General features: G+C 34.9%; 209 protein-coding genes, 8 tRNA genes and 1 other RNA gene (1 of these 218 cut by a window edge). 110 read left to right on the forward strand and 108 right to left on the reverse strand.

What is annotated here, in order from left to right:
- Nucleotides 1-367: 367 nt before the first annotated feature.
- The 5 genes from thrS to IEW94_RS09085 all read left to right on the forward strand — a co-directional run bounded on the left by thrS (nucleotide 368) and on the right by IEW94_RS09085 (nucleotide 4,543).
- Nucleotides 368-2,302 (forward strand): threonine--tRNA ligase, encoded by a 1,935-nt coding sequence (gene thrS / locus IEW94_RS09065; protein WP_188652227.1) that lies wholly within the window; start codon nucleotides 368-370, stop codon nucleotides 2,300-2,302.
- A 29-nt stretch (nucleotides 2,303-2,331) separates the two neighbouring features.
- Nucleotides 2,332-2,880, forward strand: coding sequence for a translation initiation factor IF-3 (gene infC, locus IEW94_RS09070; RefSeq protein WP_262890541.1), 549 nt, complete (start codon nucleotides 2,332-2,334; stop codon nucleotides 2,878-2,880).
- A 66-nt stretch (nucleotides 2,881-2,946) separates the two neighbouring features.
- A complete protein-coding gene (gene rpmI, locus IEW94_RS09075) occupies nucleotides 2,947-3,144 on the forward strand; it encodes a 50S ribosomal protein L35 (RefSeq protein ID WP_188652229.1) in 198 nt (65 codons plus the stop codon).
- Between the two features lie 93 nt (nucleotides 3,145-3,237).
- Nucleotides 3,238-3,582, forward strand: a complete 345-nt coding sequence (rplT, locus tag IEW94_RS09080; protein ID WP_188652231.1) for a 50S ribosomal protein L20 — start codon at nucleotides 3,238-3,240, stop codon at nucleotides 3,580-3,582.
- 145 nt (nucleotides 3,583-3,727) lie between these two features.
- A complete protein-coding gene (locus tag IEW94_RS09085) occupies nucleotides 3,728-4,543 on the forward strand; it encodes an HAD family hydrolase (protein WP_188652233.1) in 816 nt (271 codons plus the stop codon).
- A gap of 23 nt (nucleotides 4,544-4,566) precedes the next feature.
- On the opposite strand, the gene IEW94_RS09090 is transcribed toward IEW94_RS09085, so the two are convergent.
- Nucleotides 4,567-4,989 carry a secondary thiamine-phosphate synthase enzyme YjbQ gene (locus IEW94_RS09090; RefSeq protein ID WP_188653058.1) on the reverse strand — a complete coding sequence of 141 codons (423 nt, stop codon included), beginning with the start codon at nucleotides 4,987-4,989 and terminating at the stop codon, nucleotides 4,567-4,569.
- 103 nt (nucleotides 4,990-5,092) lie between these two features.
- Between IEW94_RS09090 and IEW94_RS09095 the strand changes: the two genes are divergently transcribed.
- Together IEW94_RS09095 and IEW94_RS09100 are read left to right on the forward strand one after the other, a co-directional pair.
- Nucleotides 5,093-5,524: a hypothetical protein gene (locus IEW94_RS09095; protein ID WP_188652235.1), complete on the forward strand. Its 432-nt coding sequence runs from the start codon at nucleotides 5,093-5,095 to the stop codon at nucleotides 5,522-5,524.
- A 47-nt stretch (nucleotides 5,525-5,571) separates the two neighbouring features.
- Nucleotides 5,572-6,042, forward strand: coding sequence for a hypothetical protein (locus IEW94_RS09100; protein WP_188652237.1), 471 nt, complete (start codon nucleotides 5,572-5,574; stop codon nucleotides 6,040-6,042).
- A gap of 5 nt (nucleotides 6,043-6,047) precedes the next feature.
- Here IEW94_RS09100 and IEW94_RS09105 read toward each other — a convergent pair whose 3' ends face one another.
- From IEW94_RS09105 to tgt, 6 genes are all read right to left on the reverse strand, one after another.
- Nucleotides 6,048-7,232: an asparagine synthetase B gene (locus IEW94_RS09105; protein ID WP_188653060.1), complete on the reverse strand. Its 1,185-nt coding sequence runs from the start codon at nucleotides 7,230-7,232 to the stop codon at nucleotides 6,048-6,050.
- A 153-nt stretch (nucleotides 7,233-7,385) separates the two neighbouring features.
- Nucleotides 7,386-8,930 carry a replicative DNA helicase gene (dnaB, locus tag IEW94_RS09110; RefSeq protein ID WP_188652239.1) on the reverse strand — a complete coding sequence of 515 codons (1,545 nt, stop codon included), beginning with the start codon at nucleotides 8,928-8,930 and terminating at the stop codon, nucleotides 7,386-7,388.
- A 169-nt stretch (nucleotides 8,931-9,099) separates the two neighbouring features.
- A complete protein-coding gene (locus tag IEW94_RS09115; protein WP_188652241.1) occupies nucleotides 9,100-10,053 on the reverse strand; it encodes an acetyl-CoA carboxylase carboxyltransferase subunit alpha in 954 nt (317 codons plus the stop codon).
- A 76-nt stretch (nucleotides 10,054-10,129) separates the two neighbouring features.
- The gene (locus tag IEW94_RS09120; RefSeq protein WP_188652242.1) at nucleotides 10,130-11,026 is read right to left on the reverse strand and encodes a DMT family transporter; all 897 of its coding nucleotides are present in this window, start codon (nucleotides 11,024-11,026) and stop codon (nucleotides 10,130-10,132) included.
- Entirely contained in the window at nucleotides 11,013-12,089 is a 1,077-nt protein-coding gene (locus IEW94_RS09125; protein WP_188652244.1) for an LptF/LptG family permease, read from the reverse strand. The genes IEW94_RS09120 and IEW94_RS09125 overlap by 14 nt, the downstream gene beginning before the upstream one ends.
- 2 nt (nucleotides 12,090-12,091) lie before the next feature.
- Complete coding sequence (tgt, locus tag IEW94_RS09130; RefSeq protein WP_188653062.1) at nucleotides 12,092-13,222, reverse strand: tRNA guanosine(34) transglycosylase Tgt; 1,131 nt, start codon at nucleotides 13,220-13,222, stop codon at nucleotides 12,092-12,094.
- A gap of 175 nt (nucleotides 13,223-13,397) precedes the next feature.
- Between tgt and IEW94_RS09135 the strand changes: the two genes are divergently transcribed.
- The 3 genes from IEW94_RS09135 to IEW94_RS09145 are packed head-to-tail and all read left to right on the forward strand — an operon-like array spanning nucleotide 13,398 to nucleotide 15,863.
- Nucleotides 13,398-14,243: a transketolase gene (locus tag IEW94_RS09135; protein WP_188652246.1), complete on the forward strand. Its 846-nt coding sequence runs from the start codon at nucleotides 13,398-13,400 to the stop codon at nucleotides 14,241-14,243.
- A gap of 20 nt (nucleotides 14,244-14,263) precedes the next feature.
- A complete protein-coding gene (locus IEW94_RS09140; protein ID WP_188652248.1) occupies nucleotides 14,264-15,217 on the forward strand; it encodes a transketolase family protein in 954 nt (317 codons plus the stop codon).
- A 58-nt stretch (nucleotides 15,218-15,275) separates the two neighbouring features.
- Nucleotides 15,276-15,863: an outer membrane beta-barrel protein gene (locus IEW94_RS09145; protein WP_188652250.1), complete on the forward strand. Its 588-nt coding sequence runs from the start codon at nucleotides 15,276-15,278 to the stop codon at nucleotides 15,861-15,863.
- A 68-nt stretch (nucleotides 15,864-15,931) separates the two neighbouring features.
- On the opposite strand, the gene IEW94_RS09150 is transcribed toward IEW94_RS09145, so the two are convergent.
- Nucleotides 15,932-16,933, reverse strand: coding sequence for an FKBP-type peptidyl-prolyl cis-trans isomerase (locus tag IEW94_RS09150; RefSeq protein WP_188652252.1), 1,002 nt, complete (start codon nucleotides 16,931-16,933; stop codon nucleotides 15,932-15,934).
- A gap of 81 nt (nucleotides 16,934-17,014) precedes the next feature.
- Here IEW94_RS09150 and IEW94_RS09155 point away from each other — a divergent pair, with 81 nt between their 5' ends.
- Together IEW94_RS09155 and IEW94_RS09160 are read left to right on the forward strand one after the other, a co-directional pair.
- Nucleotides 17,015-17,386, forward strand: coding sequence for an RNA-binding S4 domain-containing protein (locus IEW94_RS09155; RefSeq protein ID WP_188652254.1), 372 nt, complete (start codon nucleotides 17,015-17,017; stop codon nucleotides 17,384-17,386).
- Nucleotides 17,387-17,505: 119 nt separating this feature from the next.
- The gene (locus IEW94_RS09160; protein WP_188652256.1) at nucleotides 17,506-18,009 is read left to right on the forward strand and encodes a phosphoribosyltransferase family protein; all 504 of its coding nucleotides are present in this window, start codon (nucleotides 17,506-17,508) and stop codon (nucleotides 18,007-18,009) included.
- On the opposite strand, the gene IEW94_RS09165 is transcribed toward IEW94_RS09160, so the two are convergent.
- The gene (locus tag IEW94_RS09165) at nucleotides 18,001-18,522 is read right to left on the reverse strand and encodes a shikimate kinase (RefSeq protein ID WP_188652258.1); all 522 of its coding nucleotides are present in this window, start codon (nucleotides 18,520-18,522) and stop codon (nucleotides 18,001-18,003) included. The genes IEW94_RS09160 and IEW94_RS09165 overlap by 9 nt on opposite strands.
- A 126-nt stretch (nucleotides 18,523-18,648) precedes the next feature.
- Between IEW94_RS09165 and IEW94_RS09170 the strand changes: the two genes are divergently transcribed.
- The 7 genes from IEW94_RS09170 to IEW94_RS09200 all read left to right on the forward strand — a co-directional run bounded on the left by IEW94_RS09170 (nucleotide 18,649) and on the right by IEW94_RS09200 (nucleotide 23,914).
- Nucleotides 18,649-18,721: transfer RNA gene (locus IEW94_RS09170), tRNA-Lys, on the forward strand.
- A 54-nt stretch (nucleotides 18,722-18,775) separates the two neighbouring features.
- A tRNA-Leu gene (locus tag IEW94_RS09175) sits at nucleotides 18,776-18,860 on the forward strand.
- A gap of 78 nt (nucleotides 18,861-18,938) precedes the next feature.
- Nucleotides 18,939-19,853, forward strand: a complete 915-nt coding sequence (locus IEW94_RS09180; RefSeq protein WP_188652260.1) for a MerR family transcriptional regulator — start codon at nucleotides 18,939-18,941, stop codon at nucleotides 19,851-19,853.
- Between the two features lie 42 nt (nucleotides 19,854-19,895).
- Nucleotides 19,896-21,356 carry a bifunctional phytoene desaturase/3,4-desaturase gene (gene crtID / locus IEW94_RS09185; RefSeq protein WP_188652262.1) on the forward strand — a complete coding sequence of 487 codons (1,461 nt, stop codon included), beginning with the start codon at nucleotides 19,896-19,898 and terminating at the stop codon, nucleotides 21,354-21,356.
- A gap of 92 nt (nucleotides 21,357-21,448) precedes the next feature.
- Nucleotides 21,449-22,288 (forward strand): phytoene/squalene synthase family protein, encoded by an 840-nt coding sequence (locus tag IEW94_RS09190; protein ID WP_188652264.1) that lies wholly within the window; start codon nucleotides 21,449-21,451, stop codon nucleotides 22,286-22,288.
- A gap of 9 nt (nucleotides 22,289-22,297) precedes the next feature.
- On the forward strand, nucleotides 22,298-22,753 hold the full coding sequence (locus tag IEW94_RS09195; protein WP_188652266.1) for a sterol desaturase family protein: 456 nt from the start codon (nucleotides 22,298-22,300) through the stop codon (nucleotides 22,751-22,753).
- Nucleotides 22,754-22,762: 9 nt separating this feature from the next.
- Nucleotides 22,763-23,914 (forward strand): lycopene cyclase family protein, encoded by a 1,152-nt coding sequence (locus tag IEW94_RS09200; protein ID WP_188652268.1) that lies wholly within the window; start codon nucleotides 22,763-22,765, stop codon nucleotides 23,912-23,914.
- Here the strand turns inward: IEW94_RS09200 and IEW94_RS09205 are convergent.
- The 5 genes from IEW94_RS09205 to IEW94_RS09225 form a co-directional block, all read right to left on the reverse strand.
- Nucleotides 23,903-24,466, reverse strand: a complete 564-nt coding sequence (locus IEW94_RS09205) for a TlpA family protein disulfide reductase (RefSeq protein WP_188652270.1) — start codon at nucleotides 24,464-24,466, stop codon at nucleotides 23,903-23,905. The two genes, IEW94_RS09200 and IEW94_RS09205, sit on opposite strands and share 12 nt — an antisense overlap.
- A 108-nt stretch (nucleotides 24,467-24,574) precedes the next feature.
- Entirely contained in the window at nucleotides 24,575-25,003 is a 429-nt protein-coding gene (locus IEW94_RS09210) for a DUF5606 family protein (RefSeq protein WP_188652272.1), read from the reverse strand.
- 54 nt (nucleotides 25,004-25,057) lie between these two features.
- Entirely contained in the window at nucleotides 25,058-25,648 is a 591-nt protein-coding gene (def, locus tag IEW94_RS09215; protein WP_188652274.1) for a peptide deformylase, read from the reverse strand.
- A gap of 69 nt (nucleotides 25,649-25,717) precedes the next feature.
- A complete protein-coding gene (gene ruvX, locus IEW94_RS09220; protein WP_188652276.1) occupies nucleotides 25,718-26,128 on the reverse strand; it encodes a Holliday junction resolvase RuvX in 411 nt (136 codons plus the stop codon).
- Between the two features lie 92 nt (nucleotides 26,129-26,220).
- Nucleotides 26,221-26,514, reverse strand: a complete 294-nt coding sequence (locus IEW94_RS09225) for a hypothetical protein (protein WP_188652278.1) — start codon at nucleotides 26,512-26,514, stop codon at nucleotides 26,221-26,223.
- A gap of 328 nt (nucleotides 26,515-26,842) precedes the next feature.
- Between IEW94_RS09225 and IEW94_RS09230 the strand changes: the two genes are divergently transcribed.
- Together IEW94_RS09230 and IEW94_RS09235 are read left to right on the forward strand one after the other, a co-directional pair.
- Entirely contained in the window at nucleotides 26,843-27,658 is an 816-nt protein-coding gene (locus IEW94_RS09230) for a 2,3,4,5-tetrahydropyridine-2,6-dicarboxylate N-succinyltransferase (protein ID WP_188652280.1), read from the forward strand.
- 42 nt (nucleotides 27,659-27,700) lie between these two features.
- Complete coding sequence (locus IEW94_RS09235; protein WP_188652282.1) at nucleotides 27,701-28,822, forward strand: glycosyltransferase family 4 protein; 1,122 nt, start codon at nucleotides 27,701-27,703, stop codon at nucleotides 28,820-28,822.
- On the opposite strand, the gene IEW94_RS09240 is transcribed toward IEW94_RS09235, so the two are convergent.
- Nucleotides 28,823-29,638 (reverse strand): glycosyltransferase family 2 protein, encoded by an 816-nt coding sequence (locus IEW94_RS09240; RefSeq protein ID WP_188652284.1) that lies wholly within the window; start codon nucleotides 29,636-29,638, stop codon nucleotides 28,823-28,825.
- A gap of 137 nt (nucleotides 29,639-29,775) precedes the next feature.
- Between IEW94_RS09240 and IEW94_RS09245 the strand changes: the two genes are divergently transcribed.
- The gene (locus tag IEW94_RS09245) at nucleotides 29,776-30,534 is read left to right on the forward strand and encodes a glycosyltransferase family 2 protein (RefSeq protein WP_188652286.1); all 759 of its coding nucleotides are present in this window, start codon (nucleotides 29,776-29,778) and stop codon (nucleotides 30,532-30,534) included.
- Nucleotide 30,535: 1 nt separating this feature from the next.
- Here IEW94_RS09245 and IEW94_RS09250 read toward each other — a convergent pair whose 3' ends face one another.
- Nucleotides 30,536-31,294 (reverse strand): lipopolysaccharide kinase InaA family protein, encoded by a 759-nt coding sequence (locus tag IEW94_RS09250; protein WP_188652288.1) that lies wholly within the window; start codon nucleotides 31,292-31,294, stop codon nucleotides 30,536-30,538.
- Between the two features lie 108 nt (nucleotides 31,295-31,402).
- On the opposite strand from IEW94_RS09250, the gene IEW94_RS09255 reads away from it, so the two are divergent.
- From IEW94_RS09255 to IEW94_RS09275, 5 genes are all read left to right on the forward strand, one after another.
- On the forward strand, nucleotides 31,403-31,963 hold the full coding sequence (locus tag IEW94_RS09255; RefSeq protein WP_188652290.1) for an L-threonylcarbamoyladenylate synthase: 561 nt from the start codon (nucleotides 31,403-31,405) through the stop codon (nucleotides 31,961-31,963).
- A 75-nt stretch (nucleotides 31,964-32,038) separates the two neighbouring features.
- Entirely contained in the window at nucleotides 32,039-33,463 is a 1,425-nt protein-coding gene (locus tag IEW94_RS09260; protein WP_188652291.1) for a CCA tRNA nucleotidyltransferase, read from the forward strand.
- The gene (locus IEW94_RS09265; RefSeq protein WP_188652293.1) at nucleotides 33,463-33,909 is read left to right on the forward strand and encodes a GNAT family N-acetyltransferase; all 447 of its coding nucleotides are present in this window, start codon (nucleotides 33,463-33,465) and stop codon (nucleotides 33,907-33,909) included. The genes IEW94_RS09260 and IEW94_RS09265 overlap by 1 nt, the downstream gene beginning before the upstream one ends.
- Before the next feature lie 4 nt (nucleotides 33,910-33,913).
- Nucleotides 33,914-34,930, forward strand: a complete 1,017-nt coding sequence (locus tag IEW94_RS09270) for a COX15/CtaA family protein (protein WP_188652294.1) — start codon at nucleotides 33,914-33,916, stop codon at nucleotides 34,928-34,930.
- Between the two features lie 37 nt (nucleotides 34,931-34,967).
- Complete coding sequence (locus IEW94_RS09275; RefSeq protein ID WP_188652296.1) at nucleotides 34,968-35,480, forward strand: IS1096 element passenger TnpR family protein; 513 nt, start codon at nucleotides 34,968-34,970, stop codon at nucleotides 35,478-35,480.
- A gap of 3 nt (nucleotides 35,481-35,483) precedes the next feature.
- On the opposite strand, the gene IEW94_RS09280 is transcribed toward IEW94_RS09275, so the two are convergent.
- A complete protein-coding gene (locus tag IEW94_RS09280) occupies nucleotides 35,484-36,545 on the reverse strand; it encodes a hypothetical protein (protein WP_188652298.1) in 1,062 nt (353 codons plus the stop codon).
- A 122-nt stretch (nucleotides 36,546-36,667) separates the two neighbouring features.
- On the opposite strand from IEW94_RS09280, the gene IEW94_RS09285 reads away from it, so the two are divergent.
- From IEW94_RS09285 to uvrB, 7 genes are all read left to right on the forward strand, one after another.
- On the forward strand, nucleotides 36,668-37,564 hold the full coding sequence (locus IEW94_RS09285; protein ID WP_188652300.1) for an ABC transporter ATP-binding protein: 897 nt from the start codon (nucleotides 36,668-36,670) through the stop codon (nucleotides 37,562-37,564).
- A gap of 1 nt (nucleotide 37,565) precedes the next feature.
- Nucleotides 37,566-38,396 (forward strand): ABC transporter permease, encoded by an 831-nt coding sequence (locus IEW94_RS09290; RefSeq protein ID WP_188652301.1) that lies wholly within the window; start codon nucleotides 37,566-37,568, stop codon nucleotides 38,394-38,396.
- A 27-nt stretch (nucleotides 38,397-38,423) separates the two neighbouring features.
- Nucleotides 38,424-41,135, forward strand: a complete 2,712-nt coding sequence (locus IEW94_RS09295) for a T9SS type B sorting domain-containing protein (RefSeq protein WP_188652303.1) — start codon at nucleotides 38,424-38,426, stop codon at nucleotides 41,133-41,135.
- Nucleotides 41,136-41,264: 129 nt separating this feature from the next.
- The gene (locus IEW94_RS09300) at nucleotides 41,265-46,124 is read left to right on the forward strand and encodes a T9SS type B sorting domain-containing protein (RefSeq protein WP_229669497.1); all 4,860 of its coding nucleotides are present in this window, start codon (nucleotides 41,265-41,267) and stop codon (nucleotides 46,122-46,124) included.
- A 55-nt stretch (nucleotides 46,125-46,179) separates the two neighbouring features.
- On the forward strand, nucleotides 46,180-48,501 hold the full coding sequence (locus IEW94_RS09305) for a T9SS type B sorting domain-containing protein (protein WP_188652305.1): 2,322 nt from the start codon (nucleotides 46,180-46,182) through the stop codon (nucleotides 48,499-48,501).
- A 151-nt stretch (nucleotides 48,502-48,652) separates the two neighbouring features.
- On the forward strand, nucleotides 48,653-53,788 hold the full coding sequence (locus IEW94_RS09310; RefSeq protein WP_188652306.1) for an FIDD domain-containing protein: 5,136 nt from the start codon (nucleotides 48,653-48,655) through the stop codon (nucleotides 53,786-53,788).
- A 27-nt stretch (nucleotides 53,789-53,815) separates the two neighbouring features.
- Nucleotides 53,816-55,819 carry an excinuclease ABC subunit UvrB gene (uvrB, locus tag IEW94_RS09315; RefSeq protein WP_188652308.1) on the forward strand — a complete coding sequence of 668 codons (2,004 nt, stop codon included), beginning with the start codon at nucleotides 53,816-53,818 and terminating at the stop codon, nucleotides 55,817-55,819.
- A 57-nt stretch (nucleotides 55,820-55,876) separates the two neighbouring features.
- Here uvrB and IEW94_RS09320 read toward each other — a convergent pair whose 3' ends face one another.
- Nucleotides 55,877-56,287, reverse strand: a complete 411-nt coding sequence (locus IEW94_RS09320; protein ID WP_188652310.1) for a TerB family tellurite resistance protein — start codon at nucleotides 56,285-56,287, stop codon at nucleotides 55,877-55,879.
- Between the two features lie 360 nt (nucleotides 56,288-56,647).
- On the opposite strand from IEW94_RS09320, the gene IEW94_RS09325 reads away from it, so the two are divergent.
- Entirely contained in the window at nucleotides 56,648-57,487 is an 840-nt protein-coding gene (locus tag IEW94_RS09325) for an alpha/beta hydrolase (RefSeq protein WP_188652312.1), read from the forward strand.
- A 3-nt stretch (nucleotides 57,488-57,490) separates the two neighbouring features.
- Nucleotides 57,491-57,826, forward strand: a complete 336-nt coding sequence (locus IEW94_RS16920; RefSeq protein ID WP_229669498.1) for a DUF1456 family protein — start codon at nucleotides 57,491-57,493, stop codon at nucleotides 57,824-57,826.
- 52 nt (nucleotides 57,827-57,878) lie between these two features.
- Here the strand turns inward: IEW94_RS16920 and sucC are convergent, their stop codons facing one another.
- Entirely contained in the window at nucleotides 57,879-59,069 is a 1,191-nt protein-coding gene (sucC, locus tag IEW94_RS09335; RefSeq protein WP_188652314.1) for an ADP-forming succinate--CoA ligase subunit beta, read from the reverse strand.
- Nucleotides 59,070-59,274: 205 nt separating this feature from the next.
- Between sucC and lysA the strand changes: the two genes are divergently transcribed.
- The 22 genes from lysA (at nucleotide 59,275) to IEW94_RS09445 (ending at nucleotide 82,123) form a co-directional block, all read left to right on the forward strand.
- Nucleotides 59,275-60,510 (forward strand): diaminopimelate decarboxylase, encoded by a 1,236-nt coding sequence (gene lysA, locus IEW94_RS09340; RefSeq protein WP_188652316.1) that lies wholly within the window; start codon nucleotides 59,275-59,277, stop codon nucleotides 60,508-60,510.
- Between the two features lie 300 nt (nucleotides 60,511-60,810).
- The gene (locus IEW94_RS09345) at nucleotides 60,811-61,542 is read left to right on the forward strand and encodes a hypothetical protein (RefSeq protein ID WP_188652318.1); all 732 of its coding nucleotides are present in this window, start codon (nucleotides 60,811-60,813) and stop codon (nucleotides 61,540-61,542) included.
- Between the two features lie 188 nt (nucleotides 61,543-61,730).
- Nucleotides 61,731-63,650 carry a tetratricopeptide repeat-containing sensor histidine kinase gene (locus tag IEW94_RS09350; protein ID WP_188652319.1) on the forward strand — a complete coding sequence of 640 codons (1,920 nt, stop codon included), beginning with the start codon at nucleotides 61,731-61,733 and terminating at the stop codon, nucleotides 63,648-63,650.
- A complete protein-coding gene (locus IEW94_RS09355) occupies nucleotides 63,651-64,391 on the forward strand; it encodes a LytR/AlgR family response regulator transcription factor (protein WP_188652321.1) in 741 nt (246 codons plus the stop codon).
- 182 nt (nucleotides 64,392-64,573) lie between these two features.
- The gene (locus tag IEW94_RS09360; protein ID WP_188652323.1) at nucleotides 64,574-65,074 is read left to right on the forward strand and encodes a nuclear transport factor 2 family protein; all 501 of its coding nucleotides are present in this window, start codon (nucleotides 64,574-64,576) and stop codon (nucleotides 65,072-65,074) included.
- Between the two features lie 22 nt (nucleotides 65,075-65,096).
- Entirely contained in the window at nucleotides 65,097-66,035 is a 939-nt protein-coding gene (locus tag IEW94_RS09365; RefSeq protein ID WP_188652325.1) for an NAD-dependent epimerase/dehydratase family protein, read from the forward strand.
- Between the two features lie 31 nt (nucleotides 66,036-66,066).
- On the forward strand, nucleotides 66,067-67,392 hold the full coding sequence (locus tag IEW94_RS09370; protein WP_188652327.1) for an MFS transporter: 1,326 nt from the start codon (nucleotides 66,067-66,069) through the stop codon (nucleotides 67,390-67,392).
- Nucleotides 67,393-67,432: 40 nt separating this feature from the next.
- Nucleotides 67,433-68,248, forward strand: coding sequence for an ester cyclase (locus IEW94_RS09375; RefSeq protein WP_188652329.1), 816 nt, complete (start codon nucleotides 67,433-67,435; stop codon nucleotides 68,246-68,248).
- Nucleotides 68,249-68,285: 37 nt separating this feature from the next.
- Entirely contained in the window at nucleotides 68,286-69,146 is an 861-nt protein-coding gene (locus IEW94_RS09380) for an SDR family oxidoreductase (protein WP_188652330.1), read from the forward strand.
- Nucleotides 69,147-69,197: 51 nt separating this feature from the next.
- Entirely contained in the window at nucleotides 69,198-69,665 is a 468-nt protein-coding gene (locus IEW94_RS09385) for a YybH family protein (RefSeq protein WP_188652332.1), read from the forward strand.
- A 31-nt stretch (nucleotides 69,666-69,696) separates the two neighbouring features.
- Entirely contained in the window at nucleotides 69,697-70,575 is an 879-nt protein-coding gene (locus IEW94_RS16925; RefSeq protein WP_229669499.1) for an ester cyclase, read from the forward strand.
- Nucleotides 70,576-70,581: 6 nt separating this feature from the next.
- Nucleotides 70,582-71,388, forward strand: coding sequence for a sterol desaturase family protein (locus IEW94_RS09395; RefSeq protein WP_188652334.1), 807 nt, complete (start codon nucleotides 70,582-70,584; stop codon nucleotides 71,386-71,388).
- A 36-nt stretch (nucleotides 71,389-71,424) separates the two neighbouring features.
- On the forward strand, nucleotides 71,425-72,594 hold the full coding sequence (locus IEW94_RS09400; RefSeq protein WP_188652336.1) for a dipeptidase: 1,170 nt from the start codon (nucleotides 71,425-71,427) through the stop codon (nucleotides 72,592-72,594).
- 16 nt (nucleotides 72,595-72,610) lie between these two features.
- On the forward strand, nucleotides 72,611-73,657 hold the full coding sequence (locus tag IEW94_RS09405; protein ID WP_188652338.1) for a proline iminopeptidase-family hydrolase: 1,047 nt from the start codon (nucleotides 72,611-72,613) through the stop codon (nucleotides 73,655-73,657).
- A gap of 38 nt (nucleotides 73,658-73,695) precedes the next feature.
- Nucleotides 73,696-74,739, forward strand: a complete 1,044-nt coding sequence (locus IEW94_RS09410) for a hypothetical protein (protein WP_188652340.1) — start codon at nucleotides 73,696-73,698, stop codon at nucleotides 74,737-74,739.
- Between the two features lie 22 nt (nucleotides 74,740-74,761).
- Nucleotides 74,762-75,799, forward strand: a complete 1,038-nt coding sequence (locus IEW94_RS09415; protein WP_188652342.1) for a hypothetical protein — start codon at nucleotides 74,762-74,764, stop codon at nucleotides 75,797-75,799.
- Between the two features lie 2 nt (nucleotides 75,800-75,801).
- Complete coding sequence (locus IEW94_RS09420) at nucleotides 75,802-77,217, forward strand: MBOAT family O-acyltransferase (RefSeq protein ID WP_188652344.1); 1,416 nt, start codon at nucleotides 75,802-75,804, stop codon at nucleotides 77,215-77,217.
- A gap of 15 nt (nucleotides 77,218-77,232) precedes the next feature.
- Complete coding sequence (locus IEW94_RS09425) at nucleotides 77,233-78,678, forward strand: amidohydrolase family protein (RefSeq protein ID WP_188652346.1); 1,446 nt, start codon at nucleotides 77,233-77,235, stop codon at nucleotides 78,676-78,678.
- An 8-nt stretch (nucleotides 78,679-78,686) separates the two neighbouring features.
- Nucleotides 78,687-79,868: an acetyltransferase domain-containing protein gene (locus IEW94_RS09430; protein WP_188652348.1), complete on the forward strand. Its 1,182-nt coding sequence runs from the start codon at nucleotides 78,687-78,689 to the stop codon at nucleotides 79,866-79,868.
- Nucleotides 79,869-79,883: 15 nt separating this feature from the next.
- Nucleotides 79,884-80,633 carry a DUF6090 family protein gene (locus IEW94_RS09435; protein ID WP_188652350.1) on the forward strand — a complete coding sequence of 250 codons (750 nt, stop codon included), beginning with the start codon at nucleotides 79,884-79,886 and terminating at the stop codon, nucleotides 80,631-80,633.
- Complete coding sequence (locus IEW94_RS09440) at nucleotides 80,626-81,354, forward strand: DUF6090 family protein (RefSeq protein WP_188652352.1); 729 nt, start codon at nucleotides 80,626-80,628, stop codon at nucleotides 81,352-81,354. The genes IEW94_RS09435 and IEW94_RS09440 overlap by 8 nt, the downstream gene beginning before the upstream one ends.
- Nucleotides 81,355-81,358: 4 nt before the next feature.
- Nucleotides 81,359-82,123 carry a DUF6090 family protein gene (locus IEW94_RS09445; protein WP_188652354.1) on the forward strand — a complete coding sequence of 255 codons (765 nt, stop codon included), beginning with the start codon at nucleotides 81,359-81,361 and terminating at the stop codon, nucleotides 82,121-82,123.
- Nucleotides 82,124-82,142: 19 nt separating this feature from the next.
- On the opposite strand, the gene IEW94_RS09450 is transcribed toward IEW94_RS09445, so the two are convergent.
- The 4 genes from IEW94_RS09450 to IEW94_RS09465 form a co-directional block, all read right to left on the reverse strand.
- Complete coding sequence (locus IEW94_RS09450; protein WP_188652356.1) at nucleotides 82,143-82,889, reverse strand: slipin family protein; 747 nt, start codon at nucleotides 82,887-82,889, stop codon at nucleotides 82,143-82,145.
- 116 nt (nucleotides 82,890-83,005) lie between these two features.
- The gene (locus tag IEW94_RS09455) at nucleotides 83,006-83,581 is read right to left on the reverse strand and encodes a hypothetical protein (RefSeq protein ID WP_188652358.1); all 576 of its coding nucleotides are present in this window, start codon (nucleotides 83,579-83,581) and stop codon (nucleotides 83,006-83,008) included.
- An 11-nt stretch (nucleotides 83,582-83,592) separates the two neighbouring features.
- The gene (locus IEW94_RS09460; protein ID WP_188652360.1) at nucleotides 83,593-84,975 is read right to left on the reverse strand and encodes a M20/M25/M40 family metallo-hydrolase; all 1,383 of its coding nucleotides are present in this window, start codon (nucleotides 84,973-84,975) and stop codon (nucleotides 83,593-83,595) included.
- Nucleotides 84,976-85,041: 66 nt separating this feature from the next.
- A complete protein-coding gene (locus IEW94_RS09465) occupies nucleotides 85,042-85,920 on the reverse strand; it encodes a PPK2 family polyphosphate kinase (RefSeq protein ID WP_188652362.1) in 879 nt (292 codons plus the stop codon).
- Between the two features lie 121 nt (nucleotides 85,921-86,041).
- Here IEW94_RS09465 and IEW94_RS09470 point away from each other — a divergent pair, with 121 nt between their 5' ends.
- Nucleotides 86,042-86,800, forward strand: a complete 759-nt coding sequence (locus IEW94_RS09470) for a hypothetical protein (RefSeq protein WP_188652364.1) — start codon at nucleotides 86,042-86,044, stop codon at nucleotides 86,798-86,800.
- Here the strand turns inward: IEW94_RS09470 and IEW94_RS09475 are convergent, their stop codons facing one another.
- The 9 genes from IEW94_RS09475 to IEW94_RS09515 all read right to left on the reverse strand — a co-directional run bounded on the left by IEW94_RS09475 (nucleotide 86,801) and on the right by IEW94_RS09515 (nucleotide 95,978).
- Complete coding sequence (locus IEW94_RS09475) at nucleotides 86,801-87,964, reverse strand: sigma-54-dependent transcriptional regulator (protein WP_188652366.1); 1,164 nt, start codon at nucleotides 87,962-87,964, stop codon at nucleotides 86,801-86,803. It abuts the gene before it with no gap.
- Nucleotides 87,965-87,969: 5 nt separating this feature from the next.
- A complete protein-coding gene (locus tag IEW94_RS09480; protein WP_188653068.1) occupies nucleotides 87,970-88,857 on the reverse strand; it encodes a mechanosensitive ion channel family protein in 888 nt (295 codons plus the stop codon).
- A gap of 7 nt (nucleotides 88,858-88,864) precedes the next feature.
- Nucleotides 88,865-90,178 (reverse strand): ABC transporter permease, encoded by a 1,314-nt coding sequence (locus IEW94_RS09485; protein WP_188652368.1) that lies wholly within the window; start codon nucleotides 90,176-90,178, stop codon nucleotides 88,865-88,867.
- A 2-nt stretch (nucleotides 90,179-90,180) separates the two neighbouring features.
- Entirely contained in the window at nucleotides 90,181-91,107 is a 927-nt protein-coding gene (locus IEW94_RS09490) for an ABC transporter ATP-binding protein (protein ID WP_188652369.1), read from the reverse strand.
- A 316-nt stretch (nucleotides 91,108-91,423) separates the two neighbouring features.
- Nucleotides 91,424-92,542, reverse strand: a complete 1,119-nt coding sequence (dnaJ, locus tag IEW94_RS09495) for a molecular chaperone DnaJ (protein WP_188652371.1) — start codon at nucleotides 92,540-92,542, stop codon at nucleotides 91,424-91,426.
- Nucleotides 92,543-92,551: 9 nt separating this feature from the next.
- A complete protein-coding gene (locus IEW94_RS09500; RefSeq protein ID WP_188652373.1) occupies nucleotides 92,552-93,106 on the reverse strand; it encodes a nucleotide exchange factor GrpE in 555 nt (184 codons plus the stop codon).
- 235 nt (nucleotides 93,107-93,341) lie between these two features.
- Nucleotides 93,342-94,847 (reverse strand): hypothetical protein, encoded by a 1,506-nt coding sequence (locus IEW94_RS09505; RefSeq protein ID WP_188653090.1) that lies wholly within the window; start codon nucleotides 94,845-94,847, stop codon nucleotides 93,342-93,344.
- Between the two features lie 11 nt (nucleotides 94,848-94,858).
- Nucleotides 94,859-95,443 (reverse strand): hypothetical protein, encoded by a 585-nt coding sequence (locus IEW94_RS09510; RefSeq protein WP_188652375.1) that lies wholly within the window; start codon nucleotides 95,441-95,443, stop codon nucleotides 94,859-94,861.
- A complete protein-coding gene (locus IEW94_RS09515; protein WP_188652377.1) occupies nucleotides 95,427-95,978 on the reverse strand; it encodes an RNA polymerase sigma factor in 552 nt (183 codons plus the stop codon). Before IEW94_RS09515 ends, IEW94_RS09510 begins: the two co-directional genes overlap by 17 nt.
- Before the next feature lie 181 nt (nucleotides 95,979-96,159).
- Here IEW94_RS09515 and IEW94_RS09520 point away from each other — a divergent pair, with 181 nt between their 5' ends.
- The 12 genes from IEW94_RS09520 to IEW94_RS09575 all read left to right on the forward strand — a co-directional run bounded on the left by IEW94_RS09520 (nucleotide 96,160) and on the right by IEW94_RS09575 (nucleotide 110,949).
- Nucleotides 96,160-96,729, forward strand: coding sequence for a DUF2911 domain-containing protein (locus IEW94_RS09520; RefSeq protein WP_188652379.1), 570 nt, complete (start codon nucleotides 96,160-96,162; stop codon nucleotides 96,727-96,729).
- A gap of 21 nt (nucleotides 96,730-96,750) precedes the next feature.
- Nucleotides 96,751-97,833, forward strand: a complete 1,083-nt coding sequence (gene meaB, locus IEW94_RS09525; protein ID WP_188652381.1) for a methylmalonyl Co-A mutase-associated GTPase MeaB — start codon at nucleotides 96,751-96,753, stop codon at nucleotides 97,831-97,833.
- 39 nt (nucleotides 97,834-97,872) lie between these two features.
- Nucleotides 97,873-98,613 (forward strand): glycosyltransferase, encoded by a 741-nt coding sequence (locus IEW94_RS09530; protein WP_188652382.1) that lies wholly within the window; start codon nucleotides 97,873-97,875, stop codon nucleotides 98,611-98,613.
- Between the two features lie 36 nt (nucleotides 98,614-98,649).
- Nucleotides 98,650-100,077, forward strand: coding sequence for an ArnT family glycosyltransferase (locus tag IEW94_RS09535; protein WP_188652384.1), 1,428 nt, complete (start codon nucleotides 98,650-98,652; stop codon nucleotides 100,075-100,077).
- 86 nt (nucleotides 100,078-100,163) lie between these two features.
- Nucleotides 100,164-100,838, forward strand: coding sequence for a response regulator transcription factor (locus tag IEW94_RS09540; RefSeq protein ID WP_188652386.1), 675 nt, complete (start codon nucleotides 100,164-100,166; stop codon nucleotides 100,836-100,838).
- 8 nt (nucleotides 100,839-100,846) lie between these two features.
- Entirely contained in the window at nucleotides 100,847-102,151 is a 1,305-nt protein-coding gene (locus IEW94_RS09545; protein WP_188652388.1) for a TolC family protein, read from the forward strand.
- 4 nt (nucleotides 102,152-102,155) lie between these two features.
- Complete coding sequence (locus IEW94_RS09550; protein WP_188652390.1) at nucleotides 102,156-103,067, forward strand: efflux RND transporter periplasmic adaptor subunit; 912 nt, start codon at nucleotides 102,156-102,158, stop codon at nucleotides 103,065-103,067.
- Nucleotides 103,067-106,075, forward strand: a complete 3,009-nt coding sequence (locus tag IEW94_RS09555) for an efflux RND transporter permease subunit (RefSeq protein ID WP_188652392.1) — start codon at nucleotides 103,067-103,069, stop codon at nucleotides 106,073-106,075. The genes IEW94_RS09550 and IEW94_RS09555 overlap by 1 nt, the downstream gene beginning before the upstream one ends.
- A 2-nt stretch (nucleotides 106,076-106,077) precedes the next feature.
- Nucleotides 106,078-107,331: a sensor histidine kinase gene (locus IEW94_RS09560; protein ID WP_188652394.1), complete on the forward strand. Its 1,254-nt coding sequence runs from the start codon at nucleotides 106,078-106,080 to the stop codon at nucleotides 107,329-107,331.
- 80 nt (nucleotides 107,332-107,411) lie between these two features.
- Nucleotides 107,412-107,870, forward strand: a complete 459-nt coding sequence (locus IEW94_RS09565) for a PepSY-like domain-containing protein (RefSeq protein WP_188652396.1) — start codon at nucleotides 107,412-107,414, stop codon at nucleotides 107,868-107,870.
- 218 nt (nucleotides 107,871-108,088) lie between these two features.
- Nucleotides 108,089-110,065: an LTA synthase family protein gene (locus IEW94_RS09570; protein ID WP_188652398.1), complete on the forward strand. Its 1,977-nt coding sequence runs from the start codon at nucleotides 108,089-108,091 to the stop codon at nucleotides 110,063-110,065.
- A gap of 2 nt (nucleotides 110,066-110,067) precedes the next feature.
- Nucleotides 110,068-110,949: a diacylglycerol/lipid kinase family protein gene (locus IEW94_RS09575; RefSeq protein WP_188652400.1), complete on the forward strand. Its 882-nt coding sequence runs from the start codon at nucleotides 110,068-110,070 to the stop codon at nucleotides 110,947-110,949.
- Here IEW94_RS09575 and IEW94_RS09580 read toward each other — a convergent pair.
- Genes IEW94_RS09580 through IEW94_RS09590 form a run of 3 tightly spaced genes read right to left on the reverse strand, consistent with a single transcriptional unit; the run spans nucleotide 110,946 to nucleotide 113,127 of the window.
- Nucleotides 110,946-111,509 carry a phosphatase PAP2 family protein gene (locus tag IEW94_RS09580; RefSeq protein ID WP_188652402.1) on the reverse strand — a complete coding sequence of 188 codons (564 nt, stop codon included), beginning with the start codon at nucleotides 111,507-111,509 and terminating at the stop codon, nucleotides 110,946-110,948. The two genes, IEW94_RS09575 and IEW94_RS09580, sit on opposite strands and share 4 nt — an antisense overlap.
- Complete coding sequence (locus IEW94_RS09585) at nucleotides 111,506-111,736, reverse strand: DUF8828 family protein (protein WP_188652404.1); 231 nt, start codon at nucleotides 111,734-111,736, stop codon at nucleotides 111,506-111,508. Before IEW94_RS09585 ends, IEW94_RS09580 begins: the two co-directional genes overlap by 4 nt.
- 14 nt (nucleotides 111,737-111,750) lie before the next feature.
- Nucleotides 111,751-113,127: an MATE family efflux transporter gene (locus IEW94_RS09590; RefSeq protein ID WP_188652406.1), complete on the reverse strand. Its 1,377-nt coding sequence runs from the start codon at nucleotides 113,125-113,127 to the stop codon at nucleotides 111,751-111,753.
- 346 nt (nucleotides 113,128-113,473) lie between these two features.
- On the opposite strand from IEW94_RS09590, the gene IEW94_RS09595 reads away from it, so the two are divergent.
- Nucleotides 113,474-114,406 carry a TolB-like translocation protein gene (locus tag IEW94_RS09595; protein ID WP_188652408.1) on the forward strand — a complete coding sequence of 311 codons (933 nt, stop codon included), beginning with the start codon at nucleotides 113,474-113,476 and terminating at the stop codon, nucleotides 114,404-114,406.
- Nucleotides 114,407-114,414: 8 nt separating this feature from the next.
- Here the strand turns inward: IEW94_RS09595 and IEW94_RS09600 are convergent, their stop codons facing one another.
- The 3 genes from IEW94_RS09600 to mnmA are packed head-to-tail and all read right to left on the reverse strand — an operon-like array spanning nucleotide 114,415 to nucleotide 118,198.
- On the reverse strand, nucleotides 114,415-115,356 hold the full coding sequence (locus IEW94_RS09600) for an NAD(P)H-dependent flavin oxidoreductase (RefSeq protein WP_188652410.1): 942 nt from the start codon (nucleotides 115,354-115,356) through the stop codon (nucleotides 114,415-114,417).
- Nucleotides 115,357-116,985 carry a S8 family serine peptidase gene (locus IEW94_RS09605; RefSeq protein WP_188652412.1) on the reverse strand — a complete coding sequence of 543 codons (1,629 nt, stop codon included), beginning with the start codon at nucleotides 116,983-116,985 and terminating at the stop codon, nucleotides 115,357-115,359. It lies immediately after the preceding gene.
- A gap of 25 nt (nucleotides 116,986-117,010) precedes the next feature.
- Nucleotides 117,011-118,198, reverse strand: a complete 1,188-nt coding sequence (gene mnmA, locus IEW94_RS09610) for a tRNA 2-thiouridine(34) synthase MnmA (RefSeq protein WP_188652414.1) — start codon at nucleotides 118,196-118,198, stop codon at nucleotides 117,011-117,013.
- A gap of 198 nt (nucleotides 118,199-118,396) precedes the next feature.
- On the opposite strand from mnmA, the gene IEW94_RS09615 reads away from it, so the two are divergent.
- Complete coding sequence (locus tag IEW94_RS09615; protein ID WP_229669500.1) at nucleotides 118,397-119,788, forward strand: fasciclin domain-containing protein; 1,392 nt, start codon at nucleotides 118,397-118,399, stop codon at nucleotides 119,786-119,788.
- Between the two features lie 123 nt (nucleotides 119,789-119,911).
- Here the strand turns inward: IEW94_RS09615 and IEW94_RS09620 are convergent, their stop codons facing one another.
- From IEW94_RS09620 to pyrG, 3 genes are all read right to left on the reverse strand, one after another.
- A complete protein-coding gene (locus IEW94_RS09620; RefSeq protein WP_188652418.1) occupies nucleotides 119,912-120,610 on the reverse strand; it encodes a toxin-antitoxin system YwqK family antitoxin in 699 nt (232 codons plus the stop codon).
- A 65-nt stretch (nucleotides 120,611-120,675) separates the two neighbouring features.
- On the reverse strand, nucleotides 120,676-122,574 hold the full coding sequence (gene yidC / locus IEW94_RS09625; RefSeq protein ID WP_188652419.1) for a membrane protein insertase YidC: 1,899 nt from the start codon (nucleotides 122,572-122,574) through the stop codon (nucleotides 120,676-120,678).
- 127 nt (nucleotides 122,575-122,701) lie between these two features.
- Nucleotides 122,702-124,342 carry a CTP synthase gene (gene pyrG / locus IEW94_RS09630; protein WP_188652422.1) on the reverse strand — a complete coding sequence of 547 codons (1,641 nt, stop codon included), beginning with the start codon at nucleotides 124,340-124,342 and terminating at the stop codon, nucleotides 122,702-122,704.
- 205 nt (nucleotides 124,343-124,547) lie between these two features.
- Here pyrG and IEW94_RS09635 point away from each other — a divergent pair, with 205 nt between their 5' ends.
- Nucleotides 124,548-124,907, forward strand: a complete 360-nt coding sequence (locus IEW94_RS09635) for a hypothetical protein (RefSeq protein WP_188652424.1) — start codon at nucleotides 124,548-124,550, stop codon at nucleotides 124,905-124,907.
- 60 nt (nucleotides 124,908-124,967) lie between these two features.
- Here the strand turns inward: IEW94_RS09635 and IEW94_RS09640 are convergent, their stop codons facing one another.
- From IEW94_RS09640 to IEW94_RS09655, 4 genes are all read right to left on the reverse strand, one after another.
- Nucleotides 124,968-125,201, reverse strand: a complete 234-nt coding sequence (locus IEW94_RS09640; RefSeq protein ID WP_188652426.1) for a DUF3820 family protein — start codon at nucleotides 125,199-125,201, stop codon at nucleotides 124,968-124,970.
- 5 nt (nucleotides 125,202-125,206) lie between these two features.
- Nucleotides 125,207-127,162: a LysM peptidoglycan-binding domain-containing protein gene (locus tag IEW94_RS09645; RefSeq protein WP_188652428.1), complete on the reverse strand. Its 1,956-nt coding sequence runs from the start codon at nucleotides 127,160-127,162 to the stop codon at nucleotides 125,207-125,209.
- Nucleotides 127,163-127,368: 206 nt separating this feature from the next.
- A complete protein-coding gene (gene guaA / locus IEW94_RS09650) occupies nucleotides 127,369-128,904 on the reverse strand; it encodes a glutamine-hydrolyzing GMP synthase (protein WP_188652430.1) in 1,536 nt (511 codons plus the stop codon).
- A 60-nt stretch (nucleotides 128,905-128,964) separates the two neighbouring features.
- Nucleotides 128,965-130,338 (reverse strand): pyridoxal phosphate-dependent decarboxylase family protein, encoded by a 1,374-nt coding sequence (locus tag IEW94_RS09655; protein ID WP_188653070.1) that lies wholly within the window; start codon nucleotides 130,336-130,338, stop codon nucleotides 128,965-128,967.
- A gap of 169 nt (nucleotides 130,339-130,507) precedes the next feature.
- On the opposite strand from IEW94_RS09655, the gene IEW94_RS09660 reads away from it, so the two are divergent.
- Nucleotides 130,508-132,361, forward strand: coding sequence for a tetratricopeptide repeat protein (locus tag IEW94_RS09660; protein WP_188652432.1), 1,854 nt, complete (start codon nucleotides 130,508-130,510; stop codon nucleotides 132,359-132,361).
- A 224-nt stretch (nucleotides 132,362-132,585) separates the two neighbouring features.
- Complete coding sequence (locus tag IEW94_RS09665; RefSeq protein ID WP_188652434.1) at nucleotides 132,586-134,826, forward strand: hypothetical protein; 2,241 nt, start codon at nucleotides 132,586-132,588, stop codon at nucleotides 134,824-134,826.
- 57 nt (nucleotides 134,827-134,883) lie between these two features.
- Here IEW94_RS09665 and bshC read toward each other — a convergent pair whose 3' ends face one another.
- On the reverse strand, nucleotides 134,884-136,482 hold the full coding sequence (bshC, locus tag IEW94_RS09670; protein ID WP_188652436.1) for a bacillithiol biosynthesis cysteine-adding enzyme BshC: 1,599 nt from the start codon (nucleotides 136,480-136,482) through the stop codon (nucleotides 134,884-134,886).
- 287 nt (nucleotides 136,483-136,769) lie between these two features.
- On the opposite strand from bshC, the gene IEW94_RS09675 reads away from it, so the two are divergent.
- From IEW94_RS09675 to IEW94_RS09690, 4 genes are all read left to right on the forward strand, one after another.
- Complete coding sequence (locus IEW94_RS09675) at nucleotides 136,770-138,059, forward strand: carboxypeptidase-like regulatory domain-containing protein (RefSeq protein ID WP_188652437.1); 1,290 nt, start codon at nucleotides 136,770-136,772, stop codon at nucleotides 138,057-138,059.
- 219 nt (nucleotides 138,060-138,278) lie between these two features.
- The gene (locus tag IEW94_RS09680; RefSeq protein WP_188652439.1) at nucleotides 138,279-138,644 is read left to right on the forward strand and encodes a DUF2200 domain-containing protein; all 366 of its coding nucleotides are present in this window, start codon (nucleotides 138,279-138,281) and stop codon (nucleotides 138,642-138,644) included.
- Between the two features lie 113 nt (nucleotides 138,645-138,757).
- Nucleotides 138,758-139,945 (forward strand): TlpA family protein disulfide reductase, encoded by a 1,188-nt coding sequence (locus IEW94_RS09685; protein WP_188652441.1) that lies wholly within the window; start codon nucleotides 138,758-138,760, stop codon nucleotides 139,943-139,945.
- A gap of 28 nt (nucleotides 139,946-139,973) precedes the next feature.
- Complete coding sequence (locus IEW94_RS09690; protein ID WP_188652443.1) at nucleotides 139,974-140,513, forward strand: SseB family protein; 540 nt, start codon at nucleotides 139,974-139,976, stop codon at nucleotides 140,511-140,513.
- Between the two features lie 91 nt (nucleotides 140,514-140,604).
- On the opposite strand, the gene rimO is transcribed toward IEW94_RS09690, so the two are convergent.
- The gene (gene rimO / locus IEW94_RS09695; RefSeq protein ID WP_188652445.1) at nucleotides 140,605-141,909 is read right to left on the reverse strand and encodes a 30S ribosomal protein S12 methylthiotransferase RimO; all 1,305 of its coding nucleotides are present in this window, start codon (nucleotides 141,907-141,909) and stop codon (nucleotides 140,605-140,607) included.
- Between the two features lie 82 nt (nucleotides 141,910-141,991).
- On the opposite strand from rimO, the gene IEW94_RS09700 reads away from it, so the two are divergent.
- Entirely contained in the window at nucleotides 141,992-143,071 is a 1,080-nt protein-coding gene (locus IEW94_RS09700; RefSeq protein ID WP_188652448.1) for a serine hydrolase domain-containing protein, read from the forward strand.
- A 39-nt stretch (nucleotides 143,072-143,110) separates the two neighbouring features.
- On the opposite strand, the gene ftsY is transcribed toward IEW94_RS09700, so the two are convergent.
- The 12 genes from ftsY to IEW94_RS09760 all read right to left on the reverse strand — a co-directional run bounded on the left by ftsY (nucleotide 143,111) and on the right by IEW94_RS09760 (nucleotide 151,650).
- Nucleotides 143,111-144,064, reverse strand: coding sequence for a signal recognition particle-docking protein FtsY (gene ftsY, locus IEW94_RS09705; protein WP_188652450.1), 954 nt, complete (start codon nucleotides 144,062-144,064; stop codon nucleotides 143,111-143,113).
- Between the two features lie 244 nt (nucleotides 144,065-144,308).
- Nucleotides 144,309-144,461, reverse strand: coding sequence for a DUF4295 domain-containing protein (locus IEW94_RS09710; RefSeq protein ID WP_166965661.1), 153 nt, complete (start codon nucleotides 144,459-144,461; stop codon nucleotides 144,309-144,311).
- 37 nt (nucleotides 144,462-144,498) lie between these two features.
- Entirely contained in the window at nucleotides 144,499-144,681 is a 183-nt protein-coding gene (rpmG, locus tag IEW94_RS09715) for a 50S ribosomal protein L33 (protein WP_099574372.1), read from the reverse strand.
- A gap of 25 nt (nucleotides 144,682-144,706) precedes the next feature.
- Nucleotides 144,707-144,943 carry a 50S ribosomal protein L28 gene (gene rpmB, locus IEW94_RS09720; RefSeq protein ID WP_188652451.1) on the reverse strand — a complete coding sequence of 79 codons (237 nt, stop codon included), beginning with the start codon at nucleotides 144,941-144,943 and terminating at the stop codon, nucleotides 144,707-144,709.
- Between the two features lie 82 nt (nucleotides 144,944-145,025).
- Entirely contained in the window at nucleotides 145,026-146,276 is a 1,251-nt protein-coding gene (locus IEW94_RS09725; RefSeq protein WP_188652453.1) for a competence/damage-inducible protein A, read from the reverse strand.
- Nucleotides 146,276-146,617 (reverse strand): Hpt domain-containing protein, encoded by a 342-nt coding sequence (locus IEW94_RS09730; RefSeq protein ID WP_188652455.1) that lies wholly within the window; start codon nucleotides 146,615-146,617, stop codon nucleotides 146,276-146,278. Before IEW94_RS09730 ends, IEW94_RS09725 begins: the two co-directional genes overlap by 1 nt.
- Nucleotides 146,618-147,229, reverse strand: a complete 612-nt coding sequence (locus IEW94_RS09735) for a fumarylacetoacetate hydrolase family protein (RefSeq protein ID WP_188652457.1) — start codon at nucleotides 147,227-147,229, stop codon at nucleotides 146,618-146,620.
- Between the two features lie 2 nt (nucleotides 147,230-147,231).
- Entirely contained in the window at nucleotides 147,232-148,008 is a 777-nt protein-coding gene (locus tag IEW94_RS09740) for a 3'-5' exonuclease (protein WP_188652459.1), read from the reverse strand.
- A gap of 33 nt (nucleotides 148,009-148,041) precedes the next feature.
- The gene (locus IEW94_RS09745) at nucleotides 148,042-149,370 is read right to left on the reverse strand and encodes a dihydrolipoamide acetyltransferase family protein (protein WP_188652461.1); all 1,329 of its coding nucleotides are present in this window, start codon (nucleotides 149,368-149,370) and stop codon (nucleotides 148,042-148,044) included.
- A gap of 86 nt (nucleotides 149,371-149,456) precedes the next feature.
- Nucleotides 149,457-150,563 carry a glycosyltransferase family 2 protein gene (locus IEW94_RS09750; RefSeq protein WP_188652462.1) on the reverse strand — a complete coding sequence of 369 codons (1,107 nt, stop codon included), beginning with the start codon at nucleotides 150,561-150,563 and terminating at the stop codon, nucleotides 149,457-149,459.
- A 13-nt stretch (nucleotides 150,564-150,576) separates the two neighbouring features.
- Entirely contained in the window at nucleotides 150,577-151,194 is a 618-nt protein-coding gene (gene recR, locus IEW94_RS09755) for a recombination mediator RecR (protein WP_188652465.1), read from the reverse strand.
- Nucleotides 151,195-151,287: 93 nt separating this feature from the next.
- Nucleotides 151,288-151,650, reverse strand: coding sequence for a CoA-binding protein (locus IEW94_RS09760; protein ID WP_188652467.1), 363 nt, complete (start codon nucleotides 151,648-151,650; stop codon nucleotides 151,288-151,290).
- 119 nt (nucleotides 151,651-151,769) lie between these two features.
- Between IEW94_RS09760 and IEW94_RS09765 the strand changes: the two genes are divergently transcribed.
- Nucleotides 151,770-154,253 carry a TonB-dependent receptor gene (locus IEW94_RS09765; protein ID WP_188652469.1) on the forward strand — a complete coding sequence of 828 codons (2,484 nt, stop codon included), beginning with the start codon at nucleotides 151,770-151,772 and terminating at the stop codon, nucleotides 154,251-154,253.
- Nucleotides 154,254-154,752: 499 nt separating this feature from the next.
- Here the strand turns inward: IEW94_RS09765 and IEW94_RS09770 are convergent, their stop codons facing one another.
- Nucleotides 154,753-155,757: a 3-oxoacyl-ACP synthase III family protein gene (locus tag IEW94_RS09770; RefSeq protein ID WP_188652472.1), complete on the reverse strand. Its 1,005-nt coding sequence runs from the start codon at nucleotides 155,755-155,757 to the stop codon at nucleotides 154,753-154,755.
- 181 nt (nucleotides 155,758-155,938) lie between these two features.
- Here IEW94_RS09770 and htpG point away from each other — a divergent pair, with 181 nt between their 5' ends.
- From htpG to IEW94_RS09790, 4 genes are all read left to right on the forward strand, one after another.
- The gene (gene htpG / locus IEW94_RS09775; protein ID WP_188652474.1) at nucleotides 155,939-157,849 is read left to right on the forward strand and encodes a molecular chaperone HtpG; all 1,911 of its coding nucleotides are present in this window, start codon (nucleotides 155,939-155,941) and stop codon (nucleotides 157,847-157,849) included.
- Between the two features lie 248 nt (nucleotides 157,850-158,097).
- Nucleotides 158,098-160,248 (forward strand): LamG-like jellyroll fold domain-containing protein, encoded by a 2,151-nt coding sequence (locus IEW94_RS09780; protein ID WP_188652476.1) that lies wholly within the window; start codon nucleotides 158,098-158,100, stop codon nucleotides 160,246-160,248.
- A gap of 116 nt (nucleotides 160,249-160,364) precedes the next feature.
- On the forward strand, nucleotides 160,365-161,279 hold the full coding sequence (locus tag IEW94_RS09785; protein ID WP_188652478.1) for a carbon-nitrogen hydrolase family protein: 915 nt from the start codon (nucleotides 160,365-160,367) through the stop codon (nucleotides 161,277-161,279).
- Between the two features lie 111 nt (nucleotides 161,280-161,390).
- Nucleotides 161,391-162,629: a DEAD/DEAH box helicase gene (locus tag IEW94_RS09790; RefSeq protein ID WP_188652480.1), complete on the forward strand. Its 1,239-nt coding sequence runs from the start codon at nucleotides 161,391-161,393 to the stop codon at nucleotides 162,627-162,629.
- Nucleotides 162,630-162,659: 30 nt separating this feature from the next.
- Here the strand turns inward: IEW94_RS09790 and IEW94_RS09795 are convergent, their stop codons facing one another.
- Nucleotides 162,660-163,088 (reverse strand): hypothetical protein, encoded by a 429-nt coding sequence (locus IEW94_RS09795; protein WP_188652482.1) that lies wholly within the window; start codon nucleotides 163,086-163,088, stop codon nucleotides 162,660-162,662.
- On the reverse strand, nucleotides 163,078-163,659 hold the full coding sequence (locus IEW94_RS09800; protein WP_188652484.1) for an RNA polymerase sigma factor: 582 nt from the start codon (nucleotides 163,657-163,659) through the stop codon (nucleotides 163,078-163,080). The genes IEW94_RS09795 and IEW94_RS09800 overlap by 11 nt, the downstream gene beginning before the upstream one ends.
- Nucleotides 163,660-163,799: 140 nt before the next feature.
- Here IEW94_RS09800 and IEW94_RS09805 point away from each other — a divergent pair, with 140 nt between their 5' ends.
- Entirely contained in the window at nucleotides 163,800-164,147 is a 348-nt protein-coding gene (locus IEW94_RS09805) for a DUF6249 domain-containing protein (RefSeq protein ID WP_188652486.1), read from the forward strand.
- Nucleotides 164,148-164,198: 51 nt separating this feature from the next.
- On the opposite strand, the gene IEW94_RS09810 is transcribed toward IEW94_RS09805, so the two are convergent.
- Nucleotides 164,199-164,864, reverse strand: a complete 666-nt coding sequence (locus tag IEW94_RS09810; protein WP_188652488.1) for a M15 family metallopeptidase — start codon at nucleotides 164,862-164,864, stop codon at nucleotides 164,199-164,201.
- Nucleotides 164,865-164,944: 80 nt separating this feature from the next.
- Here IEW94_RS09810 and IEW94_RS09815 point away from each other — a divergent pair, with 80 nt between their 5' ends.
- The 4 genes from IEW94_RS09815 to IEW94_RS09830 all read left to right on the forward strand — a co-directional run bounded on the left by IEW94_RS09815 (nucleotide 164,945) and on the right by IEW94_RS09830 (nucleotide 170,207).
- Entirely contained in the window at nucleotides 164,945-165,535 is a 591-nt protein-coding gene (locus IEW94_RS09815) for an alpha-ketoglutarate-dependent dioxygenase AlkB family protein (protein WP_188652490.1), read from the forward strand.
- Nucleotides 165,536-165,921: 386 nt separating this feature from the next.
- The gene (locus IEW94_RS09820) at nucleotides 165,922-166,851 is read left to right on the forward strand and encodes an alpha/beta hydrolase family protein (protein ID WP_188652492.1); all 930 of its coding nucleotides are present in this window, start codon (nucleotides 165,922-165,924) and stop codon (nucleotides 166,849-166,851) included.
- A gap of 247 nt (nucleotides 166,852-167,098) precedes the next feature.
- Complete coding sequence (locus IEW94_RS09825; RefSeq protein WP_188652494.1) at nucleotides 167,099-167,794, forward strand: DUF4369 domain-containing protein; 696 nt, start codon at nucleotides 167,099-167,101, stop codon at nucleotides 167,792-167,794.
- A 109-nt stretch (nucleotides 167,795-167,903) separates the two neighbouring features.
- On the forward strand, nucleotides 167,904-170,207 hold the full coding sequence (locus IEW94_RS09830; protein ID WP_188652496.1) for a transglycosylase domain-containing protein: 2,304 nt from the start codon (nucleotides 167,904-167,906) through the stop codon (nucleotides 170,205-170,207).
- Between the two features lie 68 nt (nucleotides 170,208-170,275).
- On the opposite strand, the gene IEW94_RS09835 is transcribed toward IEW94_RS09830, so the two are convergent.
- From IEW94_RS09835 to idi, 4 genes are all read right to left on the reverse strand, one after another.
- A tRNA-Thr gene (locus tag IEW94_RS09835) sits at nucleotides 170,276-170,349 on the reverse strand.
- 61 nt (nucleotides 170,350-170,410) lie between these two features.
- Nucleotides 170,411-170,680 carry a hypothetical protein gene (locus IEW94_RS09840; RefSeq protein ID WP_188652497.1) on the reverse strand — a complete coding sequence of 90 codons (270 nt, stop codon included), beginning with the start codon at nucleotides 170,678-170,680 and terminating at the stop codon, nucleotides 170,411-170,413.
- Between the two features lie 118 nt (nucleotides 170,681-170,798).
- Nucleotides 170,799-171,209 carry a 6-pyruvoyl trahydropterin synthase family protein gene (locus tag IEW94_RS09845; RefSeq protein WP_188652498.1) on the reverse strand — a complete coding sequence of 137 codons (411 nt, stop codon included), beginning with the start codon at nucleotides 171,207-171,209 and terminating at the stop codon, nucleotides 170,799-170,801.
- On the reverse strand, nucleotides 171,193-171,732 hold the full coding sequence (gene idi / locus IEW94_RS09850) for an isopentenyl-diphosphate Delta-isomerase (protein WP_188652499.1): 540 nt from the start codon (nucleotides 171,730-171,732) through the stop codon (nucleotides 171,193-171,195). Before idi ends, IEW94_RS09845 begins: the two co-directional genes overlap by 17 nt.
- 125 nt (nucleotides 171,733-171,857) lie before the next feature.
- Here idi and IEW94_RS09855 point away from each other — a divergent pair, with 125 nt between their 5' ends.
- Together IEW94_RS09855 and IEW94_RS09860 are read left to right on the forward strand one after the other, a co-directional pair.
- A complete protein-coding gene (locus tag IEW94_RS09855) occupies nucleotides 171,858-173,444 on the forward strand; it encodes a peptide chain release factor 3 (RefSeq protein ID WP_188652500.1) in 1,587 nt (528 codons plus the stop codon).
- A gap of 128 nt (nucleotides 173,445-173,572) precedes the next feature.
- Nucleotides 173,573-173,806, forward strand: coding sequence for a (4Fe-4S)-binding protein (locus IEW94_RS09860; protein WP_188652501.1), 234 nt, complete (start codon nucleotides 173,573-173,575; stop codon nucleotides 173,804-173,806).
- 141 nt (nucleotides 173,807-173,947) lie between these two features.
- Here the strand turns inward: IEW94_RS09860 and IEW94_RS09865 are convergent, their stop codons facing one another.
- The 25 genes from IEW94_RS09865 to IEW94_RS09985 all read right to left on the reverse strand — a co-directional run bounded on the left by IEW94_RS09865 (nucleotide 173,948) and on the right by IEW94_RS09985 (nucleotide 197,661).
- Nucleotides 173,948-174,265 carry a DUF3467 domain-containing protein gene (locus IEW94_RS09865; RefSeq protein ID WP_188652502.1) on the reverse strand — a complete coding sequence of 106 codons (318 nt, stop codon included), beginning with the start codon at nucleotides 174,263-174,265 and terminating at the stop codon, nucleotides 173,948-173,950.
- A gap of 50 nt (nucleotides 174,266-174,315) precedes the next feature.
- On the reverse strand, nucleotides 174,316-178,617 hold the full coding sequence (rpoC, locus tag IEW94_RS09870; protein WP_188652503.1) for a DNA-directed RNA polymerase subunit beta': 4,302 nt from the start codon (nucleotides 178,615-178,617) through the stop codon (nucleotides 174,316-174,318).
- Nucleotides 178,618-178,682: 65 nt separating this feature from the next.
- Nucleotides 178,683-182,495: a DNA-directed RNA polymerase subunit beta gene (gene rpoB, locus IEW94_RS09875; RefSeq protein WP_188652504.1), complete on the reverse strand. Its 3,813-nt coding sequence runs from the start codon at nucleotides 182,493-182,495 to the stop codon at nucleotides 178,683-178,685.
- A 122-nt stretch (nucleotides 182,496-182,617) separates the two neighbouring features.
- The gene (gene rplL, locus IEW94_RS09880; RefSeq protein ID WP_188652506.1) at nucleotides 182,618-182,995 is read right to left on the reverse strand and encodes a 50S ribosomal protein L7/L12; all 378 of its coding nucleotides are present in this window, start codon (nucleotides 182,993-182,995) and stop codon (nucleotides 182,618-182,620) included.
- Nucleotides 182,996-183,062: 67 nt separating this feature from the next.
- On the reverse strand, nucleotides 183,063-183,584 hold the full coding sequence (rplJ, locus tag IEW94_RS09885; protein WP_188652508.1) for a 50S ribosomal protein L10: 522 nt from the start codon (nucleotides 183,582-183,584) through the stop codon (nucleotides 183,063-183,065).
- Between the two features lie 19 nt (nucleotides 183,585-183,603).
- Nucleotides 183,604-184,293 carry a 50S ribosomal protein L1 gene (gene rplA, locus IEW94_RS09890; RefSeq protein WP_188652510.1) on the reverse strand — a complete coding sequence of 230 codons (690 nt, stop codon included), beginning with the start codon at nucleotides 184,291-184,293 and terminating at the stop codon, nucleotides 183,604-183,606.
- 20 nt (nucleotides 184,294-184,313) lie between these two features.
- The gene (gene rplK, locus IEW94_RS09895; RefSeq protein ID WP_166965739.1) at nucleotides 184,314-184,751 is read right to left on the reverse strand and encodes a 50S ribosomal protein L11; all 438 of its coding nucleotides are present in this window, start codon (nucleotides 184,749-184,751) and stop codon (nucleotides 184,314-184,316) included.
- A gap of 76 nt (nucleotides 184,752-184,827) precedes the next feature.
- Entirely contained in the window at nucleotides 184,828-185,382 is a 555-nt protein-coding gene (gene nusG, locus IEW94_RS09900; protein WP_188652512.1) for a transcription termination/antitermination protein NusG, read from the reverse strand.
- A gap of 18 nt (nucleotides 185,383-185,400) precedes the next feature.
- Nucleotides 185,401-185,595 carry a preprotein translocase subunit SecE gene (secE, locus tag IEW94_RS09905; protein WP_188652514.1) on the reverse strand — a complete coding sequence of 65 codons (195 nt, stop codon included), beginning with the start codon at nucleotides 185,593-185,595 and terminating at the stop codon, nucleotides 185,401-185,403.
- A gap of 114 nt (nucleotides 185,596-185,709) precedes the next feature.
- Nucleotides 185,710-185,782 (reverse strand) — tRNA-Trp (locus IEW94_RS09910).
- Between the two features lie 62 nt (nucleotides 185,783-185,844).
- Nucleotides 185,845-187,032 carry an elongation factor Tu gene (gene tuf, locus IEW94_RS09915; RefSeq protein ID WP_188652516.1) on the reverse strand — a complete coding sequence of 396 codons (1,188 nt, stop codon included), beginning with the start codon at nucleotides 187,030-187,032 and terminating at the stop codon, nucleotides 185,845-185,847.
- A 61-nt stretch (nucleotides 187,033-187,093) separates the two neighbouring features.
- Nucleotides 187,094-187,165, reverse strand: a tRNA-Thr gene (locus IEW94_RS09920).
- Nucleotides 187,166-187,283: 118 nt separating this feature from the next.
- A tRNA-Gly gene (locus IEW94_RS09925) sits at nucleotides 187,284-187,356 on the reverse strand.
- A 31-nt stretch (nucleotides 187,357-187,387) separates the two neighbouring features.
- A tRNA-Tyr gene (locus IEW94_RS09930) sits at nucleotides 187,388-187,469 on the reverse strand.
- 34 nt (nucleotides 187,470-187,503) lie between these two features.
- Nucleotides 187,504-187,577: transfer RNA gene (locus IEW94_RS09935), tRNA-Thr, on the reverse strand.
- A 112-nt stretch (nucleotides 187,578-187,689) separates the two neighbouring features.
- On the reverse strand, nucleotides 187,690-187,992 hold the full coding sequence (hpf, locus tag IEW94_RS09940; RefSeq protein ID WP_188652518.1) for a ribosome hibernation-promoting factor, HPF/YfiA family: 303 nt from the start codon (nucleotides 187,990-187,992) through the stop codon (nucleotides 187,690-187,692).
- 36 nt (nucleotides 187,993-188,028) lie between these two features.
- Nucleotides 188,029-188,919, reverse strand: a complete 891-nt coding sequence (locus IEW94_RS09945) for a tyrosine-type recombinase/integrase (RefSeq protein WP_188652520.1) — start codon at nucleotides 188,917-188,919, stop codon at nucleotides 188,029-188,031.
- 112 nt (nucleotides 188,920-189,031) lie between these two features.
- On the reverse strand, nucleotides 189,032-189,226 hold the full coding sequence (gene rpsU, locus IEW94_RS09950; protein WP_188652522.1) for a 30S ribosomal protein S21: 195 nt from the start codon (nucleotides 189,224-189,226) through the stop codon (nucleotides 189,032-189,034).
- Between the two features lie 95 nt (nucleotides 189,227-189,321).
- Nucleotides 189,322-190,488, reverse strand: a complete 1,167-nt coding sequence (locus IEW94_RS09955; protein ID WP_188652524.1) for an acyl-CoA dehydrogenase family protein — start codon at nucleotides 190,486-190,488, stop codon at nucleotides 189,322-189,324.
- Nucleotides 190,489-190,501: 13 nt separating this feature from the next.
- The gene (locus IEW94_RS09960) at nucleotides 190,502-191,374 is read right to left on the reverse strand and encodes a ComEA family DNA-binding protein (protein WP_229669501.1); all 873 of its coding nucleotides are present in this window, start codon (nucleotides 191,372-191,374) and stop codon (nucleotides 190,502-190,504) included.
- Nucleotides 191,375-191,518: 144 nt separating this feature from the next.
- Entirely contained in the window at nucleotides 191,519-193,189 is a 1,671-nt protein-coding gene (locus tag IEW94_RS09965; RefSeq protein WP_188652526.1) for a sodium-dependent transporter, read from the reverse strand.
- A gap of 150 nt (nucleotides 193,190-193,339) precedes the next feature.
- Nucleotides 193,340-195,001: an alanine/glycine:cation symporter family protein gene (locus tag IEW94_RS09970; protein WP_188653074.1), complete on the reverse strand. Its 1,662-nt coding sequence runs from the start codon at nucleotides 194,999-195,001 to the stop codon at nucleotides 193,340-193,342.
- A gap of 130 nt (nucleotides 195,002-195,131) precedes the next feature.
- Nucleotides 195,132-196,151, reverse strand: a complete 1,020-nt coding sequence (locus tag IEW94_RS09975; protein ID WP_188652528.1) for a potassium channel family protein — start codon at nucleotides 196,149-196,151, stop codon at nucleotides 195,132-195,134.
- Nucleotides 196,148-196,375: a PspC domain-containing protein gene (locus IEW94_RS09980; RefSeq protein ID WP_188652530.1), complete on the reverse strand. Its 228-nt coding sequence runs from the start codon at nucleotides 196,373-196,375 to the stop codon at nucleotides 196,148-196,150. Before IEW94_RS09980 ends, IEW94_RS09975 begins: the two co-directional genes overlap by 4 nt.
- 8 nt (nucleotides 196,376-196,383) lie before the next feature.
- A complete protein-coding gene (locus IEW94_RS09985) occupies nucleotides 196,384-197,661 on the reverse strand; it encodes a DUF2851 family protein (RefSeq protein ID WP_188652532.1) in 1,278 nt (425 codons plus the stop codon).
- Between the two features lie 92 nt (nucleotides 197,662-197,753).
- On the opposite strand from IEW94_RS09985, the gene hemG reads away from it, so the two are divergent.
- From hemG to IEW94_RS10005, 4 genes are all read left to right on the forward strand, one after another.
- Nucleotides 197,754-198,281, forward strand: a complete 528-nt coding sequence (gene hemG / locus IEW94_RS09990; RefSeq protein WP_188652534.1) for a menaquinone-dependent protoporphyrinogen IX dehydrogenase — start codon at nucleotides 197,754-197,756, stop codon at nucleotides 198,279-198,281.
- Between the two features lie 5 nt (nucleotides 198,282-198,286).
- Entirely contained in the window at nucleotides 198,287-198,682 is a 396-nt protein-coding gene (locus IEW94_RS09995; protein ID WP_188652536.1) for a DUF2721 domain-containing protein, read from the forward strand.
- Between the two features lie 166 nt (nucleotides 198,683-198,848).
- Nucleotides 198,849-199,742, forward strand: coding sequence for a hypothetical protein (locus IEW94_RS10000; RefSeq protein WP_188652538.1), 894 nt, complete (start codon nucleotides 198,849-198,851; stop codon nucleotides 199,740-199,742).
- Nucleotides 199,743-199,785: 43 nt separating this feature from the next.
- Nucleotides 199,786-200,268 (forward strand): CIA30 family protein, encoded by a 483-nt coding sequence (locus IEW94_RS10005; RefSeq protein WP_188652541.1) that lies wholly within the window; start codon nucleotides 199,786-199,788, stop codon nucleotides 200,266-200,268.
- A gap of 38 nt (nucleotides 200,269-200,306) precedes the next feature.
- Here IEW94_RS10005 and IEW94_RS10010 read toward each other — a convergent pair whose 3' ends face one another.
- Nucleotides 200,307-201,542, reverse strand: coding sequence for an ABC transporter permease (locus IEW94_RS10010; protein WP_188652543.1), 1,236 nt, complete (start codon nucleotides 201,540-201,542; stop codon nucleotides 200,307-200,309).
- A 6-nt stretch (nucleotides 201,543-201,548) separates the two neighbouring features.
- Here IEW94_RS10010 and IEW94_RS10015 point away from each other — a divergent pair, with 6 nt between their 5' ends.
- Entirely contained in the window at nucleotides 201,549-202,760 is a 1,212-nt protein-coding gene (locus tag IEW94_RS10015; RefSeq protein WP_308423693.1) for an exo-beta-N-acetylmuramidase NamZ family protein, read from the forward strand.
- A gap of 1 nt (nucleotide 202,761) precedes the next feature.
- On the opposite strand, the gene IEW94_RS10020 is transcribed toward IEW94_RS10015, so the two are convergent.
- Nucleotides 202,762-203,610, reverse strand: coding sequence for a sterol desaturase family protein (locus tag IEW94_RS10020; protein WP_188652544.1), 849 nt, complete (start codon nucleotides 203,608-203,610; stop codon nucleotides 202,762-202,764).
- Nucleotides 203,611-203,654: 44 nt separating this feature from the next.
- A complete protein-coding gene (locus IEW94_RS10025; RefSeq protein WP_188652546.1) occupies nucleotides 203,655-204,146 on the reverse strand; it encodes a YkgJ family cysteine cluster protein in 492 nt (163 codons plus the stop codon).
- A gap of 70 nt (nucleotides 204,147-204,216) precedes the next feature.
- Between IEW94_RS10025 and IEW94_RS10030 the strand changes: the two genes are divergently transcribed.
- Nucleotides 204,217-204,912: a class I SAM-dependent methyltransferase gene (locus IEW94_RS10030; RefSeq protein ID WP_188652548.1), complete on the forward strand. Its 696-nt coding sequence runs from the start codon at nucleotides 204,217-204,219 to the stop codon at nucleotides 204,910-204,912.
- A gap of 80 nt (nucleotides 204,913-204,992) precedes the next feature.
- Here the strand turns inward: IEW94_RS10030 and IEW94_RS10035 are convergent, their stop codons facing one another.
- Nucleotides 204,993-206,714, reverse strand: coding sequence for a porin family protein (locus IEW94_RS10035; RefSeq protein WP_188652550.1), 1,722 nt, complete (start codon nucleotides 206,712-206,714; stop codon nucleotides 204,993-204,995).
- Between the two features lie 43 nt (nucleotides 206,715-206,757).
- A complete protein-coding gene (locus tag IEW94_RS10040; RefSeq protein WP_188652552.1) occupies nucleotides 206,758-209,778 on the reverse strand; it encodes a tetratricopeptide repeat protein in 3,021 nt (1,006 codons plus the stop codon).
- 317 nt (nucleotides 209,779-210,095) lie between these two features.
- Between IEW94_RS10040 and IEW94_RS10045 the strand changes: the two genes are divergently transcribed.
- The 5 genes from IEW94_RS10045 to IEW94_RS10065 are packed head-to-tail and all read left to right on the forward strand — an operon-like array spanning nucleotide 210,096 to nucleotide 215,035.
- Nucleotides 210,096-211,421, forward strand: coding sequence for a glycosyltransferase family protein (locus IEW94_RS10045; protein ID WP_188652554.1), 1,326 nt, complete (start codon nucleotides 210,096-210,098; stop codon nucleotides 211,419-211,421).
- A 14-nt stretch (nucleotides 211,422-211,435) separates the two neighbouring features.
- On the forward strand, nucleotides 211,436-212,119 hold the full coding sequence (locus IEW94_RS10050; RefSeq protein WP_188652556.1) for a cell division ATP-binding protein FtsE: 684 nt from the start codon (nucleotides 211,436-211,438) through the stop codon (nucleotides 212,117-212,119).
- Nucleotides 212,120-212,121: 2 nt separating this feature from the next.
- A complete protein-coding gene (locus IEW94_RS10055) occupies nucleotides 212,122-213,273 on the forward strand; it encodes a hypothetical protein (protein WP_188652558.1) in 1,152 nt (383 codons plus the stop codon).
- Nucleotides 213,245-214,096 (forward strand): glycosyltransferase family 2 protein, encoded by an 852-nt coding sequence (locus tag IEW94_RS10060; RefSeq protein ID WP_188652560.1) that lies wholly within the window; start codon nucleotides 213,245-213,247, stop codon nucleotides 214,094-214,096. The genes IEW94_RS10055 and IEW94_RS10060 overlap by 29 nt, the downstream gene beginning before the upstream one ends.
- On the forward strand, nucleotides 214,097-215,035 hold the full coding sequence (locus IEW94_RS10065) for a glycosyltransferase family 2 protein (RefSeq protein WP_188652562.1): 939 nt from the start codon (nucleotides 214,097-214,099) through the stop codon (nucleotides 215,033-215,035).
- Here the strand turns inward: IEW94_RS10065 and IEW94_RS10070 are convergent.
- Complete coding sequence (locus tag IEW94_RS10070; protein WP_188652564.1) at nucleotides 215,018-215,434, reverse strand: sugar 3,4-ketoisomerase; 417 nt, start codon at nucleotides 215,432-215,434, stop codon at nucleotides 215,018-215,020. The genes IEW94_RS10065 and IEW94_RS10070 overlap by 18 nt on opposite strands.
- 2 nt (nucleotides 215,435-215,436) lie before the next feature.
- A complete protein-coding gene (locus tag IEW94_RS10075; RefSeq protein ID WP_188652566.1) occupies nucleotides 215,437-216,282 on the reverse strand; it encodes a glycosyltransferase family 2 protein in 846 nt (281 codons plus the stop codon).
- A 113-nt stretch (nucleotides 216,283-216,395) separates the two neighbouring features.
- Between IEW94_RS10075 and IEW94_RS10080 the strand changes: the two genes are divergently transcribed.
- Both IEW94_RS10080 and IEW94_RS10085 read left to right on the forward strand, forming a co-directional pair.
- Nucleotides 216,396-217,535 carry a glycosyltransferase gene (locus IEW94_RS10080; protein WP_188652568.1) on the forward strand — a complete coding sequence of 380 codons (1,140 nt, stop codon included), beginning with the start codon at nucleotides 216,396-216,398 and terminating at the stop codon, nucleotides 217,533-217,535.
- A 12-nt stretch (nucleotides 217,536-217,547) separates the two neighbouring features.
- Nucleotides 217,548-218,033 carry an acyltransferase gene (locus IEW94_RS10085; RefSeq protein WP_188652570.1) on the forward strand — a complete coding sequence of 162 codons (486 nt, stop codon included), beginning with the start codon at nucleotides 217,548-217,550 and terminating at the stop codon, nucleotides 218,031-218,033.
- A gap of 20 nt (nucleotides 218,034-218,053) precedes the next feature.
- On the opposite strand, the gene IEW94_RS10090 is transcribed toward IEW94_RS10085, so the two are convergent.
- The 7 genes from IEW94_RS10090 to typA all read right to left on the reverse strand — a co-directional run bounded on the left by IEW94_RS10090 (nucleotide 218,054) and on the right by typA (nucleotide 225,879).
- On the reverse strand, nucleotides 218,054-218,710 hold the full coding sequence (locus tag IEW94_RS10090; RefSeq protein WP_229669502.1) for an acyltransferase: 657 nt from the start codon (nucleotides 218,708-218,710) through the stop codon (nucleotides 218,054-218,056).
- A gap of 88 nt (nucleotides 218,711-218,798) precedes the next feature.
- Nucleotides 218,799-220,247 carry an oligosaccharide flippase family protein gene (locus IEW94_RS10095; protein WP_188652575.1) on the reverse strand — a complete coding sequence of 483 codons (1,449 nt, stop codon included), beginning with the start codon at nucleotides 220,245-220,247 and terminating at the stop codon, nucleotides 218,799-218,801.
- Nucleotides 220,248-220,285: 38 nt separating this feature from the next.
- On the reverse strand, nucleotides 220,286-221,389 hold the full coding sequence (locus tag IEW94_RS10100; RefSeq protein WP_188652576.1) for a DegT/DnrJ/EryC1/StrS family aminotransferase: 1,104 nt from the start codon (nucleotides 221,387-221,389) through the stop codon (nucleotides 220,286-220,288).
- Complete coding sequence (locus IEW94_RS10105; protein ID WP_188652578.1) at nucleotides 221,386-222,366, reverse strand: GNAT family N-acetyltransferase; 981 nt, start codon at nucleotides 222,364-222,366, stop codon at nucleotides 221,386-221,388. The genes IEW94_RS10100 and IEW94_RS10105 overlap by 4 nt, the downstream gene beginning before the upstream one ends.
- A 15-nt stretch (nucleotides 222,367-222,381) precedes the next feature.
- Nucleotides 222,382-223,686 (reverse strand): O-antigen translocase, encoded by a 1,305-nt coding sequence (locus IEW94_RS10110; RefSeq protein WP_188652580.1) that lies wholly within the window; start codon nucleotides 223,684-223,686, stop codon nucleotides 222,382-222,384.
- A gap of 157 nt (nucleotides 223,687-223,843) precedes the next feature.
- Complete coding sequence (locus IEW94_RS10115; RefSeq protein ID WP_188652582.1) at nucleotides 223,844-224,077, reverse strand: uroporphyrinogen decarboxylase; 234 nt, start codon at nucleotides 224,075-224,077, stop codon at nucleotides 223,844-223,846.
- Between the two features lie 2 nt (nucleotides 224,078-224,079).
- A complete protein-coding gene (typA, locus tag IEW94_RS10120) occupies nucleotides 224,080-225,879 on the reverse strand; it encodes a translational GTPase TypA (RefSeq protein WP_188652584.1) in 1,800 nt (599 codons plus the stop codon).
- Between the two features lie 126 nt (nucleotides 225,880-226,005).
- Between typA and IEW94_RS10125 the strand changes: the two genes are divergently transcribed.
- Genes IEW94_RS10125 through IEW94_RS10135 form a run of 3 tightly spaced genes read left to right on the forward strand, consistent with a single transcriptional unit; the run spans nucleotide 226,006 to nucleotide 228,087 of the window.
- Entirely contained in the window at nucleotides 226,006-226,365 is a 360-nt protein-coding gene (locus IEW94_RS10125; protein ID WP_188652586.1) for a hypothetical protein, read from the forward strand.
- Nucleotides 226,366-226,397: 32 nt separating this feature from the next.
- Nucleotides 226,398-227,216, forward strand: coding sequence for a 3-deoxy-8-phosphooctulonate synthase (kdsA, locus tag IEW94_RS10130; protein ID WP_188652588.1), 819 nt, complete (start codon nucleotides 226,398-226,400; stop codon nucleotides 227,214-227,216).
- A 10-nt stretch (nucleotides 227,217-227,226) separates the two neighbouring features.
- Entirely contained in the window at nucleotides 227,227-228,087 is an 861-nt protein-coding gene (locus IEW94_RS10135; RefSeq protein WP_188652590.1) for a hypothetical protein, read from the forward strand.
- Here IEW94_RS10135 and IEW94_RS10140 read toward each other — a convergent pair whose 3' ends face one another.
- Entirely contained in the window at nucleotides 228,088-228,867 is a 780-nt protein-coding gene (locus IEW94_RS10140) for an SDR family NAD(P)-dependent oxidoreductase (protein ID WP_188652592.1), read from the reverse strand.
- 41 nt (nucleotides 228,868-228,908) lie between these two features.
- The gene (locus IEW94_RS10145) at nucleotides 228,909-230,114 is read right to left on the reverse strand and encodes an NAD(P)-dependent oxidoreductase (protein ID WP_188652594.1); all 1,206 of its coding nucleotides are present in this window, start codon (nucleotides 230,112-230,114) and stop codon (nucleotides 228,909-228,911) included.
- Between the two features lie 205 nt (nucleotides 230,115-230,319).
- On the opposite strand from IEW94_RS10145, the gene ssrA reads away from it, so the two are divergent.
- Nucleotides 230,320-230,686, forward strand: a transfer-messenger RNA (tmRNA) gene (gene ssrA, locus IEW94_RS10150) (it continues 28 nt past the right edge of the window).

A 230,686-nucleotide genomic window follows, 5' to 3' on the forward strand; every position in this document is an offset into this window, starting at 1 on the left:
GCTGCAAACATACGACCCTTTTTCCGTTCCGCACAAACTTTTTAAGCCTTTTTTTATCCTTTTTTTTACACCACTTTTTATGGGTTGATCCTGAATTGGTTACATAAATGAAAAACGAAAATTTTTAGAGATCATGACCTTTTTAATGGTGATTGGAAAGCTGTCTTTTGCTCTCAAAATGCGTTAGGGATGGCAATGGCATCCTTTTGCACAGCAAAAGATATAATGGACAGCCCGACCTTGCGCAGCAAGGGAACGCCAAAAGGAATTAAAATGGAAATATGCACATAAAAAAATTATACCTATATATATATTGTATGTCTATGTTTATACTATTATCTTTGCCACCTGAATTTAATTTGATTTCATGATACATATAACATTGCCCGATGGAAGTGTCAAGCAGTTTGAACAAAACGCTACACCTATGGATGTTGCCAAAAGCATCAGTGAAGGATTTGCCAGAAATGTGATTTCGGCAAGCTTTAATGGTACAACTATTGAAACGGTTACGCCTTTAACGACCGATGGTGCTTTGGTTTTGTATACATGGAACAATGATGAAGGCAAAAAGGCCTTTTGGCATTCATCTGCCCACGTATTGGCGCAGGCTCTTGAGGAATTGTACCCAGGCGTTAAGTTGACCATAGGTCCAGCCATTGAAAATGGGTTTTATTATGATGTGGATTTTGGGGAACACAGCATTTCTGAAAAGGATTTTAAGACCATTGAAGATAAGATGCTCGAAATTGCCAGAGGCAAGCATGAGTTTAAGATGCGTTCTGCCAGTAAAGCAGAAGCCTTGTCATTATATAAAGACAATGAGTTTAAAACGGAATTGATTGAAAACCTGGAAGATGGCACCATTACATTTTGTGACCATTCAACGTTTACCGATTTATGCCGTGGCGGCCATATACCAAACACGGGGATTATAAAAGCCGTGAAAATATTATCGGTTGCCGGGGCTTATTGGAGAGGTAATGAAAATAATCCGCAACTAACCAGAGTTTATGGTATTTCATTTCCTAAACAAAAAGAGCTTACCGAATATCTGGAATTACTGGAAGAAGCAAAAAAACGTGACCATAGAAAATTAGGCAAGGAATTGGAACTGTTTACGTTTTCTAAAAAAGTTGGCCAAGGTTTGCCATTATGGTTGCCCAAAGGAGCAGCTTTACGTGAGCGCCTGGAAAACTTTTTAAAAGCGGCACAAAAAAAGGCGGGTTATGAAATGGTAGTAACGCCTCATATTGGCCAAAAAGAACTATATGTGACTTCTGGTCATTATGCCAAATACGGTGCGGATAGTTTTCAACCCATTCACACACCTAAAGAAGACGAAGAGTTTTTGCTAAAACCCATGAACTGTCCACATCATTGTGAAATTTATAACAGCAATCAATGGTCATACAAAGATTTGCCAAAACGTTATGCTGAATTTGGTACGGTTTACAGATATGAGCAAAGTGGCGAGCTACATGGCTTGACCCGTGTAAGAGGCTTTACTCAAGATGATGCCCACTTATTCTGTATGCCAGAACAATTGGATAAAGAATTTAAAGACGTTATTGATTTAGTTCTGTATGTGTTTGGTTCTTTAGGGTTTGAAAATTTTACGGCACAAGTTTCTGTAAGAGATCCTGAAAATCCCGACAAATATATAGGTGATGTTGCTAACTGGGAAAAAGCCGAGCAAGCTATCATCAATGCCGCGACTGACAAAGGCTTGGATTTTGTTATTGAAACCGGTGAAGCCGCTTTTTATGGTCCGAAGTTAGATTTTATGGTAAAAGACGCCTTGGGAAGACGTTGGCAGTTGGGTACTATTCAAGTGGATTATAATTTACCTGAGCGTTTTGATTTAACGTACAAAGGCAGTGATAATGAGCTACACAGACCCATTATGATACACCGAGCACCGTTTGGAAGCATGGAACGTTTTGTAGCTTTGTTACTGGAGCACACGGGTGGTAATTTCCCGCTTTGGCTCATGCCAATACAAGCTATTATATTGTCTCTTAGTGAGAAATATGAAAAATACGCCGAAAAAGTTTTAAATTTGCTAGAAAATAACGAAATTCGCGCCCTCGTTGACAATAGAAATGAAACGATAGGAAAGAAAATCCGGGAAGCCGAAATGCAAAAACATCCATTTATGGTTATTATCGGTGAGAATGAAGAACGCGAAGGTAAAATAACTGTGCGTCAGCATGGTGGAGCAGATTTAGGAATGATTTCTATTGAAGAATTTACAAAAATCATTAAAGAAGAAATAAATAAAACGTTAAAACCGTTCTAAAAATAAGTTTAATTTAAAAAGATAACGCCATAGCAATTAGAAGACGATCACAGCCCAATAGAAGGGTTTCACAAGAGGATAAACATAAAATAAACTCTAAGATTTCAGCACCTAACGTACGTTTGGTTGGAGACAACGTAGAGATAGGTATCTATTCTACCAGAGATGCTTTAAAGATAGCTGACGAACAAGGGTTAGATCTTGTAGAGATTTCACCTAATGCAGATCCTCCTGTATGTAAGGTTATGGATTATAAAAAGTTTCTTTATGAGCAAAAGAAACGAGACAAAGCTATTAAAGCAAAAGCTACCAAGGTAGTTATTAAGGAAATTCGTTTTGGGCCACAGACTGATGACCACGATTACGAATTTAAAAAGAAACATGCTGAAAAGTTCCTTAAAGAAGGTGCCAAACTCAAAGCGTTTGTATTTTTTAAAGGACGTTCAATTGTTTTCAAGGAGCAAGGACAGATATTACTGTTGAAATTGGCTCAAGATTTAGAAGAGTACGGAAAGGTTGAGCAAATGCCACGATTGGAAGGTAAGCGAATGACCATGTTTTTGGCTCCAAAAAAATAAATATCCCCTGAAGCAATTCAGGATTAACAATAATTAAGCGAAATAATTAAAAACTAGGAGAAAAAGATGCCTAAAATGAAAACCAAATCTAGTGCCAAAAAACGCTTTAAGCTAACAGGCACTGGTAAGATTAAAAGAAAGCACGCTTTTAAAAGTCACATCTTGACAAAGAAGTCTAAAAAGCGTAAGCTAGCGTTAACTCACGACACTCTAGTAGATAAAAGTGATGTTAATAGTATTAAAGAACAATTACGTTTAAAGTAATCTGTTCTGGTTAAAACAAATTAATAACCCTGGAGTTAGGCAAAAAATCAAAGTGTCGATTATCGACCGCCTACTACAAAAAAATTAAAAACTATGCCAAGATCAGTAAATTCTGTAGCAAAAAGAGCCCGAAGAAAAAAGGTTCTAAAACAAGCAAAAGGTTACTTTGGAAGACGTAAAAACGTTTGGACAGTAGCCAAAAATGCGGTTGATAAAGCGATGCAATATTCGTACAGAGACCGTAGAAACAAAAAGAGAACATTCCGTGCGTTGTGGATTACACGTATTAACGCTGGAGCCAGACAATATGGAATGTCTTATTCTCAATTTATGGGAAAATTAAAAGCTAATGACATTGAATTAAACCGTAAGGTTTTAGCCGATTTAGCTATGAATAACCCAGAGGCATTTAAAGCCGTAATAGAGAAAGTAAAATAAGGCGTTTCGCCTATTGTAAAACATATTATTCGCTTAATAAAAATCCGGTTCAAATTTGAACCGGATTTTTTATTTCAACAAATTATTACATTGGAAACATCTGTTAAACTGAGAAATCTTATTTTTGCGCCTTAAAATGTTATCTATGGATTTATCCCAAATCAAATTAATTGCCACCGATATGGATGGTACCCTGCTCAATTCAAACCATGAAGTCAGTGCTTTATTTTTTGAATTGTTCGAAAAAATAAAAACGTACAATATTATATTTGTGGCGGCCAGTGGCAGACCACATTACAGTATAGTTGAGAAATTGGGCGCCATAAAAGATGACATTATCATTGTTGCTGAAAACGGAGGCATCGTTACCAAACAAGAAACACTTTTACTATCAACTCCCATTAAAAAAGATAACTTATCACAAGTTGAAACGTTGTTGAACTCAAATAACCACATCCACCCCGTATTTTGTACCCAAACAAAAGCCTATTTTAAGCAGGCTTCCAATGGTCATATTATGCTTTTGACAGAATATTATCCAACTTTTACGGTTATAGACAGTATTGATGAGATTGAAGAAGACATCATTAAAATTGCCTTATATCATGATGAGGATTCTGAAAAATATGTTTACCCTGTTTTTAAGCATTTGGAATCAGATTATAAAATAAAAATATCAGGCAAAAATTGGTTGGACATTTCAGATGATTTAGCCAATAAAGGGCATGCTATTGAATTGATTCAAAAAAACTATAACATATCCAAAGATGAAACCTTGGCTTTTGGCGACTATAATAATGATTTAGAAATGCTAAAACAAGCCACTTATAGTTTTGCTATGGAAAACGCCCATCCAAACATTAAGGATATTGCCAATTTTAAAACCAAAAGCAATGATGACTTGGGAGTGGAATATATTTTGGAAAAGCTTGTTGAGGCAAAAAACACCTTACATGTTTAAGCGCATTAATTAAAAGGTCTAAACTAATTCCCAAATGCAGTTAACACCAATTGCCTGCCACTAGCATGGTTTCTATGTTCACATAAATAAATACCTTGCCATATTCCTAAATTGAGCTTTCCATTGGTTATGGGTATTTGTACCGAAGCCCCAAGCAATGATGCTTTTATATGTGCCGGCATGTCATCAGGTCCTTCAAAAGTGTGTTTGTAATAGGACCTATTTTCTGGAACCATCATATTAAAATGACTTTCAAAATCGCTTCTTACCGTAGCATCTGCATTTTCATTTAAACTTAAACTAGCCGAAGTATGTTTAATGAACACTTGTAATTGTCCTATTCTTATTTGGTTGATTTCTGGTAAACTTTTCTCAATTGCATCAGTAATCAAATGAAAACCCCTTGGATATGGTTTTAATTGTAATTCCTTTTGGTAAAACTTCATAGCTCCTAACATAAACGTTGTTGCTAAATTTAAGGCTCTTTTTTTATTTAACCACGCAACCATTTCGTTTTAAACCATCTATAAATAAAACTATATTTTAATTATGAAACGTTACCTCTTGATTTTGTTTTTTAGTATTGCTTTGACAAGTTGCTCAATAAACACAAACGACACCAGTCAACCACAAGTTATAACGGTTTACTGGAATTTAGTAAACGTAAGTGGTGGTGTTTCTGGTGTTGATATTGACTATAATGTAGGAGATATTGTTTGGTTATTTGACGAAGTAAACACAAAGCTGACCGTTACCAATACCAATACAGATGACACATTAGAAGACGGTTTGGATTCTGGAACATATCCCTATTCAGTAATTAACAATAGCCACGATTTATTTTTATCCATAGACGGAACTGAATTTGGAAGTTTTACGGTTTCAGGAAACCAATTGATAATAGATCAAAATATTACAACTGGCGGAACCGGAGCTGATGGCTATGTTTATACCTTCCAGAAAACAACGGTTATTGAGTAAAAACAATTATCCAACCTTTAAATTAAAAAAACTAACATAGCCAAAACATGAAAAAATTAACTTTAATTGCCCTGCTATTTATAACCGTCTTAAATTATAATTGCAGTTCAGACGACAGCATACATATTGATAAAAATGATTATCTCATCTTTGGCCATTTTTATGGTATGTGCGCTGGTGATGGCTGTGTTTTAACTTATAAGTTAACTGACGACACATTATATGAAGATATAAATCACAACTATTTAGGAACTGATTTGAATTTTAAAGCGTTAGATAACAATACATTTGAACAAGTAAAAGATTTGGCAAACTATGTTCCCTCAGAACTATTAAATGAAACTGAATCTGTTTTTGGTTGTCCCGATTGCGCAGACCAAGGTGGACTATTTATTGAGATTTCAAAAAATGGTGTTGTAAAAAGTTGTCGAATTGATCAATATAAAAATAATGTGCCTGCCTATTTATACACCTTTATGGATCAGGTCAATGAAAAAATCCAGTTGATTAACAATTAAGATTTTTAGGTTTTATGTTTCTTTTTTCTGGCTGCAGGAAACAACACATTATTCAATATTAAACGGTAACCCGGAGAATTGGGATGCAAATCAAGTTCGGTTTTTGAATCGCCTACTCTATGTCTGTAATCTTCAGGGTCGTGACCGCCATAAAACGTAAAAAAGCCTTTTCCCTTTATTCCATGAATATATTTGGCCTCGCCATTGGATTTGTTTTCCCCTAATATCAACACATTTGATTTGATTTCATCTCTTGCAAATGATGTTGTTTGCCCCATAAACCCTTTTATCAAGGCTGTATGATCTTGGCACAACATGGTTGGAATTGGATCCCATTTTGCAGAGAAATCCATTAAGGAAAAATAATCAACCGTTCTTGAAATCATGCGTTTTTGCGTCATATCAATAGATGAGAACTCATAAACATTGGGGTCTCTTTCCAAGGTGAAATTGGTAAAAGCAAAGGTTTTACTGTAATCAATCTTACTTTGGTAATTTGGGTCACTGCCGTCACCATCAAACATGGGCTCACAAATATCGACACCTTCTGCTGCTAATGCTATATCAAAACTATCGGCAGCACTGCACATAGCAAACATAAAACCACCACCTATCACATAATCCCTTATTTTTAAAGCTACAGCCAATTTTTCCTGTGAAACTTTTTCATAACCAAGTTTTTTGGCTAATGCCTCAGCATCTTTCTTCTCTTGTATATACCAAGCGGCTGTTTTATAGGCTCCATAAAACTTGCCAAATTGCCCCGTGAAATCCTCATGGTGCAAGTGCAGCCAGTCATACGCTACCAAACCATCATTCAATACTTCTTCGTCATAAACTGTATCATAAGGAATTTCAGCATAGGTCAAAACCATGGTCACCGCATCATCCCAAGGCTGTTTACCATACGGCGTATAGACTGCTATTTTTGGTGCTTTCTCTAGTACTACCGCATCCATATTTTGGCTGGGACTGCTTATTTCTTCTAAAATTTGTTCTGTTTTAGAATCTGAAAGTAATTCAAAAGAAACACCACGAACTTTACATTCCAGGCGAATATCATCACGATCCGGCAACAAGAAAGAGCCCCCTCTGTAATTTAACAACCATTTTACTTTCAATTGCTTTTCAAGAACCCAGTAGGTAATTCCATAAGCCTTTAAATGATTGGTTTGGCTTTCTGCATCCATAGGAATGAGGATATAAGACGCAAAAGATTGCAAACCAATTATGAGAAAAAAGAATGTTATGATTATTTTTTTCAAAATGAGGCAAAATTTATTTAAGCTGAAAGATACTTAAAAATCAGACCTTGAAAAATATTTTATAACAATATTAAGGAATTAAAATGGTACATCACTGTCATCATCCTCATTAAAGGAACTGCCAAATGCTTGGTCTGGGCTAGCTTTAAAGTTGTCTGATTTAAACGTGTCATCATTGGCCGCCGCATTCATTTTAGAGTGGAACTCAAATGGCGAATCAAAATCATCCAAGTTGTCAAACTTACCTAAATGACCAATAAATTTCAATCGGATGTTGTCCAAACCACCATTTCTGTGTTTGGCTACGATAAATTCGGCTTGCCCTTCTGTTGGAGACCGTTCATCATCATCCCATTCATCAATTTTATAATACTCAGGTCTATAAATAAACGACACAATATCAGCATCCTGCTCAATGGCCCCAGATTCCCGAAGGTCACTTAACAACGGTCGTTTGCTTCCGCCACGCGTTTCAACAGCACGGGATAACTGGGATAATGCAATTACTGGGACACTTAATTCTTTAGCCAATGCTTTTAGGTTACGTGAAATGGTTGAAATTTCCTGTTCCCTATTCCCTCCTTTTTGGCTTCCACCAGCTGTCATTAACTGCAAATAATCAATAATGATCAGTTTAATACCGTGTTGCGATGACAAACGACGGGCTTTGGCGCGCAAATCAAAAATTGACAGCGACGGTGTATCATCAATATACAATGGGGCCTTTTCCAGGCCTTTTACTTTAACGTTTAGCTGTTCCCATTCGTGCTTTTCAAGACGACCGGTACGCAGTTTTTCAGAAGATAATCCGGTCTCACTGGAAATCAAACGGGTTATCAATTGGACCGATGCCATCTCTAAAGAGAAAAAGGCTACCGGAATATTGTGATTAACGGCAATGTTCCTAGCCATGGACAACGTTAAAGCTGTTTTACCCATACCTGGTCTGGCGGCCACAATAATCAAATCGCTTTCCTGCCAGCCCGAAGTTAATTTATCAAGCTTATCAAAACCAGAAGGAATGCCACTTAAACCTTCCTTATTGGATATTTCCTCAATTTTCTTTTTGGCCTGAATAACCAAGCTTTGTGCCGTTTCACTTGATTTTTTTATGTTGCCCTGGGTTACTTCGTATAATTTTGCCTCAGCTTCATCCAACAAATCAAAAACGTCCTTGGTTTCATCGTACGAGTTTTCAATAATTTCACTTGAAATTTTGATTAAACTACGTTGAATGAACTTCTGCAAAATAATCCTGGCATGAAACTCAATATGTGCTGAGGATGATACTTTTTGGGTTAAGGAAATCAGGTAAAAATCGCCTCCAACCAGCTCTAATTTTGAATTTTTCTTTAATTGTGTTGAAACAGTTAATAAGTCAACAGGTTCACTATTTTCAAACAGCTGAAAAATGGCCTCAAAGATATGCTGATGGGCTTCTTTATAAAAAGCTTCGGGGCTTAAAATGTCAATAACTTCATCAACCCCTTTTTTATCAATCATCATAGCTCCAAGCACAACTTCCTCTAAATCAAGTGCTTGAGGTGGAACTTTTCCTTTTTCAAGACTGATAAGGGTGCTTCTATCTACTTTATATCCTTTAATTTGGTTAGGCTGTTCCATAGCTACGAAAGTAATTAAAATGACGCTAGTTTTAAAGTAAAAACAAACTTGGATTATTAACCGTTAGTTAACATTCTAACTGTTAACAACTTAAAAATATTGTCAATAACGATAAAAAAAATCTGAAGCAATGAACTTCAGATTTTACTATGTTATGGTTTTAAAAGGATTACCCTTTAAAGACACCCATTTCTAAATATTTATTCATTCTGTTTTCCACCAATTCTTTTGGTGATAAGTTTTTAAGGGACTCATAGGATTTGGAAATGGCATTGCTCACAATGGCAAATGTTTGTTCCCTATCTCTATGTGCTCCTCCTAATGGTTCTTTAATAATCTCATCAACCATCTTTAACTTTTTCATGTCTTTTGCAGTCAACTTTAACGCTTCTGCAGCTTGTTCTTTGTATTCCCAACTGCGCCAAAGTATGGATGAACAAGACTCTGGAGAAATGACCGAATACCATGTGTTTTCAAGCATTAACACCTTGTCTCCAACGCCAATTCCTAAAGCACCACCAGACGCTCCTTCACCTATGATTACTGTAATGATTGGAACTTTAAGCCTGGTCATTTCCAAAATATTTCTGGCAATGGCTTCTCCTTGTCCGCGCTCTTCAGCTTCCAAGCCGGGATAAGCTCCAGGAGTATCTAACAATGTCACTACTGGAATACCAAATTTCTCAGCAGATTTCATTAAGCGCAGTGCTTTTCTATAACCTTCTGGATTGGCCATGCCAAAATTACGGTACTGACGCGTTTTTGTATTATAGCCTTTTTGTTGACCGATGAACATATAACTCTGGTCGCCAATTTTGCCAAGACCTCCAATCATGGCTTTATCATCCTTAAAACTTCTGTCTCCATGAAGCTCTAAAAACGTCTCGCCACAAATAGCCTTTATATAGTCCATTGTGTATGGCCTATTGGGGTGACGGGACAATTGTACACGTTGCCAAGATGTAAGGTTTTTGTAAATATCGGTTTTGGCCTGTTTTAATTTTTTTTCAATTTGTGAACACGTTTCAGTAACATCTACCTCACTTTCCTCTCCTATCAATCTACATTTTTGTAACTGCTCTTCTAGTTCTTTTATGGGGAGTTCAAATTCTAAATATTCCATAGGAATTTATAATTTTAAAAAGGATTTTTCAATTTAGTTAGCCTACAAATATAAAAACTTTAATCATCATAAGAGTCTAAGATCGCTTTCTTTTTAACAGTCTCTTGTTTTTTAGAATACCATTTAACATGACGGTTACCAGTATGATTGCGGCACCGTAATAAAAAGTCGGGCTCATTCGTTCTTTTTCGGGAAACAGGATCATGGCTATTAAAATTCCGTAAACAGGCTCTAGATTATAAGTTAAAACAACCGTATACGGACTAATAATTTTCATAACATGAACAGCCGCAATAAAAGCGTAAGCGGTACAAACTGAAGCTAAAATAAACAGATAGGAATAGTCTGAAACACTCAAATTAAAAAACTCAAAAGAAAACCCGCCTCTAAACAGCAAAATAAAAACCGTAATAAAAATGACGCCACTGACACATTCATAAAACGAAATAACCGTAGCTGGATATTTTTGCGAAAACTTCCCGTTAAGTACAGCAAACAATGATGACAAGAAAGCAGAGCTAATGCCAAGAACAATACCTGTAAGATATTCTATTTCACTTCGGGTAATCATAAAAATACCAACAATGACAAACACGCCAAAAACAATTTCATACCAAATTATTCTTCGTTTAAAGATTATGGGCTCTATAATTGATGCAAAAAATGCTCCCGTGGAAAACATAGCCAATGCAATGGAAATATTGGCCGCATTAATGGCTCCAAAAAAGGTAATCCAATGAAGCGCTATGATAATGCCAGCAACAAACAGTTTAAAAGCTAATCTAGGTGCTATCCTAATATTGATTTTGGCTATTTTAATGTAAGCAAAAATTAAAATGGATGCCATGAGCATTCTAAACCAAACCAATGGAATGGCAGAAATGGTAATCAATTCACCCAAAATAGCCGTGAATCCAGCAATAAAAACCAAAAGATGCAGGTGCAGGTAATTCTTTAGCTTAGCGTTTTGCATTCCGTAACAGGTATATAGCTAAAATACCGAAAATGACATTAGGAAACCACACCGCTATTAAGGGTGGAAAATTGGATTGTTCTGCCATGACCCCAAAAATCTTATCAAAAAACACAAAAACCATGGCAATACAAATACCGACAGCTAGATTGACACCCATTCCACCTCGCCGTTTGATGGATGATACTGCCACGGCAATAATGGTTAAAATAAATACGGAAACAGGTAAACTCCATTTCCTGTAAAGTACCAATTCATAGCGACCAATATTGGAGGACCCTCTTTCCTTTTCTTTTTTTATAAATCTTGTAAGCTCGCCATAAGGCAATATTTCGGCAATGTATATTACCGGAGTTAAATCCTCTACATCAAATGAAAACAGGGTGTCTTTTCTCTTTTCATTGACTATGGTGTCGTTAAACTTGCCTACATTTCGTTTAACATAATCCACTAATCTGTAAGTACTGTCTTTCTCAATGTATTTAATACTTTTGGCACTGATTTTATATTTCAGTTTATTGTTTTCAATGTGCTCAAGCGTAAAGTTAGTTCCTAGTTTGTTTTGCGCATTAAAACTGCTCACATAAATAAATTCGTTATCGTTTATTTGTCTGAATACATTTCTGTCATCGGTAGGTTTTCTGTCTGGATGCAAATATTTGTAATCAAACTCATTAAAACCTTTACTGGCAATAGGAGCAAGATACATTCCTAAAAACAAAGCCAATCCTGCCGTAATGGTTGCGCCAATTAAATAAGGTCTTAAAAATCTTGAAAACGATACACCTGAACTTAAAAAAGCGACTATTTCTGTATTATTGGCCAGCTTTGAAGTGAACCAAATCACAGATAAAAACAAAAACAATGGAAACAATAAATAGGCAAAGTACACCGTAAATTCCATATAGTAAATGACTATTTCCTTAAATGGAACTTCATTTTCAAGGAGCTTCCCGATTTTTTCAGCTAAATTCACTGTGATACCAATTGGTATAAACAGCAATAGCATCATAAAAAATGTGAATAAATAACGCTTTAATATGTACCAATCAAGTATTTTCAAGTCTAAAGGCGTTTATTCATTTGATTGACCATTTTGTTTTTCCATATACTGAAATCTCCTGCTAAGATATGTTTTCTTGCTTCACGAACCAACCATAAATAAAACCCTAAATTATGAATGGTAGCTATTTGCATTGCCAATAACTCATTAACGGAGAACAAATGTCTTAAATAGGCTTTACTGTAATCAGTATCAACAAATGTCATCCCCATCTCATCTAAAGGCGAAAAATCATCTTTCCACTTTTGGTTTTTTATATTCATGGTTCCGTGTGCGGTAAATAGCATACCATTTCTGGCATTTCTTGTTGGCATAACGCAGTCAAACATATCAATACCTAACGCAATATTCTCTAAAATATTTATAGGGGTACCAACACCCATTAAATATCGAGGTTTATCTTCTGGCAAAACACCACATACAACCTCAGTCATGGCATACATTTCTTCAGCCGGTTCACCTACCGATAAACCACCTATGGCATTTCCCATAGCGCCTGCGTTGGCAATATATTCAGCCGATTGGATACGTAAATCTTTATAGGTACTACCTTGAACTATTGGAAAAAACGCTTGATTATAACCATACTTTAAAGGTGTTTTTTCCAAATGATTGATGCATCTATCCAACCACCTATGTGTCATGTGCATGGATCGTTTTGCATAATTGTAATCACAAGGATACGGTGTACACTCATCAAAAGCCATAATGATATCAGCACCAATACTACGTTGAATTTCCATAACGTTTTCTGGTGTGAAGACGTGATAACTTCCATCAATATGAGATTTAAACTTAACGCCTTCTTCCTTTATCTTGCGATTAGCTGATAAGGAATATACCTGATAGCCGCCAGAATCAGTTAAAATATTACGATCCCAATTCATGAATTTATGAAGTCCACCTGCTTGTTCCAAAATTCCCGTTTGCGGACGGAGATACAAATGGTATGTATTCCCTAAAATAATATCAGGGTTGATGTCATTCTTAAGTTCGCGCTGATGGACTCCTTTTACAGAGGCTACCGTTCCCACAGGCATAAAAATTGGTGTTTCAATAACACCATGGTCTGTGGTAATGGTGCCTGCCCTGGCTTTGCTTTGGCTATCTGTTCCTTTTAAATCAAATTGCATAATCATAAAATCGTAGGTCGGCAAAGATAAATAACTAAAAATTATATTGATTGTTATTAACAAAAAATAAACTTGTTAACAGCAGATAGAGTGGAGCCCAAAATAGCACATTATTAATTTGTTAAACTGTCATAATACATTATTTTTGCGACACAAAAAAATTAAGTATTAAAACATGCCAAACACACAACAATTAAACGATTTGACCATTCAAGTTAGAAGAGACATCTTAAGAATGGTTCATAAAGTGAACTCGGGCCATCCAGGTGGTTCATTGGGCTGCGCAGAATTTATGGTAGCCATGTACAACAGTATTATGGATAGAAAACCCGGTTTTGATATGGACGGAATTGGAAAAGACCTGTTCTTTTTATCAAACGGTCATATTTCACCTGTCTTTTATAGTGTATTGGCAAGAGTTGGTTATTTCCCCGTAGAGGAACTAAGCACGTTTAGATTGATTAATTCACGTTTACAGGGCCATCCTACTACCCATGAAGGATTGCCGGGCGTGAGAATTGCATCAGGTTCACTTGGTCAAGGCATGTCGGTTGCTTTAGGTGCAGCGCAAGCAAAAAAACTTAATGGAGATAACCATTTGGTATACTCACTTCACGGTGATGGCGAGTTGCAAGAAGGACAAAACTGGGAAGCCATCATGTACGCATCTGCTAAAAAAGTTGATAATATCATTGCCACCGTAGATTTAAACGGTCAACAAATAGATGGCGCTACAGATGATGTATTACCAATGGGAAGTATCAAGGCAAAGTTTGAAGCCTTTGGATGGATTGTTCTTGAAATTGAAGAAGGTAACGACATTGATGCTATTTTAAATGGAATGGCTGAAGCCAAATCAAAAACAGGTCAAGGAAAACCGGTTTGCGTGTTGCTTAAAACAATCATGGGGCATGGTGTTGACTTCATGATGTATACGCACGCTTGGCATGGTAAAGCTCCTAATGATGAGCAATTAGCTATTGGTTTAGCGCAAAACCCAGAAACCTTAGGAGACTATTAATTCCCAATCAAAAAAGAAACATGAAAACATATACATATACTGAAAAAAAAGATACAAGAAGTGGGTTTGGTGCTGGTTTGGCTGAACTGGGAAGAACCAATCCTAATGTTGTTGCGCTTTGTGCAGACTTGGTGGGCTCACTAAAAATGGAAAAATTCATTGAAGAAAACCCTGAGCGATTTTTTCAAATAGGGATTGCCGAAGCTAATATGATGGGTATTGCTGCCGGATTGACCATTGGAGGAAAAATCCCGTTTACCGGAACCTTTGCCAATTTTTCAACAGGACGTGTTTATGACCAAATACGTCAATCCATTGCTTACTCGGGTAAAAACGTAAAAATCTGTGCCTCTCACGCTGGATTAACGCTTGGTGAAGATGGAGCGACCCACCAAATATTGGAAGATATCGGACTTATGAAAATGCTTCCAGGCATGACAGTCATCAATCCATGTGATTACAACCAAACAAAGGCTGCAACAATTGCCATTGCAGACCATGAAGGCCCTGTTTATCTACGTTTTGGAAGACCATCAGTACCAATTTTTACACCTGCTGACCAAACATTTGAAATAGGAAAAGCCATCAAATTAACCGAAGGAACTGATGTTACCATTGTTGCTACAGGCCATTTGGTTTGGGAAGCTCTTGAAGCATCAAAAATATTGTTTGAAAAAGGAATTTCTGCTGAAGTTATCAATATACACACCATTAAACCTCTGGATGAAACTGCTATTTTAGAATCCGTTTCAAAGACTGGTTGCATTGTAACGGCTGAAGAGCACAACATTCTTGGTGGATTGGGAGAAAGTGTTGCTAGGGTTTTGGCATTACACAATCCAACTCCTCAAGAGTTTGTTGGGACTAATGATACCTTTGGTGAATCTGGAACGCCTGCCCAACTTATGGATAAGTACGAATTGAATAGTACGGCGATTGTTTCAAAAGCAGAATTAGTCATCAAAAGAAAATAATATTTGTTTGGCAACGTTTTTGATTATGAACAAATCAAATTCAAAAAAAACGAATATTATGAAACGACTATTTTTATTTACAGTATTTTTTGCAACCATTTCAGCATTTACATTCGCCCAAACTGGTAGTGGTTTTGGTATTAAGGCTGGTTTAAATTACAATGCCAACGGTAATTATTTTGATTCAGCTAGTCAAAACGCCAAACATCCTGATAGAAATGTGGGATATCACTTAGGCCTTTTTGGGAAAATAGGCGATCAGTTGTATTTTAGACCAGAGCTCATTTATACCAGTACAAAAAGTGACTATGATAATGATAGCTTTAAAATGCAAAAACTTGACGCACCTATGTTGGTTGGCTTAAAAGTACTTGGCCCCATAAGTGTATTTGGCGGTCCATCTTTTCAATATATCTTAGATTCTAAATTTGGTGATATTACCGTCAATGATGTAAAAAATGATTTTACCGTTGGTCTTAATTTTGGCATTGGACTGAATTTCAGCAAAGTAGGAATCGATTTGAGATATGAGCGTGGTTTTAGTAAAAATGAAGCGACTTTTGTAAACAACATAGGATTGTCTAATCCAAGTAGAATTGACACACGGCCAGATCAACTGATATTAGGACTATCCCTTGAACTTTAAAGACATGTTTAGTTAAAAAACAAAAATCCCGCAAATTGCGGGATTTTTTGTTTTATAATTTCTTTTGTCTAATTAGCATCCAAATAATCTGGAACACCATCGCCATCGGTATCTGTAAAAGTTACAGTAGTTCCTGTAAACGTTCCATCTGACTCTTCTTTTATCTTGATTAGAACCTCGTTTGAAGCCAATGACATATTCTCTATGGCATCTTTGGTTGTTTGATTATACGTTTTAACGACAATTTCATTAGCTGTTAAAATACCATCACCATCATCATCAGTATCGCCATAATTTGGTATATTATCACCATCTGTATCATCATCAGCCAAAGTAAACTCGCCATCACCATTTAAATCTTCTAGATAAGAAGGAATGCCATCTCCATCGTCATCATTTTGGTACATTTGTAATACTTCAAACTTAAAAATTAAAGGGGAATATGAAGGAATATTTGATGTTGCCGATGAAAAATACCCCAATCCGGATGGTATAAACATGACACCCACACCATGGTTCATATAATCTATGGTACCATCACCAACATCAGCAAAACTTTCTGCTGTACTAAAATTAGGCACCGCTTTGCTCCAACCAGGAACTAATGATAACAAATTAAATGTCACAGGGTTAGCTGTGTTATCAAAAACGGTTTCATCCAATAATCTACCCTCATAATTAACGCGAACCTGATCGGCAAATGTAGGTGAATCACCGCCACCTTGATTTAGCTTCAGTATATAAAATTCATAGTCAGTATCTGCATAGGTAACTGTCTTGGTTTCTATGGCATTGATTAACAGTGAATCTGCATCAGTGGATATGTTCATATCACTAGCAACTTCATTTATAACCAAATCTGATATTTTAGGGTCAGTATTACCTTCAAAAGCACTTTTATTATAATAGTGGGTTTCTAAATACCCAACTATAGAGTCATTATCAATGATTTGTTGTTCGCCTCGGTCTCTAATCTCAACTGTAGGGGTACTTGTATTGTTATCTTTTTTACATGATAAAAATCCAAGAGCTAAACATAAAACACATAAAGCGCCTTTTCGTATTCTCATTATTGCTTATTTTTGAGCCGCAAGATACAATTTAAATATAATTTTGCATAACAACATTAACGTAGTTTTCACAATAATTATATGCGAATAGATAAGTATTTATGGTGCATGAGGTATTACAAAACCAGAACACTTGCTACAACAGCCTGCAGGAAAGGGCATGTAAAAATCAATAAGGAAGTTGCCAAACCAAGCAGAGAGGTTTTTCCTCAAGACCAAGTTGATGTTAGAAAAGATCAGATTAACTACCAACTCATTGTGAATGATATCCCCGAAAGCAGAGTTGGCGCCAAACTGGTTGATATCTATAGGACTGACAAAACGCCCAAAGACCAATTTGAAGCTCAAGAACTATTAAAATATTCAAAAGATTATTACAGAAAAAAAGGTGTTGGCAGACCAACTAAAAAAGATAGACGCGATATTGACAATTTTAATGATGAAACATCCTAGGCGTAAATTTAGTCACACACCAAAAATATTTACAAGGATGTTCTATCTGTCCTCTGAAAAAAATAAGATATACAGATAAAAATGAGTAATTTTATATTTTAATTTAACATATTACAACCATGACCGTTGAAAAAAACATTATTCTAAACCATAATGAGATACAGCACAAAATAAGACGTATTGCTTTTCAAATCTATGAGAACAATGTCAATGAGAAAGAAATTATTTTAGCTGGAATAGACAAAAACGGTTATGTGTTCGCTAAAAAATTGAAAACAGTTCTCCAAAAAATATCTGACATCAACCCTGTTTTGTGCAAAGTCAGTATCAATAAGAAAAACCCACTAGAAGCAATACGGACATCTATTCCTTCCAGTGAATATGAAAACAAATCATTGATTCTTGTTGATGATGTATTAAATTCTGGAACTACTTTAATATATGGTGTCAAGCATTTTTTGAATGTGCCGCTAAAACAATTTAAAACGGCTGTACTTGTTAACCGAAACCATAAAAAATATCCTGTTAAGGCTGATTTCAAGGGCATTTCGTTATCAACTTCCTTGCATGAACATGTCCATGTTATTCTAGAAGGGAAAGTTTTTGAGGCTTACTTAGATTAAAGCATTAAGCAGTTCTTTAATAATTTCTTTTTTGGACTTATTATCTATCAATATCTTATAATTAGCGCGATCGTAATAAGGCGACCTTTCAAACAGATGTTTTCCAATAAATTCCTTAAGCTCATCCTCTGTTTTTAAATGTGAAAGTAAAGGACGCTTGCTTTTTTTGGTCTTTAACCTATCGACCAAGTGAGATAATGACGCCTTTAAATAAAAACTTTTAACATGGCTAACTTGCAGGATAACATCCATATTATTCCCATAACAAGGTGTACCACCACCAACTGACAATACAACATCATTTTCTTTATTAATGATATTGTTAAGATATGTTGTTTCAGCTTTTCTGAAATAAAGCTCTCCTTTCTTTTTAAAAATGTCTTTCACAGGCATTCCTTCTTCATGTTCTATATAATCATCCAAATCAATGAACTTATAATGTAGTTTTTTAGCCAAAAGCTTTCCTAAAGTTGACTTACCAGAAGCCATATACCCAATTAAAATTATGATCATGAATTTGTTATAAATTGATTATTAAAAACATACCTAAAAGCTTGGCAAAAAAACAAAAATTTCTTCAAAAAAAGTATGGTTTTATAAATTAAACATTTTATATTTGCACCCTCATTAGAGAAACAAGACCTGGTAGCTCAGTTGGTAGAGCATCTCCCTTTTAAGGAGAGGGTCCTGGGTTCGAGCCCCAGCCCGGTCACAAAAAAGTTAAGCATTTATAGCTTAACTTTTTTTATTTTTACATCATTCATTTGCGCACGTGGCGGAATTGGTAGACGCGCCAGCTTGAGGGGCTGGTATTCGCTTAGAATGTGGAAGTTCGAGTCTTCTCGTGCGCACTTTTTTAAATTTTATTCACTTCAAATATATTTATTCAAATATTTTACATAATATTGTTTAACTTTTTTTTGATAAAAATGAACAATATTAAAACCGAGTTTAGCATAAAAGATCTTGAAAACCTGAGTGGAATCAAAGCTCACACTATAAGGATTTGGGAAAAACGCTATGATTTATTCCAGCCCAAAAGAACAGACACCAACATTAGATATTATTCAACAGAAAGTCTTCAGAAGGTTTTGAATGTTGCTTTCCTCAACAATAATGGTTATAAGATTTCCAAAATATCTAAACTCAGTAATGAAGATATTTCCTCACTCGTAAAAGAAATTGCATCAAAAGAACTTAGCAAAAATGACCATAGCATAAACGATTTAAAACTGGCTATGCTAACTTTTGACCAGCAATTGTTTTCCAAAACCTATAAAGAATTAATAGATAAAAAGCCTTTTAAAGACGTTTTTTATGACGCTTTTATACCACTTTTAAATGAGATAGGTCTTTTGTGGCAAACAGATACCATTACTCCAGCGCATGAACATTTTATTTCAACTCGTATCAAACAAAAAATTTTATTGAATATTGAGAAGACTCAAGATACTCCTAAAAATAATTGCAAAAAAACATTTGTGTTCTTTCTTCCTGAGAATGAAATTCATGATATAGGACTGCTCTTCATTGACTACAAGTTGATCAACAAAGGCTACGAGACGCTATTTTTAGGGCAAAGTATTCCAACCGATAACTTAAAAGATGTACTGAAATTTTTTGATGATATAATTTTTATCACTTACTTCACGGTTAAACCAGTTAAAGAAGATATTGATGATTATTTGGATGACTTTTACAACAAACTATTAAAAAACAAGAGCAATGAGTTATGGGTTTTGGGCTATTTGATTAAACACATAGATACAAATAATATACCTGACCAAATCACTCCTTTTACTTCAATAAAAAAATTAATCAGTAATTTAAAAAATATAAGTTAAATATTGTTATTTTGTTTAACTTTTTAGTATTTTTGTTAAACAATGAAAGTAACAATAATTGGTTCTGGGTTCTCATCATTAGCTGCTTCATGCTATCTGGCTAAAAGCGGATATGATGTCACTATTTTCGAAAAAAACAAAACAATTGGAGGCCGTGCCAGGCAGCTAATCAAAGATGGATTTACGTTTGATATTGGACCCACTTGGTATTGGATGCCAGATGTTTTTGAACGATTTTTTTCAGATTTTGGCAAATCACCCGCTGATTATTATACTCTTGAAAAACTAAACCCGGCCTACAGTGTCTATTTTGGTATTAATGATTACATAACTATTGAAGACACGTTAGATAAAATATGCATTGCTTTTGAAAAAGAAGAAAAAGGCTCCTCCAAAAAGCTTAAAAAATTCATTGAAAACGCAAAGAGCAATTATGATATTGCTATCAAAGACTTGGTTTATAACCCAGGTGTTTCTCCATTAGAATTGGTCACTGTTGAAACATTTAAAAAAATCAATCAGTTTTTTAGCAATATTAAACGAGATGTTAGAAAGGAGTTTAAAAATCAAAGACTTGTCAAAATTCTTGAGTTTCCTGTGCTTTTTTTAGGTGCAAAGCCCAGTGACACGCCTTCCTTTTACAGTTTCATGAATTATGCCGATTTTGGTTTGGGAACGTTTCACCCAAAAAAAGGAATGTACCAAGTTATCTTGGCTCTGGAATCTTTAGCAAAGGAACTTGGTGTGACCATACAAACCGAGAGTCCTGTTGACAACATACTCATTGAAGACGGAGAAGCTAAAGGCATTGTTTCCAACGGAAAAACGTACAAAAGTGATATTGTTTTAAGTGGTGCAGATTATCATCATACCGAAACTTTATTAGACCAACCGTACAGACAATATTCAGAAAGCTATTGGAGCAAAAAAACATTTGCTCCTTCTTCCCTTCTGTTTTATGTAGGGTTTGATAAAAAAATAGCTAACGTGAATCATCACACCCTTTTTTTTGATGTTGATTTTGACCTGCATGCCGAAGCGATTTATGACAATCCAAAATGGCCTGACGAACCATTGTTCTACGCTAGTTTTCCAAGCAAAACAGACGCCAATTCAGTCCCAGACGGGCAAGAAGCTGCTATTTTTTTAATTCCGTTGGCTCCAGGTTTAGAAGATACACCTGCCTTAAGAGAAGCTTATTTTGAAAAAATAATGACTCGTTTTGAAACATTAACATCACAAATTATAAAAAATCATGTTATATTTAAAGAGTCCTTTTGTATCAATGATTTTATAAAAGATTACAATTCGTACAAAGGGAATGCTTATGGAATGGCCAATACCTTAATGCAAACTGCTTTTTTAAGGCCTAAACTAAAAAGTAAAAAAGTAAAAAATCTTTTTTTTACAGGACAATTAACCGTACCAGGACCTGGCGTTCCACCGTCTTTGATATCCGGAAAGTTAGTAGCTGATTTAATAACCAAATATCATAAATTATAGAAATGAAATGTGCCATAAAAATCAATATTTATCAACCAAAATGATTTTTGGCAAATTACATCTGACCTATAAAAACCAATAAATTCAAACAGATGAAAGCATTATTTGATACCGCTTCATACCATTGCAGTAAGATTGTTACCAAAACTTACAGCACCTCGTTTTCGTTAGCTACCAAAATGTTGGCTAAGTCCATCAGGGATGATATTTACAATATTTATGGATTTGTCAGGTTTGCTGATGAAATTGTAGATTCATTTCATGATTATGACAAGAAAACGTTGTTTGAAAATTTTTCAAGGGATTTAGAAGATGCTTTACAAAACAAGATAAGTTTGAACCCAATTTTAAACTCATTTCAATATACATATCACAAATATGGAATTGACAAACATTTAGTGGATTCGTTCATGCAAAGTATGCGTATGGATCTTCATAAATCAAAATATCTTACCGAAGAAGAATTCAAAACTTATATTTATGGTTCTGCCGATGTTGTTGGGCTTATGTGCTTAAAGGTTTTTGTGAATGGTGATAATACCCGATATAATGAATTAAAGGATTCTGCCATGGCATTGGGTTCAGCCTTTCAAAAGGTAAATTTTTTAAGGGATTTAAAAGCAGACCACGAAGGGTTGAACAGAAGTTATTTCCCTAACACTGACTTGAACAATCTTGACGAAAACTCAAAACTAGATATTATAAATGATATTGAAGCTGATTTTGCAAAAGGCCTAAACGGCATCAAAATGTTGCCTATTGAGGCTAAATTTGGCGTCTTCATGGCTTATAGATATTACAGTCAATTATTGAAAAAACTTAAAAAAACACCCGCTTTACAAATAAAACATGCCAGAATACGTGTGGCCAATCATAAAAAAATAGAGTTGTTAATGCGCAGTTATGTTAAATATCAATTAAATTTAATGTAATTTTATAGTATGCAAACAGTGTATTGGATATTGGTTTTTGTTGGGGTTTTCTGCTTCATGGAATTTATGGCCTGGTTTACCCATAAATACATCATGCATGGGTTTTTGTGGAGTTTGCATAAAGACCATCACAAAAAAGATCATGGCGGTTGGTTTGAGCGCAATGACGCGTTTTTTATCTTCTACGCTGTTGTAAGTATGATCTGCTTTTATTTGTGGAGTTATGAGAATATCTGGTTTGGCCTCCCGATTGGTTTAGGAATTATGGCCTATGGTGCTGCTTATTTTCTTGTTCATGACATCTTTATCCACCAACGTTTTAAATTGTTCAGAAATGCCAATGGTTGGTATGCTAAAGGTGTAAGGAGAGCACATAAAATACACCATAAACATCTAGGCAAAGAGGACGGCGAATGTTTTGGTATGCTTGTAGTTCCCTTTAAATACTTCAAACAAAAATCATAAAAGTATTCCATGTCATTACATAATCATTTCAATTACATCATTATTGGAAATGGTTTGGCTGGTTTACAATTAGCTATAGAGTTATCAAATGACCCGTTTTTTGATGATAAGCAAATTGCTTTAATTGACAAATCGCAGAAAGACACCAATGATAAAACGTGGTGTTTTTGGGAAAAAGGCTATGGGAAATGGGATTCTGTTGTCAGTAATACTTGGGATTCAGCATTATTTTACTCCTCCAAAAAAAAAATAGACTTGAACCTAGAACCATACACCTACAAGATGGTCCGCTCAATCGATTTTTACAAGCAAGCCAAAAGCATATTATCACAAAAAAATAATATCCATTTTATAATTGACGATGTTATTTGTGTTGAAGAAAAAAAACCAGTTGTTGTTACAACTAAAAAGGGTTTGTATACAGCAGACCATGTTTTTGACAGTAGAATTAATCCTGATTTTTTCAATAAAAAAAATAATTACATCAGAATCAACCAACATTTTAAAGGCTGGATTATAGAAAGTGAAACGGATGTTTTTAACACCCATTCATTTACCATGATGGATTACCGTTTAAAAGATGGTGAACAAACAGCTTTTACTTACGTTCTACCCTTTTCAAAAACAAAAGCGTTAATAGAATTCACTTATTTCACGCCGCATTTAGTTGGAGACAGTGTATATAATAAATATCTCAAGCAATATATTTCAGATGTATTAAACATTGAAACCTATACGGTGTTAGAAGTTGAAACAGGTAATATACCCATGACCAATTTTCCGTTTTCAAAAGAATCTTCTGAACATATCACAAAAATCGGTACTGCTGGCGGTTGGATAAAAGGCTCAACTGGTTATTCATTTAAGCATACCGAAAAAAAAGTAGCAAAAATTATCGGCAATCTAAAGCAGAATAATATGCCATCAAAAGGGTTATACAACACAAGGCATACTTTTTATGACGCCGTGTTTTTAAACGTATTAAAAAACAACAATGACAAAGGCGAATGGATTTTTGAACAATTTTATTCTAAAAACACCATTGAAACCATGTTTCGTTTTTTAGATGATGAATCCTCGTTCTCTGAAGATTTTAAAATCATGCAATCATTGTTTTCGGTACCCTTTATTAAAGCCTTTTTTAAAACGCTATTGTTTTAACAGCCCATCAATGGTTGTTCTCACTTTATTACTGTTCCAATTGGCAGCTCCACTTTCATCAATAATGATATTCCCATTTCTGTCTATCAAAAACGTTCTGGGAATGGTTGACACATCAAACAATTCAGACTCATTCTTTAGCGGCCTGTACGCTTTGAAAGTATAGTTGTTTTGCTCTAAAAACGGGTTGATTTCACTATACCAGTCAGTGGTTACAAACAAAAATTCAACCTGATTATGATAATCGTTATAGAGTGATTGCAAACTTGGCATTTCGGCAATACAAGGTGGGCACCAAGTGGCCCAGAAATTAATTAAAACCACTTTGCCTTTTGTTTGTTCAAAATCAAAAACATGGCCAGCTTCATCCTGTAATTTCCAATCGTAACTTTTTAAAACAGTTAATTTCTCTTTGCTTTCTAAAGATGGACTAATTAAAGCCATTCCTTTGTTCAAAAAAATCTGAATTGGTTTTCTGGTTTGTGGAATAAGAAGAACTGCTATAACCAATATAAAAGCCAGATTGCTTATTTGTGATTTTGATAATTTCATAGATAAAAGATTCTTTTCAAGATTAAGACGAAAGCATTTAACAAATCTAACAAGAAAATAAAAAGCCTCCTGAATTCAGGAGGCTTTTTATAGGCTATAAATCTATTTTTATTCTTCTTCATCAGATGTATTGTCAGCATCATCAGCTTTCAATAAATCCAACATGTTATGCTCTTGAAGCAAATTATACCATTGTATTACTTTTTTAATATCGCTGGCATATACTCTATCTTCATCATACTCTGGCAAAATTTCAAAAAAGTACTCTTCAAGCCTGTCTTTACTGTCTTTTGGACTCACACTTGCTTGCTTTCCTTGCTCTTTTTCGTTTATTTTACTAAAAACATCTCTCAAAGGCACTTCTTCTGTCAATGTGTATATAGCAATCTCACTCAATACGCTTACATTTTGTTGCACATTTACTGATAGACGTTTGTTGTCCAGCAAGGATTCTGCCACAAAACCACCACGAGTTTGGGCAATGAGTTTAAACAATCCTGGCTTTCCGGCAATAGCTATTATTTTTTCTAAGCTCATAAATTATTTTTAAAAAAAGGCAAATATCACTTCTTTGCTAATGTTATCCTAGTATTATCGTTTCTTTTTTTGATCGGGAAAACGCATTCTATAATCAACATTTATTTTGCCTTTAGAGATGTTGGTTAATTTCCCTTTTAATAAACGTTTTTTAAAGGCAGATAACTTGTCAGTAAACAGAATACCGTCAATATGATCATATTCATGCTGTATGACCCTAGCTATCAAACCTTCATATTGCTCAACATGTTTTTCAAAATTCTCATCAACATATTCAATAGTCAGTTTTGGTTGCCTAAAGACATCTTCCCTTACATCCGGAATACTCAAACACCCTTCATTAAAGGCCCATTCATCGCCTTCTTCTTTAGTTATTTTAGCATTGATAAACACCTTTTTAAAATCCTTTAAACTGTTTTTTTCGTCTTCTGACAAACCCTCATCTTCAGAAAACGGAGATGTGTCAATAACAAACAGACGGATTGGCAACCCTATCTGAGGCGCCGCCAAACCAACACCATAAGCATTGTACATGGTCTCAAACATATTTGAGATAAGTCCATCAAGGTTTGGATACTCTTTGGTTATTGGTGTTGCCATTGTTCTTAAAACAGGATCACCATATGCTACAATTGGTAAAATCATAGTTACTTTTTGATAATTTTATGCAAAAATACAATACTTAAGATTTATTGCGCTCTTTTAAGGAAAAAATCACTTTGAATATAGATAGCTTTGAAGAATAAGTGTAGCACTAATCTCGTCAACAAGTGCCTTGTTTTTACGTTGCTGCTTTTTCAAGCCACTGTCTATCATGGTCTGAAATGCCATTTTTGAGGTAAACCGTTCATCAACTCTCTTAATTTCTATACTTGGAAATGCTTTTTCCAATTTTTTAATAAATGGCGCTATATGTTTTTCACTTTCTGAAGGTGAGTTGTCCATTTGCTTTGGCTCTCCAACCAAAAACAATTCAATCGTTTCTTTTTGGGTATAATCTTTTAAAAAGGACATCAGCTCACTTGTAGCAACCGTAGTAAGCCCCGATGCAATAATTTGCAGGTCATCTGTAACAGCCAGGCCTGTCCTTTTCAATCCATAATCTATTGCTACAATTCGTCCCATGTTTTTAATTTGGTCAAAAATAAGCAATAAAAAAAAAAGATTGTCATTTCTGACAATCTTCCTTATATAGATATAGATATGAATAATTGATATTAAGCTACTATTTCTTTGTAAATTTTTGGGAACAACAAATTAATGTTTTCAAGATTTCTATCACGGTTTAAAAGAATTCTAATATCACTGGCTGCACGAGCAATGATTTTGTTATTAGAATCTGTATTCTCATTTGCATTAAATTCAATTGAATCTTGAATAGTTAATGAAACTGTATTATTTACATGTAATTCATTTACAGATACAACTTTTAAAGAAGTAGACTTTTCTTGAGCGTTAGCATAAGAGAAAGAAAGTAAGAAGAATAAAAATATGTAAAAATTTGTTTTCATTTGATTTGGGTTATTTTGATGGTTCAAATATATATACACATAAAGCCTTGCACACAAAAAATTAGTTGTAACCATGCGGATTTTCGATGATTAGAGATAGTACATATTTTTATCGATAAACAGATAAAACGTTGCTTTTTAAGGTTCAAATACTCTCAAAATGCATTTCACCGATAAATAATTTTATTTAAAAGGAAAAATCAATAAAAAAAGCGCCCTGTTTAACCATAAAAAACATGCTTTTCATCCTTAAATAAAATTTATATTAAGGCCTTAACCTTTGTATTTTGAACATACATACTATCTTTGCCAAAAAAGAAAGTAACCAATGACACAATTACAACAAATCATAGAAAAAGCTTGGGATGACAGAACCCTTTTAAAAGAAGACGAAACAACCAACGCTATTAGAGAAGTTATTTCGTTAATAGATTCTGGAAAATTGAGGGTTGCAGAACCAATTGCTGATGGTTGGCAGGTTAACGAATGGGTAAAAAAAGCGGTGGTTTTATATTTCCCTATACAAAACATGGAAACTATTGAAGTAGGCCCATTTGAATTTCATGATAAAATACCTTTGAAAACCGGGTATAAAGAAAAAGGCATCCGTGTAGTACCACATGCTGTTGCAAGACATGGTGCTTATATTTCAAAAGGTACTATTTTAATGCCTAGTTATGTGAATATTGGTGCGTATGTAGATGAAGGCACCATGGTTGACACTTGGGCTACCGTGGGTAGTTGTGCTCAAATTGGCAAAAACGTGCATTTATCAGGTGGTGTTGGTATTGGTGGTGTATTGGAACCTTTACAAGCTGCTCCTGTTATTATAGAAGACAATGCTTTTATTGGTTCACGTTGTATTGTAGTTGAAGGTGTTCGCGTGGAAACCGAAGCTGTTTTGGGTGCTAATGTGGTTTTAACCATGAGTACCAAAATTATTGATGTCACAGGAAAGACACCTGTAGAATATAAAGGTCGGGTTCCAGCTCGTTCTGTAGTGATTCCAGGAAGTTACACCAAAACATTTGCAGCAGGGGACTATCAAGTGCCTTGTGCATTGATTATTGGAAAACGCAAAGAAAGTACCGATAAGAAGACCTCGTTAAACAACGCACTTCGTGAAAACGATGTGGCTGTTTAGTTTTAAGTTTTCACATTTATAAAGTAATAAAACACTGTATCAATGCGCATTTGTATCACTCGTTCAGAAAAACATGCTTACTCCGAAACTTTCATACGTGACCAGATTGCAGGTTTTTCTGAACTAGCTGATGTTTTCACAATCCATAGCGGACGTTTTCCTGAGAGACAAGAAGATGGGACACTATTAAGCCCAAAAGCTTTTTGGATACTTCACAAAGTGATAAAAACGTTCGTTGGCAGAAATAATTTTTTTAGTAATTATGGTGTAAAAAAATACCTGCACAATAATTCAATTGATGTGGTTTTGGCTAATTATGGAATATCGGCCTCACATATGGTGCCTGTTTGCAAGGCCTTAAACATTCCTTTACTTGTTATTTTTCACGGTCATGACGCAACAAACAAAAAAACACTGCATAAATACAAAAAGAAATACAACAAGCTTTTTGATTATGCCGCTTCAGTAATTGTTGTTTCAGAGGAAATGAAAAAAGGATTGATGAAAATTGGAGCACCAGAAGAAAAAATAAGAGTCGTTCCATGTGGTGTAGACATCACGAAATTTCAACCAGAAACTAACATAAAGAAAAAGAAAAACTTTCTTGCTGTTGGTAGATTCACTGCTAAAAAGGGACCTCTTTATACCATTCGTGCATTTCATCAAGTTTTTCAAAAATTCCCAGACGCCACACTTACTATGGTTGGTAAACAAAACGGACTTTATGACGAGTGTGTAAAATTAATAGCTGATCTTGGCATGCAGAATTCCGTTATTTTCACTGGTGTTTTAAATCAAACTGAAATTTCCAGTTTAATGCAATCTTCATTGGCATTTGTTCAACATTCGGTTACTGCACCTAATGGAGACATGGAAGGTACACCGGTTAGCATTATGGAAGCCAGTGCTTCTGGATTACCTATTATTAGCACTCTTCATGGTGGAATTAAAGATGCCGTTATTCATAATGAAACAGGTTATTTAGTTGAAGAGACCAATTATAAGGATATGGCCAATTATATGATAAAACTTTTTGAAAACCCTGAAACGGCTGAAAAACTTGGTTTAAATGGTCGGGAGCATATCGAGAAAAATTATCATCAAAAAAAGCAAATTACTAAGCTTTATAATTTGGCCAAAGAAGCTATTGAAGATAAGAAATAGTTATTTTTTGACTATACCATAATCCGTCCACTTCTTTTTTTCGTTTTTTGTGGCTGCCCGTATCTCTAAATTTTTATTTATGGATTCTGGCGTTTTATAACCTCGTTTGTGGTCCAAATGAACACAAATGGCACTGTATCTAATTTGCTTGGATTTAATACCCAAATTAAATAAACGCTCACCAAGTTCTCTATCTTGCCCACCGTATTGCATGCGTTCATCAAAACCATTAACAGCAACAATATCTTGCTTCCAACCTGAAGCATTATGGCCATTCCAACTAGCATTGGTTGGTGTTAAAGCATTCAACAGTTCAGACTTCAAGCCTTTTGAAGTCAATTTGTTATTTTTAAATGACCGCTTTAAACCATTATCTGATAACCACTTTAAATCAAAACAGTTTCCTGATAAAATATCCTCTTTATTTATCTTTAATGAAATATCCATTGGCAACATAAAATAACCGCCAGATAAAAAATAACCCTTTTGTTTATATTGGTTGTGGACTTCAAGAAAATCGGCTCTCGGGATGCAATCGCCATCACTCATCACAATATAATCGGCTTTGCAGGCCTCAATCGCTTTATTTAAAATCCTGGATTTTTGAAAACCCTCATCTTCCTGCCATACATGGTTGATATCCAAAATACCCTTGGCTTTAAAATCTTCAATCAGTTCTTTTGTTTTTGGCCCAGAACCATCATCGGCAATAACAATTTCAAAATTCTTAAACGATTGACAACTGTAGCCCCAAAGAACTTTTTCAAGCCAAGCTTCGGCATTATACGTGCTAATTATGACAGATATATCAGGCATTTTTGTCTTGTGGAAATCCATTATAAATATTTGGGCAAATTATGAAAAGTAGTTCTAATACAAAAAATAAAAAACTAATACTTTATCTTTGCCGCTTATACATCGTTAAGCCTTTAAAAATAAACAAAATCCAATCAATGATTAAACTTTCAGCAGTCATCATCACCTATAACGAAGAAGAACATTTAGAAAAATGTTTAAGTTCCTTAGTTGGTGTAGCTGATGAAATTATTGTAGTGGACTCGTTTTCAACCGATAAAACACCAGAGATCTGTAAGCATTTCAATGTAACCTTTCATCAACACGCCTTTGAAGGCTATATTGAGCAAAAAAACTATGCGATTTCCTTGGCTAACCATAATTATATTTTATCGCTTGATGGTGATGAAGCCCTTTCAGAAACCCTAAAAACCAGCATTTTAAGTGTTAAGGCCAATTGGCAGTTAGATGGTTACTATTGCAACAGACTGAACAACTATTGTGGACAATGGATTAAACACTCTGATTGGTATCCAGATAAAAAATTAAGACTATTTAAAAAAGGAAGTGGTGAGTGGAAAGGCATCAATCCGCATGATACCTACACGTTGAAAAAAGGACTTACATCTGGCAAATTAAAAGGCGATTTACTGCATTGGATTTATAGGGATTATTCTGAACACAATTTGAAAATTGAAAAATTCTCAACCATTGCCGCCCATGCCTATTATAAACTAGGGAAAAAATCGTCTATCTGGAAAATCTTATACAGACCGACCTGGGCTTTTTTTAAAGCGTATTTTTTAAGATTGGGGTTTTTAGATGGATTGAATGGATGGGTTATTTGTGTTCAAACCTATAATGTGACGTTTTTAAAATACGTAAAACTTTATAGACTTTGGAACCCAAAGGCTTAATTTACTTTTTCCCTAAAAGTTTCTTTTTCAATCGCTTTTTTCGATGAAATTTCTCCTGAAACGCTTCTGTTTCTTGCCACATCAAATCAAATATCGCATTGTAATCCTCACCGGAGCATTTGGCATATTCATCACTCATAACGGCAACCATGGATTTATGAATGGTCAATCGTGAGAAATTTTTAATCCGGGTTTCAAAATCCATTGGGCCAAAATGCATTCTGTTTAAATCTACTAAATAAAATTTATAACCCCCATTATCAATCTTTATCAATGTGTTTCCAGGAGAGTGATCCAAAAAATGAATATTCTTTTGGTGTAAACTATAGGTAAACCTTGTAAACGCTCTTAAAATAGCCTCGTGATTTGGAATGTTAAAATCTTTGGTGAGTTCCCTGTAGGTCATATCACAATCCAAATGTTCGCTCACATAAAAACTCTTACCAAACAGAAAAGGACTTGTGTATTCAAAATATGCTATGGGTTTGGGGGTTCCAACACCTAATTCCATCAATTTATTGGCATATTCAAAAGACCGTTCAGCCTTGCTTTTTCTAAAAAACCTATAAACAATCTTGTTAATGGCATTGGGAGTTTTAAAGGCTTTAATGTTCAATTTTAATCCATTGACTTTTATGATTTTAATAACGTTTCTATCGCCTACGCCTCCTTCTAAACTATCAAAATCATGAATAATGTTATTCAATTTCAATTTGAAATTATCATCTAACTCTTCATTAAAAACTTTTGTTTCCTTCATTCAAATAAATTCAACGTGCAAATTGCTTATTGATACAACCAGTATTTTAAGGCAATTCATTAAAATTTGTGTTGTAAATTTGTACCAAGCAAATATATGATTCAAAAAATGAATGAGGAAATAAATAATGCATTACAAACCTTAAAAGCCGGTGGACTTATTCTTTTCCCTACAGATACGGTTTGGGGTATTGGCTGTGATGCTCAAAACAGCAATGCGATTGAACATATTTATAAATTAAAACAACGTCATGACAGCAAAGCTTTGATTTGTTTGGTTGCTGATGATCGCATGCTTAAAAAATATGTCAAAAAAATCCCTGAAGCCGCTTTAAATATTATGGATGTTACCGATAAACCAACCACAATTATTTATGATGATGCTCAAAATTTGGCACCCAATTTAATTGCTGAAGACGGCTCTATTGCCATACGAATTCCAGATGATGATTTTTGTTTTCAATTATTACGGCGTTTTAATGGCGCCATCGTTTCAACCTCGGCTAATATCAGTGGTTTTCCAACACCAAAATCATTTAAAGAAATATCACAAGAGGTTTTAAAAGGTGTAGACTATGTTGTAAATTTGCACCACGAAAAAATTTGCAGCAAACCATCATCCATTATCAAGTTGGGTAATGGTGGACAAGTTAAGGTTATAAGGGCATAAAAACTCAAATTTCAAGAACCAAATTCCAATATAAGCTGGTTTGGAATTTGGAATTTGATTATTGAAATTTAATTGATGAATTACAAAGACGCTTTACAACATCCCATTTTTAAGATTATATCACAATCTTCCAAAGAACTAGACCAAGAAAGCTATGTTATTGGTGGGTTTGTTAGGGATTTTATGTTGCAACGCGGACTGCCCAAAGATATTGATATCGTTACCGTTGGAGACGGTATTAAACTAGCTAAACAGGTTTCTAGAAACCTTCCTGAAAAACCAAAGGTACAAGTCTTCAAAACGTATGGCACGGCCATGCTGCACCATGAGGGTACAGAAATAGAGTTTGTTGGTGCCAGAAAAGAATCCTACAGTGAAAACAGCAGAAACCCTGAAGTTGAAAACGGCACCCTTGAAGATGACCAAAACAGGCGTGATTTTACTATAAACGCTTTGGCTTTAAACTTAAATAAAGACCATTTTGGTGAGTTGCTTGACCCTTTTAATGGAATTCAAGATTTGAAGAACAAAATCATTAGAACACCTTTAAATCCTGATATTACGTATAGTGACGACCCATTGCGTATGATGCGTGCCATCAGGTTTTCTACCCAATTGCAGTTTAATATTGAAGACACTTCGTTAGAGGCAATTTCAAAAAATAGCCATAGAATTAAAATTATAACCAATGAGCGGATTGTTGTTGAACTCAACAAAATTCTGGAAAGCGAAAAACCGTCTGTTGGATTTATTTTACTTGAAAAAACAGGATTATTAGACTATATCTTACCAGAATTGACCGTCTTAAAAGGTATTGATGAAATTGAAGGACAGCGCCACAAAGATAATTTTTACCACACTCTTGAAGTGGTTGATAACATCTCGAAAAGTACCGATAATCTTTGGCTCCGTTGGGCTGCCTTGTTGCACGATATTGGGAAAGCACCTACCAAAAAATTCAATAAAAAAGTGGGCTGGACCTTTCATGGACATGAATTTGAAGGCTCAAAAATGGTGTATCATTTATTCAAACGCCTAAAAATGCCATTGAATGATTCCATGAAATTTGTCCAAAAAATGGTGTTTATGAGTTCCAGACCCATCGTATTGGCCAATGATGAAGTGACCGATTCTGCGGTAAGACGTCTCGTGTTTGATGCTGGTGATTATGTGGATGACTTAATGACGCTTTGTGAAGCCGATATCACTACAAAAAACCCTAAAAAATTCAATAAATACCATAACAATTTTAAAATTGTTAGAGAGAAAATCATTGAAGTTGAGGAGCGTGATCATATTAGAAATTTCCAACCACCTATTTCTGGCGAGGTCATTATGGGAACCTTCAACTTAAAACCTTCAAAAGAAATTGGGATTATCAAAGAAGCCATAAAAGAAGCCATACTTGAAGGCGAAATTCCCAATGACTATGAGGCGGCCTATCAATTAATGCTGAAAGAGGGTAAACGGCTAGGTTTAATTGTCAATAACCACAATTGATGAAACTCGTTAGAACAAATTCTGAAAATCCAGATTTTATCAATCTAGTTAAAGATTTGGATGCCTATTTAAAAGTGATTGATGGTGATGAGCATGCTTTTTACAAACAATATAACAATATAGATGTTTTAAAACACACAGTTGTAGCCTACCTAAATGAAAAACCTGTAGGTTGTGGCGCCTTTAAAAAATTTGACAAGGACTGTGTTGAAATAAAACGCATGTTTACTGATATTACGGTCAGAGGAAAAGGTATCGCTACAAAAATATTAAGTGAATTGGAGATTTGGGCTTCAGAACTAAATTACAAATCTTGTATTTTAGAAACTGGCATTCGACAAGTGGAAGCCGTAAATTTTTACAAAAAGAACCAGTACACAATAATCCCAAATTACGGACAATATATAAATATTTCAAATAGTTTATGTTTTAAAAAAATGCTTTAACAATATGAAAAAGGATAACAAAAAAGTCATTTATTGGCTATTGACAGGTTGTTTATTAATATTCATTATGGTTGTTGTTGGCGGCATTACACGGCTCACACATTCTGGTTTGTCCATTTCAAATTACAAATTGATTTCCGGAGTCATTCCGCCCATGAACGACATCGAATGGCAACAAGCATTTGATTTGTATAAACAATATCCTGAATATCAAAAACTCAACAATCACTTCAACCTTCAGGATTTTAAGGACATTTACTTTTGGGAATGGTTGCACCGTCTAATAGGTCGTCTTATAGGTTTGGTGTTTTTTATTCCGTTTTTATACTTTTTAATCACCAAACAACTTTCAAAACCAACCATCAAAAAAGCAGTTATTTTATTGGGGCTTGGAGCCTTTCAGGGGTTTATGGGTTGGTATATGGTAAAAAGCGGTTTGGTTGACAATCCAGATGTTAGCCATTACAGGTTAGCGGCCCATTTAATGACCGCATTTATCACCTTTGCTTACACCTTTTGGGTGGCACTGGATTTAATGTTTCCAACCAAAAAAGAGGTTAATATTGATTTCAGAAATTTAATACGTTGGGGATTGGCCGTTTTATTGCTTCAAATTACCTATGGTGCTTTTGTGGCTGGCTTGGATGCTGGTTTTATACACAACCATTGGCCCATGATGAGCGAAGGCAAGTTTATGCACCCTACTGTTTATACAGAGCAACATCCATTTTATAAAAACCTTATTGAAGGGAAGAGCGGCGTTCAATTTGTGCACCGCATGATTGCCTATGTAGTTGTTATTTTTGTATTTGCCATTTGGTTTAAATCAAGAAAACTACAATTGACCACTTTACAATCAAAAGGTATAAACGCATTGCTGATTATGGTAGGCATCCAATTTTTACTGGGCGTATTCACCATTTTATTGCAAGTTCCGGTTTGGTTGGGAGTAGCTCATCAAGTGGGCGCTTTTTTCTTACTTAGCACTATGGTATTTACGTTGCACCGGTTTAGTAAATAATTCAAAAAAACGTACATTTGTAGCTTAATTCATTATTATGATTTACAGGTTTAGGGTCATTCTTGACAATGATACTGACGAAGATATTTTTCGTGATTTAGAGATCAGGGAAACCGATACTCTAGAAGATTTGCACAATATCATAACACAGTCTTTTGGTTTTGATGGAACGGAAATGGCTTCCTTTTACATCAGTGACGACATGTGGAACCAAGGCGAGGAGATTTCGTTGTTTGACTTAAGCGAAGACGCCTCGGTGCGCTTAATGAACGAGACGGCCATTAACAGTGTTGTTCATGAAATGCAGCCCAAACTAATTTATGTATATGACTTCTATAGTTTGTGGACCTTTTTTGTGGAATTGGCTGAAATAGTTGATGAAACCGAAGGTGCTAGCTACCCAAACCTCATGTTTGTAAAAGGGCAAATTCCTGATACAGCTCCTGAAAAACTCTTTGAAGCTGAAACCTTTGATGAGTTCGATGAATTTGAAGATGACCTGGATATTGACGACTATGACAATTTGGATTTTGACGAAAACTGGAATTAAATCTTAATACCAATTATTAACATTCACATTTTCGTAGTTCCTAAGCACATAAGCCAAGGCGTTTTTTATGATATCTCCCATTGATTTACAACGCTTGAATTTTACGTCCATAGTGTATTCATAAATCTTTGATTTAAGCGAATCTATATTTTCTTTGGTTGAAATGGTATCAACAACCATGCATTCCAGCAAATGCTCAATCCTATCATGGTAGCTTTTTAAACGCTTTGCGATGATAGAACGTTCTTCTATTTTATATTGATCAATGGAGAGTTTCTGAAAGCTGTCAGAAACCAATTTTACCATGATGGCATTTTCCTTGAAAAACTGAGGGCGATAAATGTTCATTTTTCCTTCATAAGATTGCTGATCAAAATCGATGGCTCTAATTTTATACACAACTTGATCAAAATCATGGGTTGGCACAATTACGTAATTGTAGGAACGCATATCGCCAAGTAACCGAATCATACAGCGTTCATTGAACTTTACAAACTCTTTGGCTATCTGCGATTTTTCAGATTTAGTACAGGTTTCCAGCATGTTCTTGATAAATTCATCTCCTGGAATTCCTGAGATATGCTCTTCAATTAATGTGTCCTTATAAACTAAAAAATTTAAGTTGTATGGAGATAGCATATGCTCAAGCTCCAACCCATAAATACGGGAAGCATCTGCCTTTTTTACATAAAAATAGGTAAAGTTATCGTTCAAGATATTCCTGACTTTTATTCTGAAAGGCTTGGAATTCCCAAAGGTACAGTAATCAATGGCATCTACATTAAGAAATGGTATAGAGCTTTCATTACCATCAGAATGCAAAATGGTATATACTTTTTTAAGGCTTAAATCAATTTCCTCTCGTTCAAATTCACTGTAATAAACACGAATCCAAAGTGTGTCATTTTCAAACTTGTCATAAACCGTCACAGAACCTTGAAACCTAAGCAAATCTTCATAAAAAATAGGAAGCTTTATGTTTCTGTTATATTCTGAAAGATACTCATGTAACTCTACACTTACAGGATACGATGGTTTTTTCTTTGAAATTTTTAAATCTTCCATTATAAAACTATTGATATTTAAACCTTATTTTTATAAAGTTATTTGTAACAAATTTACGCAACTATCGTCATATTTTTTAACTAACCTGTTGAATTTACCTCAACATATAAAAATAAAACAACTTGGAGCCAATCCTAACAATCAACAATCTAACAAAAAAATTTGGTTATTTAACCGCTGTTAAAGATTTATCCTTTACCATCAACAAAGGCAATGTTTACGGTATTTTAGGACCTAACGGAAGTGGCAAATCCACAACGTTGGGCATCGTGCTTAACGTGGTCAATAAAACTTCTGGGGACTTTCATTGGTTTGACGGCAAGACATCTACGCATAATGCCTTAAAAAAAGTGGGAGCTATTATTGAACGCCCCAACTTTTATCCATATATGACGGCTTATCAAAATTTGAAATTGGTATGCCAAATAAAAGAAGTTGACTACAGTAAAATTGAAGAAAAGCTTGAAATTGTTGAATTACTGGACAGAAAAGACAGCAAATTCAGTACGTTTTCATTGGGAATGAAACAGCGTTTGGCCATTGCCTCTGCCCTTTTAAATGATCCTGAAATTTTAATTCTGGATGAGCCAACCAATGGCTTGGATCCGAAAGGAATCCATCAAATTAGGGAAATCATAAAAGAAATTGCCAGTAATGGCACCACCATTTTATTAGCCTCACATTTGCTTGATGAAGTGGAAAAAGTCTGCACACATGTTGTTGTTCTGAGAAAAGGTGAAAAATTGTATTCTGGTAGAGTTGATGAAATGATATCCAGTTACGGCTTTTTTGAACTTAAATGTGATAAACAAGATGAATTGGTTACGTTTTTAGAAAGTCATGGTTCTTTTGGAACTGTAAAGGTCAAGGACCGTTTAATTACGGCGTTTCTAAATGAACCTCTAGAATCTGCTTCTTTTAATAAATTACTGTTTGAACAAGGCTTTGTATTGTCACATTTAGTGCAACGCAAAGAAAGCTTGGAAGAGCAATTCCTAACATTAACCAACAACAAATAATATGTACCGATTACTCAATATAGAATTTCAAAAATTAAAACACAGCAGAGCTAGTAAAATTTTAATTATCACCTATTTTGTTCTGCTGACCTCCATAGCACTGATAGCTGCCATTAAGTTTGATATTGGCCCCATAAAGTTCCATTTGGCCGAAATGGGCATCTTCAACTTCCCTTATATTTGGCATTTTAACAGTTACATTGCTGCCATTTTTAAATTGTTTTTAGCCATTGTCATTGTTTCCATGATGGCTAATGAATACAGCAATAAAACCTTAAAGCAAAATCTTATTGATGGACTGAGCAAAAAGGAATTTATATTATCTAAATTCTACACAGTCATCGTGTTTGCTTTGATTTCTACAGTCTTTTTATTTGTTGTATCAATGATTTTAGGCTTATGCTTTTCAAATTATACTGAACTGAGCATCATTTTTTCTGATATGGAATTTTTGTTGGCATTTTTCATCAAACTAGTTGGGTTCTTTTCTTTTTGTTTATTTCTGGGCATTTTGGTAAAACGTTCTGCTTTTGCACTAGGTTTTCTGTTTGTATGGCAGTTCATTGAAGGCATTGCCTTTGGGATATTACGATGGAAAACCGATGCAGAAACCGCCACAAGTGTGATGCAATTTTTCCCTTTAAACTCCATGTCTAATTTAATCAAACAACCGTTTTCACGCCTAAGCGCCGTTCAATCCGTGGCCAATCAAGTGGGAGAAAAATTTGATTTTGATTATGCGGTCCACTGGTATGAAATAGCTATTGTTTTGGCTTGGACTGCCATATTTATCGTTTTATCGTACAGATTGTTAAAAATGCGCGATTTGTAATATCTTTTGATAGCTTTGCTGTTGAAGATGAAAAAAATTACGCTAGCCATAGTATGTTGTCTTATTAGTGTTATAGCATTCTGTCAAAGTGAGGCTGCCAACTGGTATTTTGGTTATGGTGGCGGGATTCGCTTTAACCAAAGCAATAATACCATTACATCACTTGATGACGGTCAATTATTCACCAATGAAGGCTGCACCTCCATTTCTGATGATTCAGGGAATTTGTTGTTTTATACGGATGGCTCTAGGGTGTGGAACAAAAATCACTCTGTCATGCCCAATGGGTACGGACTCTATGGAGACTCGTCCAGCACACAATCTGCCATTATTGTTCCAAAACCCAATGACCCAAACATATACTACATATTTACTGTTGATAATTGGTTGGATGATATTAATCATGGATTAAGCTATTCCGAAGTTGATATGTCACTTGATAATGGTTTGGGCAACATAACCGTTAAAAACGTCAACTTATTACAAGAAAGTTCTGAAAAAATAACAGCTGTTTTAAAAGATTGTATCTCCAAATCCATTTGGGTCTTAACCTTTGCTTCGGAAAACGGAACCAGTAGTTTTTTTAACACCTTTCATGCTTTTGAAATTAGCAGTGCAGGCATTAACACCACATCAGTAAAATCAACGTTTAATGATATATCCATTCAAGATGCTAGAGGGTATTTAAAATTATCTCCAGATGGCACAAAAGTAGCATGCGCCAATGTGGTTGACGGATTGTTTTTATATGATTTTGATACGGCTACGGGTAAACTAAGCAACAAACAACAATTAAGCATATCTGGCAAAAACAGATTCCCTTATGGTGTGGAATTTTCACCAAACAGCCAACTGCTTTATGTTCATGCTTCCAATAATTTTTTTAGCAATGATTTTGCCGAAGCTGAAAATCCAACCAATCACAGTTCAGACTTAATACAATACAACCTCTTAGCCGCAAATGTTCAGGCCTCTGCAACCATCGTCGATTCCAGAAATTTGTACAGAGGCGGCTTACAGTTAGGTCCTGATGGTAAAATATACAGAGCCTTAAGCGCAACTTACAACAAAGGTTTACCTTATCTTGGAGTCATAAACAATCCTGATAATTTAGGTGTATCCTGTAATTACAAACACAACGCCATTAATCTTACTCCAAACCAATCAGCACAAGGGCTGCCTCCATTTATTGCGTCATTTTTCAATACTCAAATTGACATCATTAAAAATGGCGAGAGCAGTATTAATTTAGCACTCTGTGATGGAGACACCTACCTGCTTACTTCTGAAGATTTACCTGGCGCAACCTATTCATGGACAAAAGATGGCAATCCATTGCCTGAAACAAGCTTTAATTTAGAAGTATCCAGTAGTGGTCATTATGAAGTTTATATTGATCCTAATAATGGTGACTGTGCCATTGAAGGGCAAGCATATGTGATTTTCAACGAAAACCCAGAAGCATTTAATACAACATTGATTCAATGTGATGAGGATGGTACCAAAGATGGCCTTACAGAATTCAATCTTAACGAGGCTAATGAGGCGTTAACGGGTGGTGTTCAAAATCTATCCACTAAGTTTTATGCAGACACTTCAAGACTGAATGAAATACCAAATCCCAGTTCATTCAGCAATGTTACAAATCCACAAACTATTTATGTAGAAGTCATTAATGATTTAACAGGTTGCACTAGTGATGCCGAACTTCTTTTGGATGTAAGTGTAACCGACTCTAATGATAGTGAACTGATTGCTTGTGATGATGATGGTACAGAAGATGGATTTGTAGAATTTAATTTGAAACAAGCTGATTCTGAAATTATCTCAGGCCTTCCTGTTGGTTTAGATATAGCTTATTATGAAACATACGAGAATGCTTTATTGGAACAAAACAGTCTAAATCCGCTGTTTACAAACACCATTCCGTATTCTCAAATTATTTACGCCAGAGTTGAAAACGTTAATAACTGCTATGGTATAAGTGAGCTAAAATTGACCGTAAACAAACTACCTGACATCAAAACTACCGATACTGTTTATTACTGCCTAAACACCTTTCCTGAAACCATTACACTAAACGCAGGAATAATTAACGATTCTCCTAATAATTATAGTTATGTTTGGAATACCGGTGAGACCAGTTATGAGATAGAAGTCAATGAACCTGGAACTTATACCGTTACGGTTACAAATGCTAACAACTGTTCAAAAGAACGAAACATTGTTGTTGAAGCATCCAATATTGCAACCATTCAATCCATTGATGTTGTTGATGCTTCACAAAACAATATGATTACCGTTTTGGTTTCTGGTGAAGGCAATTATGAATACCGACTATTGGACAGCAATAACGTAGTGGCAGCCCCTTACCAAGAAAGCAACGTGTTTGAAAATGTATCGCCGGGCATTTACACTGTGTTTGTTAAAGACATTAAGAACAATTGTGGCAGTATTAACTATAAAGTTTCGGTTATAGGCTTTCCAAAATTCTTTACACCAAACAATGACGGAAAAAATGATACTTGGCAAGTGTATGGCGTTTCTGATGTTTTTCAACCAAATTCCAAAATATTTATTTTTGACCGGTTTGGGAAATTGCTCAAGCAAATAAGCCCTTCAGGTAAAGGTTGGGACGGCACATTTAACGGCGCAAAACTACCAACGGATGATTATTGGTTTTCTGTAACGCTTCAAGATGGAAGGATTTTTAAAAGCCATTTTACGCTAAAAAATTGAAATTAGATAGCTTAAAACCAACAAAATCATGTTTTGCACGATATTTTTTGAGTATCATCTAAATATTATCTACTTTTCAAATTGAATTAATGTTTAAAACACAATGCTGTTTTTCCCAAATAAAGCGAAGTGAAAAGTAACCTACAATATTATGCCTTTTTACTACTACTGTTCTGTAGCTATAATGTTGTGTTTTCTCAGCAACAAATATCTGTAGACTCTTCTGTTCCTCTTGACCAACTGGTTTTAAATAACTTAGTTAAAGGTTGTGTTGAAATTTCAAATATAAAATCGTCTGTCAACGGTAGTTCATACGGACTTGCCAGTTATGGTTATTTTAATAAAGCCAACTCTAATTTTCCCTTTCAAGATGGAGTCATGTTATCTACTGGTAATGCCGAATCTGGTGGGAACAGCCCAAGAACACCAACACTCAGCGAAGGGTCAACTATATGGGGTACCGATCCTGATCTTGAAACAGCTTTGGGCATCACAAACACCCTTAATGCCACATCCATCGAATTTGATTTGGTATCAACTTCCAATTTGGTTCAATTTAATTATTTATTGGCCTCTGAAGAATATTTTGGTATCAATCCCTGTCAATTTTCTGATGGATTTGTATTTTTAATAAAACCCACTGCAAGCGCCGGCCCCTATCAAAATATTGCAGTAGTGCCTGGTACTTCAACACCTGTAAGCACCAATAGTATTCATGATGAGATTTTTGGGATTTGTCCAGCACAAAACGACCAGTATTTTGATGGTTATCAACTTGGAGACACCAATTACAATGGTAGAACCGTTCCTTTAATTGCAACCGCTTCTATTGTGCCTTATGTACAATATCACATTAAATTAATCATCGCTGATTATTCTGATTTACAATATGATTCTGCCGTATTTATTGAAGGCATCAGTTTTGATAATCTAGATTTAGGGCCTGATATTGTAACTTGTTTGAATTCAGCCACATTAAATGCCGATATCCAAAATCCTCAAGCTTCGTATTCATGGTTTTTAAACAACAATCCTATTAGTGGAGCTTCAAGTCCAAAGTTAAATGTGACTCAAGATGGAACGTATAGAGTTGAAATATCAGTGCCTTTAAATAGTAAGATTTGTACACAAGAAGATGAGATTCAAGTCACTTTAAACTCAGAACCCCCAGTAAGTCCCATTTCAGATTTTGAAATGTGTGATGATTTAAGTGGGGACGTAACCGAAATTTTTGACCTCCAAAATAAGAATGCAGAAATATTAGGGCTTCTTCCAACTGGCAACTACAATTTAAAATATTATTACACTGAAGCCAATGCCAGAAATGATGTCAATGCCATAGCAGCACCTATTCCAAACACAGCAAATCCACAACAAGTTTACGTGGCAATAGAAAACACAGATACAGGTTGTTTTTCTTATGCGCCGTTTAATTTGATCGTAAACTTAATTCCAAATATAACACCTCCAACACCTTTAAAAGTATGTGATAATGACGCCACTCCAAATGGTATTACTGATATTAATTTAACTGAAAAAGACAGTGAAATAACAGGGGGAGACACAAATTTATCCGTTTCCTATCATTTCACCCAAGCAGATGCACTTTCTGGTAACAGCCCAATTATATCACCTTATGTTAATGCAAGTTCTCCAAACTCACAGTCATTTTTTGTTAGAGTTGTTAATACACAAACTGGCTGTTTTAACACAACCACACTAGATGTTAATATCATAAACAGCCCAATTGTAAATACAGACACACAATTTATTGATGCCTGTGACCCAGACCATGATGGAACGGCCACTTTTGATTTAACCGAAGTCATTCCTAGTGTGTTGAATGGTCTGCCAGCATCGGGAGTTACCATTACGTTTCATACCACCTATGAAGATGCGGAATCCGGCAGCAATGCCATTGCTAACGAAACAAATTATCAAAACATCAATCCAGATGTCCAAACCGTTTTTATTCGGGTTGAAGACAATAATACAGGTTGCCCCAGTATTGTGCCTATTGAGATTCATACCAATTTACTGTTAACCGGTACAGATGTTGGAGATTTTGCGCTATGCGATGATGCTGGTAATGATGGAAAAGCAGATTTTTATCTCAATTCAATTACAACTTATATTGCGAACGATTTACCAGATTTAACCGTCACTTATTATGAAGACGAAACAGATTTACTCAATAATAATACAGCCAATGCCTTAGACCCAAGTGTTCCATATACTGCAACAAGCCCACAACTCCTTTATATAAAAATAAGGGACACTATCAGTAATTGCGAGGAAAATGCTGAAATCAAATTATTGGTAAACCCAATTTTATTGTTTCAGCCTGTGGAACCAATAAAATATTGTGATTCTGATGAAGATGGCATTGTTGATGTGGATTTGCATTCACTAGATGATACAGTAACAAGCGGAAACACAAACTTTGAAGTGCATTATTTTTTGACTGAACAAAACGCTATAGACAACAGCAACGAATTAACTCCATTATATCCGGTTTCTGGAACACAAACTTTTTGGGCCAGAATTGAAAACATTGATTCTGGTTGCCATACTGAAAATAAATTTGAAATAACTGTAGTTCCCGCTCCTGCTATAGCGCAACCGAGTCCGTTTATTATTTGTGATGATGACCAAGATGGTTTTTCAACCATAAACCTTGACACCAAAATTGATGAAATAGTGACTGATAGAACGGGGTTAAACTTTAGCTTCTTCACATCATTAACAGATGCCGAAACCAATACAAATGCTATAGCCACCCCTAACGCATATAACTCAAATACTCAAAATATTTTTGTACGAGTAGAAAACAACTTGTCTGAATGCTTTAACATTGCCACATTAAACGTGATTGTAAGTACCCAACCCGTTTTCCCCAATATTAGTGATTATGAAATTTGTGAGGACGATGGTGATGGAAAAGCAGATTTTTTGTTTTCAGACAAGGACAATGAAATTTTAAATGGCCAAGCTGGAAAAGAGGTGTTGTATTTTGAAGACTCCAGTCACACAGTTCCAATTGATAAAAACACATTGTATCAAAACATATCAAGTCCGCAAACTATTTATGTAAGAGTACAAAATACCATAGACCCAAGTTGTTATGGCGACACGTCATTTACCATTCTGGTGTCTTCCAATCCGGATTATAACACCGCTTTTTCTGACTATTTAATTTGTGATGACAGTAGTAACGATGGTAAAAATGTTTTTAATTTAAATGATAAAATTGCTGAAATATCCCAAGGCGCGTCAGTTCCATTGGATATTACATTTTATTCCAGCATTCAAAATGCCGAAAACAAAACAAACCCATTGCCGCTTCAATATACCAATTCCACCAATCCTGAAACTATTTATGTAAGAATTGAAGGAAACAATTCCATTTGTTATGTTATAGAAGAGCTTGGCATTAACATTATTGCTGCTCCTGACGTCTCTCAAGCAGATCCTTTTACGCAATGTGACACTGATTATGATGGCAAAACATCCTTTAATTTAAACGATGCAAATTTTCAACTTTTAGATCGAGTAACAACAGATTTGTCCATAAGCTATTTTGAAGATATAAATGATGTTGAAGACCCTTCAAAAGAAATTGCTGACCCAGGAAACTACACCAACATCAACAATCCTCAAACAGTCTATATAAAAGTTACCAATACCTTAACGGGTTGTTACACTATTGTTCCTTTGGATTTAATTGTAAACCTGCCAATCCCTACCAATACAATTGGAACCATTGAAATTTGTGATAATGACACAAACACCTATGACTTATCTCAGGTAAACTCCATGATTGTTAATGACCCAAACACAGCAATTATCAGTTATCACAATTCATTGATTGAAGCAGAAAACAATTCTAATCCATTACCAGATATTTTTAATTACATCAATTCCTTCAACACGTTTTTTGCAAGAGTTGAAGATCCAGTTACTGGTTGTATCATAATACAATCATTCAATTTACAAATCAATCCAAATCCTGTTGCAATGACCCCTCCAAACCTTGAAGATTGTGATGATGATTATGATGGCTTTCTAACATTTGATTTGTCTCAGCAAAAAAACGCCATTATTGGAGCAGAAAACCCCAATGATTTTTCGGTAAGCTATTACACAAGTGTTGATGATGCCGTTAATAAAATAAATGCCTTAAACTATACTCATGCAGCTTATGATGGCGAAGTTATTTATGCCAGAATGGAAAACAATGTTACAGGCTGTTTTGATACTACATCATTTACCACCATTGTTAACCCTTTGCCTATAATAAACATTAATGACATTGTTCCCTTGTGTGCCAATGACTTACCATTGATAGTTGATGCAAGTACAGGAAACTTAAACGATACTTATGTGTGGTCAACAGGTGAAACCACACCTCAAATACAGATTCAACCTCAAGATTTAGGAGATTATTGGGTCACCGTTACAACACCTAATAACTGTGAAGCTACCAAAGCTTTTACTGTCATAGAATCAGAAGAAGCTACTATAAATTTCACGACAACTGTTGATTTTGCGGACCCAAACAGCATCACGGTTGATATAAGTGGAATAGGTGATTACGTGTATATTTTAGATGGTGGAACACCGCAAACATCCAATGTATTTAATAATGTTACGTTTGGCCTCCATACCGTGACCATAAGAGATCTCAATGGTTGCCAAGATGTTTCAAAAAATGTTGTGGTTATTGATTATCCAAAATTTGTAACTCCAAATAATGATGGCAATTTTGATACATGGCAAATTGTAGGAATTGAAGAAATTCCAGGAACCGTTACTTATATTTATGACCGATATGGAAAACTCTTAAAAACCCTACCGTCTTACTCTATAGGCTGGGACGGCACTTTTAATGGACAAAACATGCCAGCTGATGATTATTGGTTTGTAGCCAAAGTAAAAAAAGACGGTCTTGATTTTGAAGTGAAAGGGCATTTTGCTTTAAAGCGTTAAAAAATCAATTGATTTCCATCTACTACGTATATTTGTATTTCCATATCATTTTTTAATGAAACACCTTTTTTTTATTTGTTTTTTTACGGTTAGTTTATTGTCATTTGGGCAAAATGTACAAGTTGATAGCCAAACCTATACACCACAACAACTCATTGAAGATATTTTAATTAACAGCAATTGCATTACCAAAGTCACTGTAACCAATGTTGTTGGTGGTGATTTTGGTGGCTCCGATCAGAGTTATGGCTATTTTGATGCTTCTGGAACGTCGTTCCCCTTTCAAAGCGGCATCGTGTTAAGCACTGGCCGTTTAGCACATGTTCCTGGGCCAAACAATACCTTAAGTGACGATAATGCTACCAATTGGGGTGGAGATACTGATTTGGAAACCATTTTAAATGAAAACAATACCACAAATGCCACTATTATTGAATTTGAATTCACCGCCATTGCCTCTCAAATTAGTTTTAGATATTTATTTGCTTCAGAAGAATATCAGATAAACAATTCCAATACCTGTCAATATTCAGACTTGTTTGGATTTTTAATACGTAACATCAACAGCAGTCAATATACCAATATTGCTGTCATACCAAATACACAAACACCTGTTAAAGTTACAACTGTTCACCCCAATATTCCGGGAGGATGCGCTGCACAAAATGAAACGTATTTTGGCAGTTGGAACAATGCGTCAGCTCCCATAAACTTTAATGGACAGACAGCCATTTTAACCGCCACCGCAAACACAGTGCCCAATGAAACCTATCATGTAAAACTCGTGATTGGTGATGAAGCAAATTATCGGTATGACTCAGCCGTGTTTTTGGAAGCAGGCAGTTTTCAATTAAGTACAGATTTAGGTCCGGATAGGTTAATTGCAACCAATAATCCTCTTTGCGAAAATGAAACCTTACTTCTTGACGCCTCTCAAGCAGGCAATAATACCTACAAATGGTTTAAGGATGGCAATGAAATTTTGGGCGAGACAAATGACACTTACATGGTTACAACACCTGGCACATACAGTGTTGAAGTGACTTTGAATAACAGTTGTATAGCCAATGGAAATGTGACCGTGGAATATGCTGAAAAACTTCATACAACTCAAAACTACTTGAACCTTTGTGATAATGATAATGATGGGATAACCTTCTTTGATTTACATTTAGCTGATCCATTTTTTACGCTTAATGGTTATCCTGAGTTACCTGTTATTGATTTTTATTTGACCGAAAATGATGCTATTCAAAATATAAATCCAATCCCAAACCCCAATAGCTTTATTAACACAATACCAATGCAGGTTGTATTTGCTAGACTTGAAAATCAATATGGCTGTTTTGCTGTTGAACCATTAACACTTGAAGCAAACTACACGAGTTCAAATGTTAAGTCTTTTGAAGCTTGTGATGATGACGGTGATGGGTTTACAACCTTTAATTTAAACGAATTAAGAAATCTGATTAAAACTGAAGTTTCTCAAGGTGCAGAAATCACGTTTTATAATACCTATGATGATGCGGCCAATCATATTAATCAATTAAGTGATTCCTATATAAATACAACAGCATTTTCGCAAGAAATTTACGTTAAAGCACAAGTAATCTTTTGCGAACTATTTACAACTATAAATTTAATTGTAAATAATTCATCCCAACTTTTGCCCGATGAAATGGTACCCTATTGTTTGAATAGTTATCCACAAACCATCAGCATAGATTCTGGTTTACTAAATGGTTCTGGCAACAACCCAACTTATGAATGGTTTTACAACAACCAAATGATTACTGCAAACACAACTAGTATTGATGTCAATGAAACTGGCACTTATACCGTAGTGGTTTCATTTTCAAATGGATGTTCTTCAAGTAGAGACATCTCCGTTATTCCTTCCAACATCGCTACAATAGAAAAAATAGACATCCAACAAGCAACTGAAAACAATACGGTTACAGTTTCTGCTTCTGGTGAAGGTAATTATCAATATGCGCTTGATGTTCCCATATTTCATAACAGCAATACCTTTTCAAATGTAAAACCAGGATTTCATACGGTTTATGTGATGGATACTAATGGCTGCGGAACCCTTGAAAAAGAAATATCAGTCTTGGGTTTTCCAAAGTTCTTTACGCCAAATAATGACGGAACAAACGACACCTGGAAACCTTATGGTGTGAATGCGCAGTTCAATTCAGATATTGACATTAAAATATTTGATCGCTATGGCAAGTTCGTCAAACAAATCAATCCTATTGAACCTGGTTGGAACGGTACGCTTCATGGCAATTTGATGCCAAGTGATGACTATTGGTATGTTGTCCTGTTAGCTGATGGCACAGAATATAGAGGCCATTTTGCATTAAAACGTTGATCTACCTCATCAGATAAATGATAATAATACTCATTTTGACGAAAAACAGACCTTTCCGTTATATTAAAAATAAAATGAATTGGTTTATGATTTATCTTAGCATTGGTTAAAAATCACCCTGAATTATCAATTATATAATTTAAAATTTCGCATGAACAATAATAGCAATTTTAAGAGGTTCTTTCTTTTCATCCTGTTTATTGTTATTCATCATGCTGTATTTTCCCAATTAAGCAAAACCCATTATATTCCCCCATTAACAAGTGCCGAATTTGGCAATGCCAACCCTGAGGAACAATATATTTATATATCAACCCCTAGTTTGGCAAATATAAACTACACCATCATACCTGTAGGACAGCCAACTTCAAGTAAGATAACAGGTACTGTTTCAAATGCTAATCCTCAAGAAATTTATTTAGGCACTGGCTACGGACAATTGTTTATACCATCAACCATAACAAGCACAGTGGTTAATGATAGAGGTTTCATCATTGAAGCTGAAGCTCCTATTTATGTATCGGTACGAATGAATGCAGGTAATGGTGCTCAAGCGGGCGCCCTTGTCAGCAAAGGATTGGCAGCATTAGGTAACACTTTTAGGGTTGGTTGTTACACGAATGAAAACCCTCAAAGCAATTATTTGAATTTTGTATCTGTTATGGCAACAGAAGATAATACCAACGTAACATTTAGTAATTTACCAACCGGATTAATCATAAAAAATTATTTTGGACCAACACCAGTTAATATAACTTTAAATAAGGGAGAAAGCTATACCATAGCAACCAATAGCTTTGATAGTGCAATTAACAGAGATGGACTCATTGGAGCTTTAGTACAATCAGATAAACCGATTGTGGTTAATTGTGGTTCAGCAAATGGAAGTTTTAGCAATGGAACTGGCAGAGATTATGGCATTGACCAAATTGTTGATCTCTCAAAAGTGGGCAACGAATACATTTTTGTAAAAGGTGACGGCACTAATGATTGGGAAAACGTCTTGATTGTAGCCCACTCAGACAATACGTCTATAAGCATCAATGGTACAACTACCTCAACTATTAATGCTGGGGAGTACTATTTAATTGAGGGTGATAAATATAATGCAAACGGCAATATGTACGTGGCCACATCACAACCTGTTTTTGCTTATCAAGGTCTAGGAGCAACCACCAGTGAAGCCAACCAAGGCATGTTTTTTGTACCACCTTTAAGTTGTGAAACGCGTGGTAATTTGGATAATATTGCGTTTATAAACAACATTGGAAACACCACCTATTCTGGAGGTATTTCAATAGTTACCAAAGTGGGTGCTACCGTAACCATAAACAATACACCCATCTCGAGTTTTTCAACAATAGGACCAAGTACTGTAAGTGGCAATTCAAGTTACGTGACCTATAAAGTTCTTGGTTTAAATGGTAATGTGTCTGTTCAATGTGATGACGAATTATATTGTGCTTATTTCAACTATAATGGTGCAGCCACATCGGGAAGTTTCTACTCTGGTTTTCCAACGGCACCCGAAATAAATTTTGACACTTCCTTTGTAACCTTGGGAATTTGTATTCCAAACGTGACTTTGGAAGTGGCAAACATGGGAAACTTTGACAGTATTGAATGGTTTTTTGATGATGGCTCTGGAGGCGGTTTTGTGTCAACAGGCTCAACAAGTATGCAATATACCCCCTCAGCATCTGGAACTTACAAATTAATAGGAAAATTAATTTGTTCTGGGTTAACTTTAGAGTCTCTTGAGGTCCCCGTAAGTATATGTCCAGACGATATTGACAATGACGGTATTCCTGATAATATTGATATAGATAATGATAATGATGGCATTTTAAATTGTACGGAATCCAATGGCAATCAAACCATCAATTTGTCAAATCTTACAGGCGGTACTATTCCCGTTGGAAATTACACCTATACTGGAACGCTTTCCACTACTGGCAATGCAGCCACAACTCCTTTTTTAGGGTCTAGTGACGGAACATTTATGAGCGAAACCCCGAGTAAAAATGGCACTATTGAAACCAGTGTAACCTATGCTTTAAATTTCAATAAAAACCTTAACTTGTTGTTTGAATATGCTACATCATCAACGCTTGGCAATGGTGTAATGACCAATGATGAGGAATTTATAATTCGGGTTCCAAATAACAGAACTTTTACACTTTTAGACCCAGATGACCAACTGCTTATTGACACTAATTACGATGGTGTGTATGAGACAGGCATCACCCAAATTTCAGCTTTTGAAATACGGTTTAAATTAAATGGAACAAAGTTAGCCCTTGGTGCTGGCACGTTTAGTTTTTCTGCAAATGGTGTGGACTCTTTTACCTACATTCATAAAAATGATTCAGAAAACAATAGCAACCAAGCGACCTTTAAAATTTCTGCAACCTGTGTGGCGAAAGATTCTGATAATGATGGTGTGGAAGACAGTTTAGACTTAGATAGTGATAATGATGGTATCCCTGATTATATTGAAAATCAAGGCAAATTAGTAATCTTATCAGGAATTGATGCAGATTTTAACGGACTAGATGACATCTATGATTTGTATGCAAACCCAATTGATACAGACAACGATAATGTACCCGATTTTTATGATTTGGATAGTGACAATGATGGTATTTATGATGTGAAAGAATCTGGAAGCGGTTTACCGGATACCGATTTTAATGGTGTTATTGATAACGTAAATACTCTGGTGGGCTACAACGGTTGGGACGACAATGCCGAAACAACTCCAGACAGTAATATTATTGGTTATACGCTGAGTGATCTTGATAATGATTCAATATTTAATTATCTGGATTCTGACAGCGATGGTGATGGCTGTAGTGATGTTATTGAGGCCGGGTTTTCAGATGGAAACAATGATGGTTTCCTAGGCAATTCACCACCAATAGTTAACATACAAGGACTTGTAACAAACTCTAGTGATGGTTACACCTTGCCTAATAGTGTATATCTAATTGACGGCACCATAACAATTACTACACAACCTGTAGATACTGAAGTTTGTAATCTATCAGACACTGTTATTTCTCTAATCAGTTCCCCAATAGATGCTATCAAATGGGAATTGAGCACCGATGGAGGAATCAATTGGAATCCTATAACAGATGGTGCTTTTTATAGTGATTCATCAACCAATAATTTAACTATTCTAGCGGTAACACTAACCTATAATAACAACAAATACAGAGCATTTTTAAATAGAACCGACAATATCTGTGGCATATATTCAGATGAAATAACGTTAACCGTTAATGATTTGCCAGTAGCTAACACCCCTAGTATCTATTCACAATGTGATGATGCATCCAATGATGGTCAAGCGTTTTTTAATCTTACTTTAAATAGTATCAAAGAAGACGTTAACCCCAACTATATTGCTGAAAACCTCACATTTTCATATTTCTTGAATCAGGCCGATGCCGAATCAGGTAATTCACCAATTCCTAATCCAGATACCTATCAGGACAGCTTAGGATTTTCTCCAGAAACAGTTTGGATACGCGTTGAAACTCCAAAAGGTTGCGCTAGCGTTGTACCACTTTCCTTGGAAGTTACACCTTCCAGTGCAGTATTAGACAACTATAATCCAAATTCCATGTACCAATGTGACGATGGTATTGATGTCAGGGATGGAATTTCAACGTTTGATTTAACGTCAATTAAAGACCATATCATAAATGTTATTTTTCCATCCATTAATGTGTCCGTCAATTTTTACGAAAATCAAACCGATGCTGAATTGGAGATTAACGAAATAGCCGATATTTCAAATCACCAAAACACCAATTCACCCAACTCCCAAGATATTTGGGTGCGTGTAAAAAGTGATTTGGGCAATAATTGTTTGGGCTTAAAAGAGTTTCCAAATTTATTAATAGTGGAAGCCTTGCCAGTTGCAAACCAAGTTAACATTCCAAGGCAATGTGATGACGACTTTGATGGCGCTTATCCTTTTGATGTTTCAACATTGGAAGCAACGGTTTTAGGAAGTCAATCCTCAAATGATGTGTCAATAAACTATTTTGATAGTTCTGGCAACCCCTTAACCGACTTTATTGGAAACCCAGTTACCAGTCCCCTGCCCAACACGCTATTAATGGATAGCCAAACCATGACAATCAGACTTAACAATAACACACCTAATGCTTGCTATGATGAAACCACTTTGGAATTTATTGTAGATACCCAACCTGTTGCCAATGCAGTGCCAGAGCAAATTGTATGTGATGGTGACGCTGGTGATATTGACAATGATGGCCTATACCCTTTTGATACTTCCTCCTTTGCAAATATTATTTTACAAGGACAAACAGGTATGGACATTTATTATGATTATATAGATGAAAATGGTATGGCAATCACACATAGCCAGTCATTACCAAATCCATTGATTTCTGGAAATCAAATCATCAAAGTAGAAGTAGTGAACCCTATAAACCTATCATGCACCGCATCAACAACCATTGAATTGATTGTAAACCCACTTCCTGAGTTCTCAATTGACACACCACAGATTGTGTGTTCATCAGACCCTAGTTTTACGGTTGTTCTGGATCCTTTAGAAGACAACCCTTCGGAAGTATTTCATTACCAGTGGACTTACCAAGATGGAACCATTCTTTCTAACGCTTCAACTTTAACAGTGTCCACTCCAGGAACGTATTCTGTAACGCTTACAAAAACCGATGGAACAGGGTGTTCCAGAACAAGAGATGTATTTGTGAATGCTTCAGAACTGGCTACAATAACTCAAAACGATATTACCATTGTTGATATTTCAAATGACAATAGCCTAACAATTGATAATTCAAACCTTGGACAAGGAGACTATGAGTTTGCCTTAGAAGATGCCACTTCAACGTTGCAGGACGAGCCCTTTTTTAACTATCAGGACGATTTGGTTTTTAACCATTTAAAAGGTGGTCTTTACAAACTCTATGTAAGGGACAAAAAAGGCTGTGGCACATCTGTTCTCGAAATCTCGATCATTGGATATCCCAAGTTCTTTACACCAAACGGTGATGGGGCAAATGATTACTGGCAGATCCAAGGTATTAATGCGCAGTTTCAACCCAATAGCACTATTTATATATTTGACCGATACGGAAAATTGTTAAAACAATTAAATCCCTTAAGTAACGGATGGGACGGCACGTTTAATGGACATTTATTATCAAATGACGACTATTGGTTCAAGGTTATTCTTCAAGACGGCAGGCAGTTTATGGGACATTTTACTCTAAAACGCTAAGACGGTATTTTTCCGTAATTTTGCAAGATGCAATTTAAAGTTAAATCAGATTTTAGTCCAACAGGAGATCAGCCACAAGCTATTTCCCAACTTGTCAATGGCATAAATGCCAATGAAAAATACCAAACTTTGTTGGGTGTAACGGGTTCTGGTAAAACATTTACCGTGGCTAATGTCATCCAAGAGGTTCAAAAACCAACCTTGGTTTTAGCGCATAACAAAACCTTGGCAGCACAGCTGTATTCTGAATTCAAACAGTTTTTTCCTGATAACGCTGTTGAGTATTTTGTATCGTATTATGATTATTATCAACCCGAAGCTTACATTCCTGTTACAGGTGTTTACATAGAAAAAGATTTATCCATTAATGAGGAAATAGAAAAAATGCGGTTGAGTACGACCTCTTCCCTACTTTCTGGTCGTCGTGATGTGCTTGTTGTGGCATCGGTTTCATGCTTGTATGGTATAGGAAATCCCGTTGAGTTTCAAAAAAATGTCATTTCTTTGGAACGCGACCAAGTTATTTCACGGACTAAATTATTGCATCGATTGGTGCAAAGTTTATATTCCAGAACGGAAGGTGAATTTAATCATGGAAATTTCAGAATAAAAGGTGATACCGTGGACATTTTTCCAAGTTATGCTGATGATGCCTTTAGAATCCATTTTTTTGGTGATGAGATTGAGGATATTGAATCGTTTAATATTCAAACCAATCAAATCATTGAAAAATATGACAGGCTCAATATTTATCCAGCCAACATGTTTGTAACCTCACCTGATGTATTACAAAATGCCATTAAAGACATTCAGGATGATTTAGTTAAACAACATGATTATTTTAAGGAAATAGGCAAGCATCTGGAAGCTAAACGATTGAAAGAACGTACTGAATTTGATTTGGAAATGATACGTGAATTGGGCTATTGTTCGGGTATTGAAAACTATTCACGCTATTTAGATGGCAGACAACCAGGTTCTCGCCCATTCTGCTTGTTGGATTATTTCCCTGATGATTTTTTAATGGTGATTGATGAAAGCCACGTTACCATCTCGCAAGTTCATGCTATGTATGGTGGCGACAGAAGTCGTAAGGAAAATTTAGTGGAATATGGTTTTAGATTGCCGGCAGCAATGGATAACCGTCCTTTGAAATTTGAAGAATTTGAAGCATTACAAAACCAAGTGATTTATGTAAGTGCCACTCCTGCTGATTATGAACTTCAAAAAACCGATGGCGTTTATGTAGAACAAGTGATTAGGCCAACAGGTTTATTGGATCCAGAAATAGAGGTTCGTCCAAGCTTGAATCAAATAGATGATCTAATTGAGGAAATACAGCTTCGAGTAGAAAAAGATGAGCGCACCTTGGTCACAACCCTGACTAAAAGGATGGCCGAAGAATTGACCAAGTATCTTGAGCGAATACAAATTAGATGCCGATACATCCACAGTGATGTGGACACTTTAGAACGTGTTGAGATTATGCAGGATTTAAGAAAAGGCTTGTTTGATGTTTTGGTTGGTGTCAACTTATTGCGAGAAGGCTTGGATTTACCCGAAGTATCCTTGGTGGCTATTTTAGATGCCGATAAAGAAGGGTTTTTACGATCGGCAAGGTCATTGACCCAAACCGTGGGTAGAGCAGCCAGAAACTTGAATGGTAAAGCCATTATGTATGCTGATAAAATCACCAACAGCATGCAAAAAACCATTGATGAAACCAATTATCGCAGGGATAAACAAATAGCATACAACACCAAACATAACATAACACCTAAAGCTTTGAATAAAAGTTTGGATAATGCCTTATCAAAAAATTCCGTAAGCACTTATAGTTATGAATTGCAAGCTGCAAAAGCCGCCGAACCAGAAAGTGAGTATTTGAGCAAACCTCAATTGGAAAAGAAAATCAGAGAAACCAGAAAGCTCATGGAGGAAGCCGCCAAAGCCTTGGACTTTATTGTGGCAGCAAAACTACGTGATGAGATAAAGAGCTATCAAAATAAACTTGAAAAGCTAGATGTTTAATACATCTAGCTTTCATTATGAACCCAACAAAAGGTTAACACTCTTAGCAGTTAATTGTTAGTTATATTGAGTTTTAAAAATATCAATCAATACATCTGGTGGTACTATTTTATTTGGAAAACTTTCCATTAAGTAGAGCACCTTGGTAATTGATTCATGGCTTAATCCCATTCTAAGGCCAAAATTATATAGTTTAATAACGCCAGATGAATTGTTTTCACCATTGTTATTTTCTATGTTCATTAACAAAACCAACCTATGGAATTGAACGATGCGCTCACTATGGGATTTTAAATGGATATAATTAATAGGGTGTTCTATTAGATAATCAAAATCTTCTCGTGATATGTCAAGTTGTTTGGCAACTCCCAACAAGAAATTGTACTCTATATTTTTTATATCCTTATCGTACTTTGCAAAAGCGATCATTTCCGATAGAAGACTTAATTTTTCTACTCTGTTAATCATCAGGGAATGAATTAAATAATTACATTATAAAGGTACAACACAAGGCTACTTTTATAATCGTTGATATCTTGTAACTTATCGAAAACACTGGGTTAATTCATCGATAATTTTATTTATTTCATCACATATTTTTATTTCAAGCTTTAAAAAAGCACACCAAAATGGCATTTTCAAATTAATCAATAAAAATTACAAATAACTGTATATCAGTATTTTAAATTTAAAACACTAAATAATTCATGCTTTAAAAAGCCAAAAAATTGCCACTAGTTTTATAAAAATCACAAAAACGCTAGAAATCGCTAAGTAAACACCTAATTTTGCAAAAAACCATGTCATTAATTAGGATAAATTATAAATATGACAAATAACAATATTTTTAAAAATTTACTATTTCTATTTATACCTTTTATTTGCATTAATATTAGTGCACAAAGCACAGCATCAAAACAAGTTTCAACATTCACCATAGATGCGCCTCAATTAAAAACCCAAAAGAAGATATGGATATATTTGCCAAAAGATTATCAAGATTCCAATATATCATATCCTGTAATATATATGCATGATGCCCAGAATCTTTTTGATGACAAAACGTCTTTTGTTGGAGAATGGAAAATTGATGAGTATTTAGATTCCATTGATAACAATGAATCCATAATAATAGGTATAGAACACGGTAATGACAAACGCACTGATGAATTAACGCCATTTCACAATGATAAATATGGTGGCGGTAAAGGTGATTTGTATTTAGATTTTATTGTAAACACTCTGAAACCCAAAATTGACAGTACTTACAATACATTAAAGGATGTCAAGCATACCACTATTTGGGGTTCTTCGTTAGGCGGTTTAATTTCACTCTATGCTATAATTAAATATCCTGAAACTTTTGGTAAAGCTGGTTTGTTTTCAACTGCTATATGGATCAATAAAGACGAAATGTTTACCTTGGTCCAAAACGCTACTATTGATCCTGATAAAAAATTTTACTTTTTAGTGGGATCTGAAGAAGGTGAAACGACAGAAGATGCTGCTGGAATGGTCTCAGATCAACATGAAATGGTTCAATTGCTAATAGACAAAGGCGTTAAAAACAATAACATAATGGATAAGGTAATTCCTAATGGACATCATAATGAATCACTATGGAGTACATACTTTCCTGAAGCCTATCAATGGTTAATAAAAGACTGACATATGACAAACAACGATATTTTTAAAAAATTACGAGTTGCTTTAAAATTGAGAGATGATGATATTGTTAAGATTTTGGAGTTAGTGGATTTTAGGATTTCAAAAAGTGAACTCGGCGCGTTTTTCAGAAAAGAAGACCATCCCAAATACATGGAATGTGGTGACCAAATTCTTCGGAATTTCTTAAACGGATTGGTCATTCACCTAAGAGGTCCCATGCCCGAAAAAACAACTATTAAAGACACTACCAAAAACCAAAAAACACCTTTCCATAAAAAGGAAATTTACAAAGGCAAAACTCAAGGTAAAACAATATCCAAAAAAAAGAGCAACGATTAACGTTGCTCTCTTTGTATTTTGATATAAAGCTCGTACAGGTTCAATACAAAAACTAAGCTAAAACAGCTTGTACTTTATCTGCAGCTTCTTGAAACTCAACAGCACTTTGTACATCTAAACCAGATTTATCAATCAATTCCTTAGCAAGATCGGCATTGGTACCTTGCAAGCGCACAATGATAGGGACATTGATAGTTCCCATATTTTTGTAGGCATCAATAACACCTTGTGCTACACGGTCGCAACGCACAATACCTCCAAAAATATTGATAAGAATGGCTTTAACCGCTGGGTCTTTTAATATAATTTTAAAGGCGGCTTCAACACGTGCTGCATCAGCAGTTCCTCCAACATCCAAAAAGTTAGCTGGCTCACCTCCTGCTTGTTTTATTAAATCCATGGTCGCCATGGCCAATCCTGCTCCATTTACCATACAGCCAACATTACCATCAAGGTCCACATAATTTAATCCGACTTCTTTTGCTTCAACCTCAATAGGGTTTTCTTCTCTTAAATCGCGTAAATTCACATAATCCTTGTGTCTGTAAAGCGCATTGTCATCTATTGTCACTTTTGCATCTACAGCCATGATTTTGTTATCGCTTGTTTTTAACACCGGATTGATCTCAAACAAAGACGAATCTGATTTTACATAAGCTGTGTATAAACTGGATACAAACTTGGTCATTTCTTTAAATGCAGTTCCGGATAGTCCTAAATTAAACGCTATGCGTCTGGCTTGAAACGGCATCAATCCAACACTAGGATCCACTTCTTCAGTAAAAATCAAATGCGGTGTTTTTTCAGCTACAGATTCAATATCCATTCCGCCTTCGGTAGAATACATGATCATGTTTCGTCCAGTAGCACGATTTAACAACACAGACATGTAAAACTCATCCGTTTCACTCTCACCTGGATAATACACATCTTCTGCCACTAAAACCTGATGTACTTTTTTCCCCTGGGCTGATGTTTGTGGCGTAACCAAATTCATTCCAATGATCTGCCCTGCAATTTGTTCAACTTCTTGCAAGTTTTTAGCAAGTTTAACACCGCCACCTTTACCACGGCCTCCGGCATGAACTTGTGCCTTGATAACGTACCATTTTGTTCCGGTTTCTGATGTTAAATGTTTTGCAGCTGTAACAGCCTCTTGCGCATTTTGGGCTACAATACCACGCTGAATTCGCACCCCAAAGGTGCTTAATATTTCTTTACCTTGATATTCATGTAAATTCATAATTCTCTTGATAGTTTAAGAACAACAAATGTATAGAATACCTATTAATTACACTAATCTTTTATGGAGTAATAAAACTGACTATTCGCTTTACAATATCACTTTGTTAAATAATTAACATTATGTTTAATTTGTATAATTATTACATAATTTATTTTTAGTATTGCGGAAAAAAATAACTTTGCAAAAAAAATGACCGTTTGCCATGGTGAAAAAACAATTGCTTAAAATAGTTGAAGAGTTCGGAAGTCCCATATACGTTTATGATGCTGAAAAAATAGTATCACAATATAACCGATTGACCGATGCGTTCAAGGACGTTAAACAACTTAAGATTAATTATGCCGTTAAGGCGCTTTCAAATATTTCCATATTAAAACTGTTTAAAACGCTGGGTTCTGGTATTGATACCGTTTCCATACAAGAAGTTCAATTGGGCTTAGCTGCAGGCTTTTTGCCAGAGCAAATTATTTTCACGCCTAATGGTGTGTCTTTGGATGAAATAGAGGAAGCAACAAAATTAGGTGTGCAAATCAATATCGACAACCTATCCATTTTAGAGCAATTTGGAACCAAACATCCTCAGGTTCCTGTGTGTATCCGGATTAATCCGCATGTTATGGCCGGTGGCAACAGCAATATTTCTGTTGGGCATATTGATTCAAAATTCGGAATCTCCATTCACCAAATACCACATTTATTACGGATTGTAGAAAATACAAAGATGACCATCAATGGCATTCATATGCACACGGGAAGTGATATTTTGGATATTGATGTGTTTTTGTATGCCAGTGAAATATTGTTTGAAACCGCTAAACAATTTAAAAACCTAGAGTTTGTAGATTTTGGATCTGGTTTTAAAGTACCATATAAGCCAGGTGATATAGAAACCAACATAGAGGAATTAGGTAAAAAACTCAGTGAGAAATTCAATGCGTTTTGCAAAGAATATGGTAAAGATTTAACCTTAGCGTTTGAACCTGGTAAGTTTTTGGTAAGTGAATCCGGAAGTTTTTTAACAAAAGTAAATGCTGTAAAGCAAACTACCTCAACCGTTTTTGCACAAGTGGATTCTGGATTTAACCATTTAATCAGACCCATGTTTTATGGCTCGCACCATGAAATAGTTAACATTTCTAATCCTAATGGACGCGAACGCTTTTACACAGTAGTCGGATATATTTGTGAAACCGATACGTTTGGAAACAATAGACGCATCAATGAAATTAATGAAGGCGATATTTTATGTTTCAAAAATGCAGGAGCTTATTGTTTTTCAATGTCTAGCAATTACAACTCCAGATTTCGTCCTGCTGAAGTATTGTGGTATAATAAAAAGGCGCATTTAATAAGGAAACGTGAAACATTTGATGACATCATAAAAAATCAAATTGACATTGATTTTACATCAAAAAAAGATAAGGTTTTGGTTGGTTAAACCTTATAACTAAATTTTAGTTATCAAAGACCCATCGTAAGTTGGGTCTTTTTTTTGCAATAAATTGATTTTTAATTATTTATAAATATTTGAAGCTGAATTTTTAAAAAATTTATCTGTTTTGTAAAAAAATTACTATATTTATAAAATTAAGTTTGAATACAGACTTAATGATTTACACTCTCAAATCCTCCTCAGAATTTAGCACATTCGCCCTGAATTGATTTTTATAGTTTGAACACCAATGTTTAGACATACGTCTAACACAATTATATTAATTATTTAAAACCAACCAAAATTATGAGAAAATTATTGTATTTGATGCTATTGCTACCATTAGTAGTTGTGTCACAAGAAAATGAAAGTTTTTTATTAAACTTATCCGAAATCACTGTTAAAACTGGGCATACCGCCCAATTTATTGAAGGAGTGAAATCCTGGAAAAAATGCTACATGGACAATGATGGTAAAGACCACTGGAACATGTGGCACCGCGTTCAAGGTGAAGGTTCTGTTTACACCATGACCAGCACCATGGCCAAATGGGCAGAAATGGATGACGATAGCAAAGACACTGCAGGAAAAGAATGTCGTACTAAAGTTATCGATTTAATTATGCCACATGTTAAAAGCGTGAACTACAACATTGCCCGTTCCATGCCTAAAGTAAGTAGAACATCGCCCATGCCAGATGACACAAAACTTGTTTGGGTTTACAATGTTAAAACGAACAACTCAGGAGCTTTTATGGATGTTGTCAAAGAAGTAGAGAGTACCGTTAAAAAAGCTAAAGGTGATACTGATGTCACATGGTACAGTGTTATTGGAGGAGGTCCCGAAGTATCCAATTATTTTGTGGCCGTTCCATTTAAAAACTTTGCTGCTTTAGATGAAGACAAAGATAGCGTTTGGGAAATTTATGAAAAAGCCAATGGCAAATCCAAAACTGATGCTTTACGGGCAAAATTTAGGTCATTAGTGTCAAGTGATTGGGCTTACATGTATACCCTAAACAAGGACTTGTCTAATTAATCTTAGCCAAAGTTGATATAAACTTTAATTACGTTTAAAAGGCTTAACCATGTTAAGCCTTTTTATTCAGAAAATATTTCATTTTTTAAAGCATTAAAGTTTTTTGAAAACACGTAAGTTTTTTATTATATTTAAAATCTCAACCCCCTAAGTCTTTTTTATTAATGCTATTATAATGAAAAGACAACATGCTACAATTCAATTACATATTAATTAAAGTAAAAAAAACATCATTTTTACTTCTTTTAATAGTTCAAGCTACGTTTGCGCAAAACCAAACCATTGACAGTCTTACACAATTACTTTCTAAAGAAACCAAAAGCAGTGAAAAGCTTGAATTGTTAAGCAAAATTGTAACTATAGAATCGAACACTGATTTTGAAAAAGCACTAGTTTATGCTAGACAAGGTATGACATTGGCCAATAAAACCTACGATACAAACTGGCAACCAAAATTCAACGAAATGAAAGGCAGAATCCATGCAAATTTATTAGAGTTGGATTCGGCATCCTATCATTTTGAAAAAGCTTTAAAAGGTTATATCGCTATTGATGATAAAAAAGGGCAAGCAACCACATACTTTAAAATTGGCTGGGTACATAAGAAAAAAGGAGAATTGGAAAAGGCCATGGAAGTTGACATAAAAGCATTACGCCTCATGGAATCTCTAAAAGATAATATCGGCATTGCCGGAGCGACCAACAGAATATCTGAGGATTTATCCAGGCAAGGTCGAAATGAAGAAGCTTTGGCTTACGCAAAAACAAACATTGATTTTTGTAAAAAAAATAACTTACAAGAAGAACTGGTCTATACATATACATCGGCAGGTGATGCTTGTATTTCTATGGATAATCCTGAAGATTCCTTTTTATATTTTGATAAAGCACTAAAGTTGGCCAAATCATTGGATTTTGGCCCAATGCATTTATGTGATTTCATGAACAATTTAGGTAATGCGTTAAAGCGGCTGGGCAAATACAATGAGGCATTAACACAATATAAAAACGCTTTGGTTTTGGCAAAACAAGCTAATTATAGAAATGCCATTACGGTACTTATTGCCAACCTAGGTGAAATTAACTTGCTTACTGGTAATTATAAGGAAGCCCTCAATTATCAATTACAAACCGTTAAGTTTCAAGAAGAAGATGAAGATTATTCCAATCTAACAGAAAATTATGGACATTTAAGTACCATTTATGAAAAGTTAGGAAACTATCCCATGGCCTTGGAATACCAAAAAAAAGCACGTGCCATGAGAGATAAAACCGCAGCTATTGAAAGTGACCAAACCATGTCAAAACTTCTCACCCAATACGAAACCGAGAAAAAGGAAAGCACCATAGCCTCCCAAAAACTACAATTGGCCCAACAAAAATTAGTGCAATGGTTATCCATAGGTGTTGTTTGTCTGCTTTTAGGCTTTTTGTTTTTTGGCTACAGAAGTTATAAAGCCAGGACAAAAAGCAATCAATTATTGGCTTTAAAAAACAAACAAAATGAGTTACTGTTGAAAGAAATTCACCATCGTGTAAAAAACAATTTGGAGCTTGTAAAAAGCCTAATAGCATTGCAATCAGCAAAATTAGAAGACTCCTTGACAAAAGACGCCATGATTGCCAGCCAAAACAGGGTACAATCCATGGGAATCATTCACCAAAAACTATATCAAGGCGATAATCTTGGCAGTATAGAAATGAAAGATTATTTTCTTAACCTAGGTGAAGGTATTTTAGACACCTTTAATGCCGAAGACAAAGTGTCAATAGAATGTGCCATGGATAATTTGGAATTGGATGTTGACACGGCCGTTCCTATTGGATTAATCGTCAATGAACTACTAACCAATGCATTAAAATATGCCTTCCCAGAGGAAGCAAAAGGAAATATCAAAATAAGTCTATCAAAACCAAATCCAGAAACCTTAACGCTTAAAGTGTCTGATAACGGCGTTGGAAAAACAGAAGGTGCCGTTGCAAAAGGTACCGGTTTTGGTTCTCAGCTCATTCAACTATTAACGCAACAACTTAATGGTGAAATGACAGAAGACTCACAAAATGGAACTGCCGTTTTATTTCATTTTAAATTAAATACCGCAGCCTAAATGAGTCAGCCAACAACCATATTGATTATTGAGGATGAAATGATTATCGCTGCCAATATATCGTTACAACTCACAACGCTTGGTTATGAGGTTACGGGAATCATTCCGCGAGGTGAAGAAGCGCTGATGCATATAGAGCAACAACAACCAGAAATTGTTTTATTGGACATCAATTTAAAAGGCAAGATAGACGGCATAGAAACCGCCAAAATCATGCAGAGGTCTTATAATATTCCTATAATCTATTTAACCGCAAATGCTGATGAAGCAAACTTTAATCGAGCAAAAGAAACAAACCCTTACGCGTTTATTTCAAAACCGTTTAAAAAACTGGACCTGCAACGCGCCATTGAATTGACGGTAGCCAGGATTGAAGCCGAGAACAACCCCAAAAGCACTTCCGAAGACAAACTAGCTCCCTACATTTTAAGTGATAGCATTTTTGTTAAGCATCTTGAAAAGATGGTTCGAATAGATATTAAGGATATTCTTTACATTGAAGCAGAACGCAATTACTGTCGTATCTACACAAAGTCAAAAGAATATTTGTTGGTCATGACATTAAAAGACCTTGATGAAAAATTACCAAGCAAGCATTTTATAAGAGTACACCGATCCTTTATTGTGAATGTATCACAAATTGATGAACTAGCTGCTAATCATATTGTTATTGGCAAAAAAGCCATACCCGTAAGTAAAGCGCTAAAAGAAGAACTACTAAACCGATTGCAGACTATTTAGCTTTGATAATTAAATCAAAGGCTTCGGACATAAAACCCCGGTACTCGTCCTATATCGTTTTTATTAGAAATTAATTAACTGTTATTTTAATGAACAGGATACTTAAATATCCTAAAACAACCTAACCAACCCTAAAACCGGTTGATGAATTTCAACCGGTTTTTAAAACAAAACCAACCACTATGAAAAAACACTTCCTTTTAGGAATTGTAGTTGTTTTATTCTATTCCTGCAACAAACGCTACACACAACAATCTCCAGAAATTGACACGTACAAAAAAGTCATTGAGGCTTACCAAAAACAAGATTGGAGCACTATGGCAACCTATTATGCCGATAATGCCAAAATATTAAATAATGTGACCGAAAAAGATGCTCAAACGGTAGCGCAATTAATTGAACAAAACAAAGAGGACGCTAAATTATTTTCATCTTGGAAATATGACCCTGAAAGTGTAGAATATGAAAGGGTCATTACTGATAAAGGTGAAATGTGGGTGAATTTTTGGGGCCATTGGGAAGGTCAATTAAAAGCAAACGGAAAACAGTATGTAATACCTACTCATATTACTGCACTATTTGTAGATGGTAAAATTGTAAGGGAAGATGGATATTGGGATATCTCAAAGTTAATGATGGATATACTTGCGATAAACGCCAATGAAGACTCCCAAACAGAATAAAAAATAGCACAAAATTTTTATAATGAAAAAAGTAGGTATCATAGGTGGTTCTGGCTTTATAGGAAGCCATATCACAAAAACATTTTTAAATAATGGTTTTGAGGTTAAGGTCTCTGCAACTGACATTACCAATGAGAACAAGTACAAACACTTAATGGAATTTGAGCATTCAGATCATTTGTACATTAGTGAATTAAATGTTGAAGATAAATCGGTTTTAAGGGAATTTGTAAAGGATTGTGATATTGTCATTCATGGTGGCACACCATTTCAATTGGATGTAAAAGATCCTCAAACCGAATTGTTTGTTCCAACCATTAAAGGCACCGAAAATTTCTTGGAAGTTGTCAATGATATTCCCAGTATAGAAAAAGTGGTATTTATAGCTTCCGTTGCTGCTTACAACACAAACTTTCCTTTGCCTCCTGATGGAAAATCAGCATTAGATTCCATAAGTGAGGAAGATACGCCTTTTATGAGCAAAGAAAGTCACCCGTATGCGCAAGCCAAATTTATAGCCAATGAAACGGTAAATACATTTATAAAAACACATCCAAATCTTGATTTTGAAATCGTCAGCGTCTCACCAGTAGCCGTTTTTGGGAAATCGTTATCAAACCGGGAAGATTCTACTTCAACTGGATTACAATTTTTATTAAAAAACAAAATCGCTCCAAACCCATTTGTACAAATGCTTTTTGACACCGATGCCGATTTTGCCATTGTCAATGTAAAAGATGTTGCAAAGGCCGTTTTAAAAGCAGCTACTATTGATGGTTTACATAGTAAAAACTTCTTAATCACAAGCGAAACCTACTCCGTTTCTGACGTATCATTGATGTTAAATGGCCTACCACCAAAAAACAAAGCAAAAATAATCTATCAAAATAATATGGCTACAAGTCAATTGGGCATCTCATTTCAAAATGTAAAAGATACCTTAAGAGAGTATAGCACTTAAATAACCAACCACTAACTAACCAACCAATAACATGGCTTTTGAAAGCTCTATAGATAACAAAACAAACCTAAATCGGTTTTTAACTGAGAATACCGTACTGAGATATTTAACATTCTCTGCTCTGTACTTAGCACAAGGTATCCCTGAGGGTATAACCTTTTTTGCTATACCTGCTTGGTTGGCCATGAATAACAAAACCCCTATTGAGATAGCAAGTTTTGTGGCTGTCATTGGAATTCCATGGAGTTTTAAAATCCTTATTGCCCCACTCATGGATCGTTTTACCATTTTATCTATGGGTCGTAAACGCCCATGGGTTATTTTTGGCCAATTGGGCTTGATTTTAAGTTTTTTGGCTATTGGGTTTGTTCCAGATCCTTTGAACAATTTAAAAGGACTTATGATTGCTGGATTTTTCATTAGTTTTTTTGGTGCGTTTCAAGATGTAGCGACAGACGGCATGGCTATAGATGTGATTCCAGAAGACCAGCAAGCTAGAGCTAATGGTCTTATGTGGGGTTCTAAAACAATTGGCACCTCATTATCACTTGTCATTTCAACGGCCTTAATAAATACCATTGGTTTTTCAATGGCCATATCATCCATTTGTATTGCTGTTGCTTGTATCATTTTTGTGCCCATACTATTTAGAGAACGACCTGGCGAAAAACTCCTGCCTTGGACAAAAGGCGACGTGTCTGAAAATTCAAAAAAAGTTCAACTGGAAAGTTGGAAACAGATTTTTAAAAATCTTTTTAAAGTCATGATATTACCTTCCAGTTTGTTAATGGGCATTGGTATTTTCATCCTGGGGCTTATGTTTGGATTGATCGATACCTTACTTCCTATTTTCACCATTCAAGAATTAGACTGGACCAATACCTCCTACTCACAAGTGTATTCATCCACCACGATAGTTGGTGGCTTTTTCGGCATGTTTATAGGCGGCTATTTGGTAGATTATTTTGGAACTAAAAAAATGACAAACCTTTACCTAATTACATTAGTTATTATAATAGGAGCTTTAGGACTAATGCCCAGTTTGTGGGGGAATGGTAAAGTTATTTTCGGTTTCGTTCTATTATACTATTTAATGTACACATTTCTTTGTATTGGCCTATTTGCCGCTTGCATGAAACTGTGTTGGAACACTGTTGCCGCCACACAGTTTACACTGTTTATGGCACTATCAAATATGGGTCGTGCTTATGGCTCTGGACTAGTAGGCACCTTTAAAGAAACAATGTCTTGGGAATATGTGTTGCTCATTACAGCTTTGATGCCTTTTATAGCAATATTTCTGTTACGATTGATGAATTTTAAAAAACACCGAAAAAAGTTGACGCATTTCTCATAATAAAACCAATTTAAAATAAACCTTAAAAAAACCAACCAAAATGAAAACAATTCTAAAATTTTCGCTCTATGCCTGTTTAGCATTTAGTTTAATGAAACCGAGCATACTTATTGGCCAAAATTCTTTTGCCTATAACAATAAAGATCATACCAAAGTAAAGAAGCACACTTTTACAAATGATGAAACGGCAATCCAAACAACTATTGCACATTTTTTAACACTGGCCGGACAAGATGAGCTTAAGGCTATGGAAAAAATGATGACAAGAGACATTAGCTATAAAATTGATTTTAGCGATGAGAATTTAGCACTTGTAAAGTCCGATGCCATTTCTTCTATATATGGTGTGCCCATCTTGCATGATACGGATTACTTTACTTTAAAAAAAGAAAATGGCAGCTGGGAAATAGTAAACACCTCGTTTACTTCAATACCATTTACCCCAGAAAAAAATAATGAAGTGACCATGAGTTTCGCTAAAGGTTATGCACAGGCTTGGTGCAGTCAAAAACCAGAATTAGTGGCATTGTTTTTTGCCGAAGATGGCTCATTGACCATAAACAACGGCAAGAGTTCTATTGGTAGAATCTCTATAGCAAAAGACGCTAAAAGTTTCATGGACGCATTTCCTGATATGGTTGTTTCTATGGATAGTTTAATCAATACTTCAAAAGGTGTAGAATTTCATTGGACATTAACAGGAACCAACACTGGGCCAAATGGTTCAGTAAACAAAGTAAAAATAAGTGGTTTTGAGCTATGGCAAATGGATGACAATGGCCTGATAAAAGAGTCTATTGGCAATTTTGATGCTGATGATTATAACAGTCAACTCAAAAATGGTGCAGAAGAATAATCATGAGTTTTTGAAAACCCACAAAAAACCAATCAAAATGAAAACAGTTTTAATAACAGGCACAAGTAAAGGCATAGGTCTTGAAACTGCTCTTGCCTTTGGAAGAGCAGGCTATAAAGTATTTGCCACGATGCGTAACCCATCTAAAGCTAGTGATTTCAAACAAAAAATAATAAATGAATCTTTGGATATTACTATATCTGAAATGGATGTAGACTCTGATGTCTCAGTTAAAAAATGTATTGATTCCATAATCGATAAACACGGCAAGGTAGATGTTTTGGTAAACAATGCCGGGATAGAACGTCACGGATCTATAGAAGAACTAAGCATGGAAGATTTTAAATCAATTATGGAAACCAACTATTTTGGTGTGCTTAGGTGTACCAAAAAGATACTTCCTATAATGAGGAAAAATCAAAATGGTTGCATTATAAATGTAGCCTCAGTTTCAGGGCATATTTCTAACAGTCCGCTGGGAGCTTATGCCGCAAGTAAATTTGCGCTAGAAGCAGTAAGCGAGGCGTTGGCACAGGAAGTAAAACCTTTTGACATAAGAGTCGCTATAGTAGAACCCGGAATTATAAATACACAAATGGCCCAGGATATTAAAAGCGCCAAAACCATCAATTCCATTTATCCACAAGTGAGCCGCTTTGGGGGCCTTTTTGCTGCCTCACTTAAAACACCAACACAACCAACCTTGGTAGCCGATAAAATATTGGAAATTTCAGAAAGTAACACGTGGAAATTAAGACATCCTGTTGGGCCAGATTCAGAACCATTTATACAATGGCGGGCTTCAATGTCTGATGAGCAATGGATAGACTGGAACGCTGCGAGTAATGAAGACTGGTATAAATCCGTTGAGCAGGATTTTGGTTTAAATGCCAGATAAATATTGTTGATTTGATTAACTAAACTTAATAGCATTTTAATTGAAATAACTATGAAACCAACAAAATTTTTAACACTAGGAATTGTCGCATTATTATTGGCGACTTCCATAATAAGTTGTGGCCAAAAAACCAAAGAAACCGCAACAGTAGAACAATTGGGACAAATGAACCGCGACTTTGCTAAGGCCCTATTAGCAAAAGACGCCACTGCCGCTGCCAATTTATATGATGAAAATGCGTCACTTTTACCACCAAATGAACCGATTGTAACTGGAAGAGAAAACATAAAAAATTATTGGCAAGCTCTCATAGATGCAGGTTTGATTGATGCTTCAGTAAAAACAATTGATGCCAGTAGTGATGGTGATTTAGGATATGAAATTGGGACTTTTGAATTAAAGTTTCAAGGAGAAGATGGTGCTATTATAACTGACACAGGAAAATATACCGAAATACTTAAACGCAACTCCGAAGGTAAATGGATATCCATTTACGGCATGTGGAGCAATAATGAATAATTAAACCATACTAACTAATAACTTACAAACCATGAAAACCTTTTTTAAATACACTTGCATTTCAATTCTTTTAATTGGCTTAACATCTTGCGAAAATGCGAAAGTTGAAAAGAACATTAAAATGTATTCTGAAATTTGGGATCATATTGTCAATGATGCCAACTTAGACCTTATTAATAACACCAATTTCACGGATGACATTACACTTGTAACAAGTCCAGAAAATATTGTTGGCATAGACGCTTTTAAAGACTATTATTCAAACTTCATCAATGGTTTTTCCGATGTAACTTTTACCATTGTTGATGTCTTTGGCCAAGGTGACAAAATAGTAAAGCACTGGAACTTTAAGGGCACCCATACAGATGATTTTTTTGGTATGCCAGCAACTGGAAAAACAGTTGATGTGGATGGTGTAACCCTTGTCAAAATGAAAGATGGCAAAATAGCCCAAGAACAGGATTTTATGGACAATATGGTATTTATGCAACAATTGGGCATTGTGTCTTCTCCTGAAAACGTAGGAATTATTGATAATTTATACAAAGCGTTTGGAACTGGTGATATTCCTGCGGTACTTGCCGCAATGGATGACCATATTGTTTGGAATGAAGCCGAAGGAAACGGCTATGCAGATGGCAACCCATATATAGGCCCTGATGCCGTTTTAAAAGGAGTCTTTTCTCGCATAGGCGAAGATCATGAATACTTCAAACTAGCAGATATCCAATTGCATGATATGTCCAACAATCAAGTTCTTGCCACGCTGCGCTATGATGGAAAATTAAAGAAAAATGGTGCAAAATATAATGTACAAGCGGCACATCTCTGGACACTTAACAATGGGAAAATAACAGCCTTTCAACAATATGTTGACACCAAACAACTGGCTGACGCAGATAAAAAATAATTGTCTATGGAAATTGTAGATAAAATAACCAGTATCAACACCAATTATTTGGCTTATGCATTGATTGCCTTATTTTATACCGTTGAGCAAATTTTAAGTTCAAAACTTTTATCAAATGAAAAAAAGGTGAAACACTTGCTTCATAATATACCATTTGAAATTGTGACCTTTATTGTTAATTTATTTTGGGCAGCTGTTGTAGTTGCTTCCATAGAATGGTTGAACACTAATCATATTGGCTTTTTTTATTACATTACAATACCCGTGTGGCTAAAGCTAATTTTAGGAGTTGCCTTGTTAGATTTGACAACCTATTGGTTCCATAGGATGTCACACAATGTACCTATTTTGTGGCGGTTCCATCGGGTACATCACAGTGATACGAATATGGATTCAACTACCTATTTTAGAGCACATCCCATAGAGGTCTTATTTTGGTTCGGAACCTCTAATATAGTGGCTTCAGCCATATTTGGACTAGATCTTCTAACTTTAGGATTATATGTTCTTGTAGTAACACCTTTTCTGGTCATAGAGCATATTGATGTTAATTTACCGGATTGGCTGGACAAAACACTTGGTTGGATATTTACAACTCCAAACCTACATAAAGTCCACCATGAGCAGGATGAACATTTCACCAATTCAAACTATGCCGATATTTTCATTTTGTGGGATAGACTATTTGGAACATTCAAACACAAACCTGTTGAACAAATTACGTTTGGTTTAAAAGAGTTTGACCATCCAAAAAAACAAGCCTTTTGGTATCTTTTAAAAAGTCCGTTTATCAATATTAATAAAGACCAATAAATAATTTGAATTAAATTGTCTTAAATAATATGCAAAATGAAAACTAAAACATTAATTTTCTTTGTTTTTTTAACCCAATACTTTATGGCGCAATCCTATAAAAACATTCATAATAATGCAATTGTAGTTGATACACATAATGATATCTTAATGAAAACGGTCCATGATGGTTTTTTAATTGACCAAGACCTATCAGGCAAAACCCATAGTGATTTAGCACGTTGGAAAAAAGGTGGCCTGGACGTTCAAGTATTTTCAGTATTTAGTGATGGTGCCACAAAAAATCCCTATGACTTGGCAAATAGGGAAATGGACAGTCTAGATGCAGCTATTGCCAGAAATCCAGATAAAATTGTAAAGGTCTCCAATTATGAAGAGCTCATTAAGGCAGTAAAACGGCATAAAATAGCTGCCATGTTTGGTGTTGAAGGTGGTCATATGATAGAAGACGACTTGTCAAAATTAGAAGCATTATACAATAGAGGTGCTCGTTATTTAACCTTAACACATAATGTTGCACCTTCTTGGGCAACAAGTGCTGCCGATGAAGTTACCAATCCTAATTTAACTCATAAAGGACTGACTGACTTTGGCAAACAAGTTATAAAACGAATGAATGAATTGGGTATGATGATAGACGTGAGCCACTCCGGCGACCAGACCTTTTGGGACGTCATTGGTTTATCTTCAAAACCAATAATAGCTTCACATAGCTCCGTATATAGTTTAGTTCTTCACCGTCGTAATTTAAAAGACGACCAAATAAAAGCCATTGCCAGAAATGGTGGTGTTATTCAAGTTAACTTTCACCCCGGATTTATTGACCCAAGTTTTGAAAAAAAAGAAACAATTTTTATAGAAAACCATAAAACCGAAATGGACTCCTTAATGAAAAACGGTTTTGATGATTGGTATTCACTGGATTACCTTTATAAAAAATATACAGCTGAAGCGGAAACTATGAGACCGCCACTGTCCATGCTTATTGACCATATTGATTACATTGTTAAGTTAGTTGGTATTGATTATGTTGGTTTGGGCTCTGATTTTGATGGTATTAACCTTACGCCACAAGAACTAGATGATGTTTCTAAATATCCATTAATTACAAAAGCATTACTGGAAAGAGGTTACAACAAACAAGAAATCAATAAAATATTAGGTAAAAACTTTTTACGGGTTTTAAAAGCCAATGAAATAAAGTAACTATTAGTCCAACATTATGAAAACCACATTTTTTTATTTTCTATTATCATTAACACTCATTGTTAGTTGTAAAGACAGTAACCATTCAAAAGAAAATATTGACTGCAACCCGAATTACATGGATTATTCCAATAGCCCGGATCAATTGGATGGCGGCATCAATATGATACCCATTACCACGCCCAAAGGCACATTTAATGTTTATACAAAACGGATTGGCAACAACCCAAAAATGAAGGTTTTGCTCCTTCATGGCGGACCTGGTGGTACCCATGAAGAGTTTGGGTGTTTTGACGGCTATTTACCAAAAGAAGGCATTGAATATATTTATTATGACCAGTTGGACTCTTATTACAGCGATAAACCAAACGATTCCAAATTATGGACCACTGACCGTTTTGTAGAGGAAGTGGAACAAGTGCGTCAAGCTTTAAACCTCAACAAAGACAATTTTTATCTACTCGGCCAATCTTGGGGCGGCATTTTGGCCATGGAGTATGCCTTAAAATACCAAGATCATCTTAAAGGGCTTATTATCTCTAATATGATGGCTAGTGCTCCTGCGTATGGAAAATATGCCAATGAAGTATTAGGACCTCAATTACCAAAGGACGTCTTGAGCGAAATCAGAGCATTGGAAGCCAATAAAGACTATACCAATCCTCGATATGAAGAATTGTTAATGAACCATTATTACACCGAACATATTTTAAGAATGCCTCTTGATAAATGGCCTAAATCGGTTAACCTTTTATTTGAGCACCTCAACTACAATATCTATTTATACATGCAAGGACCCAGTGAGTTTGGCATGGTGGGCAATGCCTCCTTAAAAAATTGGGATGTGTCAGATAGATTGAAAACATTAGCCATTCCTACTCTAGTCATTGGCGCTAAATATGACACCATGGACCCCAAATACATGGAATGGATGTCTCACCAAGTTCAGAACGGACGCTTTCTATTGACCAATGGCAGTCACTTATCACAATACGATGACCAAAAAACATATTTTAATGGCTTAATTAAATTCATAGAGGATGTAGACAATAAAACATTTTAATTACATTTATAAGACCAACTAGAACCAACCAACCAACCATGAATTTAAAACCAACCCTAATTATTGCTGTAGCTCTAAGTATATTAAGCTTGAGCATATGGGAATTGTATTGGCGCTCTCAAACAGATCATTTCAAAGCAGGTTTAGAAGATGATAGGTATCTGTGGGCAAAAGAAAGGGCAAAAGTAGAAACGGCTACCACCCAAGATATTGTTCTTATTGGTTCTTCAAGAACTGGTTTTAATTTTAATACCCATGTTTGGGAAGAGGTTCAAGGTATAAAACCTATAAATCTTTCTACAGATGGAAAACCACCTGGTCCCTTTTTAGATGACATAGTTCATAATACATCCTTCAATGGAACCATTGTTATTGGTATAACACCCGTGTTTTGGTTTGACAAAGCAAATAATACATGGTGGAAAGGTGCTCAAAAATGGGTAGATCATTACCATGACGAAACCTATGCACAAAAACTTGGTTATTTCCTATCAAAACCACTGCAAAGGCATTTAGTAATGCTGACATCATCTGAACTTAAATTCTACAATGATTTAGATTTAAAATCGCTAATAAACAGAATTTACATTCCAGGAAGAATTGAAGAAGAACGTATGCTTTACAATTTCAGTTATCACGATGAAGATAGAAACCTGATAATGTTTCCTGCAATGATTAACGAACCAAACTTTGCAAAAAAAATACAATATGTATGGAGCGGTTTTCTCCCCTATTTACCTGAATATGAAACAATAAAAGATGATATGCCTGAAATTTTTGAATACTATCGTAATGTCATAAATCTTTTTAAGGCTCGTGGTGGTAAAATTATTTTTGTGCGCCACAAATCTGAAGAAGAATGGAATAAACATACTAAAAGAATGTTACCTCGGGAAAAAGTTTATGATCCATTCATGAAAATGATCAATTGCCCCTCTTATCATTTTGAAGATTATGAGTTTATGTCTAAATACACCTTGCCTGATTGGTCCCATATGTATTATACAGACGCTTTAAAATACACTAAGGATATAGTAACTAAAATGATTGAAGATGGTCATCTCCAATCTTATAAAAATTAAAAATAATTTAAACCAACCAATTATGAATTTAAAACAAACCTTAATTATTGCTTTTACGCTTGGCGTAATAAGTATTAGTGCTTGGGAATTCTACTGGCGTTCACAAGGACTTCAGCCAAATATTGATGACAATAAAAACTTATGGGCCAATCAGCGGGCAAAACTTGAAAATTATGACGATAAAACCGTTGTTTTTATTGGATCTTCAAGAATTCTATATGACATACAATTGGACATTTGGGAAAAGGAAACTGGCACTAATGCTATTGAATTAGCAACCCAGGGCGCTTCGCCAATACCTGTTTTTAGGGATATTGTCGAAAACACAACGTTTAATGGAACTCTTTTGGTTGGCGTAACTCCTCCGTTGTTTTTTGCTTCTGCCAATCCAGAAGCCCCGTTTAATAAACGTTCCCAATCTTTAGTTGACTATGATAAAAAAAGAACCTATGCACAAATATTAAATCATAAGTTATCAGTGCCTTTACAACAAAATCTTGCTTTTATACGTGATGGTGACGAAAGTTGGGATTCAGATGTTGATTTAAAAACACTACTTAAGCAAATTCATATTGGAACAAGAGAAGGTCCTGCTTATCCACCATTCAATAATTTTGAAGATATTTCACTTGACAGACATATGAAAATGCCTGAAAGAATGGTAACAGATACAGCTTATGCCAATACCGTAAAAAAAGTTTGGACTTCCTTACTTTCTGGCGACATGCCGCCACCAGATAAAGAATCCACAACCAATGCCTTTGTTGAACTAGCTGAAAAATTCAAGAAAAGAGGAGGCAATTTAATATTGGTAAGATGTCCATCATCAGGTCTATTTAAAGAAATAGAAAGTAAGGCATTTTCAAAAGAACAGTTCTGGGACGAGCTTGTAACCAAAACTAAAGCGAAGGCATATAATTATCAAGATTATAGCCAATTTAAAGACCTCTTTTGTCCTGAATGGTCGCATCTAGCAGCAAAAGATGCACAGTTTTTCACAAAAGAACTCATTAAAATTATGAAAGCCGATGGCGCTTTAACCAACCTTAAAACCAACTAATCATGTTATTCAATTCATTAAGTTTCGTCGTCTTTTTAGTCATTGTACTCGCACTATACTATTCAAAACTATTTAGTTGGACCGGTAAAAAACGCATGTTGCTTTTTGCCAGTTACGTGTTTTATGGATTATGGAATCCACCTTTAGTCATCTTACTATGGATATCAACTGCAGTAGATTGGGTTACAGGAAAAAAACTGGCCACAGAAGAGAACAAACGCAAAAGATTATACTGGTTGCTATTGAGCATGGTGGTCAACTTGGGTTTTTTAACCTTTTTTAAATACCGTGATTTTCTTTTGGACAATTTCACTACCGTTGTAAACAGTTATGGCTACGGATATCATGCCGCCAAAATGGATATTATTCTACCCATGGGAATCTCCTTTTACACCTTCCAAACCATGTCTTACACCATAGACATGTATTTAAAACGTACGGAACGTGCTAAAACATTCCTGGATTTTGCTTTATATGTTACCTTCTTTCCACAACTGGTGGCGGGCCCAATTGTAAGGGCACAAGATTTAATTTCTCAATTTTATGAAGAAAAAAGAGCTACGGTCAATCAATTTATTTGGGGCTTGTTTTTACTGACTCTAGGACTATTTCAAAAAGTGGTCATGGCTGACACGTTACTTTCAGATACTGTTGATAAAGTCTATGGTGCCGGTAAAATATTGAATTTCTGGGATGCTTGGATGGGAACCTTGGCATTTTCGGGACAGATATTTTTTGATTTTGCGGGCTATTCAACCTGTGCCATCGGAATTGCTTTAATGCTAGGCATCATTTTACCAGACAACTTTAAATATCCCTATGGTTCATTGGGCTTTTCAGATTTATGGAAACGCTGGCACATCACTTTATCAACTTGGTTACGAGACTATTTGTACATTCCATTGGGCGGAAACAGACATGGTGTGGCAAGAATGTATGCCGCTCTCATGATAACCATGCTGTTGGGTGGTCTTTGGCATGGTGCAGCGTGGACCTTTATAGTTTGGGGTGGTTTACACGGTACGTATCTCATTTTAGAACGATTACAACGTAAATATATTCCCTTTAAAATAACCGCTTGGAATGGTATGTTTTTAGCGTTCACAACATTTACCTGCGTTAATATTACTTGGGTGTTTTTTAGGGCCAGGGAATTTAAAACCGCTTGGAACATGATAACATCCATGTTTTATCTAAATCCTGATGGCGACAAAGTTTTAGCCTCTTTTGATATTCTAAAAGTAGGCATTATCATTGGAATTTTGTTTCTGTGCCATTGGTTTATGAGAAACACCTCGGTTGAAGCCGTATCAAAAAAAATGCATCCATGGGCTCTTGGGGCAGTATGGGCTTTTATGTTTTTCTTGATTGTCATTGCTCAAGGTAGTGGCGAACAGTTTATTTATTTTCAATTTTAAAAAAGTATGATAATAATGAAATCCTTTTCAAAAAAAGTCTATGGGTTTGAAATAATAATGCTCTTGTTGATAGGCAATTTGGTGTTTGCTCAAAATTTTTCACAAGAGGTTAAAAAATTTACAACCGTAGACACAAACACCGTTGCCATTAAAAATGTAACCATTATTGACGGAACTGGCGCACCTGAAAAACAAAATCAAACACTGGTTTTCAGTCAAGGTAAAATTGTACAATTAGGGGATAATTCAACAGTTAAAATTCCAAAAAACACATTGGTTATAGATGGAAGCAACAAAACAGTCATGCCTGGATTGGTGATGCTTCATGAACATATGTATATGCCATCAAGTACTACGCCATATCCAAACACGAAACAATTACCTATCAGTTTTCCACGTCTTTATTTTGCCTCTGGAGCTACAACCATAAGAACTTGTGGAAGTATAGAACCATATTCAGATTTAAGAATCAAAAAAGATATAGAATCTGGATTATATCCCGGACCCAACATTGATATTACGGCACCTTATCTGGAAGGAAAAGAAGCTATGTTCCCTCAAATGAATGAGTTAAAAAATCCGGAAGATGCCATTGCATTTGTTAATTACTGGGCAGATCAGGGTTTTACATCTTTCAAGGCTTATATGGCTATTGATAAACAAATGTTAAAAGCAGCTATTGACGCCGTTCATAAGCGAGATTTGAAAATTACAGGTCATTTATGTGCGATTACCTATCGTGAAGCTGCTGAGTTGGGCATTGATAATTTAGAGCATGGCTTTTTTGCAAGCACTGATTTTGTGTCTGATAAAAAAGAAAATGAATGTCCGACAACAGGAGATCAGTCGATTGCTGATTTAGATACTACCAGTAGCGAGGTAAAAGATTTGATGCAATTTTTAATTGATAAAAAAGTTGGTATTACTTCTACACTAGCAGTTTTAGAAGGATTTATAACTACGCAACCTGAAACTTCAAATATCGTTCTTAATGCCATGTCACCAGATACAAAAAATAACTATTTAAGTTTTCTGAAAAGATTCAAACAGGTAACTACACCTTATTATATGGACAAAGCTTATGAAAATAATGCCAAAATGGAAAAGCAATTTTATGATATGGGAGGTTTGCTTACAGTTGGAACGGATCCCACAGGAAATGGAGGAACCTTAGCTGGATATGGAACTTGGCGGACCATTGAATTATTAGTTGAAGCTGACGGATTTACCCCTTTAGAAGCTATAAAAATAGCAACCTTAAATGGTGCTATAGCATTAGGTTTTGATCTTACTATAGGAACTTTAGAAATTGGTAAAAATGCTGATGTGCTTTTAATAGATGGAGATCCTTCAAAAAACATCAGTGATATTAGAAAAGTACAGTATGTATTTAGAAACGGTGTTGGTTATGATTCTAAAAAATTATTTGAATCGGTAAATGGTACAGTAGGAATAGATTAAAAACAAATATGAAAATTAAAACCAACCGTATAGAATCCATTGACATATTAAGAGGTGTGGTAATGGTGATCATGGCATTAGACCATGTCCGTGATTATTTTTATTATGGATCGTTTTTTAGCGACCCAACCAATTTAGAAACCACAACACCCTTTTTGTTTTTTACGCGTTTTATAACCCATTATTGCGCTCCGGTATTTGTGTTTTTGGCAGGGACCTCTGCTTTTCTTTATGGTAGTAAAAAAACCAAGAACGAGCTGTTTAAATTTTTATTGACCCGTGGTATTTGGTTGATTTTTTTAGAAATTATAGTAAACAATCTCATTTGGAAATTTGACATCACGTTTAGCAGGCTTATTCTTCAAGTTATTTGGGCCATTGGCTTTAGCATGATAACACTTTCATTTCTAATTTATTTACCAAAAAAAACACTGGTGATTGTTGGTTTAATAATTGTTTTTGGGCATAACACTTTAGATGGAATTGTTAGAAATGGCAATGGCTTAACAGACATTGTTTGGTACTTACTGCATCAACCAAATTTTATCCCTTTTGGAAACAATCAGGATATTGGTATATATTATCCCGTTTTGCCTTGGATTGGCATCATGGTTTTGGGCTACTGTTTTGGACAGTTTTATGCAAAAGATTTTGATGTAAAAATCAGAAAAAAATGGTTGTTAATTATTGGCGTTACTTCTATTGCTATATTCTTTATAATTAGAGGTATTAATATTTATGGCGATTTGGTGCCATGGTCCGTTCAAGATACCACTACCAAAACCATATTATCCTTCTTCAATGTTACCAAATATCCACCTTCATTAGATTACGTATTAATAACAATGGGACCTGCATTGTTGTTTTTATATGGAATTGAATCAGTAAAAAATAAGCTGACCAATTTCTTTTTGGTCTTCGGTAGGGTGCCTCTGTTCTATTACTTTTTGCATGTATTGGTCATTCATATAGTTGCCATTATAGGAATGATGCTTTTTGGTGGCAATTGGCACGATATGATTTTAACAAAAGACGTGTTTACACACACCAAGTTAATAAACTATGGCTATTCCTTGTTTGTCGTGTATTTAGTTTGGATTGGTGTTGTACTACTTCTCTATCCTTTTTGTAAAAAATATATGGTTTATAAAGCCAACAATAAGGATAAATGGTGGTTGAGTTATTTGTAAATAATCTTTTAAGTTATGATTAAACTCTTCCGTAATATCCGTAAAAAGCTTATAGCAGAAGGTAAAACAACCAATTACTTAAAATATGCCATTGGTGAAATTGTCCTTGTGGTTATTGGTATTTTAATTGCTTTACAAATAAACAATTGGAACGAAAACAGAAAAAACAGAGCCGAAGAAAAGATAGTGAAAACAAACTTACAGGAAGAATTACTACAAATTCAAAATAATATGCATGTAAAAATCAATCAATTGAATATCAGTAAAAATGCCGTTAAAGAACTGATGGGTCTATTTGGAAAAAGTTCCTCAGAAATTCAAAAAATCAATACAGATAGCCTAATTTATTATAGTCTTACTTGGCCTGAATTTAATCCAAGCAGTAGTGTTTTGAACGATTTGCTTCAATCAGGACGGCTTCATTTAATAACAAATACCCATTTAAGAAACCTGCTCTTTAAGTGGTCCCCCACTATAAAAGAAGCCGAAAGTCAATATAATGAAATGATCAGGTTTAATAATGATAAAGTTTTCGACTATTTGAACAGATATATATCTTTTAAAAATGTTGATAATTACGGAATGGTTTTTTGGAACAAAAAGTCTGTTTTTAAAATTGACCCTTCCTCTTTATTCAGTCAGCTATATTATGAAAATATGCTGGAAGGACAACTGTATTTCTTCACTGCTTCAATAGACAAATTAGATGACATTAATGGATTAATTGATAATATTCTAAAAAACACAAACAAAAAAAATGATTAAATTTTTTAGAAATATTCGAAAAAAACTATTATCAGAAGGCAAAACCACCAACTACGTTAAATACGCCATTGGAGAGATTGTACTAGTTGTTATTGGGATTTTGATTGCGCTCCAAATCAATAATTGGAATGAGCAAAGAAAATACAAAAATCTTGAAGTTTCAATGCTTACAGAGATACGAGCAAGCTTGCAAGAATCACTGCATGAAATAAATGATATGATCCAAAGAAATGAAAAATTTGTTGACAACTATACAATTCTATTAGACCATATCAATAATAACCTACCGTATAATAAGTCTTTAGATTTTTATTTTGGGCAATTAGAACATTGGGTGAGTCCATATTTTAATTATTCCGCATTTGACACTTTAAAAACTTTGGGTGCTGAACTTATATCCAATGACAGTCTTAAAAAAAGAATTATAAGAATGTATGACAGAGACTTAGAGTTTCTGGTAAATGACTATGACAAATCAGAGTGGAATTACTCTACTGCTGTTGTTCATCCATTTTGTTCCAAAAATTTAGAACGCGATATAAAAAATAATAATGCATTCCCAAATGATTATAATAAATTGATGAAAACTGCTGAATTTAAAAACATTGTTACCAGCTTAATTGTAATGCGATCCGATGGTGTTAGAAGAAGTCAGGATTTAAAATCAGAACTTAAAAATCTAATTGAAGGTATTTCAAGAGAAATAGAAAAATTAAATTAAAGCAATGATAAAACTCTTCCGAAATATCCGTAAAAACCTTCTCAAAGAAGGCAAAACCACCAACTACCTAAAATACGCCATTGGTGAAATTGTTCTCGTGGTCATTGGGATTTTGATTGCTTTACAGGTAAACAACTGGAACCAAAAAACAAAAGACCATCACTTGGGCAAGGATTTTTTATTCAGAATTCATCGTGATATCGTTCAAGACACCATTAATTTTAGAAGCATAATCACTTCAAATAAAGCTTTGCGAGAAGATATTAAAAGGGCGCTTGATACAATATATCATGGTATTGACAATATAAAGCAAGTTAAATACATCGGCGCGATTTATGACAAAGCTTTAGACCAAGTGTTTTCTCCAAATGACAACACCTACAGGGGCATGGTCAGTTCAGGGACTTTGGGACTGATTCAAAATTTGGAGTTAAAAGATGAAATCATTGATCTGTATAGTGAATATGATCAAAAAAGTGCTTTATTTTCTGGAATAGGCCAATGGATGATTACGGTTGCCACAGCAGAAACCATACAAACAGATTTTTTGAAATTTAATGATGGTGTTTCAGATATTTTTACATCACCAGACATGCTTAATGAACAAGATTATGCCTTTTTAAATGACAAAAACGATCCAAGGTTTAAAATGTTTGTAAAAGCCATTGCTGCAACCGCTTTTAATCAAAGTGCCAGCAATGGCTATTATCAAGAATTAATACATAGCTGCGAAAGGGTTCTCCAACATATTGATGAAGAATTAAAATAAATCATCCTATAATAATCTACTATTCTTGTTTTTTCCCTTTTCGTCTAGGCAAAGCTTCTTCTGGGAATGGGAACAAAATGGTTGAGTTTTTCTCAGCCGCTATGTTAGACAAGGTTTGGTATAATCTTAATTTAATTGCTGATGGCGACTGATCGATCAACTTACCTGCTTCCAATAGCTTACCGGCAGCTTGTTCTTCAGCCAATGCCAAAATAATTTTGGCTCGTCTATTGCGTTCCGCCTCGGCTTGATTGGCCATCATACGACGCATATTTTCAGGTAATTGTATGTCTTTTATCTTAACATCAATAATTTCAATGCCCCAGTGGTTGGTTTCGTGTTCTACAATCTTTTTTATGTTTTTTCCCATTTCCTCACGTTTGGACAAAATGGTATCCAACTCTACTTTACCGCACACATCTCTTAAGGCTGCTTGGGATAGTTGTGTAATGGCATATTTGTATTCCTCAACTTCCAGAACGGCTTTTTCTGGATTCGTTATTTTAAAAAACACAACACCATCAATACTACATGGCACGTTATCTTCAGTCATCACTTCTTGAGATATAATATTTATGGTAATAACCCGAATATCAACCACTTGAATGGTTTCTATAAACGGTATGATCCATTTAAAACCAGGTTTAAGTGTATGCACATATTTACCGAACCTAAATTTTAGAGCACGTTTATATTCAAAAATGATGCGTATTCCGGATAGTAGAAATAAAGCCACAATAATAAAGAAAAGCATGATGGGATTCATAATAGTATGATTTTAGTTAGACAACACAATTGTCTAAAAAGGTCTTATTTTAAAGTCACATAAAAAATGACTTTTATCATACTAAAAATTAAAATATTAGTTGGAATTAGAATAGATCAGTTTTTAACCTTTCCAGTAAAGACACTGGCTTTTGAATTATAAGGATTTCCAGAGCTTCGCCTAAAGGAAACAATTTGTCCACAATGCCAAACCGCATCTTCAATAGGACCATTAAGATTGTTCCAAAACGGGAATTCACGCGTTCCGAAAATCAATTTGAACTGGGAAATATCATCAGACGTTCTCAATATATCCGCAGCTGTTTTTATGTTCTGTAGGGTTTGCTTTCGCTTTTCTTCAAAAGACATTTCAAGACTTTGATTATTATTGTCATTTGATTTTTTAAGTGTCGCATTAACAATCACTTGAGACAATCCATAAATATGGTCAATGGTCTCAGCAGTGGTACGTGCCATATCATTAGGCCTAAAAGCCAAATCTTCAATGCGCAAGCCTTCAGTAGCCCAATAATATCTAAAACCCAAACCGTCCAGCATGCGTGCTGCTACTGAACCTGCTGTAAAGCTTTCAGGATAATCAGGGATTTCATAATATGGCAATTCTGTTTTCAACTTGGTTTGTGATTGCATTCCAAAACTAATAAAAACCAATAGTAATACGAACTGCTTCATGCTAAATTAAATTACTTAATTCCGTATTTATCAACTAAATACAGTAAAGACGCCATGGTGGCTGTTCCTAATTCAAGCTCGCGTTTATCAATAGCATCAAACGTGTCATTACTGGCATGATGATAGTCAAAATACCGTTGTGGGTCTGGAAATAAACCAGCTAGAACTGTGGTTCCATTTTTTAAATGTCCCACATCTGCTCCTGATTCGCCTTTTTCAAAATAATGGATTAAATAAGGTTTAAACAACGGCTCCCATTGGGCTATGTTACCAAATTGTGCATCGTTACAATCAAATGAAAACCCTCTTGGTGTAAATCCTCCTGAATCACTTTCCAAAGCAAAAATGTGATTTTCATTATTGCGTTTGGCTTCTTCAGCATATTTTGTTCCACCCCGTGATCCATTTTCCTCATTCATAAACAAGACCACTCTGATAGTGCGTTTGGGTTTAATCCCCAATTCCTTAAATAATCTCAGTACATCCATTGATTGCACAACACCAACACCGTCATCATGAGCACCATCTCCCAAATCCCAAGAATCTAAATGGCCCCCAACAACCATATACTCATCAGGAAATTGACTGCCCGTAATTTGCCCAATCACGTTGTAAGACTGTACATCATTGAACTGTTTACAGTTTTGCTTAAAATAAAACTTAATGTTGTCATCAAGCTTTAACATAGTGCTTAACAATTCCGCATCATTAGTACTTATCGCAGCAGCTGGAATGCGTTTGCTTTCTGGCAAATCACGATAGCTCATATTTCCAGTGTGGGGCAGATCATCCAATCGTGAATTTAACGATCTGACTATCACACCAACCGCACCATATTTTGAAGCTTCAAAAGCTCCTTGCCTCCGTTGGTCTCCTGCTTTGCCATAAGCATCAAACGGGTTTATCAAATCGGTCTGCATGGGCCTATTATAAAATACAATTTTTCCTTCAATACCAGCTGTTCCCAATGCTGCCAACTGTTCAAAATCATGAACTTCAACAATATTGGCCTTAACACCCAAAGCTGGCGTTGGCACAGAACCGCCAAGTGCACAAATATTAACACTGGTTGTTTTTCCAGCGGCACTTTCAATATATGCATATTCTTTGGCTCCACGAACCCATTTGGGCACCATAACCGGTTGCAACCAAACTCTGTCCAAGCCCAATTTATCAAGTTCTTCTTTTGTCCATGTCACGGCTCTTTCTGCTCCTAAAGAACCTGACAATCTACTACCTATTTGCTTAGTCAGATATTCAAGCCACTCATAACTTTTTCCATTAGTTAATGATGTGTGGTATATATCCTTGATGACTGTTTCATCAGTTTGGGAACTGACAGTGTTTGAAAAAGCCAATAACACTATTAAAATGAATAGTTTGTGAATGTGCATGCAATATTTTTAATTTCAAATATACCTTTTAATATGAGATTAAAATCCAAAAGAAATCATAAAAAACTACTCACTTTTAAGCTGTTCTTTATAACTTTTAATATTTGCTTTAATCTCATCATCAAGCTCAGGTTCTTGAATATCATCATGATTGCTTAAGGTGTCATACATAATTTTTGCAACAATATATCTGGCCGTTGACTTATCATCAGCAGGAATATTGTACCAAGGGGCATGCGGTTTAGACGTTCTATTGATGGCGTCTTCATAACATTCTTGGTAAGTATCCCATAGCTTACGCTCTTTGAGGTCACCTGGTGAAAATTTCCAGTTTTTTTCCTGTTTGTCCAATCTGCGAAGCAATCGGTGTTTTTGTTCGTCTTTTGACAGGTTTAAAAAGAATTTAAAAATGATGGTGCCACTTTCAGCAATATGCTTTTCAAAATTGTTGATCTGTTCAAACCGTTTTTCCCAAAAAGCATCATTAATGTCTTCTACAGAATGTATGGTTGGAATATTCTCTGAAAGAATATACCCAGGATGCACACGCGTTACCAACACGTTTTCATAATGTGTTCTATTAAAAACACCAAACTTTCCGCGCGCAGGAAGTGCAATATAATGACGCCACAAATAATCGTGTTTTAACTCCAGTTCAGTAGGAACTTTAAAGCTATGCACCACAACACCTCTGGCATTAAAATCTTTAAATACCTCACGAATCAAGCTGTCTTTTCCAGCGGTATCCATGCCCTGCAAACACACCAGAACAGCATATTTGCCTTGCGCGTACATGGTATCTTGAAGTTTTCCTAATTTTTTTCTAACGGATTCCAATGCTTTATCTATCTTTTTTTCAGAAACCCCTAAATCAAAATTTGTTTTTGAGTTTTTTAAAGAAATTGTACTTGTTACTTTAAAATCACTATGATCTATATCTATCATATCCTTTTTTATTAATTATCAGTAAATATAATAAAACAATAATTTCGATGAAATGTTAAGCCTCTATTAAGTATTTTTATACATTTGGCGCACCTACTTATTAATTAACAACCCAAACACCATGAAAAAACAATACGTTTTTATTTTATTCTTTCTTATTTTTTTGAAATTCCAATGCCAGACTAATTGCTCTCAAGCTGATTCTGATATCATTTATGCATACTCAGATGTTAAGACTTCTTATGAAGCCAATAACATTTCTCACTTAAAGGAATACGCCTATAGATCATTAAAAGCGTTTGAACGCGCCAAACCCAAATTGAAAGATTGTGGCTGTGAGACTTCTTACAACAATGCATATGATGCTGCAGAATTATTAGCTAAGGTAGAAGATGCAGAAACGTTTGAAGATGGTCGTTTTTTTGTAAAAAGAGCCAGGGATATTGCCAAACAATGCATTATTGAATTGGACAAATGTACCGCTGCAGAACAAGTGAAGCAACCAGATGATAATAGTGATGATAACAATAATGACTTAGCACAGTTACAAGACCAGCAAGCCAAACTAAAACAGCAACAAATGGAGCTGAAACTTAAGGAACAAGAAATTAAACTTAAACTGGCAGAACAAAAGGAAAAAGAATTGACATTACAAAAAGAACAACTGATCAGTCAATATAACACAGCCATTTCCTCAAGTATAAAAAATTATAATGACCTATTAAAAATGTGTGGTTGTAACCATACAATGAGTAACCCAAATAGCAATTCCAATACTTTAACATCCAAAAGTATTGAGGAAATCAAAATCTATTATTTAAATAATCTTAAAGAATTGACTACAAGCTACTTATCCTATTTAAATAGTTGTAGCAACTAATTACTTTGAAGCGAACATTTTAACATCATTTTCGGTGACCTCTTTATCTCCTAAAATAATTAAACGCTCTACCACATTGCGTAATTCCCTAATGTTTCCGGTCCAGTCATAATCCTGCAATAACTTAATGGCTTTGGGAGTAAACACCTTTTTGGCAGTTCCGTGTTCACTGGCGATTTTTTCGGCAAAATGATCAATAAGCAACGGAATATCGTCTCTTCTGTCGTTTAGAGCAGGTACTTGAATTAAAATAACGGCCAATCTATGGTATAAATCCTCCCTAAACCGTCCTGCTTCAATTTCCTTTTTTAAATCCTTGTTGGTAGCAGCAATAACACGAACATTAACCTTGATATCTTTATCACTACCTACTCGTTGAATTTTATTTTCTTGAAGGGCGCGTAAAACCTTGGCTTGCGCAGACAGACTCATATCCCCTATTTCATCTAAAAAAATAGTGCCTTGGTTGGCAGCTTCAAATTTACCAGCTCTGTCTTTTACAGCGCTTGTAAAGGCACCTTTTATATGACCAAACAATTCACTTTCAATCAGTTCACTTGGTATAGCAGCACAGTTTACCTCAATCATAGGGCCATTGGCGCGCTCACTTTTTTGGTGTAACCAATGGGCTACCAGTTCTTTTCCTGTTCCATTGGAACCAGTGATGAGAACCCGAGCATCGGTTTGGGCCACCTTCTCAATCATATCCTTAATTTGGGAAATAGCGGGACTCTCTCCTATCATCTCAAAATTCTTGCTTACTTTCTTTTTGAGCAGTTTATTTTCCACAACCAGTTCCTTTCTGTCCAAAGCATTCCTGACCGTATTGAGCAGCCTATTTAAATCCGGTGGTTTTGATATGTAGTCAAAAGCTCCCATACGCATAGTATTTACAGCCGTGTCTAAATCACCATGGCCAGAAATCATGACAATAGGTATTTCGGGTTTTATTTTTTTGACGGCTTCCAAGACTTCAACGCCATCCATTTTAGGCATTTTGATATCGCATAGCACCAAATCAAAATCATCCTTTTTTATTTTTTCAATTCCTTCCAAACCATCTCCAGCTTCTTCAACATCATACGTGTCACTTTCTTCTGAAAGAATTTTGACAAGTACGCGCCTAATGGCTGCTTCATCTTCTACAATTAATATTTTCGGCATCTTTTTTAACTTTTATTTTGAAAAATATGAACATCCCTTTGTGGGAATGGAATGGTGATATTGTTTTCCCTAAATAATCTATCTATCTCAAAACGAATATCACTTTTAGGATTGTTGGCATTGAAACTGTCTCCCAAAGTAAAAATGACCCTGAAATTCAATGAGCTATCTCCAAAATCCATAAACTGTACAATCGTTTCTGCAGGGTCGATGATTTCAGGATGAGAATTAGCTGCCTCAAGCAGTAATTTTTTAACCAATTGCACGTCACTTCCATATGCAACACCTACGGTTACACTCTCTCTTGTAGTGGTTCCGTTTTGGGTCCAGTTAAATAAACTATTGGTAAGATATAAGTGGTTTGGAATAACCAACACCCTATTATCTATGGTAACCGCACGGGTTGTTCTAAGTTTTATTTCCTCTACACGTCCCACTTTGCCATCAATTTCTATAATATCCCCAACATGAACTGTTTGGTCAACAAGAATAAAGACTCCGGATATGATATCTTGAAAGAGCGTTTGAAGCGCCAAACCAACACCAATCAATAAGGCTGCAGAGGCTGCAAAAACGGCTGTTACGTCAATACCGATTGAGTCCATAACAATCAGCAGCACTATTAAATAAATAAGCCATCGTGCAAACGAAAACACCGTTACAAATTTAACCTTGTCTTCTTCTGGCATTCTTCGTGTCAACAGTTTTCTGCCCCACCTGAGCAAAAATGAAGTAGCCATTAAAATTATCAGAATCAAAAGAACATAGCCAATGGTTATTTCAATGGTATGCTTAGCATTTTCATAGACAACAATGTCTAAAAACTTGACAAACTTTTCCCAAAGAGAACTTTCAGAAATGACATTTTCAATTTTATCTAAATCCTGAGTCATCATTATTTTAATATTTTATCCACTTAATCAACTCTTTATAAGTTGGTTTTTTACCATACATCAAAATACCGACCCTGTATATTTTTGCTGCAAACCAAACGGTTAGCATAAAGGTACCCAATAAAATCAATAACGACAGTATTTGTTGCCATATCGGAACACCAAACGGAATCCGCATAAGCATGACAACAGGTGAGGTAAACGGAATAAATGAAAATACAGTTGATACCGTTCCATGCGGATCTTCAATAACCGTAAAAAAACCTATATAAACTGCCAACATTAAAGGCATCAAAACCGGTAACACAAACTGTTGCGTATCAGTTTCATTATCAACTGCGGCACCAATGGCAGCATATAGTGAACTGTACAATAAATACCCACAGATAAAAAACACGATAAACGCAATGATTAAATTAGCAATTGGAAGATGATAAAAAGCTGCTAACACGTCTTGAATTTGCATGTTCATTTCTGGATTTTCCATAGCTTGCTGCATCATTTGTTGGTTAGGTGATTGCATATGCCCCATATCAATTCCAAAAATTGCCGATGCCACAAAAAGCAAACTACCACCAATTATCAACCAAATGACAAATTGTGTGATTCCTGCCAATGAAGTACCTATGATTTTTCCCAACATCAACTGAATAGGTTTTACAGATGATATAATAACCTCAATAATACGGCTTGTTTTTTCTTCTATAACACTTCGCATGATCATGTTACCGTATATTATAATGAACATGAACAACAAATAACCTGCCAATCCACCAAAAACAAGTTTAACAACACTGTCAATTTTTGAGGTCTTTTCGCCTTCAAAACTTTCTTGTACAATATTTATTTTTGTTTTTGCGGCTTCAATCATACCTATATCAACACCTTTGTTTTGAAGTTTTAGGTTCTCTAATCGCTTTTCAATTTTAGATTCTAAATTTGAAATGACCGATAGTGATGGTGAATCTTCTGAATAGAACTTTATATGACCAGATACCGAATCAACATTATTTAATTTGTCAATGTGCAACAAGCCATAAGATTCTGTTTGCTTAACCAATTCCTCGGCATCTTTTAGAGACATATTCTCCAAGATATTATAAGAAATATGGTCGCCATTTTTAAACACATCTTGTATCATGCCAGATTCATCTAAAACCGAGATAACACGTTCCTTTTCTTCATTTAATTGTGACAGATAGGCAACCAAAGAAAAGAGTCCAATCATAAGAATAGGACTTAGTATGGTCATAACAATAAAGGACTTATTTTTAACCTTGGTTACATATTCTCGTTTTATAATTAACCGTAAATGATTCATAATCAGTTATTCTGTATTGTTTGAATAAAAATATCGTTCACACTTGGTATCAACTCTACAAAATGGGATACCTCACCATGATTGCACAAAAAGCTCAATAAATCATTGGGCTTGTCATTATCAGATAATTTGATGTTTAGCTTTAACTCATTACCCAAAGATTTAAAATTGGCCGAGGAAACTTGAAATTTTTCTGACAGTTCCTGTTCCAAAACATCTTGCTTTTTGGTTGAGATACCTACCTCAAACGTATTGGTTTTAAATTGTCTTTTAATATCAATTAATTTGCCGTCCAATATTTTGTTTGATTTGTTTATCAAGGTAATTTCATCACATAGTTCTTCTACGGATTCCATTCTATGTGTTGAAAAAATAACCGTGGCGCCGTCTTCCCTTAATTTTAAAATTTCGTCTTTTATTAAATTGGCGTTTATAGGATCGAACCCAGAAAAAGGTTCATCAAAAATCAATAATTTAGGTTGGTGCAAAACGGTTACCACAAACTGGATTTTTTGTGCCATTCCTTTTGAGAGCTCTTGAATTTTTTTATGCCACCAATCGCCAATATCCAATCTGTCAAACCAATATTTTAAACGCGCCTTTGCTTCATTGTGGCTCAATCCCTTTAATTGTGCCAAATATAAGGCTTGCTCCCCTACTTTCATGGATTTGTACAGCCCACGCTCTTCAGGCAAATAACCTATATCTTTGATATGAAGCGGATTTAAAGGTTCGCCATCAAGAAAAACATGCCCAGAGTCGGGCATCGTGATTTGGTTAATAATTCTGATAAGTGTTGTTTTTCCCGCACCATTTGGTCCTAATAACCCAAAAATACTACCTTTTGGAACCGAAATAGATACGTTATTGAGAGCAGTAAATGATCCAAAATTTTTAGAAACTCCTTGGACTTCTAATATGTTACCCATTCTTAATTTTTATTGTCAATTGTGTAAATATATTAAATGTTGCTTATTAACATTTATAATAAAATGATAAAAGTTCACAAAAGATTGTGAGGTATTATATACCAAGTATTTAAAAAAACCAATAGCCTAAAAAACAAAACCCACCCTTAAAAAAATTAAGGATGGGAAAAAAATTGCTATGAAAAAGAAAATATCACTAATAAATTAGTGATAACCCAAATATAGTATTTTTTATTAAATAATTAATAAAAGAACACTATAACTTTTAGTGACAAGGGCATTTCTTAGGAAGAAACGTTCTAAAAAAAGAACCTTCTTAAGAAAACATATCTTTTACTTTTTCAAAAAATGATTTATCTGTACTTTCTGGCTTTGGAGTAAAATGCTCATCCTCACGCATGCTTTCAAAAAACTCCCGTTGTTCTTTATTTAATGTTTTAGGTGTCCACACATTTACATGAACCAACAAATCTCCTTTACCATAGCCATTGATACTTGGAATACCTTTTCCGCGTAATCTCAATATCTTACCAGACTGCACGCCAGGTTCTATTTTGATCCTAACTTTACCTGTAACCGTGTCAATTTCTTCTGAAGTTCCTAATATGGCATTTGGCAGACTAACATATAAATCGTAATGCAGGTTATCCCCCTCACGCTGTAATGTTGCGTGCGCTTCTTCTTCTATGGCTACCAAAAGATCACCAGGAACACCATTTCCTGGGGCATCATTTCCTTTACCCGCTACCTTAAGTTGCATGCCATCTACAACGCCCGCTGGGATTTTTATTGAAACGGTTTCTTCAACTACTTTCAATCCTTGTGCGTCAGCATCGGCTGGCTTTTTATCAATAATTTGTCCGGCTCCTCCACAAACATTACACGTAGTAGCCGTTTGCATTCTGCCTAAAATAGTATTGGTAATTCTGGTTACCTGACCGCTACCATTACAGGTTGTACATGTTTTGTAGGTAGTTCCTTTGGCTTGGGCTTTACGTCTTACCTTGATTTTTTTCTCAACACCATTTGCAATCTCTTCCAACGTCAATTTTACCCGGATCCTTAGATTGCTTCCTTTAACCCGACGCTGGCCACCGCCACCGCCAAAACCTGAGAAACCACCGCCACCAAAAGCGCCCCCAAAAATATCACCAAACTGACTGAAGATGTCATCCATGTTCATATGATGACCGCCATATCTGCCTCCATTCTCAAAGGCCTGGTGACCAAATTGGTCATAGCGTGCTTTTTTGTCAGGATTACTTAAAACCTCATATGCCTCGGCAGCTTCCTTAAATTTGGCTTCGGCCTCTTTGTCGTTTGGGTTTTTATCCGGATGGTATTTAATAGCCATCTTTCTGTAAGCCTTCTTTATTTCTTCTGGTGAGGCACCTTTATTTATGCCTAAAATATCGTAAAAGTCTCTCTTTGCCATGTAAATGTCTTATTGTCCGATAACTACTTTGGGGAAACGAATTATTTTATCTCCCAAAGTATAACCTTTTTCAACAACGTCTATGATTTTTCCTTTTAAATCCTCTGAAGGAGCAGGTATTTGCGTGATAGCCTCATGGTTATCAGCATTAAAAACGTCCCCGCTTTTTATCTTGATAGGTGCAAGTCCTTTTTGTTCCAATGTTGATTTTAGTTTGTTGCTAATTAACTCAACACCTTTTAAAAGGTCCTTTTCCTTTGTTTTGGAAATTTCTGCATAAGCCCTGTCAAAATCATCCAGAACAGGTAACAAGGCTTTCATAACATCCTCGTTGGCTGTTTTAAAAAGCTCTATGCGTTCTTTTGAGGTGCGCCTTTTATAATTTTCAAATTCGGCAAACAACCTTAAAAATTTATCTTTTTCTTGCTTGAGTTCATTCTGCAATTTCTCCTCTAAAGATTGCTCCTCACTTTGTTGCGCTTCTGCTTCAACAGTTTCCGTTTCATTTTGAACACTTTCAAGCTGTTCCTTTTCTATATCTTCTTTTTTGTCTTTTTTACTCATTGTCATACTTTAATTAATGCAAAACACAAGTTGGTTGGCAAAAGTACTGCCATTATTATAAAAATGTCAAAATGTCATTAACTTTTTTTTAATTTTTATTTGAACAGAAGTGCCTTTAAAACAAAAAAGAACTTTGGATTAAGTTCTAATAGGAATTTTTAATAAAATATTTATGTCTCGCCAATGATTGCAAGGCTTCCTTTTACATAGGAATTTTTGTGTGTTACAGAAAATTTTATTTCATGGCAACATTACTGTATTTGGCGTTGACAACAATGGTTTTTGAATTGCTTAAATTGCCAATTGAAAAGCTGGTAGCATTATCTTTTGTGGTTTTTTTGGGGTGTGAAAAACGAGATTTTGATCCTTTGTATTGCAAACTATAATCCACTTTAGGAATCGCTATAACAGCATCACTGTTTTGAAGGGTTACGTTTAAATTGGTGAAGGCATCATCTATCTTTAAAATTTCCAAATCGCCAATACTGCCATCAATGATAGCATTGTTTATTAAATTATTTATTTTTATGTTGGAAGAGTTTGAGGTCAGCATCAATCGTTTCACATTATCTATCTCTGCATCTTTAACATAATTTAAGTTGAGGGATCCCAAATTCCAGTTGGTTACCAACACCGGTGAATAGGAAGCATTAATGGAAGTGTTACTTCCATTAATGCTCGTAGCTATAAATTTGGTGTGAGACAGATCGGCTTTAAGATTATCTATATTGGACGCAAATTTAAGTTCACCATATTTTACATTAACCTTTACCTTGGTGTCTTTTGGCATTCTAATTTTGATTGTTTTTTTAACTTTTGGATTAGTGCCACTATGAATCATTTTTTCAATTTTGGCACGTCTCTCATCCGCTAGTTTGGCACGCTCATCAGCCATTTTTGCTCTTTCTTCAGCAAGCTTTCCATAAAGCTCTTGTCGTTCTTCTAAATGTTTGCTTCGCTCCTCAAGTTGCTTGGCTCTTTCTTCCATTTGTTTGGCATATCGCTCACCCCATTCTTCAATTTTTTTGCCATTTTTTTCTTCCCATTCCTTGCTGAATTTTTCTCCCCAGGCTTCCATTTCCTTACCGTACTTCTCGTTCCATTCTTTTCCAAATTTCTCGCCCCAAGCTTCCATTTTCTTGGCATATTCTTCACCAAAGGTAGATTCAAAATCTTTTGACCATTGCTTCATATACTCATCACCATTCTTCTTATAGGCATCATAGTCAAAATGGATATTGCTAATTCCCGCAGGCAATTCTGGTAATTCAGGCATCTCGGGCATTTCGGGCAATTCCGGTATTTCAGGGACTTCTGGAATTTCAAAATCTATTTCAGGCAAATCTGCCAATTCAAATTTCAGCTCTTCCAACACGGCTCTGTAGGCATCTTCATCACCTGGATTATGTCTGTAAGCCCAAGCAACCTGTGCATTGCCTCTAGTAGAAATTGAAACCGAGTTTTTTGTAGCATCTACATCTACGTTCCAATTTTTTAATGCGTCTTGCATCTCTTCTTTTGAAAGATTATCACCTTCAATATAGGCTTCTACTTCAATAACATCTTTATTCCAAGTATCAAAAATGATATTACAATGACTGGTGTTTAAATCTAAGGTAACATCTTTGTTAACCTTAATACTTTGTGACACTTTGGTTAATTTTTGTTGTGCCAAAACACTTGTGGCAATAAAAATCATGCCTATATATAGTGTTTGTTTTAATATAGAAAACTGTTTCATTTTTTGATTTTTTAGATTGATTGTGAGGCTTCATCACTTTGCGTGTCTGAAGCACTGAATTCTTTTAATTGTTCTCGTAATCGGTATAATAGGTTTAATCGAAATTTTAAATTATCTATCAAGGCGTTTACTGTTAATTCTGTTGGCCCATTTTCAGTTAGTTCAACCGACAAGCGCTGGTATTCTTTGTTAAGTTCATCCAATTGCTGAAGATATCCGTCAAAAAGATCCTTGGTTTCGGGCGTGTATTTCATTTTGGACAACTCCAAATTAATACTGGCCAAATAATAATCTTCAACTTTTTTAAGCGCCGGAGACACATCGCCCAATGTTTTGGTTGTAACCGTTTTTGTGGCGGCTACATTGGTTTCTGGGACAATCGTGCTTGAAGGCCCATAATATTTATATGTGCCATAGCCTAAACCGATTAACAAAACAATACTGGCAGCTATCCTCAACCCATTAAAGCTTGACTTATTTTTAACCGGTAATGCTTTGTCTAGCTTATCAAGAAACCTGCTCTGGTGATTGTCTGGCATTATTTCATGACTAACATGTTGTGCTTCCTTGAACAACTCTCTAATATCTTGTGCCATTTTTTTTAAGTGTTAACAGTTCTTGTAATTTTACTTTTCCTCTAGATAATTGTGTTCTTGATGCTATTTCCGAAATGTTCAAAATCTCTGAAATCTCTTGATGATCGTAGCCTTCTATTAAATATAACATCAATACATATTGATATTTGTCGGGCAACTTTTCAATAGCTTTTTTTACATCGTCAATTGTAACAGCATCATCTACCAACCATTTGTCATCGTCATCAGTATCAATCACTTTTAGGTGCACCTCCTCTAAATCAACTAAACGTTGCTTTTTGGATTTTAAAAAATCGACACTCTTGTTGACAACAATACGTTTTAACCAAGCGCCAAAAGTAACCTCTGCCTTGTATTGGTGCAATTTGGTAAACGCTTTAATAAACGCTTCTTGCACAACATCCTCGGCATCATGAGCATCCTTTAAAAACCGTTTGGCAACAATATACATACCATCGCAGTACTGGTTGTATAACTGCAATTGTGCCTTCCGATTGTTTTGTTTACATTGCTCAATAATGTCAACTTGAAACATGCTAATGCTACTTTTGGTTTTAGTTAGTTCATTTTAAAAGACGATGAAAAAAATAGAGTGTTGCAAAATTTAATTTATTTTTTTTAATTCATACCAAAATTTTATAAAACTACGTTAAGTATTTTCTGTATCTATGCTTTTAAATTATCTTTACACTAATTATTAAAACACATTATAACTTATGAATAGGTTTTTAAAACGACTCCTTATAGTTTTATCAATAATAGCATTAGGCCTTTTTTTATATTCTTATTTTGTTGAAAACATCTTTGAAACACGCTTAAGTCCAAAAGACACCGTTAAGTTTGAATTTAATGATTTAAAGCTTGAAGTCACTTACAACAGACCTTATAAAAAAGGACGTGAAATTTTTGGTGGCTTAGTGCCGTACAATAAAGTATGGCGAACTGGTGCCAATGAAGCCACTACGTTTACTACCAATAAGCCTCTTTACATAAAAGGATTTACAATTCCTGAAGGTGAATATACTATTTGGACCGTACCAAAAGACAGTGTTTGGCAAGTCATGTTCAATACCAAAAAATATCCTTGGGGAGTTGATGCTGAAATGCGACCCATGTGGGACCCCAATTACGATTTATTGGAAATTGACGTACCCGTTAAAAAACTGGACTCTGTAGTTGAGCAATTTACCATAGGTTTTGAAAATGAAGATGATAAAGTTGATTTTGTTATGAAATGGGACCAAACAAAAATTGCCGTACCATTAAATATCCATAAAACGGAATAAAATAAGTAAATCAAATCTATTTTGTCTAAAAAAGCAAAAACAAAAAATGCTTTACATGAAAACAAGGGTATTTCCCAATCAGAAATCACCAACCTGTCTTCCATTTCAAATATCAAACAAAAACGAAAGACACATCCCAGTGTAGATACTTTAGTTAATGATTTAATCACAGGTAACATAACGGCATTAAGCAGGGCCATCACCATAATAGAAAGTAAAAATCCAGCTCATTTTGATAAAGCCAACACGCTGTTAAAAGAATGCTTACCGTATGCCAATAAATCCATACGCATAGGAATTACAGGTGTGCCGGGTGTTGGTAAAAGCACCTTCATTGAAACCTTTGGCAAACATTTGATTTCATTGGGTAAAAAAGTAGCAGTTTTGGCCATTGATCCCAGCAGTTCGATTTCAAAAGGAAGTATTTTGGGTGATAAAACCAGAATGGAAGACTTGGTGAAACACAAAAATGCTTTCATCAGGCCATCTGCAACAGGCGATACACTTGGCGGTGTTGCCCGTAAAACCCGTGAAAGTATTATTTTATGCGAAGCGGCTGGCTTTGATATCATCATCATTGAAACTGTAGGCGTTGGCCAAAGTGAAACGGCTGTTCACAGTATGGTAGATTTCTTTTTGCTGTTGCAACTTGCAGGTGCAGGAGATGAATTGCAAGGCATTAAAAGAGGCATCATTGAAATGGCCGATGCCATAGCTATCAACAAAGCTGATGGAGACAATTTAAAACATGCCAAATTGGCTATGGTTGAGTTTAACAGAGTGCTTCATTTTTACCCTGAAAAGGCATCAAAATGGCAACCTAAAACAACACTTTGCAGCGCCGTAAACAACGAAGGAATTGACACGATTTGGGACGTTATTCAGGAGTATATTGCCATGACCAAAAAAAGCAACTATTTTAACACCAAAAGACAAGAACAAAATAAGTTTTGGCTTATCCAAACCATTGAAGACAAACTAAAAACCAATTTTTTTAATCGAGCAGATATTAAAAAGGAACTGGCTCACCAATTAAAATTAATTGAAGATAATAAGACAACTCCTTTTGCTGCCGCGGAAATTATTTTTAAATTAGAAGAATGACTTAAATTGTCATTATAACCAAACGCTTTATTTCAAAAATTGAAAAACCATATTTGTTTTGTAGTCCCTTGCTATAACGAAGAAAAAAAAATAGCTCTCACAGCATATCAAAATTTCTTACGGTCAAATTCTGAAGTCCAAATTTGTTTTGTAAACGATGGTTCTACAGACAATACGCTTAAAAAGCTTGAAACATTACAAGCTAAATTTGCAGATAGGGTTTTTGTTATATCCAACCCAAAAAATCTGGGCAAGGCCGAAGCCGTTAGAAATGGCATCCTGTTTTCAAATAAAAATTTAGAATTTAACTACATAGCTTATTTAGATGCTGATTTATCAACATCTTTAGAAGAATGCAAATCTTTAACCACCTATCTAACGGATGATATAAACTTTGTGTTTGGCTCAAGGATTATGAAAATTGGGTCGGTAATAGAAAGACGCCAACACCGCTTTTTGATTGGACGGGTTATTGCCACAGTTATTTCTTCAGTATTGAAATTAAAAGTATATGACACCCAGTGCGGCTGTAAGGTTTTTACCAAAGAATTATCCACACACGTTTTTAAAGAACCTTTCATTTCAAAATGGTTGTTTGATGTTGAAATTTTTAATCGTATTATTGATTTTTACGGACGTGAAAACGTATTAAACAACATGCTGGAAATTCCATTAAAAAGATGGGTAGATGTTGGAGATTCTAAAGTAAAGACAAGTTACTTTTTAAGATTGTGGGTAGATATCTACCTGATACATAAACGCTACAACATGAAAAATTGAAATACGTTCTGAAAACTCAAAAATCTCTCATTAAAAATGTCCAGTAAAATACTTAAACCGTATTCAAAATATATAGCTTCATCAGTAGTAATCATCCTGATTTTCAGATTTATACTTTTAGGATTCATTCCCTTATTGGACAAAACCGAATCAAGATATGCTGAAATTGCCCGTTTAATGTACCAAACCAAGGAATGGGTTGTATTGCAAATAGATTATGGTGTTCCGTTTTGGGCCAAACCTCCTTTATCAACTTGGCTTTCTGCCATTAGTTTCAGCATTTTTGGCGTGAATGAACTATCTGCCAGACTCCCTTTTTATCTGTTAAATGTGATAATCATTATCATTTTGGGGTATTGGGTAAAAAAATCAAAAACATCCTTTTTATTGCCTGCTTTCATTCTGTTAACCATGCCCGAGTTTTTATTGCATACGGGTGTTGTTTCAACAGATGTTGCTTTGTGTTTTAGTATTACATTGGTTATGCTGTCGTTTTGGAAAGCCATCCAAGAAAATGAGCGTTCCATTTGGGACTATTTGTTTTTTATTGGAATTGGATTGGGCTTGCTCTCAAAAGGCCCCATTATTTTGGTATTGACCGGACCTCCAATTTTAGCTTGGATAATCATTCAAAAAATAAAAATAAAAGATGTTTTATCAAGATTACCTTGGATTTCAGGAACGCTATTAACAGTTCTCATTGCTATACCTTGGTACATTTTAGCCGAAAAAAGATCTCCAGGATTTTTAGATTACTTTATTGTAGGCGAACACTTTAACAGATTTGTAAAACCTGAATGGCACGGTGATCTTTATGGTAGCGGACATTCACAACCTCTGGGAATGATTTGGGTGTTCTTGTTGCTTTTTACGTTTCCTTGGCTTCAAATAGTTTTGATAAAATTATGGAAAAACAAATCAACTGTTTTAAAAGATAAGTGGGTATCCTTTTTGATATTATGGTTGTTTTGGACACCGCTTTTCTTTACCATATCCAAAAATATTCTACACACGTACATTTTACCTACTACGATACCAATAACACTTTTAATGGTTCATTGGTGGGAAGCTTACAAAAACAAAAAAACAGCCCTCATTTTAAGTTCCATTTTTCCAGTTGGAGCTATCATTTTATCACTAGTTTTGTGTTTCAATCAAGGCTTGTTTAAACAATTGAATTCTGATAAATACCTCTTAGAACATCAAACCGCAAAACGTTCAGAAAAACCAGCACCTATTTATTACTGGAAATACACTTCCTACTCTGGTGAGTTTTATTCAAAAGGGCAAGTAAAAAAAATAGAGACAATCGATGACTTGGAAACTTTAGAAAATAGAGGCAACACATTTTATTTTATTATTTTAAACAAAAGAATTAAGGAGATTCCTGAATCATTTAAAAATCAATTGGTGTTTTTAGAATCCAACCATACAACATCTATTTTCTTATATGAAAAAAGTTAACTAATAACCCGCATTTTTTAGACATAACAACTTTAGATTTTCTAAAGAATTTAAATCTACTTTTAAATGTTTTATAAAGTGTACTGATGAAGATTTTAATTGTAGAAGACGAATTGGATTTACAGCAATCCATTGCAAGCTATTTGCAAAAAGACAACAACATCTGTGAAACGGCTTCAGATTTTGTTGAAGGCTCTTATAAGTCTTCACTTTACGAATATGACATAATCATACTGGATATTAACCTCATCAATGGTAGTGGCATTGATATTTTAAAAACCTTAAAACAACAACACAAAAACACGGGGGTTATCATCATATCTGCCAATAGCTCAATAGATGACAAATTGCTGGGATTGGATTTAGGAGCTGATGATTATTTAACAAAACCGTTTCATCTAGCGGAATTAAATTCGCGAATAAAAGCCGTGCTACGCAGACGACAATTCAATGGTAACGACTCCATTATTTTTAATGAAATACAAATGAATACCAGTTCAAGAACGGTTTTAGTCAATAATACTGCTATAGAATTAACCCGAAAGGAATTTGATTTGTTGCTGTTCTTTATTACCAACAAGAATCGTGTGCTTTCTAAAGAGATTATAGCAGAACACCTTTGGGGAGACCACAGTGACATGTTGGATAATTTTGATTTTATTTATGTTCATATCAATAATTTGCGAAAAAAACTCACTGCAGATGGCGCTAAATATATACAAACTGCTTATGGAACAGGTTATACATTTAAAGAGATATAATTTTTGATATGGATACGGTAATTTATATAAAACGATATGTTTCTTTCTTTTTAACGCTATTAACACTATTAGCGTTCTGTTTAACACAGGCACAACAAAAAAGTCTAGACTTTTTTTTGGACAAAGCCAAAGAAAATGCCGTGTCCTTGAAAGAAAATGAAAACCTATTAAAAATTGGTGCCATTCAAAATGCCCTTATAATTGCCCAAAACCAAGATTTTAAAATTGATGCAACATCAGAAGTGTTATTTGCTCCTTTTTTTAACAGCAATGGTAGAGCCATAGACATCACAACAAATCCATCAAATAATGCTTACGGTTATGATGCAGGCATAACCAATGGCGGCTTGTACTCCGCTCAAATAAACATTACCAAAAATTTGTTTAACGGTGCTGCAACTGACAATCTATTATTTCAGAATAAACTTAAAAATGAGGCTATTACGCTATCTTCAAAAGATATTTTCCACAATCTTGAAAAAAATATTATTGACAACTATATATTAGTTTATCAATATCAACTACAAGAAACCTTTACCAATGAGCTAAAAACCGATTTAGAAAAAAGACTGCAAGTTGTTGAATTGTTGGTAAAGCGCGGGCTTTTATCAGAAAGCGACTATTTATTGATACAATCCAATATTGATTCCAAAAATTTAGAATTACAACAAATCCGTTCCAGTATCAATCAAGCAAAGACCCAACTTTACAATCTTTGTGGTATTCCGCTAGAAAATCATAACACATTGGAAGCTCCATTACTGAAATTAAACGATAAACAAGACACTTTCTTTTTTGAGAAGACATTCAAAAACGACAGTCTACAAATTTTAGCTGATAAAAATGTATTTGAAAACCAGTATAAACCTCAGGTTTCTGTTTACGGCAATACTGGCCTGAACGCCATTGATGCCAAAAACATTCCTCATAATTTCGGGGTCAGTGCTGGAATTAAACTAAAAATCCCCATTTATGATGGCAACCAAAAAAAATATAATGCATTACAAAATGACTTAAAGCAAGAAACTCTTGAGTTTTATAAGGAAAATAAAGAAATCCAACTACAAAACAATCTAAAAAGCCTTTTACAACAAATTGATGATTTACAAAAAAACAGGCAACTCATAGAATCACAAATAGCACAACAACAAAACTTACTTGAAATATTTAAAGGCAAACTGGCACAAGGGCAAACAAGCATTATTGATTACTTAAACGTCATACAAAACTATAAGCTAACCGTCTATACAAAATTGCAAATGCAAACCAATTTGTGGTTGCTTTACAATCAGTATAATTTTATAAATTGGTAATATCATGAATTTAAAATACATATCATTTTTACTTTTAATGTTTGTTTTTGGCTGCAAAAATGAAACCCAAACCAAAACACCAAAAAAAACACCAATAGCTGTTAAAGCTGCTTTGGTAAAAGAACAGACATTAAAAGAATACCTAAATTTTAATGGAACAACCCGTTATTTAAAAAAGGAAAATATTCGCGCTAATGTAACGGGTTATATTTCATGGATGCCCTACAAAATCGGTGACGCCGTAAAATCAGGCCAAACATTTGCCACCTTAAGAACCAAAGAACAGGATGTACTTAACGAAGCCATAAAAATTGATAGTTCACTAGCCAAGTTTTCAAAACCACTTCGCATTAATTGCAATTCTTCTGGAATAATTTCCATGTTAAACATTCAAAAAAACGATTATGTTGCCGAAGGTGATCTGTTGGCAACCATATCACAGCCTAGTTCCTTATCAATAGAAGTGAATGTTCCTTATGAATATGAAAACCATATAAAAATTGGGACACCCTGTGACATTGTGCTTCAAAATGGTGAAACCATAAGTTCCAAAATTACAGGTTCATTACCAATTATTGATACCATTGCACAATCTCAAGCATTTTTAATTGCTTTGCCAAACCATGATTTGCCTGAAAATTTGAATGTAACCGTAAAAATGATTTACAAAGAGGCTAAAAAATCAATATGCGTGCCACATGATGCCTTACAAACCAATGAATTAATGACTGAGTATTGGGTCATGAAAATTATTGATGATACACTTGCCATAAAAGAACCCGTTACGCCCTTACTAAGTAATGATTCCTTAATACAAATACAATCAAAAGATATAAAAACAAATGATTGGGTTGTGACAAAAGGTAGTTACCAAATGCAAGATTCAACATTAGTAACCATTCAAAACCAAAACTAATGAGTTTGCCAAATAGCCAGCATTCAAAATATAAATTCCCGCTTTTGGCCATTGCGTTTTTATTGCTCATTGGTGGCATCTTTACTTACCAAAATTTAAAAACGGGATTATTTCCAGATATTACATTTCCAAAAATAAAAGTCATTGCAGACGCTGGTCAACAACCCGTTGACAAAATGATGACAACTGTTACCATTCCTTTGGAAAACATCATCAGACGTACTGAAGGCCTGCAATATATAAGGAGTACCACCTCAAGAGGAAGTTGTGAAATCTCTGTTTTTTTAGATTGGAATATGGACATCAATCTGGCAAAATCACAAATTGAATCCTTTATAAATCAATCACAGAACAATCTGTTACCCAACACAAACATCTCTGTTGAAAAAATGAATCCTTCTATTTTACCCGTTATGGGATATTCATTAGAAGGTGACAATTATTCACAAGTTGATCTGAAAAAAATAGCCAAATACCAGATAAAACCTTATCTGGCTGCTACTCCAGGCGTTTCTGACATTGCAATTATTGGTGGAAAAGACAAAGAATATCAAGTAGTTTTAAAGCCTAATACTTTAAAAACACTCGGGATTTCAATTGCCACAATCCAAAACGCCATTGTAAACTCCAACATCCTTCAATCCAATGGCTATTTAAATGATTACAACCGCTTGTACCTTACCTTAACAGATAACGCTATTGATAACATCTCCGATTTACAAAATCTGGTCATTACAAATAGCCAAAATAGGTTAATACGTTTAAAAGATGTTGCTGATATTAAAGTTTCAGAAGCAAAAGCATATGTAAAAATTTTGGCCAATGGCAAAAATGTTCCGCTCATTGCTGTTATTAAACAACCAGAGGCCAATCTTATTGAAGTCAATAACACCATTGAGCAAAAAGTAAAAGAGTTACAGAACATTCTTCCAAAAGATGTTAAACTAGTGCCGTATTACAAACAAGCCAACTTTGTAAACAAAAGCATTAGCAGTATTAAGGATGTATTATGGATTGGTCTTGTTTTGGCCTTGATTGTTGTTATTTTATTTCTAAGATCCTTTTCGGCAAGTATGGTGGTGCTTTTTACCATTCCAGTCTCTTTGTCGCTTACGCTCATTATGTTGGATGCTGTTGGATATACTTTTAACATCATGACTCTTGGAGCCATTGCTGCTGCCATAGGATTAATGATTGATGATGTTGTTATCGTTATTGAGCAAATACATAAAATACGTGAGGAACAGCCTAAACAATCCATTTGGTTTTGTACCAAAGAGGCTATTTCACATTTAATTCCGGCCATGATTGGTTCATCATTGAGCACCTTGGTCATTTTTATTCCATTTATTTTAATGACAGGTGTTGCGGGTTCGTATTTCAAGGTGATGGCCTTTAGTATGATCATAGCATTGGCTTCTTCGTTTTTTGTAACGTGGCTCATTGCTCCTGTACTGTATATTATATTTTCAAAAAACAAAACCCTAAAAAGTAAACATACAGCTAAAACCAGATGGATACATGCTATCTTATCAAAGCCTATCATCCCTGCATTGTTTGTTGTTCTATGCATTCTCATTTTAATAATTATACCGTCAAAACTACCTTCAGGATTTCTGCCTGAAATGGATGAAGGTAGCATTGTACTAGACTACAATAGCCCACCTGGGACAACCTTGGAAGAGACCGACCGAATGCTCACTGTAGTCAATAATATTCTTAACAACCAACCCGAAGTAGAAGCCTACTCGGCACGTTTGGGCACTCAAATGGGATTTTTTATAACCGAACCCAATAGAGGAGATTATTTGATAAAACTAAAGGATAGGCGCAATAAAACAACAACCGAAGTTTCTGATGAAATACGAACAAAAATTGAAGCAGCCGTCCCGCAGCTCATTGTTGATTTCGGACAAGTAATTGGTGATATGCTTGGCGATTTAATGAGTTCGGTACAACCGATAGAAATAAAGGTCTTTGGAGATGACATTGCGCAATTGGAAGATTATTCAAAACAAATTGCCTCAGAAATTGAAACCGTTGATGGTACAGCCGATGTATTTGATGGTATAGTGATTTCCGGACCCAATATCTCCATACAGCCTAACGTTCCCATTTTAGCACAAATGGGACTTACGCCAACCGATTTACAATTACAGCTACAAGCTCAAATTGAAGGAATTGTTGTTAGTAATGTCATAGAAAAAGAACAGATTGTAAACGTTAGGATTATTTATCCAAACGCCAACAAAACAACGGTTCATGATTTAAAAAACACAACCATTTTACTTCCAAATGGTGCACTGGTTCCCATTCAAAAAGTAGCTACAATTACCGTTGGAAAAGGTGTTGCAGAAATCAACAGGGAAAATCAAAAATCCATGGGTGTTGTGACTGCCCGTTTAAACAACAGGGATTTAGGCTCCACTTTAAAAGATATAAAAAAGCGTCTGGCTGAAACCATTAGCTTGCCTTCAGGTTATCATATTGAATATGGCGGCTTATATGAACAACAACAAAAAGCATTCAAGGAATTATTGATGATTCTGATTTCGGCGATCTTGTTGGTTTTTATTGTGATTTTGTTCTTGTTTAAAAACGTAAAAATAGCTTTGGCCATCATAAGTACGGCTATTTTAGGTGTTGCTGGTTGCTTTTTTAGCTTATTTATCACAGGAACACCATTAAATATTGGTAGTTACACCGGGATTATTATGATTGTTGGAATCATTGGTGAGAATGCTATTTTTACCTACAGACAATATCAAGACAGTGATGCCTCATTAAACCATTTAGAAAAAATTGAATACTCCATTGCGGCGCGTTTAAGACCTAAGTTAATGACCGCTTTTGCCGCCATTATGGCGCTGACACCTTTGGCTTTTGGCATTGGAGCTGGAGCACAATTACACCAACCGCTTGCCATTGCTGTTATTGGTGGATTGGTGTTTGCCCTACCGTTGTTGTTAGTGGTTTTACCTTCAATTATGAAATTCATTAAAGAATAACCATGGCAACAAAAACAAAGCTTTTACAAAAAATCTCACAAAAGCAATTGCAGTTTGGGCTTATAATAGTGCTTTTGAGTTTGGTTATTTTATTTTTTTTAACCCGATATTATATAAAAGCTGAAGCCGAAGAAAGCTTGTACTCAACAGCATATAGAATTGAAAAGACAATAGAAACCAATCAAAACATAAGCTCTTTAAGACCACTTTACGAAGTTTTAGAAGTCAAGGATTTACATCAACAAACAATAAAGGATACGCTTATTTATGATGAACAACAAAAAGAATTTGAAGTTTTCAGGGAATTGAATACTTATAAAGCAATAAACGGAAAAAAATACCACATTATCACTAGAACCCTTTTTGCCGACTTTGACGAAACCTTGATTTCAATTTTAATATCCTTTGCCTTTATTATTTCTTTTGTATATATAGCTCAATACATTTATAATAAGTCCATAAATAAAAAACTATGGACTCCTTTTTTTAAAAATCTGGAAGCCATAAAAGCATTTTCATTGCAATCAAACCAACCTATTGAACTGCAACAATCAGAGGTATTGGAGTTTACAGAACTCAACCAACATATTAAAAATCTGACTGAAAAAGTTACAAGTGACTATCAAAATTTAAAACAATTCACTGAAGATTTATCTCATGAAGTTCAAACACCGCTATCAATCATTCAGGCAAAAATTGAAAACTTAACTGACAACAATAATTTTGATGATAACACCCATTTAGTTTTAAACGACATACAAAAAAATACAAAACGGTTATCAAAACTCAACCAAGGTTTAATATTACTTACTAAAATTGAAAACCTTCAATTCAAAAATACTGAAATCATTGAAATCAATTCCTTAATTGAATCCATACTATATAATTTTGAAGATATTACATCTATAAAACATTTAAACATTGACTTTTTGTGTTTTCAAAAAGTGAATATTGAAATGGACAGGGTTTTGGCAGATATACTGTTTTCCAATTTGATTGGCAATGCTATTAAATATACCGATTCAAAGGGTAAAATATCACTGGTTTTAAAAGATACTAGATTTACAATACAAAATTCAGGAAATTCAGCCATTAAAAATCACAACCAACTGTTCCAAAGGTTTTATAAAGCAGATAAAAATTCACAATCTTTGGGATTAGGTCTCGCTATTGTAAAAAAAATATGTGATTATTATGGTTTTGAGGTTCATTATTCATTTAAAGACTCACTGCATCAATTTAGTGTAACGTTTTGATTAATAATTTAAAAGCCCTTTAAAAAGTCTTTAGATTTCAGTGCTACATTTATGTATTATTAACAATTAAATATTAAAAAATGAAAGCATTGCAAGTATCAATTATGGGACTTTGTTTGACTGGCTTTTTGGCTTGTGCTCAAAATAGCAAAACACCAAAACAAGTATTGGACAGTTTCTCTGAAAAATTCCCAACTGCCAAATATGTGAAATGGGACAAAGAAAACGAAACAGAATGGGAAGCAGAATTTAAAATGGATGGTATTAAATATTCTGCCAACTTTGACACTGATGGCGCCTGGAAAGAAACCGAACACAAGGTCAAATCATCAGAAGTTCCAGAACAAATAAAAACGGCTTTGACAACTGCTTTTCCTGATAGCAAGATTGAGGACATAGAAGTATCTGACACAAAATCAGGCCGTTTCTATGAATTTATGATTGAGAAAGGCGAGACAGACATGGAGATTGTTATTGACTCTAAAGGAAACATAGTAAAAAAAGAAATGAAAGATGAAGAAGACTCAGATAATGATTGATTTATAAACCAACTAACATACATAAACTTTTTTAAAAGCAATTGAAGCTAATCTTTGGTTGCTTTTTTTATTGTAAAACACAATAAAGTTTGCGTTTAATTATAGCCTTTTATGATATTTGCGCGTTACTTAAATAAAATTAAGAAACTACTTAATCTTAAAGTTAAGTATTCAGCTTACCTTTGCAAACTTAGTGACGTAAAAAACAAACCTTTATTATGCTAAACAAATTATTTCCAAGCCGGTTTTCATTACTAAAAACATTTATTGTAATCTTCTTGACATTATCATTTGCTGTAAGATTGATTTTATTTGCATGGAGTTTTTCAGAAGCTGACACGTCAGTTTTTAATTTAATTTACACGTTCCTATTAGGCTTTTTATTTGATATTGGCACCGTCTCATTTTTTGCCTTTCCATATGCGTTATATCTATTGGTTATGCCCAGTAGATTTCATGGCAGCATTTTGGATAAAGTGGTTACTTATTTTGGCTATTCTTTAGGTCTGATTATTTTCTTGTTTTCGTTTTTTGCCGAGATTACCTTTTGGGAAGAATTTAAACGCCGCTTTAATTTTATAGCTGTTGATTACTTGATTTACACCAATGAAGTTGTAAAGAACATCAATGAATCCTACCCCATTCCGTTGTTGGTAGGTATTATATTAATTGCGTATGTAATTCTGTTGTTCGTCACAAAAAAAAGAGGATCATTTTCAAATACATTTAAGAGTACAACACCATTCAAAAGTAAAATTTTTCCAACCCTGATTATTGGTGGAATTATGGCTTTTTTCTGGGTATTTGTACAAAATCAAGATTCAGAACAATTTAGTAATCGATATAACAATGAGCTATCTAAAACCGGCATCTATTCCTTTTTTGCTGCCTTTAGAAATAACGAACTGCCTTATGTGAAATTTTACAAAACCATTGATGAAAACAAGGCATTTACCATTTTAAAAAATAAACTTAAATCAGAGAAAGAACAATTTATTCACCCTGATAAACATGAAATATTAAGAACGGTTACAAATTCAGACTCGTTAAAAACACCTATAAAACCCAATGTCGTTTTTATCTGTATAGAAAGCTTAAGCGGTAAGTTTTTAAATTCATTGGGCAGCAGCCTAAACATTACTCCTAATATTGATTCATTGGCAAATAACGGACTGTTTTTCAATAATTTGTTTGCAACCGGAACCAGAACCGTAAGAGGCATGGAAGCCATAACATTGTCCATATCACCAACGCCTGGCAGAAGTATTGTGAAGCGTAAAAACAATCAAGGCCTCATGACCATCGGTGAGGTTTTTAGAAAAGAAGGTTATAACCGGACGTTCTTTTATGGCGGTGATGGCTATTTTGACAATATGAACACCTACTTTGGCGGTAATGGTTTTGATATAGTAGATAGAGGCCGTGGTTTTTTGTTGGATGCCAGTATTACAACCAAACGAACCAATATTGAAGATGATGAGGTGACTTTTGAAAATGCATGGGGCGTTTGCGATGAGGACATCTATAATAAAGTCATTAAAGAAGCTGATAAAACCTATCAAGATGGAAAACCGTTTTTTGATTTTGTTATGACCACCTCAAATCATAGACCTTACACCTACCCAGAAGGCAAAGTTGCCATTCCTTCGGGTACCGGAAGAGAAGGTGCTGTACAATACACAGACTATGCAATCGGTGAGTTTTTAAATAAAGCCAAATCAAAACCTTGGTTTAACAATACCATCTTTGTAATCATGGCGGACCATTGTGCAAGTAGTGCTGGCAGATGGGAATTAGATGTGCAGAACTATCATATTCCTGCTATTGTTTACAACCCTAACTTGATAGCACCACAAAACATTGATAAACTATGTTCTCAAATTGATATATTTCCTACTGTTTTTGGGCTGTTAAACTGGGATTATACATCAAACTTTTTTGGCAAAGACATCTTAAAGATGAAAGCTGAAGACGAACGGGCTCTTATAGGAAATTATAGAAAGCTAGGTCTACTGAAAAACAACAAATTAATGGTATTGAATGAACAAAAAGAATCTGATTTTTACCAATGGAATAAAGACGACAATAGTTTGAACAAAATCCAAAATGACACTAATTTTTTGGATGAAACGATTTCGTATTACCAAGTAGCCGATTATCTATATAGAAATGATGGCCTTAAAATAAAGGAATAATATTGATACACATACATTTTATAGTAAACCCAATTGCGGGAACTGGTGATAATAAAATTAATATAAAGTTCCTTGAAGGGCATTTTAGCAAAGACAGATATACACTATCTGTAAAAAACTCTGTCTATAAAAAACATGCGGTTAAACTCACTCAAGAATCCATAAAAGAGGGAGCAAAAATCATTATAGCTTGCGGTGGTGACGGCACCATTAATGAGGTCGCTTCTTGCATTATTGGTACCTCGGTTATTTTGGGAGTCATCCCGCTAGGCTCTGGAAATGGTTTGGCTTCAAATCTTAAAATATCTAAAAACATCCAAAAAGCCATTTCATTAATTAAAAAACAAGATGTAAAAAAAATTGATATTGGCTCCTTAAATGGTAACTATTTTTTTAGCAATACCGGTGTTGGATTTGATGCATTGGTCATTAAAAACTATGAAGCATCCAATGGCCGTAAGCTTTTAAGCTATATAAAAGGAACGCTAAAATCACTGAGGGATATAAAATATGACCGCGAGTTTGATGTGTGCTTAAATAATGAAAATTTGGTTTTAAAACCCTTTATGATATTTGTTTCAAACTCAAACGTATTGGGGTATAATGTCAGTTTAACTCCTAAAGCGTCTTTACAGGATGGTTTATTGGATGTTCTTATTGTTTCAAGATTAAACAGTTTTAAAGTACTCTTGTTTTGCTTATTGATGATTTTCAAAAAACACCACCTGCTAAAAGAAGTAAAAAGCTATCAAACAAAAAAAATAACCATCAATCAAAAAGACAGCAGTTTCTATGATATGCAAATTGATGGAGAACATAGAACCATTGATGATTCAAACATAGAAATATACATTCAGGAACAAACTTTGAGCATTATTGCCTAAATGAACCTTTTTATAAGGTACGTTGCCAATTTATAAAACAAAAATCCAGAAAATGCTCCAAAGGTAAAGCCACAAATAATATCCAACGGATAATGAACTCCTACATAAATTCTACTGTAACCAACAATCACGCTCCAAAACATTAAAATAAAAATCAAATTTTTATAAAAGGGTTTTAACAAGAGCCCTGCAAATAAAGCTACCGCCATGGAGTTGGATGAGTGCCCCGAGAAAAAGCCATATTTCCCACAACGAACTGCTATAAAGCGCATGTGATCAATCAAAGCATCCTCGCCACATGGACGTGGCCTTTCAAATGTGCGCTTAAATACGTTGGTCATTTGATCTGTAAAGGTTATCATTAAGGCTATGACCACTACTAAAATCATAAGCGATTTTAAGCCATACTTTTTATAAAGCAGATATAATAAAAGTGCATACAGCGGAATAAACGTAAATTTATAAGTTATGGTCAACCATAAATTGTCCCACGTAGGAGATCCTAAATTATTTAAGAATAAAAACAGGGATTTGTCATATTCAAGAAGTTGTTCAATCATGACTCTTCGTATAAAGAAATTTCCCGGTCGTAAAATTCAGTAGCTAATTTAATCATGTTCTCCGTTTCAGCTTCTAATTCGCTTTGGTCTTCCTCATCAAAATCCTCAAACCATTCTACCTCGTCATTTTCAAGATTAATTATGAACCTTGGAAATTCTGTATGGATAACATAAATGGCGTTGGGATAATCTGTATTGTCCCCTAATATGAATTTTGGTAATTGCATGATTGCTGTGAATTCTAGTTATTTGACAAAATTAACTTTTTAGTCAGATAATTAAACCGAATATACAATAAAATTGCTGCTGTTGTCAATCCGGCCAATAACCCGAGCCAAATACCAAAACTGCCATACGCATCTTCTTTTCCTAAAAACCAACTTACCGGAAATCCAACAAGCCAATACGAAATAAACGTTATCAATGTTGGTATTTTTACATCTTGAAGACCTCGCAATGCTCCTAGCATAATTACCTGAACACTATCACTAATTTGAAAAATGGCCGCCGCAATAAGTAGTTTTGAAGCAATACTTACCACTTCGGTGTTATCAACAAGATTTTTGAAATCTTTGAAATCCACATATAATTTAGGCAATTGATTTTTAAATGAAAAGAACAGAATCGCAAAACTTATGGCAAACAATATTCCGAATAAAAATATTGAAAAAGCAATGCGCCGCAGTTCAAAATACTTTTGTAAACCTTTCTGGTTTCCAACCCTAATCATGGCAGCAACACTTAACCCCATAGCCACCATAAACGTCATGGACGATAAATTCAAGGCAATTTGATTGGCTGCCTGCGGATTTTTCCCCAACGTTCCGCTTAGCCAAATAGCAGCTGTAAAAATAGCAACCTCAAAAAACATTTGCATAGCACTTGGCATCCCAAGATTGATAATTTTTTTTAGCATCAAGGTATCCAATACAAAGATTTTAATATGAGTGACAAATGCTTTTGATTTTTCTTTTCCTTTAAGCAAATACCAAATAAACCAAACCATGATAAACCGAGAAGCCAAGGTTCCATAAGCAGCTCCAACAATGCCTAGTTCTGGAAATCCAAATTTCCCAAATATCAACACATAATTCAAAACAACATTCGCAATGTTTCCCAATAGCGTAGCATACATTGGGTATCTGGTCATGGACATACCATCGCTAAATTGCTTAAATGCCTGAAAAACAATCAAGGGTATTAATGAAAATGCCACCAAATCAAGATACGGAATAGCTAAGGCAACCACTTCATCTGGTTGTTTCATATAGTACATAAGTGGTTTAGCGAAAAACACCAATAAAAACAATAAAACACCAAGAACGGTACATAAAAACAAGCCATGTTTAAACGCCGATTTCCCTGACTTAAAGTTTTGCTCTGCATCTGCTTCTGCGGTCAATGGTGTAATGGCTGTTGAAAACCCAATCCCCAAGGACATGGCTATAAACATAAAACTGTTCCCTAAAGAAACTGCGGCCAATTCAGCTGTACCTAACTGACCAACCATAACATTATCAACAAAACTCACAAACGAATGCCCTAACATACCTAACATCACTGGTGCTGCCAATTGCCAGTTATATTTAAATTCTTTTGTGTAGTCTTTTAATTGCATCTGGCAAAAGTAATCTTTAGTGTTAGTTTTTGCGAATTTTAGGAATACTGATTTTAAAAATTTATTGCATTCAAAATACGGTTGTTGATAAGTATCAATAAGTTACTTACTGTCAGCCATTTATTTTTATTAATTTTGAAAACTCCCCGTAAGAATTATCAATTAATAATATATATATATATAGAAACATTTAGCTTTTATTTTAAGGGATTAAAAATAATTATAGGCATAAGGTTTCAATATTAAAAAGGGGAAACATTTTTCCCCTTTTTGTTTGTCACAATATTAACATTCCATTTATAATTCAACAACTTCATAATATGTATATTGCATAAAACAATGTGATATGAAACTGGTGTTATTTGTCTTTGTTTGTTGTGGTTTGTTTGGTTTTTCCCAACAAACCACAGAACCTTTTTTAGCAAATATTGTTAAGCAATTTCCAAATGTTCGCGATACTGCCATATCTCCCAATGGCAATGAAATTCTCTTTTCTGCTCAGAGTGTCATGGGAAATACCTCAGCAATTATTACTGTTACAAAAAATGGGAATACATGGAACCCACCTCAAGTAGCTTCATTTTCCGGTCAATTTTTTGATATTGAACCGTTTTTTTCAACAGACGGATTAACCTTGTATTTTGCATCAAACAGACCATTAGAACCAACCGGTAAAACTGTAAAAGATTTTGACATTTGGTACGTAAAACGATCTTCTATGGATGATACATGGTCTGAACCTATTAATATGGGAAGTCCCATCAACACTAAAAATGATGAATTTTATCCATGTATTACCAATAATAGAAACCTCTATTTCACTATGGACAACCCCCAAACAAACACAAAGGACGATATTTATATCAGTGAATATCGTAACGGTAACTATTCTCCCCCAAAACCTTTGGATGATTCCATTAATTCCAATGGTTACGAATTTAATGCCTTTATAGCATCAGATGAATTGTTTATGGTTTACACCTGTTATAATCGGGAAGATGGCTTGGGCAGTGGCAATTTATATATCAGCTATAAAACAGATACCGGTTGGAGTCAAGTAAAAAATCTTGGCAACAGCGTCAATTCTGACAAAATGGATTATTGTCCTTTTATTGACACCAAATCTAATACTCTATACTTTACAAGTAAAAGAGACCATTCAAAAACCAATTTTGAAAACCCACAAAGTATAGAAGAATTATTAAAGGAATTTGATAAATATGATAATGGTTCCAGTAGGTTGTATCAAGTTGAATTAGGGAATTTCCTTAAAAAGTGAATTTATAATTACAGCGTTGCAATCTTCTTTTTAGCCTTTTCAAACTCTATCATCATATCTGAAACAATTTGAGCAACGGGTTTTATATCATGAATCAATCCGGATATTTGCCCTATTTCCAATTCACCTTCTTCTAAATCTCCTTCAAACATACCCTTTTTGGCTCGGGCTCTACCCAATAATGCTTGCAATTCTTCTACTGTTGTCCCTTTTTTATAAAGCTCTTGAACATCGTTATAAAATTTGTTTTTTATCAAACGTACTGGTGCCAATTCCTTTAAGGTCAATTGGGTATCCCCTTCTTTAGCTTCAACCACTGCCTTTTTAAAAGCTTCATGCGATGATGCTTCTTTACTGGCCACAAAACGGGTTCCCACTTGCACACCATCGGCTCCCAAAACCATAGCCGCTAACATGGCTTGGCCAGTAGCAATACCTCCAGCAGCAATCAATGGAATACTAATCTGCTCTTTAACCATAGGGATCAAAGTGAAGGTGGTAGTTTCATCGCGACCATTATGGCCACCAGCTTCAAAACCTTCGGCCACTAAGGCATCAACCCCCGCTTCTTGAGCCTTTAAAGCAAACTTAACACTACTAACCACATGAACCACAGTAATACCCTGTTCTTTCAACCAAGACGTCCATGTTTTTGGATTTCCAGCCGACGTAAATACAATCTTTACCCCTTCTTCCACAATAATATCCATAATCTCTTGGATATTGGGATACAACATCGGCACATTTACACCAAATGGTTTTGATGTTGCTTTTTTACATTTTTGAATATGTTCCCGTAACACTTCTGGGTACATAGAACCAGCACCTATTAAACCCAATATTCCGGCATTGCTGGACGCAGAAGCTAACCTCCAACCACTGTTCCAAACCATACCGGCTTGAATGATTGGATATTGTATATTGAACAATTGCGTGATTCTATTGGCCATTTACTGTTTTATGATTTTGAAGGATTTAATTGAATCTTTGGACACTATTTTAGCCATATACATTCCGTTTGAAACCCTAGACAAATCAAGTTGATGATTAGTATGGTTTATAATGGTATGCAAAACCTGTTTCCCAAGGATATCAAAAACAGTTACATCCAATTGGCTTTGGTTAGTCGGAAATTTAATGTAAATGCGATTTGATGTTGGATTGGGGAATAGCTTTATGCCATCTGTCTTATTAATAACATCATTAGAGGATAACGCCGTGTTTAAAGCTACTTGCAAATCTGGAATTCCATAACCTAGCTTGTAACTAGGCAAAATATATTTTGATGCCGATTCTCTGACCAATTGCATAATCTCTCCGTTAGTTTTATCTGGCAATGCTTGCCACAAACAAACCAAACCACCAGCCATAATAGGCGAACTAAAAGACGTTCCATTAGCCGTTCCAATAACATCATTTTCATTAATGACATAACTAGCAAGTCCTTGAGCAACAACATCAGGTTTTATTGTAGGTTGAATGCTACTTCCAACAGAACTAAAATAGGCATAGTCACCATTAGCATCAACTGCTCCAATAGAAAACACATATTCAGAATCAGCTGGCGCATTCACGCCTGCATTCCCCTCATTACCGGCAGAATTAACTATCAACAACCCTTTTTCATAAGCTATGTTGGCGCCTCGAGTGATATAAGTTGTCAATCCATCAAAATCTGAAGCTGCATAATTGTAATTCGTGTTATTATAAAAACTACCATACCCTAAAGAAGAATTAATGACATCAACACCCAGACTATCGGCACGCTCGGCCGCCTCAACCCAATAGCTCTCCTCAACAGGATTTTCGTTTTCTACACCTCCCACTATTCTAGCATCTTCAGTAATAAACAAATAATAGTCTGCATCAGGAGCGGTGCCTACATATTGATTATCAACATAACCTGACATGGTGCTTAAAACCATGGTACCATGATTACTTGCTGTATTGGTGTACACATCGGGATCCCTATTTACAAAATCATATGTTCCCAATATGTGACCCATATCTCTTAATCTTTGAAATGACGTCATGCTATTCACATTTGGAAATCCTGCATCAAGAACAGCTACTGTCATACCTATTCCCGTATAATTTGCCAAATGCAATTGGTCGCCTTTAATCATTTGTATTTGATTGGCCGAATTGCCGTAGTTAAAAGTTGTAAAAGTCTCTTGGAATTTTGATTGCTGTTTTTGTTGGGCTTGTTTTCCAGTATTCAAACTTTTATCAGCAAAATCAATGGAACTCACAAATACCAAACCTGACAAGGCATTAATATTAGCTTCGCTTCCTCTTACATGAACCGCATTAAGCCATTTTGACTTAGCCATTACGGTAATGCCTGTCTGTGCTTTCAATTGGGTTATATAGGCTTCATTAACAGGGACATCGCGTTCATCAATGACAACTCCATGGGCATTTTTTCTGTCAATGGCTTTTTGAGTAAGAAATGTTATGGGGTTTGCCAACGAATAGACATCAGTTTGCTTGTCAGTAAAATATACCCAAGCGTCCTGGTCTTGAGAAAAACAAGATAGTGATAGAAATACAACAACTAGTGACAGAATTGTTCTCATAGCAACACAATTAAGGTATTGCAATTTATGAAATTACTCCAGAACCAACTAATTCGTCCTCTAAATACCAAGCTACAAACTGACCTTCTGTAATGGCAGACTGCGGATTGTCAAATTCTACATACAATCCTGACTCCACTTTATAGAGAGTTGCTTTTTGTAATGGCTGACGATACCGGATTCTAGCCAGAACTGGCATGGTTTCATCAGGATTTAAAGCCAAGTCTTCACGTATCCAATGCAGTTCCTCATTCTTAACAAATAAAGCCTTTTTATACAATCCTGGATGTTGTTTACCTTCGCCGGTATATATGACATTCTCTACCACATCCGTTTCAATTACAAATAACGGCTCTGTATGACCGCCTACAGCCAATCCCTTTCGTTGGCCTTTTGTGAAATAATGAGCCCCTTGATGGGTTCCTACAACTTTACCGTCTTCAACGTGATAATCAAGTTTTCTGGAAAGAAATTCCAAACGTTCCTGATTGGTATTAAAATTAGGCTCTTCTGTAGTATATATGATATTTTCTTTAGGAATCTCAACTATTTTACCAGCTTTTGGTTTTAACTGCTGTTGCAAAAAATCGGGCAATTTCACTTTCCCTATAAAACAGAGTCCCTGTGAATCTTTCTTTTCAGCAGTTACTAAATCCTGCTCAGTGGCAATTTTTCTAACTTCTGGCTTGGTCAATTCACCAATTGGGAATAAAGATTTTGCTAATTGGTCTTGGGATAATTGGCATAAAAAATAAGACTGATCCTTGTTGGCATCAACTCCAGCTAGCAATTGATAGGTTTTTGTTTCGTTAGATTCAATCACACCTTTTCTGCAATAGTGGCCTGTTGCGACATAATCGGCTCCCAATTCCATGGCAATTTTCATAAAGATATCAAATTTGATTTCTCTATTACAAAGTACATCAGGATTAGGGGTTCTACCGTTTTCGTATTCCTTGAACATATAGTCGACAATACGCTCTTTATATTGCTCGCTTAAATCAATTGTTTGAAATGGAATACCTAATTTATCGGCAACCAACATGGCATCATTACTGTCATCCAACCAAGGGCATTCATTTGAAATGGTCACGGAATCATCGTGCCAGTTTTTCATGAACAGCCCTATGACCTCATAGCCCTGCTGCTTTAACAAATAAGCCGCAACGCTAGAATCAACACCTCCCGAAAGTCCAACAATAACTCGTTCCATAGTTGTAAAAAAATAGAATGCAAAGATACAATTTATAAGACTAAAAATCTGTAAGCATCCAAGACAAAAATCAACTCATAAGAATATTCTGTTTAACAATCAATTAAATCTATTAAACATTTTATTTTTTGTTTAACTTTTTTATATTTTTGTTAAACAAATCAATAAATAAGTAATCACATGAAAACATTCCCAAAATTGAAAACATTACTAATTCTAACATTAGTATTAGTTACTACATGGTCTTGTAACAATGACGATGACCCAGTTACCATGCCACAACCTCAAACTATAACAGATATAGCGTCTGCGACTCCCGAGTTAAGTAGTTTGGTTGCAGCATTAACTAAAGCCAATTTGGCAACTACATTGAGTGAACCAGGTTCTTACACCGTATTCGCACCAACAAATGATGCTTTTACAACGTTCCTAAACGCCAACGGCTTTGCGTCGCTAGATGATGTGCCTGTTGATGTCTTGACACAGGTATTATTGAATCATGTAATTGTAGGTCAATTTAATTCAATTATCATAAGTACCGGATACATGAAAACTTTAGCAACGCAATCCGGAACCGATTTAAATTTAAGCATGTTTATTGATACATCAGACGGTGTTACCTTAAATGGTGTTTCACATGTAACAACTTCGGACATATATGCCACTAATGGAGTTATTCACATTGTAGATGCCGTTATTGGTTTACCAACAGTTGTTGACCATGCCTTAGCGAATCCTAATTTTTCAAGCCTTGTTGCGGCTTTGAGTACTGCAGATGGAAACCTTGTGTCTGTGTTAAGTGGAGCTGGACCTTTTACAGTATTAGCTCCTGACAATGATGCATTTACAGCATTTTTAAATGGAACAGCATTGGCTGATGTGCCAACAGATGCTTTGGCAAATATTTTACTGAACCATGTTCTTGGTGGTGTTGTAACTTCTACTAATTTAGTTGATGCTGGATCAGGATACACCAACACGTTAGCAACAGGCCCCAATATGAACAACTTAAGTTTATATTACAATACTTCTAGTGGTGTTATGTTTAATGGTGTATCAACTGTTACAGCAGCCGATATTGTTGCAAGCAACGGAATTATTCATGCAATTGATACAGTTATTGACATCCCTACAGTAGTAACCTTTGCTGTGGCTGACCCAAATTTTTCAACTTTGGTTTCTGCCCTAACAACACTTACACCAGCAACTGATTTTGCAAGTATATTAAGTAGGAACATGGATGGCAATGGAGATGGAATTAATCCTCCCTTTACAGTATTCGCTCCTACAAATGATGCTTTTGCAGCTCTAGCTTCAGTTCCAGACGAACCTGTTTTAACACAAGTATTATTGCACCATGTAGTTGGCGGTGCAAACGTAACCTCAAGTGATTTAACACCAAATGGAAATACGGTAGCACCCACATTACAAGGACAAAACCTAACCATCACATTACCTGGAACCAATGGTAATATTGCTGATGTGACAGATGGTGCCGGTAATTCAGATATTGGAATTATAGCCGTAGATGTTCAAGCAGGAAATGGTGTGATACACGTCATCAATAAAGTAGCATTACCATCTATATAAATTTAATTAGTAGTTTGATATAAATAGTTTTAGTTTGGTTTGTTTATTTAGGTATTGATTACCTAAATGTTAAAAGGCTCTTTAAGTTAAAGAGCCTTTTCGTTTCATTATATTGAACACCTTTTAATCCTTTTTAATGTGATGGCCTGGATTTGTAAAATCTTTTGTATCTACTAATTTGCCGTTCTCATAATAGTTCCATATACCGTGTTTTTCATCTTTTTTATAGGAACCCTCTACCAATAATTCTCCTTTAGAATTATAGAATTTTGCTGGACCATCCAACATTCCGTTAACGTAGGTGTATTCTTTTAAAACAACATTATCTTCTGTGTACCAAATAGAATTGCCATCCAACTTTCCGTGTTTGTAATGTTGCTTTTCAGCTATTTGTCCGTTTTCATAATACACAAAACGGTCGCCATCAAGATTACCGTTTTCGTCATAATTTTCTAAGGTTAGTAGCTTCTTGTTTGTTTTCTGATAATACTTCCACTCGCCTATATACGTTTTACCGTCCATCACACCTTCACTAACAACCTTTCCAGTTGATGTGAAAAAAGTAACGTAGGCTTTATGATCCGTGTCATTAAATTGTTTTGTAGCTGTTAATGATGCTTTACCGTCTATATTTTTATAGAATTTGAATAATCCCGTTTCCTTTCCATGGTTAAACTGCCCTTCATATCGTAGAACTTTGGTACCCTCAAAATATTTTTTCCAAATGCCATTGCGTTTACCATTGGTGTCCAATTGATTGATATTTTGTGCCGATACAGTTGTAACGAAACATAAAATGAATACTTGCAATAAATTTTTCATATGTTAAATAACGATAACTTAGTATTGAAATTGTATAAAAAAAGCTGCCAATTGGCAGCTTTTAATTATTTACGTTTTTGTGCTTGTTTTTGTTTTTCTGCCTGTTCCATCATCTCTTTCATTTTTTTCTGGAACTTATTTTGTTTTTTAGGCTTTTTCTTGTTTTCCTGGATTTTTGCATGGATTTTATCCTCATCAATGATGTAATTCTTAATAACCAACATAATTCCAATGGTAATCATGTTTGAAACAAAATAATACAAACTCAATCCTGATGCATAATTATTGAAGAAAAACAACATCATCAATGGTGAAAAATACATCATGTATTTCATCATTTTACTCATATCTGGCATACCTTCCTGTGTAGGTTGCGATGCCATTTGTTGTCCTGTAGTCATTTGCATGTAAAAGAAAATAGCTACTGAGGCCAGTATAGGAAACAAACTCACGTGATCTCCATAAAACGGCACGTGAAACGGAAGTTTTGCAATGGTATCATATGATGATAAATCTTCTGCCCACAAAAAACTCTTTTGTCTCAAATCAAATGCTGATGGGAAAAACTGGAACAACGCATAAAATACCGGCAATTGAACCAATGCCGGCAAACAACCAGCCATAGGGCTCGCTCCCGCCTTACTATATAATGCCATGGTTTCTTGTTGTTTTTTCATGGCGTTGTCTTTGTATTTCTCATTGATTTCGGCAATCTCCGGTTTCAATACCTTCATTTTGGCTTGGGACACATATGATTTGTACGTTACAGGAGACATCACGATTCTTACCAAAATGGTCATAAAAACAATAGCCAATCCGTAAGGCAAAAAGGAACTTAAAAATCCAAACAACGGAATAAATACATAGCGGTTAATCCATCCAAAAATACCCCAGCCCAATGGCACTACCTCATCAAGGTTTCTGTCATAGGCATTAAGTACTTTATAATCGGTTGGCCCAAAATACCAATCCATGTTTTTGTTGATTTCGCCTCCATTTAATTCCAAAGGCAATTTAGCGGCAAATGATTTGGTATAGACCGTATCAATTTCTTCGTCTTTAATAAGGTTAACCGATTTTAACTCGGCTGTTTTAAACGGCGTATCCGTTAATAAAATAGAGGTGAAAAAGTGCTGCTTAAACGCTACATAAGTTACGTCATCAACTGTTTTTTCTGAATCTGAACGCTGTCCCAAATTGTTGTCTTTGCCACCCTCATATTCATAAATCAAATCCGTGTAACGGTTTTCATAAGACACACTTTTGGCGTGACGATAGGTTTTTATTTTCCAATCTAAATCAATGGCATGCGAACTGTTTATGACATCACTCAAACCTTGGGAGCGGATTGCAAAATCCATCATGTAATCATCTTTCTTGATCTCATAACGGTACTCCAAAAATTTGGTTTCAGACACTTTTAGTTTCATGGAAACAATGGTGTTATCACCATTTTTGGTCACGGTTGGTGCAAAGTATAAATCTTGGGTGTTTAAAATTCGGTTATCAGTTGTTCCAAAATTGATGTTAAATGCAGCGTTGTTATCCTTAATGATGTAAACGGGAACCGAATCATAGTTAACGAACTTCTTTAATTTAACTTCTGAAAGATATCCGCCTTTATTACTGAATGTCAATTTCAACAAATCGGTTTCAACAACAGTTTCTTGATCTGTGGCCGAAGGTAATGTAGAAGCGTAAGCAAAAGCACCTAATTTACTTTTCAATTCAGCTATTTGAGTAGAATCTGATGCGGCTTGCACTGAAAAATCTTCTGAAGTGGTTACCTTTGTTTGTGGATCTTCTGTTGCTTGCTGTTCTTTAGCAACTTCTTCTTGTTTGGCTTTTTCTTGTGCCGCTATCTCTTCTGGTGTTGGTTTGTTTTGCCAAAGCATGTATAGCAATATTGCAAAAATAAGTACAAACCCTATGATTGAATTGATATCTAATTTTTTTTCTTCCATTTTAATCAAAAATTTCTCCTTTTATTAAAAGAAGATTATGAGGTGGTTATAATTCTTTAAATTTTCATTGTTACTCTAGACAATATGAATGCGTAAGCACATTGGTTAATCAAAAAGCCAACCAAGTTTAATTTTGTGACACACTGGCACCTTTTTTATTGTTTTTACATTTTAAAGCTGCTTTTACAAATGCCACAAACAAAGGGTGTGGATTAGCAACTGTACTACTGTATTCTGGATGATATTGAACCCCAATAAACCATGGATGGCTTGGTATTTCAACAATTTCAACCAATCCAGTGTCTGGATTTAATCCAGTAGCAACCATACCTGCAGCTTCAATTTGCTCTCTGTAATCACTGTTAAATTCGTAACGGTGTCTATGACGTTCTTTAATGCTCTTGGCTTTATATATATCGTGAACGGCACTTCCCATTTTTAGATCACAAGCCCATGCACCTAGACGCATGGTGCCACCTTTATCTGTAATGGCTTTTTGCTCTTCCATTAAATCTATTACCGGGTTTTTGGTTCCCATGTCCATCTCAGTAGAGTTGGCATCTTTAAGATTCAAGACATTTCTAGCAAACTCAATCACGGCCATTTGCATACCTAAACAAATTCCAAAAAATGGGATATTATTTTCGCGCACATATTTAACAGCTGTTATTTTACCTTCTATGCCACGTTCTCCAAATCCTGGCGCTACAACAATACCATCTAAATGCGATAGCATGACTTTAATATTATCCTCATTCAAATATTCAGAATGAATGGATTCTATTGTAACCTTTACTTCGTTTTCTGCTCCGGCATGAATAAACGATTCCAATATGGATTTATAGGAATCCTGTAGTTCTACATATTTTCCTATTAACCCAATGGTCACTTCGGTTTTCGGATTTTTATGTCGGTTTAAAAAATGGTTCCATTGTGTGATGTCAGGTACTGAGCTTTCCAAAGCCAATTTCTTTAAAACCACTTTGTCCAATCCTTGTTCTAACATCAAATTGGGTACATCATAAATGGTAGAAGCATCAATGGACTGAATGACCGCTTCTTCACGTACGTTACAGAACAACGCTAGTTTACGGCGTAAATCATGTGGCAAATCATACTCTGTTCTACAGACCAAAACATCAGCTTGTACGCCACTTTCCATAAGCGTTTTCACACTGTGCTGAGTAGGTTTGGTTTTCAGTTCTCCAGCTGCTGCCAAATAAGGTACCAAGGTTAAATGAATAACAATAGCGTTATTTTCACCTAAATCCCATTTTAACTGACGCACGGCCTCAATGTATGGCAAGGATTCTATATCACCAACCGTTCCGCCTATTTCAGTAATCACGATATCATAATCGCCAGAATTGCCCAAAAGCTGAACACGGCGTTTAATTTCATCGGTAATATGCGGCACCACTTGTACCGTTTTACCCAAAAACTCACCACGGCGTTCTTTTTCAATCACGCTTTGGTAAATGCGACCAGTTGTGACATTGTTAGCCTGACTGGTTGGCACGTTTAAAAAACGTTCATAATGTCCTAAATCCAAATCGGTTTCAGCACCATCCTCTGTAACATAACATTCGCCATGTTCATAAGGGTTTAAAGTGCCTGGATCCACATTGATATACGGATCTAGTTTTTGAATGGTGATTTTATAGCCTTGTGCTTGAAGTAATTTTGCAAGGGATGCCGCGATAATCCCTTTTCCAAGAGATGACGTTACACCGCCCGTTACAAATATGTATTTTGTTGTATGTGCCATATTGCGTTTATAAACGCAGGCAAATTTACAAAATTAAACCACTTATTAAAGCATTTGCCTGTTAATTAAAGAGTAATTATAAACAATGATTAGAGATATAAATGCCAACGAAACACCTTGGTTTTGTCAGAAAAAAAAGATAACTTCGTTTACATGTGCTGAACTTGTCTCAGTAACATTAAATATAATTAACTTTTGCTGAGCAATGGAACTATTTAAAAAAAACAGATATTACATAAAACTGTTTCTAAACCGAGTTGAAATAAAGGATTTGACTAATGGGAAATCAATCTCTGAAAAATCAAAAGTAGATTTCAATAATGATCGAATATTAGTTGCGGAGTTTGAAAAAGCTGAAAACTTTATCAAAAAAGTTTTCACTAGCAATAAACTTTCAACAAGAAACTCTGTTGGAATTATTCAGCAAATGGAAATGAGTGAGAATGGACTTTCAGAAGTAGAAAAAAGAATACTTATTGAATTGTTCTCTAGAATTGGAATTAATGAAATTCACATTGATCAAAGTTTGACTAATTTATCAGAAAAAAAACTAGCCGAATATTAAAATAACTTAATGTGGTATCAGCCATAAAATATAGCTCACAATTAAACCAAAATACACTTTCTACCTAGGGTATTGCTTTTTAATATTCCGAATCAACGCTTCCAAGCCATTTAATTTCAGTTCATAAACCGTTTGTAGCATATCGCCTAATTTCCCTTTGGGGAATCCTTTATTATGGTACCATACCACATAATATTCGGGCAAGTCTATTAAAAACCGGTCTTTATATTTGCCAAAAGGCATTTTGGTATGTGCCAAATCAATCAAAAACTGTTTGTCTGGCTGTAATAGCATAGCAATTAGTTAGCTTGAACCGCTTCTTGTGGAGCAACCTCTACAATCCGTAAATCTTGGTACTTCACCAAGTACACTGTGTCATTATAATAGCCGCCAAACAACTTCTTTTTGTATCCAAACTTGTTTTCAACATACTCTGTCAGTGGGCTTTCAATAACCGATTTATACAAATTATCTGATGATACCAATCGCAAGACCACATCCATGGTCAAGTCAAATCCTCTAATTGCTGGCTTATTGGGCGTTACATGATAAATCTCTTCGTATTTTTTAATAAATGAATCCGTGCCAACAGTGTTGTTGGTTTTAGACATGGTTGCAAAGGTAAATTGCAGATTTGATAAATGCTCGTTGGAAATCTCATCACCTTCAAATGCCGCGTTCATATTGGTTGTAGCTAGAATAATATCAATTTTCGGCTTATGCTCTTCCAGATTTTCCGTTTGTATGGATGAATTTAAAATACTGGTAACATTGGATGCAAACCCCTCATTTTGGGTCTCCAAAAACACCATGTTCAAACCTGGTTTCAATACATTCTTAATATCATCAACCAACACGTAATTTTCATCTTCACCATCTTTGTTTTTTCTAGAATACACTTGTCTGGCATTGGGAAATTCCTGTTTCAATTGGCTGGCCACACTGGCATTTTTACTATCTGATATGATAATAATGTTTTTTACATCTGCCACGGATTTCACATACTCAATAATCTTGTTTTTTAACAAATCTGCTGATGGACGTGATTGAAATACATTATCATATAGATTGAGATTTTCGCCAATGGGTGAAACAATAGGAACGTTGTATGAACGCAATTCTGACGAAGCTTTTTCAAAATCTTTTGATGTTAAGGGCCCGATAACCGCATCAACATCTTTAAAATTATGCTCTTTGATAATGCTTTCCACTTCACTCACTTGGTGCTTGGTATCATACACATCCACTTTAAGTGAAATACCTAAAGACCTTAATGAGTCAATGGCCATTAAAATACCCGAGTGAAAATCCAACGAAGTATTTAAGTACGGATCTTTTTTGATACTTTCCTTGGTTCCTGAGATGGAGTCAAAGTCAACATGATCTAAACGGAATGGCAACATAACCGCAATATGCTTTGATGAGAAATCACTGATACTATCTGCCAAATTAATTGCATTAGAGCGAGTTTCTTCTGAACCAATGGCCTCATTGTAAGGAATCTTCAAAATCATACCAACCTTTAAACCGCTTTCCTTTAAGCCCGGATTTAAAGCTTCAAGTTGGTCTTGTTCTAAACCCAATTTAAGTTTTAAACGATAAAACCCTTCTTTGGGCAATACCTTGTAATAGCTATATTGATCATCAAATACGTTTTCTTTTTCCTTATGGATATTGGGCACATTTATAATTTGCCCTTCTTGCAATACCTCACCCATGTCTGGATTCAAGGATTCCAATTCCGCCACTGAGATTCCAAATTTATAAGCTATACGCCATTTGCCTTCTTTTGGCAACACAGTATAGGGTTTTGTTAATGAGGCCGTTTCAACGTTTTTTGTGGTTTCAAAAATCGGAATTTGGAGTTTATCACCTTTTTGGAGTGTATTGGCATACAAAAAGGTATTGTATTTTTTTATGTCGTCTACAGTCACATTGTATTCCTTAGCTAAACTATAGAGCGTTTCTTTTCTACTGGTTCTGTGTTTTTTAAACCCTTTTAATTCCTTTGTAATGGTGACTTTGGGCTCAACATCAATTTTAGGCTTAGGTATGATTAACAATGAATTTGGTTTTAAACCTTTCTTAGCGTCTGGGTTTAGGGCATAAATATCAAACGGTGTTACAGAATACTGTTTGGAAATACTTTCAATGGTCTCACCTTCTTTTACTTTATGGGTTTTGTAATTTTGCGCTTTAGCGGTAGTGATGCTAAAAAGAATTGTTAAACATACAACGGAAAAGAATTTAATCATGTAATCTATTTTTTATTGCGTTAAGTCTAAACTTATCAGATTAAGAATATGCTGCTATATTCATTTTTACATGCACATAACATGCCAAAAAGCAAATCCTAGTCATATTGCTTTTGAATTCACTTGTGTTATATACGTGAATTTGTCTTTCCTAAGATGACTTCAATTTTATAAATATAGCTTTTAAACTGATATTCTCCCAAAAATTATTCCCACTCAATAGTAGCAGGTGGTTTTGAGCTAATATCATACACTACTCTATTAACGCCTTTTACTTTATTTATTATGTCGTTTGATGTTTTTTGTAAGAATTCATACGGCAAGTTTACCCAATCAGCCGTCATGCCATCAGTACTTTCTACGGCTCTCAAAGCCACACATTTTTCATAAGTACGTTCATCGCCCATCACACCCACACTGTTAACAGGCAACAATATAGCGCCAGCTTGCCATACTTTATCGTAGAGTCCCCATTCACGTAAACCATTGATAAAAATGGCATCAACCTCTTGGAGAATACGGACTTTTTCAGCAGTAATATCACCCAAAATACGGATGGCCAAACCTGGTCCTGGAAATGGATGTCGCCCTAACAATAATGGATTGATTCCCAAAGTAGCCCCTACTCGCCTAACCTCATCTTTAAATAACGCCTTTAAAGGTTCTACGATTTTAAGTTTCATAAAATCTGGTAAACCGCCAACGTTATGATGGCTTTTTATAGTGGCTGAAGGTCCTCCGGTTGCCGATACACTTTCTATCACATCAGGGTAAATGGTGCCTTGAGCCAACCATGTCACGTTATCTATTTGATGGGCTTCATCATCAAACACCTCTATAAAGGCATTCCCGATGGCCTTGCGCTTTTTCTCTGGGTCATCAATACCTGCTAAAGCATCCAAAAACCGTTTGGAAGCATCAACCCCTTTTACATTGAGTCCCATACCTTCGTATTGCTTCAACACACTTTCAAATTCATTTTTTCGCAACAATCCATTATTGACAAAAATACAATACAGGTTTTTCCCAATGGCTTTGTGCAGCAGCACGGCAGCCACAGATGAATCCACACCACCTGAAAGCCCTAAAACCACTTTATCGTTACCTAGTTTCTTTTGAAGATCTTCCACGGTTTCTTCCACAAAAGATTGTGGTGTCCAATCTTGACGAATACCTGCTATATGAACCAAAAAGTTTTCCAATAATTGTTTACCGTCGGTTGTATGATACACTTCCGGATGAAACTGAATGGCATAGGTTTCTTCGCCTTCAATTCTATACGCCGCATTTGTAACGTCATTGGTACTGGCAATTAAAACAGCATTGGTTGGCAAATGCTTAATGGTATCACTATGGCTCATCCAAACTTGACTACCTGCATTGATGTTATCAAAGAAAGGCTCATCATTCTTTATAAATGACAAATTAGCACGACCGTATTCCCTGGTATTTGAGGGCGCTACTTCGCCTCCTGAAAAATGTGCCAAATATTGGGCGCCATAACAAACAGCCAACATGGGTTTCTTTCCTCTAATTTGAGATAGATCTGGATGTGGAGCATCCTCACCTCTAACGGAAAACGGACTACCGGAAAGGATCACCGCGTTATATTCCGTAACGTTTGATAGTTTTTTGTTGTAAGGATGGATTTCGCAATAAATGTTGAGCTCTCTAACTCTTCGGGCAATAAGCTGTGTGTATTGTGACCCGAAATCTAAAATAAGTACCTTATTGTGTTGCATGCGCAAAAGTAATAATTGATTTTATAATGACGAATCACGATGGATAATTTTTTGATTTTTTTATACCATGGAATCCAAAATCATTTCGATGTCTTTTTCTGTGGTATCTGGATTGATAAAACAAAAACGTGAAACCGTTTGGAAGGTATTGCCTGTTTTCCATTTAGTTGGTGTCACCAAAGCAAATCCTTTTCTGTGGTTTTCATAGGTCCAGTTGGTATAATCTTCAGGTTCCCATCCTATTCTTCTGTAAAGTACACAAGACAAGCTAGGCTCTCTTACCAATTCGACATGTGGTTTTTCCTGAATCATTTTACCCGCAATTTGAGCCAATTCAATGCCTCGCTCTACGGCTTCCTTGTATCTGTCGGTTCCATGCATGGCCAAAGAAAACCAAAGAGGCAACCCCCTAACTCGTCTGGTCAACTGTATTTGATAATCCGTTGGATTAAATCCATGGGCGCCTTCATCTTTAAATATATCCAAATAAGAGCCTTCCTGTGAATGCGCCTTTTTGGCCAATTCCGGATTTTTATAAATAACAGCACCGCAATCATACGGTGAAAACATCCACTTATGCGGATCAATGGTGATACTGTCTGCCTGTTCAATGCCGTGAAACAAATGCCGAACAGAATCAGCTATCAATGCACCGCCTCCATAAGCGGCATCTACATGAAACCACAATTTTTCTTTGTCACAAATAGCCGCTATGCCTACCAAATCATCAATGATACCAGCATTGGTTGTGCCACCAGTTCCCACCACAGCAAATAAGCGCTTTCTCTGATGGTCTGTTAATCCTTCAATGGTTTGTTGAAGGGCTGAAGCTTCCATTCTGTCTTCGGTATCCACAAGCAACACGTCCACATCCACCACTTTGGCCATAGCCTTTACTGAGGAATGCGCCCCGATGGAAGTGATAATAATGCCTTTTTCTACTTTATTTTGATCGTTTAAACTGCGCCAGTATTCTCTCGCTGTGACAATGGCTGATAAATTAGCAGCCGTTCCACCGCTGGTAAACACACCAAAAGCGCCTTCGGGCAAACCCGTTAAGGATACCATCCATTTCATGGCTTCATTCTCACAAAAAATGCCACCGGCTCCTTCCATCCAATATGCCCCGTGAATACTGGATGCTGATGTAACCAAATCAAACATAATAGCCGCCCTGGTAGGCGATGCCGGCACAAAGGCCAAATTTCTGGGATGGTCAACCGGCACATTGGCTTTTGATAAATGCTGTTTCCACAAATTAAAGGCATTCTCTCCTCCTATCCCTTTTGCGGTAATGGTTTCGCCTACCAATGCCCTTAGTTCAGCTTCTTTTTTTGGTTGGCCTATTGTACGTTCTGTTGCTGAAATTCTATCAATAGCATACTTCATGACATCCAGTGTCATTTCAACTAAATCAATATCTATTTTGTGCATGCTTGGTTCCATTCCTAAATATTTTTACATCCTTTTTTAAGGGGTTGTAAATTTAACACTAACTGATGAATATATTGTTTTTGAAATCTGATAATATCATTTGAAAAAATCAACTGTTTGATTTACAATAAATAAATATTTATTTTTAACAAAGATTAAACACCAATAAATGAAGCGACCAATCATTGTCTTTCTTTTCTTTTGTATGTGTTTGGGTTCATTTTCCCAAGAAAATAAAAAACTTGATAGCCTTTTAAAAGCCTTCAATAATCAAATTGATGGTATTGAAAAAGTTAAAACAAGTCAAAAACTTTATAACACCTACAAACATAAAAATCCAGATGAAGCTTTTAGGTATGCCAATTTCGGATTAACACTTTCCAAAAAAATTAATTACAAAAGCGGTGAAGGTCTTGGGTATCTTAACTTGGCATACTATTATAGATTTTTGCCAAACATAGATTCGTCAAGATATTATTTTAAAAAATCGGTAAACACATTAAAAAACACCAAAAATCAAGAAAGTCTTTGGAGTGCATTAAATGAATATGCCATTTTTGAAACGCTTCAAGGGAATTTCAATAGAGCCATAGAACTCGCCGACCAAGGTCTTGCTGTAGCCACAAAGATGAAACATGGCACCCATATGGTTGATAACATTCAACGAAAATCTACCACTTACATGGATATGGGCAAATTAGATCTTGCGATGAAGGAAACCTTAAATGCCCTGCATGTTTTAGACACCATAAAACCTGAAAACAAATTAGGGAAAGCCATTGCAAACGGTGATATTGGCAGAATTGAAATGCTAAGGGGCAATTATAAAGAAGCTTTGAAACCTTTCAATAGTGCATTAAATACATTGAAGGAATTAAAAAATGATCATTGGACGGCCGTTTTGTATATAGAATTGGGCAATTTGTATTGGTATATGAAAGATTATGATGAGGCACTAAAAAATTACCGACTTAGTTATGAACTTGGCGAAAAAATGAATCGAGATGATTTTTTAGCCTCCAATTTGGCTAATATGGCTGATATTTACTCAAAAAAAGGAGACAACAAAAAAGCATTAGAGTATCTTTTAAAAGCACAAGCCATTACCGAAAAAATTGGGTCCATCAATAATTCAATAATTAACTACAACATGTTGGGTGACATCTATTACAGAACCAACGATTATAAAAAAGCAATTTATAACCATACCAAAGCCATTAAGTTAGCAGATTCCGTAAAAGCTCTAGATGTTATTAGAGATGGCTATTCTGGCCGTTCTAAAGCCTATGAAAAAACAGGAAACTATTTAGCTGCATTACAGGACCAACGACAATATCAAATTTACAATGACAGTATTTTCAATGAAGCCAAGGCCAAACAAATTGACGAATTAAAAACACAATATGAAACCGAAAAAAAAGAACAGCAAATATTACTACAAGAAAAAGAACTCGACTTATTGAAACAAAAATCGAAAAACGAGAATTTAATTCGCATCTTATTAATTATTGGCTTATTATTTTCTTTGGCAGCCTTTTATGCCATTAGACAAAAATTAAAACGCAACAAACTGGAAAAAGAAAAAGTAGATACCGAATTAGCCTTTAAAAAGAAGGAACTCACAACACATGCCCTTCATTTGGCCAAAAAGAATGAGGTCTTGGAAGGTTTAAAACAAAAAGCCGAAGAGCTAAAAACTTCAGAGAACAATAAAAATGGCTATCAGCAACTTATAAGAACCATTAATTTTGATTTGCAGGACGATAACAACTGGGAAAACTTCAGTAAATATTTTCAAGAAGTCCACAAAGATTTCAACAGTAATGTAAAGGAAAAATTCCCGGAAGTGACCCCAAATGAACTACGCTTGATGTCCCTCTTAAAAATGAACCTATCTTCTAAAGAGATTGCCAATATCCTTAATATTTCACCAGATGGCATTAAAAAAGCGCGCTATCGGCTTCGTAAAAAACTAAATATCAACACCGATAATTCTTTACAAGATTTCGTGTTAAGCCTTTAATGATATGCCCTTATAAAGCTGTCTACCATTTGTCATTAATATATTCACAAGGTGTCCACCCGTTGTCCACCCCGTTTTTTTTTATTCACCAATTTCATGTTTTAGGTTTGTTTTGTCATTAAGTTGACAACAACCGTTTTGTGGTCTTGTTCGGTTTAGGGCTGCAGACCGTTTTCCGGACAGGTCACACAAAACAGGATTATCAACCACAAAACATAACAATTATGAAAGCAGTAAAAAAATTAGTTAAAAACCTCTGTTGGGTGTTTTTGGCTATAGTAACCTGTAATTGCAACAATGAAGGATTAACAGAGCCCATTAAACCTGTTGGTTCCAACGAGCAAATTTCTGATAATAGCATCACACCTCAAGGGGTCGTTACAAATACTGAAAACGGATATACAGTTGATGGTAGCTTAACAATTGCCACGGCTTCTTCGGGGGATGTAGTTTTTGACAACGCCAATCTTGATGTCCAGTTTGATGATGACGGCACCTTAATGTCTGTTACTGGTACTTCAGAAATACCGGCACCATCCAATTATTTTGAATTTGAAAACCCTGTACAGGCAGACGTTGGCTTCTTTTCTGGTAAGTTTTTAAATGAGAATAGAGATTTTGAAATACAATTAGTTGACGATAGTTGGTATTTTGTGTTTGCCGTTTCGGTAAATCTAGAATTAAAACTTGGTGCCAATAATGATCCAGCAGCACAAAAACCACTGACCATTAAAGCACCCATTGGCGGCCACATAACGTTTATTGCTGATTATACAGACCCCATGTTTTTCTATTCATTAGGTGGAGATGCACTTGGTGGAGGCAGCAGTAATAATGCTGGCAGTGGAAATGGCAGCAACGGAAACTCTAGCAGTTCCAAATTAGCCAGTGTAAGTTTTGGGGCTTCCTATGGATCAAATTTCAAATACATATCCTCAAATCCCGTAAATGGAAAAACCGTTTCATTTCAAGCCAATCAGGTAACCGGTGGCACAGTTTCCTTTTTTAAAGTGTTAGAAGCTACCGGCATGTATTATCAAAATAGAGGATTTGATGTCAACGTAAACTTTGATGAACCCATGAAATCTGATTTTGGATATAACTATCGTGCGGGAATCAACGGAAAATTAGATTTTTCATTTGACATTGCTTCCTTCATTTCATTCGGTTTTCCAATAGGTTCTGGTAGTGCGGCAATTGTTGCAGAAGCCAGTACCAATAATGGCATTGTTGCAAAAGCTCTCATTAATGGATTGGTGGAGCCCGATCTTTCTTGGTGGCCAAGTATTATTCCGGTAGCTCCTAGTGGTAATATGAATGCCTATGGATTTGTTGAACAAACAGGTAATTTTGATATTGGCCTATCAGGTGTTTTTGATTTAGAAACCCCTACAGGCAGTCAATCTATTGGTGGTGCCATGCGGGCCACTCCAGAAGCTTTTACAATGGAAGGGCAAGTAACTGTTAATGACGACATATGGCAAGCCAATGCAACCTTTACCAAAGATGAGACAAAGGTTATAGCCACGCCTCCAGTGAATTTTACTGCCGGCATTTCAGAAACGGTTTCATCCCAAATTGATGCAGCCATTGAGACTACCGAAAAAGCAAAAGCAGATTTATTGGCCGCCAATGATAAGTATGAGTTTGAATTAAGTTTAAGAGGCTTGAGGGCGGCGCTTCCTGATATTATTGATAGGGCTAATACAGAAATCACAAATGCTGTAAATTCTGCAGTTTCCGCTGCAGAAAGTCAGGCTAGTTCTATTGCCAGCAGCAACGGAGCTGCCATATGTAGCACAAATATTTCTTCGATTGTCAATGGAGCTGTCCAGCCTTACAGAGACACTTTAAACAGGTTGAAAAATGCCGTAAACGATTCCAATGATAATGAGCAAACAAGAGCAGAACTGGAAAGTGCTCTAAGATACCTTGCAACCTTGGATAAAATAAACAAAACTGTAACGGTTAACATTTCTTACGGAAATAAAGCTGTTAATAATCCAAGTCCAATACCAGATATAAACAAATGTAGTGTTTGGTCCAGTAGCACAACACGAAATAGAACTATATCAGCCACCATATTAACGGCAACACAAGTATCCCAATTATTGGAAGCGGCAGATAATGTTAAATATATAGCCGAGGCAGAAGGCATTAAATTTGATGCTCAGGTCATCCTTGATAAGTTGCCAACTATTGAAGAACTAAACAATTTAAAAGATGGTGTTGATGCATGTATTTCAGAACTTACAGATGGTCTTCAGGCTTCTGGTTTTACATACAACAACAATACAAAGGAATTTAGTCCTTTTATTGTCATCAATGGTGAAGAAAAATCAGTTAAAGCGTACAATATTTTTAGCGGAGATGAATTAGTTGAACGCGCACGTGTTAATACAACTAGTTGCAACCCAGAAGGTGCCCTGCAAAAATTAATTAATGATGCTAAGAAAAGACATTAAGTTTTAATAAATTATTTGAGTTAGTATGATAAAAGCAAGCTATTTAGCTTGCTTTTATCATAACGTAAATATTGCAAACTCACTTTTTAAAGGATCTAAATGATTGACCAATTCAGAAATCAATTCCTTACCATGTTCCAAATAAAATTCTGAAAAATTTGTCGTTCGTTCTTGCAAGCTTTGATTTGGGAACAACTCATTTTGAATGTCTGTCATTCTGGAAACCTGATCAGACAACTTTCGCTTTTGGGCTTTCAGCAACCGCTTTTCAAGATTATCCAACCCTTTTAATTGTTTTACTTCCTGAGCTTTTACAGCTCCCAAAAACGTTTTATCTGTCTGTTCTGCTAATTTATATAAATTCTCAAATTGTTGTTTTAAATATTCTTTTTGTGGTGAAAAGTCAATATCTATATTGGATATTTCTCGCACCTTTTTATTGATAAAAGCATCTCGCTTTAAAAAAATATCTTGATTGGAAATGTTTAGTTTTTGAAGTTTTTCTTGTTGTTTTCTGGATTGTATCAATACAGAGTTTCGTAATAAAAGTATAGGAAAAGGAACGCTAACCTTGTTGAAAAAATCTTTTAGCTGAAACCAATAGGCCAATTCTCCACCGCCACCAATATAACATAGATTTGGTAAAATAACCTCTTGGTACAACGGACGCATAATCACATTGGGGCTAAAACGTTCTGGATGGTTTTCCAATTCTTTTAGTAAAGTTTCCTGGGTCCAAGTGATATCTGTATTGACAACGCCATATATACCATCCTCAAAAGCAATACGTTCCCTAAGATTGTCTTTAATATAGAACAGATTGATTTCTCTGGGATTAACCTGTATGCCATAATCCTTTGATAGGGTTTTGTTGGTATTTGAAACCGCCTTAAATGATGTTTCATGCAGTAGCTCCTCTTTCATGTAAGGCACAAACTGACGCTTTAATTCTTGACAATTGGCATCAATAATGACCAATCCGTAATCTTTAAAAAGCGCATTGGTCAAATATCGTGTAGCATCCGTAAGGTTATTGTGTTTTAAATAAGCTTCACTAAATAACTGACGTAGTTCATCAGCGTGCTTGCCCTCACCCAAATCTTTGGAAAACAACTCAAAAACATCCTGTAAGCCATCAGTACTCAATGCTCCCACAGCACCACCAGCTTCTGCATTCCAATGTACTTTTTTGCCTTTGAAATTAAAATAATTGATTTCCTCAAAATCATGATCCTCAGTCGCCATCCAGTACAAAGGCACAAAATTATAGGCAGGAAAAGCTTGTTTTAATTCTTTGCAGAGATTAATAGCAGACAAAATTTTATACAAAAAATAAAGAGGACCTGTAAAAATATTCAATTGATGCCCTGTGGTGACCGTAAAGGTATTTTTGTTAACTAAGGCTTCTATGTTTTGTTGTGTACTATCGGATGTATTTATAGTCTTATACTGTTCTTTTAAAACCTTAACAAGTAACTTTCTATGAGATTCTGAAACGCGCACAGAATGTTGTTTTTCTTCTATCTGTGCTTTAAAATTGTCATGTTTTGGAAACCGATTGTAAAATTGTTGCAGCTCGGGTTTTTCATCTAAATAATCACAAATAAGCGATGAAAAATAGCCTGTTTTTCTAAATGATATGGTTTCCAAAGACATATTAAATAAGTAGAAATTTTAACCGTAAATATACAGCTATTCAACTGTTAAATTCTAAAAAATACGTTAAGAGTTCCTCTAAATATATAAAAAAGCCATGTTGAACAATTCACTTTTAAGGATATTTTAAACATTAAAAATTGAATCTGCTTTAAAGTATATTTCCTCAACACATTTTAAACTAACATTGTAAAAAATAAGCCCTTTTTTTAACTAAAAATTCTTGCCTTTGTGACTACATTTTAGTAACTTAACATGTTTATTTTAAGCTATTTAAACCATACACCATGAAAACAACTAGCTATATTAAATCGTCACTCTTACCGTATGTTACAACTTTGGTTTTTATGTTTATAACATGTATTACAAGTGCCCAAACAGTAAATTCAGACCAAACACAGTCCAACAATGAATTTAAGGGTATTGTTTTGGATAGTAAAACCAGAACGCCTTTAGCTTATGCAGATATCAATATTAATGGTACACATATTGGTACTATAACAAATAATGAAGGTGAATTTCTATTAAAAGTTCCTATTGTTTATATGGATAAAAACATTGTGGTATCCATTTTGGGCTATGAAAAAAAAGAAATTAATATATCAGAATTAAAAAAAGACAACAACAAAATTTTGTTGGATGTATCATTGACGGAATTGAGCTCCATAAATGTTTACGGCGCCAAAAATGCTGAAGCATTGGTTCGTGCAACCTTGAATAGAAAAAATGAAAATTATTATAATGAACATGCCGTTATGACGGCCTTTTACAGAGAAACCATTAAAAAGCGCAACCGAAATGCATCACTATCTGAAGCTATTATACAAATCAACAAACAACCCTATTACAATTTAAAAAATGATGAAATAAGTCTTATAAAATCAAGAAAGAGCACAGACTATTCAAGACTTGATACGCTTGCAATAAAACTCCAGGGGGGGCCTTTTAGTGCGCTTTATACCGATATGGTTAAATACCCCGAATATATTTTTGACATAAATAACTTATCCCAATACGTGTTTAGTTTTGACACATCAACACAAATAAACAACAGACCTGTTTATGTGGTCAATTTTAAGCAAAGTATCAACAACAAGCAACCATTATATTATGGAAAATTGTATATTGATTCTGAGACCTTGGCCTTAACAAGTGCTGTTTTCAATTTAAATGTAGAGGACAAACAACTATCAAGTGAATTATTTGTTAGAAAGAAACCAAGAAAAGTCATAGTTTATCCAACCGAAGCATCATATAGAGTTGATTACAGAACCAAAAATGGAAAATGGTATTATGGCTATGGCAATATTCAACTTACATTTAAAGTAAACTGGAAAAACAAATTATTCAATAGCGTTTATACATTGAATAGCGAAATGGCCGTCACAGATTGGAAACTAAATGATACTAGTGCTTATCAAGGAGAAAAATTAAAACCCAATGTGATTTTAACTGAGAAAACATCTGGTTTTGCCGATCCTAAATTCTGGGGTGAATACAACATCATAGAACCTGAAAAATCCATTGAAAACGCCATCAAAAAAATCAATAAAAAACTAGAACGAGCCGATTCTTGAAAGTAAAATCACCACAATTGGTGTACGCTCGGTTTTATGAATTTAGAATAAATGGATTCAATTTTCTTCATCTCTTCAGAAGATAATTCAGGACTTCTCCACTTGAATATCGGACAATACCCGGTCTTCATTTGAGGCTTGTAATTACACATTTCTACTAATCAACTTTGTAGGTATTTATGTATATTTGATGCAACTAAAAAAGTAATTAAACTAGAAATGGAAGTTACAGATAAGCACAATGAGCGAATAGCAAAAATGACCTTTGCATCGGTATATCCCCATTACCTAGCAAAGGTGGAAAAGAAAGGCAGAACTAAAGCAGAACTCTATCAAGTGATAGAATGGTTAACAGGCTATGATGAAACCAAACTGCAAAAACTTATTGATAACAAGATAACATTTGAGGTTTTCTTTAAAAACGCAAAGTTGAATCCAAATGCCCATCTTATTACTGGAGTAATCTGCGGTTATCGAATTGAGGAAATTGAAAATTCATTGACCAAACAAGTCAGGTACTTGGACAAATTAGTAGATGAATTAGCCAAAGGCCGAAAAATGGAAAAAATATTACGCGTTGGTTAAGCACTCAAGCAGACAATTGCTTTTTTAGTATGGGTTAAAACTAAATACAGGAATCACAACATGATTGTTAACCTAAACATATCATGCAACAAATTATGCATTAATTGAACAAAATGAAAACTTCCTCTATAAAAAACACAATTAAGTTAATCTTATTGTCAATAACGCTAATGGCATGTCATTCTCCAACAGATATCTCAGGACAATTAGAAGGAACAATAAATAAAGACACAAAGATATATTTAATTGAACCTAATGGCTTGCGCGAAGTCGCCGCTTCATATCTCGGTAAGGTCATCGATTCTACTCTGGTGAATTCTGATGGTAGCTTTGAGTTTCAAAACTTGCCAAAAACCAAAGAAGCCAAATTATTTGAATTAGCCATACAACAATCAGACAAATCGCCCAATTATTTACAAACCGATAACCCTAATAAAGCCAACTATATGCCCATTCTTTGGCAACCTGGAGAATCTTTGCAAATAGCGGCCAAATTAGATGAATTTCAAAAAAGTTTTTCAATTGAATACCCTTCAGAGACCAACAAGGGTTTATTAGACTTAAGGGACATCAAACAAAGAGCTTACCAAACCTTTCTTGCAGGAAAACACTGGAACGTAGAAAATGGCAGTCAATTATTGGAAAAGGAACATGCCATCTTACAATATCAAAACAAGCTTATAACATTCGCAGATAGTACAAAATACCTGATGCCGGCATTGGTTGCATTACGTTGGGTGAGCCCTGAGAATGATTATGAACGTGTGCCCGAATTTTTAGTGAGTCAATGCGAAAAGTGGACCAAAAAGCAACCAGATAATCCTTGGGTAAAACAGCTTTGTGCTGAAAGTGATCGTGCTAATTTACCCGTTTTAATAGGTGATGTGTTTCCAAATCTCGAACTTCCAATGTTAACAAAGGATACGCTCACCATTAAAAGTCAATTAGGCAACAAGCTCACTATAGTAGATTTATGGGCTTCATGGTGCGCTCCTTGCCGAAAGGAAAACCGAGAGGTTTTAGTTCCTCTTTGGGATTTATATCATGGCCAAGGTTTACAAATTATTGCTTATGCTCTGGAGAGTGATGAAACTGCTTGGAAAGAAGCTGCAGAACATGATGGAGCAAGCAAGTGGTTACAAGCATCCGATTTGCAGGGAGATGATGCACCATTCTTAAAAAAAATCCGTATACAGACCATCCCCGCTAACTTCATTCTAGATGATAAGGGTTTGGTTATTGCCAAAAACATTCATGGTAAGGCTTTATTGGATTTTGTAAAAACTTATATAAACAAATAAAGTTGGCATAAGTTAGAAAAAAGTACAAATGAAAAAATTAACGATATTATTATTAATTATGGGATTATTTAATTGGTCAGGATTGTTTGGACAAAAAAAAGCAGAATCGGATAGTAAAGTTGACATAAATAAACCAATTGAAAATCCTGAATTAAAAAAGGCATTCGAAACATTCCGAAATAAGAAGACAGAAGAAAATCTTATGACTGTGATTAATGGGTTTTTAAAAGCTAATTTCCTTGTTTTGGCTATAACTGACGAAATGGAAACATCAAAAAGTGGAACAAACAACGTAGTTGTTGAAAAAGGTGGTTTGATTAAATTTTTAAATTGTTTTGACCAAGATGATAAACCTTTTCTGCCGCTATTTACTGATTGGCAAGAAGTAGATTTGTGGTTAAAAAATCGTGATATGAACACAAGCGGATTTGTAATGAATACATTTGAGGCTTTTGAATTTGCGAAAAATGACACATTTTATAATGGAATTGTAATCAATTCTGGCTCAAATGCTTGGACAATGAGCAAAGAGAAAATCGGTAATTTCTTGGAAGAGTATAAAAAATAAAACCAGTGCCTAATACGTTAACTTAAATATTTTTTAGCGAATTGACTCAAGATTTCTTTTCTGAGAATCCGTTTTAAACAACATTTACGTTCTATTTCACAACGTCACCATACAAATCAAAGTCCGCCGCATCAGTAATCATTATGTTAGCAAACTGCCCCGTTTTCAAATAGGTTTTTGTAGCATCAATCAAAACTTCATTATCTACATCTGGAGAATCAAATTCAGTACGCCCAACAAAGTAATTGCCTTCTTTCCTATCAATCACCACCTTAAAAGTCTTACCGATTTTTTCTTGGTTTAATTCCCACGAAATCTGTGCTTGAATTTCCATGATTTCATTGGCGCGCTGCTGTTTCACTTCTTCTGGCACATCGTCCTCTAAAGCAAAGGCATGTGTGTTTTCTTCATGGCTGTAAGTAAAACATCCCAAACGCTCAAAACGCATATCCTGCACCCATTGTTTCAACGTTTGAAAGTCGTCCTCGGTCTCTCCTGGATACCCAACAATCAGGGTTGTTCTAATGGCCATACCTGGAACAGCTTTTCTAAATTCTTGTAACAATTTAGTGGTTTTTTCCTTGGTGGTTCCACGTCTCATACTTTTAAGAATCCTATCGGAAATATGCTGCAATGGAATGTCAATATAATTACAAATCTTGGGTTCTCTGTTCATGACTTCCAAAACGTCCATTGGAAATCCTGTAGGAAAAGCATAATGCAAGCGTATCCATTCAATACCATCCACTTTTACAAGAGCTTCCAGTAATTCGGCCAGGTTTCTTTTTTTGTAAATATCAAGTCCGTAATAGGTTAAATCCTGAGCAATCAGGATCAACTCCTTAACCCCTTTGGCAGCCAATTTTTTAGCTTCTGTTACAATATCTTCAATAGGGGTTGATTTGTGTTTACCACGCATTAATGGGATAGCACAAAAACTGCAAGGTCTATCACAACCTTCGGCTATTTTTAAATAGGCATAGTTTTTTGGGGTAGTTGTTAGACGTTCACCAATCAGTTCATGTTTGTAATCGGCTCCCAAAGCCTTCAATAAGCCCGGTAATTCAGTTGTACCAAAATACTCATCCACATTAGGGATTTCCTTTTGTAAATCTGGTTTATACCGTTCACTTAAACAACCCGTCACGAAAACCTTATCAATATCTCCATCTTCCTTTTTTTGTACATACTCCAAAATCGTGTTCACACTTTCTTCCTTGGCATTATTGATAAATCCACAAGTGTTGATTACTACAATATTGCCTTCTTTTTCATGAACCACATCTTTTCCACTGGCTTTTAGTTGCCCCATCAACACTTCACTGTCATACACATTTTTGCTACAGCCAAGCGTTACTACATTGATTCTGTTTTTCTTTAAGGATTTTGTTCGCATAGATTTATAAATCAGGGCGCAAAGATACAATCTTAATTAAACCTTTTATATATTTAGGGGTCTTAAAATGAAACCTACTGTTATGAAAACACTTCAAATCTGTATCATAATTATCTTTGGGTTGTTTTTTTGTTGTTCCAGTAATGACACTCCTAAAGATCCTGAACCAACTCCTACTGCTCTATATTTTCCGCCCGTAAATTCCAATACTTGGGAAACGACTTCTGTTACGAACTTGGGTTGGAGTGAAAGCGCACTACAACCACTTTTGGATTATTTGGAAGAAAAAAACACCAAGGGTTTTATGATTCTTTATAACGGTAGAATTGTGGTTGAAAGCTATTTAAATGGTCATACCAATACTTCGCTTTGGTATTGGGCCAGTGCAGGTAAAATCTTGACCTCAACGGTTTCTGGTATTGCACAAGATGAAGGCTTGATTAACCTTGATGATAAAGTATCAGATTATCTAGGGACTGGATGGACCAGTGAATCATTGGATAAGGAAAATTTAATCACTTGTAAAAACCTACTTTCCATGAATTCTGGGTTAGACGATAGTTTAGGTGATGACGTGTCGCCAGCTAATCTTCAATACAAAGCTGATGCCGGAACGCGCTGGGCCTATCACAACGTGTATGTGAAAATGCAGGATGTGGTGGCAGCAGCCAGTAATCAAACTTGGAATAATTATTTTAATACAACACTGAGGGATAAAATAGGCATGTCTGGAAATTGGGTAAACCTAAATGATTTGAGCGTCTATTGGAGCAATACCCGTAGTATGGCTCGTTTTGGACTCATGATTTATGCTAAAGGGAAATGGAACGATACACAAATAGTCTCTGAAAGTTTTTTAAATGAAGCAACCAATACCTCTCAAAATATCAATCAATCCTACGGGTATTTGTGGTGGCTAAATGGAAAATCAAGCTATCATTTGCCTGGTTTACAGCTTGAATTTAATGGCACTTTAATTCCAAATGCTCCTGCTGATATGTATGCCGCTTTGGGTAAAAATGATCAAAAAATCTACATAGTTCCCAGCAAAAAACTGGTCATTGTCAGAATGGGTGACGTTGCCAATCCCGACAATCCAACTTTTGCCTTATCAGGTTTTGACAATGAGTTATGGGGTAAAATTAATTTATTGATTAATTAGTTTTGATATTAAAAATGGATTCCTGCCTTCGCAGGAATATTATTTAAAAAACGAATCCACAAATTCATATTTGTTAAACACCTGCAGGTGTTCAATACCCTCTCCAATTCCTATATATTTAACTGGAATTTTAAATTGGTCTGATATGCCAATCACCACACCACCTTTGGCAGTTCCATCAAGTTTAGTCACTGCTAATGAAGTAACCTCAGTAGCGGCTGTAAACTGTTTGGCCTGCTCAAAAGCGTTTTGACCTGTAGAACCATCCAAAACCAATAACACATCATGCGGTGCATCACCCACTACCTTTTGCATAACGCGTTTTACTTTTGTCAACTCATTCATTAAATTGACTTTATTATGCAAACGCCCAGCTGTGTCTATTATCACAACGTCGGCATTTTGGGTGACCGCGCTTTTAAGCGTATCAAAAGCCACAGATGCGGGGTCACTACCCATGGATTGTTTTACCAATGGCACATCCACTCTATCAGCCCATACCTGTAATTGGTCTATGGCTGCGGCCCTAAAAGTATCAGCGGCACCAAGAACCACTTTAAGACCTTGTTTTTTGAATTGATAAGCTAGCTTACCTATGGTGGTTGTTTTGCCGACACCATTCACACCTACCACCATGATGACATAAGGTTTTTTATCATTAGGAATGGTAAACTCCGTTTCCTCACCACTGTTGGTTTCACTTAATAGTCCTGCAATTTCTTCACGAAGGATTTGGTTTAATTCATCAGTGCCCAAATATTTATCTTTGGAGACACGTTCTTCTATGCGTTCTATGATTTTTAGGGTTGTGTTGACACCGACATCACTGGAAACCAAAATTTCTTCAAGATTATCAAGTACCTCATCATCAACTTTTGATTTACCGGCTACAGCTTTACTGAGCTTGCCGAAAAATGTGGTCTTGGTTTTTTCAAGGCCTTTGTCAAGGGTTTCCTTTTTTTCTGTGGAGAATATTTTTTTAAAAAAACTCATGTTATTTTATAGTTTGTTGGTTTTTGCGTTAAGGATTGAGCAATGTGCCTGAGCTCTTTAAATTTTTTGAAAATTTAAAAGCGAGTTGCGAAAGCCTGACCCTTGTGGTAACGCCCAAATTTTAAATACCAATTTTCTTGCCCTAATGCTGTTACTGAAAAATTGTCATTAAAACGGCATGTAAATATAAAACAAAAGCCACTTTATATAAAGTGGCTTTTAAATATTATATAAAAAGTAATGCTTATTTCTTATTCAAGAAATCGTTTACTAGTTCTGGTGCCATAATAGATTCAACAAACATGTAAGCTCCTGTTTTTGGAGACTTCACCATTTTTATTGCTTTTGATAATCTTTTTGATCCTGTTTGTAATGATGCTACTGATTTCTTTGCCATGATTCAATGCGTTTTGAAGTATCTAAAAACTCCTTAATTATTTAATTTCTTTGTGAACGGTCATACGCTTTAAGATGGGATTGAATTTTTTAATCTCCATTCTTTCTGGCGTATTCTTTTTGTTTTTAGTTGTAATGTATCTTGAAGTTCCTGGTTGTCCAGACTCTTTGTGCTCAGTACACTCTAAAATCACTTGTATTCTGTTACCTTTCTTTGCCATTTCTTTTACTTATTAAATACAGCTATTATTTTAAAAACCCTTTTGATTTAGCTTCTTTTATAGCTGCAGAAATACCTATTTTGTTTATAGTTTTTAAAGCAGATGTAGAAACTTTTAAAGTTACCCAGCTATCCTCTTCTGGAATGTAAAAACGTTTCTTAACTAAGTTCGCGTTAAATTTGCGTTTAGTTCTGTTTAATGCATGAGACACGTTGTTTCCAACCATTGCCTTCTTTCCTGTAAGCTCACAAACTCTTGACATTATTTTCTGACTTTAAATTTTTGTTGTTTAAAAACGAGGTGCAAATATACAAAATCTTTAATTTATGACAATCTAATTTTTATCAATTTTTAAAAATTTCTTTCAATAGCATTTCAAAGGCTTTGTTTACCGCTTTATTTATAACTTTTGAACGGTGGTTTCCCAACATGAATTTTTCTGAATAGACACCATTTCTGGTTGCTATGGCTATAAAAACCGTTCCTATTTCTGCATCAGAATCGCCTTTTGTTGGCCCCGCATTACCAGTGGTAGCAATTGCAAAATCTGAGTTGAACATACCTAGAACATGTTTGGCCATCGCTTCAGCAACTTGGGCACTGACCACCGAATAAGTTTCAACAACTTCTTTTGGAATGCCCAAAACATCAATTTTTGATTCTGTTGCATAGCTTACCACACTGCCCTTAAAGTAGTTGGATGCCCCTGGATGGCTTGTAAAGCGTTCGGCTACTTTGCCGCCGGTACAGCTTTCTGCAACGGCTACCGTTTGCTTTAACTTGGTGAGTTGTTTGGCAACGATGGATTCTACATCACCATTTTCATCTTCAAAACCGTAAAACTCATCTTTAATCAAAGGCAAAACAGCATCAATTTGTTTTTGAACCTCTGCTTGTATTTTTTCCTTATCAAATCCTTTTGCCGATAATCGTAATCTTACTCGACCTAAATCTGGTAAATAAGCCAATTTTACAATAGCTGGCAACGCATCTTCCCACGATTCAATTCTTGCAGCCAAAGTACTTTCTCCTAAACCATAAACCATCAACGTTTTATGAATGATAAATGGTAGATGGAAACGTTCCGTTAATTTTGGTATTACTTCATTTTGAATGAGAGCTTTCATTTCAAAAGGGACGCCCGGCAATGAAATAAACACTTTGTTATTGTTCTCTATCCACATACCTGGCGCGGTACCAATGGTGTTCATCAACACCGTTGCCTTTGATGGCACCAGAGCTTGGTCTTTATTGACTTGTAAAAGGGTTTGCCTGACGTATTGTTTCCAGATGGATTCTATGTTTTTTAGAACAGATTCATCTAGAACAAGGGTATCGTTAAAATAGTCGGCTATGGTTTTCTTGGTGATATCATCTTTGGTTGGCCCCAATCCACCGGTAATAATAATGACATCCACATTCTGTTCGGCATCTTTAAACGCTTTTAAAATATGGTTTCTATCATCTTGGACAGAAGTGATTTGGTATACGGATATGCCAATTTTGTTCAGTTCTTTAGCTATAAAAGCTGAATTGGTATCAATGACTTGCCCTATAAGAAGCTCGTCTCCAATAGTGATAATCTCAGCAAGCATTATAGATTAAAATCTGATCTGATTTCATTGGTAGCAGCTTCTACCGCTGTTATGACAATGTTCAACTGATTGGTTATATCCATATCACGTTTTTCAAACTTGCCCCAATCTTGCACTTCAATCAATGTATCTAAAACACCCAATTCAAACAAATCAACCGTTGGTTTCATTTTATGGGCAGCTTGATAGGCATTATAATAATCTTTTTCTGCGACGGCTTTTTTAAGTCGTTCGGCGTCTACGGGGACTTCCTCTAAAAAGGCTTCAGCCAATGATGCTACAAAATCTTCATCATTATCGGCCAATTCTCTTACTCTAAATAATTTATAATGCTGTTCCATTTATTTTACTGTTATTGAAAACATTTCCTTGTTTTCTATAAATCCTTTAAGTTTGTCGTTTGCAAATACTTTGCCTACTCCTGACGGAGTTCCCGTAAAGATAATATCTCCTATCTTTAAAGTGAAATATTTTGACACATATTCTATTAATTCATCAATTTTCCAAAGCATGTGGCTAGTATTTCCATTTTGAACAATTTTATCGTTCTTTTTTAAAGAAAATTCAATGGCATTAACATCGGCTATCTCTTTTACAGGTATCCAATTGCCTATTACAGCCGAACCGTCAAAAGCCTTGGCTTTTTCCCATGGCAATCCTTTTTCCTTTAATTTGCTTTGTAAATCACGAGCCGTAAAGTCTATACCCAAGCCAATCTCATTATAATATTTATGAGCGAATTTTTTATCAATGTGTTTTCCAACCCGATTGATCTTGACCAAAACTTCAACTTCATAATGGACGTCATTTGAGAAATCAGGAATAAAAAACGGCTGCTTTTTGACTAAAATAGCGGTGTCAGGTTTTAAAAATATAACCGGATCTGTTGGTTTTTCATTTTTAAGTTCCTCAATATGTTCGGTGTAATTTCTACCTATACAAATGAGCTTCATTGTTAACCCAATTTATTATTAAAGTTTCTCAACTTAATGGCGGTCAGTACTTTTTTTGTGTACAATGGAAAATCTGCATTGAGCAACCACCCAAAATAACCAGGTTCTGCTTCCAAAACTTCGGTCACTGACTTCCCTTTATGCTTTCCAAACGAAAAGCACTCTTCTCCCTTTTTATTGTAGGCAATAAATCCGGCAAAATCAGCAAACTTTTTTCGCGAACTGAAATCTGCCAAAAACTTGGTGTCATTTTCAATATCGTCGTATTTTTGAATTTGTGCTTTTAACACTTCAAAAGTAGCCTTGGTATCTGCCTCTGCACCATGCGCCCCTTCTAATTCTTTATTGCAATAAAATTGATAGGCCGCACTCAACGTGCGTTGTTCCATTTTATGGAAAATGGTTTGCACGTCAATGGCCACTCTATTTTTCATATCAAAATCAACCTCCGCCCTTAACATTTCTTCTGCTAAAAGCGGAATATCAAATCTGTTGGAATTAAACCCGCCCAAATCAGAATCCTTAATCATGTTATGAATCTCTTTCGCAATTTCTTTAAACGTCGGTTTGTCTGCCACATCTTCATCTGTTATACCGTGAATAGCGGTAACTTCCTTAGGAATTGGCATTTCTGGATTTACCAACCAAGTTTTGTTTTCCTCTTTTCCGTCTGGAAACACTTTTAAGATGGCTATTTCCACAATACGATCTTTGGAAATATTGACGCCTGTTGTTTCAAGATCAAAAAAACAAATGGGTTTGGTAAGATTAAGATTCATGAACGATTGTCTTTTGCTATTGTCTTTTATGTTTTAAATTTCCCTATTTACATCCCAAGCCTCCAAGTAATCTTTTACCGCTTTTACAAACTGGCCGCCCAGTGCGCCATTGACCACACGATGGTCATAAGAATGGGATAAGAACATTTTATAACGAATGCCTATAAAATCACCTTCAGGTGTTTCAATGACCGCTGGCACCTTTCTGATAGCTCCAAGCGCTAGGATACCAACTTGGGGCTGGTTGATGATAGGCGTTCCCATGATACTTCCAAAGGTTCCAACATTGGTGACCGTATAAGTACCGCCTTGAATTTCATCTGGTTTCAGCTTATTGGCTCTTGCCCTATTAGCCAAATCATTGACCTGCTTGGCCATACCCACTAAATTAAGTTGGTCTGCGTTTTTAATAACAGGTACAATTAAATTGCCATCTGCCAAAGAAGCAGCCATCCCTAAATTGATATTTTTCTTTTTGATAATAGAATCTCCTTGAACTGAAATATTCATCATAGGAAAGTCACGCAAAGCCTTGGCCACGGCTTCCATAAAAATGGGCGTAAACGTCAAGCTTTCGCCTTCGCGTTTCGCAAAAGCATCCTTAACCTTATTTCTCCAGTTCCATATTTTAGTAACATCGGCCTCAATAAAGCTTTGAACGTGGGCTGATGTTTGAACCGACTCAACCATGTGATGTGCAATGAGTTTGCCCATTCTGGTCATTTCAATGATCTCGTCATTTCCATTTGAAACCACGGGCGCTTTTTCAGATTTCTGACTTTGAGTAACTATAACAGATTGAACAGGCTCGTTATAGACGGGCTCTGGTTTCGATTCGGTTTTATTTGCACTTTTTTTGTCGATATACTCCAGAATATCATTTTTGGTCACACGACCATCTTTTCCTGTTCCTTCAATAGAATCTAATTCTGCTTGTGAAATACCTTCTTGTTTGGCTATGTTTTTTACCAGTGGTGAATAAAAACGGTCTTCGCTTGAAACAATTGGGGCAACAGTTTCTTGCGCTTGGGTCACCGATTGTTCAACTTGCGAAACAACGTCTTGCGGCACATTTTCTGTAACCTCTGGTTTTGCTTCTGAAGACACATTAGATTCTTCTTCATCTGTTTCAATGACCGCTAAAACTTGCCCTACCTGAACCACGTCATCTACATTGAAAAACTTTTCAACTAACACACCATCCACTTCACTTGGCACTTCACTATCAACCTTGTCTGTGGCAATTTCCAAAACCGCTTCATCCAATTCAATAGTATCTCCAACCTCTTTTAACCATGATGTGATTGTTGCCTCTGCAACACTCTCTCCCATTTTTGGTAACTTAAGCTCAAATCTTGCCATATCTATAATGTAATACTCGTTTTTTTATTTCCGTTTGCAAAATTAATGAAAAAACATCGGTTTGATTAAACTATTTATAACAAATACTAGTCAAAATTCAATATTTCACCTCTAGCAATTGCATTGTCACTTCCAATTATAAAATTAGAATTTTTCGGTAATATCTTAAAAGTTATCGATTTATCTTGATGTGTGCTTTCTATTAAATCAATGATTTTTTTATAGGATAACACATTAGCATCAAAAATAATCTCGGTGTTTTTTAAAACCAATTTCGTATCCAAATCAGGTTTCAATTCCACTTCTTTATTCAAAACAGTCTCTAATTTAGGGTTTAATTTGTTTGAAACAAAAAGATATCCATCTACTGTTTTGTTTTTGGATACCGGTGTTCTTCTGAACAAATATACCAACCGTATTCCCAACCAAACCATTAAATTAAAAAAGTGATTCTTTTTAAAGTGCTTTTTGTAAAATATTTGCATGGCTCCGTAAAACCGTTTAGCATAAAATTTATCCCGCAACGTACTCTCACCTTTATAATGTATGATTGTGGTTTCGCCAAAATAATAATTTACAAAACCGGCTTTTAAAACTTTATATGACAAATCTATGTCTTCACCATACATGAAATAATCTTCATCAAAGCCATCAACACTGGCGTAAACCGCTCGTTTCATAAACATAAACGCCCCAACCAAAACAGACACTTTCCCCGTTTCATTCTCACCCAAATGTGTTGCGTAATAATCTTCAGGGTTTCCTGAAAGTTTTTTGACTGCGGCCCTTACAAATGGGATTTTACGCTTGCTCTCAGGCAGATAATCACCATGACCGTTAATTAATTTGCAGCCTACTATACCCAAATTGTCCTTGTCTTCAGAAAATTGCAAAAGCTTTTCAAAGCAATCTTCTGGCAAAACGGTGTCTGGGTTCAAGACACATATATACTCACCTTTAGCTTTGGAAACACCAATATTATTACCTTTTGAAAATCCAAAATTTTCTTTGTTTTCAATAAGAATAACATCCGGAAAGCAGTCTTTTACCATTTGACAACTGGCATCTTCAGAATTGTTGTCAACCACTATGATTTCAGCATCTATATTTTTAATGGCTTCATTTACACTCTTTAGGCATAATTCTAAAAAGTAACGAACATTATAGTTTAAGATTATTACTGAAAGTTTCAAATGAGAGATTGGATTAAAGTTTTAAAGTGGCTTCAAAAGGTATTCTGTTGACAATGCTTCTCCCCAGAGTAATTTCATCAGCGTACTCCAGCTCATCACCAACCGAAATTCCTCTGGCAATAGTTGATACATTTATCTTATAATCTTGTATTTGCTTAAAAATATAAAAATTGGTGGTGTCACCTTCCATGGTTGAGCTCAATGCAAAAATAAGTTCGTTAACTATACCGGCCTTGACTTTATCTACTAAGGATTGAATATTTAAATCATGGGGGCCAATACCATCCATAGGTGAAATTTTCCCTCCCAAGACATGATACAATCCTTTAAAAGAACTGGTATTTTCAATGGCCATCACATCTCTGACATCCTCAACAACGCATATAATAGTTTCGTCCCTATTTGGGTTTGAACAAATTTCGCAAAGATCTACGTCACTAATATTATAACACGACTTACAAAATTTAATGTCATTTCGCATGCTTTGCAAGGCGTTTGACAAAGACATGATTTGCTCCTTTGGCTGTTTTAACATGTGCAAAACCAAACGCAATGCCGTTCGTTTTCCAATACCCGGAAGTTGAGACATTTCATTAACGGCGCGCTCTAATAATTTTGAAGAAAATTCCATCGGGACGAATTTACAATTTTAAAATAAATTGGTTGAATCCCCTGTAATTTATTTTTGTCCTGTTCTTCCATGAAAAAACAATGAAAAGCAAATTTAATATTGATTTGTGGACAATAGCACCAACGAACAGGCCACTTCAAAAAATATATTATGTTTTTTTAAAATTTCATAAAATTCGGGGTTTTCTGTTCCTGGATTGAATATAACCCGTTTGGGCTTTAAAGACACCACATAATCATAGTACATGCTTTGTTTTTTTGGATTGACATATAGCGTTACGGTGTGCAAATCTTTATAAGGCAATAAATCTGTGTCAATTGGTATTCCAGCAACCTCTCCTTGCTTTAAACCAAAGGCTACAACCTCAAAACATTGATTAACAAGCTTCCTGATTACAAAATTAGAATATCGTTCAGGTTTTAAAGAGGCACCTAAAACCAAAGTCTTTTTGTTCATTTGTTAAAATCTTGTTAAGGGTTATGAAAAAAGTAACATTATACAAAATTAGTCGTCTGCTATGTAAGAACCTAATCAGTTCTTTTTAATTATTAACCAAACAATTCATCAATTAAAAAATGAAAAAACTCATGCTTGCATGCGCCATACTTTTATGCGCAATTTCAAATGCTCAACCTTTAAACAACGATGCCCGTAAGGGTTCTATTTCTGGAAAAATCATTGATGCTTCACTAAACGAGCCACTGCCTTACGTAAACGTTGTTATCAAAGACACAAACAATGAAACCATAACTGGCGGGATTACCCAAGATGACGGAACCTTTAACATTTCAAAAATTCCAGAAGGAAAGGTTTTGGTAATCATTCAATATATCGGTTTTAAAACCATAACAAAAACTGTTACCATTGGAGAAAACAATTATAATATTGACCTTGGAAATATTCTGCTTGAAGAAAATGTTTCAAATCTGGACGAGGTCACGGTAGTGGCCGAAGTATCTACCATTCAGCAAAAAGTGGATAGAAAAGTCATTACCGTTGGTAAGGATTTAACAACTTCAGGTGCAACGGCATCAGATATTATGAACAACATACCATCGGTTAATGTTGATCAACAAACAGGCAATATTAGTTTACGCGGGAATGAAAATGTGCGTGTTATGGTAGATGGAAAATTATCCAATGTACCTATTGCCCAATTGCTAAAACAAATTCCATCAACATCTATAAAAAGTATAGAACTAATTACAAATCCTTCTGCAAAATACAACCCAGAAGGCATGAGCGGTATTATCAATATTATCCTTCATAAAAATACCAATATTGGTTTTAATGGTAACTTAAATGTAGGGTTGACCAAAGAAATCAATGCGCGTTTTAACAGTTCCATTGATTTGAATTACCGCAACGGAAAGTTCAACCTTTACGGAAACTATGGCAATAACATTGGTAACTCTGCCAATTACGGCACCGTAGATCGTTTAGATGACAACTCTAAACAGCTTTTTGACTTTGGAAACAATAACAAATCCCATCTATATAAAGCTGGCATTGATTTTTATATGAACGATAACAATACCTTATCATTCTTCACCAATCAAAACAAATATGATGGAAAAGGGAGTGGCTCAGCAGCTATTCAATATATCAATCAGCCTTTACAACTTCAATTGTTCAACAATGTAAACGGCAATTTATCATCACAATACAATGGTGTGTTTAACCATAAGTTTGCAAAAGAGGGCGAAACATTGGACTTTGAGTTAGATTACAGCAAATTTAATCAAGATGAAGTGGCCAATTTTGATTTCTACAATATTGCATTCCCACCAAACTACACGGATTTTGTTTACACCAAAAGAAATCAGACTGTTGCTAATATAGATTATGTTAATCCACTTTCAGAAAAAACCAAACTAGAAGCTGGTTTGGAAGCCAGATTGTTTGAAACCAATATTGACTATAGTTCAACGGGTTTATCTGTAAACGAAAACCAAGATAATATTGCCAATAATGGTGATGAATTCATACCAACTCCAAGTACAGATTTCACCTATAAACGTGATATTTACTCAGCGTATGCAACATTCAGTCGATCATTTGACAAATGGAGTTATCAAATTGGAGCCAGAGCCGAAACGGTTGCCGAAGATGCTAACGCAATAAGAACACTTGAAACCTCAACCGAAGCTACACCATTTAAAAATGATTATTTCCAAATATATCCGTCCGCATTTTTCACGTATTCCCCTTCTGATAAAAACTCGTACCAAGCAAGTTTTAGTCGTCGTGTAGACAGACCAGGCTTAGAACAGGTAAACCCCATACGGGAATGGAGCACACCCTTAATATCTTCTTACGGAAACACAGAATTGCAACCACAGTTCACAAACTCCATGGAACTTAATTACACCCGTAAACTTGAAAAAGGAAGCATTACAGCAGGCGTATTTTATAGGATAATTGAAGACGAAATAAATCGTGCTTTATTTATAGATCGCTTGGATTTAAACAAAAGCATTTTAAGCTTTGACAATTTTGATAATACAACTGCCTATGGTTTGGAATTGAATTCTAATTATAGACCAACTAACTGGTGGAATTTCAACGCAAGCTTTGATTTGTATTCCAGAAAACAAAAGGGGATTGCTGAGTCTTTGACCGTCCCTATTGAAACAGCAACAGTAGATGACATTTTAGTGTCAACCATTGAAGCCAATAATGTCGTTTGGAATTTTAGGGCTTTCAACAACTTTAAAGTGACAAAAAAACTAAACCTATCACTATTTGCCATGTACAGAGGCGAAGAAAAAGGCCTGCAAATTACCAGAAAACCAATGTTTATGGTAAATACAGGCTTAAGATACAGTTTCTTGGAAGACAACAGAGCAACATTCAGTTTTAACTACAGTGACATTTTTAATACCATGAAATTTAAATTTGAAGGTGACAAACCATTTCCTTCAAAAGGACAATTTAATTGGGAAAGCAACACTTGGAACATTGCTTTATCTTACCGTTTTGGCGGTGGAAAATATAGAGCTTTACAACGCAAAAACAGAGACAGCAATGAAAAATCCGGTGGTGGCGGGTTTTTGTAAAAACTATTTAATAGCCTGCATAATAGTTGATGGTTAGTGTCATGCTTGGTTATTAAATACCAAACCCCAAGCAAATTTCTGCTTGGGGTTTAATTTTAAAATTGTGTGTAAACTACTGGCTCACAAATGTTAAAGTGTGTTAAAAATAATTGTTTATGCAATAATATTTAAAATTTAACGTTTTAAATACAATACAGTCTATTCAGCGTTATTTATAATTATTTTAGAATTAGTCAGCTTCATATAATACAAAAAACAACGAATAGATTGTAATATTCCTAACCCCCTAAAAAAAATAGCTTTAAAAAACCAAAATCAGTTGATTTTGGTTTTTTGTTCTACATAAATGTTAATTGAAAGTTAAAAATATATCCTTATGCAATAAATTTTGACTTATTGCGTCTTATAGGTTGAGATACTTCTTTTTAAATGTTAGTTTAGTTAGAGTTGATTAATAGCTGAAAAAAGCTGAAACTTTAAAGTTTCAGCTTTTTTTTATTTACCATTTAATGATGATACTACCCCACGTAAAGCCGCTTCCAAAGGCCGCCAAAACCACATGATTGCCCTCTTTTATTCTACCTTCTTCCCAGGCTTCGGTTAAAGCTATTATTACTGAAGCCGCAGTTGTATTTCCATATTTCATGATATTGTTAAAAACCTGATCGTCATTTAAACCAAATTTCTTTTGGATGAATTGGGCTATTCTTAAATTCGCTTGATGTGGTATCAACATATCAATGTCTTCTTTTTTGAGATTGTTTTTTGCCAAACCTTCCATAATAACTTCACTGAATCTCACAACGGCATGTTTAAAAACAAAGGTTCCGTCCATATAGGGGAAATAGGATAGGTCTTCATCTCCAGCTTCTATAATTTCTGGTACCCAATGTGCAATACTGGGCGAGGCTACAATTAATTTATCTGCATATTTGCCTTCACTATGTAAATGCGTTGACAAAATTCCTCTGGTGGTATCTTCTTCCCTAGAGAGCACACATGCCCCAGCTCCATCACCAAAAATAACGGTAACACCTCGTCCTCTAGTTGTTTTATCCAATCCGTTGCTATGGTATTCGGCACCAATGACCAAAATGTTTTTATACATACCTGTTTTGATGAATTGGTCTGCTACAGATAACGCGTACACAAACCCAGAACACTGGTTTCTTACGTCCAAAGCTCCTATAGTTGGCATATCCAGTAAATCCTGGATTTGCACCCCGCAACCTGGAAAATAATAATCGGGGCTTAAGGTAGCAAACACGATAAAATCAATATCGTCTTTTGTCAATCCCGCGCGTTCTATGGCTATTTTTGCAGCTTTTGCACCCATAACTGCAGAGGTATCATCAGTTCCTTCCTTAATCCATCGGCGTTCCTTAATGCCTGTACGTTCTTGAATCCATTCATCACTGGTGTCCATCATTTTGGACAAATCGTGATTGGTCACCACATTATCAGGAAGATATTTACCTAAGCCTATAATCTTTGAGTTGTACATAATGCGTTTAATTTGTTTAAGCAAAGTACAAAATTTAAACTTTAAAATGCAATGATTAAAAACAGCATTCATCAATTTTGGATTTTTTACAAATTGTGCCAGTTTGTCACTTTTTTATACTTGGTACTTTTTTTGTCTATCTCACTGTCATAGTAACAAACACAATAAAAACATATATAACATGACAAAAGGAAATATTAATGTATCAGTTGAAAATATTTTTCCACTTATCAAAAAGTTCCTGTATAGCGATCACGAGATTTTTTTACGTGAGTTAATCAGTAATGCCACAGATGCTACTCTAAAATTAAAACACCTGTCAACTTTAGGCGATGCCAAAGTGGAATATGGCAATCCAAAGATTGAGGTTAAAGTGGATAAGAAAGGAAAAAAACTTCACGTTATTGACCAAGGAATTGGTATGACCGCTGAAGAAGTGGAAAAATACATTAACCAAATTGCCTTTTCTGGTGCCGAAGAGTTTTTGGACAAGTATAAAGACTCAGCCAAGGATTCAGGTATTATTGGTCATTTTGGTCTTGGTTTTTATTCGGCTTTTATGGTGGCTAAAAAAGTGGAAATCATCACCAAATCATATACAGATGCACCAGCTGCCCATTGGACCTGCGATGGAAGTCCTGAATTTAGTCTTACTGAAGCTAAAAAAACAGATAGAGGTACCGAAATTATTCTTCACATTGATGATGAGTCCAAAGAATTCTTGGAAGAATCAAAAATACGTGAGCTGCTTTTAAAGTATAACAAGTTTATGCCTATTCCCATTAAATTTGGAACTAAGGAAATAAACGATCCGGACTTTGAGCCTAAAACCATTACTGACAAAGATGGTAAAGAAACCAAAGAACCCCACAAAAAAATAACCGTTGATAACATTATCAACAACCCAACTCCAGCTTGGACCAAACAACCAACAGATTTAAAAGATGAGGATTACAAAGATTTCTACAGAGAATTGTACCCTATGCAATTTGAAGAACCGTTGTTCCATATTCATTTAAATGTAGACTATCCGTTCAATCTAACAGGAATCTTGTATTTCCCTAAAATGACTGGGGAACTAAATATCCAAAGGGATAAAATACAGTTGTACCAAAACCAAGTTTTTGTCACCGACAATGTAGAAGGTATTGTGCCAGAATTCTTGACCATGCTCCGTGGTGTGATTGACTCACCTGACATTCCACTGAATGTGTCCAGAAGTTATTTACAAGCCGATGGAGCCGTTAAGAAAATCTCTTCTTATATCACCCGTAAAGTAGCCGATAAATTAAAATCGTTGTTCAACAACAACCGTGAGGATTTTGAAGCAAAATGGAATGATATTAAAATCGTGATTGAATACGGTATGCTTTCCGAAGAAAAATTCTTTGAAAAAGCCGATGCCTTTGCGCTATACCCCTCAGTTGATGGTAAATATTACACCTATGATGAGCTTTATAATAAAATCAAAGCCAATCAAACAGATAAAGATGACAAATTAGTAATCCTTTATGCGTCAGATAAAGATGCACAGCATAGTTATATTGAAGCCGCCAAGGCAAAAGGCTATGAAGTATTGTTGTTGGATTCTCCTATTGTGTCTCACTTAATGCAAAAACTGGAAACCTCAAAAGAGAAAATTTCTTTTGCCCGTGTAGATGCTGACCATATTGATAAACTAATCAAAAAAGAAGACACTACCATTTCAAAACTGTCAGAAGAACAGACCAAAGAATTGGATGAGTTGTTGAAAGAATTAATTCCTTCAGAAAAATTTTCTGTACAACTTGAAGCTATGGATAGTGATGCCTCTCCTTTTATGATTACACAACCAGAATTTATGCGCCGTATGAAGGAAATGCAGGCAACAGGTGGCGGCGGTATGTTTGGCATGGGTAATTTCCCAGATATGTACAATTTGGTGGTCAATACAAATTCTGAATTGGTGAGTGAAATTTTAAACACTAAGACCAAGAAGAAACAAGAACGCTTAATAAACCAAAGTCTCGATTTAGCAAGACTATCACAAGGTTTGTTAAAAGGTGAAGAATTGACCAACTTTATCAAACGTAGTTATGAAATGATAAAGTAAGAAGATTTTTGTTCTGTGTTTTATAAAAAATACAGATAACAAAAACGAACTTACAAAATTATTCAGCGAAGCTAAATGTTAAAATAAGTTGATGCGCTGATGGTATTCAGCAACCTATTATAAATCAAAAAACCACCTTGAATTCAAGGTGGTTTTTTTTATGATTCGCATGACTTTTGTCATAGTTTCCTACTAGTATATAAATTAAATTTAGGATTAGTCTATTAATCTCTCAAACCTCATTCCCAATGAAAACAAAATTACTTTTAGCAGTAGTGATCTTAAGTGTCCATTTCACCTTTTCTCAAAATTTAGTAGCTTACTATTCATTTAACGGAAACTCCAATGATGAAAGCGGAAATGCAAATAATGGCACCGTTAGTGGTGCCACTTTAACACCTGACAGATTTGGAAATACAGATGGTGCTTACAGCTTCAATGGAACGAATAACTATATACAATGTCTATCTCCAGGGCCAATAGGGTCATCTCCAAGAACCATAAGTTTCTGGGCAAAAACCAACTTGCTTCCTTCAGTACATTCAAATGTTGTCTTATCGTACGGAGGTGATGCAGGAAGCTTTAATTATGGAGACAGAATAGAAATTAGTTTAAATTCTTACAATAGATATGGCTTGGTCTTAAGCCTTGGCGGCTCTGTTTTAATTAGAGAATTTGACAACAGCGATAATAATTGGCATTTTTATACCATTGCTTTTGAAGGAGGTTCAGGAAAACACATTTCAGATTTTAAGATGTATGCCGATGGGAACCTTTTAACCAATACTACCTATTTGACAGGAAACACATACGAGATCAACACATCGAGCAATTATCCTATCCTAATTGGCAATCTAACAGGTAGTTACCGCTATTTTAATGGCTCAATTGATGATATGAAAGTCTATGACAAAGCGTTGACCGAAACCGAAATACAAAGTGAGTTTGAAAATCTCTTGGCCTACTATCCCTTTAACGGCAATGCCAACGACTTGAGTGGCAACGGCCACAATGGCTCTGTTTTTGAAGCCAGCCTTACCTTAGATAAAGACGGAAACCCAGATAGCGCCTATTTGTTTGATGGCGTAAATGATTACATTGATATTGGAGATTGGACTAATGGTGGCGCTATATCTTTTACATTTTGGGCTCGCTGGGATGCATTTAATAGCTACTCCAGAATTGTTGATTTAGGAAATGGCTCATCAAGCAATAATATCATTGTTGGTAATTATCAAACACAAAACAGTTTATTCTTTTCAGCATATAATGGGGCAACTGAAACTAAAATGTGGACACCTACCATTACATTAGGTCAATGGGATTTTTATACTACAACAGTTGATGCCAACGGTATCATGACAATTTACAAAAATGGGATACAAATTGATCAAAGAACAGATGGGTTTACCCCAAATTATTTACTAAGAACAGAACAGTTTATAGGAAAAAGCAACTTTACGGCAGATAAATATTTTAAAGGAGCTATTGATGAGCTTATGATTTATAACAAAACCCTTACAATTGATGAAATAGGAAAATTGTATAATAATAACCTCATTGCTTATTATCCTTTCAATGGCAATGCCAATGACGAAAGTGGGTATGGCAACCATGGAACCGTAAATGGGGCAACCTTAACAAATGATAGATTTGGCAATCCAGATAGTGCCTATAGCTTTGATGGTTCAAATGACATTATTACTGTAGCTCATAACGAAATTTTGAATATTAGTAATGAATTATCCATTTCGGTTTGGGTTAAGCCAAGTTCCCAACAAAACGCCATGATTTTGGGAAAATCAAATTATGTAAGTGCCACAAATTACTTACTTAGAACCAAATCAACTGGTTATTTAGCGTTTGAATATAAAGAGTTTGCTAATTCCAATAGTTTGCCTCTCATAGTAGATTCCTGGAATCATATTGCTGTTGTTTCCCGTTCAGATAATTCAAAACAAATATACATCAATGGAAAACTTGCAACCCATACATCTGCCGTAAGTCCTTATGGATTAGTAACAAATGCACTAACCATTGGCGCAAGAACAGGTGCCGAATATTTTGATGGTAGCATTGATGACCTCAGAATGTATAAATCTGCTCTTTCAGAATCAGATGTATTAAATCTTTACAATAACAATGCATTAAACATTTTAGATCAACATAAATCAAACAATTACTTTTATATCTATAACAACAGTCTCCACTTTAAAGAGAATCAAAATCTATCTGAAATTAAAGAAATATCCATTTACAACCTTTTAGCACAAACCGTTTTTGAGTCTAGCACAATTCAAAAAGAAACATCTTTAAACTTTTTGCAACAAGGAATCTATATTTTAAAAGTTAAATTTAACAATGGTGGTATTGGAACAAAAAAAGTAATAATACAATAAATTTTAACCACTTAGCTTTAAAAACTACCTTGCTTTTGTAAGGTGGTTTTCTTTCGACTTATAAAAAATTCATAACTTAATCGGCTCTATTATATTTTTTGTTAAATATTTAAACCATGAAAAATATTATAAAAGTAGCCGCTGCCCAAATTGCTCCCGTTTTTTTAGATAAAGAAAAAACAATCGATAAAGCCTGTGAGGCTATTGCAGAAGCTGGCAAAAAAGGTGCCAAACTAATTGTGTTTCCAGAAGCTTTTATTTCAGGATATCCAGATTGGGTTTGGCTCATTCCTAATAGTAAAGGTGCAGAACTTAATGACCTATACATCCAACTTGTTGAGAATGCTATTTCAGTTCCAGATGAAAGTACCAATAAACTTTGTAAAGCAGCTAAGTCCGCTAAAATAAACGTGGCAATAGGAATGCATGAAAGAAATTCTGAAACCAGTAATACCAGCCTTTATAATAGCATACTGTTTATTGATGAACAAGGCGTGATAATGGGAAAACACCGAAAATTGATTCCAACAGGCGGTGAACGCCTTATCTGGACTCAAGGTGATGGAAGTACGTTAAAGTCATACAGTACTTCTGCAGGAAAAATAGCTGGACTGATTTGTTGGGAAAACTTTATGCCATTGGCAAGACATGCCATTTATGAATTAGGAACCCAAATCTTGATTTCGCCAACTTGGGATAAAAGTCCCAACTGGCTACAAACCATGCAACATGTTGCAAGAGAAGGCGGCTTGTTTGTCATTAGTTGTTGCATGCCTCTAAAAATGAAAGATATCCCAGATGATTTTGCGTTTAAAAAACTATATCCTAAAGATAGGGAATGGATCAATGTTGGCAATAGCTGCATCATAGCTCCAAACGGAAAATTCCTTGAAGGCCCTCTTGAAGCTGAAGAAGGAATTTTATATGCTGATATTGATCTTAAACAAATAATAGCAGCCAAACGTATGTTTGATGCCGTTGGTCATTATTCCAGACCAGACGTGTTTGAGTTTAACTTAAAAAACAGATAATTAAACAAGCATTAAATTATTATTAACTTGTTTTTATACCAAGCTTTTTAAAATCACTTCCTTAAATCAAAGCAACTGATTTTAAACTATCTTTGCCCCAAACAATGTTACATGTCATTTAAAGACTTAAAACTTAACAAGCCTATTTTAAGAGCGGTTGCTGAAGCGGGTTATGAAAACCCAACCTTGGTTCAGGAAAAAACCATTCCGTTGGTTTTGGCCAAAAAAGATATTGTAGTGTCTGCCCAAACTGGCACCGGAAAAACCGCTGCCTTTGCCTTACCCATTTTACAATTGCTTTTTGACAAGCAAGACGCTTCAAAACGCGGTAAAAAAATACGAGCATTGGTAGTAAGCCCAACACGGGAATTGGCTTTACAAATTGAAGAGAATTTTAAAACCTACAGCACCTACACCAATCTAAGAAGTACGGTAATTTTTGGTGGTACGTCCATAGAACCTCAAATAGATGTCTTAAAAAAAGGTATTGATATTTTAATCGCTACACCAGGGCGTTTATTGGATTTACATAAACAGGACATTGTTAATTTAGATTACATTGAAACCTTGGTGCTGGACGAAGCCGATTTAATGTTGGACATGGGCTTTATTGACGATGTCAAAAAGATAGAACGCTTGTGCCCTGCCGACAAACAAACCTTGCTGTTTTCTGCAACCATTCCGTTTAAGGTTGAGCAACTGGCCAATACCATTTTAAAATTACCAGAACGCGTGGAAGTATCGCCGAATTCATCCACATCAAAAAACGTCAATCAGGTATTGTATTATGTTCCCAAGCGCAATAAAATTGAATTGTGTTTACACTTATTGCGAAATACCATAAAAGGAAGCATCCTTATTTTTAGGCGTACAAAATTTGGAGTTGACAAACTGGAACAAACACTTTTAAAAAATGGTTACAAAGTTGAGACCATTCATGGTGATAAAGCCCAAAATTTAAGACAAGAATCACTTAAAAAGTTTAAAAACGGTTATGTCAATATTTTAATTGCCACAGATGTTGCTGCACGAGGTATTGACATTGACGAACTAGATGCCGTTATTAATTTTGATTTACCCAATGTACCCGAAACCTATGTACATAGAATTGGCAGAACGGCACGAGCCGGTAATTCCGGAACTTCTTATTCGTTCTGTTCGGCTGATGAGAAACCGTATGTGGCCAGTATTCAAAAATTAATCAATTTGCAGATTGATGTTGATGATACACATCCCTATCCGTTAGACCCAAAAGCTAAAAAAGAAACCCATAGAACACCTGGCAAAAGCAAGCATAAAAAAGGCAGAAAAAGCGAAGCCTCAAAAAAGAAAAAAAAGCGTTGGTATTAAATGAATTACAGATTTTCATTTTGCCAAACTTTAAACTTTATATCTCTGGTTTAAGTAGTGCTTTAAAAATGGGATTTGTATACAAACCATAAGACCCAAAAGCATCAATGCATAGCCAAATGTTTTAGGAATGGATACACTTGGAGCCTTAAGATTAGAAAGCGTATCGGTTATTTTATTATTGCTAAGAATACTAAAATCTATAGTATCCATAAAACCTGAGGATTCTGTTTTAACTCCAAATATGATATAACAAGTTATAGCTATAATACCTAGTGAAATAAGAACCCAACCTTTTTTAGAAATCAACGGTTTATAAACTGTTGCTTTACTGGAACTCAAAGCTAAAACTTGGTCCATAACCTTGTTAGTAAAATCAAATGAAGGTGTCTCCAAAGACGTTTCCTTCATCATTTTATCTACTAATTTTTCTATGTGCTTATCGGTATTATGATCCATAGTGTTGAATTATTTCGGGTTCTAATCGCTCTTTTAAAATAGTGGCTAACTTTTTTCGGATTCTAAACAGCTTAACCTTTACATTATTTTCTGTTAAATTGACAACTTTTGCAATTTCTTCCAAAGATTCTTCTTCAAAATAAAACAAAGTCAGTAAAAAAGCATCATCACTTGGCAACAGTTTGATACAATCTTGAATGGCCTGCTTACGTTCTTCAGCTTCCATGTCATCCAGTGCATTATCCATATTTTTAATTTGATTCAAATTAAATTCATCAATTGATTCTATATGCTGTTCGCGTTTATGCTTTTTTAACCGGTCCAAACAAGTATTATAAGTTACTTTATATATCCATGTTGAGAATTTAGAATCCCCTTTAAATTGTCGCAATGATTTAAACACCTTTACAAAAGTGTCTTGTGCCACTTCTTCTGCCTCTTCCTTGTTTTTAACCATCCGTAATGCCAATGAAAACACTAAATCCTTATAGCGGTCAACCAAAGTGCTAAACGCATTGGTATGGCCTTCAATAATTAAATTGATATAATATTGGTCTTCGTTGGTGGTCATTTGATAGTAAGACGATTAAAATTTGTTTTAGGTTACAATACATTTAAAAATTATTTTGCTAAAAACTGTAACCTAAATGAAAAAGGCGTCGTCATAAGCTATGAACACATTAAAAATAATCAATTTAAAAACAGAAAGTTATGGGATCAGAATTTATTATTATGCCACTTTTTATTGCTGCTGTATTTGGAATATTTTATTTATACTTTTCAACACGCAATAAAGAACGCTTGGCCCTTATAGAGAAAGGTGCCGATGCCAGTATTTTTATGAAAGGAAAAGGTCATACCGCACCTATTTGGAAAGTGGTAATCTTAAACCTTGCCTTATTACTAATGGGTATTGGATTGGGCGTTTTTATTGCCTCCCTTTTGGCTAGTTATACAACCTTGGATGAGGATGCAGTTTATCCAGCAGTTATTTTCTTTATGGCTGGTGTTGGCTTATTTATAGGTTTCAATATGACCAAAAACCTTGAAAAGGAATAAACCCATCAATCAAAAAACATTAAAAACCTGCTTTTAGTAAAAGCAGGTTTTTTACTTTATGGGGAAATCAAAATAAGTATCAGGAAAGGGTTCATTATTTAAAGTGAAATGCCACCACTCTCTTGGATAATTTCTAAATCCGTGTTTTAACATAACCTGTTGCAACAACTGTCTGTTTATTTTCTGTTTCTCTGTAATTCCATCGTAGTCCACCCAAGATTGGTGTCCAAAAAAATCATACGGACTTCCCATATCCAAAGGCTTATATGTATTTCCGTCGATAATGGTTAAATCAACAGTACTACCTCTACTATGTCCCGAACGAGCGGCAATATACTCTTCTTTAAATAAGTCTTTCTTGTCAACATTTGGATAAAATATATGTTTGTTAATGGTATCATTTAAATCCTTGGCCCAAACTATAAAATGATTCACGGCACGTTGTGGGCGGTAACCGTCATAAACTTTTAAACAAAGATTTTGTTGTTCTAATTCTTCTTGAACTTGTTTTAATGCAGTGGCAGCCTCTTCGGTTAAAATAAGAGTATTGGACTGATATCCGTCAATAATCTTACCCACAAAATTATAACTGGTATGGTATCGCAATTCAACATTCATATCGGGAACAATCTCCTCTACATGCACAAATCCTTCTGGTAACTGCGGAAAAACCGCGGACCACATTAAACAAAACAACCATACAATATTAAATTTCATATCCAACCCAATTTATGCTAATTTAGAGAAATTAATTTTTAACAAGAGGCTATTCTTAACTTTTAAAATGAAAGTTCAATATGATTAGAGAGGTTATTGATTTATATATGAAAGATGCCGAAGTATGTTATTACCCTCATTTTTTTAGTGCAAATGAGGCTGATTACTATTTTAAAAAACTTTTAAATACCATTGATTGGCAGCAAGATACCATAACCGTTTTTGGAAAAACCTATTTACAACCAAGATTGACTGCGTTGCATGCAAACAATAAAAATCCTTACTCTTATTCAAACATTACCATGCACCCCAAAACTTTTACAAAAGAGCTCACAGACATAAAAAGTGCTATTGAAAATGAGGTCAAGGCCAATTTCACAACTTGTTTGGCCAACTTATATCGAAACGGTCAAGACAGCAACGGCTGGCATGCAGATGATGAAAAAGAATTAGGCAAAAAACCCGTTATAGCTTCTGTTACCTTTGGATCAGAACGCATTTTTCATTTTAAACACAAACAAGATCCCAGCCACAAGGTAAAACTTGTTTTGAAACACGGCAGTCTTTTATTAATGAAAGGAGATACTCAAAAACATTGGCTACATCAGTTGCCAAAAACCAAAAAAGATATCGGAGAACGAATTAATTTAACCTTTAGAATTATTGCATAAAAAAACCGAGATCCCTCAATCTCGGTTTCTTCTCAATTTGCTTTTTTTATTACGAAGATAGATTTAGGGTCTCTATATCTACTCATAACGCAAATATTAATTAATTAATCCATTGAACTAAAAAGTATGTTATTTAGTACACTTCAAAAGTAAAATTATATTTCAATATGAACGACAAAAAGTATATTATTTCGATGAAATACATTTAATTTTAACATTTATAGATTAAATTATTTATTTTATCGACGAAATGCACATCTTAAGTAATGTCTTTTTAAATTAAAAGAGCAAGATGGTCATAAAATTTTAATATATTTTTATGACAAAAAATAATAATCATTTAAGAATTTCGGTTCTATAAAAATATAATCCTTAGTTGTAATAAAATGAAAACCAAAATTTTAATCATATTCCTTTTTTGCATGGTCAGAACCTATTCGCAAGACCAAAAATTTGTGGCTCATGATTTGGCTGTTAACAGTTTAATTGATGGCACATTGTTAACCCCAAATACTCCTGAGAAGCCAGATTTGGTTATCATCATTGGGGGGTCTGGGCCAACGGATAGAAACGGTAATCAAAATTTTATGAGAAACAACTCACTAAAAAAATTAGCGGAGGGTTTATTAAATAACAATATTGCCACATTTAGATATGACAAACGGATTGTAAAGCAGCTTAAACACGGTAACATAGACAAAAACATTATGTTTGATGATTTTGTGTCCGATGCCAGCGCTACTATTGATTATTTTAAAAAAACGAACACCTTTAATAAAATTTATGTTTTGGGGCACAGCCAAGGAAGCTTGGTTGGTATGCTTGCAGCTAAAAATAAAGCTGACGGATTTATTTCAATAGCTGGAGTTGCGCAACCCATTGATTCCATTGTCATTGAGCAAATTGAAAAAACATATCCTGTATTTACCAACGATGCCAAAAGGATTTTTACAAGCTTAAGAAAAGGCAAAAAAACGGATGACTATCCTAAAGAATTGGCTGCCATTTTTAATAAAGACATTCAACCATTTATGATGAACTGGATGCAATACAATCCAAGAGAAGAAATCAAAAAACTAAAAATGCCCATTTTGATTATAACCGGTACCAGTGATTTACAAGTTGAAGTAAAAGAAGCCAACCTGTTAAAAGAAGCAGTTCCTAGTGCGTCTTTAAAAATTATTGATAAGATGAACCATGTTTTGGTTCCAATTAAAGATGACAATTTAGAAAACTCTAAATCGTATGACGAGGCTTCAAGAAAGCTTTCACCTGAACTCATAGAAGATATAACCGAATTTGTGAACAAATCATAAAAAAAGCATCCCAAACAGGATGCTTTTAACTAACCAACCAAAAATAAAATCACATTCTAAGTTTAAAGTAACCACTCAATAAACTTTTCTTACTGAATGTAATTGTTATCTATAATTCAATCTTCGTGCCAAATCAAAACACTCTGCGTTATATTATTGTTATTTTGTTGCAATAAATTATCACTTGACATTGGTATTTCATATATAATTATAAGATATTTGCCCAGCTAATTAAACGAAGTCATTTATGAGAAACTTTTTATATGCTTTAGTTACACTTACCATGATTTCTTGTGGTAAAGAACACTATGATTTAACGGTCTTAACCAATATAAAAGGATTAAAAAAAGGAACAGTATATCTTAAAAAAGTTAAAGACACAGCCTTAGTAACCGTAGATTCTATGGTCATCAATGGGAATCCTGAATTTGCACTGCACAGTGATTTAGAATCTCCTGAGGTGTTCTTTTTATATTTAGACAAAAACAGTTCTGAAAATGATAGGATTGCTTTTTTTGCAGATAAAGGCATTACACATATTAATACCACCTTAAAAAACTTTGCTTTTGATGCCAAAATAGAAGGTTCACAACAACAAAAGACTTGGGATGAGTATAAAAAAATCATGTCCCGCTTTAATGAACGCAACCTTGACCTGATCAAAGAAAATTTTGAGGCACAGAAAAATGGAGACACCTCAAAATCCAATAGCATTCAAAAGGACTATAATAATCTCTTAAAACGAAAATATTTATACACGGTAAATTTTGCACTGAACCACAAAGACAGTGAACTAGCTCCTTACTTAGCCCTTACTGAGATTTACAATGCACAGGTAAAATATTTAGACACCATTAATAGTTCTTTAACTCCTGAAGTTAAAGCTTCTAAATATGGAAAAGAATTGCAATCGTTTATTGACTCAATTAAAAGTAAAGAATAAACAATTCTTATTATATTTCCGTATATATAATTCTGAAAGGTTATAGCCGTTATCATTAGGAAGTTTGTTGAATCAAGCTTCCTTGTAACATCTACTGCTTAATGAATAAATGCTTTTGAATAAATTAACGAAAAATAAATGGTTTAAATACACACTTAAAGGCACGCTGTTTTTAACCGTATCAATTGTTCTCTTTTTTATAAGCATTTACATCGGTCTTTGGGGCAAGATCCCCACCATAAACCAATTAAAAGACCTCAAGCAAAGTCAAGCCACAGAGGTTCTTGACATCAAAAACAACCTTATTGGTAAATATTACATTTATGATAGGCAATCTATCCCGTATAGTGATTTTCCTCAATACCTTATTGATGCCTTAGTTGCTACTGAAGACGCCCGATTTTATGATCATCATGGCATTGACACCAAAAGTCTGTTTAGGGTGCTTTTCAAAACCATATTGACAGCCGATGAATCATCAGGTGGTGGAAGTACCATTACCTTACAACTAGCAAAAAATTTGTTTGGCAGACAAAATTATGGACCATTAACACTTGTAATTAATAAGATAAAGGAAAGCATTGTTGCCAAAAGAATTGAAGAGCTGTATTCAAAAGAAGAAATTCTCACCTTCTATCTTAATACGGTGCCGTTTCCTGACAACACGTATGGCATTGAAAGCGCTTCACTTAAATTTTTCAATGTTCACACAAAAGAACTTAATCTCTCACAAGCAGCAACCTTAATCGGGTCTCTTAAAGCAAACAATAGTTTTAATCCCAGATTATTTCACAAAAGATCCCGTTCAAGAAGAGATGTTGTAATCAATCAAATGGTGAAATATGGCTATTTAAATCCTGAGGAAGCTTCTAAAATAAAGGCTAAAGATTTTGTTTTAAATTATCAGCATTATGCACCTAACCAAGGGTTAGCGCCCTATTTTAGAGCAGTCATCAAAAAACAACTAGATAGCATTCTGCAACTAGACAAATTTAAAAGACCTAACGGAGAACCCTATAATATAAATCAGGATGGCCTTAAAGTATTTACAACTTTAGACAACACACTGCAACGTTATGCAGAGATTGCCATGCGTGACCACATGACCAAATTACAGAAACAATATGAAAAAGCATATGGAAACCATGATCCATGGTTAAAAAACAAACCAGCTTTTCTGGCGATGAAAAAACGTTTGAAAAAATATAAAACGCTTAAAGCATTAAATCTCTCGGAAAAAGAAATTACAGATTCTTTAAACAAACCTCAAAAGCAGGAATTATTTTCTTGGGACGGAGATACCGTAAAATCCATGTCAACCCTAGATAGCTTGGAATACTACTTGAAAATTTTAAATGCCGGATTAATTTCAATTGAGCCATCCACTGGTGAGGTCAGGGCTTATGTTGGGGGTATTGACTATCGGTTTTTTCAATATGATCATGTTTCGCAAAGCAAACGCCAAGTGGGTTCTACGTTTAAACCAATTGTTTACACAGCAGCATTAGAAAACGGTATGTCTCCTTGCACCTACTTTTCTGCAAAAGCAATTACTTATACAGATTATGATGATTGGAAACCAACAAATGCATCCGAAAGTGATGAAGACAACTTAAATTATTCATTGGAATATGCATTGAGTCATTCTGTAAACACCATAGCCGTTAAAGTATTGCATGAAACTGGGATTGATTCTGTTATATCGCAGGCAAAAGCCATGGGTATAAAAAGCCATATTGAAAAAGTTCCTTCTATTGCTCTTGGTTCGTCTAACCTAAAATTGATAGAGCTTGCTAAAGCATACACCTCTTTTGTTAATGACAGTAGACCTTCTGAACCCGTTTTCATTACAAAAATTGAAAACAAAGATGGTAAGGTCATTGCATCTTATGATGATTTAAATCCAGAGCAAACTATTCCAAAAGCCTATAGTGATTATACTAGGCAAGTTATGTTGGAATTTTTAAAAGCAACCGTAAATGACGGAACAGCACAACGGTTGAGAAGCTCATACAATTTCAAGAATGACATTGCTGGCAAAACAGGTACCACCCAAGACAACAAAGACGGTTGGTTTGTTGGGATTATGCCCAATTTAGTAACGGTGACCTGGGTAGGAAATGACAATCAACAAATTGGTTTCAGCAATACCTCTCTTGGTCAAGGCGCCAATTCTGCTCTTCCTATTTTTGCTAACTACCTGCAACAATTAAATGCTGATTCTAATTACAACAAAATTACCCGAGCGTTTTTTGAAAAACCTTCTGATGATGTTATAAAGGATTTAGATTGTGAACCAACTAAAAAAGATAATTTTCTTCAACGTCTTTTTGAAACCAATTCGGATAAAACAACCTTTAAAAAGAAAAAGAAAAAAGGGATTCTGTCGTGGCTTTTAGGAAAAAAGGACTAAAATTTTCAATAAAAAAGCCAAACTAATCAGTAAACAAAAAGGTTCAGCTTTCGCTGAACCCTTTTTAGAGCCGATAGAGGGACTCGAACCCACGACCTGCTGATTACAAATCAGCTGCTCTAGCCAGCTGAGCTACATCGGCAATTTTAACGGATGCAAATATAATCGCAAAAATTATATTTACAACAATACGTTAAAAAAAATTATCCAAGCTTATTTATTTTTTCAATAAGCGCTTTTCCTTTTTCTTCAAGTTCTGAGCTTATTGCTTTAAAATGAGCCTTTTTATTGTCTACTTTTTTCTCATTAACCTTAGCGATTAAGGCATCAAAAGTTTCAATAGCCTCATCTATAATAGCTTCACTTTTTTTGGTGTCTTTATCCGTGTTTGCATATTCCCAAACATAAACTGCTTCAATAATATCGCCTAAAACATAATTGATGTCTTTTTTTAGGTCTCTAACATTTGCCATATTTAATAGTTTTATTTGATGCAAAATTACACATTAACTTGTTATAGTTCATGAATTTTAGCAGTAATTTAAACATCACTTTTTATTGGTTTAAAATGATATTGATAGCAGATATATTCTATTTACCTGAATAGGTTACAAAATTTCTTGGCGTCTCATACAAAACTATTTCCAAATCAAATTTACTATCCAGTTTGGCCTTGATTTTATTGTATATTACAACTGCTATGTTTTCTGCAGTAGGATTTAAGTCTTTAAATTCAGGCACATCCAAATTGAGGTTTTTATGGTCAAAAGCATCCTCTACCTCAGATTTTATAATCTCTTTCAAAATTTTAACATCGATAACATATCCCGTCTCAGCATCAATATCACCAGTCACATTAGCAATGAGTTCATAATTATGTCCATGATAATTAGGATTGTTGCATAGCCCAAAAACAGCTTCGTTTTTTTCAAAACTCCAATCTTTCCTATATAACCTATGAGCCGCATTAAAATGTGCTTTCCTACTAACCGTTACTTTCATTATCTAGGATATTTATATGTTGATAAAACTTATCAAAAATTATCTTGAACCATTCTGTGTATAATTCTGGATGCTGAACCATGTCGTCTTTGACAGCTTCTAAACCCATCCATTTCCAGTCAGCCACCTCATTAGGATTAATATTAGGTGTTCCATTGAATTTACCAATCATGATATGGTCAAACTCATGTTCCGTCAAGCCATTGTCAAAAGGCGCTTTATATATAAATGAAATAGATTCCTGCAAGTCCACAACAAAGCCCATTTCTTCCTGTAAACGTCGAATTCCCGCTTGAATATTACTTTCGCCTTCCCGTTGGTGACTACAACAGGTATTGGTCCACAATCCAGGCGAATGGTACTTATCCAAAGCGCGCTGTTGCAGCATGAGTTCATTTTTGTCATTAAATATAAATACCGAAAAGGCCCGGTGCAACAAGGCTTTCTCATGTGCTTCCATTTTTGGCATAAGCCCAATGGGCTCATCATTCTCATTTACTAGTATAACGCGTTCTTCACTCATACCGTAAAAATACCAAGTAAAATGATAAAAACACTAATCTTATCATAAATTTAAAAAGCGCCAGTATCAATTATTCTTATTGCCGTTAATAATAGTATCTTTGCATCCGATTTGCAATAAAGAATATGAGTTTTATTAAGGAAATAAACAGACGACGAACCTTTGGGATTATTTCGCATCCTGATGCTGGAAAAACGACATTAACTGAAAAGCTACTCCTTTTTGGTGGTGCCATTCAAGAAGCTGGTGCTGTTAAAAGCAACAAAATTAAAAAAGGTGCCACCAGTGACTTTATGGAAATTGAACGGCAACGTGGAATTTCGGTTGCAACATCTGTATTGGCTTTTGAATACGGCGGCACTAAAATCAATATTTTAGATACGCCAGGACACAAGGATTTTGCTGAAGATACTTTTAGAACGCTTACCGCCGTTGACAGCGTTATTGTAGTTATTGACGTAGCAAAGGGTGTTGAGGAACAAACTGAAAAATTGGTTGAAGTCTGTAGAATGCGCAACATTCCTATAATTGTATTCATTAATAAAATGGATCGAGAGGGTAAAGATGCTTTTGATTTATTGGATGAAGTTGAACAAAAACTAAATCTTAAAGTGGTGCCATTAAGTTTCCCTATAGGTATGGGATACGATTTTAAAGGCATCTATAATTTATGGGAAAAGAACATCAACTTGTTTAGTGGTGATAGCAGAAAAAACATTGAGGAAACCATTGAAATTTCAGATTTAGAATCAGAAGAACTTGATAAACTTGTGGGTGACAAAGCCGCCAATACACTGCGGGAAAACATAGAATTGGTAGAAGGCATTTATCCAGAGTTCAATAAACAAGACTATTTGGATGGCGCTTTGCAACCCGTGTTTTTTGGTTCAGCATTGAATAATTTTGGTGTTAGGGAATTGCTTGACTGCTTTGTTGAAATAGCCCCAAAACCACGCCCAAAGCAAAGTGAAGAACGTTTGGTGAAGCCTGAAGAAGATAAATTTACAGGGTTTGTTTTTAAAATCCATGCCAACATGGACCCTAACCATAGGGACCGTTTGGCATTTATAAAAATTGTATCGGGTGTGTTCAAAAGAAATACACCTTACCTGCATGTTCGCCAAGGAAAAAAACTAAAGTTTTCAAGTCCGAATGCCTTTTTTGCTGAAAAAAAAGAAATTGTAGACATTTCCTATGCAGGTGATATAGTGGGCTTACATGATACAGGAAACTTTAAAATTGGTGACACTTTAACTGAAGGTGAAGTAATTAATTATAAAGGCATTCCTAGTTTTTCACCAGAACATTTTAGATATATAAATAACGCCGATCCATTAAAATCCAAACAACTATACAAAGGCATTGACCAATTAATGGATGAAGGTGTTGCCCAATTATTTACTTTAGAGCTCAATGGACGTAAAGTGATCGGAACCGTTGGTGCCCTTCAATACGAGGTCATTCAATATCGATTGGAACATGAATACGGCGCCAAATGCACGTATGAAAACCTAAATGTTTATAAAGCCTGTTGGGTAGATCCTAAAGAATCAAAAAGTGATGAATACAAAGAATTTGTAAGAGTTAAACAACGTTTTTTGGCAAAAGACAAGCAAAATCAGTTGGTATTCTTGGCGGATTCAGCGTTTTCATTGCAAATGACCCAACAAAAATATCCTAGTATCAAATTCCATTTTACCTCTGAATTTTAACCAGTTAGCGAAATTATTTTTATATTTTTAAATTATTCTTAATATTTACTATGTAAAAATGGTAATTTAGCATTTTAAATAATTTATTTTACGATTTTAACAAATCATACCCCAAAACATGATTGCCTATGGATTCTTATACCAATACATTCAGTAATGATGAAATTACGGTAACCTACGAGCCAAGCATTTGTATACATGCCGAAAAATGTGCTAAGGAATTATCAAGTGTTTTTAGAACCTCCATTATTCCATGGATAAATCTTGATGATGCTGAGACTAGTGCCGTTATCAACCAAATAAAAAAATGCCCATCAGGAGCATTACAGTACTTTAAAAATAAGCAAAAAAAAGCTGGTTAAATTTTCTATTCAAATATTTTTAAGAAAAAAAGCCCTTTGAATGTAATTCAAAGGGCTTTTTTATGCTTGTACTATTGGTGGTTGCTCAATAAAATATGTCGAGCTACAACTCAAAACACGCATCAAATTTAAATATATCTTTTAAGCCTGACCAGTTGGTCCAAAATTTAAAGGTATGGGCGGTTGCTCGTAATCTTTGATTTCTCCATGCGATTTTTCAAATCTAGCAACATTGTCACCTAACGCCTTTAATAATCGTTTGGCATGTTGTGGTGTCAAGATAATTCTTGATTTCACTTTACTTTTGGGTATGCCTGGCATAATGCTAACAAAATCAACAACAAACTCAGAAACAGAATGGTTTATAATTGCCAAATTAGAATAGATCCCTTCGGCAACTGCTTCATCCAGTTCTATATTAATTTGTCCTGGTTTTGGTTCCTTTTTATCCTCTGACATAATATGCGATATTAAAAAAGTATTCCCGCATTTGCGGGAATACTAGTCTATTAATTATAATTTACTTCTTTTCTGGCTTGCATCATTTCATCAAACTCTTCTTTAGAACCAACTATAATGTTGTTGTATCTTCTCATACCGGTTCCGGCAGGGATTCTATGTCCAACAATTACATTTTCTTTTAGTCCTTCCAAATCATCAACCTTTCCTGCGACGGCCGCTTCGTTAAGAACCTTTGTGGTTTCTTGGAACGATGCCGCTGAAATAAATGATTTTGTTTGAAGTGATGCTCTTGTGATACCTTGCAATATTGGTGTTGCGGTTGCAGGTTGTGCATCCCTGGCAACAACAAGGTTTTTATCTTCTCTACGTAAAATAGAGTTTTCATCTCTTAATTGACGAGGCGAAATGATTTGTCCCGCTTTAAGAGTTGCAGAATCTCCTGGATCTTCCACTACTTTAAGACCAAATATTTTATCGTTCTCTTCAATAAAATCAGATTTATGAACTAACTGATCTTCTAAGAAAATGGTATCTCCTGAATCAATGATTCTAACTTTACGCATCATCTGTCTTACAACAACCTCAAAGTGTTTGTCGTTAATTTTTACACCTTGTAAACGATATACTTCTTGCACTTCGTTCACCAAGTATTGCTGTACTGCAGAAGGCCCTTTAATATCCAATATGTCATTAGGCGTAATTGATCCGTCAGAAAGTGGCATACCTGCTTTAACATAGTCATTTTCTTGAACAAGAATCTGACTTGATAATTTCACTAAGTATTTTTTAACTTCACCTAACTTAGACTCAACTACAATCTCACGGTTTCCTCTTTTAATTTTACCAAAAGAAACCACTCCATCTATTTCACTAACAACCGCTGGATTGGATGGATTACGTGCTTCAAACAATTCTGTTACACGAGGCAGACCTCCAGTAATATCTCCAGATTTTGCAGACTTACGTGGGATTTTAACCAAAATTTTACCAACCTTGATTTTGTCACCATCATCAATCATTAAGTGAGCTCCAACTGGTAAGTTGTAAGAACGCAACACATTTCCTTTTCCATCTTCAATATGAAGTGTTGGAATTAATCGTTTATTTCTGGATTCAGAAATTACTTTTTCTTGGAAACCTGTTTGTTCATCAATTTCAACTTGGTAAGTAATACCTTGCTCAATGTTTTCATATTTTACTTTACCAGCAAATTCTGAAATAATCACACCGTTATATGGATCCCAAGAACATACCACATCTCCTTTGCTTAATTCATCACCATTTTTAACATATAGTGTAGAACCATAAGGAATGTTGTTGGTACTTAAGGTAATTCCAGTTTTCTTATCGGTAATTTTAATTTCAGATGTACGCGAAATCACAATATCAACTGCATTACCTTCACTGTCTTCACCTTTAACTGTTTTAAGATCTTCAATTTCAGCTATACCATTGAATTTAGCAGATAACTTATTCTCTTCTGAAATGTTCCCTGCAATACCACCTACGTGGAAGGTACGAAGTGTTAACTGTGTACCAGGCTCTCCAATAGATTGCGCGGCAACAACACCAACTGCTTCACCTCTTTGAACCATTTTGCCGGTTGCTAAATTACGACCGTAACACTTGGCACAAATACCTTGTTTAGCTTCACAAGTCAATGCAGAACGTACTTCTAAACTTTCAATTGGTGATTCTTCAATAGTTTTAGCAATATCATCTTCAATTAATTGACCAGATGCTACCAACAATTCTTCAGTAACAGGATTGTAAACATCATTTAATGCTACACGCCCTACAATACGTTCTTGAAGGGTTTCAACAACCTCATCATTTTTCTTAAGCGCTTCAACTTCAACACCTCTCAACGTACCACAATCTTCTGTGTTGATGATAACATCTTGTGACACATCAACCAAACGACGAGTTAAGTATCCCGCATCCGCTGTTTTAAGAGCTGTATCGGCAAGACCCTTACGAGCACCGTGGGTAGAGATGAAGTATTCTAAAATTGAAAGTCCTTCTTTAAAGTTTGAAAGAATTGGGTTTTCAATAATCTCACCACCACCAGCATTTGATTTTTTAGGCTTGGCCATCAAACCACGCATACCGGTAAGCTGACGGATCTGTTCTTTAGATCCACGAGCTCCAGAATCAAGCATCATATACACAGAGTTAAACCCTTGTTGATCCTCACGGATACGTTTCATAGACAACTCGGTTAACGCTGCATTGGTAGGTGTCCAAATATCAATAACTTGGTTATAACGCTCATTATTGGTTATAAGTCCCATATTATAGTTGGCCATAATGCCATCTACTTGCTTATTGGCAGCAGAAATCATGTCTCCTTTTTCTGGTGGAATAATAATATCACCTAAACTAAATGACAATCCACCTTGGAAAGCGAATTTAAATCCTAATGTTCTGATTTCATCCAAGAATTCAGCTGTTTCAGGAACAGATGTGAATTTAAGGATGTTACCAATGATATCCCTTAATGATTTTTTAGTCAATACTTCATTGATATAACCAGCGGCTTGAGGCACTTTTTGGTTAAACAATACGCGACCAACTGTTGTTTCAATGATAGTTGGTGCCAATTTACCATCAGCATTGATATCCAATGTTCTTACTTTAATAGATGCATTTAAATCTACTTTCTTTTCATTGAATGCAATTTCCACTTCCTCTGGCGCATAGAATGTCAATCCTTCTCCTTTAACCGGAGCTTCAGGAGTTGATTTACGTTCTTTGGTCATATAATACAACCCTAAAACCATGTCTTGCGAAGGAACCGTTACCGGTGAACCGTTTGCTGGGTTTAGGATATTGTGAGAAGCTAACATTAATAACTGACATTCCAAAATAGCTTCTGGTCCTAATGGCAAGTGTACCGCCATTTGGTCACCATCAAAATCCGCATTAAATGCCGTACACACTAATGGGTGTAATTGGATAGCTTTTCCTTCAATCAATTTTGGCTGGAAAGCTTGAATACCCAATCTATGCAATGTAGGAGCACGGTTTAGCAATACCGGATGTCCTTTAAGAACATTTTCCAAGATATCCCAAACTACTGGCTCTCTTTTATCGATTATTTTTTTAGCTGATTTTACGGTTTTTACAATACCCCTTTCAATTAGTTTTCTAATAACAAAAGGTTTGTAAAGTTCCGCTGCCATATTTTTGGGCAAACCACACTCAAATAATTTTAATTCTGGTCCAACAACAATTACTGAACGAGCCGAATAATCAACACGTTTACCTAACAAGTTTTGACGGAAACGCCCTTGTTTTCCTTTTAAGGAATCAGATAATGATTTAAGTGGTCTGTTTGAATCTGTTTTAACAGCAGAAGACTTACGGGTATTATCAAACAACGAATCAACGGCTTCTTGAAGCATACGTTTTTCATTACGTAAAATCACTTCAGGCGCTTTGATTTCAACCAATCGCTTTAAACGATTGTTTCTGATGATTACTCGACGGTATAAATCATTTAAATCTGATGTTGCAAAACGACCACCATCTAACGGCACTAACGGACGTAATTCTGGTGGAATGATTGGAATAACCTTCATGATCATCCATTCTGGACGATTTTCCCTGTTTCCATTGGATTCACGAAGCGATTCAACAACTTGCAAACGTTTTAAAGCCTCCGTTTTACGTTGTTTAGACGTTTCTGTATTGGCTTTGTGGCGTAAATCATAAGATAACGCCTCTAAATCGATTCTTGACAATAACTCAATCAAACATTCAGCACCCATTTTTGCAAGAAACTTATTTGGGTCTGTATCTTCTAGATATTGATTTTCTTGTGGAAGGGACTCAAGAATAGTTAAATATTCTTCTTCGGTTAAGAAATCCATTTGCTGTAATGGCTCTCCGTCAATATTTTTAGCATTACCAGGTTGAATAACTACGTAACGTTCGTAGTAAATGATCATATCTAATTTCTTAGAAGGCAATCCTAATAAATATCCTATTTTATTTGGTAATGAACGGAAATACCAAATGTGTGCAACGGGAACAACCAAATTAATGTGCCCTACGCGATCACGACGCACTTTTTTCTCGGTTACTTCAACGCCACAACGATCACATACAATGCCCTTATAACGGATTCGCTTATATTTACCACAAGCACATTCGTAGTCTTTTACAGGACCAAAAATACGCTCACAGAACAAACCATCTCGCTCTGGTTTGTGAGTTCGATAATTGATAGTTTCTGGTTTTAAAACTTCACCTCTTGATTCTGCTAAAATAGACTCAGGTGATGCTAAACCAATTGAGATTTTGTTAAACCTCTGTACTGTATTCTTATCTTGTTTTCTTGCCATAATATATGGTGATATCGAATTATTTTGTAAACTTTTTGCACACCCCTTTCAGGGTGTGCTATATATTATTCCTCTAATCTAATGTCTAATCCAAGACCTTTCAATTCGTGCATCAACACGTTAAAAGATTCTGGTAATCCTGGATCTGGCATTGGCTCGCCTTTTACGATAGCTTCGTATGTTTTTGCTCTACCAATAACATCATCAGATTTTACGGTTAAGATCTCACGTAAGGTTGAAGAAGCACCATAAGCTTCAAGTGCCCAAACCTCCATTTCACCAAAACGCTGTCCACCAAATTGTGCTTTACCACCAAGTGGCTGTTGCGTAATTAATGAGTATGGTCCTATTGAACGCGCATGCATTTTGTCATCAACCATGTGGCCTAATTTCAACATGTAGATAACCCCAACAGTTGCTGGTTGATCAAATCGCTCTCCAGTTCCACCGTCATACAAATAGGTATGTCCAAATCTTGGAATGCCAGCTTCATCAGTAAATCCATTGATTTGATCTAAAGTTGCACCATCAAAAATTGGTGTTGCATATTTGCGACCTAATTTTTGTCCGGCCCATCCTAGAACGGTTTCATAAATCTGACCAATGTTCATACGTGATGGTACTCCTAGTGGATTCAATACAATATCAACTGGTGTTCCATCTTCAAGGAAAGGCATATCTTCTTGACGAACAATACGCGCTACAATACCCTTGTTTCCGTGACGTCCTGCCATTTTATCACCAACTTTTAGCTTACGCTTTTTAGCAATGTAAACTTTAGCCAACTTGATAATACCTGCAGGTAATTCATCACCTACAGAAATGGTAAACTTCTCACGTCTTAAAGATCCTTGCAAGTCGTTTTCCTTGATTTTATAGTTATGGATAAGGTCTGCAACCAATTTGTTGGTATGGTCGTCAGTCGTCCATTTTCCAGACACCAAGTGCGCGTAATCATCAACAGCATTTAACATTTTTAGCGTGAATTTTTTGCCTTTTGGCAATACTTCCTCACCTAAATCATTATAAATACCTTGAGCTGTTTTACCGTTTACGATATTGAATAATTTTTCGATTAAAACATTTTTTAAATCCTCAAATTTCGCATCATAAACTGCTTCAAGTTGTGCAATATCATCTTTGTCTTGCGCTCTTTTGCGTTTGTCTTTTACGGCACGTGCAAATAATTTCTTTTCAATAACAACACCGTTTAATGATGGAGAGGCTTTTAAAGACGCATCTTTAACATCACCAGCTTTGTCACCAAAAATAGCCCGTAATAATTTTTCTTCTGGAGTTGGATCGCTTTCTCCTTTTGGAGTGATCTTACCAATAAGAATATCACCAGGTTTTACTTCAGCACCAACACGAATCATTCCATTTTCATCCAAATCTTTGGTAGCTTCTTCAGAAACGTTAGGAATATCATTAGTCAATTCTTCATTACCCAACTTGGTATCACGTACTTCAAGTGAATATTCATCAATGTGGATAGATGTAAAAATATCTTCACGAACAACTTTTTCAGAAATTACAATCGCATCCTCAAAGTTATATCCTTTCCATGGCATAAAGGCCACTTTCATATTTCTACCAAGAGCTAACTCCCCTTTTTGGGTCGCGTAGCCTTCACACAACACTTGACCTTTGGTTACCTTATCACCTTTTACCACAATTGGTTTTAGGTTGATACTGGTACCTTGGTTAGTTTTTCTGAATTTAACCAATGGATAGGTTTTCACATCACTGTCAAAACTTACTTTGGCCTCATCTTCAGTACGGTCATATTTTATAACTATTTCAGTGGCATCCACATATTGAACAACACCGTTACCTTCTGCATTAATCAATACACGGGAATCAGACGCTACTTGACGTTCTAACCCTGTTCCAACAATAGGAGCCTCAGGCAATAATAGTGGTACCGCTTGACGCATCATGTTTGAACCCATCAAGGCACGGTTGGCATCATCATGTTCCAAGAATGGAATCAACGAAGCCGAAATCGATGAAATTTGGTTAGGTGCAACATCTGTAAAATGAAGATTTGTTGGCTCAATAACAGGGAAATCACCTTCCATTCTTGCGATAACCTTATCATGCAAGATTTTTCCATTATCATCAACCTTAACCGTTGCTTGGGCAATCAATTTACCTTCTTCTTCTTCAGCACTTAAATAAACCGGTTCATTTTTGATATCAACAACACCATTTTCGACCGAACGATATGGTGTTTCAATGAATCCCATTGAGTTTACTTTGGCGTAAACAGACAATGAGGAAATCAAACCAATATTTGGTCCCTCTGGTGTTTCAATAGGACATAAACGGCCGTAGTGTGTATAGTGTACATCACGTACCTCAAACCCTGCTCTTTCTCTTGATAAACCTCCTGGTCCAAGAGCCGATAAACGACGCTTGTGAGTAATCTCTGCTAATGGGTTTGTTTGGTCCATGAACTGAGATAATTGGTTTGTACCGAAGAACGAGTTAATTACCGACGATAATGTTTTCGCATTAATTAAGTCGATTGGTGTGAACACCTCGTTATCACGAACGTTCATACGCTCACGGATGGTACGCGCCATACGTGCTAAACCAACACCAAACTGTTGCGATAATTGCTCACCAACGGTACGTACACGACGGTTTGATAAGTGGTCAATATCATCAATCTCTGCTTTGGAGTTGATAAGCTCAATTAAGTATTTTATAATGGTAATGATATCTTCTTTGGTAAGCACTTGCTTATCCATTCCAATATCAAGACCTAATTTCTTGTTCATTCTGTAACGGCCTACTTCACCTAAAGAGTAACGTTGATCACTAAAGAATAGTTTATCTATAATACCACGAGCGGTCTCCTCATCGGGTGGCTCGGCATTACGAAGTTGTCTATAGATGTGTTCAACAGCTTCTTTTTCAGAGTTTGTTGGATCTTTTTGAAGGGTATTATGAATAATAGCATAATCACCTTGTTGCGCACTTTCTTTGTGAAGCAAGATGGTGTGAACCTCTGCTTCAAGAATTTCCTCAATGTTATCTTTATCAAGAACTGTATCACGATCCAAAACAATTTCGTTACGCTCAATAGATACAACTTCTCCAGTATCCTCATCAACGAAATCTTCATGCCATGTGTTAAGAACACGTGCAGCAAGCTTACGGCCCAACACCTTTTTTAAACCAGATTTTGATACTTTTACTTCTTCAGCAAGATCAAAAATCTCAAGAATATCTTTATCTCGTTCAAAACCTATGGCCCTGAACAAAGTAGTTACCGGTAATTTTTTCTTTCTATCAATATAGGCATACATCACCTGATTGATATCTGTTGCAAATTCAATCCAAGAGCCTTTAAATGGAATAACCCTTGCTGAATATAATTTGGTTCCATTGGCATGGAATGATTGTCCAAAGAACACACCAGGTGAACGGTGCAATTGCGAAACCACAACCCTTTCAGCACCATTGATAACAAACGTACCACTAGGTGTCATGTAAGGTATGGTCCCTAAATACACATCTTGAACGATGGTTTCAAAATCCTCATGCTCAGGATCTGTACAGTATAATTTTAACCGTGCCTTAAGCGGGACGCTGTATGTAAGCCCTCTTTCAATACACTCATCAATAGCATATCGCGGCGGATCTACAAAATAATCTAAAAATTCTAAAACAAATTGATTACGTGAGTCTGTAATCGGGAAGTTTTCCATAAAGGTATTATACAGACCTTCATTTCCTCTTTCTTCAGATTTTGTTTCTAATTGGAAAAAATCCTGGAAGGATTTAATCTGAATATCCAGAAAATCTGGGTATTCGGTTCTATTGACAATAGACGAGAAATTTAATCTTTCAGCTTGTGTTGACAACATCAATGGACGGAATTATGATTAAAAAAATATTTATAGCGTATCTAATGATTATATACGCAAAATGGTTTAGGTCTTGAAGTTAAACTCCAGACCTAAACCTTTGTATTGTTTGGTAGTTAAGCTTACTTAAGCTCAACCTCTGCTCCAGCTTCTTCTAAAGATGATTTTAAACCTTCAGCTTCGTCTTTAGATACACCTTCTTTAATTGGGCTTGGTGCATTATCAACTAATTCTTTAGCTTCTTTTAAGCCAAGACCAGTTAATTCTTTAACTAATTTAACAACTGCTAATTTAGAAGCACCTGCAGCTTTTAATATAACATTAAATTCAGTTTGAGCTTCAGCAGCTTCCTCGCCACCAGCAGCAGGTCCAGCAGCAACAGCTACAGCTGCAGCAGCAGGCTCAATACCATACTCTTCTTTTAAAATAGTAGCTAACTCGTTTACTTCTTTTACTGTTAAGTTAACCAATTGTTCTGCGAAATCTTTTAAATCTGCCATTTTTCTATCGTTTTAATAAATTTTTAATTGTAATATAATTGTAATAAAGTGCGTACTTGATTTTGTGTTATCCTTCTTTTTCAGATAACGTTTTAATAATACCAGCTAGTTTTCCACCACTTGATTTAAGTGCAGAAACAACATTCTTGGCTGGAGATTGTAGCAATGCTATAATGTCTCCAATCACTTCTTCTTTAGATTTGATATCAACCAAGGCATCTAACTGCTCATCACCAATATAAATCGCTTCAGCAATAAACGCTCCTTTTAACAAAGGTTTATCTGATTTTTTACGAAACGTTTTAATTATTTTGGCCGGTGCATTACCTGTTTCAGAGTACATCACAGATGTATTTCCTTTAAGTACAGAAGGAAGATCTCCAAAGTCTTTATCAGAGGCTTCCATTGCCTTTTCAAGTAATGTATTTTTTACTACTGCCAGTTTTACGTTGGCTTTAAAACAAGCACGACGTAAGCTTGAAGTGCTACCTGCGTTTAATCCTGAAATATCTGCTAGATATATATTTGAATTATCGGCTAATTGTAACGTTAATTCTTCAATTACTTGTGATTTTTCTTCTCTTGTCATAATAAAAGTTTTTAACTAATTAACCAATTTTAGGATCAACAGCAACACTTGGACTCATGGTACTAGACAAGAAAATGCTTTTCACGTAAGTGCCTTTGGCTGTAGTTGGTTTTAATTTAATTAATGTTTGTAATAGTTCATTTGCGTTTCCAGCAATTTTATCAGCGCTGAATGATGCTTTTCCTATTGCTGCATGTACAATACCGGTTTTATCAACTTTAAAGTCTATTTTACCAGCTTTTACTTCAGCAACGGCTTTTGCAACATCCATGGTTACTGTACCAGTTTTTGGGTTTGGCATTAAGCCTCTTGGACCTAATACACGTCCTAAAGGACCTAATTTCCCCATCACACTTGGCATAGTAATAATCACGTCAACGTCAGTCCAACCATTCTTGATTTTTTCAAGATATTCGTCTAACCCAACATAATCTGCACCAGCTTCTTTAGCTTCCGCTTCTTTATCTGGTGTAACCAATGCTAATACTTTCATGTCCTTACCAGTACCGTGAGGTAATGATACTACGCCTCTTACCATTTGATTCGCTTTTCTGGGATCAACACCCAATTTAACTGCGATATCAACTGATGCATCAAATTTTGTAAAGGTAATTTCCTTTACCAATGCAGACGCTTCACTAAGAGAATACACTCTCCCTTTTTCTATTTTCGCTAAAGCTTCCTTTTGCTTTTTTGTTAATCTTGCCATTTCTTAATGTCTTTAATAGATTAATTAGGGAATTGCCCTGTTACGGTTATACCCATTGATCTTGCTGTACCGGCAACCATTTTCATAGCAGATTCAATAGTAAATGCATTTAAATCTACCATTTTGTCTTCTGCTATTGTTTTGATTTGATCCCAAGACACTTTAGCTACTTTTTTTCGGTTTGGTTCTCCTGAACCTTTTTTTAATTTGGCCGCTTCTAATAATTGTACCGCTGCAGGAGGAGTCTTAATTACAAAGTCAAATGATTTGTCTTTGTAAACAGAGATAACAACTGGTAATACTTTACCTGGCTTGTCTTGTGTTCTAGCATTAAATTGCTTGCAAAACTCCATGATGTTAACTCCAGCAGCTCCTAAAGCGGGTCCAACCGGTGGCGACGGATTCGCAGCACCTCCCCGAACTTGTAACTTAACTACTTTACCTAATTCTTTTGCCATTTTTAATAATTTAGTTTGATACGCTTCTTAAAAATTGAAGCTGAAGAGCGTATCCATATATTTAGTGTAACAATTATTATACTTTTTCAACTTGCATATAGCTCAATTCCAATGGTGTTTTTCTTCCAAAAATCTTAACCATTACTTCAAGCTTACGCTTTTCTTCATTTATCTTTTCAATCGTTCCGTCAAATCCATTAAACGGACCATCAATAACTTTAACAGTTTCGCCTTTGGTAAACGGAATGGCCACATTGGCATCTGCATCAACAGTCAATTCATCAACTTTACCTAACATTCTGTTGACTTCCGATTGTCTTAATGGCACAGGGTCACCGCCTTTTGTTTCACCTAAAAATCCAATAACGTTTGTTACTGAACGGATGATATGAGGCACTTCGCCTGTTAAGTTTGCTTGAATCATAATATAACCAGGAAAATAAACTTTCTCTTTGTTTATTTTCTTGCCATTACGGATTTGGATGACTTTTTCAGTTGGAACCAATACTTGATCAACATAATCTTGCAGGCCCAAACGAGCTATTTCATTCTCGATATAGGTCTTGATTTTGTTTTCTTGACCGCTTACCGCTCTAACAACATACCATTTTTTTCCACCAGCTTCAGACATAGAATCTTCTTTTACTTATTAATTAATCAATTGAAAGTAAAACCCTATCACTTTACTGAATACGGTATCAACGCCCCAAATTGCCAAAGAAAACAAAATTGAAAATACGGCTACCAAAACCGTTAGATTTTGAGCTTCTGCCCAAGGTGTCCAACTTACATTGTTTTTAAGCTCGCCAAATGATTCCTTTATATAATTTACAATTCCAGCCATTTATATTTTCTTTAATTTAACGGATTTGAATTTTATTTTGCATAAAATTTCAGTCTCCGCATTTTCTCTTTTGAATGAACAAAGTCTATTTCAAAAGCTATTAATTTTTCCAAGCACGGGTTGAGAGACTCGAACTCCCGACACCTGGTTTTGGAGACCAGTGCTCTACCAACTGAGCTAAACCCGTAAATATAAGTCAAGGCATTCCATAAAAACGGAATACCTTAACTTAATATTTATTTTACTGTATTAGTCTAAAATCTCAGTTACCTGACCAGCACCAACTGTTCTACCACCTTCACGGATAGCGAAACGTAAACCTACGTTTAATGCAATTGGTTGAATAAGCTCAACAGTAATAGTTAAGTTGTCTCCTGGCATAACCATTTCAACTCCTGATGGTAATGCTATATTACCAGTTACGTCAGTTGTACGAACGTAGAACTGTGGACGATAGTTGTTGTGGAATGGCGTGTGACGACCACCTTCTTCTTTTTTCAAGATATAAACCTCAGCTTTAAATTTAGCATGTGGTTTAACAGAACCTGGTTTACAGATAACCATACCTCTAGAGATTTGTGTTTTCTCAATACCTCTTAATAAGATACCAACGTTATCACCAGCTTCACCTCTATCTAATATTTTACGGAACATTTCAACACCAGTAATAGTAGATGTTAATTTTTCAGCCCCCATACCAATGATTTCTACTGGATCACCTGTGTTAGCAACACCAGTTTCAATACGTCCTGTTGCAACAGTACCACGACCAGTAATAGAGAATACGTCTTCAACTGGCATTAAGAATGGTTTTTCAACATCACGTTCTGGTAATTCAATCCAGTTATCAACAGCATCCATTAATTCCATTACGGTATTAACCCATTTTTCTTCACCGTTAAGTGCACCTAAAGCAGATCCTTGAATAACAGGTCCATTATCTCCATCATACTCATAGAAGTTCAATAGGTCTCTAACTTCCATATCAACAAGCTCTAAAAGCTCTTCATCATCCACCATGTCAACTTTGTTCAAGAAAACAACGATACGTGGAATACCTACTTGACGCCCTAAAAGGATGTGCTCACGAGTTTGTGGCATTGGACCATCAGTTGCAGCAACAACCAAAATAGCACCGTCCATTTGAGCAGCACCAGTTACCATGTTTTTTACGTAATCCGCGTGACCTGGACAGTCAACGTGTGCGTAGTGACGATTTGCAGTTGAATATTCTACGTGTGATGTATTAATAGTAATACCTCTTTCTTTTTCTTCTGGAGCATTATCGATTGAATCGAAACTTCTCAATTCAGACAATCCTGCTTTAGCTAAAACAGTTGTAATAGCAGCAGTTAAAGTTGTTTTACCGTGATCTACGTGTCCAATTGTACCAATATTTAAGTGTGGTTTTGAACGATCAAAATTTGCCTTTGCCATGTTTAAATTTATTTAATCTTAGTTATATAATATATTAGTGTCTACGTTTTAACTTTGATAGAGCCAATGACGGGAATTGAACCCGTGACCTCTTCCTTACCAAGGAAACGCTCTACCCCTGAGCTACACCGGCGGTTTTAATTGCAGGTTTCAAGTTTAAAGTTTCAAGTTTAAACTAAAACTCAAAAGTTTTTATATCCTCTCACCAAAACAATTTTGATATGAGATTCCTGCCTTCGCAGGAATTTTAGAGCGGGAGACCGGGTTCGAACCGGCGACATTCAGCTTGGAAGGCTGACGCTCTACCAACTGAGCTACTCCCGCAATTATTTTTTTAATCCATGTCTTTAAAAAGTGGGGAGAGCAGGATTCGAACCTGCGAAGACATAGTCAACAGATTTACAGTCTGTCCTCGTTGGCCGCTTGAGTATCTCCCCATTTAAAAAACTTTCACTCTTTTTAAAGAACTTGAGCCGATAGAGGGACTCGAACCCACGACCTGCTGATTACAAATCAGCTGCTCTAGCCAGCTGAGCTACATCGGCTTTTTTAGTCTTTTTTAAGCTAAATTTTTAGCATAAAAAAGCCCGCTATTTCTAACGGACTGCAAATGTATAGATTTATTTTTTTATTCAAAACATTTTTCAATAAATTTTATTACAAATTTGCTCTTAATTTTTCTTTTCGCTTTTTTAATTGTCTTTCTAATGAAGATACCGCCATATCTGTCCCTTCTTCAAAGGATTTACATTGTTTTTTAACAACCAGACTGTCACCTGGCACACTGACTCGTGCTTCAAAAATTTTATTTTCTTTGTCACTGGTGTTTTCCACTTTCAAATAAACATCAGATTGAATGATTTTATCATAAAACAAATCCAACTTATCCATACGTTTTTGAATAAAATCTATCAGTTTTTTATCTGCATTAAAATTGACTGATTGCGTGTTAACTTTCATACTCTTGTTATTTGGTTAGACAATAATTATTTTTTGCTATTTTTTACTTCTAGGATGCGCATTTAAATGCACTTTTTTTAATTCTGCAATACTATTATGGGTATAAACCTGGGTTGCAGCTAAACTTGAATGTCCTAAAAGTTCTTTAACAGCATTTAAATCAGCACCTTGATTAAGCAAATGTGTTGCGAAAGAATGCCTTAATATATGTGGGCTTCTTTTTACCTTTGAAGATGCAATACTAAAATAATCATTTATTATTCTGTACACAAGTGTTTCATATATTTTAACTCCTTTTTGTGTCAAAAATAATCTATCAATATCTTCAATGTAAGTCAACTCATTTCGCATTTTTAAATACTTGACCAATGTTTCCAGTACTGGTTTTATTAACGGAACAATCCGCTCTTTATTTCTCTTACCAAGTACCTTTAACGTTTTATTATCAAAATTGATACTATCAAGTTTTAACTCTACCAACTCGATGCGCCTAATGCCTGTTGAATAAAACAGCTCAATGATCAATTTGTTACGGATGCCTTCAAAATCATCATCATAATGCAGTTCATCCAACACCATGGATATCTCTGATTCTGAAAAGGGAACCTGGATTTTCTTGCTGGTTTTTAAAGCCCGGTGCTTTGCCAATGGATTTGATTGTACATCACCTATTTTTAACAGAAACTTAAAATAGGTGTTTAAAGCTGACACTTTTCTGTTGATGCTTCTGTTGGAAATGTTCTTTTCAACCATGGAGACAATCCAGTTCCGTATCTGTGGATAATTCACATCATTTATGGAATCTCGATCATACTCTTCACGAATAAACGCATTAAAAGTTTCCAAATCATTTTGATAGGCTTTTACCGTAAGTTTGGAATAATTTTTTTCCAGTAACAAGTAATCTGTAAATGATTTTAATGACATGGTTCTTTTTTGTGATGTATAAAGCTAAATGTACAAAGTTTTTAATTGTATTTAAGTTATGGGCAAAAAAAATCCCGCCTAAAGCGGGATTTAAATGTTATGTAATGACAGATTATATGTCTTCTGCATCTCTCAATCCTTGAATGTATTGTGCTTTTTGAATTTGCGCTCTACGCTCTACAGATGGCTTAGTGAATTGCTTACGATTTTGCAGTTGACGTTTTATGCCAGTTTTATCAAACTTTCTTTTAAAACGCTTTAGCGCTCTATCTATATTTTCTCCTTCTTTAATAGGTATTATTAACATAGTGTCTTAACCTCCTCTCTTTTAGAATTTCAGGCTGCAAATATAAATACATTTCCTGAATTATAATTTCAAATTTTAAAAATATTTTAAAAAAATTACGCTTTTGGCTTATATTCCTTTTTGTCAATAATAATCCTTGCCAATATTTCACGCAAAATTTCTGATGTTCCACCACCAATTGGCCCCAACCTGCTGTCTCTTAAAAGACGCGCCATTGGGTAATCTTCCATATAGCCATAACCACCCATAAACTGAAGGCATTGGTATATAACATCATCAGCCATTTTGGTCGATTTTAATTTAGACATACTGGCGTGCTTGACCACATACTCTCCTTTATCCAATCTATAGGCTACGGAATAGTTAAATTCTTTGCACACTTCCATCTCAGTATATAAATCGGCAAGCGTGTGCCTTAAGGCTTGAAACCTATCAATAGTTTTCCCAAAAGCTTCTCGTTGCGACATATATTCCAATACATAATCCAACGCATATTCTGCCCTGGCATGAGCATTAACCCCCATGATAAGGCGCTCCAACGCAAAATGCTGCATAATGTAACCAAAACCTTCATTTTCATTACCCAACAAATTACTTGCCGGTATTTTCACATTATCAAATGCTATTTCTCCCGTGTCTGAAGCTCTCCAACCCAATTTGTTCAGTTTTGATGCGGAAACACCATTGGATTCTCTATCAACAACAAATATGCTAATGCCTTTATTACCCAACTCAGGATTGGTTTTAGCAGCAACCACCAAATAGTCACTGTAAACACCATTGGTTATAAATGTTTTGGAACCGTTGATAATATAGTAATCGCCTTCTTTAACTGCTGTAGTTCGCATACCGGCAACATCACTCCCACCAAATGGTTCCGTAATGCACAAACAGCCTATTTTGTCACCCGTAATACTGGGTACTAAATAACGCTGCTTAATATCTTCGCTCCCTTCTATATTAAGATGTGTCATTGACAAATACACATGTGCCCAAATAGCCGCTGCAAATCCTCCTGAATTTATTTTTTGAAGTTCTTCAAGTAAAATGATTGCGTAAAAGATATCGAGATTCAATCCGCCATAAGCTTCTGGGTAGGAAATACCAAAAAAGCCCATGTCTCCAAATTTCTTCCAAATAAATCTATCAATAGTTCCTGATTTTTCCCATTTTTCAATATGTGGGACAACTTCTTTTTTTAAAAAATCTTGAATACTTTGTCTAAAAAGTTTATGTTCTTCTGTGAAGTACATACTGTTCATATAGCTATTTTTTTTAATCGAGGGACAAATATAATTTAATTATCTCTATTTTATTTACTGGAAAGTCTTTAACTTTTTTTAATTCATCCAAAGATTTATAGCCTTCTCGCAATTGTCTTTCTTCAACAATATTGTGCGCTAGATCATAATCAATATGCTGAATGGTTACCAATTCATCAACCGTGGCGGTATTTAAATTGATTTTTTTAATCTGTCTTGGCGTTTTTACAGTAAACTCATTGGTGATTTTTTCAATCACTTCAGGAGTCAAACCCATAACATCTTGAAGCTGAACATCGGCAATAAAACCTCCAATAAATGAATTACGAAGTTTGATGATTTTCTTTGAATAATATTCACCAATCCCGTTAACTTTTTGAAGTTGCCCTGCGGTAGCCGTATTTAAATCCTGCTTTTGTGCAAATGTTTTTGGCTTATTTTGATAGGTTATGCTTGGCTTTGGATTACTTACCCATTCTGGAAATTTAAAATAGGGCGAGATTTTGTTTAAAAGCAAATCTGATACTTTGGTGACTTCTTGAAATTGTTTGACTGAGTTTATCCAATGACCTTCATTCCTGAAAGCTATCAACCTATCAATCTCCTCATTGCTCATTCCCAACGTGTATCCTTTGTAATCCGTAATATAATTAGGATTAAAAGGGTATATTTTTGGAGCTTGCTTTTCAATTGCAATTTTTCGCAACGAATCCAATTCCTTTTGAAATCCATTCAATGTGTCGTTGTCAACTGAAACCTCTGGTTGGGAACTGTCTGTATAGAAGTATAGGCATTGTAAGCCTACAATGATTAATAATAATAAAAAAATCCCATTCCGTTGGCTTTTAGAAAACTTGAAATAGGATTTGTTAAAATTAAATATCAATGTATTATCTTTCTATATCATCATTGTCTGAGTAAGAATCGGGCTCAGATTTAGGAGGTGTTGTTAATACCCTATAGAAAAAATAGCACATAAAAGAAATAACAATTCCTTGTGCTCCAATTAACATAATTAATGCTTCAGTATTCATATGGTTGCCCTCCCTTCTTTAACTCGTTTGTTATAGGCTAAATATACTAATAAACAGATAAACAAGAACAATGATATCAATAAAATTCTGGCTATGGTAATGTAAAACATTTTATCATCTAAACTTTGAATCACAGCTGGATCGGTAGCATTTGCTATTTGTTCTTTAATCCCGGATTGGGTTATGGTTTTGATGATGGATGTATTTGACAAGCTCCAACCATTGCCGGAAAATAAACTTTTTAAATTACCTGACCAGTCGTTGTTGAGCGGTGAAAACAAAGCCCCCAAAAACACGATTATAAGCATTAAAGGTGTAATGAATTTAATGATGAACTTATAGGCATGTGGCACTTTAATATCTGCTCCATCGGTAATTTCCTTCCATCCTTTTTTCATGCCAAATATCCATGAAAACAAGATAGTTTCCATCATGGCAAATACCACTAAACTGACCGTGCCTGCCCAATAATCATATTCATCAAAAACACCTTGTTGGTAAAAAAAGACGGTTGGCAATCCCATAATTAAGGCCAGCCCCCCAAAAGTCCAGGCGCCTTTATTGCTGTTCCATCCAAATTCATCACGCATAAAGCCCATCCATGGTGTACCCATGGCCAAAGAACTTGTAATCCCAGCAAAAAACAAGAGGCCAAACCACATAAATCCGGCAGCAGCGGACAAAATGGATCCCCATTGTTCAAACAAATATGGCATGGTTTGAAATGCCATACCAAAACTTGCATTATTTAAAACCCAATCCAAGCCTAAATAACCAGCAGCGATTGGAATAACAATGGCACTTCCCAAAACAACCTCAACAAACTCATTCATAAATCCTGCGGAAACGGCATTCAATGCAATATCATCTTTACTTTTTAAATAGGCTGCATAACAATGAATGGTACCCATACCCACGGATAGGGTAAAGAATATCTGTCCGGCGGCGGCCATCCAAACTTTTAGATCCAGCAACGAACTATATTGTGGTGTCCATAAAAAGCTTAAGCCATCCCAAGCATTGGCTTCGGGAAACATACTTGAAGCACCACTTGTACCAAGCGTATAGCCACGTACTGCCAAAATCACACCAAATAAAATCAACAAGGGCATACCTATTTTGGCTACTTTTTCAATACCTTTTAAACCTTTTGATAATATGTAAACATTGATGATTAAACATAAAATATAAAACCAAACAGCTTCATATGGAATACCCGTGGTACTGTGTGAAATATCTATATATGAATTGAAAAACCCGGCAACCTCTCCTTGTGTCATGCCATTAAAAGTACCTCTTATAGAGTGATATACATAAGACATGGTCCAGGATTCTATATAGGTATAATAGGCCACAACAGCAATATTGGTGAAAATTCCAAAAACGCCTATATACTTTAAAACCCTTCCTTTTACCATAGAGTCTAAAATGTAAGGCGTACTATGATTCCCGAATTTACCTCCAAATCTACCCGAGGACCACTCAATAAATAACAATGGGATTCCCATTAATAAAAAACAAACCAAGTATGGAATTATAAAGGCGCCTCCGCCATTTTGTACGGCTTGAACCGGAAATCTCAAAAAATTCCCAAGCCCAACGGCATTTCCTGCCATTGCTAGAATGAGACCAATACGAGAGCCCCAAGATTCATTAGTATTTGACATAGATATTGCTAATTATGTATTGAATTAGAAAAGCGAATATCGACAAAAAAATTAAAAGTTAGTTGATAATTATTTCAATTTGTAAAAAATCCCATTAAGTCAGCTTAAAATTAACTTAATGGAATTTTTTATTTTTTATTAAAACAAATGTTATTGAACCTCTTGCACTGTAGTGTCTTCTTCAGAAACCGTCGCATCCATTTTATCTATTTTAATGGCATTTAAATATTTTTTGAGTTCTTTATTAACCTTTGGCGACAAAATCACCAAACCTATGATATTGGGAAATACCATGGCAAAAATCATGGCATCAGAAAAACCAATCACGGCCTCTAAACTTGAAGAAGCACCAACTATCAAAAAGAACAAAAACAATATCTTATAAACAGTATCAGACACTTTTCCTTTTCCAAATAAATATTTCCAAGCTTGCAAGCCATAATAAGACCATGATATCATGGTTGAAATAGCAAATAAAATAACGGCTACAGCTAAAACTATTGAAAAATGAGGAATAGCAGAATCAAATGCTACTGAAGTCAAATCCACGCCACCAATAGGTTTATTGGTTCCATTTAAGATAACATTGCTGGCTGCATCTAAATTTCCATAAGAAAATAAATCGTGCTTAGCATTGGTAATAATAATTACAATGGCCGTCATGGAGCAAATAATAACGGTGTCCACAAAAGGCCCTAACAAAGCTGTTAATCCTTCACTGGCTGGATAACGCGTCTTTACGGCGGAATGCGCTATGGAAGCAGAACCTACACCTGCTTCATTGGAAAAGGCGGCTCTTTGAAACCCAACAATCAACACGCCAATAACACCACCAAAAGCGGCATTAGGCCGTGTGGCGCCTTCCCAAATTTGTCCTAATGCATAAGGTATCATATCATAGTTAATTCCTAAAATAACCAGACCAGCACCTACGTAAACAATGGCCATGAAAGGCACTACCTTTTCTGTTACCTTGCCAATTCTTCTAATGCCTCCTATGATGACAAGTCCCACTATAAAGGCCAAAACAAGCCCTATATACAAGCCCGCATTTGGATTGGTTAAACTTGCTAAATCTATAAGCTGTGAGGCCGCTTGGTTGGATTGAAACATATTACCGCCACCAAAGGAACCGCCTATACACATCACTGCAAAAAATATGGCCAAAACCCTACCAAAACCTTTCATCCCCATTTCACCTAAACCTGTGGTCAAGTAATACATGGGACCGCCATAGGTCTTTCCATTTTCATCCACTTCTCTATATTTTACACCTAGTGTACATTCCACAAATTTTGAAGCCATTCCTAAAATTCCGGCCATGATCATCCAAATAGTAGCTCCAGGACCACCAATGGCAATAGCTACAGCAACACCCGCAATATTACCCAATCCAACGGTTGCCGATAAGGATGCGGATAACGCTTGAAAATGCGTAACCTCTCCCGGTACTTCGCCTTCAATTTTAATAGCTCCTTGAATTTCTCCATCTTTCACTTCTATCTCTTCATCGGCCGGCACATGATGATCTAAATGATCATATTTACCCATGGCGGTACGGAGACAGATTTTGATATATCTGAAATTGACACCTTTAAAATAGACTGAAAAGAAAAAGGCTCCCGTTAAGAGCAGGATGATTACTATGGGCAAGTCCTTTCCTGCAATTTGAACCGGATAAAATATTAAATCAACAACGGGTTTGGTGTATCTTGCAAAAGACTCGTTAATGGATTCTCCTAAGCTTTTTTCTTGTGCAAATGTTAAAATTGGAAATATTAGAGTACATAGTGAAAGAAGATACTTCTTCATCATAAGAAATTATTTTTTGTTAAAAATTTAAATAGATTACGGCACTTTTTTGAATAAATCGCACCAAAAATGGCAAGATGCTAAAAAAAATTGGTTTTTTAAAACATCTGCTGTTAAAATGAAGTTATAATCAATCAATATTGTACTCTGAATTGAGGTATTCTATTTGTTCTGGTTTACCAAGTACAATGATTTTTGAATTGCGCGCCAACATCAAATCGGCTTCCGGATTGACTATGTATTCACCGTTTTCGTCTTTATATCCAATAACGGTACAACCTGTTTTTCTTCTAAGGTCCAGATCCTTAATGGTTCTTTCTTTTTTGGTGTTGTATAATTTTTCTACGGCTACTTCCTCTATGTTGATATTTGATTTTCCAACAATGGATAAATTATCCAGAAATTCCATTAATCCGGGAACAACCACTAAGGATGCCATGTGGTCGCCTCCAATCATATCAGGTAAAATGACGTTATTGGCACCTGCAAACTTTAATTTTTCATACGACGACTCTTGGGATGCCCGACTAATTATATTAATGTTTTTATTCATTTGCCTGGCAGATAGCACCACAAATAAATTATCGGCATCATTGGGCAAGGCACAGATAAAATTTGAAGCCCTATCCACTCCGGCCAGCAAAAGCGTTTCATCTTCATTGGCATTTCCGATGACATACGGAACCTGGTCAAACTTCAATCGCTCAATAACATTCTTGTCTTTTTCAATAATAACAAATGGTCTCTTGTGAGCAGCTAGCTTTCTTGCAGCTTGTTTGCCATTTCTTCCGTAACCACAAATAATGACATGGTTCTTAAAGCTGTCAATCAATTTTTGCATCTTTTTTTGTTTTAGTTCTTCAATATTGTTTTTGCTTAAAATATACTCGGTAATGACTGATAAGGCATAACCAACAACAACCAAACTGATTAAAATCAAAAATATGGTAAACACTTTTGATTGATTATCAAGCGGGACCACTTCTCCAAAACCAACCGTTGTAATGGTAATGATGGTCATATACAAGGCATCTATCCACGTGTAATGCGAAATAATTTTAAACCCAAGAATGCCAAAGGATATAACAACCAATAACAAAAATATGGCGATATAAATTTTTTTCTTTAAAAAGGCTACCAATGGATTCATAAATCAAAAACCGAAGAGCGTTTAGTGTATAATAAATCCTTAATGCGCATCCAAAAGGCAATAAACAAATATACCGCAAAGCCAAAGCCCACCGTAACAAAGGTTAAGTACATAAATGTTGTGCGTACTACTTTTGCCCGAATGCCCAATCTATCGGCAATACGCTGGCAAACATAATAGCCGCGCTTTTGAAAATATAGTAACGCTTTATAAAAAATGTTCATGCTGCAAATTAATCATTTCCTGTTAATATTTCACTACCAATGGCACATTGTAAGCACTTATTTTTATCACAATAGTTATTTTTTAACTGAAGCAAGGCTTGTGATTGCAAAGCCGATGTTGATACCTTTTTTAAGCTATTAAATTTATCAACAATACTGTTTTTTTCTGAAGCTATTTCCTGCACCAAAGTTACAATGGCATCATCAATATGCTTACCGACATGGTTGGCATAAGCAAATTTGACTGGGATAATGGTGTTGATCAACAATAAATCAATAAACGCTTTGGTAACCATCTTTTTTGAAGGTTTCGAGGCCTTACTGAACGTGTAATGGGTTTCCCAGAAAGCAGACGCCTTAACCGAAAATAAATCATAAAAAGCATCCTTGGATTGCAATGCAATTACATTTGAGAATACATTTTGATTTTGGTGATATAGATTTGCCAACTGTGACAACCTGATGGTTGGGAAATTTGGCGGTCGTAATCTAAAAAACTGAATGGGGACAACACCTTGATTTGATAGCTTGAACTTGTGCGATAAATACTGATATTCTTGCTTTAAATCTAGATAATACGGTTCCTGAACGTCGTCTTCCAGCAATCCTGATTGTCCAAAAAACAAGGCTTCCAAAGCCATTTTATTGTTCTGCAATTTTCTGACTATTGAAAAATCCACTGAATTGGCCATACTTAAAAAGGCATCACCATTTACTTTAAGCCCAAAGTTTTTGGCCAACATTTTAAACAACACCGCTTCCCAATCATTTTTTGAATCTATTAAAAGCCGATTAATCTGTTCTGACTTGCTTTCCAAGCGTTCAAAATACAAGCGTTCCAGCCAATTGTTCAGTGTAAACTCATCTATTCCCGAAAAATCGTGCTCACAATTAATCCATTTTTGCGATTTTGAAAACAGTTTTTCATAGTTGTTTAAAGCTTCCTTAGAAACATAAGGTTTCAATTCCAATGTTGGAATAACCGAATTATCCTTTCTGTAAATATTGGTATCATGCTCCCAAACCACATGTAAAATAACATTGTCATAGTTTTTGTCAGTTTCATGATGGTGCAGATACCAATCCGATGATTTTACATGAATCTCAACATTGCCCGCCCAAAGCTGCTCTCCTATTTTTAATTGGGCATTAAAAAAATCAGGACCGGAATTTTGATTGTACGCACCAACAGACACTACAGAAACCAAATCACCTGCATCTGTTGTTAATTTAGATATATCAAACTTTTTATATTGCCAGATGTAATGTAAAAAATCTTCTTGCATGCTTCTAAAATAAGAAAAGTATGGTTAATTAAGAGGCTCCAAGACTATGAATTTAAAACCGAAATACGTAACTTTAACTTTTTAAACACACCATGCAAAACAAGCTTGTAATCATCTATTCATCGGTAGATGGACAGACCCTTAAAATTTGTAATGCCCTTACAAAACAACTCAAAGAACACAACCAAGATGTCGATCTTTTTTCCATTGATGATTTTCATGGGGGCCTCAATGCTTATAACACCATTGTGATTGGATCCAGCATACGGTACGGTGTTCACAACAAAAAAATCATTGAATTCATCAATGCCAACAAAGACTTACTTGAGTCAAAAAAATCGGTGTTTTTTTCCGTGAACCTGGTAGCCAGAAAACCAGAAAAAAGAACTGCCACCACCAACCCGTATGTGGTTAAGTTTTTTGAGAAAATAGACTGGAAACCCACATATGTTGAAGTGTTTGCCGGCAGGATAGACTACAAGCGCTATTCCTTTTTTGACCGAAAAATGATTCAGCTTATTATGTGGATGACACACGGCCCTACCAACAAAGATGCCGATATTGAATACACCCAATGGGACCGCGTGCATGCCTTTGGCGAAAAACTGTTAACGCTTTAAAGTTTATGGAACAATTAACACTCACCACGCCTGCTCTATTGTTTTCGGCCATTTCATTGATTATGTTGGCCTATACCAATCGGTTTTTAGCGTATGCAGCCGTGATACGGGATTTGCATGACAAGTATCTTCAAAAAAAGGACAAAAATTATATAGACCAAATTAAAAACATCAAAAAGCGGTTATACCTAACACGTTCCATGCAAATTTTTGGAATAACAAGCCTCTTGCTGTGTGTACTCACCATGTTTTTAATCTATATCCAACAGCAGGCATTGGCCGTTTGGGTGTTCGGTGTAGCCCTTGTTTTATTGATTTTGTCACTGGCGTTGTTGATTATGGAAATTCAGATTTCAGTAAAGGCCTTGGAGCACCACATCAGTGATATTGAGAATAATTGACCTTTGTGCATTACACGTATAATAGGTTGATTTTGTAGAAAATTTCAACTATCTTCGTTTACTTGTGCTGAACTTGATTCAGTAACGGCTGGTATAAAATATTAAAACGATTTCATGTCATAATAGTTGGGCTACACACCCAAAAAATCAAAATTAATCGAAAATAATGCTATTAGAAAAAGAGATAAGAGAACGAATAAGTTGTTTTTTCGATTTAATTAATCATCCACAAATTCAAAATCATTATATAAAAAATCCTGAAAACTGGGATGCTCTTTGTGCTTCTCTTCATATAATTAGAGATCTTCAGAGACCAAAAGAAGAGTATCAATCATTGGAATCTATTAATTACTTAGAATCTATTGGTATAATCCAAACAATTTATATGGAGCAAGATTCTATTGAAACTTTAAAATTTGCAATTACTGAACAGAAAAGGAGTAATTATTTTATCTTATCAGAATATAAAAAAATAAGAGATTTAAGAAATCAAGTTTTTGGACATCCATCTGATAAAAATGCAGGAAATTATAAAACTCGCCATTTCTTTGATATAGAAAACAACCAAAGTCAGTTAATTAAACATCTTTTTTGGGGAACAGAAAAAGAAATCGAATCTGAGAACTTTATAATTTCCAATCTGATTGAGGAAAATTCAAAGATAACTATTGCTTATCTGGAAGAATTTAAGAAGGAAATAAAACTGAAATTTGAAAAAATTATGGATAATTATAAAATAAAGTTTGACTCTCTTTTTAAAAGTGCATCTTATACATTTGAAAAACTTTTAACGAAAGAAAATGACAGAATAACTATTGACTCCTACCATTCGGTTGATGACGATATCAAAAAAGTAAAACAAGGATTAAAGGAAAGAAAGATTTTAGAAGAATATGAACAAAAAATCGGAGTTTTAGAATTTTTAAGCAAAAAATTAAAAACTCTTTTAGGCAATCAAACATATAAAGATATTGAATTCTATACTTATGCTTCAATATTAAATGATAAGATTAGAGAACTTACAAAAGAGTTAAAAAAAGTAGACAAAATATTTAAATAATTATGTAGTAAGCCCCAACACTACATATAAAAAAATCGCAACTATGACCTTATTCCAATTTAAATCCACAAGCAACTTATCAAACTGGACCATTATTGGCGATTATGTGATGGGCGGTGTTTCCAACGGTAACTTTTATTTAAGTGAATCTGGAACTGGCGTTTTTAAAGGAGAAGTGTCCTTAGACAACAATGGTGGATTCTCTATGGTAAAATATAGCTTTGCTACTAAACAAGTTGACGATTTTACATCCGTCAGCATTAGGCTAAAAGGCGATGGTAAACGATACCAATTCCGTGTAAAAACCAATGAAAGCGATTCGCACTCTTATGTAGCGTATTTTAACACGTCTGGCGATTGGGAAACCATTGAAATTCCTTTTTCTAATCTATCACCTACATTTAGGGGCAGACCTTTGAATATGGAAAACTACCCTGGACAACACATGGAACAGATTGCCTTTTTAATTGGCAATAAAAAAGCGGAGTCGTTTCAATTGGAAATTGACCGTATTGAGTTGATATAATCTAATGATATTGTGATTTGATGACCAATCACACAAAATCACTCAAACTTAATGGCTTTTACCGGTGATATTTTTGTTATCATATAAGATGGCACCAACAGCATTACCATACACAAAACCAAAGTCCCGATATTTAAGGCCAGAATGTAGGCAAAGTTGATGTAAACAGGCGCTTCGCTAACATAATACACAGTTGGATCTAACGGAAACAACTTAAAATATTTTTGTGCAAATAGCAGCCCCAAGCCAATAATATTTCCCCATAACAATCCCAAAACAATCAAATAGGATGCATTATATAAAAACAACTTACGAATGCTCCAATTGTTGCTTCCCAGAGCTTTTAAAATACCGATCATTTGGGTACGCTCCAAGATTAAAACCAGTAGAGCCGTTATCATGTTAATGCCGGCTACCAAAATCATGATGGCAATAATACCGTAGATGTTTTTGTCAAATATTTTTATCCATTCAAAAATGGAATAATACTTGTCACTAATGGTTTGTGTGTTTAAGGTAGATGGCGTGTTTTGGTAAATTTCAATCCCTTTTTGCTTGAGTTGGCTGTAATCATCTATAAAGACCTCAAAATTACCAATTTGGTCATCGTCCCAATTATTGATTCGTTGTATATGCCTGATATCGCCAATAACATAGGTGGCATCAAAATCCTGAAATCCCGAATTGTAAATCCCCACAATGGTATAAGTAATGATGTTGGGCAATTTATTGGGGTCGTCCTTGGCAAATATCATCTGGAACTTGTCGCCTACCTTAAATTTTAACCGGTTGGCAATGTATTCAGACATTAACACATCTTCATTGCGCTTTTTGGTATAGTCCGGCAATCTACCTTCAACCAAAAAGTCCTTAAAATAATCCCAATCATAATCGGCACCAACACCTTTTAAAACCACACCCTCAAAATCGGTTTCTGTCCTTATAACTCCAAATTTTGTAGCTACAGCTTGAATGTGTTTGATGCCGTCAACCGATTTAAATTCAGGATAAAAATCTTGGTTTTTTGAAATAGGAACCAGACTCTCTTGCGAATTATTGCTATCAAAATTGCTGATAATAACATGGCCATTGAACGCCACTACCTTATCACGGATTTTTTGCTGTAACCCAATACCTGTGGCAATGGCAACCATCATAACCACAATCCCAATAGCAATGGCTGCAATGCCAATTTTTATTATTGGAGCCGAAATACTACTTTTATACGCTTTACTGCCAATAATGCGTTTTGCTATAAAATATTCGTAATTCAAATGTGTATGATGTTATTTAATGTTTTCAAAAATACAGTTTTATTCTTTCTTTTAGGGTTGATTTCCTGTGGAAACTTCGCAAAACAAGATGCAAAAAAGGAAGATGTACCCATACAGAAAGCAGAACCAATAGTTGGAGCCAATCAAACGGATGCCTATCTGCCTCTTTTGCAAGGAAAACGCGTTGGGATTGTAGCCAATGCTACCAGTGTTATTTTTAAATCCCAAGGCTACACCCATTTAGTGGATTCATTATTGGCATTACAAATAAACGTTGTTAAAGTTTTTGCTCCTGAGCATGGTTTTAGATGTACTGCTGATGCTGGAGAACTCATTAAAGACAGTAAGGATACCAAAACCGGACTTTCTATTTTATCGCTTCACGGAAGCAATAAAAAACCAACTGCCGACCAAATGAAAGACCTTGATGTTATGGTTTTTGACATCCAGGATGTTGGTGTACGGTTTTATACCTATATCTCAACACTACATTATGTTATGGAAGCTTGTGCCGAAAATAATGTGCCCTTAATTATTTTAGATAGGCCCAACCCAAACGGTCATTATATTGATGGTCCCGTTTTAGAACCAGCATATAAAAGTTTTGTTGGCATGGATCCCATTCCATTGGTTCACGGCCTGACCATTGGCGAATATGCCCAAATGGCCAATGGTGAAGGTTGGTTACAAAATAATGTTAAATGTGATGTTACCATCATCAAGGTAAAAAACTATACGCACCAAACACGCTACAGCTTACCTATAAAACCATCTCCTAATCTACCCAACGACAAAGCCATTAACCTCTATCCCAGTCTGGATATATTTAGAGGAACCATTATTAATGTTGGTCGCGGAACCGATTTTCAAATGCAGTGCTATGGTGCGCCTTTTTTTCCAAAAAGCGAATTTAGTTACACACCAACATCCAATATGGGAGCCAAACACCCACGGTTTGAAGGCGAGCTTTGCTATGGCGTGGATTTAAGAAACACTCCTTTTTTAAACCAGTTTACACTCAAGTACCTCATAGATGCCTATCAAAAAACACCAGACAAAAACACCTTTTTTGGATCTACATTTGACATACATGCCGGAAATGGCATTCTTAAAAAACAGATTGAAAGTGGCATGAGCGAAAACGACATTAGAAAAACCTGGGAGGAAGACCTAGAAAAATACAAAGTTAAGCGTTTGAACTATATTTTGTATCCATAATTTACTTCTGGTTTTTCTTAACAGGAAGAATGGTTGGCTTTTTATATTTTTGAAACGGTTGTTTTAACAAATTCCCTATTCTGGAATTTTCAACCTCATCAGGAAACACATCCACACCGTACACCAATTGTTCTCTATCCAAATACATGTACGTTCCAAGCAGTCTGTCCCAAACAGAAAAAATATTTCCGTAATTGGAATCGGTATACGGTAGCACATAATGGTGATGTATTTTATGCATATCTGGACTCACCAAAACATAACTCAATAGTTTATCAACTTTTTTTGGCAATTTTATATTGGCATGGTTAAACTGGGTTGACACCAATGATAACGATTGGTATAACATGACAATGCCCATGGGAGCTCCAATAATAAACACTCCAAAAAGCGTAAAAACAAACCTAATGACACTTTCTATGGGGTGATGTCTGTTGGCCGTAGTGGTATCAACATAATGATCGGTATGGTGAACCAAGTGTACCATCCACAAGGGCTTGACCTTATGCTCTACAATGTGTGGCAAGTAAGCACCAAAAAAATCCATTAAAAGTACTCCTAAGAGAATATAAGCCCATAACGACATATTGGGCAACCAATTAAGAATGCCAAACTGATTGTCCATGACCCATTCTGCAGATTTGAACAACATAAATGCCAGTACAAAATTAACGATGATGGTAGTTAGGGTAAAAAACAAATTGGGAATGGCATGGCGCCACTTTTTGTAGCTCAACCTGGATAACGGCACGGCACTTTCCAAAATCCAAAAAAAGGCCAATCCACCAACCAATATTAAAGTTCGGTGTGAAGATGGTATGGTTTCAAAATAGTTTAAAAAATCTTGCATTGTTACACAATTTCTATTTTTAAATATAATAAAAAAGGAATAGCTTATTTAATTAACTTTTTCATTTCCTCTACTATGTTAAAAGCTGCTGGACAAATAGCCACATTTTTTAATGTCAAATTTGATATCTGCTGAAATTTTTTTCTGTCAGTATGAGGAAATTCTCTACAAGCTTTGGGTCTTACCTCATAAATTGAGCAGTAATTGTCAGCTCCTAAAAATGTACAGGGAACACTTTGAAGCACATAATCATTATCTTCATCAATTCGTAAATAAGTATCAATAAATTGCTGTGGTTTCTGCTTAAAATGTTTTGATATCCTCTCAATGTCTTTGGCTGTAAACAACGGCCCCGTGGTTTTACAGCAATTGGCACATTGCAAACAATCGGTCCGTTCAAACTCGTTATCATGTAACTCTTGCATTACATAATCCAAATTCTTAGGCGGTTTCTTTTTTAGCTTAGCGAAGAATTTTTTATTCTCGTTATGCTTATCTTTGGCCAGCTTTGGAAGATTATCTATAAAGTCTTGCATGGTGTAAAAATAAATAAAGTTCTCGATAAAATTTCGATAAATTGAAATCACTCGAACTGACAAAAATTTTATGAAAGATTTATTTGGGCAAGCCTTGTTGGATTATCAAAACGGACAATACACCGAAGATATTATTACATCCACAAGTATATCAGACGACGATATATTGCCGCTTCCTTATTTATTTAGAAGTTTTAAAGACATGCCAAAACTGGAACAAAAAGCTTTAAAACTAGCCAAAGGACGCATTTTAGATGTAGGTTGTGGCACTGGGTGCCATAGTTTATGTTTACAAGAAAAAGGTTTAAACGTTAAAGCTATTGACATTTCAAAAGGCGCTATTGTAGTTTGTAAACTTAGGGGTATTTTAAATGCCGAGGTAAAACATCTTTTAGATGAAACCGAAACCTTTGATACCATTTTATTGTTGATGAACGGTACGGGAATTTTTCAAGAACTGTCGCAAGTTACAAAATATCTAACCCATTTAAAATCCCTTTTAAAACCTAACGGACAAATTTTAATAGACTCATCTGACATTAAATACATGTACGAAGATGACGATGGTGGATTTTGGATGGATGCACATGCTAACTATTATGGGGAACTCGATTATTTTTTAAAATACAAAGGCAAAGAGGAAAGCCCCATGAAATGGCTCTATTTAGATTTTGATACCTTAAAATTGGCTTGCGAAACCGTTGGTTTTAAATGCGAAATCATTTTAGAAGGTGCGCATTTTGATTATTTGGCAAGGTTGTGTTAAACTTGTCATTCCTCCGAAGGCAGTAATCCCTCAATTTATAAAAAAATGAGATCCTGAAACAAGTTCAGGATGACACTATATCAAAAATCAAATTTATAGGTAACACCTGCTAAAACCTGAATGCTTTGTACCGGAAAGTTTTGCCAGCGTTGGTAACCCTGATCACCCAAATTATTGCCTTTAGCAAATACTGACCATTGATCGTTTATATGATAACCCACATGCGCATTGGCATCAAAGTAACTATCTAAAACAACGGTTTGAGGTGTTGAAGGGAACATAATATCATTTAGATAAAACTGATCTTTTCTTTGTCCTACATAAAACAAATTGGCACCTGCAAACCAATGTTCATCAATTTGATAATCCAAGAACAAATTACCTTTTACATCCGGCAAATTCCAGGCTTCTTCCTGTGCACCTGTTGAATAGGTAAAATATTCTGCTTTAATACCCAATTTAAAATTTCTGTTGACATCAATATCAATTTCTCCAGCTATACTAAAGGCATCAACATCATCATACACAATCCCAAAGGAATTTCCGTAGGAATAGTTTTGAGAGGTTGCCGTAATATCATTATTTCTAAATAAGGCTTTATTTCTATCAGCCACATATCGTCCACTGATGTTATATCCCATATTACTGGACACTTTTCCTTTTAAGCCCACATAAGCATTATATGATTCATCAGTAGGCATGATATACAAAGTTGGCGAAATAAAAGGATTTTCCGAAGCAAAATCATAATATGAATTTTGAATGAGACCTCCTTTAATACCACCGTAGGCAATTAAAATATCGTTTACCAATCTATACGAAGCGGTCACGTTTGGATACAAATAAAGTTTGCTTTCACTGGCCTCTGTATCTTTTAAATAAAAGGCAGAAACACCTAAATTGACTGTCAAATCATCTTGTTTTAATTCATACGTTGGTGAAATCCCAATTTGAAAATTACCGTACTTTAATTCATCAGTGGTTTCATAATTTCTATGAAATGACCCTCCAATATAATCAAATATAATATCGGTTGAAATCTCTTCCTTATTGATAGGGATATCAACCTTTCCCTTTAATACAAACCTATTTTCACCGGATCCTTGATTGTCTCCAAAGCGTCTAAACAGAAAACTCCCGGAATTGATATAGGTGTTTTCAAAAGTCACATCACTTCCTAAATGAGCTCCGAAAAAGGAGTGGCCTCCTTTTACATTATTGGCCTCTGCCTGACTGACCATAGACTGTGGCACACCATACCAATTATAGACTTGCCGCTGAAAACCACCTTCCACATTCCAAGTTAAATCCCTTAAATGTGTGGCATAATTTGCGTTGATTTTTGAATCTGAGAAATTATCATCCAACAACAAATTATCAATACCGCCTTGTGAGGAATGGTGGCTGATATAACCACCAACACTCTCGGTCCTGCTAATGGCTTGGTTTAAATATACTTCACCCAAAATAGTGGTATAGGTTCCAACACCAACCGTTGCATAATTATCATAGAGTTTTACTGGCTCTGCCTTTTCAACACCAGCCGCCTTTCCCTTAGCTGGCGTAAAAGTTGATGCAACTGGAAATGAAAATATATTGTATTTAATATCTTTTTTAGTCGCTGTTTCTTCATCATCAATTGATGGTGTTTCCTTAACCTTAAACGCATCGGATATCGTAGGTGTATATGGCTTTACCACATTAATGACATTGGTGTTTATGGTGTCTTTTTCTTGCGAAAAAACAAATGTTGTACTTAATGTGATGACTGCTACGATGACTGTATGGATGTGCTTGCGCATATGCTCTTTTTTTGATTTTCTAAATATATGATTGATGTCTCTATTAGTTTTCCGTTTTTATGGATGAATTGGTTTTGGCCTCTTCAGCTTTTATTTTGGTCAGTTCTGTTTTAGCTTCTGAAACTACATCATCAAATTCCTTAAAGTTATCTATGACACTTTCCAATATATACGTTGCTTGATAGGCATCGTTCAGTGCATAAAAATTCTTAGCCATTAAAACCAAACCTTTTGCACTGTAATATTTGTAGCCTGAAAAATCCTTTGCCAGTTTTTGAACAACCGTATTGGATGCTTCATAGTTTCCGTCTTTGTTTTTAAAGTATGCATTGTAATACAAAGCTTCAGCTGCTGTTTCACCGGTCGCCACCGCTTCAACTTTTGAGTAAGCTTTTTGGGCTTTAGTTTCATCGCCTGTTTTCATGGCTGAACGCGCTATGATAATGTGGGCATCTGCTTCTATTTTTTTGTCAATTTTTGAATTTGACAATACTTTTTCAGCATACGAAACCGTTTCCTGATATTTATCTTGCTGATAATTGGCTTTCATTAAATTTGATTGTGCAAACACCACATTCTGAGGAATGTTTGCCTCTTGCTCCAACCGATGCAACAGTGGCATGGCTTTATCCCAACTTTTGCTTTCTAAATAAAATTGAGACAATCGCAATAAGGCTTCTTCTGTAAATTCATTTTGAGATGCCTCCACTATATACTTGTAATGCGGTGCGGCATTGGCTGCCAAGTCTTTTTTGTAGTAAAGTTGTGCTACATAAAAATGAGCTTGCAAGGCATGAAGTCCGTTTGGAAACTGATTGATATATCCATTGAATTGTGCTATGGCCTTATCGGTATTATTATCCAAATATTGCTTTTCGGCAGACTCATAAGTGGTATTATCCAAGTCAGAATCTGTTACCTCAACATAATCAAGTGTTCTTACCCAACCGGCATATTCATTAACACGTCCCAAATCAATATAAATCAATCGGGCCGTTGATACGGCTTGAACGGCCTCAGGTGTATTTGGATAATCTGAAGCTACTATCTTAAATTTCGTCAAAGCCTCTTCATCTTTACCTGCATTGTAATACACCAACCCTTGTCGTAACAACGATTTTGGCACAAAAGAACTCATTTTATATTCCGTATTCAAACGATTGTACATTTGCATGGCCTTATCGGTTTCGTTTGCCTTTACGTAAGAATTTCCCAGTTCATACATGGCATCATCTCGCAGTTTTGATTTTGGGTAATCTGAAATAAACTGCTCCAATTCCGATATTTTTTTTGATGATTGTCCAATATAACCGGCACTGAGTGCTTTTTGAAAAAAGGCATAGTCAGAATCCAACTCCCCTATTTTATTGGCATTCGTGTAAGCCTTTATGGCATTGTTATAATCACTGGTCACAAAATAAGCATCTCCCAAACGCAAATATGCGTCGTTTAATCTTACTGTATCATCCTTTTTGTTAGTTGTAAACTGATTGAAATACCGAATGGCCTGCTCATAGTTTTTGAGCTTAAAATACGTGTAAGCCAAGTTATAATCTATGTTTTCAAATTCTGGAGTTGACTTTGACACGGCTTGTTGCTCAAACTGTTTGAACCCTATTAAGGCATCATCATAATTAGTGAGGTTATAATCGGTTTCGGCTTTCCAAAACGTCGCTCTAGCTGTATATTTATCATCTCTAGGTTCTTTTAATGATTGGCTAAAAAGATTTCCAGCTTCAAGATATTGCCCTTCATTATAAAGTTCTATCCCCCTATAAAAAGCCACTTTTTGATAAGCCACTTTATTTTCAAAGCTTCTTTTACCTTCAAGCAGCTTTAATGCTTCTTTATAATTTTTGGAGGTGATATACGAATCGATTAAAAGCGTTTCAATTTCTTCTTTATAACTTGATTTGGGATATTTGTCAAGATAGCCAGCCAAAACCTGTGGTGCCGATTGATACGGATTTCCAATTTCGTAGCTAATTTTTGCATAGTTTAACCAAGCATCTTCCTGAATCTTTAAATCATAATTCATTTGAGATGCATTTCTAAAAGCATTTAAAGCTTCTTGTTTTTTTCCAAGATTGATGTAACTTTCTCCCAAATGATAATAAGCGTTTTGGGCTACCGCATTATTTCCGCCTATAATTTTATTAAATTCTGAAATAGCATGCTCGTAATCTTTTTGCTTGTAATAGGCATAACCCAGTTGGTAAAAATCGGTGTTGTTCCATTTTCCGTTTTTGCCTTTGTAATCATTTAAGTATGGAATGGCCTCAGCGTATTTTTCTAAATTAAAATAACTCTCGCCTATAATTTTAGACAGCTCAGAAACTTCATTAGCATCACTTGTTGGTAATTTTTCTTTGGCCAATTCAATAGCTTTTTCAAAATTGCCCAGCTTAAAATTAAGATCTGCTTGATAATAAGATAATTTTTCCTTGTAGCGCTCTTGATCACTAACTTGCTCAAAATATTGGTTTGCCTTTGTATAGTCATCTCCTTCATACGCCATGAAACCAATGTAATATTTAGCTTGAGAGCCATATTCTTTTGAGTTCTCAACACGACTCAAATACTTTTTAGCATCTTTATATTGTTTAGAAGCAAATGCCGAATACCCGTTGTTAAAGTTGAATTTTTCAATTTCTTTTCTTGATAAAGCATCTTCATTTACCTTATCGTACCATTTTCTGGCATAAGCGTATTTTGAATTTTCAAAATAGTAATCGGCCACATCTACGTATGCTGTATTCCGTTTAGGGCTTGTTGGATATTTTTTCACAAAATCCTCAATCAATTTATCAGCATTTTGTTGATTTAACCGAACCGCACAGTTAGCTATATAATAGGCACAATCTGACTGTAAACCGTCCTCTTTGGTGTTTTTTAAGACGGAACCGAACAGGGATTGTGATGCTAAATATTGCTGATTGTTATAGAGTGTTAATGCTTTTTGGTAGTCCACTAAATCATTGGTATAGGCGGCGGACTGTTGTGCTTTTAATTGGAAGCTTAAACTAATAGCGATCCAAAGGAAAACAATGTTTTTTAGAGTCATTAAAATTGTGGTTTTAATTTAAAAATCAAAGATAATTCAATCTAAATCTTATAACGCAACAATCGTGCTATAATTATAAACCGAGTTATTAAAAGTTGAAAAGTCATATTTGAAAAAGCTCAAATACCAAAAAACTTTCAGGCCTTACTTTTTTAAGTTTTGAGTTTTTAGTAATACATTTACAAATAATAAATTTCTGTTTAAGAATTCTTTGACCATTTAAATGACTAATATTTTTTATTAACTCTCATTACGACAAGGAAAATCATATTAAAATTCAGACCAACCCTTTATGAAATAGAATGAATGTCACTTAAATGATAAAAAAAATACGTCTATTTATTTACAATCACCCTGTAAAAAGCATAATATGTTATGCTATTTTAATACGGTTAGCAATAGTATTGATTTATCAGGCTATAACCATCTATCCAGACTCTCAAAATTATATAAATTTAAGTAATTATTTATCTCATTTTAGTTTAGAAAATTATACTGGTGAACGAACTCCAGGTTTTCCCCTTTTAATTGCAGTTGCAAACAATAATTTAATAATTACTATCTTATTTCAATTGATGATTGGTGTCCTAAGTACTTATTTAATTTATGATTTTAGTAGACTGAAAACAAAAAATATAACACTTGCCTTTTGGATAGCCATCATATATACATCTTTCTTACATGTTATCTTTTTTGAATTTGCAATTTTAACCGAAGCCTTATCAGTCTTTCTTGTAATTCTCACCTTTTGGTATATTCAAAAATTCAAGTTACTCGAAGCAAAATCCCCAATAAAAAATTATGTTGTTCTTTCTATAATTTTTAGTTGGATGTATTTAACTAAACCAATGCTTATTTATCTGCCTGTTGGATTTACATTATTTTACTTGATTAAACAATTAAAATCCATTTCTTTTCTAAAAGGCTTTATTGTTTTAATTATTCCTTTTATTACTTATTTTTCATGGAACTCTTTAAACAAAAAAAATATTGGCTATTTTACAAACACCTATTATTTTGGAATAAATTTATCACAAACTGCAACTTCATTTTTTGATAAGGCACCAGACAACGACAAATTAATAAGAGATATTTTTGTAAAGCACAGAGACTCTATTTTAAAACATGATCCTAAAAAGTACCCAATGTCTGTCTGGTTTGCTTATGATGAATTATTAAAAAAAACAAAACTTAGCCCTCAAGACCTATCTTATAAACTAGGAGATATTTCAAAAAGATTAATTATGGAATATCCCCAGTTATATTTAAAACAAATCTTCATTTCATGGATAGATTTTTGGAAACCCACAAATATATATTGGAATCCAGAAAAGATAACTAACCCTTACATAAAAGGATTTATCGTTTGGGCTTGGTTATATTTTATGAGATATCTATTATTTATTTTTAATATCATATTCTTGGTTTTAGGGTTGATTCACTTATTATTTTTTATTAGAGATGATTTAAAACAGTTAAATATGGATTTCTTGATCATATGCACAATTCTTTGTGGTTCATTGTTACAGGCCATGGTTGCCTATGGGTCAAATTCGAGATTCAGTTTTCCGTTTTTCGCTTTAATTGTTTACTTTGTCATCTCAAAATTGTCCAATGTGAAAAAGATTTTTTTATTGAACTAAAATTCAGAAAGTTTATGTCAACTCCTATATTACAATTAAAAGACGCATCCATTTCGCAAGGTGACAGCCTAGTGCTTTCAAATGTCAATGTTGAAGTCAACAAAGGTGAATTTGTATATTTAATAGGCAAAACCGGTTCTGGGAAAAGCAGTTTTATGAAAATCCTTTACGGTGATCTAACACTCACAGAAGGGGAAGGTCAAATTGTGGGGCATAATCTAAAAGGACTGAAAGACAAGGATATTCCTTTTTTAAGACGAAAATTAGGTATTGTTTTTCAAGATTTTAAATTGCTTACCGATAGAACTATTAATGAGAATTTGCTTTTTGTCTTAAAGGCCACGGGCTGGAAAGACAAAAACGACATGAACAAAAGAGTTGAAGAGGTTTTAAATAAAGTAGGTATGAAAACCAAGGGGTTTAAATATCCGCACGAACTTTCAGGTGGCGAACAACAGCGAGTTGCGATAGCAAGAGCCTTGCTCAACAATCCAGAACTGATTCTTGCTGATGAACCCACAGGAAATCTGGATCCGCAAACCAGTATTGAGGTCATGGAAGTTTTACAAGACATTAACAAAAACGGTAACACCATACTAATGGCAACCCATGACTATGCTTTATTGCTAAAATACCCTAGCAAAACATTGAAATGTGACAACAACGAAGTATACGAAGTGGTGCAAAGAAAACAATAAAAATGAAGTTAAAATTTTCTTTTTTAACATACCTTTTTGTTAATTCATTGTTTGTTTTAAAATACACTTCTAGGCTACCAATCTTTAATGAATATTTATTTACATGTCTCTATATATTATTTACTTTTTTATTTTTTAATTTAATCAATAAAATTTCATTAAAAGACACATTCTATAAATATTCTTTTTTAATAATAACTGTTTTCTTTTTCTTATTTTCCATTTATCTTAACAACAAGATCAATGGTAATTTATTAAATGTTGATAGATGGTCTGCAATGGAGGCTGGAGTTCAAGCATTATTAAATAATGAATACCCTTATTCTGCAATAGATCATATGGGAGGCAGGACATCAAATCTACCCACACTCATATTCATAGGAATTCCTTTTTATCTATTAGGTAATATTGGATTTTTACAATCCTTTAGCTTTCTACTATTTGCATTTACAATGTTTTATTGTTTAGAAAATTACAAAGCTAGATTTGTGTCCTTGGTCATTTTGATTTTTTCCCCGTGTTATTTATGGGAAATATATGTAAAGAGCGACATAATGTCTAACTTTATAATTGTTTTGGCATTCATGATTTTTATATATCACAAATTTTCCGAGAACAAAAGAATTAACACAATCGGATTATCCTTTTTATCAACTTCATTAATCTTAACCAGATTAATAGCCATAATCCCACTCACACTGTTATTGTTTGAAAGGTTTTGTAAGTTTAGCTTTAAGAGAAAAATAAAATTCATTGTTGTGGGCTTGTTAACAATACTCATTTTTTCATTTATATGCTTCCACAATGTTGAAAGCTTGGAAAATTTTAAAAAACAAAATCCTTTTGAACTTCAAGACAGACAACTACCCACAATTATTAGTTTAATTACAATACTAATACCAATATTTTTTTCAAAACTTATTAAAGACTTAAAATCATTATTAAAAAACAGTTATATTTTTTTATTAATACCCATTTCAATGGCTTTTGCACTTAGAATTGCATATAAAGGATTTTATTCCAGTATTTTTAATTCATCTTTTGATATTAGCTACTTTAATATTATGATGCCTTTTTTAATAACATACTTAACTTTAGATTTTTTAAAAAAACCAAATCCTAAAAATGCTGTCTATTTTAATTCCCACATATAACTATTTTGTCTACCCTTTGGTCAAGGAAATTCACAGGCAATGTATTGACAGCAATATTGTTTTTGAAATATTGGTTTATGATGATGGATCTAAATCGCCGTTAAATTCTAAAAATAGTCCTATAAATACATTAAGTAATTGTATTTTCAAAGAACTATCTAATAATATCGGGCGCAGTTCTATTAGAAATTTATTGGCCAGGTCTGCTACGTATGAATCTTTGCTTTTTATAGATGCTGGAACGTTTCCTGAAAAAAAAGATTTTATTAAAAATTACATTAATTTTCAAGAAGAAGATGTAGTAAATGGAGGTATGAAGCATAAAGAGTATCCTCCCAAAAAACCATTCAAATTACGATGGATCTATACAAGATATAGAGAAAGAAATGCCTTGTGTTCTTCTAATTTTTTAATTAAAAAAAATATTTTTGACAAACATCCTTTTGATGAATCTATTAAAAATTATGGTTATGAAGATGTACTTTTTTTTGATGCCCTTATGGAAAATAACATCAGTATCATTAAAATAGATAATCCTGTTATTCATGATGCTGCTGATGATGCTAACACATTCATTAATAAAACAGAAGATTCACTAGCTAATTTAATTGTATTAATTAATGACTGCAAAATAATAAGTTCACATCATAGTTTATATAAATACTACCTCATAACAAAAAAACTTAAGTTAGAAAAAATCTTGGTTTTTGTTTTTGAAAAAATAAAGGGAACATTAATGAAAAATTTTAATTCAAATTATCCTTCATTATTATTATTTGACTTTTACCGTCTAGCTTTTTTTTGTAAACTTAAAAAATCATAAATGAAGCCTTTTTTTTCAGTAATTGTCCCGTTGTACAATAAAGAAGCTTTCGTTGAAAAAACCATAAAAAGTGTACTCAATCAAACCTTTACAGATTTTGAGATCATAGTAGTTGATGACGGAAGCACTGATAATAGTTTTCAAATTCTATCTCAATTTACCGATTCAAGAATTCAGATTATCAAACAGACAAATAATGGCGTAAGTTCAGCAAGAAATTCTGGAATAAAAAATGCAAGAGCTGATTATATTGCTTTATTGGATGCCGATGATTATTGGTATAACAATCATTTGGCCGAATTGAAAAAACAAATTGAATTATTTCCTGTCGCCGGACTTTATTGCAATAATTATGAAGTTTTTTACACCGAGACAGTTAACAGGCCAGCACAAATCAATTTAGATTATAAAGAAGAATGCTTATTGGTTCCGGATTTTTTTAAGGCTAGTATTGTAAACCCTGTCGCATGGACTTCTGCTGTGTGTTTTTCTAAAACCATTTTTAATACTATTGGTCAATTTAGGACTCATTTAAAAACAGCACAAGATTTAGACTTGTGGATTAGATTTGCTTTAAAATATAAAGTAAGTTTCAACCCAAAAATTACAATGGCTTACAAAATTCATGTAAAAAATAGTCTTTCCAAAAAAGAATACAATGATATAAGATACGATTTCATAAACAGTTTTGCGGAAGAAGAAAAAAACAATGCTTCATTAAAATTATATTTAGATGTCAACCGTTATGCCCTTGCATTAAGATGCAAAATAAAAGGTGATAATAAAATTTATCAAAAACTTAAAAAGCAAATAGATTACAGAAACTTGAATTTAAAACAAAAAATACTATTAAATTGCTCGAAACCCATTTTAATTTTGATAAAACAATTTCAAAAATATTTAATCAAAAAAAACATTTATTTAACTGCCTTTAAATAACTTAAAATCTCCATAATCTCTTATGTAATCATCTTCATCAAACACATCAGAGGCAAGCACCAAACAAACTGCACCTGAAGAAAAATTTTCTAACTCACGCCAAATTTTGATGGGTATCAACAGCCCCTTGTTAGGCTTGTTTAACATTACTTTTGTTTTTTTTAAGCCATCATCTAAAATAACCTCAAAACTGCCACTTAAAGCAATTAAAAACTCCAATTGTTCTTTGTGTGCATGTCCTCCTCTGTAAGCATCACTGGGCACATCATATAAATAATAAACGCGTTTAATATCAAAAGGAATACTATCTTTCTCTATAACTGACAAATTACCTCTCCCTTTATTATCAATTATTTTAGGGATGTCTATAATTTTAGGTGTAAAGCTTTTTTTATCCATTTCTAACTCTGGCGGGTTTCTAAACCCATTTTTAATATTGATTTGTATTTGCCTATCCCTTTTAATCCTTGTTGGTATTTTTCAAAAAATTGATTGATTCCTAAATCATTATTTTTTATCAATAAAAGAAGATGCCAAATCAATTTAAAATACGTTATTGCCCCATTATACTTATAAAAAACTGCACTCCTAGCAAATACAATTTTATTAGACCCAACAGCTTTTCCAGAACTAAAGTCAGGATGTTTCAAAATTGTTTTTGGCTCAAAAAAAACATTTAAGTTCTTTCGTAAAGCACTTCTTAAAAAGACATACTCATCAGCCGTTTCAAATATTGATCCCAATCCAAAGATCTCATTAAAAAAGACGCTGCTTGCTAGTATTTTTTTTCTGTCAAATGAAATGACTACTGAATTTACAGTACTAACAGTTTTTCTATTATGAACAATAACATCAGGATACACACTATATAGCATTCCACTCTCATTAACCATTTGATAGGTAATAATGTGAGCATCAGGATGCTTTTTGAAAGCATTTTCTATGACAGAATCAAAACCTTCGAAATAAGTCACATCATCATCTGAAAACAAACAAAAATCAGATTCAGCATTTTGTATAGCTTGGTTTCTACTTCTTGCCAACCCCCTTTCAAACGAATTGATTACACGTACATTATTTTCATTTGAAATTAACAACTCTTTTTCAGAAGTTTGGTTTACGATCAAAATTTTATAGTTGGAATACTTACCATTAGGAAACATGTCATGAAGAAAAGAAAGTGATGTTCTATACATGGTAGAAATGAGTATTTCTACAGGAAATCCTTTATTTTCTAAATTGACCATTTAAAACTATCTTTGAAACAAGTGTGGTAAAAAGTTGATGTCATCCCAACAACATTGTTGTCGAATGTATCTCACCTACAATAAAAATAAACAAAACAAATGTATAAAATAAAATGAAGATTTTAATGGTAGGGGAATATAGTCGGCTACACAATAGCCTTAAAGAAGGCTTATTAAAATTAAATCATAGTGTCACTTTGATTGGCAATGGTGATAATTTTAAAAAATATCCTGTAGATATTAATATTGACGCCACATTTTTTAGAAAACGCATCCCTTTTCTTATAGCTAAAGCGTTACACAAAATTGTTAAATTTAGTTTAGTTGAAATGGAATGCGCTTATAAATTCTACAAAATTCTGCCCGAATTGAAAGATTATGATGTGGTTCAGCTAATAAACGAAAACAGTTTAAAAACAAGTCCTAAACTGGAAATTTGGTTGCTTAAAAAGTTCTTCAAACAAAACAAAAAAATATTTCTTTTATCTTGTGGTGTAGATTATTTGAGTGTAAAATATGCAGCCGAAAAAAAATTCAAGTATTCTATACTAACACCGCTTCAACATAATCCAAAATTAAAAAAAAAGTATGCATTCATATTAAAGTATCTAAAAAAATCATTTTATAAACTTCATGTTTTTTTATACAAAAATGTAGAAGGAGTCATTGCGTCAGATTTAGATTACCACATCCCATTATTAAATAATAAAAAATATTTAGGTTTAATACCCAATCCTATTAACACAGACAAAATACATTATATAAAAAATAATTTCAACTCAAAAATCAAGATTTTTCATGGCATTAATAGGTTAAATTACATAAAAAAAGGAAATGTATTTTTTGAAGAGGCCCTAGAAATCATTCAAAAAAAATATCCAGACAAAGTTGAAATAATTACTGCTGAAAATATGCCATATAACCATTATATCAAGCATTATGAAAGTTGTCATATTTTATTGGACCAAGTTTATGCTTATGACCAAGGCTACAATGCACTAGAAGCCATGGCCAAGGGTAAAGTGGTTTTTACTGGAGCAGAACAAGATTGGCTAGAATATTATAATTTAGAAGAAAACAGCGTAGCCATAAATGCATTACCAGACAGCCAAGATATTGCTAAAAAGTTAGAGTGGCTTATCCTAAACTCAAACGAAATAGAAACGATTTCTAAAAATGCCCGTTTGTTTATAGAAAGGGAGCATAATTATATTAATATTGCAAAAAGATATTTAGACACCTGGAACAAATAAGTAAATTAATTTATGAATAATATAATTTCCCCTAAGGCTAAAATTGGTAAGAATGTTGAAATAGGGTCATTTTGCATAATAGATGATGACGTGATAATTGGAGATAATACCATTATTAAAAACTATGTAGAACTAAGAAAAGGTACTATAATTGGAGAGAATTGCTATATAGATTCAAGAGTTTCATCATCTGGTAACTGTAGAGTTGGCAATAATGTCACTATACGCTATGATAGTATCTTAGCAAGAGGTTTAAAAGTTGGTGACAATACCTATATATGCCCCAAAGTAATGACCAACAACTTAGACACAAATAAAAAGCAAATAGGTGGAGCCCAAATAGGCAAGAATGTTTTCATTGGTACAAATTGTGTTCTACACCAGGGTATTAAAATCGGTGACAATAGCATTTTAGGCGCCCTAGCCTATGTAAATAAAGATGTGCCAGAAAAAGAAATATGGTTTGGAAATCCTGCTAAATTTCATAAAAAAATCTAGCATTATATTCATTAATGATATTAATCCAAGCGAACCCTTTTTGCTTTTTTAAGGGCTTCTTTTTCAGACTCCCAGTCCCTGGCAAAATTATTTTTAATGAGCTTGGCTGGAACACCACCAATCAAAATATTATTACCTAGACTGGAATAATCTGTATTGCAAAGACTATTGGATGCTACCACGCAATGATCTGGTGTTATAGTTTTTGCCATTATTGATACCCGATTTGAAATAGCATTATAATTCCCAATTTTAATGGGCGAACTTAGAGGGAAATTTTCTCCAGTAATGGTGTTTTTCATGGGGTGAAAATTCGAATCCACCACCTGTGATTCATAACCAATTCCTGCCCAATTACCTATAATGATTTCTTGAGTACAAATTAGTTTAACATCAGAACCCAAACACCCCATAAATCCAAATTCACAATAAGCATTTTCTTCAACGCATAAAAATACGTCTTTGCCAAAATGAGCGTGACCTTTAAATACAAGTTTACCGTTTAAGATAATTTGAGCTGTACCTTTACTTCTTGTCATTTTTTCAAACTTTTGACCGAACCCTACCATACCGCGTCTTATAGGGGCATCTATGACAACTTTACCTCTTAAACTTGATAGTTTAACTTTCCCAAAAAAATAAAAAGGAAGTTTGATTGCAATTTTAAAAGGAAACATTTTAAAATTAAAATATAGTGTCTTAACCCAGTTTAAAGACCATATGAATTTTATTTTTTTAGCCAATACCCACATCTATCAAGTCGTTTTAATTTTTATTTCTTAAAAAATCTATTAATAAAGCCTTAATATTCATTCTACTCTGCAATTGAAGCAACGTAAAAACCCCGGAAGCTACACTAATTAAAATCATGGTCGTGTACCTAAATAAATTGGTATCTATAAGAGTACCCAAATAGGATAATGTACAAAGAGCAATACAAATTAAAAATGTTTTATAAAATCTTTTATTTAAAATTACACCATATAATGAATTTGTTAGAATTTTTAAGACAATGAAATGAATCATATAATATATCATAAGCCCCATTCCAATACCCGTCAAACCAAAAAAGTTATAGGATAAAATGCATATTGAAAACATTAATATATTAAAACCTAACGAAGTTTTAATGAAAACCCTTGAATCTCCTTTAGCTATGAGGATATATCCCAACGAAAACGAAACGGCTCTAAATAAATTTCCTAAAACCCCAAAAGTTACCATTCCCAGGATAACAAGAAACTCTTTAGTATACAAAATTCTAATTATCAAAGGGGCAAATGTCAAAAAGACAGCTATAATGGGAGTAATTAAAAGGATGGCGACATCTGCCTGTTCATTTACCTCCTTATTTATTAAAATATTATTTTTATTTATTACGGACAGTCTAGGGAAATAATCAGTTCCCATGGCATTAAATACCATGCCTATATAGGCATTAATTATCAGAAATCCTGCAGTATAAAATCCAACATCCTCCAAACCACCATGATTTCTGATGTAAATTTGAATCAACCAAAGTGTTAAAGCAACAAAAAGAGAAGTCACGCTCATGGTGGCACCAAGGGAAAGCATGCTTTTACTTTTTTGAATTAGTTCTTTAAAACCGAGTTTTATGGGTTTATTTTGGTTGCTTTTGGAGAAATAAGCAAAAGCTAGATAAGAAACTACAAAACCCATTATTATAGCAGGTACAATTCCTTTTTTACCAAGATAAAAATAAAAAGGTAAAGAAACCACCAATCCAGCAAAGCTTCCCCATAAATTTGCTTTTGCCAAATTACCCAACTGATGGGTCCCTCTTAAAATAGCCGTTTTACCATTGGAAAGTTGACTAAACAATATGGCAATTGACAACCAAATAAAGCCATATTTATATTGATCATTACCAAAGGTCCAAATACTTAACCAATTAGAAAACAAAATTGTAAGAAGCGAGCCTATAATTCCAGTAATCCATATGACTTTGTTCAATACGACCACAAACTGCAAGACATCTGTTTTATCTTCTTTAGAGTTAAATTCAGAAATTTCCTTGACCGCACTTGTATCAAGTCCGATCTTGGTACAATCTATAATAAGTCTGATGGTAGATGTAAACAGTCCTAAAATACCAAAGCCATCAACCCCTATTAAAACCGTAATCACTTTTGTTTTAATTACAGAAATCAGAGTATTAAAAAATTGGACTCCACCAAACAAAGTGGTTGCCATTAGGATTTGTTTATATGAATTTTTATTAGAATCCAATATTATTTAAAAATTGAAACCATCTCCGTTACTTTTTGCAGACTACTATTACTTAACAAATGGTGTAAAGGCAAACTCAGGACCTCTTCATGAATCTGCTCTGTAATTGGCAACTTATATTCCAAAAATTCTCTGTAAGCCATTTGCTTGTGTATGGGAACTGGATAATGAATCATTGTTTCAATACCCCGTGCTTGCAAATATGCTTTTAATTCATCACGTCTCTTACTTCTTATAACAAAAAGATGAAAGACATGTTGTTTGATATCCTTTATGGATGGCAATACAATATGGTCAGAAGAAATGTGATCTAAATAGAATCCTGCAGCTTCTCTTCTTTTATCATTGTCTGCATCAAGACATTCCAGTTTAATCCTTAAAAATGCAGCTTGCAATTCGTCTAAACGACCATTAAATCCTTTTAAATCATTTTTATAAGCCGAAACTCTCCCATAATTTCTTAATTGTAAAAGAATCGCGGCCAATTCATCATTATTTGTGGTTATGGCTCCGCCATCTCCTAGTGCTCCAAGATTTTTTGTTGGATAAAAACTAAAAGCAGCCGCATGGGAAAGATTTCCAGCTTTCCTTTCATCTTTATAAATAGCTCCATGTGCTTGTGCAGAATCCTCTATCAGTAATAAATTATGTTTTTTTGCTAAAGTTTCTAAGACTTCAACATTATATAATAGTCCATATAAATGCACACCCAAAATTGCCTTTGTTTTAGTTGTAATGGCTTGTTCTATTTTTGCTACATCTATATTATATGTTTTTAAATCTGGTTCTACTAAAACGGGTTTTAAACCAGTATGACTAATAGCTAAAACTGACGCTATATAGGTATTAGCAGGAACAATAACCTCATCGTCATCTTTTAGTTTACCCAATATTTTGTAAGCCTCAAAAATTAACTGAAGGGCATCAAGTCCAGAACTGACCCCTATACAATACTTTGTTCCACAATAAGAAGCAAACTCTTCTTCAAATTGTTTCACTTGGTTTCCTAATATATATTGACCGGAATTTATAAACTTTTCAAATTCTTTTTTGAATTGGTTTTCAAAACGCTTATTAATTAATGCTAAATCCAAAAACTTAATCATATAAATACGTTTTCCAGTTTGTTATAATATTCCGTTTTTACCTTATAAAAATCTTGAGCAACTGTTCTAGCACCAAAACCTTCTTTCCAAAATTGCAATCCCTTATTAATTTGTAATCCTTGGTTTTCGTTTGAGATTCCAAAATCAAAATATTTTTTATCTTTAAAGATATTCTCAATTAATCTGACAAACAAATAGTCCAGACTACCTAATTTGCTTTTATCTTCATTAGCTGAAATATATTGGATATGTGCAACGCGTGCTGTCTCAAATACTGTGGATCCTGCTACAATTTTATTATCGTAATACACATTGAATTGTCTAATTTGGTTTGGAAATCGTTTTTTTAATAATGTTATCTCTTCTAAACTATGAACAGGCTTTGTTTGATGTTTTTTTTTAAGGTTCTTAATCAAGATTTCATTCCAAAATAAATCAAAAGCAAATTCCTCTTTAACGATTAAATGGTGTTTATCTGCTCGCTTAAAGCCTTCCTTTCTATTATTGGAAATCTCTAATTTATTATTTAAATCTATGACCGATAATGTATCTCTTTTTATCAATTCAGAATGAAGCAAAAACATAAGATATTGCGTTTCATCAGAAGGCAAAGCAGCATAAATTGACGGTAATTGTTTCAAGACCAAAGTCTTAATTTGATTGTCATGAAGAAATTTCAATACTACTTTAAAAGCCTCTAAAACAAGTTCAAACTTAATACCCTTTGAGAGTACAAAACCACCATAAGTCAATCCTTGATGTGAATGTACTTCATTCTTTACTTTATTGGCTGGCAAAACGCCTACCAATTTTTTATCACGATAAACCATCAAGGAGTAATCCTCAAAACGGTCCTGGTGATATTCCATAAAATCTCTATGAAAAAGAAACGTTCCATTTTTTGAAGTTGCCACAAAATCATTCCAATCATCATAGAAACGTTTGGAATATTTTACAACTTCATATTTAGCATCCATCTAATTGAACAATTTCTAATTTATTTTCTTAACCGAATCCACTTTAAAAAGCGAGGTGCCAAATATCAACAAAATTAAGGCGTAATACATCAAATAACTCACAAAATGACCAATAACGGCTCCTTTTACACCATATAAATCAATAAAATAAATACTGGTTATATAAAGTATAACAACTAAAAAAGCTTCGGTTATAATGTAATGCCAAAACATTTTCTTAGCCAAAAATTGATAGGCAATCACCATGGACAGGACTTTCAAAAAATCTCCCAACAACTGCCAAAGAAACAAATCTTCAACTGGTTTAAATTCATCAGAAAACACGCCTACCACAATTAATGGCTTTAACAAATAGATTATAATCAAACCCGCTAAAAATTTTGGCATCACCGTTTTATAAAAACCAAACACTTCCTTTCTAAACTCTTTAGCATCATTGATTTCTGAAAAACGAGGTAAAATATAAAGTGCCATTAAAGAGCTAATGAGCATAAGGTAATACTTTGAAATCCGGGTCATGGCTTCCCAAAAACCCGCATCTTTATAACCAATATGATCTATGATATAGGATCTTATGGCCAATACAACCAATGGAAGAATTACTGCAGAAAACAAAGCCATCAAAGAATAGGAACTCATTTTCTTTAAAAAACTGAAACTGACTGATTTTACTTTAATGAGCGGGACCAGGCTTCGACGGTTGATGATACCAACCAACGTGATTAAGCAAATCAATGACTCAGCTATTGCAACAGAAATCAAAGCTCCATCAATCCTGTTCTGATAAATTAACAACAAGGTTATAGAGACACCTAAAATTTGACCAATAATATTAATGATTATCAGCATTTTATAATTTGAATACCCATTCATTATCGAAAATGAAAACATATTCAAGGCATAAAAGGGAAGCACTATAGCAAAAATTTTGATAACGTAGGTATAATTATTATAGCTTGGAAAAATTATCTCATTGATGTAATCTGCATAGAAATAACAAAAAACAGACATTAAAACAGTAGCTATAAATCCAAAATAAAAAGCGGTAGAAAGTGTTCTGCTTAATTTGATAGCATTGTCCTTAAACTCAGCCACGTATTTCACAACACCATTATAGAAACCAAGAATAGAAACAGTTTGAACAGAACTTACAAAATTTCTCATGTTCCCTATCAAGGCAAGTCCTTCAGGTCCAATAAATATTGCAATGGCTTTTGAGGTTACAATTCCGGCAATTATTCTGGTTATAACTGACGCCGTCTGTAACGATGCTACCTTGACTAAAACATGCTTATTTATGTAGTCTATTAATTTCCTCAATCAATATGATTTTGTATGCCATGGAATAAACAGATAATTCTTTTAAAAATTGCAATGCAATCTTAAAATTTCTGTTTTTTTTCAATTGACCAAATATACAAAATGATTTGAAGCTGTTAGATTATTTTAAAAAGTGAAACCATCAAGAAAATAGCTTCTATTTTTTTTTCAAAAACACGTAATATAAATTAATGGAAAGTATGGCCAAATTGGTGATTATTATTGGCTTGGAAATGGGTGACAACACAAAACCATAAAAAACAAATAGTAAACACCCAAAGGAGTTTACTATTCGCAATTTTATAACCGATTTCATTAAGAAAGATAGTAAAACAGTTGCCATGGCCGCATAGCCAATCCATTCAATACTGGAAACTCCAAAGAATTCCATAATTATATTGATTTGTTTCGTTTTCTTTCCACTTCAGTTAAGTAGATTTTACGCAATCTTAAATGCTTTGGTGTTACCTCTACATATTCATCTTTTTGGATATACTCCAATGCTTCTTCCAAAGAGAATTTAATGGCCGGTACAATTTTGGCTTTATCATCAGCACCTGACGAGCGCACGTTGCTCAGTTTTTTTGTTTTGGTCACGTTAACAGTCATATCATCACCACGTGAGTTTTCACCAATAACCTGACCTTCATAGATATCTTCACCTGGATCCACAAAAAAACGACCTCTTTCTTGTAATTTATCTATTGAATATGGAATGGCTTGTCCCTTTTCCATAGAGACCAAACTACCGTTTTGACGTTCTGGAATACCTCCTTTTAACGGTTGATACTCTTTAAAACGGTGTGCCATAATAGCTTCCCCGGCAGTTGCCGTCAATAATTGGTTACGCAACCCTATGATACCTCTAGAAGGAATCATGAATTTACAAATCATGCGGTCGCCTTTGGCTTCCATGCTTAACATTTCACCTTTACGCAACGAAACCATTTCAATGGCTTTGCCCGACACTTCTTCTGGCAAGTCAATGGTCATTTCTTCTACTGGTTCGCACTTAACACCATCAATTTCCTTGATGATTACTTGTGGTTGTCCAATTTGAAGTTCATAACCTTCACGGCGCATGGTTTCAATCAATACTGATAAGTGCAATACACCACGACCAAACACCATGAATTTATCAGCACTATCGGTTTCTTCCAAACGAAGTGCCAAATTCTTTTCTAATTCTTTATATAATCTGTCTTTAATATGTCTTGAGGTTACATATTTACCATCTTTTCCAAAAAATGGGGAATCATTGATGGTAAACAACATGCTCATGGTAGGCTCATCAATGGCAATGGTTTTTAATCCTTCAGGTTTTTCAAAATCCGCAACGGTGTCACCAATTTCAAAACCTTCCAATCCAACCAAAGCACAAATATCGCCAGCTTGAACACTTTCAACCTTTTTACGCCCTAGACCTTCAAAGACATGAAGTTCCTTGATTTTTGATTTGGTAATTTTCCCATCGCGCTTAACCAAAGAAATGTTCATGCCTGTTTTTAATTCACCTCGTTGTAAACGACCAATGGCAATACGACCAGTAAAAGAAGAATAATCCAAGGATGTAATCAACATTTGCGTGGTTCCTTCCGAAATTTTTGGTGAAGGAATATGATCAATAACCATATCTAACAATGGCTCAATGGTTGTTGTTGGCTGTTTCCAATCCTCACTCATCCAATTATGTTTGGCTGAACCATACACAGTTGGAAAATCCAATTGCCATTCTTCTGCACCCAATTCAAACATCAAGTCAAATACAGATTCATGCACTTCTTCTGGTGTACAGTTTTCCTTATCAACTTTATTGATGACCACACATGGCTTTAAACCTAAATCAATGGCTTTTTGCAATACAAAGCGGGTTTGCGGCATAGGCCCTTCAAAAGCATCAACCAATAACAAAACACCATCAGCCATATTTAAAACACGCTCTACTTCACCACCAAAATCGGCGTGACCAGGTGTGTCAATGATATTGATTTTAGTGTCTTTATAAATTACAGATACGTTTTTTGACGTAATGGTAATACCTCTTTCACGTTCCAAATCATTGTTGTCAAGAATTAAGTCACCCGTATTTTCATTGTCCCTGAATAAATGACAGTAGTACATGATTTTGTCAACCAAAGTGGTTTTTCCGTGGTCTACGTGCGCAATGATTGCAATGTTTTTTATATTAGCCATATTAGTGCCTTATTTTAAGCGCGCAAAGGTACGTTATATTTTGTAATTACGTTAATTATATGTTATAATTAAAAAATGAAATAATATGCCATTCTAAAAAACGTTTTTATTAAAAAACATATAGTTATGAAATATATCAGTCAATATACAAAATTCATCCCTTATTTTTATTTTATAAGCATTGTAGCTTATTGGTTTACAGATATCAACAAGACCGAAGGACTAACAGCATACCCCATTTTATTATTAGGCATTCCTTTTTTATGGCAAATCATCAAACCTAACAGACAATTAAATTTTGTTCTGGGAATTACCTTTGTCTGTGTATCATCCTATTTAATTTTAGTCTATCTTTTTAATATGCTCAATATGTTGTCAATATCGCCTTCAATCAAAGTGTTCATGGTTTATGGAGGTGTCTTTATTCTTTTAAATTTCATTATGGCTTTGTGGATAATAAGAAATAGTATACACAAAAGCTTTTAAATATGTAACTTTGCATTTTTAAATGTGAAGTTATGACACTTAATGATGTCCCTAAATTAAAATATATACATTCCGATAATTTTTTTCTATTATGTGGACCGTGTGCCATTGAAGGTGAAGACATGGCGCTTCGTATAGCGGAAAGAGTAGTTAAAATTACAGACAAACTCCAAATCCCATATATTTTTAAAGGAAGCTTTAAAAAAGCAAACCGAAGTAGAATTGATAGTTTTACAGGCATTGGAGATGAAAAAGCTTTAAAAATACTGAAAAAAGTTTCTGAGACGCTTGACATTCCTACAGTAACAGATATTCATGAAATATCTGATGCTGAAATGGCCGCACAATATGTTGATGTGTTACAAATTCCCGCTTTTTTGGTGCGTCAAACAGATTTGGTTGTGGCCGCTGCAAAAACCGGCAAAGTGGTTAATCTTAAAAAAGGTCAATTTATGAGCCCTGAGAGCATGAGGCATGCGGTTCAAAAAGTTAAAGATGCTGGGAACACCAAAGCTTGGATTACGGATAGAGGAACCATGTTTGGCTATCAAGACATGATTGTTGACTTTAGAGGTATTCCAACTATGAGAGCCTTCGCCCCTACTATTCTTGATGTCACACACTCGCTTCAACAACCCAATCAAATGAGTGGTGTTACTGGAGGAAGGCCAGACATGATAGAAACTATTGCCCGAGCTGGCGTAGTGAATCATGTTGATGGTTTATTTATAGAAACCCATTTTGACCCCGCAAATGCTAAAAGCGATGGCGCCAACATGCTTCATTTAGATTATCTGGAAAAACTTTTAAACAATTTAGTGACCATCAGGAAAACCATTAATACCCTATAATTTATACTTCATGAACAAATTCTACTTGAACCCTATCATGAGCGTGTTATGCCTTTTGTTAACATTACCCACTTGGTCACAAAACACATCTCAAGATAAATACACATCCACAAAAAAAGGCAAGTTTTTTATAAGTTGGGGAGGAAACAGGGAATCTTACACCAAATCTGATATTCATTTTAAAGGTGATAATTATGATTTTACCATTCATGATGCCACTGCCAAGGACAAACCTAAAGGCTGGCATATAGACTACATAAACCCCACTCGGGTTACCATCCCACAAACCAATGTAAAAATGGGTTATTATATTTCTGATAACTATGTGATTTCGTTCGGGGTTGATCATATGAAATATGTGATGCAACGCAATGAATCCAGACGTGTGGAAGGCTATATAGATTTACCAACTGATGAAGCTGGCTCTGTATATAATGGGCAGTATAATAATGATCTGTTTATTGTTTCAGAAGACTTTTTAAAATTTGAACACACCAACGGATTGAATTATGTGTATTTGGAATTTGCACGCGTAGATGACATCTCTTCCATTTTTCAAATTCAAAATACCGATAAACTTCAAATTAACTTTACCGAAGGTGTAGGCGGTGGTTTTTTATACCCCAAAACAAATACAACCTTACTACAAAAAGACCGGTATGATGAATTCCATTTAGCGGGTTATGGCATGTCTGTAAATGCAGGAATCAATGTTACATTTTTCAAACATTTCTTTATTGAAACCGATTTAAAAGGCGGCTATATCAATATGCCTGACATTAGAACAACCAGCAATACCGCTGAAAGTGCCTCGCAGCATTTCTTTTATTTACAGCGCATTATCAATATTGGTGGTATTTTTAGGATTTAATTACTCCCTATTCATTTCTTGAATATTTCTAATAATTTTAACGGCCATTTTCCTGGTTACAAACCTATGGATAGTGGCCAAAAATTTATTGAACAGTCCAGGAATAGCAACCGTTTTCCCTTTTTGCATAGCCTTGTAACCATAGTGCGCCACTTCTGACGGACAGGCCATATTAAAACTAATTTTGTTATCTGTAGCATTCTCAGAAACCACCTCTTGAAACGCCGTTTTTGTAGGACCAGGACATAAAACAGTGACCGTTACACCTGTATCTCTTAGCTCATTGGCAATAGCCTCTGAAAATGACAATAAATATGATTTTGAAGCATAATAAATTGACATGAGTGGCCCGGGTTGAAAGGCCGCCAAAGATGATATATTAAGAATTTTGCCAGAACCTCGTTGCACCATACCCTCCAATAATAATTTTGTTAAATGCGTGGTCGTAATAATATGTACATAGAGCATATCCAATTCCCGATCCCAATCTGTATTATTGAATGATCCAAATAGTCCAAAACCAGCATTATTGACTAACACATCAATAACTACATCATTCAAATCTTCAACAATCTCTATGGCAACATTGGGCTTGCTCAAATCCTTGACAAGAACATCAATCTTACAACTATATGCTTGACTAATTTCTGCTTTGACCTTATTTAGGTTTTCAGCATCAACATCTATCAAAATTAAATTATAAGCGTCTTTGGCCAAAAGCAATGACAATTCATAGCCAAGTCCGGAAGCAGCTCCAGTTATTAATGCGGTTTTAGTCATAAAATTGAATTCTGTTTTTAAAAAAAAGTGTGGATTTAAAGCTAATCTAATCTGTTCACATAATCCTGCAAATAAGCAAACCTCTTTGTTAGCTTTCCATTTTCGGTTATTTTAGCCCTTGCCAAAACACCATCTTTATCGCCGTTAAAAAATGCAGGAATGACATGTTGCAAAAACATCTCACCAAATCCTTCACTAGCATCTTTAGGAAGTTCGCAGGGTAAATTGTCAACAGCCATGACGGCAATGGCTTTTTCGTTTTTATAATCTATTTCGGCACCCGTTTGTGGATCGTAACCATAAATGGGATCTGCAATGGTTGAGGCTCTTAACGTTGTTGCTATTGGCCCATCAACATCGCAACTAACATCAGCTACCACTTTTATATTAAAATCAGGAGATTTAACATCTTGTTTAGTGTAAAAACAAGGTGCACCATTGCCATAAAAATGACCAGCGATATACAAATCTGTTACTTTGGCAAAACGCATAAAGTTAGATTCATATTCTTGTGGATTGTCAAAAAAATCAAACGTATCAATCACCTTTCCGTCTTTACGCTTGTTATAGTCCAACACATCTATCTTACAGTACACTGGTTCCTTAAAAGTTTGGCTTAAGTACGCGTCAACTGAAACGCTTTTAACATGCATGGCATCCAGCATTTCCTGTGAACCACTGGCAACTTTTCCACTTCCTGTCAACAGTATTTTAATATTTGGAAGAGCTATTGTATTTAATTCATCAATCAGTGCCTTTTGGTCGTGCAAGGTTTCAGCTTTTAGCAAATTCCAAGAGTTATATTTTAATCCCCATGCCCTAAAACCATTGTAGGTTCCAACAATACCGGCATACCGACCAAAACCAATTAAACGAAATCCTTTTTCATTAACAATGGTTTCATGATCATAAAGTAGGATGTTTTTCTCTAAGATAGCTTGTAACAGTTTTCTGTTATACGGTTGCTTTTTGATAGTATGCGAAAAGAAAAAGTATTTTTTATTGGGAATAAGGTAATCAACAGGTACTTCCTTAACACCAATCAAAATATCGCAATCACTTACATCATTTACTACTTGAAAACCCGCTTCTTTATATTCAATATCTGAAAACACTCTGATATCACTTGACTCTACTATAAATTCTGCCTTTGGAAACAGATTTTTAGCTTGGACAAGTTCTGATGGTGAAAAAACGACACGACGATCTGGCGGGTTCTTACGTTCTTTTATGATGGCGAATCTCATATTGTTTTGTTTATTGGTAAATCTGATAAGATAAACCGATTTGGTATAAATTTTGCACTAAAGTAATAGGATTTGGAAGGTTATACAAACTTTTTGGTACCTTTGCAATATGCGTTAGCGATTAAGGCATTTGTTGGAGCTCTTTGCAAAAAGCGACTGCCGAAAGCGCGACCTGAAAGGTAACGCACAAATAAAGAAATTAATTGGGGTCGACTGGTTTTGACAGCGAGATTAATTAAACGGTAAGCACGTCGTGTAATGACTTTGAGACACGTAAAAGGCTAGGTCAAACTTTAAACGGCGAGAATAACTACGCTTTAGCTGCTTAATCTGAATTTATAGTAAGATAAGCCTCGGCACACAAGGTGTGCAAGCTAAATGTCCCTTGAAAGCCTTGGTTAACGGCGGTCAGTTTTGGGGCATCGTAAAAGTTAACATAGAAAGCAAAGTGCTTTGATTTGCTTTTGAAACTTAAGAAGCTAAGTTGTAGGTAGAGTGTTTTTAATCAGCCTGCAAACGAAAACCATGAAAAAACTAAACGTGTAGAAAGCCCTTTGGTTACTTGTTTGGAC

This window comes from Yeosuana aromativorans (assembly GCF_014646655.1).
GTDB lineage: Bacteria > Bacteroidota > Bacteroidia > Flavobacteriales > Flavobacteriaceae > Yeosuana > Yeosuana aromativorans.

What these genes read in the sequence shown, in the direction of transcription:
- thrS (WP_188652227.1), top strand. Translation starts at nt 368, where the DNA reads ATGATACATATAACATTGCCCGATGGAAGTGTCAAGCAGTTTGAACAA.
- rpmI (WP_188652229.1), top strand. Translation starts at nt 2,947, where the DNA reads ATGCCTAAAATGAAAACCAAATCTAGTGCCAAAAAACGCTTTAAGCTA.
- rplT (WP_188652231.1), top strand. Translation starts at nt 3,238, where the DNA reads ATGCCAAGATCAGTAAATTCTGTAGCAAAAAGAGCCCGAAGAAAAAAG.
- IEW94_RS09085 (WP_188652233.1), top strand. Translation starts at nt 3,728, where the DNA reads ATGGATTTATCCCAAATCAAATTAATTGCCACCGATATGGATGGTACC.
- IEW94_RS09090 (WP_188653058.1), bottom strand. Translation starts at nt 4,989, where the DNA reads ATGAAGTTTTACCAAAAGGAATTACAATTAAAACCATATCCAAGGGGT.
- IEW94_RS09095 (WP_188652235.1), top strand. Translation starts at nt 5,093, where the DNA reads ATGAAACGTTACCTCTTGATTTTGTTTTTTAGTATTGCTTTGACAAGT.
- IEW94_RS09100 (WP_188652237.1), top strand. Translation starts at nt 5,572, where the DNA reads ATGAAAAAATTAACTTTAATTGCCCTGCTATTTATAACCGTCTTAAAT.
- IEW94_RS09105 (WP_188653060.1), bottom strand. Translation starts at nt 7,232, where the DNA reads ATGGATGCAGAAAGCCAAACCAATCATTTAAAGGCTTATGGAATTACC.
- dnaB (WP_188652239.1), bottom strand. Translation starts at nt 8,930, where the DNA reads ATGGAACAGCCTAACCAAATTAAAGGATATAAAGTAGATAGAAGCACC.
- IEW94_RS09115 (WP_188652241.1), bottom strand. Translation starts at nt 10,053, where the DNA reads ATGGAATATTTAGAATTTGAACTCCCCATAAAAGAACTAGAAGAGCAG.
- IEW94_RS09120 (WP_188652242.1), bottom strand. Translation starts at nt 11,026, where the DNA reads ATGCAAAACGCTAAGCTAAAGAATTACCTGCACCTGCATCTTTTGGTT.
- tgt (WP_188653062.1), bottom strand. Translation starts at nt 13,222, where the DNA reads ATGCAATTTGATTTAAAAGGAACAGATAGCCAAAGCAAAGCCAGGGCA.
- IEW94_RS09135 (WP_188652246.1), top strand. Translation starts at nt 13,398, where the DNA reads ATGCCAAACACACAACAATTAAACGATTTGACCATTCAAGTTAGAAGA.
- IEW94_RS09140 (WP_188652248.1), top strand. Translation starts at nt 14,264, where the DNA reads ATGAAAACATATACATATACTGAAAAAAAAGATACAAGAAGTGGGTTT.
- IEW94_RS09145 (WP_188652250.1), top strand. Translation starts at nt 15,276, where the DNA reads ATGAAACGACTATTTTTATTTACAGTATTTTTTGCAACCATTTCAGCA.
- IEW94_RS09150 (WP_188652252.1), bottom strand. Translation starts at nt 16,933, where the DNA reads ATGAGAATACGAAAAGGCGCTTTATGTGTTTTATGTTTAGCTCTTGGA.
- IEW94_RS09155 (WP_188652254.1), top strand. Translation starts at nt 17,015, where the DNA reads ATGCGAATAGATAAGTATTTATGGTGCATGAGGTATTACAAAACCAGA.
- IEW94_RS09160 (WP_188652256.1), top strand. Translation starts at nt 17,506, where the DNA reads ATGACCGTTGAAAAAAACATTATTCTAAACCATAATGAGATACAGCAC.
- IEW94_RS09165 (WP_188652258.1), bottom strand. Translation starts at nt 18,522, where the DNA reads ATGATCATAATTTTAATTGGGTATATGGCTTCTGGTAAGTCAACTTTA.
- IEW94_RS09180 (WP_188652260.1), top strand. Translation starts at nt 18,939, where the DNA reads ATGAACAATATTAAAACCGAGTTTAGCATAAAAGATCTTGAAAACCTG.
- crtID (WP_188652262.1), top strand. Translation starts at nt 19,896, where the DNA reads ATGAAAGTAACAATAATTGGTTCTGGGTTCTCATCATTAGCTGCTTCA.
- IEW94_RS09190 (WP_188652264.1), top strand. Translation starts at nt 21,449, where the DNA reads ATGAAAGCATTATTTGATACCGCTTCATACCATTGCAGTAAGATTGTT.
- IEW94_RS09195 (WP_188652266.1), top strand. Translation starts at nt 22,298, where the DNA reads ATGCAAACAGTGTATTGGATATTGGTTTTTGTTGGGGTTTTCTGCTTC.
- IEW94_RS09200 (WP_188652268.1), top strand. Translation starts at nt 22,763, where the DNA reads ATGTCATTACATAATCATTTCAATTACATCATTATTGGAAATGGTTTG.
- IEW94_RS09205 (WP_188652270.1), bottom strand. Translation starts at nt 24,466, where the DNA reads ATGAAATTATCAAAATCACAAATAAGCAATCTGGCTTTTATATTGGTT.
- IEW94_RS09210 (WP_188652272.1), bottom strand. Translation starts at nt 25,003, where the DNA reads ATGAGCTTAGAAAAAATAATAGCTATTGCCGGAAAGCCAGGATTGTTT.
- def (WP_188652274.1), bottom strand. Translation starts at nt 25,648, where the DNA reads ATGATTTTACCAATTGTAGCATATGGTGATCCTGTTTTAAGAACAATG.
- ruvX (WP_188652276.1), bottom strand. Translation starts at nt 26,128, where the DNA reads ATGGGACGAATTGTAGCAATAGATTATGGATTGAAAAGGACAGGCCTG.
- IEW94_RS09225 (WP_188652278.1), bottom strand. Translation starts at nt 26,514, where the DNA reads ATGAAAACAAATTTTTACATATTTTTATTCTTCTTACTTTCTTTCTCT.
- IEW94_RS09230 (WP_188652280.1), top strand. Translation starts at nt 26,843, where the DNA reads ATGACACAATTACAACAAATCATAGAAAAAGCTTGGGATGACAGAACC.
- IEW94_RS09235 (WP_188652282.1), top strand. Translation starts at nt 27,701, where the DNA reads ATGCGCATTTGTATCACTCGTTCAGAAAAACATGCTTACTCCGAAACT.
- IEW94_RS09240 (WP_188652284.1), bottom strand. Translation starts at nt 29,638, where the DNA reads ATGCCTGATATATCTGTCATAATTAGCACGTATAATGCCGAAGCTTGG.
- IEW94_RS09245 (WP_188652286.1), top strand. Translation starts at nt 29,776, where the DNA reads ATGATTAAACTTTCAGCAGTCATCATCACCTATAACGAAGAAGAACAT.
- IEW94_RS09250 (WP_188652288.1), bottom strand. Translation starts at nt 31,294, where the DNA reads ATGAAGGAAACAAAAGTTTTTAATGAAGAGTTAGATGATAATTTCAAA.
- IEW94_RS09255 (WP_188652290.1), top strand. Translation starts at nt 31,403, where the DNA reads ATGAATGAGGAAATAAATAATGCATTACAAACCTTAAAAGCCGGTGGA.
- IEW94_RS09260 (WP_188652291.1), top strand. Translation starts at nt 32,039, where the DNA reads ATGAATTACAAAGACGCTTTACAACATCCCATTTTTAAGATTATATCA.
- IEW94_RS09265 (WP_188652293.1), top strand. Translation starts at nt 33,463, where the DNA reads ATGAAACTCGTTAGAACAAATTCTGAAAATCCAGATTTTATCAATCTA.
- IEW94_RS09270 (WP_188652294.1), top strand. Translation starts at nt 33,914, where the DNA reads ATGAAAAAGGATAACAAAAAAGTCATTTATTGGCTATTGACAGGTTGT.
- IEW94_RS09275 (WP_188652296.1), top strand. Translation starts at nt 34,968, where the DNA reads ATGATTTACAGGTTTAGGGTCATTCTTGACAATGATACTGACGAAGAT.
- IEW94_RS09280 (WP_188652298.1), bottom strand. Translation starts at nt 36,545, where the DNA reads ATGGAAGATTTAAAAATTTCAAAGAAAAAACCATCGTATCCTGTAAGT.
- IEW94_RS09290 (WP_188652301.1), top strand. Translation starts at nt 37,566, where the DNA reads ATGTACCGATTACTCAATATAGAATTTCAAAAATTAAAACACAGCAGA.
- IEW94_RS09295 (WP_188652303.1), top strand. Translation starts at nt 38,424, where the DNA reads ATGAAAAAAATTACGCTAGCCATAGTATGTTGTCTTATTAGTGTTATA.
- IEW94_RS09305 (WP_188652305.1), top strand. Translation starts at nt 46,180, where the DNA reads ATGAAACACCTTTTTTTTATTTGTTTTTTTACGGTTAGTTTATTGTCA.
- IEW94_RS09310 (WP_188652306.1), top strand. Translation starts at nt 48,653, where the DNA reads ATGAACAATAATAGCAATTTTAAGAGGTTCTTTCTTTTCATCCTGTTT.
- uvrB (WP_188652308.1), top strand. Translation starts at nt 53,816, where the DNA reads ATGCAATTTAAAGTTAAATCAGATTTTAGTCCAACAGGAGATCAGCCA.
- IEW94_RS09320 (WP_188652310.1), bottom strand. Translation starts at nt 56,287, where the DNA reads ATGATTAACAGAGTAGAAAAATTAAGTCTTCTATCGGAAATGATCGCT.
- IEW94_RS09325 (WP_188652312.1), top strand. Translation starts at nt 56,648, where the DNA reads ATGACAAATAACAATATTTTTAAAAATTTACTATTTCTATTTATACCT.
- IEW94_RS16920 (WP_229669498.1), top strand. Translation starts at nt 57,491, where the DNA reads ATGACAAACAACGATATTTTTAAAAAATTACGAGTTGCTTTAAAATTG.
- sucC (WP_188652314.1), bottom strand. Translation starts at nt 59,069, where the DNA reads ATGAATTTACATGAATATCAAGGTAAAGAAATATTAAGCACCTTTGGG.
- lysA (WP_188652316.1), top strand. Translation starts at nt 59,275, where the DNA reads ATGGTGAAAAAACAATTGCTTAAAATAGTTGAAGAGTTCGGAAGTCCC.
- IEW94_RS09345 (WP_188652318.1), top strand. Translation starts at nt 60,811, where the DNA reads ATGAGAAAATTATTGTATTTGATGCTATTGCTACCATTAGTAGTTGTG.
- IEW94_RS09350 (WP_188652319.1), top strand. Translation starts at nt 61,731, where the DNA reads ATGCTACAATTCAATTACATATTAATTAAAGTAAAAAAAACATCATTT.
- IEW94_RS09355 (WP_188652321.1), top strand. Translation starts at nt 63,651, where the DNA reads ATGAGTCAGCCAACAACCATATTGATTATTGAGGATGAAATGATTATC.
- IEW94_RS09360 (WP_188652323.1), top strand. Translation starts at nt 64,574, where the DNA reads ATGAAAAAACACTTCCTTTTAGGAATTGTAGTTGTTTTATTCTATTCC.
- IEW94_RS09365 (WP_188652325.1), top strand. Translation starts at nt 65,097, where the DNA reads ATGAAAAAAGTAGGTATCATAGGTGGTTCTGGCTTTATAGGAAGCCAT.
- IEW94_RS09370 (WP_188652327.1), top strand. Translation starts at nt 66,067, where the DNA reads ATGGCTTTTGAAAGCTCTATAGATAACAAAACAAACCTAAATCGGTTT.
- IEW94_RS09375 (WP_188652329.1), top strand. Translation starts at nt 67,433, where the DNA reads ATGAAAACAATTCTAAAATTTTCGCTCTATGCCTGTTTAGCATTTAGT.
- IEW94_RS09380 (WP_188652330.1), top strand. Translation starts at nt 68,286, where the DNA reads ATGAAAACAGTTTTAATAACAGGCACAAGTAAAGGCATAGGTCTTGAA.
- IEW94_RS09385 (WP_188652332.1), top strand. Translation starts at nt 69,198, where the DNA reads ATGAAACCAACAAAATTTTTAACACTAGGAATTGTCGCATTATTATTG.
- IEW94_RS16925 (WP_229669499.1), top strand. Translation starts at nt 69,697, where the DNA reads ATGAAAACCTTTTTTAAATACACTTGCATTTCAATTCTTTTAATTGGC.
- IEW94_RS09395 (WP_188652334.1), top strand. Translation starts at nt 70,582, where the DNA reads ATGGAAATTGTAGATAAAATAACCAGTATCAACACCAATTATTTGGCT.
- IEW94_RS09400 (WP_188652336.1), top strand. Translation starts at nt 71,425, where the DNA reads ATGAAAACTAAAACATTAATTTTCTTTGTTTTTTTAACCCAATACTTT.
- IEW94_RS09405 (WP_188652338.1), top strand. Translation starts at nt 72,611, where the DNA reads ATGAAAACCACATTTTTTTATTTTCTATTATCATTAACACTCATTGTT.
- IEW94_RS09410 (WP_188652340.1), top strand. Translation starts at nt 73,696, where the DNA reads ATGAATTTAAAACCAACCCTAATTATTGCTGTAGCTCTAAGTATATTA.
- IEW94_RS09415 (WP_188652342.1), top strand. Translation starts at nt 74,762, where the DNA reads ATGAATTTAAAACAAACCTTAATTATTGCTTTTACGCTTGGCGTAATA.
- IEW94_RS09420 (WP_188652344.1), top strand. Translation starts at nt 75,802, where the DNA reads ATGTTATTCAATTCATTAAGTTTCGTCGTCTTTTTAGTCATTGTACTC.
- IEW94_RS09425 (WP_188652346.1), top strand. Translation starts at nt 77,233, where the DNA reads ATGAAATCCTTTTCAAAAAAAGTCTATGGGTTTGAAATAATAATGCTC.
- IEW94_RS09430 (WP_188652348.1), top strand. Translation starts at nt 78,687, where the DNA reads ATGAAAATTAAAACCAACCGTATAGAATCCATTGACATATTAAGAGGT.
- IEW94_RS09435 (WP_188652350.1), top strand. Translation starts at nt 79,884, where the DNA reads ATGATTAAACTCTTCCGTAATATCCGTAAAAAGCTTATAGCAGAAGGT.
- IEW94_RS09440 (WP_188652352.1), top strand. Translation starts at nt 80,626, where the DNA reads ATGATTAAATTTTTTAGAAATATTCGAAAAAAACTATTATCAGAAGGC.
- IEW94_RS09445 (WP_188652354.1), top strand. Translation starts at nt 81,359, where the DNA reads ATGATAAAACTCTTCCGAAATATCCGTAAAAACCTTCTCAAAGAAGGC.
- IEW94_RS09450 (WP_188652356.1), bottom strand. Translation starts at nt 82,889, where the DNA reads ATGAATCCCATCATGCTTTTCTTTATTATTGTGGCTTTATTTCTACTA.
- IEW94_RS09455 (WP_188652358.1), bottom strand. Translation starts at nt 83,581, where the DNA reads ATGAAGCAGTTCGTATTACTATTGGTTTTTATTAGTTTTGGAATGCAA.
- IEW94_RS09460 (WP_188652360.1), bottom strand. Translation starts at nt 84,975, where the DNA reads ATGCACATTCACAAACTATTCATTTTAATAGTGTTATTGGCTTTTTCA.
- IEW94_RS09465 (WP_188652362.1), bottom strand. Translation starts at nt 85,920, where the DNA reads ATGATAGATATAGATCATAGTGATTTTAAAGTAACAAGTACAATTTCT.
- IEW94_RS09470 (WP_188652364.1), top strand. Translation starts at nt 86,042, where the DNA reads ATGAAAAAACAATACGTTTTTATTTTATTCTTTCTTATTTTTTTGAAA.
- IEW94_RS09475 (WP_188652366.1), bottom strand. Translation starts at nt 87,964, where the DNA reads ATGCCGAAAATATTAATTGTAGAAGATGAAGCAGCCATTAGGCGCGTA.
- IEW94_RS09480 (WP_188653068.1), bottom strand. Translation starts at nt 88,857, where the DNA reads ATGACTCAGGATTTAGATAAAATTGAAAATGTCATTTCTGAAAGTTCT.
- IEW94_RS09485 (WP_188652368.1), bottom strand. Translation starts at nt 90,178, where the DNA reads ATGAATCATTTACGGTTAATTATAAAACGAGAATATGTAACCAAGGTT.
- IEW94_RS09490 (WP_188652369.1), bottom strand. Translation starts at nt 91,107, where the DNA reads ATGGGTAACATATTAGAAGTCCAAGGAGTTTCTAAAAATTTTGGATCA.
- dnaJ (WP_188652371.1), bottom strand. Translation starts at nt 92,542, where the DNA reads ATGGCAAAGAGAGACTTTTACGATATTTTAGGCATAAATAAAGGTGCC.
- IEW94_RS09500 (WP_188652373.1), bottom strand. Translation starts at nt 93,106, where the DNA reads ATGAGTAAAAAAGACAAAAAAGAAGATATAGAAAAGGAACAGCTTGAA.
- IEW94_RS09505 (WP_188653090.1), bottom strand. Translation starts at nt 94,847, where the DNA reads ATGAAACAGTTTTCTATATTAAAACAAACACTATATATAGGCATGATT.
- IEW94_RS09510 (WP_188652375.1), bottom strand. Translation starts at nt 95,443, where the DNA reads ATGGCACAAGATATTAGAGAGTTGTTCAAGGAAGCACAACATGTTAGT.
- IEW94_RS09515 (WP_188652377.1), bottom strand. Translation starts at nt 95,978, where the DNA reads ATGTTTCAAGTTGACATTATTGAGCAATGTAAACAAAACAATCGGAAG.
- IEW94_RS09520 (WP_188652379.1), top strand. Translation starts at nt 96,160, where the DNA reads ATGAATAGGTTTTTAAAACGACTCCTTATAGTTTTATCAATAATAGCA.
- IEW94_RS09535 (WP_188652384.1), top strand. Translation starts at nt 98,650, where the DNA reads ATGTCCAGTAAAATACTTAAACCGTATTCAAAATATATAGCTTCATCA.
- IEW94_RS09540 (WP_188652386.1), top strand. Translation starts at nt 100,164, where the DNA reads ATGAAGATTTTAATTGTAGAAGACGAATTGGATTTACAGCAATCCATT.
- IEW94_RS09545 (WP_188652388.1), top strand. Translation starts at nt 100,847, where the DNA reads ATGGATACGGTAATTTATATAAAACGATATGTTTCTTTCTTTTTAACG.
- IEW94_RS09550 (WP_188652390.1), top strand. Translation starts at nt 102,156, where the DNA reads ATGAATTTAAAATACATATCATTTTTACTTTTAATGTTTGTTTTTGGC.
- IEW94_RS09555 (WP_188652392.1), top strand. Translation starts at nt 103,067, where the DNA reads ATGAGTTTGCCAAATAGCCAGCATTCAAAATATAAATTCCCGCTTTTG.
- IEW94_RS09560 (WP_188652394.1), top strand. Translation starts at nt 106,078, where the DNA reads ATGGCAACAAAAACAAAGCTTTTACAAAAAATCTCACAAAAGCAATTG.
- IEW94_RS09565 (WP_188652396.1), top strand. Translation starts at nt 107,412, where the DNA reads ATGAAAGCATTGCAAGTATCAATTATGGGACTTTGTTTGACTGGCTTT.
- IEW94_RS09570 (WP_188652398.1), top strand. Translation starts at nt 108,089, where the DNA reads ATGCTAAACAAATTATTTCCAAGCCGGTTTTCATTACTAAAAACATTT.
- IEW94_RS09580 (WP_188652402.1), bottom strand. Translation starts at nt 111,509, where the DNA reads ATGATTGAACAACTTCTTGAATATGACAAATCCCTGTTTTTATTCTTA.
- IEW94_RS09585 (WP_188652404.1), bottom strand. Translation starts at nt 111,736, where the DNA reads ATGCAATTACCAAAATTCATATTAGGGGACAATACAGATTATCCCAAC.
- IEW94_RS09590 (WP_188652406.1), bottom strand. Translation starts at nt 113,127, where the DNA reads ATGCAATTAAAAGACTACACAAAAGAATTTAAATATAACTGGCAATTG.
- IEW94_RS09595 (WP_188652408.1), top strand. Translation starts at nt 113,474, where the DNA reads ATGAAACTGGTGTTATTTGTCTTTGTTTGTTGTGGTTTGTTTGGTTTT.
- IEW94_RS09600 (WP_188652410.1), bottom strand. Translation starts at nt 115,356, where the DNA reads ATGGCCAATAGAATCACGCAATTGTTCAATATACAATATCCAATCATT.
- IEW94_RS09605 (WP_188652412.1), bottom strand. Translation starts at nt 116,985, where the DNA reads ATGAGAACAATTCTGTCACTAGTTGTTGTATTTCTATCACTATCTTGT.
- mnmA (WP_188652414.1), bottom strand. Translation starts at nt 118,198, where the DNA reads ATGGAACGAGTTATTGTTGGACTTTCGGGAGGTGTTGATTCTAGCGTT.
- IEW94_RS09620 (WP_188652418.1), bottom strand. Translation starts at nt 120,610, where the DNA reads ATGAAAAATTTATTGCAAGTATTCATTTTATGTTTCGTTACAACTGTA.
- yidC (WP_188652419.1), bottom strand. Translation starts at nt 122,574, where the DNA reads ATGGAAGAAAAAAAATTAGATATCAATTCAATCATAGGGTTTGTACTT.
- pyrG (WP_188652422.1), bottom strand. Translation starts at nt 124,342, where the DNA reads ATGGCACATACAACAAAATACATATTTGTAACGGGCGGTGTAACGTCA.
- IEW94_RS09635 (WP_188652424.1), top strand. Translation starts at nt 124,548, where the DNA reads ATGGAACTATTTAAAAAAAACAGATATTACATAAAACTGTTTCTAAAC.
- IEW94_RS09640 (WP_188652426.1), bottom strand. Translation starts at nt 125,201, where the DNA reads ATGCTATTACAGCCAGACAAACAGTTTTTGATTGATTTGGCACATACC.
- IEW94_RS09645 (WP_188652428.1), bottom strand. Translation starts at nt 127,162, where the DNA reads ATGATTAAATTCTTTTCCGTTGTATGTTTAACAATTCTTTTTAGCATC.
- guaA (WP_188652430.1), bottom strand. Translation starts at nt 128,904, where the DNA reads ATGCAACACAATAAGGTACTTATTTTAGATTTCGGGTCACAATACACA.
- IEW94_RS09655 (WP_188653070.1), bottom strand. Translation starts at nt 130,338, where the DNA reads ATGCACAAAATAGATATTGATTTAGTTGAAATGACACTGGATGTCATG.
- IEW94_RS09660 (WP_188652432.1), top strand. Translation starts at nt 130,508, where the DNA reads ATGAAGCGACCAATCATTGTCTTTCTTTTCTTTTGTATGTGTTTGGGT.
- IEW94_RS09665 (WP_188652434.1), top strand. Translation starts at nt 132,586, where the DNA reads ATGAAAGCAGTAAAAAAATTAGTTAAAAACCTCTGTTGGGTGTTTTTG.
- bshC (WP_188652436.1), bottom strand. Translation starts at nt 136,482, where the DNA reads ATGTCTTTGGAAACCATATCATTTAGAAAAACAGGCTATTTTTCATCG.
- IEW94_RS09675 (WP_188652437.1), top strand. Translation starts at nt 136,770, where the DNA reads ATGAAAACAACTAGCTATATTAAATCGTCACTCTTACCGTATGTTACA.
- IEW94_RS09680 (WP_188652439.1), top strand. Translation starts at nt 138,279, where the DNA reads ATGGAAGTTACAGATAAGCACAATGAGCGAATAGCAAAAATGACCTTT.
- IEW94_RS09685 (WP_188652441.1), top strand. Translation starts at nt 138,758, where the DNA reads ATGAAAACTTCCTCTATAAAAAACACAATTAAGTTAATCTTATTGTCA.
- IEW94_RS09690 (WP_188652443.1), top strand. Translation starts at nt 139,974, where the DNA reads ATGAAAAAATTAACGATATTATTATTAATTATGGGATTATTTAATTGG.
- rimO (WP_188652445.1), bottom strand. Translation starts at nt 141,909, where the DNA reads ATGCGAACAAAATCCTTAAAGAAAAACAGAATCAATGTAGTAACGCTT.
- IEW94_RS09700 (WP_188652448.1), top strand. Translation starts at nt 141,992, where the DNA reads ATGAAAACACTTCAAATCTGTATCATAATTATCTTTGGGTTGTTTTTT.
- ftsY (WP_188652450.1), bottom strand. Translation starts at nt 144,064, where the DNA reads ATGAGTTTTTTTAAAAAAATATTCTCCACAGAAAAAAAGGAAACCCTT.
- IEW94_RS09710 (WP_166965661.1), bottom strand. Translation starts at nt 144,461, where the DNA reads ATGGCAAAGAAATCAGTAGCATCATTACAAACAGGATCAAAAAGATTA.
- rpmG (WP_099574372.1), bottom strand. Translation starts at nt 144,681, where the DNA reads ATGGCAAAGAAAGGTAACAGAATACAAGTGATTTTAGAGTGTACTGAG.
- rpmB (WP_188652451.1), bottom strand. Translation starts at nt 144,943, where the DNA reads ATGTCAAGAGTTTGTGAGCTTACAGGAAAGAAGGCAATGGTTGGAAAC.
- IEW94_RS09725 (WP_188652453.1), bottom strand. Translation starts at nt 146,276, where the DNA reads ATGCTTGCTGAGATTATCACTATTGGAGACGAGCTTCTTATAGGGCAA.
- IEW94_RS09730 (WP_188652455.1), bottom strand. Translation starts at nt 146,617, where the DNA reads ATGGAACAGCATTATAAATTATTTAGAGTAAGAGAATTGGCCGATAAT.
- IEW94_RS09735 (WP_188652457.1), bottom strand. Translation starts at nt 147,229, where the DNA reads ATGAAGCTCATTTGTATAGGTAGAAATTACACCGAACATATTGAGGAA.
- IEW94_RS09740 (WP_188652459.1), bottom strand. Translation starts at nt 148,008, where the DNA reads ATGAATCTTAATCTTACCAAACCCATTTGTTTTTTTGATCTTGAAACA.
- IEW94_RS09745 (WP_188652461.1), bottom strand. Translation starts at nt 149,370, where the DNA reads ATGGCAAGATTTGAGCTTAAGTTACCAAAAATGGGAGAGAGTGTTGCA.
- recR (WP_188652465.1), bottom strand. Translation starts at nt 151,194, where the DNA reads ATGGAATTTTCTTCAAAATTATTAGAGCGCGCCGTTAATGAAATGTCT.
- IEW94_RS09760 (WP_188652467.1), bottom strand. Translation starts at nt 151,650, where the DNA reads ATGAACAAAAAGACTTTGGTTTTAGGTGCCTCTTTAAAACCTGAACGA.
- IEW94_RS09765 (WP_188652469.1), top strand. Translation starts at nt 151,770, where the DNA reads ATGAAAAAACTCATGCTTGCATGCGCCATACTTTTATGCGCAATTTCA.
- IEW94_RS09770 (WP_188652472.1), bottom strand. Translation starts at nt 155,757, where the DNA reads ATGTACAACTCAAAGATTATAGGCTTAGGTAAATATCTTCCTGATAAT.
- htpG (WP_188652474.1), top strand. Translation starts at nt 155,939, where the DNA reads ATGACAAAAGGAAATATTAATGTATCAGTTGAAAATATTTTTCCACTT.
- IEW94_RS09780 (WP_188652476.1), top strand. Translation starts at nt 158,098, where the DNA reads ATGAAAACAAAATTACTTTTAGCAGTAGTGATCTTAAGTGTCCATTTC.
- IEW94_RS09785 (WP_188652478.1), top strand. Translation starts at nt 160,365, where the DNA reads ATGAAAAATATTATAAAAGTAGCCGCTGCCCAAATTGCTCCCGTTTTT.
- IEW94_RS09790 (WP_188652480.1), top strand. Translation starts at nt 161,391, where the DNA reads ATGTCATTTAAAGACTTAAAACTTAACAAGCCTATTTTAAGAGCGGTT.
- IEW94_RS09795 (WP_188652482.1), bottom strand. Translation starts at nt 163,088, where the DNA reads ATGGATCATAATACCGATAAGCACATAGAAAAATTAGTAGATAAAATG.
- IEW94_RS09800 (WP_188652484.1), bottom strand. Translation starts at nt 163,659, where the DNA reads ATGACCACCAACGAAGACCAATATTATATCAATTTAATTATTGAAGGC.
- IEW94_RS09805 (WP_188652486.1), top strand. Translation starts at nt 163,800, where the DNA reads ATGGGATCAGAATTTATTATTATGCCACTTTTTATTGCTGCTGTATTT.
- IEW94_RS09810 (WP_188652488.1), bottom strand. Translation starts at nt 164,864, where the DNA reads ATGAAATTTAATATTGTATGGTTGTTTTGTTTAATGTGGTCCGCGGTT.
- IEW94_RS09815 (WP_188652490.1), top strand. Translation starts at nt 164,945, where the DNA reads ATGATTAGAGAGGTTATTGATTTATATATGAAAGATGCCGAAGTATGT.
- IEW94_RS09820 (WP_188652492.1), top strand. Translation starts at nt 165,922, where the DNA reads ATGAAAACCAAAATTTTAATCATATTCCTTTTTTGCATGGTCAGAACC.
- IEW94_RS09825 (WP_188652494.1), top strand. Translation starts at nt 167,099, where the DNA reads ATGAGAAACTTTTTATATGCTTTAGTTACACTTACCATGATTTCTTGT.
- IEW94_RS09830 (WP_188652496.1), top strand. Translation starts at nt 167,904, where the DNA reads ATGCTTTTGAATAAATTAACGAAAAATAAATGGTTTAAATACACACTT.
- IEW94_RS09840 (WP_188652497.1), bottom strand. Translation starts at nt 170,680, where the DNA reads ATGGCAAATGTTAGAGACCTAAAAAAAGACATCAATTATGTTTTAGGC.
- IEW94_RS09845 (WP_188652498.1), bottom strand. Translation starts at nt 171,209, where the DNA reads ATGAAAGTAACGGTTAGTAGGAAAGCACATTTTAATGCGGCTCATAGG.
- idi (WP_188652499.1), bottom strand. Translation starts at nt 171,732, where the DNA reads ATGAGTGAAGAACGCGTTATACTAGTAAATGAGAATGATGAGCCCATT.
- IEW94_RS09855 (WP_188652500.1), top strand. Translation starts at nt 171,858, where the DNA reads ATGAGTTTTATTAAGGAAATAAACAGACGACGAACCTTTGGGATTATT.
- IEW94_RS09860 (WP_188652501.1), top strand. Translation starts at nt 173,573, where the DNA reads ATGGATTCTTATACCAATACATTCAGTAATGATGAAATTACGGTAACC.
- IEW94_RS09865 (WP_188652502.1), bottom strand. Translation starts at nt 174,265, where the DNA reads ATGTCAGAGGATAAAAAGGAACCAAAACCAGGACAAATTAATATAGAA.
- rpoC (WP_188652503.1), bottom strand. Translation starts at nt 178,617, where the DNA reads ATGGCAAGAAAACAAGATAAGAATACAGTACAGAGGTTTAACAAAATC.
- rpoB (WP_188652504.1), bottom strand. Translation starts at nt 182,495, where the DNA reads ATGTTGTCAACACAAGCTGAAAGATTAAATTTCTCGTCTATTGTCAAT.
- rplL (WP_188652506.1), bottom strand. Translation starts at nt 182,995, where the DNA reads ATGGCAGATTTAAAAGATTTCGCAGAACAATTGGTTAACTTAACAGTA.
- rplJ (WP_188652508.1), bottom strand. Translation starts at nt 183,584, where the DNA reads ATGACAAGAGAAGAAAAATCACAAGTAATTGAAGAATTAACGTTACAA.
- rplA (WP_188652510.1), bottom strand. Translation starts at nt 184,293, where the DNA reads ATGGCAAGATTAACAAAAAAGCAAAAGGAAGCTTTAGCGAAAATAGAA.
- rplK (WP_166965739.1), bottom strand. Translation starts at nt 184,751, where the DNA reads ATGGCAAAAGAATTAGGTAAAGTAGTTAAGTTACAAGTTCGGGGAGGT.
- nusG (WP_188652512.1), bottom strand. Translation starts at nt 185,382, where the DNA reads ATGTCTGAAGCTGGTGGAAAAAAATGGTATGTTGTTAGAGCGGTAAGC.
- secE (WP_188652514.1), bottom strand. Translation starts at nt 185,595, where the DNA reads ATGGCTGGAATTGTAAATTATATAAAGGAATCATTTGGCGAGCTTAAA.
- tuf (WP_188652516.1), bottom strand. Translation starts at nt 187,032, where the DNA reads ATGGCAAAGGCAAATTTTGATCGTTCAAAACCACACTTAAATATTGGT.
- hpf (WP_188652518.1), bottom strand. Translation starts at nt 187,992, where the DNA reads ATGAAAGTTAACACGCAATCAGTCAATTTTAATGCAGATAAAAAACTG.
- IEW94_RS09945 (WP_188652520.1), bottom strand. Translation starts at nt 188,919, where the DNA reads ATGTCATTAAAATCATTTACAGATTACTTGTTACTGGAAAAAAATTAT.
- rpsU (WP_188652522.1), bottom strand. Translation starts at nt 189,226, where the DNA reads ATGTTAATAATACCTATTAAAGAAGGAGAAAATATAGATAGAGCGCTA.
- IEW94_RS09955 (WP_188652524.1), bottom strand. Translation starts at nt 190,488, where the DNA reads ATGAACAGTATGTACTTCACAGAAGAACATAAACTTTTTAGACAAAGT.
- IEW94_RS09965 (WP_188652526.1), bottom strand. Translation starts at nt 193,189, where the DNA reads ATGTCAAATACTAATGAATCTTGGGGCTCTCGTATTGGTCTCATTCTA.
- IEW94_RS09970 (WP_188653074.1), bottom strand. Translation starts at nt 195,001, where the DNA reads ATGAAGAAGTATCTTCTTTCACTATGTACTCTAATATTTCCAATTTTA.
- IEW94_RS09975 (WP_188652528.1), bottom strand. Translation starts at nt 196,151, where the DNA reads ATGAATCCATTGGTAGCCTTTTTAAAGAAAAAAATTTATATCGCCATA.
- IEW94_RS09980 (WP_188652530.1), bottom strand. Translation starts at nt 196,375, where the DNA reads ATGAACATTTTTTATAAAGCGTTACTATATTTTCAAAAGCGCGGCTAT.
- IEW94_RS09985 (WP_188652532.1), bottom strand. Translation starts at nt 197,661, where the DNA reads ATGCAAGAAGATTTTTTACATTACATCTGGCAATATAAAAAGTTTGAT.
- hemG (WP_188652534.1), top strand. Translation starts at nt 197,754, where the DNA reads ATGCAAAACAAGCTTGTAATCATCTATTCATCGGTAGATGGACAGACC.
- IEW94_RS09995 (WP_188652536.1), top strand. Translation starts at nt 198,287, where the DNA reads ATGGAACAATTAACACTCACCACGCCTGCTCTATTGTTTTCGGCCATT.
- IEW94_RS10000 (WP_188652538.1), top strand. Translation starts at nt 198,849, where the DNA reads ATGCTATTAGAAAAAGAGATAAGAGAACGAATAAGTTGTTTTTTCGAT.
- IEW94_RS10005 (WP_188652541.1), top strand. Translation starts at nt 199,786, where the DNA reads ATGACCTTATTCCAATTTAAATCCACAAGCAACTTATCAAACTGGACC.
- IEW94_RS10015 (WP_308423693.1), top strand. Translation starts at nt 201,549, where the DNA reads ATGATGTTATTTAATGTTTTCAAAAATACAGTTTTATTCTTTCTTTTA.
- IEW94_RS10020 (WP_188652544.1), bottom strand. Translation starts at nt 203,610, where the DNA reads ATGCAAGATTTTTTAAACTATTTTGAAACCATACCATCTTCACACCGA.
- IEW94_RS10025 (WP_188652546.1), bottom strand. Translation starts at nt 204,146, where the DNA reads ATGCAAGACTTTATAGATAATCTTCCAAAGCTGGCCAAAGATAAGCAT.
- IEW94_RS10030 (WP_188652548.1), top strand. Translation starts at nt 204,217, where the DNA reads ATGAAAGATTTATTTGGGCAAGCCTTGTTGGATTATCAAAACGGACAA.
- IEW94_RS10035 (WP_188652550.1), bottom strand. Translation starts at nt 206,714, where the DNA reads ATGCGCAAGCACATCCATACAGTCATCGTAGCAGTCATCACATTAAGT.
- IEW94_RS10040 (WP_188652552.1), bottom strand. Translation starts at nt 209,778, where the DNA reads ATGACTCTAAAAAACATTGTTTTCCTTTGGATCGCTATTAGTTTAAGC.
- IEW94_RS10045 (WP_188652554.1), top strand. Translation starts at nt 210,096, where the DNA reads ATGATAAAAAAAATACGTCTATTTATTTACAATCACCCTGTAAAAAGC.
- IEW94_RS10050 (WP_188652556.1), top strand. Translation starts at nt 211,436, where the DNA reads ATGTCAACTCCTATATTACAATTAAAAGACGCATCCATTTCGCAAGGT.
- IEW94_RS10055 (WP_188652558.1), top strand. Translation starts at nt 212,122, where the DNA reads ATGAAGTTAAAATTTTCTTTTTTAACATACCTTTTTGTTAATTCATTG.
- IEW94_RS10060 (WP_188652560.1), top strand. Translation starts at nt 213,245, where the DNA reads ATGCTGTCTATTTTAATTCCCACATATAACTATTTTGTCTACCCTTTG.
- IEW94_RS10065 (WP_188652562.1), top strand. Translation starts at nt 214,097, where the DNA reads ATGAAGCCTTTTTTTTCAGTAATTGTCCCGTTGTACAATAAAGAAGCT.
- IEW94_RS10070 (WP_188652564.1), bottom strand. Translation starts at nt 215,434, where the DNA reads ATGGATAAAAAAAGCTTTACACCTAAAATTATAGACATCCCTAAAATA.
- IEW94_RS10075 (WP_188652566.1), bottom strand. Translation starts at nt 216,282, where the DNA reads ATGGTCAATTTAGAAAATAAAGGATTTCCTGTAGAAATACTCATTTCT.
- IEW94_RS10080 (WP_188652568.1), top strand. Translation starts at nt 216,396, where the DNA reads ATGAAGATTTTAATGGTAGGGGAATATAGTCGGCTACACAATAGCCTT.
- IEW94_RS10085 (WP_188652570.1), top strand. Translation starts at nt 217,548, where the DNA reads ATGAATAATATAATTTCCCCTAAGGCTAAAATTGGTAAGAATGTTGAA.
- IEW94_RS10090 (WP_229669502.1), bottom strand. Translation starts at nt 218,710, where the DNA reads ATGTTTCCTTTTAAAATTGCAATCAAACTTCCTTTTTATTTTTTTGGG.
- IEW94_RS10095 (WP_188652575.1), bottom strand. Translation starts at nt 220,247, where the DNA reads ATGGCAACCACTTTGTTTGGTGGAGTCCAATTTTTTAATACTCTGATT.
- IEW94_RS10100 (WP_188652576.1), bottom strand. Translation starts at nt 221,389, where the DNA reads ATGATTAAGTTTTTGGATTTAGCATTAATTAATAAGCGTTTTGAAAAC.
- IEW94_RS10105 (WP_188652578.1), bottom strand. Translation starts at nt 222,366, where the DNA reads ATGGATGCTAAATATGAAGTTGTAAAATATTCCAAACGTTTCTATGAT.
- IEW94_RS10115 (WP_188652582.1), bottom strand. Translation starts at nt 224,077, where the DNA reads ATGGAATTCTTTGGAGTTTCCAGTATTGAATGGATTGGCTATGCGGCC.
- typA (WP_188652584.1), bottom strand. Translation starts at nt 225,879, where the DNA reads ATGGCTAATATAAAAAACATTGCAATCATTGCGCACGTAGACCACGGA.
- IEW94_RS10125 (WP_188652586.1), top strand. Translation starts at nt 226,006, where the DNA reads ATGAAATATATCAGTCAATATACAAAATTCATCCCTTATTTTTATTTT.
- kdsA (WP_188652588.1), top strand. Translation starts at nt 226,398, where the DNA reads ATGACACTTAATGATGTCCCTAAATTAAAATATATACATTCCGATAAT.
- IEW94_RS10135 (WP_188652590.1), top strand. Translation starts at nt 227,227, where the DNA reads ATGAACAAATTCTACTTGAACCCTATCATGAGCGTGTTATGCCTTTTG.
- IEW94_RS10140 (WP_188652592.1), bottom strand. Translation starts at nt 228,867, where the DNA reads ATGACTAAAACCGCATTAATAACTGGAGCTGCTTCCGGACTTGGCTAT.
- IEW94_RS10145 (WP_188652594.1), bottom strand. Translation starts at nt 230,114, where the DNA reads ATGAGATTCGCCATCATAAAAGAACGTAAGAACCCGCCAGATCGTCGT.